The sequence below is a fragment of the Lachnotalea glycerini genome (assembly GCF_003201285.1).
In the GTDB taxonomy this organism is placed as follows: Bacteria; Bacillota; Clostridia; order Lachnospirales; family Lachnospiraceae; genus Lachnotalea; species Lachnotalea glycerini.
On sequence record NZ_QICS01000002.1, the window covers coordinates 461,374 to 677,315 of the forward strand.

At 36.3% G+C, this 215,942-nt stretch carries 199 protein-coding genes, 2 pseudogenes and 1 other annotated feature (1 of these 202 running past the window's edge); of the genes and pseudogenes, 180 read left to right on the plus strand and 21 right to left on the minus strand.

Annotated elements, in window-relative coordinates:
* Positions 1-394, minus strand: partial view of an aspartate carbamoyltransferase gene (gene pyrB / locus C8E03_RS06525; RefSeq protein WP_094379432.1) — the 5' portion only. 521 nt of this gene lie to the left of the window's left edge; 394 of the gene's 915 nt are visible here — the first part of the coding sequence; it begins with the start codon at positions 392-394; its stop codon lies off the left edge, out of view.
* 441 nt (positions 395-835) lie between these two features.
* Between pyrB and arcD the strand changes: the two genes are divergently transcribed.
* The 11 genes from arcD (at position 836) to C8E03_RS06580 (ending at position 14,087) form a co-directional block, all read left to right on the plus strand.
* Positions 836-2,257: an arginine-ornithine antiporter gene (gene arcD / locus C8E03_RS06530; protein ID WP_110290576.1), complete on the plus strand. Its 1,422-nt coding sequence runs from the start codon at positions 836-838 to the stop codon at positions 2,255-2,257.
* 88 nt (positions 2,258-2,345) lie between these two features.
* Positions 2,346-2,574: a binding site (T-box leader), on the plus strand.
* Positions 2,575-2,775: 201 nt separating this feature from the next.
* On the plus strand, positions 2,776-3,819 hold the full coding sequence (locus C8E03_RS06535) for an ABC transporter substrate-binding protein (RefSeq protein ID WP_094379428.1): 1,044 nt from the start codon (positions 2,776-2,778) through the stop codon (positions 3,817-3,819).
* A gap of 28 nt (positions 3,820-3,847) precedes the next feature.
* Complete coding sequence (locus C8E03_RS06540) at positions 3,848-4,726, plus strand: ABC transporter permease (RefSeq protein WP_094379426.1); 879 nt, start codon at positions 3,848-3,850, stop codon at positions 4,724-4,726.
* Positions 4,719-5,492 (plus strand): ABC transporter ATP-binding protein, encoded by a 774-nt coding sequence (locus C8E03_RS06545; RefSeq protein ID WP_110290577.1) that lies wholly within the window; start codon positions 4,719-4,721, stop codon positions 5,490-5,492. Before C8E03_RS06540 ends, C8E03_RS06545 begins: the two co-directional genes overlap by 8 nt.
* Before the next feature lie 580 nt (positions 5,493-6,072).
* Entirely contained in the window at positions 6,073-7,482 is a 1,410-nt protein-coding gene (trpE, locus tag C8E03_RS06550) for an anthranilate synthase component I (protein WP_110290578.1), read from the plus strand.
* On the plus strand, positions 7,479-8,048 hold the full coding sequence (locus C8E03_RS06555) for an anthranilate synthase component II (protein WP_110290579.1): 570 nt from the start codon (positions 7,479-7,481) through the stop codon (positions 8,046-8,048). The genes trpE and C8E03_RS06555 overlap by 4 nt, the downstream gene beginning before the upstream one ends.
* A gap of 10 nt (positions 8,049-8,058) precedes the next feature.
* Positions 8,059-8,838 (plus strand): indole-3-glycerol phosphate synthase TrpC, encoded by a 780-nt coding sequence (gene trpC / locus C8E03_RS06560; protein WP_110290580.1) that lies wholly within the window; start codon positions 8,059-8,061, stop codon positions 8,836-8,838.
* Positions 8,839-8,849: 11 nt separating this feature from the next.
* Positions 8,850-10,664, plus strand: coding sequence for a tryptophan synthase subunit beta (gene trpB, locus C8E03_RS06565; protein ID WP_110290581.1), 1,815 nt, complete (start codon positions 8,850-8,852; stop codon positions 10,662-10,664).
* A gap of 12 nt (positions 10,665-10,676) precedes the next feature.
* A complete protein-coding gene (trpA, locus tag C8E03_RS06570; protein WP_094379413.1) occupies positions 10,677-11,462 on the plus strand; it encodes a tryptophan synthase subunit alpha in 786 nt (261 codons plus the stop codon).
* Positions 11,463-11,684: 222 nt separating this feature from the next.
* Positions 11,685-13,310 (plus strand): amidohydrolase, encoded by a 1,626-nt coding sequence (locus tag C8E03_RS06575; protein WP_110290582.1) that lies wholly within the window; start codon positions 11,685-11,687, stop codon positions 13,308-13,310.
* A gap of 138 nt (positions 13,311-13,448) precedes the next feature.
* On the plus strand, positions 13,449-14,087 hold the full coding sequence (locus C8E03_RS06580; RefSeq protein ID WP_110290583.1) for an RpiB/LacA/LacB family sugar-phosphate isomerase: 639 nt from the start codon (positions 13,449-13,451) through the stop codon (positions 14,085-14,087).
* Between the two features lie 113 nt (positions 14,088-14,200).
* Here the strand turns inward: C8E03_RS06580 and C8E03_RS06585 are convergent, their stop codons facing one another.
* Complete coding sequence (locus C8E03_RS06585; protein ID WP_146212302.1) at positions 14,201-15,355, minus strand: glycosyltransferase family 4 protein; 1,155 nt, start codon at positions 15,353-15,355, stop codon at positions 14,201-14,203.
* 39 nt (positions 15,356-15,394) lie between these two features.
* Entirely contained in the window at positions 15,395-15,979 is a 585-nt protein-coding gene (locus tag C8E03_RS06590; RefSeq protein ID WP_110290584.1) for a hypothetical protein, read from the minus strand.
* Positions 15,980-16,397: 418 nt separating this feature from the next.
* On the opposite strand from C8E03_RS06590, the gene C8E03_RS06595 reads away from it, so the two are divergent.
* The 14 genes from C8E03_RS06595 to C8E03_RS06660 all read left to right on the plus strand — a co-directional run bounded on the left by C8E03_RS06595 (position 16,398) and on the right by C8E03_RS06660 (position 27,849).
* Positions 16,398-17,201, plus strand: coding sequence for a class II aldolase/adducin family protein (locus C8E03_RS06595; RefSeq protein WP_094379403.1), 804 nt, complete (start codon positions 16,398-16,400; stop codon positions 17,199-17,201).
* A 58-nt stretch (positions 17,202-17,259) separates the two neighbouring features.
* A complete protein-coding gene (locus C8E03_RS06600; RefSeq protein WP_110290585.1) occupies positions 17,260-18,684 on the plus strand; it encodes an aldehyde dehydrogenase family protein in 1,425 nt (474 codons plus the stop codon).
* Between the two features lie 20 nt (positions 18,685-18,704).
* Positions 18,705-19,892, plus strand: a complete 1,188-nt coding sequence (locus C8E03_RS06605; RefSeq protein ID WP_330410729.1) for a zinc-dependent alcohol dehydrogenase — start codon at positions 18,705-18,707, stop codon at positions 19,890-19,892.
* Between the two features lie 11 nt (positions 19,893-19,903).
* Positions 19,904-20,209 (plus strand): BMC domain-containing protein, encoded by a 306-nt coding sequence (locus C8E03_RS06610; protein ID WP_110290586.1) that lies wholly within the window; start codon positions 19,904-19,906, stop codon positions 20,207-20,209.
* A 74-nt stretch (positions 20,210-20,283) separates the two neighbouring features.
* Complete coding sequence (locus C8E03_RS06615; protein ID WP_094379394.1) at positions 20,284-20,562, plus strand: BMC domain-containing protein; 279 nt, start codon at positions 20,284-20,286, stop codon at positions 20,560-20,562.
* 9 nt (positions 20,563-20,571) lie between these two features.
* Positions 20,572-20,865, plus strand: a complete 294-nt coding sequence (locus C8E03_RS06620; protein WP_094379392.1) for a BMC domain-containing protein — start codon at positions 20,572-20,574, stop codon at positions 20,863-20,865.
* Positions 20,866-21,039: 174 nt separating this feature from the next.
* Entirely contained in the window at positions 21,040-21,318 is a 279-nt protein-coding gene (locus C8E03_RS06625; RefSeq protein ID WP_110290680.1) for a BMC domain-containing protein, read from the plus strand.
* Between the two features lie 105 nt (positions 21,319-21,423).
* Positions 21,424-22,065, plus strand: a complete 642-nt coding sequence (locus C8E03_RS06630) for a phosphate propanoyltransferase (RefSeq protein WP_094379388.1) — start codon at positions 21,424-21,426, stop codon at positions 22,063-22,065.
* Between the two features lie 14 nt (positions 22,066-22,079).
* Positions 22,080-22,355 carry a EutN/CcmL family microcompartment protein gene (locus C8E03_RS06635; protein ID WP_110290587.1) on the plus strand — a complete coding sequence of 92 codons (276 nt, stop codon included), beginning with the start codon at positions 22,080-22,082 and terminating at the stop codon, positions 22,353-22,355.
* Between the two features lie 58 nt (positions 22,356-22,413).
* Entirely contained in the window at positions 22,414-23,742 is a 1,329-nt protein-coding gene (locus C8E03_RS06640) for an SLBB domain-containing protein (RefSeq protein WP_094379384.1), read from the plus strand.
* A gap of 64 nt (positions 23,743-23,806) precedes the next feature.
* Positions 23,807-24,355, plus strand: coding sequence for a BMC domain-containing protein (locus C8E03_RS06645; protein WP_094379382.1), 549 nt, complete (start codon positions 23,807-23,809; stop codon positions 24,353-24,355).
* A gap of 126 nt (positions 24,356-24,481) precedes the next feature.
* On the plus strand, positions 24,482-25,384 hold the full coding sequence (locus C8E03_RS06650; protein WP_094379380.1) for an alpha/beta hydrolase: 903 nt from the start codon (positions 24,482-24,484) through the stop codon (positions 25,382-25,384).
* 260 nt (positions 25,385-25,644) lie between these two features.
* On the plus strand, positions 25,645-26,406 hold the full coding sequence (locus C8E03_RS06655) for a DeoR/GlpR family DNA-binding transcription regulator (RefSeq protein ID WP_094379378.1): 762 nt from the start codon (positions 25,645-25,647) through the stop codon (positions 26,404-26,406).
* A gap of 18 nt (positions 26,407-26,424) precedes the next feature.
* The gene (locus C8E03_RS06660; RefSeq protein ID WP_094379376.1) at positions 26,425-27,849 is read left to right on the plus strand and encodes a rhamnulokinase; all 1,425 of its coding nucleotides are present in this window, start codon (positions 26,425-26,427) and stop codon (positions 27,847-27,849) included.
* Positions 27,850-27,997: 148 nt separating this feature from the next.
* Here C8E03_RS06660 and C8E03_RS06665 read toward each other — a convergent pair whose 3' ends face one another.
* Entirely contained in the window at positions 27,998-28,612 is a 615-nt protein-coding gene (locus C8E03_RS06665) for a TetR/AcrR family transcriptional regulator (RefSeq protein WP_094379374.1), read from the minus strand.
* Positions 28,613-29,058: 446 nt separating this feature from the next.
* Between C8E03_RS06665 and C8E03_RS06670 the strand changes: the two genes are divergently transcribed.
* From C8E03_RS06670 to C8E03_RS06755, 18 genes are all read left to right on the plus strand, one after another.
* A complete protein-coding gene (locus C8E03_RS06670) occupies positions 29,059-31,158 on the plus strand; it encodes an efflux RND transporter permease subunit (protein WP_094379372.1) in 2,100 nt (699 codons plus the stop codon).
* 14 nt (positions 31,159-31,172) lie between these two features.
* Complete coding sequence (locus tag C8E03_RS06675) at positions 31,173-33,371, plus strand: methyl-accepting chemotaxis protein (protein ID WP_110290588.1); 2,199 nt, start codon at positions 31,173-31,175, stop codon at positions 33,369-33,371.
* A gap of 507 nt (positions 33,372-33,878) precedes the next feature.
* Positions 33,879-35,924 (plus strand): glycosyl hydrolase, encoded by a 2,046-nt coding sequence (locus C8E03_RS06680; protein WP_110290589.1) that lies wholly within the window; start codon positions 33,879-33,881, stop codon positions 35,922-35,924.
* 54 nt (positions 35,925-35,978) lie between these two features.
* Positions 35,979-38,900 carry a glycoside hydrolase family 9 protein gene (locus C8E03_RS06685; RefSeq protein ID WP_110290590.1) on the plus strand — a complete coding sequence of 974 codons (2,922 nt, stop codon included), beginning with the start codon at positions 35,979-35,981 and terminating at the stop codon, positions 38,898-38,900.
* 224 nt (positions 38,901-39,124) lie between these two features.
* Complete coding sequence (locus tag C8E03_RS06690; RefSeq protein ID WP_110290591.1) at positions 39,125-41,365, plus strand: peptidase domain-containing ABC transporter; 2,241 nt, start codon at positions 39,125-39,127, stop codon at positions 41,363-41,365.
* 87 nt (positions 41,366-41,452) lie between these two features.
* A complete protein-coding gene (locus tag C8E03_RS06695) occupies positions 41,453-41,866 on the plus strand; it encodes a hypothetical protein (protein ID WP_110290592.1) in 414 nt (137 codons plus the stop codon).
* 44 nt (positions 41,867-41,910) lie between these two features.
* Complete coding sequence (locus C8E03_RS06700) at positions 41,911-42,480, plus strand: hypothetical protein (protein ID WP_094379360.1); 570 nt, start codon at positions 41,911-41,913, stop codon at positions 42,478-42,480.
* A 625-nt stretch (positions 42,481-43,105) separates the two neighbouring features.
* Positions 43,106-43,489 carry a hypothetical protein gene (locus C8E03_RS06710; protein WP_094379356.1) on the plus strand — a complete coding sequence of 128 codons (384 nt, stop codon included), beginning with the start codon at positions 43,106-43,108 and terminating at the stop codon, positions 43,487-43,489.
* Positions 43,490-43,560: 71 nt separating this feature from the next.
* Entirely contained in the window at positions 43,561-43,857 is a 297-nt protein-coding gene (locus C8E03_RS06715) for a hypothetical protein (protein WP_094379354.1), read from the plus strand.
* Positions 43,858-43,890: 33 nt separating this feature from the next.
* Entirely contained in the window at positions 43,891-44,373 is a 483-nt protein-coding gene (locus C8E03_RS06720; protein WP_094379352.1) for a hypothetical protein, read from the plus strand.
* Positions 44,357-45,490 carry an HlyD family secretion protein gene (locus C8E03_RS06725; RefSeq protein WP_094379350.1) on the plus strand — a complete coding sequence of 378 codons (1,134 nt, stop codon included), beginning with the start codon at positions 44,357-44,359 and terminating at the stop codon, positions 45,488-45,490. Before C8E03_RS06720 ends, C8E03_RS06725 begins: the two co-directional genes overlap by 17 nt.
* A 64-nt stretch (positions 45,491-45,554) precedes the next feature.
* Positions 45,555-47,690, plus strand: a complete 2,136-nt coding sequence (locus C8E03_RS06730) for an Ig-like domain-containing protein (protein ID WP_094379348.1) — start codon at positions 45,555-45,557, stop codon at positions 47,688-47,690.
* 71 nt (positions 47,691-47,761) lie between these two features.
* Entirely contained in the window at positions 47,762-47,923 is a 162-nt protein-coding gene (locus C8E03_RS21900) for a hypothetical protein (RefSeq protein ID WP_170122918.1), read from the plus strand.
* Positions 47,924-48,626: 703 nt separating this feature from the next.
* Positions 48,627-48,755, plus strand: a complete 129-nt coding sequence (locus tag C8E03_RS22585; protein ID WP_278321170.1) for a hypothetical protein — start codon at positions 48,627-48,629, stop codon at positions 48,753-48,755.
* A gap of 199 nt (positions 48,756-48,954) precedes the next feature.
* Positions 48,955-49,686 (plus strand): glycerophosphodiester phosphodiesterase, encoded by a 732-nt coding sequence (locus tag C8E03_RS06740; RefSeq protein ID WP_094379344.1) that lies wholly within the window; start codon positions 48,955-48,957, stop codon positions 49,684-49,686.
* 67 nt (positions 49,687-49,753) lie between these two features.
* The gene (locus C8E03_RS06745; protein WP_094379342.1) at positions 49,754-50,749 is read left to right on the plus strand and encodes an SPL family radical SAM protein; all 996 of its coding nucleotides are present in this window, start codon (positions 49,754-49,756) and stop codon (positions 50,747-50,749) included.
* Between the two features lie 294 nt (positions 50,750-51,043).
* Positions 51,044-51,880: a BglG family transcription antiterminator LicT gene (licT, locus tag C8E03_RS06750; protein ID WP_094379340.1), complete on the plus strand. Its 837-nt coding sequence runs from the start codon at positions 51,044-51,046 to the stop codon at positions 51,878-51,880.
* Positions 51,881-52,052: 172 nt separating this feature from the next.
* Positions 52,053-54,155: a PTS transporter subunit IIABC gene (locus C8E03_RS06755; protein ID WP_094379338.1), complete on the plus strand. Its 2,103-nt coding sequence runs from the start codon at positions 52,053-52,055 to the stop codon at positions 54,153-54,155.
* Positions 54,156-54,517: 362 nt separating this feature from the next.
* On the opposite strand, the gene C8E03_RS06760 is transcribed toward C8E03_RS06755, so the two are convergent.
* The 3 genes from C8E03_RS06760 to C8E03_RS22400 all read right to left on the minus strand — a co-directional run bounded on the left by C8E03_RS06760 (position 54,518) and on the right by C8E03_RS22400 (position 56,480).
* On the minus strand, positions 54,518-54,871 hold the full coding sequence (locus tag C8E03_RS06760) for an EcsC family protein (RefSeq protein WP_146212303.1): 354 nt from the start codon (positions 54,869-54,871) through the stop codon (positions 54,518-54,520).
* Between the two features lie 329 nt (positions 54,872-55,200).
* Positions 55,201-55,974 carry a transposase gene (locus C8E03_RS22395; protein ID WP_242993421.1) on the minus strand — a complete coding sequence of 258 codons (774 nt, stop codon included), beginning with the start codon at positions 55,972-55,974 and terminating at the stop codon, positions 55,201-55,203.
* The gene (locus tag C8E03_RS22400) at positions 55,968-56,480 is read right to left on the minus strand and encodes an IS110 family transposase (RefSeq protein WP_242993423.1); all 513 of its coding nucleotides are present in this window, start codon (positions 56,478-56,480) and stop codon (positions 55,968-55,970) included. The genes C8E03_RS22395 and C8E03_RS22400 overlap by 7 nt, the downstream gene beginning before the upstream one ends.
* A 736-nt stretch (positions 56,481-57,216) precedes the next feature.
* Here C8E03_RS22400 and C8E03_RS06770 point away from each other — a divergent pair.
* From C8E03_RS06770 to C8E03_RS06835, 15 genes are all read left to right on the plus strand, one after another.
* Complete coding sequence (locus C8E03_RS06770; protein ID WP_094379335.1) at positions 57,217-58,878, plus strand: ABC transporter ATP-binding protein; 1,662 nt, start codon at positions 57,217-57,219, stop codon at positions 58,876-58,878.
* A gap of 129 nt (positions 58,879-59,007) precedes the next feature.
* Positions 59,008-59,427 (plus strand): hypothetical protein, encoded by a 420-nt coding sequence (locus C8E03_RS06775; RefSeq protein ID WP_094379333.1) that lies wholly within the window; start codon positions 59,008-59,010, stop codon positions 59,425-59,427.
* Positions 59,428-59,551: 124 nt separating this feature from the next.
* Complete coding sequence (locus C8E03_RS06780; RefSeq protein WP_094379331.1) at positions 59,552-59,767, plus strand: hypothetical protein; 216 nt, start codon at positions 59,552-59,554, stop codon at positions 59,765-59,767.
* A gap of 51 nt (positions 59,768-59,818) precedes the next feature.
* On the plus strand, positions 59,819-59,959 hold the full coding sequence (locus C8E03_RS21905; RefSeq protein ID WP_170122919.1) for a hypothetical protein: 141 nt from the start codon (positions 59,819-59,821) through the stop codon (positions 59,957-59,959).
* A 49-nt stretch (positions 59,960-60,008) separates the two neighbouring features.
* On the plus strand, positions 60,009-60,224 hold the full coding sequence (locus tag C8E03_RS06785) for a hypothetical protein (protein ID WP_094379329.1): 216 nt from the start codon (positions 60,009-60,011) through the stop codon (positions 60,222-60,224).
* A gap of 71 nt (positions 60,225-60,295) precedes the next feature.
* On the plus strand, positions 60,296-61,147 hold the full coding sequence (locus C8E03_RS06790; RefSeq protein WP_094379328.1) for a CPBP family intramembrane glutamic endopeptidase: 852 nt from the start codon (positions 60,296-60,298) through the stop codon (positions 61,145-61,147).
* Positions 61,148-61,235: 88 nt separating this feature from the next.
* Positions 61,236-61,541 carry a PqqD family protein gene (locus tag C8E03_RS06795; protein WP_094379326.1) on the plus strand — a complete coding sequence of 102 codons (306 nt, stop codon included), beginning with the start codon at positions 61,236-61,238 and terminating at the stop codon, positions 61,539-61,541.
* Positions 61,534-62,871 carry a B12-binding domain-containing radical SAM protein gene (locus tag C8E03_RS06800; protein WP_170122920.1) on the plus strand — a complete coding sequence of 446 codons (1,338 nt, stop codon included), beginning with the start codon at positions 61,534-61,536 and terminating at the stop codon, positions 62,869-62,871. Before C8E03_RS06795 ends, C8E03_RS06800 begins: the two co-directional genes overlap by 8 nt.
* Before the next feature lie 13 nt (positions 62,872-62,884).
* Complete coding sequence (locus C8E03_RS06805) at positions 62,885-63,091, plus strand: hypothetical protein (RefSeq protein WP_094379322.1); 207 nt, start codon at positions 62,885-62,887, stop codon at positions 63,089-63,091.
* Positions 63,084-64,490: a radical SAM/SPASM domain-containing protein gene (locus C8E03_RS06810; protein WP_094379320.1), complete on the plus strand. Its 1,407-nt coding sequence runs from the start codon at positions 63,084-63,086 to the stop codon at positions 64,488-64,490. The genes C8E03_RS06805 and C8E03_RS06810 overlap by 8 nt, the downstream gene beginning before the upstream one ends.
* Positions 64,491-64,504: 14 nt before the next feature.
* Positions 64,505-65,833, plus strand: coding sequence for an aminotransferase family protein (locus C8E03_RS06815; RefSeq protein WP_094379319.1), 1,329 nt, complete (start codon positions 64,505-64,507; stop codon positions 65,831-65,833).
* A gap of 23 nt (positions 65,834-65,856) precedes the next feature.
* Positions 65,857-68,004: a B12-binding domain-containing radical SAM protein gene (locus tag C8E03_RS06820; protein ID WP_094379317.1), complete on the plus strand. Its 2,148-nt coding sequence runs from the start codon at positions 65,857-65,859 to the stop codon at positions 68,002-68,004.
* 18 nt (positions 68,005-68,022) lie between these two features.
* A complete protein-coding gene (locus tag C8E03_RS06825) occupies positions 68,023-68,820 on the plus strand; it encodes a class I SAM-dependent DNA methyltransferase (RefSeq protein ID WP_094379315.1) in 798 nt (265 codons plus the stop codon).
* A gap of 14 nt (positions 68,821-68,834) precedes the next feature.
* Positions 68,835-69,485, plus strand: a complete 651-nt coding sequence (locus tag C8E03_RS06830; protein ID WP_094379313.1) for an ATP-binding cassette domain-containing protein — start codon at positions 68,835-68,837, stop codon at positions 69,483-69,485.
* A 53-nt stretch (positions 69,486-69,538) separates the two neighbouring features.
* Complete coding sequence (locus C8E03_RS06835; protein ID WP_094379311.1) at positions 69,539-70,696, plus strand: FtsX-like permease family protein; 1,158 nt, start codon at positions 69,539-69,541, stop codon at positions 70,694-70,696.
* Positions 70,697-70,882: 186 nt separating this feature from the next.
* On the opposite strand, the pseudogene C8E03_RS22405 reads toward C8E03_RS06835, so the two are convergent.
* Positions 70,883-71,104, minus strand: a pseudogene (locus tag C8E03_RS22405) (ISNCY family transposase); the annotation flags it as partial.
* 174 nt (positions 71,105-71,278) lie between these two features.
* Here C8E03_RS22405 and C8E03_RS06845 point away from each other — a divergent pair.
* The 42 genes from C8E03_RS06845 (at position 71,279) to C8E03_RS23015 (ending at position 118,153) form a co-directional block, all read left to right on the plus strand.
* Positions 71,279-71,464, plus strand: a complete 186-nt coding sequence (locus tag C8E03_RS06845) for a DUF4177 domain-containing protein (protein ID WP_094379309.1) — start codon at positions 71,279-71,281, stop codon at positions 71,462-71,464.
* Positions 71,465-72,682: 1,218 nt separating this feature from the next.
* On the plus strand, positions 72,683-73,666 hold the full coding sequence (locus C8E03_RS06850; RefSeq protein ID WP_110290593.1) for a substrate-binding domain-containing protein: 984 nt from the start codon (positions 72,683-72,685) through the stop codon (positions 73,664-73,666).
* A gap of 69 nt (positions 73,667-73,735) precedes the next feature.
* The gene (pstC, locus tag C8E03_RS06855; protein WP_094379303.1) at positions 73,736-74,581 is read left to right on the plus strand and encodes a phosphate ABC transporter permease subunit PstC; all 846 of its coding nucleotides are present in this window, start codon (positions 73,736-73,738) and stop codon (positions 74,579-74,581) included.
* A gap of 1 nt (position 74,582) precedes the next feature.
* Positions 74,583-75,449: a phosphate ABC transporter permease PstA gene (gene pstA, locus C8E03_RS06860; RefSeq protein ID WP_094379301.1), complete on the plus strand. Its 867-nt coding sequence runs from the start codon at positions 74,583-74,585 to the stop codon at positions 75,447-75,449.
* 4 nt (positions 75,450-75,453) lie between these two features.
* Entirely contained in the window at positions 75,454-76,203 is a 750-nt protein-coding gene (gene pstB / locus C8E03_RS06865) for a phosphate ABC transporter ATP-binding protein PstB (protein WP_110290594.1), read from the plus strand.
* Positions 76,203-76,844, plus strand: coding sequence for a phosphate signaling complex protein PhoU (gene phoU, locus C8E03_RS06870; RefSeq protein ID WP_094379297.1), 642 nt, complete (start codon positions 76,203-76,205; stop codon positions 76,842-76,844). The genes pstB and phoU overlap by 1 nt, the downstream gene beginning before the upstream one ends.
* 4 nt (positions 76,845-76,848) lie before the next feature.
* Positions 76,849-77,517, plus strand: a complete 669-nt coding sequence (locus C8E03_RS06875; protein ID WP_094379295.1) for a winged helix-turn-helix domain-containing protein — start codon at positions 76,849-76,851, stop codon at positions 77,515-77,517.
* 11 nt (positions 77,518-77,528) lie between these two features.
* Positions 77,529-79,196, plus strand: a complete 1,668-nt coding sequence (locus C8E03_RS06880; RefSeq protein WP_170122921.1) for a sensor histidine kinase — start codon at positions 77,529-77,531, stop codon at positions 79,194-79,196.
* Between the two features lie 66 nt (positions 79,197-79,262).
* The gene (locus C8E03_RS06885) at positions 79,263-79,637 is read left to right on the plus strand and encodes a TIGR04086 family membrane protein (protein ID WP_242993425.1); all 375 of its coding nucleotides are present in this window, start codon (positions 79,263-79,265) and stop codon (positions 79,635-79,637) included.
* 184 nt (positions 79,638-79,821) lie between these two features.
* Positions 79,822-80,700 carry an HAD family hydrolase gene (locus C8E03_RS06890; RefSeq protein WP_170122922.1) on the plus strand — a complete coding sequence of 293 codons (879 nt, stop codon included), beginning with the start codon at positions 79,822-79,824 and terminating at the stop codon, positions 80,698-80,700.
* A 109-nt stretch (positions 80,701-80,809) separates the two neighbouring features.
* The gene (locus C8E03_RS06895) at positions 80,810-83,734 is read left to right on the plus strand and encodes an insulinase family protein (RefSeq protein ID WP_094379289.1); all 2,925 of its coding nucleotides are present in this window, start codon (positions 80,810-80,812) and stop codon (positions 83,732-83,734) included.
* A gap of 16 nt (positions 83,735-83,750) precedes the next feature.
* Complete coding sequence (era, locus tag C8E03_RS06900; RefSeq protein ID WP_094379287.1) at positions 83,751-84,656, plus strand: GTPase Era; 906 nt, start codon at positions 83,751-83,753, stop codon at positions 84,654-84,656.
* Between the two features lie 200 nt (positions 84,657-84,856).
* Positions 84,857-85,036, plus strand: a complete 180-nt coding sequence (locus C8E03_RS21780; protein WP_146212304.1) for a hypothetical protein — start codon at positions 84,857-84,859, stop codon at positions 85,034-85,036.
* On the plus strand, positions 84,981-85,730 hold the full coding sequence (gene recO / locus C8E03_RS06905) for a DNA repair protein RecO (RefSeq protein ID WP_094379286.1): 750 nt from the start codon (positions 84,981-84,983) through the stop codon (positions 85,728-85,730). The genes C8E03_RS21780 and recO overlap by 56 nt, the downstream gene beginning before the upstream one ends.
* A 235-nt stretch (positions 85,731-85,965) precedes the next feature.
* Complete coding sequence (locus C8E03_RS06910) at positions 85,966-86,550, plus strand: hypothetical protein (protein ID WP_110290597.1); 585 nt, start codon at positions 85,966-85,968, stop codon at positions 86,548-86,550.
* Between the two features lie 81 nt (positions 86,551-86,631).
* Positions 86,632-88,020, plus strand: a complete 1,389-nt coding sequence (locus C8E03_RS06915; RefSeq protein WP_094379282.1) for a glycine--tRNA ligase — start codon at positions 86,632-86,634, stop codon at positions 88,018-88,020.
* A gap of 489 nt (positions 88,021-88,509) precedes the next feature.
* The gene (gene ppdK, locus C8E03_RS06920; protein WP_110290598.1) at positions 88,510-91,131 is read left to right on the plus strand and encodes a pyruvate, phosphate dikinase; all 2,622 of its coding nucleotides are present in this window, start codon (positions 88,510-88,512) and stop codon (positions 91,129-91,131) included.
* Between the two features lie 369 nt (positions 91,132-91,500).
* A complete protein-coding gene (locus tag C8E03_RS06925) occupies positions 91,501-91,767 on the plus strand; it encodes a helix-turn-helix transcriptional regulator (protein ID WP_170122923.1) in 267 nt (88 codons plus the stop codon).
* A gap of 46 nt (positions 91,768-91,813) precedes the next feature.
* Positions 91,814-93,994 carry a hypothetical protein gene (locus tag C8E03_RS06930; protein ID WP_110290600.1) on the plus strand — a complete coding sequence of 727 codons (2,181 nt, stop codon included), beginning with the start codon at positions 91,814-91,816 and terminating at the stop codon, positions 93,992-93,994.
* Positions 93,995-93,996: 2 nt separating this feature from the next.
* Positions 93,997-96,393: a phosphoadenosine phosphosulfate reductase domain-containing protein gene (locus C8E03_RS06935; RefSeq protein WP_110290601.1), complete on the plus strand. Its 2,397-nt coding sequence runs from the start codon at positions 93,997-93,999 to the stop codon at positions 96,391-96,393.
* The gene (locus tag C8E03_RS06940) at positions 96,386-100,567 is read left to right on the plus strand and encodes a hypothetical protein (protein WP_110290602.1); all 4,182 of its coding nucleotides are present in this window, start codon (positions 96,386-96,388) and stop codon (positions 100,565-100,567) included. The genes C8E03_RS06935 and C8E03_RS06940 overlap by 8 nt, the downstream gene beginning before the upstream one ends.
* 1 nt (position 100,568) lies before the next feature.
* Complete coding sequence (gene pglZ / locus C8E03_RS06945; RefSeq protein WP_170122924.1) at positions 100,569-102,821, plus strand: BREX-4 system phosphatase PglZ; 2,253 nt, start codon at positions 100,569-100,571, stop codon at positions 102,819-102,821.
* Positions 102,822-102,834: 13 nt separating this feature from the next.
* Positions 102,835-104,325, plus strand: coding sequence for a BREX system Lon protease-like protein BrxL (gene brxL, locus C8E03_RS06950; RefSeq protein WP_110290604.1), 1,491 nt, complete (start codon positions 102,835-102,837; stop codon positions 104,323-104,325).
* Between the two features lie 4 nt (positions 104,326-104,329).
* A complete protein-coding gene (locus C8E03_RS06955; protein ID WP_110290605.1) occupies positions 104,330-104,527 on the plus strand; it encodes a hypothetical protein in 198 nt (65 codons plus the stop codon).
* A 12-nt stretch (positions 104,528-104,539) separates the two neighbouring features.
* Complete coding sequence (locus C8E03_RS06960) at positions 104,540-105,679, plus strand: cysteine desulfurase family protein (RefSeq protein ID WP_207657789.1); 1,140 nt, start codon at positions 104,540-104,542, stop codon at positions 105,677-105,679.
* A gap of 213 nt (positions 105,680-105,892) precedes the next feature.
* Positions 105,893-106,282 (plus strand): helix-turn-helix domain-containing protein, encoded by a 390-nt coding sequence (locus C8E03_RS06965; protein ID WP_110290607.1) that lies wholly within the window; start codon positions 105,893-105,895, stop codon positions 106,280-106,282.
* Between the two features lie 7 nt (positions 106,283-106,289).
* Positions 106,290-107,081, plus strand: a complete 792-nt coding sequence (locus tag C8E03_RS06970) for an ImmA/IrrE family metallo-endopeptidase (RefSeq protein WP_110290608.1) — start codon at positions 106,290-106,292, stop codon at positions 107,079-107,081.
* A 191-nt stretch (positions 107,082-107,272) separates the two neighbouring features.
* The gene (locus C8E03_RS21910; protein ID WP_170122925.1) at positions 107,273-107,425 is read left to right on the plus strand and encodes a hypothetical protein; all 153 of its coding nucleotides are present in this window, start codon (positions 107,273-107,275) and stop codon (positions 107,423-107,425) included.
* Positions 107,426-107,525: 100 nt separating this feature from the next.
* Positions 107,526-107,936 (plus strand): sigma-70 family RNA polymerase sigma factor, encoded by a 411-nt coding sequence (locus C8E03_RS06975; protein ID WP_110290609.1) that lies wholly within the window; start codon positions 107,526-107,528, stop codon positions 107,934-107,936.
* Between the two features lie 74 nt (positions 107,937-108,010).
* Positions 108,011-108,157, plus strand: coding sequence for a hypothetical protein (locus tag C8E03_RS21915; protein ID WP_170122926.1), 147 nt, complete (start codon positions 108,011-108,013; stop codon positions 108,155-108,157).
* Positions 108,154-108,513 (plus strand): DUF7768 domain-containing protein, encoded by a 360-nt coding sequence (locus tag C8E03_RS06980; protein WP_110290610.1) that lies wholly within the window; start codon positions 108,154-108,156, stop codon positions 108,511-108,513. The genes C8E03_RS21915 and C8E03_RS06980 overlap by 4 nt, the downstream gene beginning before the upstream one ends.
* Positions 108,473-108,856, plus strand: a complete 384-nt coding sequence (locus C8E03_RS06985) for a DUF7768 domain-containing protein (protein ID WP_110290611.1) — start codon at positions 108,473-108,475, stop codon at positions 108,854-108,856. The genes C8E03_RS06980 and C8E03_RS06985 overlap by 41 nt, the downstream gene beginning before the upstream one ends.
* Complete coding sequence (locus C8E03_RS06990; protein ID WP_110290612.1) at positions 108,857-109,183, plus strand: hypothetical protein; 327 nt, start codon at positions 108,857-108,859, stop codon at positions 109,181-109,183.
* Positions 109,183-110,313: a DUF2800 domain-containing protein gene (locus C8E03_RS06995; RefSeq protein WP_110290613.1), complete on the plus strand. Its 1,131-nt coding sequence runs from the start codon at positions 109,183-109,185 to the stop codon at positions 110,311-110,313. Before C8E03_RS06990 ends, C8E03_RS06995 begins: the two co-directional genes overlap by 1 nt.
* 5 nt (positions 110,314-110,318) lie before the next feature.
* A complete protein-coding gene (locus C8E03_RS07000) occupies positions 110,319-110,870 on the plus strand; it encodes a DUF2815 family protein (protein ID WP_207657790.1) in 552 nt (183 codons plus the stop codon).
* 66 nt (positions 110,871-110,936) lie between these two features.
* Entirely contained in the window at positions 110,937-112,877 is a 1,941-nt protein-coding gene (locus tag C8E03_RS07005; RefSeq protein WP_110290682.1) for a DNA polymerase, read from the plus strand.
* A gap of 13 nt (positions 112,878-112,890) precedes the next feature.
* Positions 112,891-115,272 carry a virulence-associated E family protein gene (locus C8E03_RS07010; RefSeq protein WP_110290683.1) on the plus strand — a complete coding sequence of 794 codons (2,382 nt, stop codon included), beginning with the start codon at positions 112,891-112,893 and terminating at the stop codon, positions 115,270-115,272.
* A gap of 186 nt (positions 115,273-115,458) precedes the next feature.
* Positions 115,459-115,590, plus strand: a complete 132-nt coding sequence (locus C8E03_RS22590; RefSeq protein WP_278321171.1) for a hypothetical protein — start codon at positions 115,459-115,461, stop codon at positions 115,588-115,590.
* A complete protein-coding gene (locus C8E03_RS22805) occupies positions 115,587-115,805 on the plus strand; it encodes a VRR-NUC domain-containing protein (protein ID WP_456298596.1) in 219 nt (72 codons plus the stop codon). The genes C8E03_RS22590 and C8E03_RS22805 overlap by 4 nt, the downstream gene beginning before the upstream one ends.
* On the plus strand, positions 115,786-117,153 hold the full coding sequence (locus C8E03_RS07020) for a DEAD/DEAH box helicase (protein ID WP_110290614.1): 1,368 nt from the start codon (positions 115,786-115,788) through the stop codon (positions 117,151-117,153). The genes C8E03_RS22805 and C8E03_RS07020 overlap by 20 nt, the downstream gene beginning before the upstream one ends.
* Entirely contained in the window at positions 117,131-117,616 is a 486-nt protein-coding gene (locus C8E03_RS07025; protein ID WP_110290615.1) for a hypothetical protein, read from the plus strand. The genes C8E03_RS07020 and C8E03_RS07025 overlap by 23 nt, the downstream gene beginning before the upstream one ends.
* Before the next feature lie 357 nt (positions 117,617-117,973).
* Positions 117,974-118,153: an HNH endonuclease signature motif containing protein gene (locus tag C8E03_RS23015; protein ID WP_330410731.1), complete on the plus strand. Its 180-nt coding sequence runs from the start codon at positions 117,974-117,976 to the stop codon at positions 118,151-118,153.
* Between the two features lie 130 nt (positions 118,154-118,283).
* On the opposite strand, the gene C8E03_RS07035 is transcribed toward C8E03_RS23015, so the two are convergent.
* The 3 genes from C8E03_RS07035 to C8E03_RS07045 form a co-directional block, all read right to left on the minus strand.
* Positions 118,284-118,520, minus strand: a complete 237-nt coding sequence (locus C8E03_RS07035) for a SymE family type I addiction module toxin (protein ID WP_110290617.1) — start codon at positions 118,518-118,520, stop codon at positions 118,284-118,286.
* A gap of 158 nt (positions 118,521-118,678) precedes the next feature.
* The gene (locus C8E03_RS07040; protein ID WP_330410721.1) at positions 118,679-118,966 is read right to left on the minus strand and encodes a type II toxin-antitoxin system RelE family toxin; all 288 of its coding nucleotides are present in this window, start codon (positions 118,964-118,966) and stop codon (positions 118,679-118,681) included.
* A 38-nt stretch (positions 118,967-119,004) separates the two neighbouring features.
* Entirely contained in the window at positions 119,005-119,328 is a 324-nt protein-coding gene (locus C8E03_RS07045) for a type II toxin-antitoxin system Phd/YefM family antitoxin (RefSeq protein ID WP_110290619.1), read from the minus strand.
* Positions 119,329-119,697: 369 nt separating this feature from the next.
* Here C8E03_RS07045 and C8E03_RS07050 point away from each other — a divergent pair, with 369 nt between their 5' ends.
* The 30 genes from C8E03_RS07050 (at position 119,698) to C8E03_RS07190 (ending at position 149,363) form a co-directional block, all read left to right on the plus strand.
* Positions 119,698-120,147 carry an RNA polymerase subunit sigma-70 gene (locus C8E03_RS07050; RefSeq protein WP_110290620.1) on the plus strand — a complete coding sequence of 150 codons (450 nt, stop codon included), beginning with the start codon at positions 119,698-119,700 and terminating at the stop codon, positions 120,145-120,147.
* On the plus strand, positions 120,128-121,384 hold the full coding sequence (locus C8E03_RS07055) for a site-specific DNA-methyltransferase (protein WP_110290621.1): 1,257 nt from the start codon (positions 120,128-120,130) through the stop codon (positions 121,382-121,384). The genes C8E03_RS07050 and C8E03_RS07055 overlap by 20 nt, the downstream gene beginning before the upstream one ends.
* Positions 121,362-122,678, plus strand: a complete 1,317-nt coding sequence (locus C8E03_RS07060; RefSeq protein ID WP_110290622.1) for a DNA cytosine methyltransferase — start codon at positions 121,362-121,364, stop codon at positions 122,676-122,678. The genes C8E03_RS07055 and C8E03_RS07060 overlap by 23 nt, the downstream gene beginning before the upstream one ends.
* Before the next feature lie 82 nt (positions 122,679-122,760).
* Entirely contained in the window at positions 122,761-123,666 is a 906-nt protein-coding gene (locus C8E03_RS07065; RefSeq protein ID WP_110290623.1) for a hypothetical protein, read from the plus strand.
* Positions 123,667-123,864: 198 nt separating this feature from the next.
* Positions 123,865-124,344, plus strand: coding sequence for a phage terminase small subunit P27 family (locus C8E03_RS07070; RefSeq protein WP_110290624.1), 480 nt, complete (start codon positions 123,865-123,867; stop codon positions 124,342-124,344).
* Positions 124,344-125,894, plus strand: a complete 1,551-nt coding sequence (locus tag C8E03_RS07075) for a terminase large subunit (protein WP_110290625.1) — start codon at positions 124,344-124,346, stop codon at positions 125,892-125,894. Before C8E03_RS07070 ends, C8E03_RS07075 begins: the two co-directional genes overlap by 1 nt.
* A 63-nt stretch (positions 125,895-125,957) precedes the next feature.
* Positions 125,958-126,872, plus strand: coding sequence for a hypothetical protein (locus C8E03_RS07080; protein WP_110290626.1), 915 nt, complete (start codon positions 125,958-125,960; stop codon positions 126,870-126,872).
* Positions 126,873-126,962: 90 nt separating this feature from the next.
* Complete coding sequence (locus tag C8E03_RS07085) at positions 126,963-128,228, plus strand: phage portal protein (RefSeq protein ID WP_110290627.1); 1,266 nt, start codon at positions 126,963-126,965, stop codon at positions 128,226-128,228.
* 57 nt (positions 128,229-128,285) lie between these two features.
* Positions 128,286-128,996 carry a head maturation protease, ClpP-related gene (locus C8E03_RS07090; protein WP_110290628.1) on the plus strand — a complete coding sequence of 237 codons (711 nt, stop codon included), beginning with the start codon at positions 128,286-128,288 and terminating at the stop codon, positions 128,994-128,996.
* A gap of 16 nt (positions 128,997-129,012) precedes the next feature.
* On the plus strand, positions 129,013-130,221 hold the full coding sequence (locus C8E03_RS07095; RefSeq protein WP_110290629.1) for a phage major capsid protein: 1,209 nt from the start codon (positions 129,013-129,015) through the stop codon (positions 130,219-130,221).
* Positions 130,222-130,281: 60 nt separating this feature from the next.
* Positions 130,282-130,557, plus strand: a complete 276-nt coding sequence (locus C8E03_RS07100) for a head-tail connector protein (protein ID WP_110290630.1) — start codon at positions 130,282-130,284, stop codon at positions 130,555-130,557.
* Positions 130,557-130,889: a phage head closure protein gene (locus tag C8E03_RS07105; protein WP_110290631.1), complete on the plus strand. Its 333-nt coding sequence runs from the start codon at positions 130,557-130,559 to the stop codon at positions 130,887-130,889. Before C8E03_RS07100 ends, C8E03_RS07105 begins: the two co-directional genes overlap by 1 nt.
* A gap of 3 nt (positions 130,890-130,892) precedes the next feature.
* Positions 130,893-131,276, plus strand: a complete 384-nt coding sequence (locus C8E03_RS07110; RefSeq protein ID WP_110290632.1) for an HK97 gp10 family phage protein — start codon at positions 130,893-130,895, stop codon at positions 131,274-131,276.
* Positions 131,273-131,590: a hypothetical protein gene (locus C8E03_RS07115; protein ID WP_110290633.1), complete on the plus strand. Its 318-nt coding sequence runs from the start codon at positions 131,273-131,275 to the stop codon at positions 131,588-131,590. Before C8E03_RS07110 ends, C8E03_RS07115 begins: the two co-directional genes overlap by 4 nt.
* Positions 131,591-131,593: 3 nt before the next feature.
* On the plus strand, positions 131,594-132,253 hold the full coding sequence (locus C8E03_RS07120; protein WP_110290634.1) for a major tail protein: 660 nt from the start codon (positions 131,594-131,596) through the stop codon (positions 132,251-132,253).
* 15 nt (positions 132,254-132,268) lie between these two features.
* The gene (locus tag C8E03_RS07125; protein ID WP_110290635.1) at positions 132,269-132,646 is read left to right on the plus strand and encodes a hypothetical protein; all 378 of its coding nucleotides are present in this window, start codon (positions 132,269-132,271) and stop codon (positions 132,644-132,646) included.
* Positions 132,647-132,932: 286 nt separating this feature from the next.
* Entirely contained in the window at positions 132,933-133,955 is a 1,023-nt protein-coding gene (locus tag C8E03_RS07130) for an AbiH family protein (RefSeq protein ID WP_110290636.1), read from the plus strand.
* Positions 133,956-134,001: 46 nt separating this feature from the next.
* Positions 134,002-134,859, plus strand: coding sequence for a hypothetical protein (locus C8E03_RS07135; RefSeq protein ID WP_110290637.1), 858 nt, complete (start codon positions 134,002-134,004; stop codon positions 134,857-134,859).
* A gap of 62 nt (positions 134,860-134,921) precedes the next feature.
* The gene (locus C8E03_RS07140) at positions 134,922-135,344 is read left to right on the plus strand and encodes a DUF3788 domain-containing protein (protein ID WP_110290638.1); all 423 of its coding nucleotides are present in this window, start codon (positions 134,922-134,924) and stop codon (positions 135,342-135,344) included.
* A gap of 26 nt (positions 135,345-135,370) precedes the next feature.
* Positions 135,371-135,706 carry an MmcQ/YjbR family DNA-binding protein gene (locus C8E03_RS07145; RefSeq protein ID WP_110290639.1) on the plus strand — a complete coding sequence of 112 codons (336 nt, stop codon included), beginning with the start codon at positions 135,371-135,373 and terminating at the stop codon, positions 135,704-135,706.
* 124 nt (positions 135,707-135,830) lie between these two features.
* On the plus strand, positions 135,831-138,674 hold the full coding sequence (locus C8E03_RS07150) for a phage tail tape measure protein (protein WP_110290640.1): 2,844 nt from the start codon (positions 135,831-135,833) through the stop codon (positions 138,672-138,674).
* Between the two features lie 2 nt (positions 138,675-138,676).
* Positions 138,677-139,039: a hypothetical protein gene (locus C8E03_RS07155; protein ID WP_110290641.1), complete on the plus strand. Its 363-nt coding sequence runs from the start codon at positions 138,677-138,679 to the stop codon at positions 139,037-139,039.
* 16 nt (positions 139,040-139,055) lie between these two features.
* A complete protein-coding gene (locus tag C8E03_RS07160) occupies positions 139,056-140,873 on the plus strand; it encodes a hypothetical protein (protein ID WP_110290642.1) in 1,818 nt (605 codons plus the stop codon).
* Between the two features lie 10 nt (positions 140,874-140,883).
* Positions 140,884-142,275: a hypothetical protein gene (locus C8E03_RS07165; RefSeq protein ID WP_110290643.1), complete on the plus strand. Its 1,392-nt coding sequence runs from the start codon at positions 140,884-140,886 to the stop codon at positions 142,273-142,275.
* Positions 142,276-142,352: 77 nt separating this feature from the next.
* Positions 142,353-142,766, plus strand: coding sequence for a phage holin family protein (locus tag C8E03_RS07170; RefSeq protein ID WP_110290644.1), 414 nt, complete (start codon positions 142,353-142,355; stop codon positions 142,764-142,766).
* Complete coding sequence (locus tag C8E03_RS07175) at positions 142,753-144,246, plus strand: N-acetylmuramoyl-L-alanine amidase (RefSeq protein WP_110290645.1); 1,494 nt, start codon at positions 142,753-142,755, stop codon at positions 144,244-144,246. The genes C8E03_RS07170 and C8E03_RS07175 overlap by 14 nt, the downstream gene beginning before the upstream one ends.
* 197 nt (positions 144,247-144,443) lie before the next feature.
* A complete protein-coding gene (locus C8E03_RS07180; RefSeq protein ID WP_110290646.1) occupies positions 144,444-146,156 on the plus strand; it encodes a recombinase family protein in 1,713 nt (570 codons plus the stop codon).
* A gap of 814 nt (positions 146,157-146,970) precedes the next feature.
* A complete protein-coding gene (locus C8E03_RS21920) occupies positions 146,971-147,129 on the plus strand; it encodes a hypothetical protein (protein WP_170122927.1) in 159 nt (52 codons plus the stop codon).
* Positions 147,110-148,552, plus strand: coding sequence for a hypothetical protein (locus tag C8E03_RS07185; RefSeq protein WP_110290647.1), 1,443 nt, complete (start codon positions 147,110-147,112; stop codon positions 148,550-148,552). Before C8E03_RS21920 ends, C8E03_RS07185 begins: the two co-directional genes overlap by 20 nt.
* A gap of 37 nt (positions 148,553-148,589) precedes the next feature.
* Positions 148,590-149,363: a hypothetical protein gene (locus C8E03_RS07190; protein WP_110290648.1), complete on the plus strand. Its 774-nt coding sequence runs from the start codon at positions 148,590-148,592 to the stop codon at positions 149,361-149,363.
* A gap of 486 nt (positions 149,364-149,849) precedes the next feature.
* On the opposite strand, the gene C8E03_RS07195 is transcribed toward C8E03_RS07190, so the two are convergent.
* The 4 genes and pseudogenes from C8E03_RS07195 to C8E03_RS07210 all read right to left on the minus strand — a co-directional run.
* On the minus strand, positions 149,850-150,077 hold the full coding sequence (locus C8E03_RS07195) for a transposase domain-containing protein (protein ID WP_242993429.1): 228 nt from the start codon (positions 150,075-150,077) through the stop codon (positions 149,850-149,852).
* A gap of 173 nt (positions 150,078-150,250) precedes the next feature.
* Positions 150,251-150,703: a peptide deformylase gene (def, locus tag C8E03_RS07200; protein ID WP_094379274.1), complete on the minus strand. Its 453-nt coding sequence runs from the start codon at positions 150,701-150,703 to the stop codon at positions 150,251-150,253.
* A complete protein-coding gene (locus C8E03_RS07205; protein WP_094379272.1) occupies positions 150,690-150,938 on the minus strand; it encodes a helix-turn-helix transcriptional regulator in 249 nt (82 codons plus the stop codon). Before C8E03_RS07205 ends, def begins: the two co-directional genes overlap by 14 nt.
* A gap of 118 nt (positions 150,939-151,056) precedes the next feature.
* Positions 151,057-151,145 (minus strand): annotated as a pseudogene (locus C8E03_RS07210) (DUF3852 family protein); the annotation flags it as partial.
* A 303-nt stretch (positions 151,146-151,448) separates the two neighbouring features.
* Between C8E03_RS07210 and C8E03_RS07215 the strand changes: the two are divergent.
* The 12 genes from C8E03_RS07215 to C8E03_RS07270 all read left to right on the plus strand — a co-directional run bounded on the left by C8E03_RS07215 (position 151,449) and on the right by C8E03_RS07270 (position 165,257).
* Positions 151,449-153,236: a sensor histidine kinase gene (locus C8E03_RS07215; protein ID WP_242993437.1), complete on the plus strand. Its 1,788-nt coding sequence runs from the start codon at positions 151,449-151,451 to the stop codon at positions 153,234-153,236.
* Positions 153,224-154,849 carry a response regulator transcription factor gene (locus tag C8E03_RS07220; protein ID WP_110290649.1) on the plus strand — a complete coding sequence of 542 codons (1,626 nt, stop codon included), beginning with the start codon at positions 153,224-153,226 and terminating at the stop codon, positions 154,847-154,849. The genes C8E03_RS07215 and C8E03_RS07220 overlap by 13 nt, the downstream gene beginning before the upstream one ends.
* 2 nt (positions 154,850-154,851) lie before the next feature.
* Complete coding sequence (locus C8E03_RS07225) at positions 154,852-156,138, plus strand: ABC transporter substrate-binding protein (protein WP_110290650.1); 1,287 nt, start codon at positions 154,852-154,854, stop codon at positions 156,136-156,138.
* 159 nt (positions 156,139-156,297) lie between these two features.
* Positions 156,298-157,626 carry an ABC transporter substrate-binding protein gene (locus C8E03_RS07230; protein WP_094379263.1) on the plus strand — a complete coding sequence of 443 codons (1,329 nt, stop codon included), beginning with the start codon at positions 156,298-156,300 and terminating at the stop codon, positions 157,624-157,626.
* 106 nt (positions 157,627-157,732) lie between these two features.
* Positions 157,733-158,623, plus strand: a complete 891-nt coding sequence (locus tag C8E03_RS07235; protein ID WP_110290651.1) for a carbohydrate ABC transporter permease — start codon at positions 157,733-157,735, stop codon at positions 158,621-158,623.
* Positions 158,623-159,492 carry a carbohydrate ABC transporter permease gene (locus C8E03_RS07240; RefSeq protein WP_094379259.1) on the plus strand — a complete coding sequence of 290 codons (870 nt, stop codon included), beginning with the start codon at positions 158,623-158,625 and terminating at the stop codon, positions 159,490-159,492. The genes C8E03_RS07235 and C8E03_RS07240 overlap by 1 nt, the downstream gene beginning before the upstream one ends.
* 70 nt (positions 159,493-159,562) lie before the next feature.
* Positions 159,563-161,683 carry a glycoside hydrolase family 36 protein gene (locus tag C8E03_RS07245; RefSeq protein ID WP_110290652.1) on the plus strand — a complete coding sequence of 707 codons (2,121 nt, stop codon included), beginning with the start codon at positions 159,563-159,565 and terminating at the stop codon, positions 161,681-161,683.
* Positions 161,684-161,830: 147 nt separating this feature from the next.
* Positions 161,831-162,556, plus strand: coding sequence for a LytR/AlgR family response regulator transcription factor (locus tag C8E03_RS07250; RefSeq protein WP_094379255.1), 726 nt, complete (start codon positions 161,831-161,833; stop codon positions 162,554-162,556).
* Positions 162,557-163,867, plus strand: a complete 1,311-nt coding sequence (locus tag C8E03_RS07255) for a sensor histidine kinase (RefSeq protein WP_094379254.1) — start codon at positions 162,557-162,559, stop codon at positions 163,865-163,867.
* Between the two features lie 184 nt (positions 163,868-164,051).
* Positions 164,052-164,630 (plus strand): accessory gene regulator B family protein, encoded by a 579-nt coding sequence (locus tag C8E03_RS07260; RefSeq protein WP_170122928.1) that lies wholly within the window; start codon positions 164,052-164,054, stop codon positions 164,628-164,630.
* A 2-nt stretch (positions 164,631-164,632) separates the two neighbouring features.
* Positions 164,633-164,770 (plus strand): AgrD family cyclic lactone autoinducer peptide, encoded by a 138-nt coding sequence (locus C8E03_RS07265; RefSeq protein ID WP_242993431.1) that lies wholly within the window; start codon positions 164,633-164,635, stop codon positions 164,768-164,770.
* A complete protein-coding gene (locus C8E03_RS07270) occupies positions 164,730-165,257 on the plus strand; it encodes a hypothetical protein (RefSeq protein ID WP_110290654.1) in 528 nt (175 codons plus the stop codon). The genes C8E03_RS07265 and C8E03_RS07270 overlap by 41 nt, the downstream gene beginning before the upstream one ends.
* 63 nt (positions 165,258-165,320) lie before the next feature.
* Here the strand turns inward: C8E03_RS07270 and C8E03_RS07275 are convergent, their stop codons facing one another.
* On the minus strand, positions 165,321-166,175 hold the full coding sequence (locus C8E03_RS07275; RefSeq protein WP_110290655.1) for a DUF2877 domain-containing protein: 855 nt from the start codon (positions 166,173-166,175) through the stop codon (positions 165,321-165,323).
* A 535-nt stretch (positions 166,176-166,710) separates the two neighbouring features.
* Between C8E03_RS07275 and C8E03_RS07280 the strand changes: the two genes are divergently transcribed.
* From C8E03_RS07280 to C8E03_RS07290, 3 genes are all read left to right on the plus strand, one after another.
* Entirely contained in the window at positions 166,711-167,943 is a 1,233-nt protein-coding gene (locus C8E03_RS07280) for a pyridoxal-phosphate-dependent aminotransferase family protein (protein ID WP_110290656.1), read from the plus strand.
* Positions 167,944-168,658: 715 nt separating this feature from the next.
* The gene (locus C8E03_RS07285) at positions 168,659-169,912 is read left to right on the plus strand and encodes a dicarboxylate/amino acid:cation symporter (protein WP_110290657.1); all 1,254 of its coding nucleotides are present in this window, start codon (positions 168,659-168,661) and stop codon (positions 169,910-169,912) included.
* On the plus strand, positions 169,909-171,144 hold the full coding sequence (locus C8E03_RS07290; protein ID WP_242993433.1) for a Zn-dependent hydrolase: 1,236 nt from the start codon (positions 169,909-169,911) through the stop codon (positions 171,142-171,144). Before C8E03_RS07285 ends, C8E03_RS07290 begins: the two co-directional genes overlap by 4 nt.
* A gap of 183 nt (positions 171,145-171,327) precedes the next feature.
* On the opposite strand, the gene C8E03_RS07295 is transcribed toward C8E03_RS07290, so the two are convergent.
* On the minus strand, positions 171,328-172,176 hold the full coding sequence (locus C8E03_RS07295; RefSeq protein ID WP_110290658.1) for an alpha/beta hydrolase: 849 nt from the start codon (positions 172,174-172,176) through the stop codon (positions 171,328-171,330).
* Positions 172,177-172,527: 351 nt separating this feature from the next.
* On the opposite strand from C8E03_RS07295, the gene allE reads away from it, so the two are divergent.
* The 16 genes from allE (at position 172,528) to C8E03_RS07375 (ending at position 189,566) form a co-directional block, all read left to right on the plus strand.
* Positions 172,528-173,319 carry a (S)-ureidoglycine aminohydrolase gene (gene allE, locus C8E03_RS07300; protein WP_094379240.1) on the plus strand — a complete coding sequence of 264 codons (792 nt, stop codon included), beginning with the start codon at positions 172,528-172,530 and terminating at the stop codon, positions 173,317-173,319.
* A 27-nt stretch (positions 173,320-173,346) separates the two neighbouring features.
* Positions 173,347-174,399 carry an ureidoglycolate dehydrogenase gene (gene allD, locus C8E03_RS07305; RefSeq protein WP_094379861.1) on the plus strand — a complete coding sequence of 351 codons (1,053 nt, stop codon included), beginning with the start codon at positions 173,347-173,349 and terminating at the stop codon, positions 174,397-174,399.
* Positions 174,400-174,414: 15 nt separating this feature from the next.
* Complete coding sequence (gene fdrA, locus C8E03_RS07310) at positions 174,415-177,423, plus strand: bifunctional FdrA/YlbE family protein (RefSeq protein WP_094379238.1); 3,009 nt, start codon at positions 174,415-174,417, stop codon at positions 177,421-177,423.
* An 18-nt stretch (positions 177,424-177,441) separates the two neighbouring features.
* A complete protein-coding gene (arcC, locus tag C8E03_RS07315; protein WP_094379859.1) occupies positions 177,442-178,377 on the plus strand; it encodes a carbamate kinase in 936 nt (311 codons plus the stop codon).
* Positions 178,378-178,389: 12 nt separating this feature from the next.
* Entirely contained in the window at positions 178,390-180,003 is a 1,614-nt protein-coding gene (locus C8E03_RS07320) for an L-lactate permease (RefSeq protein WP_110290659.1), read from the plus strand.
* 13 nt (positions 180,004-180,016) lie between these two features.
* Positions 180,017-180,214 carry a hypothetical protein gene (locus C8E03_RS07325; protein ID WP_110290660.1) on the plus strand — a complete coding sequence of 66 codons (198 nt, stop codon included), beginning with the start codon at positions 180,017-180,019 and terminating at the stop codon, positions 180,212-180,214.
* Between the two features lie 83 nt (positions 180,215-180,297).
* Positions 180,298-181,302 (plus strand): FadR/GntR family transcriptional regulator, encoded by a 1,005-nt coding sequence (locus C8E03_RS07330; protein ID WP_094379232.1) that lies wholly within the window; start codon positions 180,298-180,300, stop codon positions 181,300-181,302.
* 421 nt (positions 181,303-181,723) lie between these two features.
* Positions 181,724-182,362 carry a redox-sensing transcriptional repressor Rex gene (locus C8E03_RS07335; protein ID WP_094379230.1) on the plus strand — a complete coding sequence of 213 codons (639 nt, stop codon included), beginning with the start codon at positions 181,724-181,726 and terminating at the stop codon, positions 182,360-182,362.
* Between the two features lie 45 nt (positions 182,363-182,407).
* Positions 182,408-182,653 carry a (2Fe-2S) ferredoxin domain-containing protein gene (locus C8E03_RS07340; RefSeq protein ID WP_094379228.1) on the plus strand — a complete coding sequence of 82 codons (246 nt, stop codon included), beginning with the start codon at positions 182,408-182,410 and terminating at the stop codon, positions 182,651-182,653.
* Between the two features lie 48 nt (positions 182,654-182,701).
* A complete protein-coding gene (locus C8E03_RS07345) occupies positions 182,702-184,378 on the plus strand; it encodes a [Fe-Fe] hydrogenase large subunit C-terminal domain-containing protein (protein ID WP_094379227.1) in 1,677 nt (558 codons plus the stop codon).
* Entirely contained in the window at positions 184,371-185,546 is a 1,176-nt protein-coding gene (locus tag C8E03_RS07350; RefSeq protein WP_094379225.1) for a SpoIIE family protein phosphatase, read from the plus strand. Before C8E03_RS07345 ends, C8E03_RS07350 begins: the two co-directional genes overlap by 8 nt.
* Positions 185,547-185,749: 203 nt before the next feature.
* Positions 185,750-185,968: a DUF362 domain-containing protein gene (locus C8E03_RS07355; RefSeq protein ID WP_094379223.1), complete on the plus strand. Its 219-nt coding sequence runs from the start codon at positions 185,750-185,752 to the stop codon at positions 185,966-185,968.
* On the plus strand, positions 185,969-186,544 hold the full coding sequence (locus C8E03_RS07360) for a 4Fe-4S binding protein (RefSeq protein WP_094379221.1): 576 nt from the start codon (positions 185,969-185,971) through the stop codon (positions 186,542-186,544).
* A 14-nt stretch (positions 186,545-186,558) separates the two neighbouring features.
* Entirely contained in the window at positions 186,559-188,028 is a 1,470-nt protein-coding gene (locus tag C8E03_RS07365; RefSeq protein ID WP_094379219.1) for a methyl-accepting chemotaxis protein, read from the plus strand.
* 189 nt (positions 188,029-188,217) lie between these two features.
* Positions 188,218-188,970 (plus strand): class I SAM-dependent methyltransferase, encoded by a 753-nt coding sequence (locus C8E03_RS07370; RefSeq protein ID WP_110290661.1) that lies wholly within the window; start codon positions 188,218-188,220, stop codon positions 188,968-188,970.
* Between the two features lie 23 nt (positions 188,971-188,993).
* Positions 188,994-189,566, plus strand: a complete 573-nt coding sequence (locus C8E03_RS07375) for a class I SAM-dependent methyltransferase (RefSeq protein ID WP_094379215.1) — start codon at positions 188,994-188,996, stop codon at positions 189,564-189,566.
* Between the two features lie 115 nt (positions 189,567-189,681).
* On the opposite strand, the gene C8E03_RS07380 is transcribed toward C8E03_RS07375, so the two are convergent.
* Both C8E03_RS07380 and C8E03_RS07385 read right to left on the minus strand, forming a co-directional pair.
* The gene (locus C8E03_RS07380; protein ID WP_110290662.1) at positions 189,682-191,040 is read right to left on the minus strand and encodes an APC family permease; all 1,359 of its coding nucleotides are present in this window, start codon (positions 191,038-191,040) and stop codon (positions 189,682-189,684) included.
* 111 nt (positions 191,041-191,151) lie between these two features.
* Positions 191,152-192,588: an amino acid permease gene (locus C8E03_RS07385; protein WP_110290685.1), complete on the minus strand. Its 1,437-nt coding sequence runs from the start codon at positions 192,586-192,588 to the stop codon at positions 191,152-191,154.
* Positions 192,589-192,761: 173 nt separating this feature from the next.
* On the opposite strand from C8E03_RS07385, the gene nagA reads away from it, so the two are divergent.
* Positions 192,762-193,892 carry an N-acetylglucosamine-6-phosphate deacetylase gene (nagA, locus tag C8E03_RS07390; protein ID WP_110290663.1) on the plus strand — a complete coding sequence of 377 codons (1,131 nt, stop codon included), beginning with the start codon at positions 192,762-192,764 and terminating at the stop codon, positions 193,890-193,892.
* A 3-nt stretch (positions 193,893-193,895) separates the two neighbouring features.
* Here nagA and C8E03_RS07395 read toward each other — a convergent pair whose 3' ends face one another.
* Positions 193,896-194,792: an AraC family transcriptional regulator gene (locus C8E03_RS07395; protein WP_094379209.1), complete on the minus strand. Its 897-nt coding sequence runs from the start codon at positions 194,790-194,792 to the stop codon at positions 193,896-193,898.
* A 272-nt stretch (positions 194,793-195,064) separates the two neighbouring features.
* On the opposite strand from C8E03_RS07395, the gene nagB reads away from it, so the two are divergent.
* From nagB to C8E03_RS07410, 3 genes are read left to right on the plus strand one after another with little or no spacing between them, the layout of a single operon-like run.
* On the plus strand, positions 195,065-195,811 hold the full coding sequence (nagB, locus tag C8E03_RS07400) for a glucosamine-6-phosphate deaminase (protein WP_110290664.1): 747 nt from the start codon (positions 195,065-195,067) through the stop codon (positions 195,809-195,811).
* A 56-nt stretch (positions 195,812-195,867) separates the two neighbouring features.
* Positions 195,868-196,845, plus strand: coding sequence for an ROK family protein (locus C8E03_RS07405; protein ID WP_170122929.1), 978 nt, complete (start codon positions 195,868-195,870; stop codon positions 196,843-196,845).
* Positions 196,846-196,896: 51 nt separating this feature from the next.
* Positions 196,897-198,528, plus strand: coding sequence for a prenyltransferase/squalene oxidase repeat-containing protein (locus tag C8E03_RS07410; protein ID WP_094379203.1), 1,632 nt, complete (start codon positions 196,897-196,899; stop codon positions 198,526-198,528).
* Between the two features lie 74 nt (positions 198,529-198,602).
* Here the strand turns inward: C8E03_RS07410 and C8E03_RS07415 are convergent, their stop codons facing one another.
* Complete coding sequence (locus tag C8E03_RS07415; RefSeq protein WP_094379201.1) at positions 198,603-199,307, minus strand: FadR/GntR family transcriptional regulator; 705 nt, start codon at positions 199,305-199,307, stop codon at positions 198,603-198,605.
* Positions 199,308-199,523: 216 nt separating this feature from the next.
* Between C8E03_RS07415 and C8E03_RS07420 the strand changes: the two genes are divergently transcribed.
* The 15 genes from C8E03_RS07420 to pepT all read left to right on the plus strand — a co-directional run bounded on the left by C8E03_RS07420 (position 199,524) and on the right by pepT (position 215,517).
* Positions 199,524-200,504, plus strand: a complete 981-nt coding sequence (locus C8E03_RS07420; protein WP_094379199.1) for a DUF5692 family protein — start codon at positions 199,524-199,526, stop codon at positions 200,502-200,504.
* An 88-nt stretch (positions 200,505-200,592) separates the two neighbouring features.
* Positions 200,593-201,264 (plus strand): hydrogenase nickel incorporation protein HypB, encoded by a 672-nt coding sequence (gene hypB, locus C8E03_RS07425; protein WP_094379197.1) that lies wholly within the window; start codon positions 200,593-200,595, stop codon positions 201,262-201,264.
* Between the two features lie 117 nt (positions 201,265-201,381).
* Positions 201,382-204,051 carry an FAD-dependent oxidoreductase gene (locus C8E03_RS07430; protein ID WP_110290665.1) on the plus strand — a complete coding sequence of 890 codons (2,670 nt, stop codon included), beginning with the start codon at positions 201,382-201,384 and terminating at the stop codon, positions 204,049-204,051.
* A gap of 47 nt (positions 204,052-204,098) precedes the next feature.
* Complete coding sequence (locus C8E03_RS07435) at positions 204,099-204,440, plus strand: hydrogenase maturation nickel metallochaperone HypA/HybF (RefSeq protein ID WP_094379194.1); 342 nt, start codon at positions 204,099-204,101, stop codon at positions 204,438-204,440.
* A 421-nt stretch (positions 204,441-204,861) separates the two neighbouring features.
* Entirely contained in the window at positions 204,862-205,296 is a 435-nt protein-coding gene (locus C8E03_RS07440) for a hypothetical protein (protein WP_094379192.1), read from the plus strand.
* Between the two features lie 78 nt (positions 205,297-205,374).
* On the plus strand, positions 205,375-207,108 hold the full coding sequence (locus C8E03_RS07445) for an ABC transporter ATP-binding protein (RefSeq protein WP_094379191.1): 1,734 nt from the start codon (positions 205,375-205,377) through the stop codon (positions 207,106-207,108).
* Positions 207,109-207,444: a signal peptidase I gene (locus C8E03_RS07450; RefSeq protein ID WP_110290666.1), complete on the plus strand. Its 336-nt coding sequence runs from the start codon at positions 207,109-207,111 to the stop codon at positions 207,442-207,444. It abuts the gene before it with no gap.
* 22 nt (positions 207,445-207,466) lie between these two features.
* Positions 207,467-207,742, plus strand: coding sequence for a PqqD family protein (locus C8E03_RS07455; protein ID WP_094379187.1), 276 nt, complete (start codon positions 207,467-207,469; stop codon positions 207,740-207,742).
* A gap of 10 nt (positions 207,743-207,752) precedes the next feature.
* Positions 207,753-209,201, plus strand: a complete 1,449-nt coding sequence (locus tag C8E03_RS07460; RefSeq protein WP_094379185.1) for a radical SAM/SPASM domain-containing protein — start codon at positions 207,753-207,755, stop codon at positions 209,199-209,201.
* 269 nt (positions 209,202-209,470) lie between these two features.
* Positions 209,471-210,421, plus strand: a complete 951-nt coding sequence (locus C8E03_RS07465) for a radical SAM protein (RefSeq protein WP_170122930.1) — start codon at positions 209,471-209,473, stop codon at positions 210,419-210,421.
* Positions 210,422-210,479: 58 nt separating this feature from the next.
* Positions 210,480-211,007: a GNAT family N-acetyltransferase gene (locus C8E03_RS07470; RefSeq protein WP_094379181.1), complete on the plus strand. Its 528-nt coding sequence runs from the start codon at positions 210,480-210,482 to the stop codon at positions 211,005-211,007.
* A complete protein-coding gene (locus tag C8E03_RS07475; RefSeq protein ID WP_094379179.1) occupies positions 211,004-211,546 on the plus strand; it encodes a GNAT family N-acetyltransferase in 543 nt (180 codons plus the stop codon). Before C8E03_RS07470 ends, C8E03_RS07475 begins: the two co-directional genes overlap by 4 nt.
* Before the next feature lie 327 nt (positions 211,547-211,873).
* The gene (locus C8E03_RS07480; RefSeq protein WP_094379178.1) at positions 211,874-213,022 is read left to right on the plus strand and encodes an FprA family A-type flavoprotein; all 1,149 of its coding nucleotides are present in this window, start codon (positions 211,874-211,876) and stop codon (positions 213,020-213,022) included.
* 292 nt (positions 213,023-213,314) lie between these two features.
* Positions 213,315-214,031, plus strand: coding sequence for a M48 family metallopeptidase (locus C8E03_RS07485; protein WP_094379176.1), 717 nt, complete (start codon positions 213,315-213,317; stop codon positions 214,029-214,031).
* A 265-nt stretch (positions 214,032-214,296) separates the two neighbouring features.
* Positions 214,297-215,517: a peptidase T gene (gene pepT, locus C8E03_RS07490; RefSeq protein ID WP_094379174.1), complete on the plus strand. Its 1,221-nt coding sequence runs from the start codon at positions 214,297-214,299 to the stop codon at positions 215,515-215,517.
* Positions 215,518-215,942: the final 425 nt, after the last annotated feature.

Here is a 215,942-nt window from a genome sequence, read left to right on the forward strand (position 1 = left end):
GTGTTGGATGATTATGTCCGCCATCGCCTGCGTTGATAACTGGAATATTTACATGTAAAGAAGCTACTTTAGATGAACCTTCCTTGGGATGTCTCATTGCTATAATGTCTGCATATTTTTCAATCGTTCTTGCGGTGTCTGCAACACTCTCTCCTTTCGCGGCGGAACTTGAATCAGCGGAAGAAAAACCAATAACACTGCCTCCAAGCTCTAGCATAGCGGCTTCAAAACTTAAACGAGTTCTGGTGCTTGGTTCAAAAAACAAGGTGGCAAGCTTTTTACCTCTACAGATAGAAGAATAAGTCTCACGATTCGCAATAATATCTTCGGATAATTTTAAGATATCATCAATCTCTTTTACACTTAAGTCCATTGGGTCAATTAGATGCTTCATAGGGCAAACAATCCTTTCTTGTATGAAATATAAGTCTTATTTAAATAAGACTGGACAAATTTTTTCTATTATAACTAGAAAAATGTATAATGTCAACAAAAAAATAAAATAAAATTGTTAGATATATATAATAACAAATATTAAAAGGGAAAAAAATTGGCGTATGTATTGTAAAAAATGAATAAATAAATTAAAAAACATAACATATTTTATACATCTTATAAATGAATAAAATTAATTTAATTATCTTTGTGATGAAAGATATAAGCATAAATATTCAATGTCGTGTATAGAGAAAAATATTAATATTCGACAAAACGCGGCTTATATATACAAAAAAATTTCTTTTTTCCGTCAGTCAAAAAAAAATGATTTTTATTATGATTAATAGTGATAAAAGGTTCTAAAAAAAAAGAATATATTGTAGGAGGAGAAAAGAATATGCCAGAAGAAACTAAAAAATTAGGGGTTGGTGCGCTGGTTGCCTTGGTTGTCAGTTCTTCAATCGGTAGTGGTATTTTTGGAATACCTACAGATATGGCGGGAACTTCCAGTCCGGGAGCAGCAATTATAGCATGGATTGTTGTTGGAATCGGTGCGCTTCTATTATGTCTGTGTTTTACAAATTTAATTGCGAAAAGACCTGATTTGAGTGGTGTATTTAGTTATGCAGAGGCAGGGTTTGGACCATTTGGTGGATTTATCAGTGGCTGGGGATATTGGCTTTCTGCATGGTTAGGAAACGTTGCGTTTGCTACGATGATGATGAGTGCTGTTGCGTATTTTATTCCAGCTTTTGGAACAGGACAGAATATATTGTCAATCATAGTTGCCAGCATCGTGCTTTGGTTCATGTGCTTCATTGTCAATAAAGGAGTCGAAAGTGCGGCAATATTAAATGTAATTGTTACGGTTTGTAAATTAGTACCGCTGTTTTTATTTAATGTGATTGCTATTATAGCTTTCAAAGCAGAAATTTTTACTGCAGATTTTTGGGGAACTGTATCAGGTAATTTTGAACTGACAGATGTATTTGGCCAGATTCAAAACAGTATGATGGTACTTATGTGGGTGTTTGTTGGTATAGAAGGTGCTGCAATGCTGGCGGATCGTGCTAAAACAAAAGCTGTTGCTGCAAAGTCTACTGTAATCGGATTAGTTTTATTGCTGGTAGTATATACTTTAACATCTCTGCTACCTTATGGCTTAATGACTAGAGATGAAATCGTGAAATTAGGACAACCTTCTTTGGGCTATATATTAGCAGATGTTGTTGGACCATGGGGGGCAGCATTGATTAATTTAGGATTAATTATATCAATATTTGGCTGTTGGTTATCGTGGACTATGCTTCCTGCAGAAACTACATTATTAATGGCAAAAAGAAATCTTCTTCCAAAGAAATTTGGAGAAGTAAATGAGGCTAATTCACCAACGTATTCATTAGTCTTTATGACTATATTAACGCAGATATTTATTTTTACACTACTATTTACTGAAAAAGCATATAACTTTGCATATTCATTATGTACTGCAGCCATATTTGTATCTTGGATTATGGTAGCTATGTATCAAGTGAAATATTCTTATCAGCATCGGAAAGAAAAAGGAGAATCATTACAATTAGTAATTGGGCTTATCACATGTATTTTCTACGGTTGGGCAATTTATGCCAGTGGTTTTGAATACTTTTTGCTTTGTTTTACAGCTTACATATTAGGTATCTTCTTCTACTATCAGGCCAGAAAAGAAATTAATGAAGAAAAGGTATTTAATTTTAAGGAATTATTTACAGCAGGTGTTATCAATTTTGGAGCATGTATAGCTATTTATCTTTTAGTAACTGGTAAGATTGTTGTTTAAAAAAGGAATTAAGTATAGAGATTTTTAGGTATTTAAAAATAAGGATTGACAAAGTAAAATTTAATATGATATAACATAACTATCATATTAAAAACCGTTGAGAAAGAATAGTAGATTTTAAATGACATTACAGAGAGTCGCAGGTGGTGGAATGCGATATGAAATTTTCAATTGAATGGGCTTTCGAGGGCAACCTGAAATAATAGTAGGCGTTGACGGGAGGATGCACCTGTTACAAAGGCATAGCATATGTTAGTATGTTAGTAAAGAGGACATTAGTCAATTTGAGTGGTACCGCGGATATATCCGTCTCAAGCAATAGCTTGAGGCGGTTTTTTTAATATCATGGGAAATGACTTCGAATTTCCTATGATATAATAGGCACTCCGTGAAGAATGCGCACGAATGTAAGCGGAAGATGTCACTATGTGTCTAAAATGCGTACTTTGTGGATTAGATATGGTTTTAAATCACTTTGGTGTGCGAGTGTAATAGAAAAGAGGAAAAAGGAGAATATTATGAAAAAGTTAAACAAAGCAGCTGCCTTGCTTTTAACAGCAGTCTTGTCATTTACAATGGTAACTGGATGTAGCAGTAATAAGGAAACAAAGAATTCAGAGACTTCAGTTGAAAATACTGATAATACCTCTTACACAATTGGAATTGGACAATTTGCGCAGCATGCATCGTTAGATAATTGTCGTGAGGGATTTATTGAAGGGCTCAAAGAAGCCGGAATTGAAGAAGGTAAGAATCTTACCATTCTTTCTGATAATGCAAACGCAGATACAGGGACGGCAGCACAGATTGCAGATAATTATGTGTCAAATAAGGTTGATTTGATCTGTGCAATTGCAACGCCTATGGCACAAAGTGCATATGGGGCAGCTAAGGATACCGATATCCCGGTAGTTTATACAGCCATTACAGATCCGGTTGCAGCAGAGCTTGCAAATGCAGATAAAACATCAACAGGTAATATTACAGGAACTAGCGATAAATTACCAATTAAACAACAGTTGGATATGATAAGAAAAATGCTTCCACAAGCAAAAACAATTGGAATTATGTACACAACAAGTGAAATCAATTCAGTGGCAGCGGTTGAGGAATACAAAAAATTAGCTGGTGAATACGGTTTTGAAATTGTAGAAAGTGCAATCGCAACCGGAGCAGATATTCCGTTAGCAGCACAAGATTTGGCAGGTAAAGTGGATTGTATTAATAATTTAACAGATAATACAGTAGTAAGTGCTTTACCAGTTATTTTAGCAGAAGCAAACAGCAATAATGTTCCCGTTTTCGGAAGTGAAATTGAACAGGTTAAAATAGGATGTCTGGCTACGGTAGGACTGGACTATTTTACACTTGGGAAGCAAACAGGGGCTATGGCGGCTAAAATTTTAAAGGGAGAAGCAAAGGCTTCGGAGATGCCGTTTGAAGTAATTGAGGAAGGAAGCTTTTATGCAAATACTGCAGTTGCAGAAGCACTGAAAATTGAAATACCAAAAGAATTATCAGATAAAGCGGTTGAGACATTTACAACTATAGAAGAAAACTAAGCGATGGAGCTTTAAAGGAGCGTGTAGAATGCTAAATAGTATTTTGATACAGGGATTCATATTTGCCATTATGTCATTGGGAGTTTACATCACTTATAAAATTCTGGATTTTCCTGATTTATCGGTTGATGGAACCTTTCCACTGGGAGCGGCAATTACGGCAATTCTGATAGTAAAGGGTGTGAATCCATATATTACTTTACTTGTGTCTTTCTTAGGCGGAACCATTGCAGGCATGATTACAGGCATCATACATGTAAAATTAAAGGTAAGAGATTTGTTGGCAGGAATCATTATGATGACTGCATTATACTCTATTAATTTGAGAATAGCTGGAAAAGCAAATGTAGCCTTTACAACTAAGGACACTATTTTTACAAAATCAATATTCAGAGAACTTTTACGAGGAGTGAGTGGAAAAACAATTACTCTAATTGTTCTGGTCATGATTGTTCTGCTTCTAAAAATCGTAATAGACTTTTATTTAAAAACACGGGCAGGATATTTATTAAGAGCAGTGGGAGATAATAAAACCCTAGTAACCACATTGGGTAAGGACATCGGACTTGTGAAAATTATTGGTTTAAGCCTTGCAAACGGTCTTGCTGCTTTGGCAGGTTGCATTTATGCACAGGAAGAAAGATATTTTGATATCAGTATGGGAACCGGAATGGTAGTAATTGGCTTGGCAAGTGTAATTATTGGTATCAATGTGTTTGAGCGCTTTGACAAAATAAAGCCGACTACCGCAGTGATTGCTGGTACGATTCTATATAAGGCATGTTGGGCATTGGCAATCAAAAAGGGACTCAGTGCGAACGATTTAAAGCTTGTAACTGCTGTATTGTTCCTGATTATTTTGGTATTGACACAGGAGAAGAAAAGGAAGGTGAATAAAAATGCTTGAATTGAAAAGCATAAGTAAATATTATAATCCCGGAACGGTGAACGAAACCTGCCTTTTTGATCAGTTTAGTATGAAAATTGGGGATGAGGAGTTTGTATCTGTAGTAGGAAGTAATGGATCAGGAAAGACCTCTATGCTGAATATTATTTGCGGCAGCATACCGATTGAACAAGGACAGATTATTCTGGATGATAAAGATATTTCTAATTTAAAGGAATATAAAAGACAGCAGATTATAGGAAGAGTATATCAAAATCCAGCAATGGGTACCTGCCCTAATATGACCATACTTGAGAATATGTCACTGGCAGATAATAAGGGGAAACCCTTTAATCTGAAGCTTGGAACGAATAAAAAGCGTATTGATTTTTATAGAGAAAGTTTAAGAGAATTAAATTTAGGCTTAGAGGATAAGCTGGAGGTTAAGGTAGGGTCTTTGTCCGGAGGGCAGCGTCAGGCAATGGCACTTTTAATGTCTACACTTACTTCGATTCGGTTTTTAATTCTGGATGAACATACTGCGGCACTAGACCCAAAAACTGCTGAAATTATTATGGAGCTTACAGATAAAATAGTTAAAGAAAAAAGACTCACAACAATTATGGTAACGCATAATTTAAGATATGCAGCAGAGTACGGAAACCGTTTAATCATGATGCACCAGGGTGAAGCGATTGTTGATAAGGCAGGGAAAGATAAGACAGAGATTAAGATGGAAAGCATCTTAGAAAAATTCAACCAGATTAGTATTGAATGTGGGAATTAAATAGGAAATTAGTACGTTCATATGCTTTCAAAAAAACGCGTAACAAGTTAATAAAAATTATATAAATAAATTAAAAAATCATTTGTATCTTGACACAACTAAATTGCTGTGCTAGGATGTGAATAAATATAAAAAATCGATGATCAAAGAGAGTACTTATGGAAGGTACATTACAGAGAACTGGGATTGGTGAGAACCAGAATGGAGAACCATAAGGAATGGGTTTGCTAGATGCAAGGTGAAAGAAATTCAAGTAGCTGCAGCCGTGACCTCACGTTATAGAGGAATAATATCGAAGCGAAGCTTCCGTATTGTAAATGAGTCAGGTATGAATTGGTGGCAGATATATTATCCGATTGGAGAATATGTCTTTTTTTTATAGAAAAGACTCCTTTATTAACATATTAAAGTAGGGTAATTCTATAGAAAAACTATGTTTTTAAAACAGCCAATTTTAAACTTGAGAAAATGGGTGGTACCACGTAAACACGTCCCTGTTACTAGATAATAGTAGCAGGGATTTTTTTATTCATGACAAGTGAAACGATTTATCGTTTCAACTGGGTTAGGAGGAGACAAAATGAAACGAATCTTTAGAGCATATAAGAAAACAGTGAGCATTGTTAATGAAACGGCGGTTGGCATATTTGAGGGACTGGCCGAAAGGAACATAGGGTTTTTATTAGAGAGCTATGATAAAAATAATGGTAGGTACACCTTTTTTGGAGTAGAACCAGAAGAGCTTATTACCTCACGAGGAAATAATTTAGTAATTAAAAGCAAGGACGGCAGTGAGAGGATATTAAAAGGAAATCCAGTTGAGCAGCTTAAGAGATACTACTCCGAATTTGAAATAAGAACAGAAGGATGTGAATTAGCTTTTACAGGTGGTTTGGTAGGAAGTTTGGGTTATGACTTTATAAGATATACAGAGGAATTACCAGATGAGAATGAAGATGAAATAGGAATTGAAACAATACAGTTTATGCTGGCTACAACATTTATTGTCATAGACCATGTTGCAGAAACTCTCACGGCTGTGGTATTGGAAAAAGATAGTGAAGAAGGAAAGCGAAAGGGGAAAAAAAAGGCCGAGAATTTGATTCAGACAGCCGTTTCTAATATGGTAATCAAAGAAAACAATTTTGTTCATGATGGAATTATTATTCATAAATCCGATTCCTTAAAGCAGTACAGCAATAAAGTAGAAAAAATTAAGCATTATATTAGAGAAGGACATATTTTTCAAACGGTGCTTTCACAGAGATGGACGATAGAGACAAGACAAACAGGTTTTGAACTATATAAGGAATTGAGATTATTGAATCCATCGCCATATTTATATTATTTTAAGTTTGAGGATTTTGAAATGATTGGAAGTTCACCAGAGATGCTGGTTAAGCAGGTAGATAATAAGGTTTATACCTGTCCGATAGCAGGAAGCAGAAGAAGGGGGAAGGATGAAAAGGAAGATGAGCAATTAAAACAAGAGCTTTTAAAGGATGAGAAGGAAAGAGCCGAGCACGTTATGCTGGTAGACCTTGCAAGAAACGATATGGGCAGAATCGCAGAATTTGGAAGTGTCAAGGTTACACAGTTTATGGAAGTTCAAAATTATTCTCATGTTATGCACATTGTATCACTTGTGGAGGGAAGAAAGAAGGGAGAGTATCATCCAGTTGATTTAATATCTTCTTTTTTACCGGCAGGAACCTTAAGTGGTGCACCAAAAATAAGAGCGATGGAAATTATTGATGAATTAGAAGAAGTAAAAAGAGGCTTATATGGTGGAGCAACGGGCTATTTTGATTTTAACGGCAATATGGATTTTTGCATTACCATTCGAACCATGATTAAAAAGAATAACAAAGTATATTTGCAGGCGGGAGCAGGAATTGTTGCTGATTCTGTTCCAGAGAGTGAATATGAGGAATGCTGCAATAAAGTAATGGCACTTGCTAAAACGTTGGTTGAGGAGGAGAAGCTATGATACTTTTAATTGATAACTATGATTCATTTACTTTCAACTTGTATCAATATTTAGGAATTTTTGCAGAGGACATCAGGGTGGTAAGAAATGATAAAATAACCATTGAGGAAATAAAAGCTTTAAATCCTGATAAAATATTAATTTCTCCCGGTCCAAAGAGTCCGAAAGAGGCGGGGATTTGTTTGGAAGTAATTCGATACTTTTATGATAAAAAGCCAATTCTTGGAATATGCCTTGGACATCAATGCATTGGAGAAGCACTAGGAGGAACGGTAGGTTATGCAAAGGAGCTATTTCATGGAAAACAATCAGTGATTGAGCATGATAAAACAAGCATATTTACTGGAATCGATACACCGATTCAGGTTGCGAGATACCATTCTCTTGCAGTACAATCAGAGGATTTGCCGGACTGTTTAAAAGTATTGGCAACAACTAAGGATGGAGAAATTATGGCAATGAAGCATAGAAAATTTCCTGTAATAGGACTTCAGTTTCATCCGGAATCCATCTATACCGAACATGGGAAGCGGTTAATTGAGAATTTTGTAAACGGCATTATATAAGGAGGTAATTATGATTTTAGATGATATTGTTGCATATAAAAAAAAGCGTCTAGCAAAGAGCAAACGAAAAATCAGTGAGGATGAAATGCGTTTACTTGCGGCATCTAGTGATAGAAACTCAATTAGCTTTTACGATGCATTGGCAAAACCCGGACTTTCTATCATAGGAGAATTTAAAAAAGCGTCGCCGAGTATGGGAATTATTAACAGTAAAATAGAGCTTATAGACAGAATTGATCAATACAATGAGGCGGTAGATGCCATTTCCTGCTTAACAGAGGAGGATCATTTTAATGGAAATATCGAATATTTAAAAAAAATCCGTGGAATGTCATATTTACCAATTCTGCGAAAGGACTTTATTATTGATGAATATCAAATATATGAAGCCAAAATAATCGGTGCCGATGCGATTCTTTTAATTGCGGCAATTCTGAATGATGAAACAATGAAGCAATTCTATGATTTAGCCTATCGGTTAGGTATGGATGTGTTAGTTGAGGTGCACGATGAGGAAGAAATGAAACGTGCTCTTAATTTAAACTCCAGAATAATTGGAGTGAATAATAGAAATTTAAAGGATTTTACAATTAGCCTAGAGACGACAAAACGTTTATCTGAAATGCTTCATTCCGAAATTGTTTTTGTGTCGGAAAGTGGTGTGACGACAGAAGAGGACATTGAGTTTTTAAAAAGCTGTAAGGTAAATGCCCTGTTAATCGGTAGAGCCTTTATGGAATCTGAAAATCCAAAGGAGTTGGCGAATAAGTGGAAAGATCTATTTCATTAAGAGGAGGTTATATGGGTACAAAGATAAAGATTTGCGGAATAACAAGACCAAAGGAAGTTACTATGTTGATAGAAAATCAGGTGGATTTCGCAGGAATGGTCATGTTTTATCCTAAAAGCAAAAGAAATAATTCTATTGAAAATGCAAAGATTTTATTAAAAAAGCTATCGATATCTTCGATACAAACGGTTGCTGTCACAGTCAGTCCGACAATAGAACAGGTGATGGAAATACAGGCTTTGGGTTTTGATTATATTCAGATACACAATATACTTTCAAAGGAAGTCCTAAAAGAAATAAGACTTCCAATATTAAAAGCGTTTCATATAAGCGATTTAGGAGATTATGAAAATTATCAAAGCTGTTCTAAGGTATTTGGCTATGTATTTGACAGTGCGATTCCGGGTAGCGGCGAAACCTTTGATTGGTCAATACTTGATCATATACCAAGAGACAGAAAGCTTTTTATCCTTGCAGGAGGTCTGAATAAAGACAACGTAGAAAAGGCAGTCAGGCAATTAAGACCGGATATCATAGATGTCTGTACCGGAGTGGAAGGAGAGAATGGAAAGGATGCCTTAAAGATAAAAGAACTTGTAAATAAAGTAAATCAATGGAATGAGAAGGAGAGGAAGACAGAGATGGAGAAATATTATTATGGCAGTTTTGGTGGAAGATATGTACCAGAATCATTAATCAATACGTTGGATGAACTGGAGGCTGCCTTTGAGGAGGCAATGAACGATACTAAATTTAAGGAAGAGCTTGATTACTATTTGAAAGAATATGTGGGCAGAGAGACACCTCTATATTTGGCAGAAAGAATTTCAGCAAAATATGGAACAAAAATTTATTTAAAAAGAGAGGATTTAAATCATACAGGTGCACATAAAATCAATAATGTTATTGGCCAAATCTTGTTGGCAAAACGTATGGGAAAGAAAAAAGTGATTGCTGAAACAGGTGCTGGACAGCATGGTGTTGCAACGGCAACAGGAGCTGCATTATTTAATATGGAATGTACGGTTTATATGGGAGAAGAGGATATTAAGCGTCAGGCACTGAATGTATTTCGTATGGAAATGCTTGGGGCAAAGGTGGTTAGTGTAACATCAGGAAGCAATACGCTAAAGGATGCGACCAATGAAGCGATACGCACATGGGCTAAAACAGCAGAAGACACTTTTTATGTCATAGGCTCGGCAGTAGGACCGTATCCATATCCAAAGATAGTGAAAGAATTCCAAAGCATTATAAGTAAAGAAGCAAAGGCGCAGTTTTTACAAAAGGAGGGCAGATTGCCTGATACGGTCATTGCCTGTGTAGGAGGGGGTTCTAACTCGATTGGAATGTTTGCCAATTTTATTGAGGATAAAGAAGTAGAGTTAATTGGAGTAGAGGCAGCCGGACTGGGAGTTGAAACCGGAAAGCATGCCAGTGCAATGGCACTTGGAAAGCCAGGAACCTTGCATGGAATGCGTTCCTATTTATTACAGGATGAGAATGGAAACGTAGAGCTTGCACATTCCATATCAGCAGGACTTGATTATCCGGGAGTAGGACCAGAGCATGCGTATTTGCGAGATACCAAAAGAGTGGAATATGTATCTATAAAGGATAATGAGGCGATGGATGCACTAAAGGAGCTATGTGAACTAGAGGGTATTATACCGGCAATAGAGAGTGCACACGCTCTTGCCTATGCCTTTAAAAAAGCATCCGTTATGAATAAAGAACAGGCAATGATTGTATGTTTATCAGGACGTGGAGATAAGGATGTAAATACTGTTTCAGATTATTTCAGTGGCAAAGGCTACTTAAATTAGGAGGGGATAAAAATGAATCGAATTGAAAAAAGATTACAAGAGTTGAAAATAGAAAATAAAAAGGCGCTGATTACTTATATGACAGCAGGACTTCCGTCTTTACAAGGAACAAAAGACATCATTTTGGCACAGGATGAGGCCGGATGTGACGTGATTGAGCTCGGGGTACCGTTTTCCGATCCGGTTGCCGACGGACCGGTGATTCAGGACGCTTCTTTTAAGGCAATTCAATTAGGTGTCAATTTAAAAAAAGTTTTTACAATTGTAGAAAATGTTAGAAAAGAATCTCAGATACCGATTGTTTTAATGCTTTATTACAATACTATTTTGTATTATGGAGTAAAAGCCTTTGTAGAACGGTGTATCGGGGTTGGAGTGGACGGTTTGATTATACCTGATTTGCCTTTTGAAGAGCAGGGAGAAATCAATGAATTTTTAGGCAAAGAGGAGGCTCCGATTCTGATTCAATTGGTGTCACCTGTTTCAAAAAACCGAATACCTAAAATTTTAGAGCATGCACGAGGATTTGTTTACTGTGTTTCCTCTATGGGAGTAACCGGTCAGGATGCTTCTTTTCATAAGAATATTATAGATTATTTAAAGCAGGTAAAAAATGAATCTAGAATCCCTGTCATGATGGGATTTGGAATTCGTACTGCCAAAGATGTAGAACCAATGAAGCACATAATAGACGGAGTCATTGTAGGATCATATTTTATTCAATTAATGGAAGAAAATGATTATCAAATTGATAAAATCAAAGAGTATTGCAAGAGCTTTAAAAAGCAGTTGAATTAGAGAAAAAAGTCCGGACAAAAAAATGATAATTTTGTCTGGATTTTTAAGTTTGTTTTCTAAAAAAATATTTAAAAATATTGGAAAGAGAAATAAAGTATAAGTTTTATTTATCTACAAATACTTCATAAGAGTGTCTTTATCAGTAATACGTTTTGAATAAAATCGGTTCCATGAATCGTAATCATAATTTAAACAATAGATACAAAATAGGAGAGATACAAATTGAAAAGGATCATTTATTATAATGCCCAAATTATAACAATGGAAGAGAGTCAACCAAATGCAGAGGCAGTTTTAATTGAAGAGGGAAGAATCAAAGCGGTTGGATCAAATCAAGATATTCTTTCATTCAAAGAAGAGGATACATTCATAATAGATTTAGAGCAAAAAACAATATTGCCCGGATTTATTGATTCTCATTCCCATATTAGTTCTATTGCGTTTCATATGTTAATGGTAAATGTAGGGCCAAGTCAATGCAAATCAGTTGAAGACATTGTTGAGGTTTTAAAGCAGGCATATCAGGAAGAAAAACCTAAAAAGGCAGAGTGGCTGATTGGTAGAGACTATGACAATACGTTATTAGAAGGAAGCAGACATCCAACCAAATATGATTTAAATAAAATAAGTACATCAGTGCCTATTATCATATTCCATGCATCTGGACATTGTGCGGTATTAAACTCACCTGCTTTGAAAGAGTTTGGTTATGCAGGAAAAGAATTTAAAGTACCAAGTGGTGGGATGGTAGAACTCAGAAACGGCGATACGACAGGATTAATTAAAGAGAATGCGCTGTTTGAAAAAGATAGAATACCATATCCATCTCTCGAAAAAATAATACATTCATTAAAGAAAGCAGTAAATGAATACGTTTCTTATGGAATTACAACAGCACAGGATGCCAAAACAGGAAAATTAGAGTATATTTTGTTGAAAAATCTGTCAGAAATGCAACTTTTAGATATTGATATTATATCTTATGTGACAAAGGAAGCCGCATCTAAATATTGGTCAAGCCTATCCAATCCATTAACGAATTATAAGAGCCATTATCGGATTGGAGGATATAAAATATTAATAGATGGGGCACCACATCTAAAAACGGCGTGGTTAAGTGAACCTTATTATATCGTTCCAACGGGGAAAGTGAAAAACTACAGAGGGTTTCCAAATTCTACCGATGAAGAAGTATTTAGAGAATGCAAAAGTTGTATAAACAATAATTGGCAAATAAATGCACATTGTAATGGAGACGCTGCATGCGATCAGTTTATTAATGCCTATAAAAGGGCTTTAAAGGAAACTCAAAGTCAAGCCAAGCTTCGACCTGTTATTGTTCATGCACAGATTATAAGAGATGATCAGCTAGACGAAATGAAAAAAATTGGTATGATACCAACCTTTTTTCTGGATCATATTTATTATGGAGGGGATTACCATTATGAATCTGTACTTGGTGCAAAGCGAGCGATGAGAATGAGTCCACTGAAATCTGCGATGGAGAGAAAAATGGTATTTACGATGCATCAGGATGCCCCTGTTATTCCGCCAAATGTTTTATTCTCAGTGCATAATGCAGTCAATCGTATCACTCAAAATGGAAGAATTTTGGGAGAGGAGCAAAGAATTTCAGTAGAAGAAGCATTAAAAGCAGTTACTACTTATGCTGCTTATCAGATATTTGAGGAGGAATCAAAAGGCAGCATCAAGCCGGGAAAGCTTGCTGACTTAGTAATATTGAATGAAAATCCAACGAAAATTGAAAAAGATAAAATTAAAGACATACAGATCATAGAAACAATAAAGGAAGGGGTTACGGTTTATAAGAAAGATTGCAAAGATTAAATTCTGCCAAACGGCTTTGTTCAATAAATGCTAGTTTTTATCCACTAAAACACAAGAAAGAGAAAATTAGCAATGCTATAATTGACTGGTAAATTAATATTCAAATTTAAGAAATATAGCAAGAAAAAGGAGAACAAAATGAAAATAGCTCTAATTAATGAAAACAGTCAAGCGGCTAAGAATGAAATGATTTTCTCTACGTTAAAGAAAGTTACTGAGCCAATGGGACATAAAACATTTAATTATGGAATGTATAGTGCAGAGGATAAAAATCAGTTAACCTACGTCCAAAACGGTATTTTGGCAGCCATTCTTTTAAATTCAGGTGCAGCCGATTACGTTATAACAGGATGCGGCACGGGTGAAGGAGCAATGCTAGCTTGCAATTCATTCCCAGGAGTCATTTGCGGTCATGTGGTTGATCCGTCAGATGCATATATGTTTGCACAAATCAATGATGGGAATGCCATTGCGATTCCTTTTGCTAAGGGATTTGGATGGGGAGCAGAATTAAATCTTCAATATATCTTCGAAAAGTTATTTGAAGGAGAAAGCGGACAAGGTTATCCAAAGGAAAGAGTCGTACCGGAGCAAAGAAACAAGAAAATTCTTGATGAAGTTAGAAAGGTATCTTTAAAGGATTTAATCACAACCTTAAAGAGCATTGATCAGGATTTGGTTAAAGGTGCAGTTGCAGGAGATAAATTTAAGGAGCTTTTCTTTGCAAATTGTAAGAATGCAGAATTTGCAGCTTTTGTAAAAGAGCTTTTATCATAATAACATATGAATAGGCGCAGCATTATCCGGTAAAATCAAGAATATGAATGTTACATTTTACTGGCTTATGCTGTGCCATTTTGATTTGTGGTAGTTTTATAAAATTCAGTTTTTTACTTCACTATAAACTGTTCAAACAAATTAATCCAGCGTTCACATATCCTATCCCAAGACAATTCAACCTCTTGAGCTAAGTGCAAGGATTTATCAGATAGTGTTTTAAGGTACTCCCTGTCATTATATACATTGGATAATAGTTTTGCCAGATGCTTTGTATCTATAATGTTTTCTGTACTGCTCCTATCCAGATCGATTAATAAGCCGGATTGATACCATATCTCTTTGCAAGCTGTATGATTGGGTACGATTTGTGCAGCTCCTGTGGCTGCATGTTCTAACGAAACAAGTCCCCATCCTTCTCCGCTTGAAGTATTAATTCCTATATCACAAGCATTGTAAATAATGTTTAACTGCTCATCATTTATCTCATCGTTATGTGTTTCAAATTTGCTCAATATAATTCTATCTTCTATACCAAGTTTCTTAATATAACTTATCAGATCTACCCCACAATCATTATCATCAATTTGTAAATACAGATAAATATGTTTAGGCTTATTTCTAACAAAAAGTGAAAAACTCATTAATGTAAGATCAAGTCGTTTTCTAGGGGTATTTCTGTTACCATTTAATATAATAAAAGAATCATACATATCCTTTTTATCTGGAAATAATATCTGTCTTGCTCTTTTCTTTCCGCCTACTATAGGATAAAATTTAGTTGAATCTACTCCATGTGGAATAATTTCAATCTGCGGCATTACAACATTCTTATGATTGTAACCTGCCAAATTCCATTCCTGAAGAAATAGTTGCATTCCATAATGTGTATAGAAGATTATATGTGATAAATTTTTTAGTTTATAAGCTCGATCTACATAAGGTGAATTTTCATCTACCGGACAATAAAGGACCACCTTATTTGCATAGCCAAGTCTTTTAAAGTTATTATAATGCACATCATATAACCAATAATCATGACACATGAAGATAACGTTCGGTTTGTACTTTTCAATTAATACAGGAACCTGCTTTGCACCAAATATATCACCTAGCTCTTTATTTGTTTCAATAACATAAAGTTCTGACTTAACTTGTGTATATAAGTTATATGCAAAATAAACAATCTTAAATTTTCGAGATAAATAGACTGCTATAGTTTTTAACACTCTGGCAAACCCTGTTTTTCCTCCTTGTCCTATTATCAAAATATCACAATCCATAAGTAGATACTTTCGGGATTTATCTTATATTGTAGTTTGATAGGTTGATTGTATTGGCATATTCCAAGCACTAGATTTTTGAAACTCTTCAAAGCCTTGTTTCGCTCCATAGCCAAAACGTCCAATTAACATGTAGTTTACCGGAGAAACCATCCAGTACTTATCATTGCTCATTTGGCTGCCTGGATCACAATGCGTTTCCCAATACTCTAGTCCATCAGAGGCTCCAACTGTAGTTAAAAATTTATACATAGAAGGGGTTGGCGGTATATTATTGCCTGCTCCAAACGAGCATAGAATTAAAAGATATCCTAAAACAGCATAATGACTGCTTATAATTTCCTGAAACATAATATCGTACATATTGATATAGTTTTTATACCAGCTAATTGAATTTGTACTTAGATTAAAATAATTATTATAAAGGATATTGGGATAAATGTTTAATTTTGGGTCTTCCATAATAACCGCCTGATATCCAACCGGAGACGATGGAGGTGCTATAGGTGATTCTATCATACTCCCATTGATAGAAATTGAAGGTGGAATCGGTACAGCTTTAATAGGATAGTCTGTTACTTGAGATTGCGTTTTTATAGTGATAATCAAAATTTTCCTCCTGATAAAAAATTTTTATACATATATGTTATACAACTCAAGGTTAAAAGGTTCTAGGTTATTCAAAATTCGCAAACTGCTTCTTGTAATACATATTCTTACATCAAGCAGAAATACTCTTTTAATATTTTACGTATCTTTTATATGTTCTAAAACAAGATTTTAATTATATTTGTTTTATGTTGTTTTGCTTTGAAAGATTAAATGCTTTTTATTCTGCCAGATATCATCTAATATGAAAGTCTTATCTGATCAAGACAAATCTATTGAATTTTCAAGTCCTATAAACAATATAAAAGAAAGAAAAAAACTTGTAAAACATGTTGCTTTTTAATTAAATTAGTGATAAAATTAAATAAAGTCAAAATAAAACAACACAAACACACATGTTTAAGGAGGATTTTTAAAAATGGCTAATGAATATGAAATCAAAAAACAAATTTGTGATATTGGTAAAAGAATATATGATAGAAATATGGTGGCGGCAAATGACGGTAACATTTCTGTAAAATTAAATGATCATGAATTTCTTTGCACACCAACCGGTGTATCAAAAGGATTTATGACTCCGGAATATATCTGCAAAGTAGATGAAAATGGAAATTGTCTTCAGGCTAATGGAAATTTCAGACCATCATCAGAAATTAAAATGCATATGAGAGTTTACAAATGCAGACCAGATGTAGGAGCAGTAGTACATGCTCATCCAACCTTTGCAACATCATTTGCAATTGCAGGAATTCCATTAACTCAGCCAATTATGCCTGAGGCAGTTATCGCACTAGGATGTGTTCCAATTGCTGAGTACGGTACACCATCTACGATGGAGATTCCGGATAATGTAGAAAAATACTTACCTTATTACGATGCAGTATTATTAGAAAGCCACGGAGCATTAACTTGGAGTGTTGACCTTTTAGCTGCTTATCATAAAATGGAATCTGTTGAATTTTATGCTGAATTATTATACAAATCAAGACAGCTTGGCGGACCAAAGGAATTTGACAAAGAGCAAATTCAAAAATTATATGAAATCAGAAGACAAATGGGCTTACCAGGAAAGCATCCGGCAGATATGTGTGCAGAATTAGGTGGACAATGCGGTGGTGGCTGTCATTCATGTACAAGCACAAAAACATCAGAAGTATCCTCAACAGATATTGAGAAAATTGTTGCAGAAGTAACAAAGAAGATTTTAACTCAAATGAAATAATAGAATCTGGGCTTTAACTGTAGTTTTAGTACAGTCAAAGCTGTAGGAGGTGCATAAAGTGTCAATCAGCGAACAAGAAATACAAGATATGGTTCAAAATGTTTTGCAAAATATGAGTAAAGGTGAGAACCCTTCTATTCATAAGACCGAAACAAAGCCAAAGAAATTAATGGGAATTTTTGAAAACATAGAAGATGCAATTGCTGCTGCAAAAGCAGCGCAAAAAGAAATACAGCCAATGCCGCTGGAATTCAGAGAAAAAATTATTGCCAATATACGTAAGAAAACACTTGAAAATGCAAAGTTATTTGCAGAACTTGGAGTAAAAGAAACCGGTATGGGCAATATCGGACATAAGATACTAAAGCATCAATTAGTTGCAGAAAAAACACCTGGAACTGAAGATCTTACCACAATAGCATGGTCTGGAGACAGAGGCTTAACACTCATTGAGCAGGGACCATATGGTGTTATTGGAGCGGTGTGCCCATCTACCAATCCGACCGAGACGATAATTTGTAATTCAATCGGAATGTTGGCGGCAGGAAACTCCGTTGTATTCGCTCCACATCCATCAGCCAAGAATGTTTCCAATCTTGCAATTGATATGGTAAACAGGGCAAGCACTGAAGTGGGAGGACCACAAAATCTGGTGGTCGCAGTAGAAGAGCCTGCCATGGAAGTCAGTAAAATTATTTTTGGACATAAGGACATCTCACTATTGGTAGCAACAGGAGGTCCAGGTGTGGTTACATCTGTTCTTTCCTCGGGAAAAAGAGCAATGGGAGCAGGAGCAGGAAATCCACCGGTACTTGTGGATGAAACGGCAAATATACCAAAAGCAGCCGAGGACATTGTAAACGGAGCAACCTTTGACAATAATTTACCATGTATCGCAGAAAAAGAAGTAGTAGCAGTAAAATCAATAGCAGATGAATTAATGTATTACATGGAACAAGCAGGCTGCTATCATGCAAATGAAGAAGAAGTTGCTAATTTAATTTCAGCGATATTCATTGAGAAAAATGGCAAAAAGATGTTAAACAGACAGTGCGTGGGACGTAGCGCAAAGATGCTTTTAAATAAAATAGGAGTAACAGTTGGTGATGAAATTCGCTGTATCATTTTTAAGGGTGAAAAAACACATCCATTGATTGCAGAAGAGCTTATGATGCCAATACTTGGAATTGTAGAAGTAAGGGATATAGACGAAGGAATTGAGGTTAGTGTGGAACTAGAACAGGGAAACAGACACTCTGCCCATATGCACTCAACAAATGTAAATAATCTGACCAAATTTGGTAAAGCTATCGATACGGCAATCTTTGTTAAAAACGGACCTTCTTATGCTGCACTTGGATTTGGTGGAGAAGGTTATGCAACCTTTACAATAGCAAGCCGAACCGGAGAAGGTTTGACATCGGCTAAAAATTTTACGAAAAGCAGAAGATGTGTAATGTGTGATGCATTAAGTATTCGATAAGGAGAGTGATATAAGTGGAAATGAATATAGAAGAAATCGTAAAACAAGTACTTGAAGAAATGCAAGGTACTGGCATCGCAGCAGAACCAAAGGCAGCCGGTAGTATTCCAAAGACTTCAAAAGCAGCGATGCTTACTGCATTAGAGCATTATGAGATAAAAGAATTTCCAATTCCAGAGCTTGGAGATGACGATATTTTAGTAAAAGTGGAAGGCTGTGGTGTTTGCGGTACAGATGCACATGAATTTAAAAGAGATCCATTTGGTTTGATTCCTTTGGTATTAGGACATGAAGGAACTGGAGAAATTGTGAAAATGGGTAAAAACGTGAAAAAGGACAGTGCCGGAAAATCATTGGCAATTGGGGACAAGGTTGTTACTTGTATGATTTTTAAGGATAACCCAGACATTACAATGTTTGATTTAAACAAACAAAATGTAGGCGGAGCCGATGTATATGGTCTACTGCCAGATGATGATATTCACTTGAACGGATGGTTTGCAGATTACTTGGTGGTAAGAGGAGGCTCTACCATTTTCAATGTAAGTGATTTGGATTTGGATTCCAGAATCTTAATTGAGCCATGTGCCGTTTTAATTCATGCAGTGGAAAGAGCAAAAACAACAGGAATCTTAAGATTTAACAGCAGGGTAGTTGTTCAGGGCTGCGGTCCGATTGGTCTTATTTGTATTGCAATCTTAAAGACTATGGGTGTACACAATATCGTAGCAGTTGACGGAGAACAAAAGAGACTGGATTTTGCAAAGGAACTTGGTGCATCTGCAACGGTTAATTTCAAAGACTATAAAGGAATTGAAGCATTAACTGATGGAGTTGAGAATGCATTCGGTGGATATCTGGCAGATTTTGCTTTCCAATGTACAGGATCACCAGTGGCGCATTCCAATATATATAAATTTATCAGAAATGGTGGCGGTCTTTGTGAATTAGGTTTCTTTATCAATGGTGGAGATGCGACCATTAATCCTCACTTTGACATCTGCTCAAAGGAAATAACAACAGTAGGTTCTTGGGTTTATACCTTAAGAGATTATGCTACAACCTTTGACTTCCTAAAAAGCGCAAAATCGATAGGACTTCCAATTGGAAAACTGATTACCCATAAGTTTCCTTTAAATCAGATTAATGAAGCACATATTACCAACTTAAAAATGGAAGGCTTGAAAATTGCTATCGTAAATGAATAGGAGAAAAGGCTATGAATGAAGCAGTTGGTTTAATAGAGGTATTTGGTTGTGTTGCCGCCTTTGTGGCGGTAGATGCGGCTTGTAAGGCAGGCAATGTGCGGATAGAGGCGTTGGATAAAAATAAGCCGGCGAATGCAGATTCATTACCAGTACCACTGGTAATGTGTGTTAAGATGAGAGGAAGCGTTTCGGATGTAAGGGCGGCAATGGATGCGGCCGAAGAAGCGGCAAACAGTGTAACTGGTGTAGTATCAAAGCATATGATAGCGGCACCTGACCAGAATACGGAAAAAATGCTAAATATTAGTGCATTATAAAACAAGTGCGTTTTGATTAAAAATATGTTAGAATAAAAATAGTTAGTAGGTACAACCTTAAGGAGGATTAAGTTATGACACAGGAAGCATTAGGTATGATAGAAACCAGAGGATTAGTAGCAGCAATTGAAGCATCTGATGCAATGGTAAAAGCAGCAGATGTTCAGTTAATCGGTACAGAAAAAATTGGTTCAGGACTTGTCAGCGTAATGGTACGTGGTGACGTAGGTGCAGTGAAAGCAGCTACAGAGGTTGGAGCACAAGCGGCTGCAAGACTTGGAGAATTAGTGGCAGTTCATGTAATCCCAAGACCACATGTTGACGTAGAAAAAATATTACCTGTAATTAAATAGGGTTCGTTTATGAAATCGTTAGGGTTAATTGAATTACCTAATTTCACAGATGCAATTCAGGCATTGGATGTAATGCTTAAGACAGCAGATGTCAAATTTCTTACTTGGGAAAAGAAATTAGGAGGCAGACTGGTAACTGTTATTGTTCAAGGCGATGTATCTGCGGTAACTGAGGCAGTGGAAAGCGCAAAAAAAAGTGCAGTAGGAAATATTGTTGCGTCAGCAATCATTGCAAATCCGCATGATGAAACGAAGAAGCTTGTGGATGCAAGTGCCAAAAAGTATAAGAATGCCCTTGAATAACAAATACAGGTAATTCAGAATGAGGTATTAGATATGACCGAAGAATTAAAGAACAAAACAAATTATATAGCAATGCAAAAAGAAATAGATAAAAATAAAAAAAAGGTATCAAGTAAAAGTGTTTCCAAAACACAGCCAGTAAAGGAACAAGTAATCATTAAGGAGGAAAAAAGGATGGAACTTCAAGCATTAGGAATGATAGAAACAAGAGGTTTGGTTGCTTCAATTGAGGCAGCAGATGCTATGTTAAAAGCAGCAAATGTAGTTTTAGTGGGAACAGAGAAGATAGGCTCAGGACTTGTAAGTGTAATGGTACGAGGCGATGTTGGAGCAGTAAAAGCAGCAGTAGAAGCCGGTTCAGCAACAGCAGCAAAATTAGGCGAGGTAATTGCAGTTCATGTTATTCCAAGACCACATAGTGACGTAGAAAAAATTCTTCCACAGGTAAAATAAGAATAATGTAAAATTCTGACGTGCCTGATTTATATATGTTGGGCACAGTCAGAAGCTTTATGACTACCATTATGTGCGTACAGACCCGCACCGTTGGAGGTACACATGCAGGAACAATTAGTTCAAGAAATAACCAGGCTGGTTATTGCACAGCTTGACAATACAAAGGTTATAGAATCAGAATATATGGTTCCTATTGGTATATCAGCACGTCACGTGCATTTGACCAGGGAACATATTGATATTTTATTTGGTAAAGATTATCAGTTAAATAAAAAAAAGGTATTAATGGGAGGCCAATATGCGGCACAGGAATGTGTCACCTTGGTCGGAACAAAGCTTAGAGCAATAGAGAATGTTAGAATATTAGGACCCGAAAGAAAAGTTTCACAGGTTGAAGTGTCCCAAACAGATGCCATTCGTTTGGGAATCAAAGCACCAATCAGGGAATCGGGCAATATAAAAGGCTCAGCACCAATCGCAATGGTTGGTCCGTTGGGGGCTGTTTATTTGGATGAAGGATGTATTGTTGCAAAACGTCACATTCATATGTCACCAGAAGATGCGAAACAGTTTGGTGTGGTTGACAATCAGATTGTTAATGTTAAAGTTGGCAATGGCAGAGGGGGCATTTTTGAAGGTGTTCAAATTAGAGTAGATCAATCATTTACATTGGAGATGCATATTGACACAGATGAAGCAAATGGTTTAGGTGTAGGTAAAGAGGGGAGAATCCTGATTAAGTAATTTAGGAGGTATTTATGATTATAGGGAAGGTAGTTGGTACAGTAATTTGTACCAGAAAAAATAGTAATCTGGTAGGAAGTAAATTCTTAATAGTTGATCCAATGGAGAAAATGAACGCAAATAGCAGAATCGTAGCAGTGGATAATGTAGGAGCCGGTATACATGATATTGTGTTGGTTGCTATGGGAAGTTCTGCTAGAATAGGTTGTGAGGATTTAAATGCACCTGTTGATGCGTGTGTAGTCGGCATCGTGGATGATCCGCAAAAAATTGTAATAGTAGAAGAATAAGTAACGAATTGGTCAGCCGACCATAAAGCTACGAAAGGATAAGGTTTAGGTGAGCTGAATGGATATGTTAGAAATGAAGAAGGCTTTATTCGAGGGTGGCATTGTAGGAGCTGGTGGAGCAGGATTTCCTACTTATGCAAAGCTTTCGGATCAGGCAGAGACGATTATATTAAACTGTGCTGAATGCGAACCTTTAATTAAGGTTGACAGACAGTTGATGATTGACTACGTCGATGAAGTACTTTTTGGCATGCAGATGCTGGTAGATACATTAGGAGCCAAAGAAGGAATTATTGCCATTAAGAAGTCGTATGTCACTTCCATACAGGCAGTTAATAGCCGTATTGCTAATTATAAAAGTTTAAAGCTTCATATTCTGCCTGATATTTACCCGGCAGGTGATGAAGTTATTTTGATATATGAGACAACGAAAAAGGTAGTGCCGCAAGGTAAGATTCCTATTTTAGTTGGCTGTGTGGTAGTGAACGTTGAAACAGTCCTTAATATCTATAGAAAAATTACAAAGGATGAAAATGTTACAACAAAATTTATTACGGTTGCAGGATTGGTTAAAAATCCAATTACGGTAGAAGTACCAGTTGGTATTATGGTGAAGGATTTAATTGACCTGGCAGGTGGTTTTACAACAGAAGATTATGTTATGATTATGGGCGGACCAATGACGGGTAAAATATGTTCTGCACCTGACATAGTGACTAAAACGACAAAGGCTATTTTAGTATTACCACCTACATGTCCACCAATCACAATGAGAAAGAGTACTACCAGAAACAACTTACGAGCTGCAATGTCAGCCTGTTCACAGTGTTCCATGTGTACAAGCCTATGTCCAAGAAATTTACTCGGTTCAGCAATTAAACCACATGAATTTATGCGGGCAATCGCTAATGGAATTACATATAATGTAGAACCTTTTATTAATTCTTTCTTTTGCGTATCCTGTGGACTTTGTGAAATGTATTCTTGTCATCAAGGGTTATCGCCTCGAAGACTACTGGATGAATATAAGAACGGACTCAGGGCAAAGGGAGTAAAGCCACCGGATAAACCCAATAAACCAACTAATGAACTAAGAGAGGAACGTAAGGTTCCTGAACATAGACTCATAAATCGCTTGGGATTAGCAAAATTTGATCTTGCAGCACCTATGGCTAAGTGTGAAATGAATATCAAGGAAGTAAAATTATTACTTCGTCAGTGTATAGGAGCACCATGCAGTGCGAGTGTTAAAGTAGGAGATAAAGTGTCTCAGGGTCAGGTGGTAGGAAAACCGCCCGAAGGAGCTTTGGGTGTTATATTACACGCAAGCTTGACTGGTACTGTAACAGCAGTGAATGACAGTTTTATCACTATAAGTAAACAATAGTAAACTGAGGTAACATTCAGTACCCACTGATAAAATATTTCAGTCATAATGGAGATGAGTAAAGATGAATAAGGCAATTGGAATGGTAGAATATAAAACGGTTTCCACAGGTATTAAGGCAGCTGACCGGATTGTGAAAACAGCAGAGGTTGAGTTAATTCAGGCTCAGACAGTATGTCCGGGTAAATTTATAATATTATTCAGCGGTGATTTAAGTGCAGTTCGAGTGGCAGTCGATGCGGTACAAAAAGAGTATCCGGAGAGTTTAATCGACAGCTTTGTGCTTGGTAATCCTCATGAGTCTATTTTCAAGGCACTTACCTGTACCTCGGAGATAGAAGAGGTATCTGCACTTGGAGTGATTGAAACCTTTACAGGTGCATCGGCTATAGTCGCTGCGGATCATGCAGCTAAGACAGCACAGGTTGATATATTTGAGATTCGTGTATGCAGAGGTATGTGTGGAAAATCTTATGTACTTCTGACAGGGAGCGTTGCATCGGTAACAGAAGCAGTAGAGTCTTCTGTTGCTTTAATCAGAGAAGAAGGAATGATTCTTGATTTTGCAATTATTCCAAGTCCATCAAAAGATTTTGTAAAAACTTTAATATAGAAAAAATTATCAAAATATGGTATAATATAGTTTGCGAATAAAAAGCGATAAGAATCAACATTCTTTATCGCCTTTTTGTTATAATTGAAAATGATGTATTTTGTTAACTGAAAGGGAGTGTAAAATTTGATTATTAAGAAACGTTATGTGGAGGAAAATGAATCGGGGGCATATTTTACTGCTTATTTATTAGAGGATTCTAAGGAACTACTTCCGGGTAAGAAACGCCCGGTGGTTGTAATTGCTCCGGGAGGGGGATATTTATTTACATCGGATCGAGAGGCAGAGCCAATTGCTATGAAATTTTTATCACTTGGTTATCATGCAGTTATTCTTCGATATACAACGGGTAATATTGAGGAAGGGAGAATAGGAGTGGGCAAGCAGGCATTGAAGGAGCTTGCACAAACCATATACTATTTAAGACAGAAATCTGATTTATGGTATCTGGATAAGGACAAAATTGCAGTTTGTGGATTTTCAGCAGGAGCTCACTTGGCAGCCAATTTAGGGGTGCATTGGAACAATAAAGAATTAATAGATTCTTTAAAAACAAAAGAGAAAAGAGCAGAAGATATTAAACCGAATGCGTTGATTTTAGGCTATCCTCTTTTAGATTATGAAGTAATGTTACATAAAGCAAAGCTGGAAGCAGAAAATGAAGAACTAAAGGGTAACTTTGAATTTATAAAAATTGCCAATAAGGCTTTGACAGGAACAGTTGATCTAACAGAGGATATTATTAAGGAATATAGTCCCAAATTTTGGGTGTCCAAGCATACACCACCAACTTTTTTGTGGCATACAGCTACGGACAACCTCGTTTTTGCAGAGAATTCTTTAAACTTTGCATTGGAATTGGCCAAACACAAGGTACCATATGAGCTTCATGTATTTCAGAATGGAGGGCACGGCTTAGCACTTGCAAATGAAATAACGGCTAATTCGAAAGAACAAATAAATGAGGATTGTGAAGTTTGGTTTGATTTAGCTGCTAATTGGCTAAAGAAACACATTCCGTTGTCATAATAGAAAATATTGCAGTATGATAAAACACTTAAAGTATCAATTTATCATGCTGCTTTTATTTAGCTTATCAATTATTATAATTAGTATGTAGTTTTAATTTTATATATTGTTGTTTTGTATTGTTTTTGATAAAAAATATACAAAAATACTACAACAAACAAACATATTGTGGTATAATACTAAAAAGTAATGTAATGATCGTATTAGTAAGTAGCAAATCGGACTGTGAATATCCGTTTTGCTGAATTGGAGGTGAATGAATGTTAGCAATAGAAAGAAAGAATGAAATTCTTGCTATTTTGCAGAAAGAACAAAGGGTGTTAGTAGCAGAGTTAAGTCAAAAATACAATGTAACAGAAGAAACGATTCGTCGTGATTTAGAAAAGCTAGAGAAAGAGGGTTTTGTTAAAAAGACCTATGGAGGAGCAGTTTTAAACAGTAATACAAATCTGGATCTTCCTTTAAGAATAAGAGAGAAAACGAATAAAAAGGAAAAGCAGATAATTGCTAAAATAGTTGCTGAGCTAATAGAAGAAGGGGAAACAATTATGCTTGATTCTTCTTCAACCTCATTAATGGTTGCGAAAAATTTGAAACAAATAAGGAAACTAACTGTAATTACAAATTCTGTAGAAGTACTGATTGAATTTGCAGGAAACAAAGGAATTAATGTAATTTCAACAGGAGGTATGCTTCGTGAGTCTTCTCTATCGTTAGTAGGAAAAACAGCAGAACGGACTTTGATGAATTTTAATGTGGATAAGGCTGTTATTTCTTGTAAAGGTATTGATTTGGACAAAGGTATTACAGAGTCAAACGAGAGTGAGGCAGAAATAAAAAGTATTATGAGAAAATGCGCCAAAACTACTATTTTGGCAATTGATAATAGTAAATTTGATAATATATCATTTATTAAGGTGGGTGATTTAAATAAAAATGATATTGTAATCACAGATAAGATGTTGCAAGACAAATGGAATCAATATTTTGAAGAGAGAGAAATTAAAGTAATTGCAGAATAATTTAAAAGGAGAAGATGTATGAGTTCACCAATATATAATCTGGCTTTTGATTTTGGAGCATCAAGCGGAAGGCTTATTTTAAGTAAATTTGACGGGAGAAAAATTGAATTAGAGGAGATACATAGGTTCACAAATAATCCTGTTCGAGTAGGAAAAAATATTTATTGGGATACCTTTCGGTTATATCATGAGCTAAAAGTTGGATTAAAAAAGGCAGCAGCCAAGAAACTAAATATTACGAGCTTAGCAATTGACACATGGGGAGTTGACTATGGATTTATAGACAAAGAGGGTAATTTAATTGGCAATCCTGTGAATTATCGCGATGATAGAACCATTGGTGTGATAGATGAAATTGATAAAATTGTACCGCTTAAGGAAGTTTATGCATCTACCGGTATTCAGTTTATGAATTTTAATACACTTTTTCAGTTCTATGCTGATAAAAAAATGCGTCCTTCTGTTTATGAAAATGCGTATAAATTTTTAGCAATGCCAGATTTGTTTAATTATTTTTTGACAGGTAAAATGTTTAATGAATATACCATTGCAAGTACAGGACAGTTGTTGGATGCAAAAAAGAGATTTTGGGATATTGATTTACTTAAAAGACTGGGACTGAAAACTGATTTGTTTTGTGAGTTGATTAAGCCGGGTACTATTGTTGGTGATTTAATTGATGAGGTGGCAAAAGAAACAGGTATTGAGAGTGTTAAAGTTATTGCAGTAGGAAGCCATGATACGGCTTCTGCTGTAGCGGGAACCCCTTTTGAGGAAGAAAATGCGGCATTTTTAAGCTGTGGAACCTGGTCACTACTTGGAATGGAGATTGACGAACCAGTTCTTAACGAGGAATCCTATCAGTATAATTATACCAATGAAGGTGGTGTAGAGGGCAAAATAAGACTGCTTAAGAATATAAATGGTCTATGGATTATGCAAAACCTGCGTAAAGATTGGTGTGAATTTGAAGGAGAAGTTTCATTTCCTGATATTATTAAGGCTTCGCGTGAAGCAAAGAGAAAGGACTTTATCATTGATCCAAATGACCAGAGATTTTCAGCTCCGTACAGTATGATGAAAGAAGTAATTTCTTATTGCGAAGAGCATTCACAGGGAACACCTCAAGGCCTTGGAGAAATTGCTATGGCAATTTACAATGGTTTAACACATGAATATAAGAATGCCGTAGCAAAGCTTGAAGTAATAACTGGTAAAACAATACCTTGTATTAATATGGTTGGTGGTGGAATTCAAGATCAACTTTTATGTGAATTAACTGCGAATGCAACTGGGAAAAAAGTAATAGCAGGGCCAATTGAGGGATCTGTTCTTGGGAATATAGTAATGCAACTTAAGGCCATAGGAGTAATTGAATCTTTAGACGAAGGACGTAAAATAATCAAAGATTCTTTTGAACAAAAGGTTCATCTTCCAATGTAAGAAAATATGAAAATTTGTCAAGTAAAAAATATAATTAAGTTAAAAATAAGTATATAAAACATATAAAAGGTCATGCCACAATATATATAATGTAGCATGACCTTTTTTGTGTTGATAAAATCTTAAAAGCAATTTGTATTGATTATAATTATGATTCATCTTCAGGCTTTTGGTGAGATTTTATGATATTGCGTATGGTATCATACAAATGTGGTTTCAATACGGAAATTTCAACAGGTTCATTATATAGAATTGAACTATAGCAGGTAGAACCCACTAATTCTAGAATGAGAAAGAGCATTATTTCAGGCTCAATGAATACACATTTGGAGTTTTCAATCATATTTAAGTATATTTCGTAAAAATTAACATCTGAGTCAAGAGCTGGATTAATAAGTGCCTTTTTAAATACACCCCAGCTCAAATTCTTTGATAAAAAAGTCAGTAAAGATTTATTCTTATTCAGTTCATCAATCACATAATCTACAATGAAAATGATACTATCATCAAATTTTTCTATTTTATTTGCAAGAACAGCATTATGTGCTTTGGAAAAAAGCTGACTGGATTTATGAGATATAAGCTTATTTCTAATATCATATTTATCTTTGAAATAAAGATAAAAGGTTCCTTTGGCAACTCCGGCGTTTTTCACTATGTCTGAAATAGTAGTTTTATTGATTCCTTGTGTAATAAATAAGTCAAAGGCTGTGTTTAGGAGGGAATCTTTTTTTTGTTTTTTGTTTAGATCTAATTTTCCCATGGATAAATCCTTTCAAATACTGTTTTTCGTTATGAATGAAATTTCCTCATTAACTTATCGGTAAAAACAAATACTCGCGTTGCTCGTGCTTGTTTTTCTTCCGATAAGTGAAAACTATCAGGGAAAAAACTTCTGATAGATTCGGAAATGAAATTTCCTCATTAACTTATCGGTAAAAACAAATACTCGCGTTGTTCGTGCTTGTTTTTCTTCCGATAAGTTATATTATAGGTAGAAAAATGACCAAAAGTCAATAGATAATTTTTAAAAATATATCTTATATGTAAAAAAGTGATGATTCAGTGAAATATTAAAAAAAATTATATTGACTATTGGTCATTATGGTAGTATAAATGTAATAAAGAAATAAATGACCGATAGTCATTTAAACAATAGAAAAGTTCGTTTATCGTTCTTTCTACATAAAAAAGAGGAGTGAGAGTTATATGATTAGATTTGGTAAAAAAGTTGTAAAGTTTAGAATTCCAATTTTCGTAATAAGTCTTTTATTGTTGATACCTTCTGCAATTGGTTACATCAATACAGGAATAAATTATGATTTGCTTTCATACTTGCCAAAGGATATTGAAACAATGAAAGGGCAGGATATCTTAGTGGATGAATTTGGAACCGGTGCCTTTTCCTTTTTGATAGTTGAAGACAAGGATATGAAAGAAGTCTCAGCAATTAAGGCGCAGGTAGAACAGGTAGAGCACGTAGAAAAAGTTCTATGGTATGACTCTTTATCTGACATTTCAGTTCCAATCAATATTTTGCCATCTAAGGTAAAGGATGCATTTAATTCAGAAAATACAACTTTGATGGCGATTATATTCGATGGTACAACTTCAGCAGAGGGAACAATGGCAGCAATTGAGAATATTAGATCTATTTTGGATGATCAGAGCTACTTAAGTGGAATGTCACCAGTTGTAACAGATACGAAATTCTTATCGGAAACGGAAACGCCAATTTATGTTTTAATAGCAGCCGTGCTTTCCAGTATTGTTCTTTCATTAACAATGGATTCCTTTTTGGTTCCAGTACTGTTCATGCTAAGTATCGGAATGTCAATTGTTTACAATTTAGGTAGTAATGTGATTTTTGGAGAAATATCATATATTACGCAAGCGTTGGTTGCAGTATTGCAGTTGGGAGTAACAATGGACTATGCAATATTTTTGTGGCACAGCTATGAGGAGCAGCAGGAGCGATTTGACGGTGATAAAAATAGGGCTATGGCACATGCAATATCAAGTACAATCTCTTCAGTAGTTGGCAGCTCTGTAACCACAATAGCAGGTTTCCTGGCATTGTGTTTCATGAGCTTTACCTTAGGCTTAGACCTTGGTCTTGTTATGGCAAAGGGAGTCGTTTTTGGAGTTATTGCCTGTGTTACGCTTTTACCCTCACTAATACTTATTTTTGACAAGGCAATTGAAAAAACAAGACATAAAGCGTTAATTCCAGAATTTAACGGACTTTCTGAATTTGTTATAAAGCACTACAAATTATTTGCACTAATTTTTGTGGTTGTTATGATACCCGCAGCATACGGAAACAGTAGAACTCCGGTTTATTACAACATTTCAGATACGCTTCCAGACACACTGGATAGTGTAAAAGCTAATAAAAAGCTGGAAGAAAATTATAGTATGAATTCTACACATATGGTTCTTATCAGCAGCTCAGTAGATTCCAAGCAGATACGTGCGATGGTCAAAGAAATGGAAGCGGTAGACGGAGTAGAATGGGTACTCAGTACAGAATCCTTGTTTGGTCCTGCAATACCGGAAAGCATGATACCAGATGATTTAAAGGATGAACTTAAAAATGAGAATTATCAAGTTATGCTTGTAAGTTCACAATATAAGGTGGCTTCAGATGAAGTGAATAATCAATGTACCGAGCTAAATACCATTATTAAAAATTATGATTCAGGTGGAATGCTAGTTGGTGAGGCACCATGTACCAAGGATTTGATTACTATTACAGATAAAGATTTCAAGACAGTTAGTGTTGTATCAATCGGAGCTATTTTTCTTATTATAGCAATTGTATTCAAGTCAGCATCATTGCCTTTTATATTAGTAGCAGTAATTGAATTTGCAATATTTATTAATATGGGTATACCATATTATACCAATACAACACTACCATTTATCGCATCCGTTGTAATTGGAACAATTCAGCTGGGAGCAACCGTCGATTATGCCATATTAATGACGACGAGATATCAAAAAGAAAGAGCAAGCGGAAAGTCAAAAAAAGAGGCGGTAACAATTGCTCATAGTACATCGGTTAAATCAGTTATTGGCAGTGCATTAAGCTTTTTTGCAGCAACCTTTGGGGTAGGATTATATTCTACAATAGACATGATTAGTTCACTTTGTTCATTAATGTCTCGAGGAGCAATTATAAGTATGTTTGTGGTTATCTTTATTCTGCCAACAATGTATATGATATTTGATAAAGTAATCTGTGCAACAAGCATTGGATTTAAAAGAAAAGACAACGGCACAAGTGATATAGCAGTGAATCAATAAGGGAGGAAAACAACATGAATATGAATAAAAAAGTAGTTAAATTAACAGTAGCAGCAACGGCAATAACAGTTACAGCAGCAAGCTGTCTAATCAGTGTAAATGCTTCAAAAGCAAAATCAAATGAAGAAAAAGAAAAAAATGATGCAGTAGAAGCAAATGCAAAAACAAGTGAAAGCGCGGCCGACAAAGCAGATAATACAGTAGTAAATACTGTGGAAAAGGTTGCAGGAACCACACAGGCAGATGCAGATAAAAGCGAAACAGTATATATAACTTCCGATGCAAATGGAAATACCAAAAGTGTAATTGTAAGTGACTGGCTAAAAAATACAAATAAAGAGGGTGCAATTGCAGATGTAACAAACCTTACGAATATCGAAAATGTGAAAGGCTATGAAACCTATACAACAAACAGTGATGGGACTATTACATGGGCTAGCACAGGAGACGATATTTATTATCAAGGTGAAACTACAAAGGAATTACCTGTTACAATGAAAGCAACCTATTATTTGGATGGTCAGGAAATATCACCGGCTGATTTGACAGGAAAGAGTGGTAAAGTAAAAATTCGCTTTGATTATACAAACAATTCAGTTAATAAAGTTTTGATTGGTGACGAAGAGGCAAATATTTACACACCATTTACTATGATAACAGGTATGATTTTACCGTCAGAGAATTTCTCTAATGTAGAGGTATCAAGCGGTAAAATAATTTCGGATGGAAAAAATGAAATCGTAGTTGGCTATGCAATGCCTGGACTTGAGGAAAGCTTAGATTTGGCGGACAAAGATATTGATTTTAGTATGCCTGATTATTTTGAGGTTAGTGCTGATGTCACTGATTTTTCACTTGCTATGACAGCAACTGTGGCAACAGCAGATGTTCTTTCGGATTTTGACATTAACGGAGTAGAAGATTTTGATGAGCTAGAGGATTCGATGAAAGATTTAACGGATGCATCAAAGAAATTGGTAGATGGAACTTCTGATTTAGCCGATGGAGTTACAACCTTAAAGGACGGTACAACTACATTACGAGATGGAGTTGAAACCTTAGATGGAAAATCAGGAGAATTGGTTGACGGTATGAGTACTTTAGCAAATGGTGCAAGTGAATTAAATGAAGGTACCGACAAGCTTGCCCAGGGAAGTGATAATCTAGAGGCAGGAGCAAAGAAGCTTGATGAAAGTACGCAGACCTTAGTTGATGGTTTAAATCAAACAAAGGAAGGAGCTGATACTTTAGTATCTAGCTACTCAGCGGCAGTTGATGGTTCAAGTCAGCTTGCGGCAGGACTTGAATCATTAAATAACGGGGCAAGTCAGCTACAAAGTGGTGTAAGTAGTATGGGGGACAGTCTTTCTGCTTCCATAGCAGAATATTCTGCAAAGATTCAAGAAGCAGAAGCAGGAATCAGTGGAGCAGAAGCAGCAAAAAGTGATTTACAGACACAGGAGGCACAGCTCATTGATGGAATTAAAGCAACAGCAGCAGCCAGTGGAGACACTTCAGCGTTAGAGGAAAATCTGGCACAGGTACAGGCAGGTATAGCACAGTATGATGCAGGAATTACGAATGCTTATAATTTGAAGGGGCAGGCAGAAGGTGCAGTGGCGGCATTGTCACAGATACAAAGTCAGATGGCAAGCTCTGGTTTATCCGACGGAGTGGCAGCATTAGCAAGTGGTTCAGGAGATTTATTAACAGGAGCCAATAGTTTGTCCACAGGAATCGATCAATTATATGCCGGAACACAATCATTACAGACAGCACTTGATAGTCTTTCAGAGGGTGGAGCAAAATTAAAGAGCGGAACCAGCTCACTATATGGTGGTGCATCCGAATTAAATTCAGGAGTAAGTAAGATTGATGCGGCAACCGGTAAATTAGCTTCCGGAACAGCAACCTTATATGATGGTGGCATAGCATATACAGATGGTGTATCTAAGTTAAAGGATGGAGGAGTGGAATTAGATAATGGAGTTACGAAATTAAAAGACGGCGTTACAGACTTAAAGGATGGTATGACCAAATTTGATGATGAAGGAATCAATAAATTGTCAGATGCATTTGATGGAGATATCAAGCCATTAAAAGATAGGATTAATGCTGTAAAAGACGCAGGAGACAACTATAAAATTTTCTCTGATGTAAAAGAGAATACATCAAGCAGTGTTAAATTTATATTTACTACAGACGGAATATAAGAAAAGATATCGTTTAGTATTTGTGAAAGTATTGAAAAAGGAGCTTTTGCTCCATAGCAAAGTGTGCTATGGAGCAAAAGCTTTTTGCATTTCATAAGAAAGACCTTGTTGGTAACGTTAAAAAGCTTTGATTCTTATGAAATAAAAACACAATGCGCACGAATGCAAGAGGAAATGTCACTGCGTGACAGCATTCGGCGCGGCAAAGCGGTCAAGTCCCTCATGAGTAGGGAATAGGGAGCTGATGCGGACTTGTCCGTTATTTTGCTTTATAGCAAAGACCTTGATATTGACTAGAGTACTTTCCTGTTATACATATAACAGAATATATATGCAATATTTAAATAAATATATATAATTAATAAAATATTATTAAAAGACAGATAAAATAAAAATAATACCTATATTTATTGACAATTAAAGAAAATTATATTATTATTAATTTTACACAAGAGGCAATGCCTTTTGCTATTGCATTGTACAATTAAGAATGGGGGAAAGTAAATAATGAGAAAATATTTACAAAATGCAGTTGTTTTTGCATTAACTGCTTCTATGGCAGGAATGCCAATTAGTGTTAATGCCGAAGCAGAAACGCCAGGGGAGATTCAAAATAATGCGGTTCAATCAACCACAAAACAAGCAGATGAAAATTCTCTATATCACATTGAAGCAGAAGATGCCAATATGTCAGGTGATGTGACGACGGCTACTCAAAGAGCTGGCTACAGCGGAACGGGTTATGCTACTGGTTTTACACAAAATGACGGAAATTCATGGTCTTATGAGCTTGATATTCCTAAATCAGGGCATTATACATTCGTTGTAAGGGCAGCTTCTGACAGTTATAAAGAGAATTACCTACTGATTGATGGAAAACAGATTGGTACAATTTATAGCGATAGCGATGGTGCTTGGCATGATACAACAATGGAAAGCATTTGGCTTGATGAGGGAACCGCGACTATTTCGATAGGGGAGTCATGGGGCTGGTTTGATCTAGACTATATTATAGTAGAAGAAGGCTCAGGTACAGATGATTCTGTATATTCCTCTGCTACATCTACTTTAGTGAATGAAAATTCGAACAAAAGAACCGTAGAGATTATGGAGTATTTAAAAAGTATATATGGCAAAAAAACCTTGTCAGGACAATCTTGTACACTTAATAAAAGTACTGAGATTGAAGCAATTCATCAATTAACAGGGAAATATCCTGCAATACGTATGCTGGATTTTATCTTCTGTGATCCTGCCAGTGAATATCAGTCTTCTGAGGAAGTGAATCTGGCACTGGAATGGGACAAAATGGGAGGAATTACTACGTTTCAATGGCATTGGCATGCACCAAAAGGAGGTGCTGCATTCTATACCAAAGAAACTACATTCGATTTATCAAAGGCTGTAACGGATCTTGATATTAGTCAGATGTCCTTAGAAGAAATTAAGTCCTTATATCAGGAAGGAACGATTTCAGAGGAGTGCTATTTACTAGTTCGAGATATTGATGTCATTTCAGGTTATTTGGACAAGTTACAACAAGCAGATGTGACCGTACTATGGCGACCTCTTCATGAAGCAAGTGGCGGATGGTTTTGGTGGGGTGCCCAGGGTCCAGATTCTTACAAGTGGCTATACAAATTAATGTTTGAACGTCAGACGAACTATCATAAATTAAACAATTTAATTTGGATATGGAACGGACAAGATCAAGATTGGTATCCGGGAGATGAATATTGTGACATTGTAGGAACAGATATCTATGCAGAAAAACAATCCTATAGCGTCTTACCTGACCAATTCATGAAAACAGTCAATTACTCTGATGGGACTAAGATGGCTGCACTTAGCGAAAATGGCGTAATGATGGATCCAGATATGATGGTAAGGGATAATACTTATTGGTTGTATTTTGCAGTATGGTATGGTGATTTTCTTTTGAACTCCACTGGGCAGGTAGGAGATACCTATACAGAAAGTACTATGGTCAACAAAGTTTATAATAGCGACGCAGTAATTACGTTAGATGAACTTCCAGATTTTGAAAAAAGTGAACAGGAATCACACGAAGATCCAACACCAGAAGAGCCAACTGACGTAACACTTACAATCAAAAATACTGGTAATTTAGAAAACTCTACCAATACAATTACAAATTCATTTCAAATCAATCACGTCGGTGGAGAAGACCTTGATTTATCAAAGTTAATGTTACGTTATTATTATACAAAAGAGGGAATATCCCCTGAGACATTTTATTGCGATAGTGCAGCACTAATTGCAAACAAAGATCCATGGTATGTTTCTTATACTGGAAAAGTGACAGGAGAGTATGTATCGATCGATAAAGAAGATAGCGGTGCCAATAACTATTTAGAAATTAAATTTAATTCCACAGATAAATTAATGGAGGGCGCAACGTTATCCATTGGAACGAGAACATACAAAAACGACTGGAGCTTATATGACCAATTAAATGATTATTCTTATCAAAAGGATGAACATATTACGATCTATTACGATGGACAATTGATACTTGGTACTGAACCGTAAAATTAAGATATTATTCTAAAAGCTTTAGTTACAAAAGAGGGAAAAGGGGATTCTATGAAATATAAGAAATTAAAAAAAAGTATAATTTGTGCACTTGCTTTATCACTGACGTTTAATATGGGTTTTACTACACAGCTACAAGCAGCTACGGAAGCAACAGATGATGTATCAGATGAAGAAACTTTTAATTACGCAAAAGCCTTTCAATTATCGATGTATTTCTATGATGCAAATAAGTGTGGCCCTGGAGTAAACGATGGTGCACTTTCATGGCGTGGGGATTGTCATTTGGAAGATCAATCCATTCCATTAACACCTGTTGAAAAAGATGGAAAGGGCACAAATTTATCAGAAAATTTTATTGAAGAAAATATAGAAGCATTAGATCCAGATGGAGATGGATGCGTTAATTTAAGTGGTGGATTTCACGATGCGGGAGATCATGTAAAATTTGGATTGCCCCAAAGTTATTCTGGTTCTACGTTAGGCTGGGGGTTTTATGAATTTCGAGATGCCTATGTCAAAGTAGGCGAGCAAGAGCACATTGAGGAGATTTTAAGATGGTTTAATGATTATTTTATCCGATGCACCTTTCGGGATGCAGAGGGGAAAGTAGTTGCATTTGCTTATCAGGTAGGTGATGGAACAACGGATCATACTTATTGGGGATCACCGGAACTGCAAACAACAAGCAGACCAGCGTGGTTTGCTAGTTCGGAAACACCGGCAAGTGATCAGTGTGCTGGAGCTGCCGCCTCTCTGGCAATTAATTATTTGAATTTTAAAGAAACCGATCCAGCCTATGCAGATACTTGTTTAGATACGGCTAAAGCGCTATATGACTTTGCTAAAGAAAATAGAGGTACTGGTTTCTCAGGCGGTTTTTATAATTCAAGTTATGATGAGGATGAAATGTCTTGGGCTGGTGTATGGTTAAAGATAGCAACCGGAGAGGACTCTTATATTGATGATATTATTTCGGTTGATTCTAACGGAAAATATACAGGCTATATGCAAAAAATAATTAGTACAACAGACAGTACATGGCAAAATATATGGGTACATTCTTGGGATACTGTATGGGGTGGAGTATTTGCTAAGCTTGCTCCAATCACAAACAATCCGGAACATTGGTACTTCTTTAGATGGAATCTGGAGTATTGGTCAGGAACAGCTCATGAAGAAACCAATGATACAAATTTCTTAGCGGCAAATCCAAGCGGATATCGCGTACTAAATACATGGGGATCTGCACGCTATAATACGGCAGCTCAGCTATGTGCACTGGTTTACAATCAATACAAACCGAATCAGGATTTTGTAGAGTGGTGTAAAGGGCAAATGGATTATCTGCTTGGTGATAACCCGATGAATCGTTGCTATGAAGTTGGATATGCCGATAATTCAGCAAAAAATCCGCATCACAGAGCTGCGCATGGTTCTCTAACAAATAGTATGCTTGAACCTGAAACAGAAAAACATGTTCTTTGGGGAGCTTTAGTTGGTGGTCCAGACAAAGAGGATTATCATGCAGATGAAGTGACCGATTATGTTTATAATGAGGTAGCAATTGATTACAATGCTGGATTTGTGGGAGCTTTGGCAGCACTTTATTCAATCTATGGAGAGGGTCAGGAACCAGATGCAACACTTCCTTTGTATCAAGAAGATGAAACACCTTATTTTGTTGAAGCAAAAATTGAACAAGAAAACACAGAACGAACCCAATTAACGATAAAAGTTACGAATGATACGAGTTGTCCTCCTAAAAGAGTAGATACGTTAAAAGCAAGATATTTCTTTGATATTTCAGAGATGCTTAAAAAAGGACAAACCATACAAGATTTAACCATTCCAGTATTTTATGATCAAGCATTAACACAAGATGGAATCGGTGTGAATATAGAAGGACCGTATGCTTGGAATGAAGAAGATGGAATTTATTATGTAGATTTGGATTGGTCCGGTATTTCGTTTCATGGAAGTAGAGAAATTCAAATCGGACTTGTGCCAGTACAAGATGCATCCTATCAAGTAAATTGGGATCCTACGAACGATTGGAGCAGACAAACATTAACCAAAGAGTCAGAAATGACAGATTATATACCGCTTTATTTGGATGATCAACTTGTTTACGGACAAGAACCAGAGGCAGGTGAAGACATAGAAGATGCTATCATAGCCATTACAACACCACTTGAGGGAACATTAGTTGATATGACAAATGAAGATGCTTTCTTAGAGGTTACCGCTGAAAGTACCGGAATCAGCAAAGACATTACTAAAATTGAACTATTTGCAAATGGCGATAAGATAGGAGAAGCTGATGCAGATGTCTGCAATGCCGTGTATACATTGCCAACTGATATTTCTGATATCCAAGATAGTGTGATGGATGTAACATTAACTGCTCAGGCAACTTTAGCAAATGGGGAAATCAAGCAAGGGAAACCGGTTAAAATTAAACTTAAACTTTCTTCCACGGTGAGTGATGAGATCAATTTATCTCTTGTAATGGATAAATCTGAAAATCAAAGTAGTAATACAATTACAAAGAAATTTAGCCTTAATAATACAGGAGAACAAAGCGTTGATTTAAGTACAGTAAAAATTCGCTATTACTATACCAAAGAGGCAAATGTAAAACAAGTATTTTATTGTGATGATGCTGGAATTTCCTATCCTGCGTTACCTTGGTATGAAACGGTTACAGAGTATCTTTCAGGAAAATTTGTAAATCTTGATCCAGCAAAGGAAAATGCAGATACTTATTTGGAACTTTCCTTTGACCAACTAAAGAAATCTTTGGAACCAGGAAAGTCACTTGTATGCAAGTTTAGAATCGCAAATTCAGATTGGTCAGAATATAATCAAGAGAATGATTATTCCAATATAGAAGAAGATGGGATTGTAATACTTTCAAATGATACGGTTATAAGCGGGACATTACCATTGACTAAGGATTTAGAACAGTGAAGAGACTAGGTTACAATAAATAACGAACTGAATCAGGAGCTTTTGCTCCATAGCAAAGCGAGCTATGGAGCAAGAGTTCTTTTTTGTTTCATAGGAAAGACCTTGTTGTGGTAACGTATAAAATTATACGCTGTATTGTTGACAAGTTTGTGATTTTTACTTAAACTATAAGGATAAACGTTTAAACAATTAGACAATATACATGGATAAACTAAGGAGTTAACATGAGATATACTTATGTAAAACAGCAAGATACCACCGATTGTGCAGCCGCATGTCTTGCAATGATATGTCTGAATTATCGAAAAGAAACAACGATTACAAGACTCAGAGACATGATGGGAACGGATTTAAAGGGAACAAATTTGATTGGGCTTAGCAAATGTGCCGATGAATTAGGATTTACTTCACAGGCAGTTCGAGTGGATAGAGAGGGTTTCTTAAGTAAGTATACACTTCCGGCCATTGCAAATATCGTTACAAAGGAAGGTTTAAGCCACTTTGTAGTAATCTTTAAGATAACAGATAAGCATGTGGTTCTTGGTGATCCAGCAAAGGATTTAATACGAATAGAAATTGATGAGTTCTATAAAAATTTCACAGGTGCTATGCTGATATTAAAGCCGAATCAGCAGTTTGTTGCAGGGAAAGAAAAGAATGAGAAACTGTTGAATCGATATGTTAAATTATTGTTGCCGCAAAAGAAGTTGTTTATTTATTCTATTTTGGCTTCTGTTTTACTAACTGGATTGGGAATTGTATCCTCTCTGTTTAATAAAATATTAATGGATGAGATTCTACCCTATAAGCTAAAAAATACACTAGTTATGGTGCTGATTGTATTTGCACTGCTAGCGGTTACACAGGTAGTGATAGGGTTTGTTAGACAGTGGATGATGATTTATTTATCACAAAAAATTGATATCCCATTAATGTTAGGATATTTTGAGCATATTTATAAATTGCCAATGAAGTTTTTTGCTACAAGAAAAACAGGCGATATTATCACCAGATTTTCAGACGCGTTTACGATTAAAGATATTTTTACGAATATTGCACTTACATTAATTATGGATATTGCAATGGCGTTAGTGACTGGAGTAATCTTATTTCGGATGAATACCCAATTGTTTGTTATTATCGTATTTATGACAATCATTAGTATATTATTAGTATTTATTTTTAAACAACCTTATAAAAAAATCAATGAAGAACAGATGCAACAGGCATCTATACTGAATTCGCAGATAATTGAAGGACTTCGTGCCGTGGAAACGGTAAAAGGAAATGCAAATGAGGAAACAGAACTTGAGGGAATTGAGAGGGAGTATATCAAATCATTAAGAATTGCATTAAATGAGGGGATGCTTTCTAATATTCAAAGTTCTATTTCAGGACTGATCTCACAAGTAGGAAATTTAATACTGATGTATTTTGGTATTATGCAGGTCATTAACAATCATACCACATTGGGTGCAATGATGGCATTTATGACTTTGTCAGGCTATTTCATGGATCCAGTATCAAGGCTGGTTGGACTTCAATTACAGATTCAAGAAGCGAATATTTCCATGAGACGAATGACGGAAATCTTAGATTATGAAGAAGAACAGGAAACGGAAAATCGAAACACTTATCAAGATATTGAAAAAGTAGATGGAGATATTGAAGTGAAAAATGTAACCTTTCGGTATGGGAATCGAAAGCCTGTGCTAAAGGATATTAGCTTTACAATATCAAAAGGAAAGAAGGTGGCATTAGTTGGCGCAAGTGGAAGTGGTAAGTCTACCATAGCAAAATTGCTATTAAAATACTATGAGCCAGAAAATGGAGAAATCTTAATCGATGGTGTAGATATTAATGAATATAGCAATACCTCACTGAGAAAAGCCATTTCTTACGTACCTCAATCAATTGAATTATTTTCAAAAAGCATCTATGACAATATCAGAGTCAGTAAGATAAATTCTACACTGGATGAAGTCAAAGAAGCAGCCAAGGCGGCAGATGCCCATGATTTTATTAAAAAGCTTCCCATGCAGTATTATACTTATCTGGAAGAAGCAGGAAATGGTCTCAGTGGTGGAGAAAAGCAAAGAATTGCATTGGCTAGAGCTTTCTTAAAAAAGAACGAATTCTACATATTGGATGAAAGTACTAGTAATCTGGACTTTGCTACAGAAAATATTATCTTTGATATGATTTACAATAAATTCAGAAATAAATCGATGTTAATTATCGCACATCGATTAGCAACGGTAAAAAACTGTGATGAAATCCTTGTAATTGATAAGGGAGAGGTAGTGGAGCAGGGAACACATGAGGAATTACTGGAGAGACAAGGACAGTACTATAGGCTTTGGGATATGCAACAAGGGAATTTTGTGATAAGAGAGAAAGAAGAAACAGAAATTATCAAAGAACCTGAACCGAACTATGATGAAAATGAGCTAAGCTACACCTAATATTTATTAAGCATTAATGTTTAAATAAATGAAAATTAATTGCAAACAGTTACAAAGAAAAAAGGAAATAATAAGGAGGAAATGAGAATGAAAATGACTTACGATGGAGCATTGGTAATGCCAATGGGTTGTGCAATAATGGATCAGGAAGAGATGACTTATGTAGATGGGGGAAAATCTAGATCTACAAACTGGATCTCAATACCAGTAGATGTAGCTGCTTCGGTTGCTGGTATAAATGCATCGGCAATTGTTGGTTTGGCTGGTGCATCGGTAATGAAAAAAATAGCACTTACACTTGCAAATAAAGAATTAGAACAGGCCTTAAAAAATGTATTTTCATCTGCTGTTGTATCATTTATTCTAGGACTAGGAGTTACGGCAGTAAATAATACAGTTTTATCTTTGATTTGTCAATGTACTAGTTTTGGTGGAATAATTGGGTTACTTGCGGATTGTAACGATGGAAAAATTGATGGGAAATTTAACTGTCCATTTTAGTTTTGAAAAAACCTATTTAGTATTTAGGTGATTTGGAGTGAAATATGAGTAAATATATTAAAATTTTGATAGTACAAATTAGCATTATATTGATTTTATCTTTTTTTTTAAGAAATATCATAAAAATAGAAGAATGGGTTAGTTATGTTGTATCAGCAGGAATTTTTATGTTATTTTGGATGTCCATACAAATAAAAACAGGTATAAGAAATATGTCTGAATGTGTAGATATTAATGGTACATTATCTTCGAGATTTTTAAGCATATTTGTGGATGCGATTTTTTTGACATTTATGATTGGAGTATATAATATACTTATTATTGACATTATTTTTATTGCTTGTTCCATAGCGGTTTTATCATATAATAAAATGCATATATTAGAATTTTTTACCGAAAATACATGGAAAGTGGAGTATATGTATATTTTCATTGGAACGTTGTTTTTGGGCATTGGATTATTATCAATACTATTTAAATGTAATGACTTTGGGATTCTGGGTTTAAAAGGAAAGATATTTTGTGGAATTGTGGTTATTTTATTTACTCATATTTCATTACCACCTAATAGTCCTTTAGCAAAATTTGCTACAAGTAATTACAAAAATAAGTAGATCGGGAAGCATGCTAAACAACATTATTTAAAAACGATATTAGAATGAGGTGTCTTTTGTTATTCTTTTTGATGCTTCCTATATGTAATATGTTTTCAAAGTTTGAATTAGATGTATTAAAACAAACCATTAACATTCTGTGAAACGGCAGCTTCGGTTGTTCCAACTATTAACTTTGCTATTAATTATACAGAGATTCTATTGATGCAAAAATTTGTTATATTTCTCTTTTTATTTTTGAAGAATTATATATCGGATATTTTATTGAAATTACCAAGTAGTAATCTCACAAAAAAAATTTCAGTGTCATTTGGAATAACTATTGGAGTGGGAAAGTTTCATAGTAGTAATAAGCTTTGTAAGGCTCTGGTAACGGACGAGGCTTTTACGATGAGCACAGTAGTTAGTATTTTACTATATTTATTTTTAAACAGCCATATAAAAATATTAATGAAAAACAGATACAACAAGGGGATTTTGTAATTTGAGAATAAGAGATTTTCAGATGAATATGAGACAAGTATTATCTAATAGAAGTGTTTTAAGCATTAATGTTTAAATAAATTGTAATTGGTTGCAAACAATTACTAAAAAAAATAATGAAGAAAAATAGGAGGAAATGAGAATGAAAATGACTTACGATGGAGCATTGGTAATGCCAATGGGTTGTGCAATGATGGATGATGAGGAGATGACTTATGTAGATGGGGGAATGAAAGGAAAAACAAAAACTGCAGAAGATAGAATTAGTATTGCATCTTTTGTAGCAGCAGCAGCTGTTGGATTAGGAAAATTAACAGTAACTTCATTTGAGGCATTGGCAGCAACAGCGTGTACAGGAGTATTGGCGTTTTTTAATTGCTTAGGTTCAGCTGGCTTGTTGGCAGCTACTGAAATGGAAGGTGTTTTAGCAGGTATAGCGGCAGGTTATGCAGCAGCAGGAAAAAATTATAGTTATACATGTTATGGATTTGGTAGTTTTTCAATTTATACATCTATAAGTGCTTAAAAAAATTATAGTTACCATGTAAAATATTAACGTGGTAACTATAAATCTACTAGAATGAAGGAGATAAGTATATGAGAATTAAAGTAGTAAAAAAAGTTAGTGACGTAATAGCATTATTAGCACCTCTATGGGTCTATTTACTTTATAAATTGTATAAAATGTTGAATTTTAATCTTACAGTATATGTTTTACTTTGCGTTAGTCTTTTGGTTTTATGTGTGGGTGCGTTGATAGTATCGATTTTTATAGATAAAAAAAATATAAATGAGAAATCTATTTCAACAAGAAATAAAATCTATGTGTATAGTTCCATAGTGTTAGGTACAGTGATTTTTGCAATAATATGTATAAATATTTTCTTAAAGTAAAAAGATTTGTACTTAATTTTAGAGAGGGAAAATATGAAGAGAAAATTACAAGTTAATCATAGCAAAACATTAAAATTGATAAATGTATTAGAAAAAGAACTAGAGAAATGTGATATAGAAAATTATGAAAATGAAGTTATAAAAATGGAAAACTATATTCGAACAAAAGGATCTGTATCAATAGGACCATTAATTCAATATGTTAACGGCTCTGTAAATGAAAAAGGCAAGATTGAAGCAAAAATTAGTATATTACGACAGTCCAAAAATTTTATAAATACAGTAGAACCTCCATATAAATTGAAATCTGTTCTACGTGTCGTAAATTGTCTATATGTAAGATTTATAGGAGAAGAGAGTAAAATAAAATTTGCCTACGACAAAATTAACTTGACTGCCTTTGAAGAAGATATTCCACTAAAAGGGAATAGCTATACTATATTTGTTGACCAACAAGATGATCAAATAATAGCAGATATATTCATGGAGAGAGCCGATAATGACGAAACAAATTAAAACCATGGAGCAGTTAAAGGACAGCCGATTGCTCTATGATAAAACAATACCGCCCTTTGGTTACATGATAATCCTAACCATAACCATATTATTAGTGGCAGTAACCATATGGAGCGTCAAGACTCCAAAGATATATATCATTAAATCGAGCGGAGTCGTGCAAAGTACGAATAAAAATTACGCTATGGCACCCTATACAGGTGAAATTGTTAGTATTAATATCAGCGAAGGTATGAATGTTGAAGAAGGCGATATTTTATTTGAAATTAAGAGCGGGGACTTGGATTTGCAAGGCGAACAGCTAGAGGGACAAAAGGCAATCTATGAAACTCAGGTTGCACAATATCAAAAGTTAGTAAAAGCCATTAAAGATGACACTAATTATTTTGATCAATCTAATATAGAAGACAGTCTGTATTACAGCCAGTATGAGACTTATAAAAGTCAGGTAAAGCAAAACGAAGTGGATGCAGCTACCTACAAAAATTATGGGTATTCGGACGAACAAATCGAAGCAGAGCTTGTGAAAAATCAAAATAAAATCACAGAAATATATTATTCAGCTATTAAATCGGCTGAAGATTCCATTCTACAGAGTCAGGCACAATTAGATTCCATTATAGCGCAATTAGATGCCATTTTAACAGGTCAGGAGCAATACAGCATCAAAGCCAATACAACAGGCACTATACATATGCTAAGTGATTATAAAGAAGGCATGGTGGTACAGGCGACCCAAGCATTAGCCAGTATTTCATCCGAAAATGACGAATATATCATACAAGCGAACGTATCTGCAGATGATGCCGCAAGACTCAAGGTAGGAGATACGACAGACCTTGCAGTATCAGGGTTGACTCAGAGTGTTTATGGAACAATTTCAGGTAAGGTAACACAGATAGACAGTGATTTGTCAACGACTGAGAGTAGTAGTTCGGATGGTAGTTCAAGTACTTATTTTAAAATTAAAATAGAACCAGATTATACTTATCTAATAAGTAAATCAGGTGATAAGGTGAATCTGGGCAATGGTATGGTTGTTGAAGCGAGAATCCAATATGATAAGATCACCTATTTTAATTATGTTTTAGAGGGACTTGGAGTATTAACAAGATAAATTTGAAAGAGCATTACAAGTAAGTATAAATGATAAAAATTACGATTAGTGATGGGTTAAGGGAATGAAAAAGTTAAATATAATTGTATTAATTATTTTATTAGTTTTTAGTTGTAAAAGTACTGGTTACGCTTCGAAAATAGGTTTAGAAAGAAATATTAATTACAGTAAGAGTTCGACTAAAACAGTTACAATAAAAAAGGTAGCGTCTGACACATTAGTAAAAACAAAAAATAATCTTCTAAATAATGTAACAACATCTCAATTAGAAAATAACCAAAAAACAATTGAAATTGATAGCAACCAAACCACAATCAGTGCAACTGAAATTGATATGGGAGATTATCAAGAGGAAATGATAGTAGGAGAAAAGCAACTTCTGACCATTACCGTTTTACCAACTGATACGACCGATCAAACAATCACCTATCAATCCAGTAACGAAAGTGTTGCAACCATTAATGGATTGGGGCGAATCACTGCAATTTCAGAAGGAACAACTCAAATATCTGGGTCGTGTGGTTCTGTTCAAAATAGCTTTCAATTGACCGTTAAGCAGTCGAATGATGTAGAAGTAACCGATATTGAAGTTGGTAATTATGAAACAGGAATGAAAGTAGGAGAGACACAGACAATTTCTACCAACGTATTACCTTCTGATGCAACTGACACGACTGTAACGTATCAGTCAAGCAATTCCAATATCGCTTCGATACGTTCAACTGGTGAAATTACGGCGATTGCCAAAGGGACGGTTACTATTACAGTGAGTGCAGGAACAATTTCAAAAGAGATACAAATTACTGTGAATGAAGAGGAAACGATTACAGCTACCGAAATTGATTTAGGAGATTATCAGGAAAGTATGGCAGTAGGAGAAAAACAATTGCTTTCTGGCACCGTATTACCTACTGATACTACAGACCAAACACTTACTTATCAAACCAGTAACGAAAAAGTAGCAACGATCAATGAAATGGGAAGAATTACAGCCATTTCGGTAGGAACAGCAAAAATAACAGTGATGTGTGGTGAAACGAAAAACAGTTTTCAATTAACGGTAAAAAAAACAAATGATACCGCAGTAACTGACATAGAGATTGGTAATTATGAAACTGAAATGTATGTGGACAAGACACAGACACTTTCAGCTACAGTAAAACCATCCGATGCAACCGATTCTACCTTAACGTATTCCTCTAGTAACACAGAGGTAGCGACTGTATTATCATCTGGTGAAGTAAAGGGAGTAGGAAAAGGAACGGTTACTATAACAGTTCAAGCAGGTGATATTTCAAAAGATGTTAATATTATCGTTAAAGTACAAACTACTAAAATAGATGTTAATAAAAATTATGTAATACTAAAACCGAAAGATGAATTTAAGTTAACATCAAGTGCATTACCTAGTGATGCAGATCAAGCAATGACTTATGAGTCAACCGATAAAGAAATCGCGACCGTAACAGCAAATGGAACGATAAATGCAAAAAGTATAGGAACTACCTCAATACTTGTATCAAACGGAGATTTAAGTGCCGCTGTGACAGTCATTGTAAACGAAAGCGGAGAAGCCGATCAAGACACAATAGACAAGGCGATTGCAGAAGTATCGAGTACAAAGGTTGTAAATTTAAGTGAAAATGAATCCGTTATTATAGATCAATTAAGAGATGAAAACAATTCTGATGAAATAGTAATAGATGTAAAAGATTATAAAATAATTAGCAAAAATATTATAAAAGCATTATATGAAACAGAAAAAACAATACATATTTTAGGTGAAGGTTATACTTTAACCATAAAAGGAACAGACATTGTCAATTACGAAAATGAATTAAATACAGAAATCAATTTTGAAAAAGAGAATGGTAAGCTTGCATTTTTAATAAATGATGGAAATAACCTACCTGGGTTAATTACTTTAGAATTAGATGATGGGGGTTATCATTACTTATATATATATAACGAAACTAAAAATAAATATCAGAAGTTAAAAGCAGATGATTTATCTAATATCAGTTTGGATACCGCAGGTAAATATATGTTAACGAAAGATAAGCTAAGTAATATTTCCATTAGTGTAGTGGTAATCATACTGGTTGTCGTAATTTTACTTGGTTTAGTGATTGCATATATTGCAATTAAAAAGCAGTATTGGTTTTGGCAATGCGATTTAGGTATTATATTAGTAGTTTAGAAGAAACAGTACTATATTTTTGTATAGTAAAATATGCTTTATAAATAAAAATAGAGAGGTTGTAGATAAGTATGAAAAGACAAAAGAGATTATGGTTTTTAGCGAGCATTGTTGTTATGTACTTTGCATTATGGATTGTAATGAAATTAGATTATAAATGGTATGGAATTATAATAGCAATTATTATTAATTCTATATTTTGGGTTATTTATGAATCTAAAAAAGAAAAATAATATATTAAACAAAAACTGTGTACAACTTTACTTGGATTATAAATTTATACAAGATCGAGGACGTAAAATTATGTAATAACGTGAGGGCATAAGGGCATGGAGTGGAAAAATATATTTTTTTAAGGCAAAGTTGAATTTAACCTTAAAAGAAAGGATAGAATAGAATTATTTGTATATACTCATTAAAATTGAACTGAAAGTAAAAAATAAATAAAAATACTTTATTTTATTTAATAGTTATATATAATAAAATTTATGAGAATAGACAATAAATATGTTTTTAATATGAAAAATAATTTATGCAAATTAATATATCATTTATTATTGTATGAATATTATTATGAAAGTAAAAACATGTTGCGTATATATAATTGGTTGAATGACTTAATAATCAATAACTTTAATAAAAATAGTATAATTTATAGTTATGTTAAAAAATATCAGGATAATATATTAGAATTAATAAAACCACAAAGCGAATTAGAACGTAAAGAATGGAAATACTATGGGACTATTAGTTTGTTTAAGTATATTAATTGTAATTACTTGGATATGATCGAATTAATTGAAACTAATATTATGAATAAGTATAAAGAGACATAATTAATCAATGTGTTTATAAAATCAAAATGGAGGAAGTATGGGAAAACTAAAATTAAAAAGAGTAAAATATTAAATTTTCAAATGTAATAAGTATGTTATAATGAATAAACAAATCAAAGCAATGGAGCAGTTAAAGGACAGCCGTCTGCTCTATGATAAGAAAATACCGCCCTTTGGTTACATGATTATCATTACAATCACGAAATTACTCATAGTAGTAACCATATGAAGTATTAAAACTCCAAAGATATATATTATAAAATCGAACGGAGTGGTGAAAATACGAATAAAAATTACGCTATGGCACCCTATACAGGTGAAATTGTAATATATATGGATGATAAAAAAGGGTATATAGCATAAGTATAATAAATGGCACTTATTTTTTTGTTAATGACTAATTTATGAATAAAGAAAGAGGCGATGATATGACAACAAAGGTATGGGCACACAGAGGAGCAAGCGGCTATGCTCCTGAAAATACATTAAGGGCATTTGAGGTAGCAATAGAGCAAAAGGCTGATGGTGTGGAACTCGACATACAATTAACAAAAGACGGCAAAGTCATAGTAATTCATGATGAAAAGCTAAATCGTGTGACAAATGGAAAAGGTTTTGTAAAGAACTACACGTTGCAAGAATTAAAAAAACTTCATTGTAAGAATGTGTTTACAGAGGAGCAAAATATAACACTTCCGACGCTTGATGAAGTATTTGAATTAATAGAACCAACTGACTTAACGATTAATATAGAACTGAAGACGGGAGTTTTTCAATACCCTGGTATTGAGGAGAAAGCATTTCAAACTGTCAAGAAGTGGAACATGCAAGACAGAGTGATTTACTCCTCTTTTTATCATCCAAGCATTTTAATAATAAAGGAGATGGATAGTCAGGCTAGAGTAGGGCTATTATATTCAGATGGCTTTCTGGATGTAGCGGAATATGCGAACCGACTCGGTATCAAAGCCTTACATCCCCCAATATGGAGAGCAATTGATAAAAATTTCGTAAAGCAATGTAAGGACTATGGTATTGCTTTGCATGTATGGTATGCAGATGAAGAAGAGCACATGAAATATTTAGTAGATAATAAAATAGAAGCAATCATTACAAACTATCCGGATAGAGCAAGAAACATAATAGCTTCAGGCTGTTAAGATAAGGTATAAACTTTTCCATTTTGCAGAAACTATAATTAATAGAAAAGTAAAGGAAAAGTGACTTATGCAGCCAGCAAGAATTTATTATGAAACAGATGTATTAAATTATGAATTAGGGAAAGAGCTTTATCAAAAATATCAGTCAATAGAGTGGATTGAAATTGATAGTCATAACAATATAGAAGAGCTTCGTGCAAAAGAAAATAAAGAATTTGTCAGCATGAAAAAGTTATTTATTCTGGGTGTTCGGAAAACACACAAATACACAGAAAATCATAAGGTATCGGATTATCTTGTGCCTTATACAAGCTCTGGGTGCAGTGCAATGTGTTTATATTGCTATCTAGTTTGCAATTACAATAAATGTTCCTATCTTCGATTGTTTGTGAATAGGGAACAAATGCTTGACAGACTGGTTCGTTTTTCAAATAAAAGTGAAAGAGCACTGACCTTTGAAATCGGCAGTAACAGCGATTTGATATTGGAAAATACATTGACCGGTAATTTGGTGTGGACCATTGAGAATTTTATTAGAGATGGGAAAGGAAATCTGACTTTTCCAACCAAATTTAGTATGGTTGATCCATTGCTTTCCTTAGATCATAAGAAAAGAGTAGTTTTTCGTATGTCACTTAATCCAACTTATATGATTCAAAATATCGAGCTTGGGACAGCTTCTCTTTGGAGTCGAATAGAAGCAGTAAATAAAATGGTTGATGCACAGTACAAGGTAGGAATTTTATTAGCACCAATTATTTTGGTGGATAATTGGAAAGTGCTGTATTCTCAATTATTAGATATACTCAATGACTTATTGTCAAAGAAAATGAAAGATCAAATGTTTTTTGAGATTATTTTTATGACTTATAGCTTTGTTCACAGAAAAATTAATAACGATGCTTTCCCAGAAGCAATTGAACTTTACAATAAGGAGTATATGACTGGAAGAGGTATGGGTAAATATTGCTATAAATCGGAATTAAGAAGAGAAGGAGAAGCATTTTTACAGGAAGAAATAGAAAAAAGATTTGGAAAAAATAAAATTTTATATTTTAGTTAATGACCAGTCGAATATAAAAAGGTAGCATACATTTTAATAGAAGAGATAACATCGATAATTTAAATACAAAACAGATAGTATTTATTGACACAAGGACAAAATAGTGTTAGAATAATTGTGGTTAAATAGGATTGTGACTGGTTATGCAGGCAAGACCAACTTGTGGATAGGAGTTTATCCGGAAGCTGGTTTTTTTTGATTATAGGAAAATTATGAAATTATTAAAATTTCTGCACATCAAATGCCTGATTGTTTCCATGTCCTATACTTTAGATGTGAGAGGAAAAAGGGGAAATGTATCTAATTACGAAAGTAATTAATAATAATATAGTTTGTTCTCAGGATATGGATGGAAAAGAAATTATAGTAAGAGGTTTGGGAATCGGGTTTGGAACAAAGGTAAATGAAGAAATACAGGAAGCTAAAATAGAAAAAATTTACAAAATTGAGAATTCTAAGACTTCTAATAAACTGCTGAGCCTATTACAGGATATTCCAATTGAACACATACAGACTTCAACGGATATTATTGATTATGCAAAGCAAAGCTTGAATAAAAAATTAAATGATAATATTTATCTTACTTTAACGGATCATATTAGCTTTGCGATTGAAAGAAAACGAAAGAATCTGGAATATCATAATGCATTGCTATGGGAAATTAAAAAGTTCTATCCCGTGGAATACAGTGTTGGGCTGAAAGCATTGGATATTATTAGTGATAAGCTAGGTATTCGTTTATCTGATGATGAAGCAGGCTTCATTACCTTGCACATTGTAAATGCAGAACTGGATACGAATATGAGTAGTATGTTTCAAATTACAGAATTAATCAAACAAATTATTCAGATAGTAAAGAATTATTATAAGTTGGAATTGGATGATTCATCTTTGTACTATGAAAGATTTATTACTCACTTAAAATTTTTTGGACAAAGACTTTTCTCTGATAAGGTACCACAGGGTGATGATACTACCTTTCAGAATATAGTCAAAAGCCGTTATCCAAAAGATTATCAATGTGCAATCTTAATTGGTCAGTATGTGTTAGAAAACTATAAGAAAAAAGTTACGGAAGAAGAATTAATATTTTTGACTATTCATCTACGAAGAATCAGTATGGTGGATTGAAAATGTTCTGAAAAATTAAAGATTGCTATTCGGGATTGTGACTGATTATGCAGGCAAGACCTGAAGAAAATTAAAATGTATGGAAAAGCTTTAGTGAGAGATTCCGTCATATTATATTTTCTTTGGGTCTTTTTATATATATAAATAATTTTATAAGGAGATTAGTAAGAAAATGAAAGATAAGTTATTTGGAATTTTACAGCGTGTAGGAAGATCTTTTATGCTTCCAATCGCTATCCTTCCGGTAGCAGGATTGTTACTGGGAATCGGAAGTTCATTTACAAATGAAACTACGTTAGCTGCCTATCATTTAGAAGATATAATGGGAAATGGGACAGCTATCAATGCGATTCTTAAAGTGATGTCAAGTGCAGGTACCGCAGTATTTAATAATCTGGCTTTGATATTTGCAATGGGTGTCGCTATCGGTATGTCGAAAAAGGAAAAAGAAGTTGCAGCTTTATCGGGGGCGATTGCTTTTATAATTATGCATACTGCAATTGGAACCTTAATAGAAATTCATGGTGGAGCAGATGCCATGCTTGCTAATTCTACAACGAGTGTTTTGGGTATTACATCCTTACAAATGGGTGTTTTTGGAGGTATTATTGTAGGACTTGGTGTAGCAATACTACATAATAAATATTACAAGATTGAGTTGCCACAGGTACTTTCTTTCTTTGGGGGAACAAGATTTGTGCCAATTATTTCATCGTTGGTGTATTTAATCGTAGGAATTATTATGTTCTTTGTCTGGCCAGTTATACAGTCAGGTATTTATTCAGTTGGCAAATTAGTCATGGAATCTGGTTACGCAGGAACGTTTTTATATGGATTTATGGAAAGATTATTGATTCCTTTTGGCTTGCATCATGTATTTTATTTACCGTTCTGGCAGACAGCGGTTGGTGGCACGCAGGTAATTGACGGCAGTTTGGTGGAGGGTGCTCAAAATATATTCTTTGCTGAACTTGCTTCCCCAAACATAACTAAATTCAGCGTTTCAGCGACTCGATTTATGTCAGGAAAATTTCCGCTAATGATATTTGGACTCCCAGGAGCTGCGCTTGCAATGTACAAAAGTGCATTACCTGCCAAGAAAAAAGCGGCCGGAGGCTTGCTCTTATCTGCGGCACTTACTTCCATGCTGACTGGTATTACAGAACCACTTGAATTTACATTTTTATTTGTTGCACCTGCATTATATGGAATTCATTGCGTGTTAGCGGGTTGTGCTTATATGTTGATGCATATCTTTGAAGTTGGAGTCGGTATGACATTTTCAGGTGGATTAATTGACATGTTTTTATTTGGTGTACTTCAGGGAAATGCTAAAACGAACTGGATTTGGATTGTTATTGTAGGAATTGTTTATTTCATTGTATATTATTTATTTTTTGGTTTTTTAATTCAGAGATTTAATTTAAAAACACCGGGACGAGAAGACAATGAGGATGAGGTGAAACTATACAGACGAGCTGATGTGAATGCAGCAAAATCAAAAAAAGGAGAAAGTATTGCCGAAAGCTATGATGAAGTATCAGCATTGATTACGAAAGGTTTAGGTGGAAAAGACAATATTAGTGATATTGACTGTTGTGCGACAAGATTACGAACTACAGTTTACGACGCTAATAAAGTACAAGAGGATTTACTGAAGGCTTCTGGAGCAGCAGGGGTCATTCGTAAAGGAAACGGAGTTCAAATCATTTATGGGCCTAAGGTAACTGTAATTAAGTCAAAGCTTGAGGATTATTTATTAGAGAATCATAATTCAGTGGCGAATGATACCAATGAGGCTCGAACAGTTAAAGAGAGTAAAGAATGTGTGGTTAAATGCCCAATTAATGGAAAATCTGTTACTTTATCAGAGGTAAAGGATGGCGTTTTCTCAGAAGAAATGTTAGGCAAGGGTGCAGCGATTGAACCGATGGATGGAAAGGTATTTGCTCCATTTAATGGGAAGATAGACATGGTATTTGATACAAAGCATGCAATTGGTCTATCCTCAGACGATGGGGTGGAATTACTGATTCATATCGGAATTGATACGGTAAGGCTAAATGGAAAATATTATACGCTTCATGTTAAAAATGGTGATAAAATTAAAGTAGGTGATTTACTGGCGGAGTTTGATATTAGCAAAATCAAAGAAGAAGGATATCAAGTTATAACACCTGTAATAGTAACCAATTCAGATCAATTTAAAGAAATTGTGTTACAAACAAATGGTGATATAAAGGCTCAGAGCGATTTTATTAAGGTCATCAGATAAATTGATATAGAAATAGAAAAGGGGCTGTCGCACTAGCGGTTAATAAACTGCCAGTGCACAGCTCATTTTTTGCAAGATCTGTGTATGGTGGGATAGTTTTTTTACATTTAAATGTAGCATCGGTATTTGTTTTTGAATAACTGTTACTTTCACCACAAATGTATATTTTTCTAGTGTATTCTTTTAGTCTGTTAAGGTATTCTTTCCGCGTTTCTATCAATCTTTTATTTAAGATATTTTGTAATCGCATTCTAATATTTTATATAAATCCCTTACTTTTCGAAGTCTGGGATTTGTTTTTTTACACTAAAAAGGATATTTACACTAATTTTTAGTGGACAGCCCCTAATACTATTATTCTTCTATTTTCTTAAGAAGATATCTTTTCTTATATTTAAGATTAGCATATTTACCCAGCTTACTAATAATAGAAGGATTGATAACTTCCCCAAGCACACAATGGGAAGCCCCTTTATGTTCTCTTTATTATAAGTTCTTTCAATGTAAGCATTACCTTTTTTAAACACAAATTGAAATCCCTTGTAGAATGCCATATCTAATGTCGTTTTAACTTTCTCAGGTATTTTGTCTTGAAATTTATCCATAACAGGTTTGAAATTATTTTTAATATAAATATTTTCTTTTTGACTTAGGAATTTTCTTTCTTGTTTATCAACATTGCTTAATTGTTTTAATAATATTTGCTTTTTTTCCATTTTATCAACTTCTGCTTGTTGCCAAGGGAGCACTATAAAAAGTACACACAATGATAATCTTCTTAAAGATATTAATTTGTATATATTGAATAACTTTTACATGAAGCCATATGATATAAATATTGATTTTATATACAATTTCAAGAACGATTAAATGAAGCTAAGGCTTTTGCCAGCAATGATTAATGAAATTCTATTTTAGGCTATACATAGATAGCAATTTGGTAAATAGTCAAGAAGTATTTTGATTTGTTTTTCGTACAGAATGGTAACTTTAATATACCTACGGCTTTCCTAACAAAAAACGTAGATTTGGAATGAGATATGAATTACCTACTCTTTTCCGGAGAGTAGAGTTGGCTCTTGTCCAGCAGACCATAGAGCAGACGTATAAATTTACGGGAAGTCAACGCGAGTGCACGTTTGTGCTGATGGTTTCTTGTTTCAGCATATTTCTTATGATAGAAGCGTTCATATTCAGGACAGTGTCTTATAACACTTCCGGTTGCTTCAATGATGTAATACCGAAGGTAACGGTTGCCAGCCTTACTCATATGTTTGTCTTCTGATTCAAAATCGCCTGAATCATTATCATTCCAAACGATACCACAGTATTTTGCGAGTGAGTCAGCACTTTGAAAAACTTTAACAGAACCTATTTCAGCAAGAATTCCGGCAGAGTAAACCTTGCCAATTCCAGGGATGGAATTAAGCACTGTGTATTCCACGGGATTTAACCCTTGCACAGTTTGAAAGATTGCTTTATCAATTGCTTTTAATTCCTTCTCAAAAGAGCTGATGCAGTTAAATGAGGAGGCAATTGATATCGTAAGTGGTTCATATAGGCATTGATCAAGCCTGTATGAATTACGAGCTGCCGCCTGTATTATCTTGGCTGTTTCTTCTGGGTCAGCAATTCGCCCTTTACTTTTAGAGCTAATGAATACAACAAGGTCTTCAATAGAGGTGTTTACTATGTCCTCATTTGTTGTGAACTCTGTAAGAATAGCCTCGGCTGTAGCACCATATTTATTTGAAAAAGGATGTTCTCCATTGCGTAATAAGGTATACTCACTGAACTTCAGAAAGATGTTATTTAGCATGTATGTTTTCTCTCTGGCAATACATTCAGTGATGTGCTACGATGTCTAGTCAGGCGTTGTAAGGCAAGGTATTGGAAACCACGCCAAGGCTTGGTGCTGATACGACCTACGCGGGCAAAATCAGCGATAACAAAGGAATCAATACCATTATTCTTTCCGATATCATTGAAGAATTTCTTGTAATTTTTCACTTCCTTTGGATTGAGACAATAAACACGGACAGAAAAAGGGGCTAATAGCTCACTGGCTGAAAGGTAATTGGCCAGATGAACTCCATAAAATCCTGTTGATTCCATGCCGATTACAACGAATTTAAACTGATGATTTGCATTAAGGACATCAACAATCAGACGTTCAAGAAGAGTAGCACCTTCCTGAGCATTTTCAATAGATTTCATTTTTATGAAGAAGTCCTGATTAAAATCAAGTGCAGAAATAACATGAATACGGGATGCAATATCAATCCCAACAAAAAGCGTTGAGAGGTAATCGATTTTTTCTTTCACGGATAATCACCACCTTTCATAGCAGAATAAAAGAATGCAATCATGGCTTGTCCCAGATCACTACGCCTGCCTAACCCTCGCGTTATTAGCATCCTCCGGTAAGAAATACCCTGGTGGTGGCTAGATACCGGGATGCAGCATTTGTGTAATAAGTCTTAGCGTAGCATTAGGGCTGCAAGCTTCCTTGGCAATAACAAAATGTTTTGCTGGAGAATTAAAGCAGTGACCACAGCTACAGTTCTTGTGAACTTAATTGTAACATCTGGGACCATGACTATAAAGTAACTTATTAACTATGTAGGTATGACAAGATGACCAACAATTCATCTAAAACCTATATCATAAAAAATAAGTATATAGCCTCTATGATTGAGGTCTATAAACTTATAATACGAGGAGAATAATAGCTGATTTCTGTATTGTGCAGGAATTGGCTTTTTAAATCCCCAGTGATTTTTATAAATATCCTTAGGAATATAATTGAGGGTATTGAGGAAAAGCAATAAATAGATATATTGGATTTATATTTTCTATGATGTTTACTATAATAGCTCAGCCTAAAATAGTTAATTTTAAAATGAAATGAAGCTAGAAAGTTATTAAACTATTACTAAAAAGCTTGCTTCAAATAAAACTATACAAGTAGTCATTGACAAATATAGGCGAGTATATTAAAGTTATATCTAAAGGAAGAAATTAGTAGCAATTAATAAAAAAACTAAAGAGGAGAACATTTATGGAATTAATTCAAAATTACTTTAAATATGTAAAAACTAATAAAAAGTATTATGTGATAATTTTATATTTAATAGCCATAAGTTCTATTGTAGGACTTATTTATACATTAATGCTAAAGGTGATTATTGATGATGTTCTGGTTAATAGTAAATTTTATATACTTCCTATAATTATAACAATTATGGTTCTTTCTTTTATTATTAATACAATGATTAATTATTGTAATGGCGTCTTTATTTTAAATATAATGCAGAATATCTCCATCCAATTGAAACAAAAAATTGTTAATCATATTCAAAAAATTAGTATGATTAAAATTACAGATTATGAGAGTGGTGATTTAATTAATAGAACTAATGATATTGATACAATTGCCCAGTTTTTATCAACCGCTATTTTAACCTTAATAACTAATTTAAGTAATGTATTGTTATATTCTATTATTATGTTTTATATAAGTAAAAGACTTGCAATATTTGCAATGTTGTTCGGTGGTATACAATTATTTATTTCTCATAAATTTTCTAATAATGTTAAGAAAATAAGTCGTAAACAAAAAGAAAAAGAATCACAAAATCTTGATTTTCTTGCACACTTATACAAAAATATTAAATTTTACAAGGCATTTAATAAATTAAATTATAATAATAATAAATTCTTAAATATTATTAATAACTTAAGAGATTTAGCATTTAATAATTTTAAAATTAAATATTTTTTTACTTCGAGTATTTCATTTATATCTTATTTTGCTTCTATTATTATTATTGGAATTGGTATTTATGAGATAAGCAAAGGTAGGATGACAATTGGTGTATTATTTGTTTTTGATAGTATCAATGAGAAATTCTATCAGTATTCCTATTCAATTATGAATTTTAATATAGAATTTCAAAATGCATATGTTTCAATGGAGCGTGTAAATGAAATATTGAGCTTAGAAACAGAAAATTATGTTTCTTTCCAACAAGAGAAAGAAGTCATTCACTCTAAAATTGAAACGATAAGCATTAGAGAGGCTAGCTTTAAGTATACAGATAAAGATGTGATTCATAATGTGAATTTTGAATTTAAAAAGAACCAAGCATATATGATTATGGGGCCAAGTGGCCAAGGGAAAACAACGTTGGCAAATTTGCTTTTGAAATTATATGAATTACAAGGTGGTTATATTGATATTGAGGGGTTGAATATAAAAGATATCAGTGTGAATGAGATTCGAAAAAAAATTACATATGTCATGCAGGAAAATATAATACTAAATGATTCAATAAGAGAAAATCTATTAATAGGTGATAACAATATAGCAGAAGAAATTTTAAAAAAAGTTTGTAAGATATGTCATATTGAAGATTTTGTTCAATACCTTGAAAAAGGGTATGAGACAATGATTGGAGAAAAGGGCATTCAATTATCAGAAGGTCAAAAGCAAAGAATATCGATGGCAAGAGGTTTGCTCAGAGAGTCCGATATTTATATATTTGATGAAATAACGAGTCATTTAGATAATGAATTGGGGATTGATATAGTAAAGAATATTCAGGAATATAGGAGAGATAAAATAAAAATCTATATTACACACGATCCATCAATTAAGGAATATATGGATGAAATTATTATTATAAATGATGCTACGATACAAAAATGCGGAAGCTTTTAACCGAAAGTTTACTGTAAGTTGTTATACATTATATTTTGTTTTCAATTCTTTAAATCAAAAATCAGACCATAAGTGAAATAATATGGTGATTAATAACAAAAATTGATTATACGACATATCGGAGGAAAAATGGCTAAGTACAAACGGATGGTATATTATGCATGGTTAGGAAGTGCTTTGGCTAGCATAATTTTTGTGATTTTTTTATATTCTATATGTCAGTTAAATACGAATCAGACAATTGAAGTTAGCAGTGTATTTATGCTTGAAAATAATGAGACAATAATAAAATTGGATAATTTTAATAAGGATAAAATTGAGCTAAAAGTAAAGGATCAGGTTCAAATATATGATATAAAAAGTCAAAAAAGTTATCTTGCAGTTGTTTCAAAGGTAATAATATCTGAATTTGAAAATTCACAAGATAAATCAAATCAATATTGGCTAAAAATGAAAAGAGATAATATAAATGAAGAGGATTTGGGTAACAGAGTAATAAAAATAAGCAAATATCATAAGAACATTCTGGAAATGCTATTTGGCAGTTAATGATAGATGAGATAAGTAAAAGAAATTAGATTCAAATTTATGAACTTGGGTTATTCTCATGAAATTCATTGGTTTGGAATTCTGGGGTTAACATAGCTATTATTATAGCGGGGAGGTGATATTTATGTTGAAAAAACCAGGAATTCTAGAAATGCCAGATGCAGCTACTACTTTACATGGAGGTGAGCTTGCGTGTAGTGGTAATACTTGTTCATCAGGCTACAGCTGCTCATCGGTAGATAGTTCTGGAGGTGGCGATGGTTGTCAAGTTGGTTTTGCAGCCGGAGGTATTGTAGTAGGAGTTGCTGCAGGTGCTGCAGTTGGCGTGGCAATAACCTAGGATTCGGTATATTGAATAGCAAGTTAAGACAAGGAAAAAGGAGGTGTAATTATGCTTAAAAAGCCAAGTGTTTTAGTAATGCCATGTGCTTCAACTTTACTAGATAAAGGAGATTCTCAAATTGCTTCATTAGTTCCTGCTGTTATAGCAGGAATCGCTGCAGGAGTAGGAATTGGCATAGCAATAACCTAAATTGTATATTAATACATTTATAAAATATAATAGAAAGGGGGGGAGTAGAATGTTAAAAAGACCAGCAATTTTAGACGTACCAGATGTATCAACTTCTTTGCATGGAGGAGAGCTTGCATGCAGTGGAAATACTTGTGCTTCGGGTTTCTCATGTAACTCTGTTGATAGCTCTGGAGGTGGCGATGGATGTAGCTATACATTAGGAGTAGGTGCAGTTGCAGCAGGTGTCGGCGTGGGAGTTACGGTAGGAATAGCTGTTACATAATACTTAATAAGGGAAACTTTTATAATATATATATAAGTTTCCCTTATTTAGAATTTAAAAAGGAGTATATTTTGGAAAACTCAAATAGTAGTAATCATTTAAGTAAAAAAATCGATATTCTATTTGGAATTATAATTACTATTTTACCGGTTATATATTCAGATGTATTTGGCTTATTACCAATTATATCAGTATTAAGCATTGTGTATTTGGTGAGTGGCTACAAAGAACAAGAAAGTAATAGTTATAATTTGCATGTGAAGTATATACTAATGCTAATGATATCTATCATAGCAGTCTACTTTCTCTATTATATGATTACAACTGGAAAGTGGAGTCTAGGAATTATTATATTGCATCAAATAATTGTATTACCTACATATGCAATGCTACCAGTTTATCTTATTCCCTTTGTGTGGATGTATTTTCAGGGTGGTGATTGCTTAAAAAACTCCTTTCTCTTAAATAAGGAAACAAGTAAGATTACATTCTTAATTTTAATTGTATTTTTCTATATAAATTTGGCAAGAATTCCAATTTATTTACATGAACGTGGTACGGTTTCAGATACACTGGCAATTCATATGGTTGTACAAGCCTTTTTTGTGGCAGCAGTGGCAGAAGAATTATTTTTTAGGGGTTATATATATGGAATAGTAAAAAAAATGTTTAGTACTAAAAGTGCACAGCATATTTCAGCATTAATTTTTATATTTTCACACATTAATTTGTTAATAAAATCAATGCATTATGGGTTTTCCTTTCAAATTCTGTGTAATTATATTTCTATCTATGTGTTAGGTTTTGCTTGTGCGTTTATCTATGAGCAAACCAAAAGCTTAGTTCCTTGTATTATTTTACATACTTGTATTGACGGTGCAATCAAATATATTTTTATTTTAGTAATCAATCAAATAATTTGATTTCCAGAATAAATATTGAACATGAAAGGTACCATTCAATTTGATAGTAGATTCTTATAAATTACAAAGAAAAGAGGAGATTGTTGAAATGGATATGAGTAAAATACCTATTTTAAAAACAATTGCTTGGAAAGTTAGTGACGGATATGTAGTTATTGACAGCTACAAAGGCCAATTAATGTTGAACGAAACATCTAGTTTAATTTGGAAAGAAATTGATGGTAATAAAACGATAGCGAAAATTATTGAAGAATTATATGAAAAATATAAAGACAATAACAATAAAGATTATATTGAGGAGATTGTTTATGATGCGATAAATGAATTTGAGGGATATGATTTAGTTATGTTAAACTTGGAAGATGATATGGATGGGTGGCTTCAATATGAGTAAAGTTATGTTATTACACTTGCCCATTTTAAATTATATTCAAAAAGATTTCGTTGATGAGGAAAGCGGATATAATCCGTCACTAGGAATTATGGCATTAGGTACATATCTTGAATTAAATGGTTATAAGCCTATTGTTATTGATATGTGCTATGACAGAATGAAGGTTTCTGAATTAATAGATCGCATTAAATTGGAAAAACCTATTTTGATAGGCTTGTCTGTATACACAGAAAATTTTTATCAAGCACTAAAATTAAGCAGAATTATTAAAAAAGAGGTACCAGATATTAAGATAGTATTTGGAGGACCGCATCCTACATTGCAACCAAATGAATGCATAGAAAATGAAGAAGTTGATTTTGTTATTATGAAAGAGGGAGAATCAACTATTCTTGAGTTAATGGAGGCACTCGGTTCAGGGGAAAAGACAATTCGATATGAACAAATTCCGGGATTGTTATTTAAAAGAGAGAATGTGGTGGTAAAAAATGTATTACGCAAGCATATTCTTGATTTAAATTTACTGCCTATAATAAAAAGAGAATTGGCAGATATTCATAGATATGGTGGATTTGTCAATATTTCTACTAGCCGAGGCTGCCCGGGTAGATGCATTTATTGTTCGGCCACTTCTTTATCTGGTGCAACTTATCGAACAAGAAATGAATATTCTATATTTATGGAAATGTTATTGCTAAAGATTATGTTTGGGAATAAAATTTTAAAAATTTATATTGTTGATGATACTTTTACAGCTATACCTAATCGAATTACAAAATTTTTAGATTTGATTTTTTATTATGATTTAGAAGTCCATTGGCAATGTGAATCCAGAATCGATGTTATGGATGAAGAATTATTATATAGAATGCATAAAGCTGGTTGCATAGCTATTCAGTATGGGATTGAAAGTGGAAGCCAGGAAGTACTTAATAAACTAAAAAAAGGGATTGATTTGGAGCAGGCTAAAAAAATCATTGAGATTACGCATAAAAACAGAATTGTTACTTGTTTGTCCTTTATGTTAGGCCATTATTGTGATACGAAAGAAACAATGTGGCAAACAGCATATTTTATTCAAGAATTGTTTCATAAGTATAGAGCAGAGTTAGCTGTTTCCTTTAATACACCTTTTCCGGGAACGTGGCAATTTATTCACAGAGATAAGCTTGGTATGAGATTAGTTACGAATTCTTATAATCGATATTCGCTCTTAGAACCTATCGTTGAAACGGACAATTTTACTATTGAAGATCAAAGAGAAGTGTTTTTTTTCTGTAAAAAATTTATAGGTTATCATGAGAGTTTATCAAAGCTTGGAGAGGAATAGGGGGAATCCATTAATGAACGAAAGAATACTGATACGAACGATCAGTAATTTGAGCTACATTGGCGAAAGGGTAGATATAAAGGTGGATGAATTAAAAAAAGGAATACTATTGAAGCCTAGTCCGGATTCAAATATTAAGATTTGGTTTCCAGAAGAAGAAATTGATTGCATTATTCATCCAAATGGTGAAGTACAAAAGGGGGAGAAAATAGATGGTTGATTATAATGTAAAATATAAGTTTGATACTGAATTTGAAATATTAGAAAAAAATAATTTGTACTTATTTGTTGATTTTAATCATGTTAATTGGTTTAGAACAAATAAATCAGGATATGAAATCATAAAAAAAGTTTCAGAGGGAAATAGTATTGCGGAAGCTTTAGCCATGTTAAGCGAGGAAAAAGGTTTTAAAGTTGATTTTATAGAGAAACAGTTTGAACCATTTATCGAAGAAGCAATTAAAAATAAAGTATTTGTTAAAGTGGATAAAGAAAAAACAGAGGATGCAAGTCAGTCGTTTACCTATCCAAATGCTATTTGGGTTCATGCAACAAACATTTGTAATTTGAATTGCCAGTTCTGTTATTCGGATGCAAATGCAAAAGGAATAAAAAATATTGATTACCATGAAGTTCTGGAATTTTTAAAAGAATTACCGAAAGAACATAGGAAAAAAGTTATCATTAGTGGAGGAGAACCATTTTTGTATCCGAATCTGTTACCACTTGTAAGTGGTTTAAAGGAACTTGAATTCACGGTTAATATAATAACAAATGGAACAGTAGGAAGAGAAATATATCCAGACATTATTCCAAGAATTGATCTTTTACAGGTATCGGTAGATGGTACAAAAGAAGAAATCAATCAGAAAACCAGAGGAAATCATTCCTTAGAAAAAACGTTGGAAAGTATTAAATATGCAAAAGAACTTGGGGTAAAAGAGATATATATATCATTCACTGCAACAAAGTACAATGTTTGTGATTTACCAAGTTTTCCAGAATTCCTTTACGATAATAGGATTAGTCACATGCATGTTACGAAATTACTGCCTGTTGGAAGAGGTGAAATAAACAAAGAGGATTTATCACCAAATATTTATAAATATGCAGAGTATTTGGAGCAATTCAAACAGAATTTAAAAATTGTAAATCAAAAAATACATTACAAAAGAGAATGTGAAGAAATTTTTTTAGAGGATAAAGAGAAAACAAAATATCTAACGGTTTCCTTTGCTTCTGATCGTTTAAATAACGTAATGTATAGCTATAAAGTTACCGGATGCGGATCTGGTGATGCAACAGTAAGTATTAATTTTGATGGTAAAATATATCCTTGCACTTCGTTAAATGGAGAAGAAGACTGTATTGGAGATATCAAAACCGATTCTATTGAGGGTATCATTGGGAAAGGGCAGGAACTGGCCAGAATGCTGTGTGTGGACCAGATTCCTCTTTGTAAATCATGCAAATTCCGCTATTTTTGTGGAGGAGGATGTAGGGCTTGTGCGAAAAACAATGACGGAATTATGGGAAAAGATCCAGATTGCGATAAATATAAGGAAGAAATATTGGAATATATGTGGACATTAAATCTTGTGCAAAAAACAGCAGATTAAGAGGAAAATATAGAATGAATACAATAAATTTAAGGACCATGATGGAGCAAAATGAGGAGATAAATTATCCCATCTGGCATCCGTTTTCCACTGTAGCAAAAAATTATTTTAATCAGTTAATGATAGAGCGTGGAAATGGGATTTATGTCTATGATAATAACAATAAGAGATACATAGATGCATGCAGTGGCTTGTGGAATGTATCTTTGGGATATGGAAACAGTAAAATTAAAGATTACATTAATAAACAGCTAGATAAAATATCTTATTGTTCTTTGTTTGAGCATACAAACAGTACCGCGATTTTAGCTGCAAATAAGATTTTGGATTTATTACCAGATAGTATGAACAAAATACAGTTTACCTGTTCTGGATCAGAGAGTGTTGATTTGGCTATAAAAACAATGAGGGAATATTGGAAAATTAGAGGGAAAGAGACAAAAGACAAGATAATATGCATCAAAAAATCTTATCACGGTACTTATTATGGAAGCATGAGTGTAAGTGGTATTACACAAGAAGAAACAAGAAGATATGGTCCATTATTGCCAAATATAGTAGATCTTGACATACCAAATGCTAAAATGGTTGAACAAGAATTTACGGAATGTGCAGAGCAGTTAGAGCACTACATTCGAGAAAATCATGAAAGCATAGCAGGCATTATAATAGAGCCTGTATTGGTTTCTGCTGGCTTTGAAATTATACCTATTAATTATATGAACCGCTTATATAAGATTTGTGAAGACAATCAGGTTCTATTTACAATGGATGAAGTAGCTTTGGGATTTTATAGAACTGGAAAAGCATTCTATTTTAATTACACTGATTTTGTGCCAGATATTCTTTGCATGGCAAAAGGAATTAATTCAGGATACCTACCCCTGGGAGCGGTTACTATACATGATAAGATTGTTCAGGTATATAAAAAAAGTGGTGCATGTCTGGCACACGGATCCACGCAGGCTGGAAATGTATTGGCTTGCGCAGCAGCTGTTGCTGCATTAGAGGAATATAAAGAGCTTAATATTGAAAACAATGTTTTACAAGAGGGGATCTATTTTAAATCAGAATTAGCATCAAAACTAAATAGATGCAATAATGTAAAAGAGATACGTGGAATCGGGCTATTATTATCAATTGATTTAGTTCATGAAAATAAAATAGATTGTCTAGATGAAAAAAAGATTTGTTATATTCAATCCATGCTTTCAAAAGAGGGGCTGCTTGTATATCGTTCTATGGCAGGTTTAATCTTATTACCTATGTTAAATATAAAGAGAGAAGAATCAAACAATATAATTACTATTTTGAAAAGTTTTTTTAGTAATTATTTGTTTTAAGTTGCGGGAAGGAAAATGCATATATGTATGATATCGTATTAACCTATATGAATTATGTTAATGGATATATAAGTGGAGCAGAATATCAATTGGCTTGCGGGTATATCGGTAGTTATCTTATGAAACATGATATAAAGGTTCACCAATATATTAATAAGGCTCCTGCTAATATCAATAAAATAATATTCGATCTAAATCAAATGTTATGTGAAAATTATTTCTTTTATATTAATGAATATAATTATTTTGTTACAAAGACGATTATTAATGAAATAAAAAAAAGAAAAGCATCTGCCAAAATATTTATTGGAGGTTCTTCTGCTGAATATATAGGAAAGCATTACATGAACGAAATCGATGCAGACATTTGTCTTACTTATGCAGCACCATTTTCCTTATTAAGATTAATAAACAAAGATAATAGCAGTAATATAAACAATATTATTTATAGAGAAGAAGATACGGTCATTACAACAGAGAGTAAATGCTTTGAGTATTCCTTGGATGATTTGGGTCTACCTTATAGTTCCAATTTCATTCCTCCTATAGAAATACAAAATGTCGGTATGATTACTTCAATGGGATGTTATGGAGATTGTTCTTTTTGTTCTTATAAAAAAGAAAGTAAAAGTTTTAAATTACATTCGATTGATAGCGTTTTGTATGAATTAGAATATATCAGTAGATATATTCACGGTAAAAATGTATACTTAAACTTTTTAGATGATTGCTTTTCTATGAGTAAACATAGAACGGAGAAGTTATGCAGTGAATTATTGAAACAAACTTATAAATACCGATATTGGTGTTGTACAAGAGCAGATTTACTCACGGAGAATGTTGTCGATTTAATGGTAGAATGCAATTTCAAGGAAATCGTTATTGGATTGGAAACCGCATCCGTAGAAGTAATGAAACATCTTGGCAAGGTAATAAAGAATAACTCGGAATCAGAATATATCAATCAAGTAACAAAAGGGTATGAATTATGCAAAAAGAAAGATATGAATCCATTTCTTAGTGTTAATTTTGGACTTCCTTATGAATCGTATGAAACTGCAACGTCAACTATAAATTATATAAATCAAAATAATATGCAGAAAAATGTTAGCATTTGTTTTACTACATCATTTCCCGGAAGTAAAATTTTTGAAAATAGAGCACAGTATAATATTATTAAAGAGGAATCACCCAACAAGCTGCCTTTTCGTACTTTTTATCCAGATTATGTAAGAAAGCTTTATCCATTCTTAAAAGAGCTTAATAATGGAGAAGAATACATAAAAAATATAGCTATTAAAATGATTGATATTTTTACCAATATAAGTGAATATGTTAATTATAGTAATAAAGTTACTTGTATTTTTGTGAGGCAGCTAGACAAAAACGACTTGTTATTTATTGGAAAAAATATTGACATCAATGGTACTGTTTTCATTGAATCAAAGGGTATAAAGATAAAAAAACAGTTATATTGTGATAATAGAAAAATATTAAAAATTAAAAATAATCAATATGATGAAAACTTGAAAAATGCATATAGCCAAAATTGTTATTTGCCCAATCAGATTTTCTATCAATTAATAAAAGAATATATATACGTACAAAATAATGATGACTATATACCCCAGGCAGTAAAGGTAAAAATAAGAAATTTAAAAATGGTGCAAGATTATGAGCTATTGGCAGAAGAGGCAAAATTATTTTATGAGACTAATATAATATATATTAAGAATATGTTAAAAGGGATTGTGATAAATTCTTGCCGTTTTATGAAAGAATGCAATAAATTTAATATAGATAGAGTTACCATTGTTGGAGATGATGTTTTATCTTGTTTTTGTGAAACAAAAGATGAAGCGAAACGTGGTATAGGAAATTTAAATTCTGGTTACTCAGATTTGGTAAATTCATTAGGGAAATATAGTCGATTCATAGAAACGAAATGTAGTTTATGCGATGCAAATAGTGAGTGTCCGCGTTGTATCAATATACCTTCTTGTTTTAATAAAGAAGATTATTGCAAATATATATCTGCAAATATTAAATATTTAAGCAAATATGTAAAATTTATTACTTATTTTTATAAAAAATATGAACTAAGTAGTTATGACTATAATGCCAGACTTCATGTCGGTGAAAATCAAACATTTATTATTTTTAATAATTAAAAAAAGAGGATAAAATAGATGAAATTATTTGGATTTTGTAAGGGTATACAAAAGTTAAATTTAGATGATGTTACGTATTCTGATATGTATCAAGGATATTTTGCAAAATTTTATGACAATTTAGTGGCAAATGATGATTTTGATTTAGATATATATGAAGGTCTGTTTCAGAAAGAAAATAATAAGATTCTGGAATTGGCATGTGGTTCGGGTAGAATATTGATTCCATTATTGGACAAGGGCTATGATATCACCGGTGTAGATTTATCAGAAGATATGCTTGACATTCTTGAAAAAAAATGTCATATGAAAAATTTAAACCCAATTTTATTCAAAGATGATATGTGTAACTTTAATAATGGTATTAAATATGATACGATTATCTTGTCTCATATCTCGATTAGTTTGTTAAACTCAAAATTGCAAGAGGAATTGTTCTACAATATTAGCAATCATTTACTGAAAGAGGGGGGGATATTTATTTTTAATTTTACCGATTTTTCAAGAAAATTAATGAAATCTGGAGAATTAAAGCCACATTACTATTTTAACAATCGAAATCAATCGTTTGCAATTTTGTTTGAACAAGTGAATTTAGAATTAAAAAAGGTTCTTGTTAATTTGTATAGTGAGAAAACGGAAACTGGAAATGTAAAAAGATATATAGGAACTTCTTGCAAGAATATTATTGATAAAAATGAGATTAACTGCTTTATTAAAGCTTTATCATTAAATTTAATAAATGAAAAGTGTGTTGAAACGACAGAAGGATTTATTCGATTTTACGTTTTGCAAAAAATGTCATCAGAAAAATAAGAAAGGAAAGTAAAATGATAGTTAAAGCAGAAAATATATTTAAATCTTATAAAAAGAATAAAATAACATTACCAGTTATTAAGGATTTTAATTATGAATTTAAAGATAATCATATCTACCTGATTAAAGGTTTTTCTGGAAAAGGGAAAACGACTATTTTATCTATTTTAGCGTTATTAGACAAAGAGGATTCAGGTAAAATATATTATAATGATAAGTTGGTTAGTGATATGGATTCAGAGGAAAAATGTAGAGTCAGGCGAGAAGAAATTGGAATTGTATTTCAAAAGTATAACTTACTGCAAGGCCTTACGGTATTGGAAAACATAATACTGGTAGATGTAAGTACACAAAATTTAAAAAAGGAAGAAGCAACATTAAAGGCAATCGAAATATTAAGGATGTTACAGGTGGAAGAAAAGAAAGACTGTTATCCCCATGAGCTATCAGGTGGAGAGCAACAAAGGGTGGGAATTGCCCGTGCAATTCTAAAAAATCCAAGGATATGCATATTTGATGAACCAGTTTCTAATTTAGATGATAAAAATATTGATATTATTGTAAAATTTATTAATAATTATTGTCATCAAAAAGATAGAATGGCAATTATTTCATCTCATTCGGAGCATTTTGATGAGATAGCGGATAATATAATTAATTTATAATAGATCTCAGCTTTGCAGATTGCGATTTAATAATATAGTGGAGGAGGAGAAACTTGAAATTTAAAATTTTTACTAAAATATTATTTGAAAAGAAGAGAATTTTAATTTTATATATTTTAATTATTGTTTTTGCCTTGACGTTTTTAAATATGAGATTGATAAGCATGGACAATGATTTAAAACAAAGTAATGTTCCAGATATTGTAGTAAAGGGTAAGATGGATGAGGATGGAGTCTTAAAGTATAAATATTACAATGACATTCCAGAACTTGCTTCCCAATTAAGTGAAAGATTAGGTTCACAGGCAAAAGTATATGGTATTGTTACAAGGAGTATGATGACAGACAAAGATCCATTAACTAACAATTATATTGAATATACGATATATGGAGTACCAAATGATTTTTTGGAAACTGAGTTAAATGGCGAAATAGCTGAGGGAAACTTACCGAAAGAAGACAAAAATCAAGCTATTATGGGCAATTATGCAAAAAACTATTATAATGTAAATGCTGAAGATAAAATTGAGATACCTATCACATTAAAAAATGATTGGCAAGAAAGTGACATAGGACTCTATACATTAAGTGGAGTATTGAGTAATAACCTTGAATATTTTAAGGGTGCCATAATCTTATCAAAAGATACTTTTAAAAATAAATATCAGAATATAGATGACAATATTGTATACGTATATGTTGATAATAAAGAAGCTTATGAGCGAGCCTTGGCGGCAGTCCAAGAGATTAAAATGAATGATTCGACAATTGGAACGATTACAATGAATTTTTATGCGAAGCAATATACGATTCGAAATGCTTTCATAGGATGTATTTCCATAGCTTTGATTTCCGTTGTTTTTATTCTATTGCTCATTGCATATTTGATGAAAGGAACGACTGTAAAGATTGGTATTTTAAAAGCTTTGGGCCTGCCGAATCGAACAATTATTTTGACTTTCAATGGTGGTTTATTCATTACTTTGTTACTTAGCTCTTTTTTATCATTAATTACTACATATATCACTACAATTTTATTTAATCAATCCTTAAGCAATTTCTTGGGGTATAAAGTAATGGAGTATAATGTAAACAGTTATTGTGTATTTGCAGATGTAGTGTTTGTATTTTTGTGCTTCCTTATATCTTATATGCACATATATCGAATCAATAACAGAACGCTGCCAAAAGAAGCAATGGCTAAAAATTAATTTTATTCATAAAGAAGAGGTAGGTATGTCCACATCAGTTAAAAAATTATTATTAGCATCTATTTTAGTGATTCTGTTTTCCGTGATTTATAAATTATTATAAATAATTGGGTAATTGCGAAACAAGTTCGCAATACTGATTTCAAAAACAGAAAGAATTACTGTATTCTAAATTTGTTGGAATAGAAAAATGCGTTGGATATTCAAAGCCAAAAGTATAGAGTTTAAAGAGTATTTACGGGTTCTACCCGTTGATGTATAGAAATGGTTTATGAAAGAAACCGGAACAGTTTCATCAAGGTTAATGTGGGATTCGAGTAATGACAGAAATGCAGGTTTGTCTTCATAAAATTTATTTTGACAATCTGCAAAAATATCTTCCAATGAAAGCTGTTTGTATGATATCATAAATGTGCAATACCTTTCGAGGTTAAGTATGAATTGTTTCTAGACAATTCAATTTTACGATAAATTGGTGAGGAGTAGTTTGTGTTTAGCAAATAAACAAGCTTTAAATTACAAAGCTTGTTGCGTTTCGCAAATGCCTAATTATAATAATAAAAGTTGAGGAGGAGGTAACGAATGCTTGAGTATAAATTTATTCGAATTGATATTTCAAAATGGAACAATGAGCCTAAAGAGGATTATCATAATATTATAAAGGAAGAAGCAAAGGGGGGATGGGAACTGGTGCAGATTTTTGCACCTTCTCTTGCAACAGCTGGATTTAGTAAATACATTGAAATTATTATGAAGAAAGAAGTTTAATACGTATTATGTAAGAGATAGATGCAGGAGCCTATTTATAAATATTACTATTTAGCTATACAAGCATCCCCTTGATAAAGATGCTGAAAATAGATGATTCTAATGAAAGAGCAAGATGCTTAAATAAAGCAGATGTTGTATTTTTATACTTGCCAAATGATGCAGTGAGAAAAGCAGTTGGAATAGTTAAGAATCAAAATACTATGCAAATACTGCGCATAGAGCAGATTCTACTTGGTATTTGTATTTGGAAATGATGCAAAAGGTACTGTATTAGTTATGACTAGACTAGATAACCTTGGAAAGAGTGTTTCTGGTGCAGCTATTTAAAATATGAATATTATGCTTGGCATTAATGAATACTTACATCTATAGCAGTAAAACAATTGGATAAGAGGACAACGGTGAGAAAAAACATAATAGTAATACGCTACAAGCCATGAATGAAAGCATGTAGCGTATTTTTGCTTTTTGAAGTTGTATTTAGTGTAAGTGCTCTAAAGGTTCTTTCCAAGGTTAGTTGATAATGATACAATACCCATATAGGATGGTGGTATATATGGAACAGGAACTTATTAAAGCATTAGATGCAAATTTAGAATGTTCAGATTGTAGAATAAAAAGTGATACCATGATTATGGAGGAACAGTGAATTGCCCATACTGCGGAGATTCGTCATTCAAAGTCCATTCTACCTATCAGTGAAAAATTCAGGATATTTCCTTACAGGATAAAAAAAAATTCTGCTCCTTAGTGTAAGAAAAATGTTTTGTGATAATCCACAATGCAGTCATAAAACTTTTAAATATAAAAAAACTACTCCACCATGAAAAGCCTAACTTCTAGTGGTTTATTAAAGTACGCCAGTTTCAAGTTGTCAAGTTGATTGATACACGGATATCATAAGAAATATCAAAAAGTAGTGTAAAAAAGGGGCTGTCGCACTAGAGGATTGTAAAGTAATAAACTTCCATACCGCAAAGTGCGCATCCCGCGGAGCATTTTATATATAATAGGACGCAATTTTCTTTACATGACAAACAGGCTATATAGGTTGATAAGTTACCTATATAGCCTGTTCCTTTCTATGCGAGGTATATTTTACATAATTTTAACATAAATTTACTTTTTGATTTTACATTCGTCTTATATGATGTATTTGTAAATGAAACATTGTAAATAATAAAGTTGAAGTAAAACTAAAGGAGAATAGTTATTATGAAAAAATCAGTAAGAAAGTTATTATGCATTGCGGTGACGGCAGCATTTTCTATGTCATTATTGGTAGGATGTGGTTCAAGTGCATCAGATAATACATCAGATACAAATACTGATACTGAATCAACAACGCAATCAACTCAGACAGTAGAAAAATCAGATGCTCAATCGACTGAGAAAACAGTAAGCGATTTTGACACATCTAATGAGATTACAGTGGTATCAAGAGAAGATGGTTCAGGTACAAGAGGAGCTTTTATCGAATTATTTGGCGTTGAACAAAAGGATGAGAGTGGAGAAAAGGTAGATTATACAACAGAGGAAGCAGCAATTTCAAATAGTACCTCCGTAGTAATGACAACGGTAGCAGGCGATGATTATGCAATTGGCTACATATCGCTTGGCTCACTTAATGATACTGTGAAAGCTTTAAAGATTGATGGAGCTGAGGCAACAGTTGACAACATTAAAAGTGGTTCTTACAATATTGCAAGACCTTTTAATATCGCGACTAAGGGTGAAATAAGCGCAGTTGCTTCTGACTTTATTGATTTCATCATGAGTTTTGACGGTCAGGCAGTAATTCAGGAGAACGGATATATTACGGTATCTGAAAATAGTGCTTATGCAGGAAGTAAACCGGAAGGAACCGTAGTAGTAGCAGGCTCTTCCTCTGTATCACCGGTAATGGAAAAGCTAAAAGAAGCATATGAAAAAGTAAATCCTAATGCTTCCATTGAAATTCAGCAAAGTGATTCTACTACAGGTATGACATCAGCGATTGATGGTATCTGCGATATCGGAATGGCATCAAGGGAGTTAAAGGACAGTGAAATAGAAAGTGGATTAACTAGCACAGTGATTGCTATGGATGGAATTGCTGTAATCGTAAATAATAACAATACAACAGAGGAATTAACAAGTGAACAGGTGAAATCAATCTACACAGGTGAAACATTAACTTGGGATGAAGTAACAAAATAATAAGAGATAGAAATCAATTCCGGTAAAGTATACTTTACTGGAATTGGTGTTTGTCTTATGGAGGAAGCTATGACGAAATGGAAAGAAAAATTTATGGAATTCATATTTTTGATTGCAGCATGTACATCAGTGATGGCAGTAGTGCTTATCTGTATTTTTTTGTTTGCAAATGGAATTCCGGCTATGAAAGAAATAGGCTTTTTAAATTTTCTTTTAGGAGAAAAGTGGAAGCCGAGTAATAATATATTTGGAATACTACCAATGATTCTTGGAAGCATCTATGTTACAGCAGGTGCAATTGTGATAGGAGTTCCAATTGGAGTTTTGACATCAATTTTCATGGCTAAATTTTGCCCAAAAAAAATATACACATTTTTAAAATCATCAATTGAGCTAATGGCAGGTATTCCATCTGTTGTATATGGATTTTTTGGACTGGTAATTCTGGTTCCCTTTGTAAGAGAAACATTTGGAGGACATGGAAGCAGTATACTTACTGCATCTTTGTTACTGGGAATGATGATCTTACCTACCATTGTAGGAGTGTCTGAGGCGGCACTAAGAGCGGTTCCCGATCAATACTATGAGGGTGCATTAGCCTTAGGCTCAACACATGAAAGAAGTATTTTCTTTGTTGTACTTCCAGCCGCGAAATCTGGTATTGTAGCTGCTATCGTATTAGGAATCGGAAGAGCTATTGGAGAGACAATGGCAGTTATTATGGTAGCAGGTAATCAAGCCAGAATGCCGGCAGGTATTTTAAAAGGAGTAAGAACTCTGACAGCGAATATTGTAATTGAAATGGGGTATGCAGCTGATTTACATAGAGAAGCTTTGATTGCCACCGCAGTTGTATTGTTTGTATTTATTCTTATTATTAATTTATCAGTATCTGTATTAAACAGGAGGTCATAAAATGGAGATTATTAACAAACATACATTAAAAGGTAGTTTAAAATCATACCGAAACAATCCGTTTTCTGCATTTTTGTTTCTTCTTGTAATGCTGGCAACTGTGCTAAGCTTTTTAACTTTGCTTTTTTTGGTTGGGTACATTTTGATCAATGGTATTCCTAATATTAGCCTTGATTTATTTGACTTTACTTATACCACAGAAAATGCTTCGGTTATGCCTGCACTGATTAATACCTTAATTATGACAGCTCTTGCATTACTGGTTTCAGGTCCAATTGGAATCTTTTCTGCAATTTATTTGGTTGAGTATGCCAAGAGAGATAACAGGCTGGTTAACGTCATTCGGATTACGGCAGAAACATTAGCTGGGATTCCATCTATTGTATATGGTTTATTTGGTTTACTATTTTTTGTTACAGCATTAGGCTGGAGTTATTCTATATTAGCAGGAGCGTTTACATTAGCAATTATGATACTGCCTCTCATTATGAGAACCACCGAAGAGGCACTCAAGTCTGTACCAGATGTATATAGAGAAGGTAGCTATGGACTTGGGGCAGGGAAACTTCGAACAGTTTTTAAAATTGTATTGCCCGCAGCAGTTCCCGGGATATTAGCCGGCATTATATTAGCGACAGGAAGAATTGTGGGAGAAACCGCAGCACTGATTTATACAGCAGGTACAGTTGCCCAAATACCAAAGAACTTAATGTCATCAGGAAGAACTCTATCCGTGCATATGTATAATTTGGCAAGTGAAGGCTTATATATGAATCAGGCCTATGCCACCGCTGTTGTTTTGCTTATTATCGTTGTCATAATTAATACTATTTCTGGTGTAGTAGCAAAGAAAATAACTAAGGAGTAAACGTATGGATAAATTAGTTGTAGAAAAATTAGATTTATATTATAAGGATTTTAAGGCTTTAAAGAATATAAATATCAATATTATGGAAAAGGAAATTGTAGCATTTATTGGACCAAGCGGCTGCGGTAAATCAACGCTACTTAAAACTTTAAATCGAATGAATGATTTAGTGGAAGGCTGTAGGATTACAGGCCATGTTACTTTGGACGGCAAAGATATTTATAAGGATATGGAAATAAACATGTTAAGAAAGCGGGTGGGCATGGTATTCCAAAAGCCAAATCCCTTTCCAATGAGTATTTATGATAATATTGCCTATGGACCAAGAACACATGGAGTGAGAGGGAAAGCAAAGCTTGATGATATAATTGAAAAGTCACTTCGGGATGCGGCAATATGGGATGAGGTAAAGGATCGGTTAAAAAAGAGTGCACTTGGTTTATCGGGTGGACAGCAGCAAAGATTATGCATTGCCAGAGCTTTGGCGGTACAACCGGAGGTTCTTTTAATGGATGAGCCTACCTCTGCACTTGATCCGATATCCACATCTAAAATAGAAGACCTTGTGGTGGAATTAAAAAAAGATTATACTATTATTATTGTTACACATAATATGCAACAGGCAGCAAGAATATCTGATAAAACAGCTTTTTTCCTATTAGGCGAAGTAGTTGAATATAATGACACGGAAAAGCTATTCTCCATGCCAATGGATAAAAGAACTGAAGACTATATTACAGGGAGGTTTGGTTGATGAGAAACAAATTCGACGAGCAGCTTGATTTACTGAATATTGAATTAATTGAAATGGGTTCCATGTGTGAACAGACTATAGCTGATGCAATTAAGGCATTGACAACACATAATGTGGAGGCAGCTAGATTAGTAATGGAGACGGACAATGAAATTGATGATAAAGAAAGGCAAATAGAAAGTCTTTGTCTTAAGATGCTTTTACAGCAACAGCCGGTGGCTAAGGATTTAAGACAAATATCCTCTGCACTTAAAATGATTACAGATATGGAAAGAATTGGGGATCAAGCGGCTGATATTGCAGAAATAGTTACAGTTGCGAATATATCAGTCGAAAACCTTTCGGATATTGTCGAAATGGCAGAAGCTACAATGAAAATGGTAACAGAAAGTATAGATGCCTATGTAAGAAGAGATTTAGAGCTAGCGAAAAAAGTAATTGTGGATGATGATATTGTAGATGATTATTTTAATAAAATAAAAAGCGAATTAATTGAGTTAATTAGTAAAAATAGGGATGATGGTGAAGCTGCCATTGACATATTAATGATAGCTAAGTATTTTGAAAGAATAGGAGACCATGCTACAAATATTGCAGAGTGGGTTGAATTTTCAATTACTGGAGAGCATAAGGGGAGTTGATAAAATGATATATTGTGTCGAGGATGAACGTAATATAAGAGAACTAATAGTATATACACTGGAATCAACAGGCTTTCAGGCAAAGGGATTAGAAGATGGAGCAGCTTTGTTTCGTGAACTAGATAAAGAAAAACCTTCTTTGATTTTGTTAGATGTAATGCTTCCGGAAGAAGATGGAATTCAGTTATTAAAGAAACTTAAAATGTCATCAAGTACGAATACTATTCCTGTTATTATGGTCACTGCTAAAGGAGCTGAATACGATAAGGTAATTGGACTTGATGCAGGTGCAGACGATTATATCACAAAGCCATTTGGAATGATGGAATTTGTATCAAGAGTGAAAGCGGTGCTAAGACGCTTCCCTGGGGAAGAAGTGAAGAAAGAGTTAAGTATTAAAGATATACGAGTCAATGTAGAGCAGCATAATGTTTTTGTAAAAGATGTAAATGTTATGCTGACCTTAAAAGAGTATGAGTTATTAAAATTTTTAATGGAAAATATTGGAATAGTACTTACCAGAGACAGGTTATTAGAGCATATCTGGGGATATGATTTTGACGGTGAGACGAGAACTGTTGATGTTCATATAAGAACATTAAGGCAAAAGCTTGGGGATGCTGGAAACATAATAGAAACAGTAAGAGGAGTAGGTTATCGAATTCAAGGATAATGGAGGAATCAATGAGACAAAAAATATTTAAAAGTATGGGAGTTTTAATTGCAGCTTCACTTATACTTTCTTATGTTTTAATGATTGGAGTTATGTATCAGCAGCTTTTGACCAATATGGAAAAAGAGGTACAAAGAGAAGTGACATATTTAAGGTCAGCACTTGATATTGCTGGTGTTACTTATCTTGAAAACGAGATAGTAAAAGATGCAAGCAATCGAATTACTCTAGTCGATCAAGACGGAACCGTTTTATTTGATTCTATGGAGGATATAAAAACACTTGAAAATCACAAAGACAGGCCGGAAATTATGGATGCTTTTAATAAGGGAGAAGGCACATCTGTGCGCTTTTCAACTACTTTAGGACAACAGACCTTTTATTATGCTATGAAGCTTAATAATGGTATGATTATCCGTGTTGCAAATACAACAGATAGTGTATTTTCTATGATCACAGACAGTATACCAATGTTTATTATACTAGGGATTATTGTTTTAGGCATAGCAATGGGAATTGCCAGATTTCAGACAAAGCGTATTATTATACCAATTAACAATCTGAATTTGGAAACTCCCCTGGAAAATGATGTATACGAGGAATTAACTCCACTCTTACACAGAATAGAAAATCAAAACAGGCTGATAGAGAAGCAGTTGTCTAAGCTTAATAAAAGAAAAGAAGAATTTAACGCAATTACAGAGAATATGCGTGAAGCTTTAATTATAATAAATAAAAGAAGTATTGTTTTGTCTATGAACAAGGCTGCCACCGAAATACTGGATGTATCAAGAGAGGAAGGCTTAGAAAGGCATTTTATCACGATTAGCCGTGATAATGAATTCCAAACGACTGTGGAAGCAGCTATGAGTGGTGTATCAAGTGATGCGATTATTATGTTGAATAATAAGTATTATAAAATTATGGCAAATCCCGTTTGTGTTGAAGATACCTTAAATGGCTGTGTCATACTCATGTTGGATGTTACGGAGAAGCAAAGAGCAGAGCAAATGAGAAAGGAATTTTCAGCAAATGTATCTCATGAACTAAAGACACCGTTGATGTCAATATCAGGTTATGCGGAAATAATGAATAACGGACTTGTAAAAAGCGAAGATGTGGCAGAATTTTCTGGAAGAATCTATAGTGAAGCCACAAGATTAACTAATCTTGTGGAGGATATTATTAAACTTTCAAGGCTCGATGAAGATAATAAAGTATTTGAACAAGAGGAAGTTAATTTACTGGTGCTCGCAGAGGATATTAAGGAAAGATTGCTTCCACAGGCAACAAAAAAGAACGTAGAGCTGCGAGTTCTTGGCGAAAATGTGAAAGTTAAGGGAATTCGTCAGATTCTGGATGAAATGCTATTTAATTTGCTTGATAACGCCATTAAATATAATGAGGATGGTGGTAAAGCAGGAGTGAGTGTCGTAAAAGAAAATGATAAGGTTATACTATCAGTATGGGATACTGGAATTGGGATACCAAAAGAGCATCAGGATCGCATTTTTGAACGCTTTTATCGTGTAGATAAAAGTCACTCAAGGGAAACAGGAGGAACGGGACTGGGTCTTTCTATTGTCAAGCATGGTGCCATCTATCATAAGGCGGATATTAAAATTGACAGTGAAGTTTCAAGAGGAACGAAAATTATTATTACATTTAAGACAATTTAATTTAACGCACATATTATGACAGGTAGTATAATATACTGTTTATATAATCAATAAAGAGGTAAAGCAGTGGAAAAAACAGTACTAAAACCTAATAGTGTGATTATGATTCTAAAATGTCTTTTGTGCTCCTATATAATAACTGGTTTAGCTTTATTATTATTGGCATTATTAGTATACAAAACAGATCTGGATGATGGTAAAGTAAAAGTTGGTATAACCGTTATTTACATAGTAGCAAGTTTCATTGGCGGATTTATTTTGGGAAAACTAAAGAAGGAAAATAAATTTATTTGGGGAGCGATATGCGGAGGAGCATATTTTATTATTCTTGCATTGGTTTCTTTGGCTGTCAATCATACAATCGGTAATGATGGAGTGAGTTTTTTTACCGTACTGGTTATGTGTGTTTCAGGAGGAACCTTTGGCGGAATGGTAAGCTAAAAACAGAATAAAGAATCATTAAACAGGATAAACAGCATGCTTGTGCGTGTCGTTTATCCTGTTGCTTCTTCTATAGAAAGTTTAGCTTTTTTTGAATTATTTATGATATACTATATAATTATGATAAATTAGGAAGAATAAGCTTAAGTATCGTATGTATGTGAAGCATACGAAGGAGGAAGATATGATTAAATTAGTTGCAGTGGATTTAGACGGAACCTTTTTAAACAACAGACGGGAAGTATCCAAGAAAAATATAGAAATGATTAAGAAAATTCAAGCAATGGGAATTAAATTTGTCGCTAACACAGGAAGAACCTATGAAGGTGTTCAATATGTATTAGATCCCACGCAAATTCAATGTGACTGCATTTGCATGAATGGAGGAGCTGTCTATGATACAGAGGGAAAATTAATGAAAGCCAGTTACATGGATCCCGCACAGGTAAAAGATATTCTTAATTGCATCAATCAAAAGGAATATTTTATTGAATTTAATACACAAGCAAGAACCTGTGTTACCATATCAAAGGAAAATGCCGAGCAATTTATAAGAGGCTGGATGGCATTATATAACAATGGAGACACCTCTTCCATTGATGAAGCTAAAATTGTAAGTGATATAAAACGGCTTAAGAACAGTTTTCTTTACGTAAAAGACATTGATGAAATTTATCAAAAAGGGCACAAGATTATTAAAATTACGATAAGCCACAAGGATAGAGATAAAATACAAAAATTAAGAGAGAAATTCAGTCAGAATCCTAAGATTTCTGTAGCAGCATCCTTTCATACAAACATAGAAATTACTGACGTTAACGCAGATAAAGGATCGGCACTCGAGACATTTGCAGCAAAGAGGAATATCAAAATGGAGGAGGTTATGGCATTTGGGGACAGTCTCAATGACTATTCTATGCTAAAACGTGAGTTTGGCTATACCGTTGCGATGGGGAATGCAATCGATAAGATAAAAAACACAGCTAAATACCAAACAAAAACAAATGAAGAGGATGGAGTTGCCTATTTTATTAATAAAATTGTATTGAATAACGAGAGTTAAAGGATTGATAAGGCTGGGAAACTGGTCTTTTGCATAAATATGGTGAATGTGGTAGAATATATTGGATAAAATAAGAAATAGTAAAATTGAAATAGATGGAGGTACTTTGATGCAAGTTTTTGATATGAAAGAATATCAAGTGATAGAAAAGAGAGAGATAGTAGATTTAAATTCAGAAGGTTATATATTAAAGCATAAGAAAAGTGGAGCAAATATAGCAATTTTGAGCAATGACGACGAAAATAAGGTGTTTTATATCGGCTTTCGTACCCCGCCTAAGGACGACACAGGCCTTGCCCATATACTAGAGCATTCCGTTTTATGCGGTTCTGATCAATTTCCGGCTAAGGATCCTTTCGTGGAGCTTGTAAAGGGATCATTAAATACATTTTTAAATGCAATGACCTACCCAGATAAGACTATATATCCGATAGCAAGCTGCAATGATAAGGATTTTCAAAATCTTATGCATGTTTATGTAGATGCAGTTTTTCATCCTAATATTTATAAGCATGAAGAGATATTTAAGCAGGAAGGATGGCATTATGATTTAGAGTCAGAAGACGCTAAATTAAAATATAATGGTGTCGTATATAACGAAATGAAGGGAGCTTTCTCTTCTCCAGAAGGAGTGTTAGACAGGCTGGTATTAAAATCACTGTTCCCGGATACTTCCTATGCAAAGGAATCGGGTGGTGATCCTGTTCACATTCCAGAATTAACCTATGATGAATTTTTAGATTTTCATAAAACCTATTATCATCCTTCTAACTGTTATATTTATTTATATGGCAATGCAGATATGGCTGAAAAGTTAAAATGGCTAGATCAAGAGTATTTAAGTAAATATGATAAAATCTCCATAGATTCAGAAATTAAATTTCAAAAGCCATTTGAGGAAATTGCGCAGATAAGCGAAAAATATTCAATTACAGATGGCGAACCGCTAGAGGATAATACGTATTTATCTTATAATATAGTGGTAGGAACCAGTCTTGATATTGAATTGTATCTTGCTTTCCAGATATTAGAATATGCACTTTTAACAGCACCTGGGGCACCGCTTAAAAAGGCTTTACTTGATGCTAAAATAGGAAAAGACATTATGGGCTCTTATGATAATGGAACCTTTCAGCCGATTTTTAATATTGTTGCAAAAAATTCAAATGCGTCAAGTAAAGATCAATTTGTTAAAATCATAATGGATACCTTGTCAGATATTGTAGAAAAAGGGTTCGATGAAAAAGCATTATTGGCAGGAATTAACTATAATGAATTTCGATATAGAGAGGCTGATTTTGGTAATTTTCCCAAAGGTCTTATGTATGGGCTTCAAATGCTGGATAGTTGGCTATATGATGATGAAAAGCCATTTATTCATATTCAGGCATTAAAAACGTTTGAAATATTAAAGCGTCAGATTGGAACGGGTTATTATGAAAATTTAATAAAAGACTATCTGATTTATAATAAACATGCGTCAATCGTTATTGTAGAGCCAGAACGAGGCCTCACTGCGAAAAATGACAGGATACTTGAGGAGAAGCTGCAAAAATATAAGAATAGCTTTACGAAGAAAGAAATACAAAAGCTGGTCGAAGACACAAAGGCATTGGAAAAGTATCAAGAGGAACCTTCTACAAAGGAAGAACTTGAAGCAATACCGATGCTAAAACGTGAGGATATGAAAAAGGAAGCTGCTTTACTTTATAATGATGTCAAAAGAATTAACGATATTGAAGTTGTACATCATAACCTCTTTACGAATGGAATCGGATATTTGGATTTATTATTTGATGCAGGCAAGGTTTCCAATGAATTAGTTCCATATATGGGAATATTAAAATCTGTTTTAGGATTTATTGATACCAAAAACTACAGTTATGGTGATTTATATAATGAAATCAATATCAAAACCGGTGGGATATCAAATTTAATTAATATCTATCCGAATCTAAATGAATTAGGTGAATTTAGCGTAAAATTTCAAATAAAGGCGAAGGCTTTATTTGAAAATATGGATTATTGCTTTCAAATGATAAAAGAAATTCTGTTACATTCAAAGCTTGATGATGAAAAGAGATTATATGAAATTATTGCTCAAATTAAATCAAGAATGCAGATGACAATGAATTCCTCTGGCCATTCGGTTGCAGTAATGAGAGGCTGCTCCTATTTCTCACCTGTGTCTTATTATAGTGATTTAATGTCAGGGATTGAATATTACAGAGTCATAGAGAGAATGGAGGGTGATTTTGATAATCAGAAAGCAGATTTAATCAGCAAACTTAATGAGTTGATGCATATTTTGTTTAGACCGGAAAATTTAATGATATCTTACACTTCAAATGATACAGGTTATGAATATCTGGTTAAGGAAGTAAAGGACTTTAAGAATTGTTTGTATACAGACGCTTATCAGGCAGGGAATTTTGTGCCTATTCTTAAGATTAAAAACGAGGGTTTTAAGACCTCATCAAAGGTTTCCTATGTTGCGAGAACCGGTAATTTTGCAACAAAAGGTCTGGAGTATACCGGAGCACTTAGAATGCTTAAGGTAATTCTAAGTTATGACTATTTATGGACGAATATAAGAGTTAAGGGTGGAGCCTATGGCTGTATGAGCAATTTTGCTATTACTGGTGACAGTTATTTGGTATCTTATCGTGATCCAAACCTTAAAAAGACGAATGACATATACAATGGTACAACAGACTATTTAAAGAACTTTCAGGCAGATGAAAGAGATATGACTAAATTCATTATAGGAACAATCAGTGATTTAGATACTCCACTTAATCCAATGGCAAAGGGGTCCCGTTCTTTAACAGCCTATTTAAGCAAACTTACGTTTGATAAAATTCAAAAAGATCGTAACCAGATTCTAAATGCAACGGTAGAAGACATTCGAGAATTAAGTAAAATAGTAGAAGCCGTATTGACAGAGGATGCGATTTGCGTAATTGGAAATGAAGAAAAATTAGAGGAAGACAGAGAATTATTTAAGAAATTAGAAAATCTCTATAGTAATTAAAACAAAGGAGAAATAAATGAACGCAAACAACAAGTCAGGCTTCGTTACAATAATAGGAAGACCAAATGTAGGAAAATCAACCTTAATGAACCGTTTAATCGGACAAAAGATTGCAATAACCTCCAATAAACCACAGACAACAAGAAACCGTATTCAGACCGTTTACACGGATGAGCAGGGACAGATTGTTTTTTTAGATACGCCCGGTATTCATAAAGCAAAGAATAAGCTTGGAGAGTATATGGTAAACGTGGCGCAAAATACGCTCGATGAGGTAGATGCTATATTATGGCTGGTAGAACCATCAACTTTCATCGGAGCAGGTGAGCGTCATATAGCGGAGCAATTGCAGAAAGTAAAAACACCGGTTATTCTTATCATAAATAAGATAGATACTGTGAAAAAAGAAGAAATCCTTATATTTATTGATACGTATCGAAAAATATATGATTTTGCAGAAATCGTACCCGTATCAGCATTAAAGGGAGACAATGCCCAAACAGTTATTGAGGTTATATTTAAATATCTGCCATATGGTCCTAACTTTTATGATGAGGATACAGTCACAGATCAGCCTGAGAGACAAATTGTTGCTGAGCTGATTCGAGAAAAGGCACTTCGGATATTAGATGAAGAAATACCGCATGGTATTGCTGTGTCGATTGATAGTATGAAGAACCGGACAAAGGGTAATATTGTGGATATCGAAGCAACTATAGTATGTGAACGCGATTCCCATAAGGGAATTATAATCGGAAAAAGTGGCGCAATGTTAAAAAAAATCGGTACAGCCGCCAGAAAAGATATAGAAGATATGCTGGAGCAAAAAGTAAATTTACAATTGTGGGTAAAGGTGAAAAAAGACTGGCGTGACAGCGATTTTCTTCTAAAAAATTATGGATACAATAAAAAGGAAATATAATACAATAATTAAAGAATTTGAGTTGTCAAGGCTAGAGAGCAAAAATTAATTGGTATTTATTTTTTAGTATAGTTACTTTCATATTACACATCCTAAATATGTAGTTAATCTTAGAATATTTTAATATAATTAATAAAGAACATCTAAAAATTAACTAAGTTATTTTCATGACTAAATTAAACATATGTGGAGGAGATAATATGTACGAAGAAGAATACTGGAACTTATTTACTGATTCAGGAAATGTATTTGATTATTTGGCCTACAAAATAGAAGACAAACATAATAATAAACTGGATAATGTTCAAGTAGGAGTAAACGTAAATGGGGCAGTCAACTGTTGTGACAGGAATAATTTTATATGTGGCACCTATAGGTGAATATGACAAAAGAGTAGTTATTTTAACAAAGGAACGCGGTAAAATAACCGCTTTTGCAAAAGGTGCCAGACGCCAAAACAGCATATTAATTGCTGCAACAAATCCATTTGCGTTTGGAGAATTTGAGTTATTTGAAGGACGAAGTTCCTATACAATAGTAATGGCTTCCATCCAAAACTATTTTCTAGAATTAGTAAATAGTTTTGAGGGAGCCTATTATGGTTTCTATTTTATGGAGTTTGCGGATTATTATACAAGAGAAAACAATGATGAACTAATGATGTTAAAGCTTTTGTATCAATCACTTCGGGCATTGACAAAGGAAAATATCCCAAATGAATTAATCAGGTGCATATTTGAATTGAAAGCTATGACTGTCAATGGTGAATATCCACAGGTATTTCAGTGTCAAAATTGTGGTAAAGAAGAAAATCTTAAGTTTTTTTCACCAACATTAAGCGGTGTAGTTTGCAAGGATTGTGTAAAGCAAGAATATTTAACAATTAAAATTAGTGATTCTACCCTTTATACAATGCAATTTATTATTACATCCCCAATCGAAAAACTATATACATTTAATGTTTCAGAACAAGTTCTGAAAGAATTAAAGCTTATAATGAAAAAGTATATGAAAATGTACATAGACAAAGAGTTCAAATCACTTCCAATTTTAGAAAGCATTATAACATCTTAAAAATAGTTTAAGCAGATATTCTCAATCCGCCACACTGCCTGTCTCTATCCATTTTACCACTTCACGGTATTTTTGTAAGAATTCGTACTCCTACAAAAACAAGCGAGTCCCTATCCCTGTTTTAAAAGCGAGGGATTTCCTTGATGAATTTAAATTGAATACAATGTTAATTTTGTGTTGAAAAAGACCAAAAAAATGCTATAATGGATAAGACTAATGTTAGGAGGAAGTAATTATGAAAAGAATAAAAGCATATTCAGTAGTTTTGATCATGCTTATGCTTATTACAGGATGCTCATTAAAGTCTTTTGATGCTGATACCAATACGGTATACGTTAAAAAGGATGGTACAGTCATGCAGGCTTTGATAGAGGATTTTGGTGAAAGCTACTATGATTCAAAGGAGCTTGAAGAATTAATTAATGAGAATGTAAGTGCATATAATGGTGACACCGATAAAGTCAAGGTGGAAAAGTATAATGTAAATGATAACGTAGCAAAGCTAATTACTAGTTTTAGCTCAGCTAGCGATTATGCTAAATTTAATAATGTCGAATTCTTTGCGGGGACAATCAGTGATGCAAAGAGTGAGGAATACGATTTTAATCAGGAATTTACAGCAATAGAGGACAAAAATACAGTTGGAGCAGAGACGATTAAAAGTTTAACTCAATATAAGGTTGTTATATTTGAAGAAAATGTGCAGATTAAAACAGATAGCAAAATATTATATTTGAGTGACAATGCAACGCTGGTTGGTGAAAAAACTGCAAAACTAACAGATGATGCTGAAGGGCTGGGTTATATTGTATATGAATAAAAATTAGCAGATAGTTTGTATCGCTTTATAATATGGCAAATGATTGTACTTTCGTTTAAAACAATACTTGGAGGTAACGCAATGGAAAAGACAATGGAAAAAATAGTAGCCTTAGCAAAGGCAAGAGGATTTGTATATCCAGGTTCTGATATTTATGGTGGACTTGCTAACACTTGGGATTATGGTAATCTTGGTGTAGAGCTAAAAAATAATGTAAAAAAAGCATGGTGGCAGAAATTTATACAGGAGAACCCATATAATGTCGGAGTGGATTGTGCCATTCTTATGAATCCTCAGACATGGATTGCTTCAGGACATTTAGGTGGATTTTCGGATCCATTAATGGACTGTAAGGAGTGTCATGAAAGATTTCGTGCTGACAAGTTGATTGAAGATTATAATGAGGCAAACAAAATTATAATCGAAGGATCTGTTGATGCATGGTCACAGGAAGAAATGAAGCAATATGTAGATGAGCACAATATTGTTTGTCCCTCTTGTGGAAAACATAATTTTACTGAGATAAGACAATTCAATCTTATGTTTAAGACTTTTCAAGGGGTTACCGAGGATGCTAAAAATACAGTATATTTAAGACCCGAAACGGCACAGGGAATTTTTGTTAATTTTAAGAACGTGCAAAGAACCTCTAGAAAGAAAATACCTTTTGGTATTGGTCAAATCGGAAAATCTTTTAGAAATGAAATTACACCGGGTAACTTTACTTTCAGAACAAGAGAATTTGAGCAAATGGAGCTTGAATTTTTCTGTGAACCGGGAACAGATATGGAATGGTTCCAGTATTGGAGACAATTTTGTATTGATTGGCTTAAAACGCTTGGTATTAAGGACGATGAAATGCGTGCCAGAGATCATTCACCAGAAGAACTTTGTTTCTATAGCAAAGGGACTACAGATATTGAATTTTTATTTCCATTTGGCTGGGGCGAGCTATGGGGCATTGCAGATAGAACAGATTATGATTTGACACAACACCAGAATGTTTCTAAGCAGGATATGTCCTATTTTGATGATGAAAAGAAAGAAAAATACGTTCCTTATGTAATAGAACCATCACTTGGAGCAGACCGCGTTGTATTAGCCTTTCTATGTGCGGCATATGATGAAGAAGAATTAGAAGGCGGTGATATGCGTACCGTTCTACATTTTCATCCAACCTTGGCTCCGGTTAAAATTGGTATATTACCATTGTCTAAGAAATTAAATGAAGGAGCAGAGCAGATTTATGCGAAGCTTTCGAAACAATATAACTGTGAATTTGATGACAGAGGAAATATAGGAAAGCGTTATAGAAGACAGGATGAAATCGGAACACCATTTTGTGTTACTTATGATTTTGAATCTGAAACTGACGGAGCAGTAACGGTTCGTGACAGGGATTCGATGGAGCAGGAAAGAGTTAAAATAGAAGATTTAGAAGCGTATTTTGCTCAAAAATTAGAATATTAAAAAGACAAGTATGTAGGTGATACAAGGCAAATCGTTGCTTTGTATCATTTTTACGTTCATAGGAAATACCTTGTTGTTATCGTACAAAAGTATTGATTCTATGAAATAAAAACACAATATATTTTGTTTCAACTCATGCGGAAAGTAAGATATCATTGTCTATTAGAGCTTACAGAGTCTCCTTATGGCAATGATGCTGATATATCATTGAGAAAAATGACGAATTATAGCAGATTTTACAATATGCGAAAGAAGGACATGTTACTGACACAAAATTTCAACCTAAAAATTTATATTGCTTTGTTTGGAATTATAAATATTCCCTTGACTATCAGCCTTAGTGTGGTACAATATTGAGTGTGAAACATAAATTCTAAGAAATGGTTATTATTATAAGATTTAACAGAAAGTTTTGGTGGCAAACAAAGCTTGTTTTGTCTTATATTAAATATACAAAAGTACAATTATCATTTAGGAGGAATTATAAAAATGGCAAAATGGGTTTACTTATTTAAAGAAGGAAAAGCAGAAATGAAAAACCTTCTTGGTGGAAAAGGTGCTAACTTAGCAGAGATGACTAATTTAGGTTTACCTATTCCTCAAGGTTTTACTGTAACAACTGAGGCTTGTACAGATTATTATAGTAGTGGCAAGAAAATTACAGATGAGATTCAGACACAGATTTTTAATGCATTGGCAGAATTAGAGAAAATTCAAGGAAAGAAATTTGGAGATACAGAAGATCCATTATTAGTATCAGTTCGTTCGGGAGCAAGAGCTTCCATGCCTGGTATGATGGATACAATACTTAACCTAGGGTTAAATGATGTTGCAGTGGAAGGCTTTGCTAAAAAGACTGGAAATCCAAGATTTGCATATGATTCATATAGAAGATTTATTCAAATGTTTTCCGACGTTGTTATGGAGATGAGCAAAACTTTCTTCGAAAACATTTTGGGTGAAATAAAAGAAGCAAAGGGCGCTAAATATGATACTGATTTAACGGCGGACGATTTGAAAGAAGTAATTGCTAAATACAAGGCAATTTATAAAGAGAAAATGGGAGATGACTTCCCACAGGAACCAAAGATTCAATTAATGGAAGCAGTAAAAGCAGTATTTCGTTCATGGGACAACCCTCGTGCCATAGTTTACAGAAGAATGAATGACATTCCAGGAGATTGGGGAACTGCTGTTAACGTACAGGCAATGGTATTTGGTAATATGGGTAATACATCTGGAACAGGTGTTGCATTTACACGTAATCCATCTACAGGTTCAAAAGGAATTTATGGTGAGTACTTAATTAATGCACAAGGTGAGGATGTTGTTGCTGGAATCAGAACACCACAGCCAATTACCAAGTTGGAAGAGGACTTACCGGAGTGTTTTAAAGAATTTATGCAGATTGCCACAAAATTAGAGAATCATTACAGAGACATGCAGGATATGGAATTTACGATTCAGGAAGGCAAGTTATATTTCTTACAGACGCGTAATGGAAAGAGAACAGCGCCAGCTGCTCTTCAAATTGCTTGTGATTTAGTTGATGAAGGAAAGATTACAGCAGAAGAGGCTGTACTTAGAATTGAAGCAAAATCATTAGATCAGTTATTACATCCAACCTTTGATCCGGCAGCATTGAAAGCTGGCGAAGTAATTGGTTCTGCACTTCCAGCATCACCGGGAGCAGCAGCAGGTAAAGTATATTTTACTGCAGAGGATGCAAAGGCAGCAGGAGAACGCGGAGAAAGAGTCATTCTCGTTCGTCTTGAAACTTCACCGGAGGATATCGAAGGTATGCATGCGGCGCAGGGTATTTTAACCGTACGTGGCGGTATGACAAGTCACGCAGCAGTTGTTGCTCGTGGTATGGGTACAGCTTGTGTATCAGGTTGTGGTGATATTAAAATCAATGAAGAAGCAAAGGTTTTCGAACTTGGCGGACATAAGATTGTAGAAGAAGATTATATCTCACTTGATGGTTCAACAGGTAAGATTTATCTTGGTGATATTAAGACAGTTGAAGCTTCAGTAAGTGGAAACTTTGGAAGATTGATGGACTGGGCAGATCAATATAGAACTTTGAAAGTTAGAACAAATGCTGACACTCCACAAGATACTGCAAATGCTGTTAAATTAGGAGCAGAGGGAGTTGGTCTTTGCCGTACGGAGCATATGTTCTTTGATGCAGAGAGAATTCCAAAGATTAGAAAGATGATCCTTTCTGATAATGTAGAAGCAAGAGAAGCAGCTCTTAATGAGTTGATTCCTTTCCAGAAAGCTGACTTTAAGGGAATGTATGAAGTTCTTGAAGGAAAGCCAATGACAGTACGTTATTTAGATCCACCGTTGCATGAATTTGTTCCGACTGATCCAGAAGATATTAAAGCATTAGCATCCGATATGGGATTAACAGTGGAACAAGTAAAATCAAAGTGTGACGAATTACATGAATTTAACCCGATGATGGGACACAGAGGCTGCCGTCTTGCAGTTACTTATCCAGAAATAGCTAAGATGCAGACAAGAGCCGTGATGGAAGCTGCAATTGAAGTGAAAGCTGAAAAAGGTTACGATATCATTCCTGAAATCATGATTCCACTAGTTGGAGAAAAGAAAGAATTAAAGTATGTAAAAGATATCGTGATTGAAACAGCAGAAGCTGTTAAGAAAGAAAAGGGTTCAGACATTGAATACCATATTGGTACTATGATTGAAATTCCTCGTGCAGCATTACTTGCTAATGAAATTGCTGAAGAAGCTGAATTCTTCTCATTTGGTACGAATGACTTAACACAGATGACCTTTGGTTTCTCACGTGATGATGCTGGTAAATTCTTAGATTCTTACTACAAAGCAAAAATCTATGAATCAGATCCATTTGCAAGACTTGATCAAAATGGTGTTGGTCAGCTTGTTAAAATGGCTGCTGAAAAAGGTCGTGCTACAAGACCTAACCTTAAGGTTGGTATCTGTGGAGAACATGGCGGAGATCCATCGTCAGTTGAATTCTGCCATAAGATTGGACTTAACTATGTATCCTGCTCACCTTTTAGAGTGCCAATCGCTAGATTAGCAGCAGCTCAGGCAGCGTTGAATAATAGATAACTTTTGGGATTGATACTATTCGGCGGAAGAATTGAATAAGTGGCTTGAAATCGGAAGATTTTGAGTGTGGAGGGGTTCACCGGGTTGACTGGTGAATCTCTTTTTTTGCATTTTGAGGATACTGCGGATAATAGGGCGATTGGAGATTGAAAAACACTTATTGGCGTAAGGTATAGAGTTTTGCTAAAAGGTTTGTTTTGCGGGAAGGTATGGTGTTTGTATGAAGTATTCCTTGAAATCCTCTTGACGAAGATAAGGATATTTTGTATGATATAAGTACATTTTGTCTATCATCATATATTTTATAACTGTTCAATTTCTATGGGAGGTAATTTATTCGTGCATAGTGATATTAACAAAGATAAACTCATGGCATCTATGACTGATAACCTTGTTGTGCTGAGAAAAAAACTCTGTCTAACACAAGCTAAACTGGCTGACAAGATAGGAATTGGAAGGCAGACCTTAATAGAAATCGAAAAAAAGAAGCGACCTATGACTTGGACTACCTTTGTAGCCTTGTTGTCAGTTTTTCGTGCAAATAGTGGAACAAGTGATTTGCTTGACCACTTTGGCATCTACACCGGCGAACTTAGTAATTATCTTACTTCATCGGATGATGTTAGGAATGATTGAAGTTAATGTGCTTAAAGAATCTGAAATTACGAAAGGAGTCTAAGGAATGACTATATTAAACCGTTTGAATATTGAAAAGAATATTACTGCTCAAGAGGCTTCCTTGGCATCTGTTTCAATGAGAGAATTATTTTCAAATTGGCTTGTTGACGACAATGCAAAGAAATATTCGGTTGAAGTGATTCTTTCTTGCTTAGACAAGATTTCGGATTATTCTATCCAAAAGAAAATTAGTGTTATCGGTATTTGGGAATATATGCAGTTCAATGCTTTTAAGCCAGTATATAACAAGTTATTGGAAGCTAAACTGCTACGAGTTACTGATAGGAGTACATATAAAGTATTTATCGTTGCCGGACAGTTATACCTAAAATTCTTGAAAGAAAAACCGTGGATAAAAAAAGTGTCGCTTACAGGTGAGTTTATAGAGGATGTTACGGTTAAAGAACAGGTTCATGTAGACAATCAGTCAGGTAAAGTTATCGACCCCGAAGATGTGATTGCGTGGTTGATAACTCAACCAAATGCTAACGGGACGTTATACTTAAAACAAGTAGTACGGCAATATATGCGCAGTTTGCGTTCTGCTCCGATGAAGCTATCTGCTCTTCCCATAGGAAGTAGGGATGTGTTTGTTTGTTGCACGGTTTCTGAGTTGGATAAATTATGGAGCATCTTCAAAACTGCACCAAATTATAAAAAAGTGAATAGTGACATGAGTGGTATGTTTTCTGCTGGGTTAGGGGTTTACAGACGATATTTAGAAAGCATTGCAGGTAATGATAATCAGAACGTTGCTGCACAGTTGGTAAAAGCTCCGAAACAAGAGTCAACCCCTTCTTGTAGTGATATACTGCTGAAAACTTTGGAAGGGCATTTCCAAAACGGTTTTAGAAGCAATTCGCCAATTGAGTTGCGGCGTTTCCGCAGATTTGTAATGGAAGATTATGACGAAGAGATAACGCTGTCTGATGAAGAGCTTAACAAGTTGATTTTATCTTTTGGCACATTGTTTGAAGGAAAAGTGTATATTATCCAAACAGATGCTATAGAAAGAATTAAAAGTACAATTGATTCGGCAATCAATGAAGGCGCTGAAATTGTCTTCTATAGTACTTTTTATGAACAAAATGAGGATTGGTTATTTTCGGCGAGCATTATCTCTGAGGAAATGTTAAAGAACACTCTTATGAGCCTGTATCCTCAATGTATACACAAAAAGAATTACCTTGCCCTTGAGGTGCAAAGCGGAAGTGAACTTGCAAAAATTAGATGTGAGGTACTTCGTGTATGGGGCAACAATGTTCTATTAAGCTGCGAACAGCTTTCAGAACGACTTCCATATATCCCTATTGACAAGATAAAGTATATTTTGTCACAAAACGGAGATTTCATATGGAATTCGGAAGGTGTTTACGCATATATCGGTAAAGTAGATATTGCTGATGAAGAACACATTGCCATTGCTGATTTTGTAGCGGCAGCCTACCTTAAAGACGGTTACTCCTCGTTAAGTGATATTCCACTCAGTGAAATCGCAGAGCGCAATTATGAACTATCACTTACGGCAGTCCAAAATGCGGCATTTGCTATTGTTCTTGCCGAAAAGTATGATAAGAGAGGTAAAATCATAATACGAAAGGGCGATATACTTAATGCACTATCTATTATGAAAGAGCATTGTCGCTCTTTGGAAAAATGCTCGTTGCGTGACCTGCTTGATTTCGAACGAGAGCTGACGGGAGAAATACACCGTTGGATTCCTATGGAAGCAGGATATGCGATTATGATTCGTGTGGATGAGGACACCTTTCTTGCTGAGAAATATGTCCGATTTAATGTGTCTGAAATAGATAATGTTATTGACCAGTTTGTGGAGGATAATTATTTGCCGCTTAGGAGCATTACTACTTTTTCGGTATTTCCTGATTGTGGACAGGCATGGAATTTGTTTTTGTTAGAAAGCTACTGTCGCAGATTTAGTGAACGGTTTCGTTTTGAGGTGCTGGCGGTAAATTCAAAAAATGCAGGGGTAATTGTTCGTAAAAATTACATAGTATCTTACATTGAAATAATGGCTGATGCTGTTGCTGTTTCAAACATAGAACTTGAGAAAATAGCGATTGAAGACTTTCTGTGCTGCAACGGCTACATTGGCAGGAGGTCGTATGCAAAGGTCGATGAATTAATTGAAATGGTGAAAGCCATACGAGAAAGGAGGGATTAGCCGTGTACTCGTATACTTACGACCGAAAATCAGGTGGGATATTGCTCAATTTCTCACCTACGGTTTTTTCAAAAGAGCCCCGTCCTGTTTATGCTGCTGAGCTTGATTTACTTGGCTTTCATGAATATTGGAAATATGATAAACAGAATGATGTCCCCTATATGTGGGCTGAAGCCAATAACTACTGGTATCGAGGTGTACTTGTAGCAAAATTAGAAGGCGGTAATCTCTATACTGCCCCTAAAATACAATTTGCTTACTTGTGCAGTGAATATAGGGAAACCCCTAACGGTAAAACGAGTGAGAAGGTACTATTCGATTTGCCTGACAAGCAACCAACTATTACTGATAATAAAGGAAATGTATTCAATATTGTCAAACCGGAGCCGAATGATAACTTCCTTCGCCCCGTTGATATTGCGGCGATGGTTGAAGCAAACCGTGAGATGCTTGAAATTATAGAGCAGACAACCGTTAAGAAGATATTAGCAATCTACACCAAGTACAAAAACAAGCTCGATTGCTTCCATGTGGCATTTAGTGGGGGTAAAGACAGCCAAGTACTTCTGGATCTTGTTAAAAAGGCATTACCGAAAGGCAGCTTTGTTGTGGTATTTGGTGATACAGGCATGGAGTTCCCTGACACCTATGATGTTATAAAGAAGACGCATCTACAGTGTATTGAGGAAGAGATACCGTTTTATATCGCAGAATCGCATCTCAAGCCAAAGCAATCATGGGAGTTATTTGGTCCCCCATCTCGGACTTTGCGTTGGTGCTGCTCTGTGCATAAAAGTACACCGCAGACATTAAAGCTAAGAGAGATTACAGGAAAAGATGATTATACAGGATTGGCATTTGTGGGTGTTCGCGCACAAGAAAGTGCCACCCGTGCAGAGTACGACTACTTTAATGACGGTAAAAAGATAAAGGGTCAATACAGCCATAATTCCATTCTTGAATGGACTTCAGCAGAGGTATGGCTTTATATATATGGGAATGATGTGTTAATTAACGAGGCTTATAAAAAAGGGAGTGCAAGAGTTGGCTGTATATGCTGTCCTATGGGTGGTGGCAAGGCTGGATATGTTGAATTTAAAAACTATACTACCGAAGTAAGTAGCTACTTTGACTTCATAAAGCAATCAAATGGAAGAAGCAACGTAAATGTTGATGAGTATGTTAAAAGTGGTGGATGGAGTGCAAGAAAGAACGGTAGGGATTTAGCCGGTAATCCAAACCGTTACTCTGAACGCATAGAAGATGGATTTTTAATTATTGAAATCGAAAACCCGGCTTCCGATTGGAAAGAATGGATTAAAACCATTGATATAGACAAAGATGATTTTTCAATTCAGGAAACAAAAACAGGGTATACTGCTCGATTAAAAGAAGAAGTTATAAAGAAAAATCCACTGTTAGGCAGACTATTCCGCCAAGTGTTCCACAAAGCTGCTTGTTGTAATGGTTGCCGAGTATGTGAAGCTAACTGCCCAATTGGAGCAATTCAATTTGCTGGCAACCGAATAAGTATAAATGGCTGTGTTCAATGTCATAAGTGCCATGAAATAGATAGCGGATGTTTACGATACCACTCATTACGTCATCCGCAAGGAGGAGGAAAACCTATGAGGAGTTTAAACACAATGTCTAACCATGCGCCTAAAACTGAATGGTTAGCAGCTTTCTTTGAGAAGAAGAATGATTTCTTCTCAGAACATAATTTAGGACCAGAGCAAATATCATTTTTTAAGCGTCTTTTAAAAGATGCAAAATTAGCTGAAAAGAATAAAGTCAGCGAATTTACTGAGTTGGTTTCTGCAATCGGTTGGGACACGGATGTAGCACAAGGATTAATCCTACTTAATCTTGTATTTGAAAACCCACAGATTGAATGGTATGTGAGAAATTTTGATATTGGAAAGACTTACATACGCAAAGAAGCTGAAGATATGCTGGTGGCTTATGATGTTAAACCGCCCGTAGCCAAGTCTATTTGTGGTGCTTTCAAACGTCTAACTGAAACCCCATTTGGAACAACTCTACGCTTCGGCTATGTTACCGAAGAAGGCGACCTTGTGCGGACAAAATGCTCTGTTACTGACCCCCGAGTGGTTTTGTACGGTTTGTTTAAGTTTGCGGAGAAATGTAATGACTACAAAGAGTTTACCCTTGCGACTCTTCTCAATGATAGTATTGAACGTGATGGGATAAGCCCGACTCGTATTTTCGGACTTGACCGTGAGGATATGACACCCATACTGTTAGGGCTTTCAGCGAGGTATCCGGAGTTCATTATGGCATCCTTTACGAATGACCTTGAAAAAATAACTCTTGCAGAAGATAAAACATCAGTGGATGTACTTGATTTGTTTAAGGAGGACATAGCAAATGGCTAACAACAAGTATCGTGAGTATTTTGATATTGATGAAGCGTATTTTCCTTGCATTGATGACTCTGCAATCAATGCGGGCGCTCCTTGGGATAATACATATCCACACGAAACATTTATCAGTCTTTTGAAAAAGACCGAGTATATGCTTGGTGGTAGCACAAAGCGTTCTCTTTGGATTCAGGGTGCATACGGCACAGGCAAGAGCCAGTGTGCGTTGGCACTCAGAAAAATCCTTGAAGCTCCGGAAGATGAGCTACAAGACTATTGGAATAAGTATGAGCCACTGCAAAATCAAAGCGATTTGCTTCAAAAACTGCTCGGTCATAAGTCACGCGGTATTGTGACAGCACATCGCTATGCTTCCGGCGGTATCAGCACTCCTCGCGAATTCTTCTTTGCTATACAAGAGAGTATAAAAGCTGCTCTTATCTCTGCCAATAAGAAGCGTTCAAGTGATAACATTCTTAAATTAGGCGAAAACACTTTAAAGGAGAATGCAATCGCTTGGATTAAAGAAAATAAGTTTATCATTGAAGAACTGCTGAAAAAGCCAAAATGGTCAGCGGTCTTCTCGCAATCCACAGCAGATGAAGTGCTGTCTGCATTGCAAAGAAGTGGTGATGTAAGAAATCTAATGAACAACCTTTTCCGCCTTGCTGAAGATGGTATCACAGCATTCTCGTTAGATGCTGAGAGCCTTAAGGCTTGGATTCGTGATGTTATAAAGCAAAATGATATAAAGATTGTATTTGTTTGGGATGAGTTCAGTGGTTATTTTAAAAATAACAACTCATTGGACGAATTTCAGAATATCGTATCCTTATGTCAAGAAATACCGTTTTATCTTATTGTCGTTACACACCAAACTGGTCATATTATGTCTAACGAAGACCCGTCGTGGAAAGTAGTTAAGCAACGTTTTGACTTTACGGAGATAACTCTTCCTGACAACATTGCATTTGAACTTATTGGTCATGCCTTTAATGTGAAGCAGTCAGCAAAAGATAGTTGGAACGTGTTAGTAGATGGCGATTTGAATGAGCAACTTGCCGCTTCAAGAACAGCGGTAATGAAAGCGGCGAAGATTGAAGACCCACAAGTTATGAAAAACATTGTACCGATTCACCCTGTAGCGGCATTGATACTAAAAAACATTGCTTCTGCATTCCAGTCAAATCAACGTAGTATGTTTGATTTCATCAAGTCATCAAACATGGATGATGTAAAAGCATTTCAATGGTTTATTGAAACCACAGGTCCCGAAGATGACCATCCACTGCTCACTGTAGATATGCTGTGGAATTTTTTCTATGAAAATGGTAAAGATTATCTTGCTTCTGATATACGACTTATTTTAGACACCTTCCCTCAGCAACAAAATTTGAGAGATGATGAGCAAGCTGTATTAAAAGCAGTACTTATCATGCAGGCGATTGACCAACGATTGAGTGGAGCTATTGAACTATTTAAGGCTACAGAGCAGAATCTGAGCTATGTGTTTGAGGGTATCTCTTCTGGGTTGGATGTGTCCTGTAAAAATATAGCGAAGGGACTCAAGGAAAAGGGTATATTGATTACCCAACCAATAAGCGGAGGGCGTAATGTTTATGCTGCTGCGGTACTTGCTGGTGATCAAGCGAAGATTGACATTCACAAGAAAAATGTGCGTGAAAGTAATACAACGTCAAAACTTGTAACAGAAGGCGGACTTTCTACTGTGCTGTCGCTTTCTCCCGCTCTTCGTTTGCGTTTTGAATCTGAGCCGAACACAGGGAAAATCACGCCTGTAACAGTTACTGACTTCACACGAACAATCAATATCTTGCGTGATAAATCTACAGGCTGGAATTTCCATGCCGTTATTGCCTTCGCAAAAGACGAAACAGAGGCTGCCGGATTCCGCAAGACAATTAAAGAGGCTGTTGCAGATAAGCAATATGAAAAAATTGTGTTTATAGATGCACTCTCAACTCCGCTTGGAATGGAAGCTTTTGAGCAGTATGTGGAATTTTCCGCAATGGCAATGTACTATAATGGGAACAGCAATAAGACTTCAGGGGAGAACGCAGAAAAAGCTCGCCATGTATTAGACCAAGACTGGAGAAATCGTATTTATAATGGGCAGTTTGTTGTATATACATATGAGAATCAGGAAGGCGAAAAGCTGGGGAACGGGCAAGGGGTAGCGAGTGTACTTCAGACAATTGTGATGTCACGTTTTCAATATACATTTGATTTTACCAAAGGTTTGAATGAAAACCACTTAAAGCTTACTCAAAGCAGGAACAGTGCAACTTATGGTATTACTGGGGTAACAAAGAGCTCTCCTGTAAATGGAATTGAAAAATTGGTACTTCCAACACTTTCGCCGGCACCATGGAAGGCAGAAGAATACTGGGAAAATTCCGTTATATCCGCTTTGCCTATCTCAAAAATCAAAGTTGAGATAGACAAACTTGTTGCGGATGCCTTTAACCGTGATGGGCAGATTTCAATTGACGAAATCTATAACTTTCTCGAGGTTAAGTATGGTTTTGCACCATGTAATCTGTCTGCGTTTATTACAGGATTCTTGTTGAAAGAATACGGTGGCGAGCCGTATCGTTATAGTGATTCATCCAATGGGCATGAGCCTATGACACCAGACAAACTTGCAGAAATGATAGGTAACTATATAGGAAAGACACCGAAGCCAACTTACATTGTAAAGATGACTACTGATGAAAAGGCATTTTATGAGCTTACGGAAAAAGCATGGAACATTACTCCAAATTCATGTTCATCCGCCGGACAAGCGGCTTCTGCGGTTGCAGTAAAAATGCGTGGTTTCGGTTTGCCTGTGTGGGGGCTTGAGGAGATTGATGAGTTAGGCGTTTTTGATGTTGTTCAAAAGTACATCGAGCTTGTTCAAAAAGAAGGCAAAGAGGCACATACAGAGGCTGTTGGGATTGGGAAAATTGCATCTGCAAAACCTACTCTTGCCGACAATTTGTTAGTATTGCTGACAAGCGATAACTGTCGCAAAGGAATGGAAGAATATTTGCGTTCGTTTGAAGGCGGTAAGATTATGGAGCTTGCAAAGGAAATCGGTGCAGAAAACAATGTAATTGCTGACATTCGCAAATTGTTTGGAGTTAAACATTCGTGCTTATGGGATAAACAGACCGGAGAAGATGAAATCCGTAAACTACTGACGGAATATGGCATAGTAAAGAAAAGCAATACAATCTTAGACACCTCAGCACATTCGCTGTCAGAAGCTTTTAAGGAATGGCGTGAGCGTTTAAAGTTCCTCGGCATCTCCTGTGAGGCACTACGCATAAAGTACCCTTGTCTTTCAAAGGTATTTGATACGCTTTTGAAAATATATCAACAATCAGATGTGCTACCTGACCAACTGAAAGTTTTTTTATTGGGGTTGACAGAACATAGTGCAGAAATAAAGGACTTGTTGAACAATGACAAAAGAATTTTTGCTGAAGTGTATGCACCTTACCTTGATAATTTGAGTGACAATGACATCAGCGATGTAAAGGGAAGTCCGTCAGTAGTAGGTTTGTATGAATTGACAAAAACAGACTGCAATTCAAAGGTTAAAGAAGCTGCAGAGGAATATCGTAAAAGTCAATTAAAAACTCAGCTTTTTAAGCTCTGGCGGGATAAAACAGGAACAAAAAATCCACATGACTGGTCAGTTCATCATAGAACACCTATATTATGCTGTGTTTCAGAAGCTGAATTTGGTATTGCGAAAAAGTCATTTGAAACCCTAAACAGGAGTTGGGGGACTGATGCTGAAATCAAAGCGGCGCTTGCATTCTTAGAAACTACGAAACTCTTTGATGTCTTATCTGATAAAGATAAGTGTAATGCTGCTTTTGTGCGTGGCATTATTGGCGAGTACCACACAATGCTACCAGAGCTGGGAAAAGTGAGAGATACACTTGAACGCCTGTCGATTGAAGGAGATACCTATGGATGGTACGGGAATCCAACAGTTAAGAATAAAGTAAAGCAACTGGCTGAAGCCGAATATAATTCTGGCGGCAGTGATAAAGCTCTCCATAAAATTGATGAAATAGATGATTTACAACAATTAAAGCAGTATCTTAAACGACTTGTTAAGGGAAGTATGGCAGTAGGAATTGAAATTTTAACAGATGGAGGTGGAAAATAAGATGCAACTGGAAGCGGTAAACAAATACTTAACTTCATCTGTCAAGACACCGTATTTTTTGTTTGTAAGCGATGGACAGCTTACTTCTGTCGTTGAGGAATTGTCTATTCTCGGATTTGCTTCTGTCAAAGTAAGTACCTTTTGCAAATATGACAAGTTTCCGGATACTGACGAGTTATTTGAGCATATCAAAACTGCCGATGTCAATGTAAAGGACAAAAAGCTGCTCATATTAGGGCTTGGTGAGTATTTGGCTTTTAAAGGAAACATCGAAGCAGCAAGTGTTTTAACGTATCTAAAAGAGATGAATGTCGGCGCAGCAAAGGTTGTATTTGTGTTGCGTGGGCTTGTTACGCAGATTGCAGATTTACAGGCAGACCCTCGCTTTGACAGCCGCCGCTTTAGCGTTGTAGACAATGCGGTTTGTGATTTGTCATTTACCCTTGCTTCCCCTTCTGTTGGACTGTCAGCAGAACAAGGATTTCAAGCTATGCTCTCAAAGCTTGAAGATGGAGTGTGTGGAAATGTCGTTGTCAACACAGCCGTTCAACTTGATAATGCCCTGTTTACAATACACAGAATTAACAATGCCTATGAAGGTATAAAGTTCACTATTCCCAGTTTTAGACTGCCTCGTTCATGTGGCAGCGACACGCAGTGGTCTGAGCTGCTTTCGGAACTTAATCAGGAGGATAGCTCTCTTGATAAAATTTTCGATAAATATGATTATAGCGGAAACCTTGAAACGAATTTTTATGCTCGTATCTCTGGCAGTGATTTTAGAAACTGGTTGTACTTCATAGCAATAAAGCAAAGGGCAACCACATTTGAAAATACCTACCTTCGATTTGTAGCAGAAAAAACAAGTCGCTTTGAGGATTTTAAAGCAAATGTATTGAATGAAATAATTGATATTCCTCATACAGATAAGCATTTTTCAGAATTCTATGCAGAAAGGAAAATCCTTGTAGAAAAGTTTCCTGAGCCGGATATTGCGGATTTTGTACTCAATAATCGAAAAGACCCTTCCGAAAGCATCTATAAGCTCACGGATAGTACGAAAACAGAGCGAGAAGAAATAATTTCATGGGGTGCAAAGAATGGCTTTGTTCCACGAATTTCTGATCAGTATCCTGCGTTAGAAGCGTACCAAAAGCAGTATATATTCAATTGTGGCGAATTATCTACTTTATTGACCGACTATTTCGATGCTTATAAACGCCAAAAGGTTTCCAATGCCCTTGAAGAAAATTTTTTAACTAAGGTAGATGAACTTGCCATACTTCGTAAATATAATCTGCTTCCCCAAAGGAGCGAGATTATCAATACTTTTGACAAGAATGAAACCTTCCTATTTTGGATTGATGCTCTCGGAGTTGAATATCTGGCATATATTTCAGAATTAGCACGCAATCGGGGACTTTCAATTTCCATAAACATTGCTCGTGCTGATTTGCCAACTATAACTTCGATAAATCGAAACTTCTTCGATGACTGGACAGGAAAAAAGGAAAAATTGGATACACTTGATGAAATAAAACATAAGAAGGCGGGGGGGTATGACTTTACAGACAAACAAATGCCTATCCATCTTGTTAAGGAATTAGACGTAATTGCTGAGGTTATTGACAGAGCAGCCACAGAACTTGCATTACGTCGTTGTAAGCGTTTCTTGATAGCAAGTGACCATGGAGCTTCCCGGCTTGCCGTTCTTCGCCGTAAAGAAGAAAAATACGATACGGATACCAAGGGCGAGCATTCAGGACGTTGCTGTAAGTTATTTCAACCATATGATTTACCTTTTGCCACAGAAGAAAGCGGATATATTGTTCTTGCTGATTATGGAAGATTCAAAGGAGGCCGTGACGCAAATGTTGAGGTTCACGGAGGTGCTTCTCTTGAGGAAGTAGTAGTTCCGATTATTGAGCTTACATTGAAAAAAGCCAATGTAACAGTGAAACTTGTGGAGGATGGCGATGGCGTAACAGTAGACTTCCGTACTGGAACGGCTATAACATTGTTTATCAATACTCCACTGAGTGATGTGTCGCTTGTATTGAATGGCAAGCGTTATATCGCCTTGCCTACAGATGAGAATCATTATGAGGTCGCTCTGCCTGATACAAAACGTGCTGGTGACTATCCCGCAGATATTTATTCAGGAGATGATTTAATCGGACAAGTTTTGATTAAGGCACAAGGCAAGAGCGGAAAATCTAATGACGATTTTGATAATTTGTTTGACGTATTTTAGGAGGTGAATTTTGATGATAGAGAAACTCAGAAATTGTTTTGATGAAATGGTCGTCTATAAAGACCTCAAGAAAAGTAACTTCTTTTCTGCACTGAGTCTGCCCTCTTTTATGCGTGACTGGCTCTTAAAGAAATTTGAGGACGAGAACGGTCATTTCGATTCTGATGAAGTAGCACATTTTGTGCGTACTTACTTGCCACGCAAGGATGACTGGACCTCCATTAAAAACCGAGTGATAATTGAACATGAGCGTGTTAGATTCTTGGCTAAGATTTCTATAGATATTGATATCAAAACAGGAGAAGTGTCTTTTGCTTTGCCAGACTTCGGACTGTCGAGCAAAGATACAATCATTGAGGATGTAGTTTGGCAAACTTGTAAGGATGATTTGGTGCGCGGTCGTGAAACGTGGGGAATGGTTGAAATAGGCTATCGTCCTCCGGACGACTATGATTTAGAGTTTCAAAAAAATAGAGCCAAAGGAGCAAACAGAGGTAAAATCAAGCTAACGGCTTTTAAAACCTTCTGTCCATATACAATTGATATAGACTACTACAAAGATGCCCGTAGGGAGTTCAGCACATCCCAGTGGATTGATGTCCTGTTAGGAGCGGTAGACTACAACGCAAGTGGATACCTTGGTGATGAGGAAAAGAAGCTGACAATGCTAACTCGTTTGCTTCCTTTTGTGGAGAAACGTTTAAACCTCATAGAACTTGCTCCGAAGGGGACTGGTAAGTCGTATCTTTTTGGTCGTGTTAGCCGTTATGGATGGCTTTCAAGCGGTGGTATTATGAGTCGTGCGAAAATGTTCTACGACCAAAATAAACGTACAGTTGGTCTGGTGTCAGGGAATGATTTCATAACCCTTGACGAAGTGCAGACCATATCATTTACTGATGTAGATGAAATGAGAGCAGCATTAAAAGGCTATCTTGAGTCGGGTATTTTTACAGTTGGCAACTATGAAGGAACTGCTGATGCGGGTGTTATCCTTTGTGGAAACATTAGGAAAGAAACAATGGATGCTGACGGCTATAGTAATATGTTTGAAGAGTTGCCATCTGTGTTCCATGAATCGGCATTAATAGAACGATTCCACGGATTTATCAAAGGTTGGAACATACCACGAATGAATGATGACCTAAAGATTTCGGGCTGGGCATTAAATTCGGAGTATTTTTGTTCAATACTTCACGAACTGCGTGAAGACATGAGCTACCGTGCTATTGTAGATGAGCTTATTGAAGTTCCAGAAGCAGCAGATACACGTGATACAGAAGCTGTTAAGCGTATTGCGACGGCTTATCTTAAGTTGCTGTTTCCGAATGTGCGTGAACCCGGCGATATTACTGCTCGTGAATTCAAGAGGTATTGCCTTGATAGAGCGCGTAAGATGCGCGATACCATAAAATATCAACTTGGTGTTCTTGATGAAGAGTATAGGGGTAAGGATATTCCGGTATTCAGTGTTCGACCCGACCAAGAAGAACAAGAGGTGTAATATTATGGATAAGAAAAACTGTTATGTTTGCGGAAAAAAAAATTTAAATAAAAATGAAATCGGACTGACCAAGAAGCTGCTTGATAAAAACTCCAAGTATTTCTATTGTCTTGATTGCCTTGCAGAATATTTGGAAGTGGATACGGAATTTCTGTTAGCAAAGATTGAAGAGTTCAAAGAGCAAGGCTGTATTCTGTTTTAGGGAGGTAAAATTGTGATTTATGCTGATAATGCTGCTACAACAAAAATATCCGATGTGGCTTTTGAAAATATGCTTCCATTTTTGAGAGAGGAGTATGGAAACGCTTCAAGCCAATATTCGCTTGGAACAAAAGCAAGGCGAGCTATTGTACGGTCCAGACAGCAAGTTGCTGTGGCTATTGGTGCTGATCCATCTGAAATCACATTTACCTCCGGTGGGTCGGAGGCGAATAGCTGGGTCTTACGAAGTATTGCGGAAGCTTATTGCAGTGAGGCAGTTCACATTATTACATCATCTATTGAACATCATTCCGTGCTGAATGCTTGCCATGTACTTGAGCAAAACGGTGTAGAGGTAACATATTTGCCAGTAGACAGCAATGGGTGTGTTTCGGTAAATGATGTGAAATTGGCAATAAAGCCGACTACAAAACTTGTATCTATTATGTTTGCCAATAACGAAATTGGAACAATTCAGCCAATAGAGGAAATTGGAAAACTTCTAAATGAGAAGGGAATTTTATTTCATACTGATGCAGTTCAAACGGTAGGCCATATTCCTATAGATGTGCATGGCCTGCAAATTGATTTTTTGACTGCATCTGCCCATAAGTTTAATGGAGCGAAAGGCACTGGGATATTGTATAAGCGGTCGGGTCTGAAATTGCCACCATTAGTATTTGGGGGTGAACAAGAACAAGGACTTCGAGCCGGAACTGAAAATGTGGCAGGAATAGTTGCATTAGGCTGTGCGCTTGAGGAAAGTGTAGCTAATATTACTGAGATGAGTGAAATGCTATCCGATTTAGTTCAGATTACCATCAAAAGACTGAAAGAAGCAATTCCTGAAATTTGCATAAATGGCGAAGACACAAAGCGGTTGCCGGGTATTTTGAGTGTAACATTTCCTTATGCTTCTGGTGAAGCTATTATGCACTTGCTGGACATGAAGGGAATATGCGTTTCCACGAGTTCTGCTTGTAATTCTGGCAAAGACACACCATCGCACGTCTTGCTTGCATTGGGATTGACTGAACAACAAGCGAAATCAACAATTCGCATCTCATACGGAAGGTATAATACAATAGATGAAGCCGAGAAAATTATTGAAGCGATTTCCAGTGTATACTCGAAAATAGTTGCGAACATCTAATGACATACATATTCTGTCCTCGTTTTAATGTCAACAATTCTAATATAAATCATAAACCACAACTGTCAGCGTGAGATTTCAGCAAACAGTTGTGGTTTTTTATATAAATTTTCCCCAATATCAAAAAAATGATGTCAATTAACAAGTTGACGAATAGATGTTTGTTTTCATGGCAATGCTTACCATATAAAATTCTTTATAGGGAGAACAACTATGAACACAGACCATAGATTAAGATTCGGAAAATACGTGGAGACACTTAGAAAAAGTAAAGGAAAATCTCTGCGGGAAACGGCGAAGGCCATAAAAGTATCGCCACAGTTCTATAGTGAGGTGGAGAAAGGGAGAAGCAGCACCTTTACCTCAGAAAGGCTGAAATCACTGGCTTATTATTTAATGCTGGACGATGAGGAAACCCATACACTTTATGATATGGCGGCAGAATCGCGGTCATCTAATGATATTACAACACCCCAGGACTGTGCAGATTATATGCTCTGCAATTCTTATGTGATAGAAGCATTGCGGTTGTCGATGGAAACTGGTGCAGGGGAAAAAGAGTGGCAGGTCCTGCTGAATGAATTAAAGGCAAGGAAAGGGTGAACCGATTATGTACCAGCCAAAGTTAAGGAAAAAAAGAAATGGTGTTCCTATCATGTGCAATGGTGAGATTGATGCTCATGCAGAAGAATTTTTAAAAGACTATAATCCTTCCGTATTAAAGATCCCACAGCCAGTAAACATGGAGGAATTTGCAGAATTCTATCTGGATTTGACCTTGGATTATACATACCTTTCCCATTGCGGACTGATTTTAGGCAGGATGGTATTCCAGGATACAGAAAGGGTTCCAATTTATCTTCCAGAAGAAAAGTGTGCGGATTATCTGTATGCCAAGAGAGGTACCATGCTTATCGACAATACAGTGCTGGAAGACTGGAAGGAGCACCGGCTGCGCTCCACGATTGGACATGAATGCGGCCACTGGGTATTTCATTCGGACTTTTATGCATATGCCAAAAGCAGAAATAACCAGAAAAAAATAGTAGCATCAGGAATCGTAGGATGTAAAAAGTCAGATATTGAGGGTGGATTGGAGATAATCGGGAAGAAACGGCTGGTTACTGATATAGACTGGCTGGAACATCATGCGAAATATTTCAGTGCCGCTATATTGATGCCGAAAACACCGTTTATCAATGCAGTATCAGACTTGACTGCCACCCCTTATTTTAATGAATCAGATTTAGCAGAGAAACTTTCAGGGATATTTCAGGTATCACCTGTTTCTGCCAGTATCCGGTTATCACAGTTGGGATTCACCCAATATGCAGGCAAGAACGCAAATACTCATGATGAAAGACAGCTTAACATATTCCGGCAGATGCCAGGCACTCTGTAAATGACAGAGTGCTAATCTTAAAGTGATTGTGTCAGGTACATAGTTGACATTTTAAATGGCTTATTTTTTTGTACCATATGTCAACTAACTCATTGACAGGAAAGGAGCTATACCAAGATGAAGGAGAAAATGAACTGCCCTATATGCCGGAAGCGGGCATTTGATATATGCTCATCTGTAAACGGGGATATATGGGTAGAACTGAAATGTCCCCATTGCAGGAATATCATACAGGTCCGTTACAGGATTTGCAGCATTCAGGAAGAAAAAATGAAAGAAGAATTAGTAACATATTAAAAGAAATCTACCGAGCAAAGGGTCCGCATAAGCGCGACACCAAATAGCCGGAGTAAAGCGGAATACCAGCTTACTCCGGCTATTTTTTTTGCCTGTTTTTCCATTTCTGCTGCTGCCGCTTTACTCACGGGTAAAGAAAGGAGCAGCATGAGAATCAATTATGAGTTTTTAACCGGAGAGAGGTTGGAAATAGAAGTGGATGACGATATTGGTGAAGTTATCATCGAAATGGAGAAGATGCAGTCCAGGAGAAACCGTGCCGAAATGAGACGGCATAATTCTCTGGAATTCATGCAGGAGATCCGTGATGGGTATAGCCCAATGCAGTTTGCTGACAATAGGGCGGATGTAGAACAAATCATTATTCATTCAGATGAGAAAGAAAGGCTGCACCGGGCCATTCAGAAACTGGATCGTAAGGATTCCATAATTGTTAAGAAATATTATTTTGAGGATAAGACCATGGCGGAAGTCGGAAAAGAATTAGGCATTACAGCAATGGCCGTATCCAAGAGACTGAAAAAAATCCCGGATAAGATAAAAAAACTATTGGATTAGTTTAAAAGATCACTTTCCCGTGGCTATAAGATAGAGGCTTTGAAAATGTCTCAAAAGGAAAGGAGATTTTTACTATGAGGACAGTACGGATTATTGTAAGTGGAGAGGATTGTTCAAAGATTATGGTAACGAATGAGAGAACCAAAAAAGGATTCCTATCGTTCCTTTCAGAAAAAAAGAAGTCATTAGCCATGTGCGGAAAGGATAGTAGGAAAAGATGAAAAAGATTTTTATATGTAGCCCTTTTCGTGGAGCTGTAAAAGGGAACAGCGAAAAAGCTGCAAGATTTTGCAGAAAGGCATATGAGGAAGGCTGTCTCCCAATTGCTCCGCATCTTATGTTCCCTCAATTTCTGAATGAGGATAGTCTCAAAGAGCGTACAGATGGGATTTCCATGGGACTGGAACTGATGCAGGAGTGTGATGAAGTCTGGGTATATGGAAAGACAACGGATGGCATGGCGCAGGAAGTGAAGTTTGCCATAGAGCATGGAATTCCGGTCTGGTTCAAAGAGATACAGGAAGGAGGAATGCCGGATGAAGCTGGTAATGATTGTAACAAAGATAACGGGAAATGAGGAAAATGACCGGGCCAGGGCTTTGGAATATTGCCGTTTTGCTGCCCATAAGGGAGCCCTGCCAATCAGTTCTTATTTGAATTTCCATAATATTTTCATGGATGAAATTGGAACCGCGGTGGAACATTTGCTGACTTTGAGGCTGGCAAAACAAGTGGACGAAATATGGGTATTTGGAAATGAAAAAGATGAGGAAAAACGCGGTCTGATAGAGAAAGCCTGCCTGGAATATGGCGACCGGGCAAAATACTTTGATGCAAGAGAAATCGGAGAGGAATTATTGCTGTGTACCATGTTCTCTGAGGAATTAATGGAACGATTGGAAGAGATGGAGGAATGTTAGATGGGCAGTGAATTATTGAAGATGGCGGAAGGATTCTCCATGGTAGCGGAGAGCCTACGGAGCCTTGCCGGGCAGACAGAGATGGTAAATCCATGTACAGATAGAGCAGAGGATACAATGCAGAAGAAGCAGGCAGATACTGCAAAAGCAGATACTCAGGAAAAGAAAGTGACCGTAGAGCAGATTCGGGCAGTATTGGCGGAGAAATCCCAGGACGGAAAGACGGTACAGATTAAAGAACTTCTGAAAAAATATGGTGCTGTGAAGCTGTCTGCCGTGGAAGAGAAAAACTATTCGGCACTGTTTGCTGATGCGGAGAAATTGTGATGGGAAGGCATGCTCTGCTATCCGCATCTTCTTCCAGGCGATGGCTGAACTGTACTCCGTCTGCACGGCTGGAGCAGCAGTTCCCAGCGGACGAGGGAAGTATTTATGCGGAAGAAGGAACCGCCGCCCATGCCCTGGCAGAACATAAGCTGAAACGTCTGCTTAAGAAGCGTTCCAGGCGTCCGGTATCCGATTATGACTGTGATGAGATGGAAGATTGTACAGCTGAATACGTTTCCTTTGCCATAGAACAGATTGAAAAGGCGAAACAGTCCTGCAAGGATCCGGTCATTCTCATTGAACAGCATCTGGATTTCTCCCGGTATGTACCAGAAGGGTTTGGTACCGGGGATTTAGTGATTGTAGCGGACGGAACTTTGTTCATCGTTGATTTGAAATATGGAAAAGGCATTGCCGTGGAAGCGGAGGAAAATCCGCAGATGATGCTGTATGCGTTGGGAGCATTGGAGCTTTTCGATGCCATTTATGATATTGAAGGAGTCAGCCTTACCATTCATCAGCCTCGTTTGGAATCTGTCAGTACCTGGGAGATTACGGTGGCTGATTTGAGAAAATGGGCAGAAGAATACCTGATTCCAAGAGCAGCATTGGCAGATAAAGGACAGGGTGAATTTGCCTCCGGTTCCTGGTGCAGGTTTTGCAAAGCCAGGAATCAGTGCAGGGCCAGGGCGGAGAGCTTCCTGGAACTGGCGAAAATGGAATTTCACCTGCCAGCCCTGCTATCCGATGAAGAAATTGCAGAGGTATTGAAAAAAGCGGATGAGCTTGCCAAATGGGCGGCAGATATCTATGCCTATGCCCAGGATGAGGCAATCACCCATGGCAAACATTGGAATGGGTTCAAGCTGGTGGAGGGCAGGAGCAACCGGAAGTACAGCAGTGAAGAGGAAGCAGCGGAGGCTGCAAAGGCAGCCGGGTATACAGATATTTATAAACAGGTACTCATTGGTATTACGGAGATGGAAAAGCTGATGGGGAAAAAGAAGTTTGCCCAGATACTTGGAAAATTTGTGTATAAGCCACAGGGTAAGATTACACTGGCACCGGAGTCGGACAAAAGACAGCCGGTGGAAACAGCAGCCGCAGAAGCGGATTTTAAGGAGGAGTAAACCATATGAACATTGAAAATAAAAATGCACCGATCACAAAAGTAATCGTACCTTGCAGATTTTCTTATCTGCATTGCTGGGAGGCGAATGCAGTAGATGGCGGGGAACCGAAATATTCCGTATCAGCCATTATTCCGAAATCGGATATGGAAACCATTGAGAAGATCAAGGCAGCCATTGAACAGGCGAAGAAGGATTCCCTTTCCAAGTGGGGAGGGAAGATTCCTGCCAATTTGAAACTGCCTTTACGTGACGGTGACATTGACCGTCCGGAGGATGAAGCTTATGCGGACAGCTATTTCTTCAATGCCAATTCCAGACAGGCTCCCCAGGTGGTCGATAAGAACGTGCAGCCAATCCTGGACCAGTCCGAGGTGTACTCCGGCTGTTACGGCAGGATTTCCGTCAACTTCTATGGATTCAACAATAACGGAAACCGCGGCATTGCCGCAGGGCTTGGGAATATCCAGAAGTTAAAGGACGGAGAGCCTCTTGGCGGCAGAACGAATGCGGAAGATGACTTTGAAGCTATGGAAGAGGAAGATTTTCTTGGATAAATGGTACTGGGTGGATGGAGTATCCGCCCGGTTACATAGGGAGAAGCAGGAAAGGGCGTGATGCAGATGAAACGGATACTGACTATTGATATAGAGACTTATTCCGATGTGGACTTGATAAAATGCGGAGCTTATGCGTATGCGGACAGCCCTGCTTTTGAAGTTCTTTTGTTTGCTTATAAATTTGATGACGAAGACACCAGGGTTGTAGATTTGGCTCAGGGGGAGGAGCTGACGGATAAAGTAAAGGAAGCGGTGTTTGATGCTGCTGTGGTAAAAACTGCATTCAATGCCAATTTTGAGCGGACTTGTCTGAGTAAATATTTTGGCGTCCGTCTGCCGCCGGATTCCTGGCACTGCAGTGCGGTTCAGGCGGCACTGCTTGCCCTTCCCCGGTCGTTAGAGGACGTTGGGGCGCTGCTGGGGCTGGAAAGGCAGAAGCTAAAAGAGGGCAGGGATTTAATCCGCTATTTCTGCGTTCCCTGCAAGCCAACGAAAAGCAATGAGGACAGAACCAGAAATCTTCCTATCCATGCACCGGAGAAGTGGGAATTATTCAAAACCTACTGCATCCGGGACGTGGATGTGGAATATGCAATCCGGAAGAAGCTGAAAAACTTCTCCATTCCTGAACGTGAAATGGAACTTTACCGCCTGGACCAGAAAATCAATGACCGGGGCGTTCTGGTGGACAGGGAACTGGTACGGCAAGCGGTATCCGGGGATTTGCTCCATAAGGAGTTGGTGACGAGTCGGGCATATGAGTTGACCGGAATGGAAAATCCCAATTCCGTTGCACAGATGAAGGAATGGCTGAATGAGCAGGGAGTGGAGGTGGAAAGCCTGGCGAAAAAGGCGGTCAGGGAACTGATCCAGGAATCCGAAGGGGAAGTGCAGGAATTGCTGAAACTACGGCTTCTGATGGCAAAGACCTCCGTGAAAAAGTATGAAGCCATCGAGCGCAGCGTATGTTCAGACGGAAGGGTACATGGGTTATTGCAGTTTTACGGTGCAAACCGTACCGGCCGCTGGGCAGGGCGGCTAGTACAGGTACAGAATCTCCCTCAGAACCATCTCCCAGATTTGGAGCTTGCAAGGAAGCTGGTGAAGAATGGGCGGTTTGAGGAAGTGGAGCTCTTATATGAGTCTATACCAAATGTGCTATCAGAACTTATCCGCACTGCTTTTATTCCAAAGGAGGGCTGTCGGTATCTGGTAGCGGACTTTTCTGCCATTGAAGCCAGGGTGCTGGCATGGTTGTCCGGGGAGCAGTGGAGACTGGAGGTGTTTGCCACGCATGGCAAGATTTACGAGGCATCCGCTTCCGCAATGTTTCATATGCCGATGGAGGAGGTTAAGAAAGGCTCCCGATTGCGTCAGAAAGGGAAAATCTCAGAGCTGGCACTAGGCTACGGAGGAGCCGCAGGCGCGCTAATTTCTATGGGAGCGATGGATATGGGAATTAAGGAAGAAGAACTTTCTTCTCTGGTTTCAACCTGGAGAAAAGCCAATCCGCATATCACGCAATTCTGGTGGGATGTGGATAAGGCTGCGATCCAGGCAGTCACCGAGAAAAAGAGGACACAGGCAGGAAGGATTATGTTTGAATACCACAGCGGTATTCTTTTGATTATTCTTCCTTCGGGCAGGAAGCTGTCCTATGTGAAACCAAGAATGGAGATGAACCAGTTTGACCGGAGAGGACTGACCTATGAGGGAATCGGCGGGAACAAGAAATGGTGCCGGATAGAAACCTATGGACCGAAGCTGGTTGAGAACATCGTACAGGGGACAGCCAGAGATTTATTGGCGGAAGCCATGCTGAGGGTAGACAAAGCAGGATATGCAATTGTCATGCACTGTCATGATGAGATTATAGCAGAAGTGCCAGAAGGAGAAGGTTCTGTGGAGGAACTGTGCAGGCTTATGGCAGTGCCGCCTGTATGGGCAGATGGTCTACCACTCCGGGCGGACGGTTATGAGTGCAGTTTTTATAAAAAAGATTGAGGAGGCTGGGAAAATGAAGTTGTATGTCTCAGTGGGGAATTCCAGGAAAGACAAAAAGTGGAATGGCATGGAGATGGAACTGGAGGAATTCAGGAAACGGATTGCCGCAACTATCCGAACCTCGGAAACAGTAGAGCAGTATAGGAAACTGTCCAAGGCAAGGCAGGACGATATCAAAGATGTGGGCGGTTTTGTGCTTGGGAAGCTGAAAGGCGGCCGGAGGAAGAAGGATTGTGTGGTGTTACGTTCCGGGCTGACTTTAGATATGGATTATGCTACAGAAGATATTGCAGACCAGCTTGAACTGTTCCATGATTTTCACTGTTACTTATATTCCACACATAAACATGCCCAGGAGAAACCAAGGCTCCGGCTGGTGATTCCGCTGTCCAGGAATGTCACGCCGGATGAGTATCAGGCAGTCGCAAGAAAAGTGGCTGAAGAAATTGGTATGGAGTTATTTGATGATACCACCTATGAACCTTCCCGGCTGATGTACTGGCCAAGCACTTCCTCAGATGGAGAATTCATATTCCGGGAGATTGAAGGTGAGATTCTGAATCCGGATACTGTCCTGCAGAAATATGAGAACTGGCATGATTCTTCCCAGTGGCCGGTGAGCAGCCGACAGCAGATTATTGTACAGCGGGATATGAAGAAGCAGGCGGACCCTCTTACTAAGGAGGGAACCATCGGGGCATTCTGCCGGGCGTATTCCATTGAAGATGCCATCGAAGCCTTTCTTTCCGACACCTACACCGCAAGCCAGATACCGGGAAGGTATGACTACATTCCGGCAGATTCCCAGGCGGGGGTTGTAATCTATGATGGAAAGTTCGCCTATTCCCATCATGCTACGGACTCGGCCTGCGGTCAGCTTATGAATGCCTTTGACATGGTCCGTATCCATAAATTCGGGGAACTGGATAAAAAGGCAGATGAAGATACGGAGAGCAGTAAGCTGCCGTCCTTCAAGGCTATGAGCGAGTTCACCGTATCAGATGACAAGGTAAAACTGGAACTACTGGAAGAAAAAGAACAGGCAGTAAAAAGAGAGTTTGCTGCGGAAAAAGATTGGAGGCTGGGACTGGAATACAACCGCCAGGGAGTGCTTGTCAACAACCTGAAAAATCTCCTGCTGATTTTGAACCATGATGAAAATCTGAAATCCATCGTGTTTAACCAGTTTAGTGACGGGATGGAGATTAAAGGGGAGGTGCCTTGGGAGCATCCGGGGAAGTTCTGGAGGGATGCGGATGATTCCCAGCTTATTTCCTATGTAGATTTAAACTATGGGAATTTCTCTGCCAGAAACTATGACATTGCTGTGACGAAGGTAGTAGATGACCGTTCCTATCATCCGGTCAGGGAATTCTTAAACTCTTTGCCGGAATGGGATAAAATACCCAGGTCAGATACCCTCTTAGTGGATTACCTGGGTGCGGTGGATAATGCCTATGTACGTGCGGTGACCAGAAAGACATTATGCGGTGCGATAGCCAGAGTGATGAGTCCAGGATATAAATTTGACACCATGCTGGTACTGAACGGTCCGCAGGGGAAAGGAAAGTCCACGCTGATTGCGAAACTGAGCGGGGAGTGGTTCAATGACTCTTTGCTATTAAATGACACCAGAGATAAGACCGCTGCGGAAAAACTGCAGGGCTATTGGATTCTGGAAATCGGGGAGCTGGCTGGTCTGAAAAAAACGGAGATTGAAACACTTCGTGGGTTCCTTTCCAGGCAGATTGACATTTACCGTGCCTCCTTTGGACGCAGGGCAACGCCGCATCCAAGGCAGTGTATCTTTATCGGAACTACGAATGCGGAGAACGGGTATCTTCGGGATACCGCAGGTAACCGGAGGTTCTGGCCGGTGAAAACACCCGGTGATGCAGCGAAGTCATCCTGGGAACTGACCGAGGAGGACGTCCACCAGATTTGGGCTGAGGCATTGTCATATTACAAAGCAGGGGAATCATTGTGCCTAGATAAGGTGGTGGAACAGATGGCAATCCGGGAGCAGCAGATTGCCATGGAGGTTGACGAGCGGGAAGGCATTGTGAAGGAATACCTGGAAAAGCTGCTGCCGGAGAACTGGGAGAGCATGGAACTTTATGACCGCCGGAATTATGTGAATGGTTCTGAGTTCGGAGAACAGCGGGAAAGAGGTGTGAAAAAGCGGGAGCGTGTTTGCAATATGGAAATATGGTGCGAGTGCTTTGGTAAAGAACGCTCGAACCTTAAACGGCAGGATGCTAATGAGATTACGGCGATTATGGCAAATATAGATGGATGGAGAAAATCGGACGCAAAAATCCGGTTTCCGATTTATGGAGTAGTCAGAGGGTATTGCCGGGAGGAAAATGTTACGGCAGCAAAAGGCAACAATTAGCCGGGTGGGCAACAAAGAAAACAGTTGCTGTTGCCAGGAATGTTGCCATAAATGAATCAAATGGGCAACAGGTGTAAAGTAAGTAATGATAAGCGTTAGCGGATTTATGTTGCTGTTGTTGCTGATACCACCTTATATTTATGAAATAATAAAAGGATAAGGGAAAACGTGTGCAAATGCGTGTTTATGTTATATACGTGCATGAACAGCAAATCGGCAGCAGAACATTTGGAAGGGAGGCTTAAAAGTATGGCAGAAGAAAGACAGATAGAGATGATGTTGCAACGGCAGGTAAAAAGCGTGGCGGCAGGGCTGTGAAATTCACCTCCCCGGGTTTGGATGGGGTGCCGGACCGTATGGTGCTGATGCCGGGAGGGAGATGTGCTTTTGTAGAGCTGAAGGCTCCCGGAAAAAAGCTGCGTCCTCTGCAGGAGAAAAGGAGAACACAACTGGAAGCCCTGGGTTTTCTGGTTTACTGCATAGATAGAGCTGAGATGATTGGAGGTGTACTGGATGAAATACAATCCACATGAATATCAGGATTATGCAAAGGAATTCATCATCGGGCATCCGGTGAGCCTGCTTCTTTTAGACATGGGGTTAGGGAAAACTGTGGTCACACTGACCGCCCTTTGGGAGCTGCTGTTGGATTACTTTGAAGTCAGGCGGGTTCTCGTGATCGCACCTTTACGTGTGGCACGGGATACCTGGCCGGGGGAGTATGAGAAGTGGGATCACTTGAATGAATTGATGCTTTCTCCCATTCTAGGTTCGGAGAAAGAGAGGAAAGCGGCATTAAACCGGAAGGCGAATGTGTATGTGATCAACCGGGAGAACGTTGAGTGGCTGGTAGGGCAGGGCAACTGGGATTTTGACATGATTATCATTGATGAACTGTCCTCTTTCAAATCCCACAAGGCAAAGCGGTTTAAGGCTCTTAGGAAAGTAAGGGCGAAGGCACACCGGATTGTGGGCCTGACCGGAACTCCTGCACCAAACGGTCTGATTGACCTTTGGGCGGAAATCGGAATTCTTGACTTGGGGCAGAGACTTGGACGGTTTATCGGGGCGTACCGGGAGCGGTTCTTCCAGCCGGATAAGCGGAGCCGGGATATGGTGTATTCCTATAAGCCAAAAGATGGAGCAGAGGAACAAATCTATGGGTTGATTTCCGACATCACAATCAGCATGAAGGCGGTGGACTATCTGGAAATGCCGGAATGTATTTATAACCGGGTGGAGGTGAGCCTGAGTGAGAAAGAGTATGACCTGTACCGGAAACTGGAAAAGGAGATGCTTCTTCCTTTTGAAGGCGGGGATGTGGATGCGGTCAATGCGGCGGGGCTTTCTAACAAATTGTTACAGATGGCAAACGGAGCAGTCTATGATGAGAACGGGGACGTGCGACATATCCATGACCGAAAGCTGGACGTTCTGGAAGATTTACTGGAAGCGGCAAATGGAAAGCCGGTGCTGGCAGCTTACTGGTATAAACATGATAGGCAGCGGATACAGGAGCGGTTCCAGGCGGTGGAACTGGATACTTCGGAGGATTTTAAAAAGTGGAACAAGGGTGAGATACCACTTGCCATGATCCATCCGGCATCTGCCGGGCATGGGCTGAACCTGCAGGCAGGAGGTTCTACGCTGATCTGGTTCGGACTGACCTGGTCGTTGGAACTGTATCAGCAGATGAATGCCAGACTTTGGAGACAGGGACAAAAAGAAACGGTGGTGATTCATCATCTGATAGCGAAAGGTACCATGGATGAGCAGGTGTTTGCTTCTTTAGAGCGAAAGAATACTGGGCAGTCCGCACTGGTGGATGCGGTAAAGGTAAGGATTGGAGGTATCCGGGATGGATGTGGAAAGAATCTTTAAAGAATACCGGGAATGGAAACATAGCCTGGCCTTGTTAGAATTTGAGCTGGGCAGATTCCAGGGAATTCCATATGAGGACGTTATCGAGAGCCTGTGTTTTTCAAAACTACAGGGAGAGCGTGTACAGACCAGCGGTACTTCTGATAAAACAGGAATGACCGCCATGGTTTACAGGCAGGTAAAGGAAAGGCTGGATGATGAGTGGTTCGATTTTTTGCTGAGACGCTATAAACAGATAAAGGAAGAAATGGATTTCCTGGAATATGCTATTCGCCAACTGAGCGGGCGTCTGCCTGAGATTATATGGGATATGATTATAGAACAGGCAAGCTGGCAGGAGCTAATGATAAAATACAATGTCAGCCATGCCATGGTTGGAAAGTACAGGAAGAAAGCCGTGGAGGAACTGAAACGGATTTATGAACTGCGGGGGCGGCAGACAGATTCCTATTTGTTAAGCTGAATGGGTAGACTAAGTGTAGACAATGAGTTGATTGAAAGTTTACCGGATCCTGTGCTATGATTAAGCTGCGAAGAAATGTAAAGAGTCTTGTGGATTTAATTCCATGAGGCTTTTTTCATGCCTTTGCACTGGCAGGGACTTATCCTTTCACCCTGCCGCTACATACGGAAGGAGTGAATTCAGATGCCGAGAAAGCCAAAGAAGCCCTGCCGATATCCGGGATGCCCGAATCTAACAGAGTCAGCCTATTGTGAAGAACACAGCTATCTGTATCAGACAGAGCGTGCCGGAGCATCAGAGAGAGGTTATAACGGACGATGGCGGAAAGCCAGGCGCAGGTATCTGAAAGAACACCCGCTGTGTGTCCGGTGCCGGGAACGTGGGAAGCTGGTGAAAGCCACCGTAGTGGACCATATTATTCCGCACCGTGGAAATGAAGAATTGTTCTGGGCTGAGTCCAACTGGCAGGCACTATGTAAGAATTGCCATGACAGAAAGACGATGACGGAAGACCGTTATCAGGAATACAAATACTGACAGAGAGAAGCCTTGGAAATTTCCAGGGCTTTTCCCTGTTCTGGTAAATGTTCTCTGATAAGTATAAGACTTTTGGATATTGCTGCAATACCCAATGCAGTGATTTCAATTTCATTGGAGTCATCCATTTTTAATTTTTGTTCTCGTAAGAAAGGGATGGCTCGCAAACCATTGCTGGGGTGATGCGGATGCAATTCTCCTCGTAAGAGACTTCGATCGTGTCCCCGATGTGGAAACCAAGAGCTTCCAGCCATTTCCCTTCCATAGAGATTTTGGGTGTCTCGATATAGGAGCCGGTTCTACCCCAGACGTTACTGCTTTGCCTGGTGCGGAAAGAACAAAGGATTTTCAGTTTTTTTGTTTTCATAAGCGTCTACCTCCTTTTATTTGGTAGTGCCATATTAAATCTGATTGCTGATATTATCCAGTAAATTCTAAGGCATAAGATCCACAAAAAGTATTGTGGAAATTGTGAGTTTTGTGACAGTAAAACATGAAAAAGCACCCTGACTGGCAGGATGCTTACTATAGATCGTGTTTTGTTCTGCGATGAGAAGCTTCTTGATATACCTGATTATCGGCTCTAACGGACACAACGATAATTGTCATCACACTATTTCGCTCTTCTATAGAGTAAACAACACGGATTCCGATTCCACGGAATTTAATTTTAAAAAGTCCAGCCAGATTTGAGCCATCTTTGTTGCCAAGAGGCTTTCCGTATCCTCCCTGATAAATAGAAACTGGGTTCTGGCTGACCTTTTGGATTCCCTTGGCAACTTGGGGACGGACAGAATTATCCAATTTTTTCATATCATTCAGTGCTTCGGGAAGGAAGTTAATTTCATAGTTCATTCGATTTCTACATCCTCCGCTTCGTTAAGTTCGGTCTCGGAAATTCCAAGGTCAACCATTGCATCGTTAAAAGTTACTGTGCGTTCCATGTCGCCATTAGCAATACGCTGCTGTGCAAGAAGCAGAAGCTGATAGTCTTCTTCAATCTCAGCCAGGCGTTCATATTCCTCTGGTGAAAGAATCACGGCAGAAGGAGCATTGTTTTTTAGTACAACAAGCTGGCGTTCCGTGCGCAGTCTGTCAAAGATTTTGGAAGCCTGCCCTTTGTTAAATTGAGTGATAGAAATGAGACTGTTTAATACATCGGTAGTGATAGCCATTTACCATTCCTCCTTTCTCTATGCTTACTATTAGTATATGCGGAAAAACAATTATTATCAACAAAATATTAGAAAATTTATAGATAAATTATAATTACTTTTGATTGTAATAATTTTTAAGGGAAAGGGGAGCCCGAATCTCCAGAACCCCGTCCCCTGGAAACCGCCGCCCCCTAAGGCGTGAATTTTCGCAGAAACCGTCAGGGGGGATAGGATAATAGGTGCCTTATTGTACATAAACATATGATTTCCGCTGAATTGCTTGGAGGGGATTTTGCCAAAAAGTACCGGAAATCCATGTTTTGAAGCCGAGAAAAGTAGAAATCACTATGCATTTCCCGGTTTTTCTGTAAGGAGGTGCGAAAGGAAATGACAGAGGTGCAGGAAACCAGAATCCGGGAACTGAGACTGAAAGGTTTAGGCTACCGGAGGATTGCCACGGAGGCAGGGTTGTCCCGTGACATTGTCCGAAATTACTGCAGGAGCAAAGGAATGGCTGGATACGCCACAGCTTTGGAAAAGAATGTATCGGAACAGATTTCCAAGGGCAAAGCCTGTTTGTACTGTGGAAAGGAAATAAAACAGCCGGCTACCGGGCGTCCTAAGAAGTTCTGTTCGGAAACCTGCAGGAGAATATGGTGGAGGATCCACCCGGAGGTTTCCGAGCAGAAGGATACCGCATTATACACGATGACCTGTGCGCACTGTGGTAAGGTATTTGTTTCCTATGGGAACCAAAAACGGAAATACTGCGGTCACAACTGCTACATCAAAGACAGGTTCTGGAGGGGAGAAGAGAATGGAGTTTCGGAGAATTAAAATCAAAGAACTGGTAGCTGCTTCCTACAATCCGAGGAAGAAGCTGAAGCCGGGGGATATGGAATATGAGAAAATCAAACGCTCCATTCAGGAGTTTGGGTATGTCGAGCCGGTCATTGTCAATTCTGACCTGACCATCATTGGCGGTCATCAACGGGTTACAGTTTTATCCGATTTGGGGTATGAGGAAATTGACTGTATCGTGGTGGAGATTGACAAGACCAAGGAGAAAGCACTTAATATTGCCTTGAATAAAATTACGGGTGAATGGAATAAGGAACTGCTGGCTGAGTTGATCAGGGATTTGCAGGAATCCGATTTCGATGTGGCGTTCACCGGATTTGAGCCGCCGGAGATTGAACAGCTTTTTAATACGGTCCATGACAAAAATATAACCGAAGATGACTTTGATGTGGATGCGGAGCTGCAGAAACCGGCAGTGGCAAAGCAGGGAGATGTGTGGCTGCTTGGCAGGCACCGGCTGGTATGCGGTGATTCCACTCTGCCGGAAACCTATGATTTGCTAATGACGGGGAAGAAGGCAAACCTGGTAGTGACCGATCCTCCATACAATGTAAATTATGAGGGAACCGCAGGCAGCATTCAAAATGACCACATGGAGGATGAAAAGTTTTACCAGTTCCTCTTTGCTGCTTTTGTAAATATGGAAGCGAGTATGGAGCAGGACGCATCTATCTATGTATTTCATGCCGACACGGAAGGATTAAATTTCCGCAGCGCATTCAAGGCAACAGGATTTTACCTGTCAGGTACCTGCATCTGGAAAAAGCAGAGCTTGGTCCTTGGAAGGAGCCCTTACCAGTGGCAGCACGAGCCGGTTCTGTTTGGATGGAAAAAGGGCGGGAAACATAACTGGTATTCCGACCGGAAGCAGACCACTATATGGGAGTTTGACCGGCCGAAGCAGTCCAAGGATCACCCGACCATGAAACCGGTGGGACTTATGGCATATCCAATCCAGAATTCCTGCATGAGCAACTGTATCGTTCTGGATCCCTTTGGAGGTTCCGGTTCTACGCTTATTGCCTGTGAACAGACCAACCGCATCTGCTATATGGCAGAACTGGATGAGAAGTTCGTGGACGTAATTGTCAACCGATATGTGGAGCAGGCCGATTCCGCGGAGAAGGTCTTTGTCATCCGCAGCGGACAGAAAATAAAATATGAGGAATTAAAAAGGGAAGGTGGAGCTGATGAAGCAGTTGACCTTCCTTGATTTATGCTCCGGCATTGGCGGATTCCGGCTTGGGCTGGAAAATGCAGGACATAAATGTATCGGTTACTGTGAGTATGACAAATATGCCAGGGCTTCCTATGAAGCCATGTACGACACAAAGGGAGAGTGGTTTGCAGATGATATCACAAAGCTTAAACCGGAGAATGTGCCTTACGCAGATATCTGGTGCTTCGGATTCCCATGCCAGGACATCTCCGTTGCCGGGAAACAGCGGGGACTGCGTGGAAAGAGAAGTGGAATCTATTACAACATCATTGACCTTGTCAAAGGCAAAGAAGAAAGTGGTAAACCCACATACTTACTTGTTGAGAACGTTAAGAACCTGCTCTCAGTTAATGGAGGATTCGATTTTGCCGCCGTTTTGTCTGAAATGGATGAAGCAGGGTATGACACGAAATGGCAGGTGCTTAACTCCAAGGATTTCGGAGTCCCGCAGAACCGGGAGCGGGTGTTCCTTATCGCAAATCTTAGAAGCAGAGGCAGACGGGAAATATTATCTGTCACTGGAGAAGACGGCAGAACTCTTGAACAGATTATAGGCGGTATGCAGGGATACCGGGTTTATGATCCGGCTGGGGTGTCGGTTACCCTTGGAGCTAATGGCGGAGGAATGGGAGCAAAGACGGGGCTGTATTTCATTGATCAGTGCAGCAGCCCCAAGGTTACAGAAGTGGCAAGATGTATCCAGGCCAGATATAACGCAGGTATTATCAACTATCCTGCCAGTAATTCCGGTGTGATGGAAGTCCATGCGGTTCTGACACCGGAAAGGATAGAGAAGCGGCAGAATGGCAGGCGGATGAAAGAGGACGGTGAGCCGATGTTTACGCTGACAGGCCAAGACCGGCACGGTGTCTACCTATGTAAAAAATCAATGCAGGAGGATAAAGTAGAAATTCCTATCCGGAATGGAACAAAGCAGGGATATGACATTGCCCATCCTGGTGATGGAATCTGTCTGGCATATCCAAAAAGTGCAACCCGGAGAGGGCGTGTGGGTAAAGGGTGTTCCCAGACATTGGACACGGGCTGCCAGATGGGAGCCGTCTTAAAATGCGGACGTATCCGCAGACTGACTCCACGTGAGTGTTTCCGGCTGCAGGGATTTCCGGATACATTGTATGAGAGGGCGGCAGCAGTCAATTCCGAATCTCAGCTTTACAAGCAGGCAGGGAATGCGGTGACCGCCACGGTGGCTTATGCGGTGGCCATGGCACTGCCGGAATCCCGTGAAGTGGTTGATAACTGTGGTTTCAGGGAGGTTGAAAAATAATCTGGAAAGATGGAGAATTGCATTGACTTTACACCCGTTTAGAGTGATTTATGTAGTACCAAAAAAACGGAGGTAAAGGCTTATGAAGAAAATTATAACAACTACGGAAAACAGGAAAGACATTGTCAAGGCAATATGCGAAATCACAGGGGAGAGTTCCCAGTACCTGGGTGTCCCAAGCTGCGGATACGAGATTGGCAAATGCATTGTGAACCGGACTGGCGAGGTGGAACTCCCGGACGGGGATGAGAAACTGGAGGAAATGATTCTTGCTGGTCTGATGGAAAGAGGACTGGTGGAAAGGGAAGAGGAGATGGAGGGTTTGGAGATTAAGATTCCTATGGGAGAGCATACGGGACTGAGTTTGAAGAACCTGGTCTTCATGATCCACAGCAAACAGTACCTTTTGAACAAAGCCGTTGGGAGAAAAGCTTTCCAGGTAAATGATGAGTTCCTTGTAAAACTGCAGGGGACAGAGCCGGAGGGCAGAGGAGAATTCCTGGAACTACTCCATTCCTGTAAAGGGAATGAGCGGAACAAAGGCTTTTATTTTACAGAGGACGAGATTGTGTTTGAGGCATTTCCATTTTCTGAAAATGGGGAGGACACGGGAGCTTATGCAAAACTGGCATCGAGTATGTGTGCGGCCGCTTTAGACAGCAAGCGGGTGAATCCGGCAGAAACCATTGCAGAGAACGAGAAGTATTATATGCGCATCTGGCTTTTACGACTGAACCTTGGCGGGGCAGAGGGGAAAAAGATACGCCAGGTGATGCTTGCCAATTTAAAAGGGCATTCTGCTTTCCGCACTCCGGAGGAAATTGAAAGGGCAAAGGTACGAAGCCGCCAGAGGGCTGAAGCCCGGAAACAGACGGAGCAGGAGGTTTTAGGGCAGGCAGAAGCTGAGAGAGATGCCCTGATGAATGATTCGGTAAACCAACTGTTTTCAGAAGAAAACGGAATTACAGAGGAGAAGGAAGAACCTTAGGAAGTGGCTAAAATACATGGTTTCCCGCCTTATTACTGGATTCTGGCGAGGGCTTATATAAAATATGGATTTGATGACTTTATATTAAAACAAGCTTTGGAGAAAAGCTGTCCATAAAAATAAACTGATGAGTCAAGGAATTAGAGCTTCTTCTGAGGCTCTTTTCTTTTGCCGGAAAACAGAGGGGAGGTGGAGCAGATGGCACAGAGCGGCAGAAAACCAAAGCCTACGGCGGTAAAAGTCCTGGAAGGGAATCCGGGAAAGCGGAGTTTAAACACGCAGGAGCCAAAACCGGAGAAGAAGGCTCCACGCTGTCCGGTCTGGCTGGAGGAGGAAGCGAAAAAGGAATGGAAGCGTATGGCAAAGCAGATGGAGCAGCTTGGCATCCTCACTGAGATTGATATGGCGGCTTTTGCCGGGTACTGTCAGGCATATGCCCGGTGGAAAGAGGCAGAGGAATTTATTACGCAGCATGGAACCATCGTAAAGACACCTTCCGGTTATTGGCAGCAGGTGCCCCAGGTTTCCATTGCCCAGACCTATCTAAAAATCATGAACCGTTTCTGTGAGCAGTTTGGACTTACCCCCTCCTCCAGAAGCCGCATTGTGGCTGAGAATGGGGAGGATAAGGAAAGCGATGCCATGGAACTGCTCCTGTATAAAGGCGGTGGCCGGTAATGTTTGATGAGGCAAAAGCGGAACATGCGGTCAACTTTATCAACTGTCTGAAGCATACCAAAGGCCGGTGGAGGGGAGTTCCCTTTGAACTACTGCCTTGGCAGGATACCATTATCCGGGAGGTGTTCGGTACAATTAAGGATAATGGCTACCGTCAATACAACACCGCTTATGTGGAGATTCCGAAGAAGAACGGAAAGTCGGAACTGGCGGCTGCTGTTGCTCTTTATATGACCTGCGGGGACGGGGAATGGGGTGCGGAGGTTTATGGCTGTGCCTCTGACCGGCAGCAGGCGTCCATTGTGTTTGATGTAGCGGTGGATATGGTGGATCAGTGTCCGGCATTAAAAAAACGTATTAAGCCGGTCATGTCGGTAAAGCGGCTGGTATATAAGCCGACCAACAGTTTTTACCAGGTGCTTTCCGCAGAAGCCTATACGAAACACGGTCTGAATGTCCATGCGGTTATTTTTGATGAATTACATGCGCAGCCGAACCGGGAACTGTTTGATGTCATGACGAAGGGATCCGGTGATGCCAGAACACAGCCGTTGTTTTTTCTGATTACAACGGCAGGAAATGACCGGAACTCGGTGTGTTTTGAACAGCACCAGAAGGCAGAGGACATTATACTTGGGAGAAAGATAGACCCTGCGTTTTATCCTGTGATTTACGGGGCGAAGGATAACGCGGATTGGTCATCGGAGAAAGTCTGGTACCAGTCGAACCCATCCCTGGGATACACCATTGATATAGAAAAAGTCAGAAACGCTTATCTGAGCGCTAAAGATAATCCGGCGGAGGAGAACATTTTCCGGCAGCTCCGTCTGAATCAGTGGGTGAAACAGTCTACCCGGTGGATGCAGATGGAGAAGTGGGATGCCTGTGATTTTGCAGTTGATGAAGTCGAATTGATTGGCAGGGAATGTTACGGCGGATTGGATTTATCCAGCTCCACTGACATTACAGCATTTGTCCTGATATTTCCTCCGAGGACAGAAGAAGAAAAATACATTATTCTGCCGTATTTCTGGATACCGGAGGAGAACATGCGGCTGCGTGTTCGCCGGGACCATGTGCCTTATGATGTGTGGGAGCAGCAGGGATTCTTGAAAACCACGGAGGGGAATGTGATTCATTATGGATTTATTGAAAGATTCATAGATGACTTGGGTAAGAAGTTTCATATTAAAGAGATCGCCTTTGACCGCTGGGGAGCGGTACAGATGGTACAGAATCTGGAAGGGCTGGGATTCACAGTGATTCCATTCGGGCAGGGTTTCAAGGATATGTCACCGCCCAGCAAGGAACTGATGAAGCTGACACTGGAGAAGAAACTGGCTCATGGCGGACATCCGGTTTTGCGTTGGATGATGGATAACATCTTTATCCGTCAGGACCCGGCAGGGAATATTAAGCCGGATAAGGAGAAGTCCACGGAAAAGATTGACGGTGCGGTGGCGGCGATTATGGCTTTGGACCGTTCTATAAGGAATGGTGGAAATAGTAGCGGTAGTGTTTATGATGATAGGGGGATTTTAGTCTTTTGAAATCATTGTTTAGCGAGGAAAGATATGCTAGAATTATTTTATCTATCTTTGAGGAGGCAAGTCATGGAAGAGAAGGAAATAATTTTAGCAAAAATATGTGCAATATTAGATAAACCATATTTTATAATAAAAGAGAATGGTGAGTTTAAGAAATATTTAAAGTGTTGTGGCTTAGGAAAATTATATGATGACAATGCAGATTATTTAGAGCCATATTGGTATAATGGAACTTGGCAAAATCCAAGAGAAGAATATAATATTTTCATCGGCTTGGACAATATTTTTACTGAACTTTTAAAAAGTAATGAGACGAAGAAATTATCATTACTTATTGTGGAATTAGGAAATAATATTAATCCATATATCACGTCCAGATATTATGAAGACGATAGATGTAAGAAGTATGTGGATAAATTAATTAATCTTTATCAGTTACTGGGATTCGAATTAGTAAAAGAAACAGATTATTTTGATGTAATACCGTGGAGTGGAAATACAGAAAAGATAGCCGATGTTTATGGATTAGAGCAGTGGCTACTTAATAATTATCCGGAAATTTACGATTCATATGAAGGATCGATTGATGCTTTTGTAAGTGGGAATTTTGGAACTTGCATAGAGGCTTGCCGAACTACATTAACAGGTCTATTCTCAAAATATAAAGGTCCAGACTCCTTTGCCAAATGGTTTAGAGGAACAGCAGATATAGCTGGGGAATATGATGGTTCAAATATGCAAGATATAAAAAATCATCTTGATGCATTAGGTAAAAGAGAATTGTCTGAATTTTTTGAAGAAAATATATCTGGTAGTTACAAGAAAACACGAGCAATCTATAGTATCTATTCAATGCTATCAGATTATGGAACTCATAGGCAAGAAGGAACAGAGGAAACACCATCTAAGGAAGATGCACTTATGATGTTAAGAATGACAGAGGATATTATGATTTGGATTTTTCAAAAAAGAGATAGTTGAAATGCAGGACAATAAGTAAAGCAAAAAAATATATCATTAGGCGCTTCTTCGGAGGTGCTTTTTTCATGCCTATTTTTAGGAGGAAAGCAGATGGGAATCAGAAGTTTATTGGGAATGCGGGGATCAAGGGATAAGCCAAGGAACTCTTATGCAGGTTCTGCCTTATCCTTTTTATTTGGAAGAAGTACCAGCGGCAAGCCAGTAAATGAGCGGACAGCAATGCAGACAACAGCAGTGTATTCCTGTGTAAGGATTCTGGCAGAGGCGGTGGCTTCACTTCCGCTACACATCTATCAATATACGGACAAGGGGAAGGAGCGGGTGGCTGACCATCCGCTTTATCCTATTCTGCATGATGAGACGAATGAGGAAATGACTTCATTTGTGTTCCGTGAAACACTGATGAGCCATCTGTTGATTTGGGGAAATGCTTATGCACAGATTATCCGGGATGGCGCAGGACGGGTGCTTGGATTATATCCGCTCCTGCCTAACAAGATGCAGGTAGACAGGGCAGATAATGGGGAGATTATTTATATTTATTCCAGAGATTCGGAAGAAAATCCGAACTTTAGCACTTACGGACAGATTTATCTTCGGCGGCAGGATGTTCTGCATATCCCGGGGCTTGGTTTTGATGGCCTTGTGGGGTATTCGCCCATTGCCATGGCGAAGAATGCTGTGGGCATGACACAGGCCTGTGAAGAGTACGGAGCAAGTTTCTTTGCCAACGGAGCAAATCCCGGCGGCGTATTGGAGCATCCCGGAGTGTTAAAAGACCCCGGAAAGGTGCGGGAAAGCTGGAATGCGGTCTACCGTGGCACCAATAATGCCCATAAGATTGCGGTGCTGGAGGAAGGGATGAAATACCAGCAGATTGGTATCCCACCGGAGGAAGCACAGTTTCTGGAAACCAGGAAGTTTCAGATTAACGAGATTGCCCGGCTATACCGGATTCCGCCCCACATGGTAGGGGATTTGGAAAAGTCAAGCTTTTCCAACATAGAGCAGCAGTCTTTGGAATTCGTAAAGTATACCCTGAACCCATGGGTAATCCGCTGGGAACAGTCCTTGCAGAAGGCATTATTACTTCCGGAGGAGAAGAAGGAATACTTCATTAAATTAAATGTGGACGGATTGCTCCGTGGGGATTATCAAAGCCGGATGACCGGTTATGCCACAGCAAGGCAGAACGGCTGGATGTCCGCCAACGATATCCGGGAACTGGAGGATTTAAACCCGATACCGGAGGAAGAAGGGGGAAACCTCTATCTCATAAATGGGAATATGACAAAGTTAAAGGATGCCGGGCTGTTTGCCGGAAACGGCACAGAAAAAGAAGAGGAACCAACTTAGCGGTATGAGGCTGCTGGGGCAGGTTCCTTTTTGTGTGTAAGAAAGTGAGGAATACAGGTGAAACGGAAGTTTTGGAACTGGGTGAAGAATGAGGACGAAGGAGGAAGGACGCTGTACCTGGACGGGGAAATTTCAGACGAAACCTGGTATGGCGATGAAGTGACACCGGAACTGTTCCGCAGAGAACTGGAATCCGGTAACGGTGATATTACGGTTTGGATTAATTCTCCGGGTGGAGATGTGTTTGCAGCAGCACAGATTTACAACATGCTGATGGACTACAAGGGAAATGTGACCGTGAAGGTGGATGCCCTGGCGGCATCGGCAGCCTCTGTCATTGCGATGGCAGGAACTACGGTACAGATGTCCCCGGTTGCCATGATGATGATCCACAACCCCATGACGGTTGCCATCGGGGATTCGGAGGAGATGAAGAAAGCCGGAGCCATGCTGGACGAGGTAAAGGAAAGTATTATGAACGCCTATGAAATCAAGACAGGGCTGAACCGGGCAAAGATTTCCCATCTGATGGATGCAGAGAGCTGGTTCAATGCCAGGAAGGCGGTGGAACTTGGATTTGCGGATGAGATTATAGAGGACAAAAGCGGAAACAGGGAGAAAGAAAATGGGCTGGAACTGGAAGGAATGATGTTTTCCAGGGCGGCGGTTGCCAATTCCCTTTTAGATAAGTTAATCCCGAAGAAGCCGGAAAAGAAGGGAATTCCGGCGGAGCAGTTACAAAAGCGTTTGAATCTATTAAGCCATTGAGCAGGAGGAAGAATCCATGAAACAGATTTTAGAATTAAGGGAAAAAAGAGCAAAGGCATGGGAAGCGGCGAAGAAACTTCTGGATGAAAAGCGTGGGGAAGACGGCTGCCTTAGTACGGAGGATACTGCCACGTATGAAAAAATGGAGGCAGATGTGGTGAACCTGGGCAAAGAGATTGAGCGTCTGGAACGCCAGGCTGCCATTGATCTTGAACTGTCAAAGCCAACCAGTACACCGATTACCAACAAACCAAACGGGAATCCATCCGGTGAAGAAAAGACGGGTAGAGCAGGCATGGAATACCGCAGGGAGTTCTGGAACGCCATGCGAAAGAAGAACTACTACGATGTGAATAATGCACTGCAGATTGGTACGGACTCCGAGGGCGGATATTTAGTGCCGGATGAGTTTGAGCAGACGCTGGTGCAGGGACTGGAGGAAGAAAACGTGTTTCGTACTCTGGCAACCATAATCCAGACTTCCAGCGGTGACCGGAAAATTCCGGTGGTGGCTACCAAGGGAGAGGCTTCATGGGTAGATGAGGAAGGACAGATTCCGGAATCTGATGATTCTTTTGGACAGGTATCCATTGCGGCTTATAAGGTGGCAACCATGATTAAAGTCTCTGACGAGCTGTTGGGAGACAGTGTGTTTAATATGGAAGCTTATATCTCCAATGAGTTTTCAAGAAGAATCGGTGCGAAAGAGGAAGAAGCATTCCTTGTGGGTGATGGTAAGGGGAAACCTACTGGAATTTTCAATTCCAACGGCGGAGCTTCTGAGGGTGTGACCACAGCCACGGCAAACATTACTTTTGATGATGTGATGGATCTGTTCTATTCTGTGAAAAGCCCGTACCGTAAGAAATCGACTTTTGTGATGAACGATTCCACGGTAAAGGCACTCCGTAAGCTGAAGGACAATAACGGCACCTATATCTGGCAGCCTTCCGTGCAGGCAGGACAGCCGGATACAGTTTTAAACCGTCCCGTAGTGACATCTGCTTACGCACCGGCCATTGCGGCAGGGGGAAAAGTCATTGCTTTTGGTGATTTCAAGTATTACTGGATTGCCGACAGACAGGGGCGTTCCTTTAAACGTCTGAATGAGTTATTCGCAGCCAACGGCCAGGTTGGCTTCCTTGGAAGCCAGAGAGTGGACGGTAAGCTGATTCTGCCGGAAGCGGTGAAAGTGCTAGCCATGAAGGCAGCAAGCGGTGCCTGAATCAATTTTTAGGATTTGCTTTAGCGGGCAGGTCTTTTTTTATGTGGAAAGGAGGCATCTATGGTAGTTACATTGGAAGAAATCAAGGAATATGTGCGGATTGACAGCATCGGTGAGGACGATTTTCTGCTGGGCTTGTGTGCCACATCAGAAAGTCTGTGCAGTGACATTTTACACCGGACGTTTGATAAGATGGAGGAAGTGCCGGATACGGTGAAGACAGCAGTGCTGTATGGCATTTCCTACTTGTACGAGAACCGGGAGCAGGCGGATTTCAAAGATTTGACATTGATGCTGAAGTGCCTGCTGTTCGGGCAGAGGGATGAGGTGTTCTGATGAAGATCGGACAGTGGCGGGAGCGTATCCTTATCCAGAAAAATAATATCACGAAGGATAAGACCGGAAACCAGAAGAACGTATGGGTAGATTTCTATTCCTGCCACGCTTATGTGAATAACCTGTCTGGCCGGGAATACTGGGAGGCGGCACAGGTAAACCAGGAGGCTTCCCTTTATTTTATTGTTCGGTACTGCAGGGAACTGGAATCCATGGACAGCACCTTATACCGGATTGTGTTCAAGGGGGAAGTCTACAATATCACCTTCGTGGATTTCATGCAGTACCAGAAGAAAACCATCAAGCTGCGGGCAGAGAAAGTGAAGAGGTAGGGTATGGCAGAACGAAGGGTGAGCGTGGATCAGATGGCAGATGCCATCGCTCAGTCCATGGCGGAGTTTGCGGATTTATCTAATGAAGTAATGAAGGAGTGTGTCACAGAAACCAGTAAGTCTGTGAAGAAAGAAATACAGGAAAATGCCCCGGTGCGTACCGGAAAGTACAAGAAAAGCTGGGCGGCGAAGAAGGTGAAGGAGAATGCTAATTCCCTCACCATGGTGGTACACAGCCGTGACCGGTATCAGATATCACATCTTCTGGAACATGGACATGCGAAACGGGGAGGCGGACGGGTGGCTGCCATTCCACATATTGCTCAGGCGGAACAGAGAGGAGCAGAAGAACTGGTTTCCAGAATCGAAAGGGGGCTTTCGGGATGAACCATGAACAGGTAGTGGCAATGGCAGAGGAAACAGGACTGCCCTTTGCCTATGACCATTTTGTAGAAGGACAGTCCCCGGAGCCGCCCTTTTTAGTCTTTCTTTATCCGAGTGCCAATAATTTTGCGGCGGACGGGATCGCTTATTTCAAAGTGAACCGACTGCATTTGGAACTGTATACCGATGAGAAATCCATAGAACTGGAAGAAAAGGTAGAGGCTGTGCTTACCAGGCATGGCATTTTTTATGGTAAAAGCGAAGTATGGATTGATTCAGAAAATCTGTACGAGGTATTATATGAAATGGAGGTTTAGTAAGTGGGAAATAAAGTGAAGTTCAATCTGTGCAATGCCCATTATGCACCGATTAAGTCAGGAGAAAATGGGGAGAGTACCTTTGGGACTCCGGCGGCACTTCCGGGAGCGGTGTCCATCAGCCTGGATCCCAATGGAGAGCCGGAATCCTTTTATGCGGATGGCATTGAGTATTACATTATCAATAACAACATGGGTTATGACGGGGATTTAGAGCTTGCTATGATTCCGGAGTCCTTCCGCACGGACATTTTGAAGGAAGAAACAGATGCTAACAAGGTGCTGGTAGAAAACTGCAATTCGGAGACAGGCAGCTTTTCCCTGCTCTTTGAGTTTGATGGGGACGTGAAGAAAATCCGCCATGTGCTATATAATTGTTCTGCATCCAGACCGAAAATTGAGTCTAAGACAAATGAGGAATCCAAGGAAGTGCAGACAGAAACGCTGACCATTAAAGCAAGACCATTGGCAAGCGGTTATGTGAAGGCAAAGACTGGAGATTCCACTACTCAGGCTGTATACGATAAGTGGTATGAGGCGGTGTATATGCCCGCCAGTTCTCCAGCAGTTGAAGCGGCGCAGGCATCTGCTCTTTCAGCGCAGACTATAAGTAGGACAGCGGCCGCAACAGCAGAGAAAGAATCAGATACGAAAAAATCATAGGAGGCAGAAAAGGACATGAGCATTATCAGGACGATTGAGATTGACGGAAAGGATGTTTTATTTAAGGCGTCAGCGGCAATTCCACGGATTTACCGTTTGAAGTTCCAGAGGGATATTTATAAGGATTTACGGGCGTTGGAACAGAGCGTGAATGGCTCGGAAGAAGGGGAGTCAGGGCTTGACCTGTTTTCCTTGGAGATGTTTGAAAATATTGCGTTTGTGATGGCGAAACATGCAGAGGATTCCATTCCTGACACGCCGGAGGAATGGCTGGATGGATTTAATACATTTTCCATTTACCAGGTGCTTCCGAAGCTCATTGAGTTGTGGGGATTGAATGTGCAGACAGATGTGGAGGCTAAAAAAAACTTCGCCCAACAGAGCGTGAAATGACAACGCCGCTGTTCCTCCTGCGGTGTGTGCAGCTGGGGCTTTCTATGCAGGATTTGGAACTGCTTTCCATTGGACTGATTAATGACATGTATGCGGAGAGCAGGAATGATGAATGCAAGTATGCCCAGCTGGCAACTCAGGAGGATATGAATAAGTTCTGATTATCGTTGATAGGGTGGTCGATTCCTGCTATACTGGTAGCAGGAATCGGCTGATAGATTCAATGAAAAACAGGAACATATTGGTGGGTTTACTAATCGGAACTTAATTATTTGGGAGCCATAGAATGAAAATATTAACAATAATAGGAAATGGTTTTGATTTGGGACACGATCTTCCTACCCAATTTGATAATTTCATAAAATCAAATTATAACATTTTTAGTCAAAAATACGGTGCTTTTCGTAATGAAAATAATAATTGGAAAGATGTCGAAAGTCAATATAAACAACTGCTATGTAAAATTATGCGAGATAGAAAAGGGATTGATATTACTGAAGAAATAGATAATATCATTCAAGGTTATGGATTTAACGAATACGGGGAAGTAGATTATTATAATTACACTTCAGAAGCATTTATGGAAGAATATGAAAAAATAATTTCTTTTATCAATTTATTAAATCAGTTTGAACAGGATTTTTTAGAATATTTGAAAGCTAATTGTTGTGATGAGCAGCTGAAAGCCAAAGTTATTTATAACAAAATTGAAGAAATATTATCCGCTTCAACCAAAATAATAAATTTCAATTATACAAATGCGGTTGAGGTTATTTATGGCATCAAAGATATAGTGCATATTCACGGAAATATTGATAATTCAATAGCGATAGGGTGTGGAACTTTAGATGAGGTGAAAGAATCTATGGTTGATGATAAGTATCCAACAATCGAAAACTTTGGGATGAATAAGCATGGATTTGCTGAAATGATGGCTTATTATGAAGAGGATATGGAAGGCAATCTAGTTGAAAGTCATTTTATAAAAAGATTTTTTGATGAAGTATCTTCGGTAATAGAAGAAAATGAGGTACGTATTTTTACGCTTTTAGATGAAAAAAGCAAAGATTCTTTAGCATTGCGTAAACAAATAATTAAAGATTTGCCAAAAGAACACTATGACAAAGTTTATATTATAGGTCATTCGCTGGGCGAGGCAGATCATGCTGTGTTAGAGGTAATTAATAAAGATGCAATAGTTAATTGCTTTTATCATACGGATAAAGATTATGAACACATGAAAAATACGTTAGGAACAATGAACTTTAATTTTGAATTGTTATCAGATATAGATTTGTATAAAAAATAATAAAAATATAATGTAACAATGAATTTGTACTTTGTGAGGTGAGAAAATGCCAGTATCCTCGTCACTTAAAATTATGGAATGGAATTTACATTTTCAGTCTAAAAAAGCGGAAATTGCTGATTTCGTTAAGGATAGAGTAAAAAGCCAAGATGTGGCAATATTTACGGAGATTGTTAAGTCCGCTTCTGTATTGGCGTTAATGAATGAACTAAATGAATTTAACTTTTATGAATCATGTAATACAGAGGGAAATCAAATTATTATTGCCGTCAGAAGAAATATTAAGGTTTCGCGCGTAATAAGCAAAATTCCAAATGTTGCAATATATAATGCACCGAATTTATTACACGTGGAAATAATGATTGACGGAATAAAATATCAGATTATAGGAGTCCGTATCCGTATAGATGACGGTTCAGAGGATGACTATAGAGATAGAAATAAGCAATTTGAATATTTGGTAAATTATCTCAGCGATCTGGAAAATATAATAGTTTCAGGCGATTTCAATAATTCATATATTAGAGGAGATTTGAGCGAAAACTATAGCAATGTCAAAAAGCTGTATGAGAAAAATTATAAAGGAGAACTACTTTGTACAAGGTTTTTCAATTATCATATGATGAAAGAAATGTTAGGAGAAAATGTAAACGTATTTACGCCAGAGGATAAGTATTCGTGGGGATTAAAATATAAGGATGGTGAATTTGATTACGGATATATACGAAATGACCATTTGATTGCTTCAAAGACTATCATCGTGGAAAAGTATGATTATGACTGGAATTTTGTATGTGAAAACGAAGACACTTACAAAGTTATGAAATTACGGAAAGACGGTATTATGGAAGTTGCAGCGGGATATCCAGACCATGCGGTTTTATATGTGGAAATAAGAATATAACTTCAAGTAAGTCAGTTAGGCAAGCTGGCACTAACTTGTTATTCGTTCAGGAGGCAGCAGGAATGATTGATATAAGGGATATGAATTACGAATCCAATATGGAAGAAATGAGCACCTTCATAAACAATCCGTTGTTCGCCGAGTTATGCCAGCATTTGGAGAACGAGTACAAGGTGCTTTGCAAGATAGAATATAGCAAAGATGTCTGGCTGCGCGGATGGAACATAAAGTTCAAAAAAGCAGGAAAATCATTATGCACGGTCTACCCGAAGGAAAATTATTTTACTGTGCTGGTGGTGGTTGGCAATAAAGAAAAGGAGTCGGTGGAAAATCTGCTGCCGCAAATGTCCGGGGAGATTCGAGAAATATATGCTAAAACAAAAGAAGGGAATGGACAGAGATGGCTGATGATAGATTTGGAGACATCCGGGGCAGTATACAACGATGTGTTAAAGCTCATCAGTATCCGCAGACAAAGTAAGTAAATTCCGCTTTCCAGGAGGTGGCGTCTATGACTGAGCGAAAGGAAGTTTTAGATTACGGCATGACTTTGCCGGCTGTATACACGGATGCACCGTTCCATGATGATAACTGGGTGCTTCTCCGTTTTAGGAAGAACAAAAAGGCATTTGCATGGACTTATGAGAAAGATGGTACAATGAGGGTAAATGTGAAAGTAGATCCGCAGTGGCGGGATTTCTGGAGGAATGCTTACCCGTCTGTTTTGCCGGGGTATCATCAAAATAAAGACCATTGGAACACTGTCATTCTGGACGGGACGATTCCGGATCAAGAGATAAAGCGGATGATTGCGGAAAGTTATGACCTTATCGCAAAGCAAAAATAGTATATCTAATCATAGTTGAAGAAGGATTACATAGATACCTGTCGCAATGATGGGTGTCTTTTTCAATACATTTGTTGAGCCTAAGAGGCTCTTTTTTTCTGCTCTAAAATAGAGGAGGTATCGCATGGCCAACCGCATACAGGGTATCACGGTGGAAATCGGTGGCGATACCACCAAGCTAACCACCGCATTAAAAGGTGTGAATTCGGAAATCCGAAACACCCAATCCCAGTTAAAGGATGTGGAGAAGCTCTTGAAGCTGGATCCGCATAATTCAGAGCTTCTGGCGCAGAAGCAGCGGCTTCTGACAGATGCCATCGGGGAGACAAAAGACAAGCTGGAAGCGTTGAAGTCTGCCCAGCAGCAGGTACAGCAGCAGTTTGAGCGAGGCGAGATTACCAAAGACCAGTACGATACCCTGCAGCGGGAAATCATCGAAACCGAACAGAATTTAAAAGACCTGGAAAAGCAGGCAAAGGAAACGAATACCTCCCTGTCAGGATTTACACAGGCAGCAGAGAAAATTGGGAAGTTCGGTGATGTGGCTACTTCCGCCGGAAAGAAGATGCTCCCAGTTACCGCAGCCATTACTGCGGCCGGCGGGGCATCTGCCAAGATGGGGATGGATTTTGAGGATGCCATGGCGAAAGTGAATACCATTGCGGATACCACAGAGGTGCCCTTATCGGAACTGGAAAAGGCGATTCTTGACCTGTCCAATCAGACAGGAATTAGTTCCACGGAGATTGCCGGTAATGTCTATGATGCTATTTCTGCGGGACAGAAGACCGGAGATGCGGTCAACTTCGTTTCCAATTCGACTAAACTGGCAAGGGCTGGTTTTGCGGATGCGGGAAGTGCCCTGGATGTCCTGACTACCATCATGAATGCCTATGGTTTGGAGGCATCTGAAGTGAACCATGTATCCGATGTGCTGATTCAGACACAGAACCTTGGTAAGACCACAGTTGGGGAGTTGTCCTCTTCCATGGGAAAAATTATTCCTACTGCGAAAGCTAATGGTGTGGCATTGGAACAGGTGGCGGCAGGGTATGCGATTATGACATCCAATGGTGTGGCAACCGCAGAATCCACTACCTACATGAACTCCATGCTGAACGAGCTTGGAAAATCCGGCACGAAGGTGTCGGACACCTTAAAAGAGAAAACAGGAAAGTCCTTTTTGGAACTGATGCAGGAAGGAGCCAGCCTTTCCGATGTACTGCAGATTATTTCTGACAGTGCAAAGGAGCAGGGACTGGCTTTTGGTGATTTATGGGGCAGTGCAGAAGCAGGAAAAGCCGGATTGATTCTGCTTGGGGACAGTGCGGCAGCCTTTAATGGAACCTTGGAACAGATGCAGAATTCTACCGGGGCAACGGAGACAGCTTTCGGGAAACTGAACACCAACTCCTATACTATCCAGAAGGCATTAAACCAGTTAAAGAACACATCCATTGAACTGGGTTCTGCCATTATGAGTGTACTGTCTCCGATCATTATGGCACTGGCGGAGAAAATTCAGGCATTTACTACATGGTTTTCCGGGCTGTCAGATGGTACCAAAAAGATGATTGTAATCATTGCAGGTATTGTGGCGGCTGTCGGTCCGGTACTGATTATCATAGGTAAGATTGCCACTGGAATCAGTGCGGTGATGAGTCTGGCTGGCATGATAGCACCTGCCATTTCTGCTTTGATTCCGGTCATTGCCAGTGTGGGTGTACCAATCCTGGCTATTATTGCTGTGATAGTGGCAGTAATTGCCATTGGCAAGTTATTGATTGCTCACTGGGATGAAATCAAGGCTGCGTGCATCAGTATCTGGAATGCAATAAAGGAGTTCTTTACTGGGCTGTGGGAGAATATTCAGCAGACAGCCAGTGCAGCCTGGACAGCGATTTCCCAGTTCTTCTCCACCATCTGGACGGGAATCACCACAGTGGCACAGACCATCTGGAATGGGATTGCCACATTTTTCTCCGCTTTGTGGGAAGGTATCAAGAACCTGTTCCAGACCGTGTTGACGGTAATTTCAACCATTGTCACTACCTACTTTAACATTTATAAGACTATCATCACCACAGTGCTGACAGCAATCCAGACCATTTTCACTACAGTTTGGAATGCCATCAAGGCAGTGGTCACAACAGTGGTTACGGCGGTGCAGACATTCCTTATTACGACATGGACTACGATTCAGACAGTTATTACCACCGTTCTGAATGCGATTCAGAACATCGTTTCTTCGGCATGGATTGGTATTAAAAATGTAATAACCACGGTCATGAGTACGGTACAGAATGTGGTAAGCACAGCCTGGAATGCTGTGAAGAATACGGTATCTACGGTGCTGAATGCCATCAAAACCGCTGTTACAAATATTTTCAATAACATCGTAAACGGCATCAGCAGTTCCATGAGCAATGTATACAATGCCGTAAAAAATGGGTTTGAGAAAGCGGCCGGGTATATCAAGGGACTTGCTTCCAGTGCCTGGAACTGGGGCGTGGATATTGTCAATGGAATCGCAGACGGTATCCGTAATGCCGTTGGAAATGTGGTGGATGCGGTCAAGAGCATAGCGGACAAGATTGCGGCATTCCTCCATTTTTCCGTACCGGACGAAGGACCGCTTACGGAATATGAATCCTGGATGCCGGACTTCATGGCGGGGTTAGCAAAGGGCATTGAAAAGAGCCGGGGGTTAGTGGAAAACGCCGTGAAAGGCGTGGCTTCCGATATGGTGGTCAGCCCACAGGTACGTACTGCAGATATGATGGCACAGCAGGCGGCATCTACTAATTCTATCAGTCACTTGCTTTCCGGCATTAAGGATTCGGTAAGCGGAATCACTATGGGCGGTGCGGGAACCATCTGTATCCCGGTGTACATTGGCGGTACTTTGCTGGATGAAGTGGTGGTCAATGCACAGAACAGGCAGAATCTCAGATCAGGAGGGCGGTAAATATGGCATTCGTTCAATATCTGACCTTTGACAGTGTGCCGCTTCCCATGCCGGATTCCTATGAAGTGGAACTGTCCGATGTGGAGGCGGATACCGGAGGGGAAACAGAAGCCGGAACTACGCAGAGAGATGTGGTGAGGAGCGGGGTGGTGACCATTCCGGTTTCCTTTTCCTTAAGTCCCAAGTGGGTAAAGGTCACAGCGGAGTTTCGCAGGAAGACTAAGATAACCGTGGAGTATTTTGACACAGAAACACTGGATATCCGTAAGACAGAGATGTATATAGAGGGTTATAAAGCAAGCCTGGTGAAAGACACCTCCTACAAAGGCTTATGGACGGTATCTTTTACATTGCGGGAATTCTAAGGAAGGTGGTGTTTTCATGTATCCGGCAAGCAAAGCCTTTTTACAAACGGTGCAGGAGAACACCCGGAAGTTCTGCTGGACTGGGAAAATTACCACAAAAGCAGGCATGGAATATACCTTTATCAATGAGGACATTGTCAAAGGTTCCGGTTATATTACCAGCCAATGCTGCGGAAGTACGGAGATAGAAATTGGAACGGTGTATGCAGCGGAACTGGGAATCACGCTGCTTTCCGGGATTGACCGCTATATTTTGGAGGGTGCCGAAATCAGAATGAGTTTTCACCTGGAAGTGTCCGATGGTGTGTACGAGGAAATCCCTATGGGAATCTTTGAAATCAGTGAAGCAAACCGCACCATACGCTGTCTGGAAATCAAGGCATATGATTATATGCTTCGGTTTGAAAAAAGCTTCAATGGGTTTGAAACGGCAGGAAATGCCTATGCGTTCCTGGCTTTGTGCTGTAAAGCATGTAACGTGGAACTAGCGCACACCCAGGCAGAGATAGAAGCCATGCCCAATGGCTCAGAGCTGCTGTCAGTTTATACGGATAATGACATTGAAACATACCGGGATGTGCTGTTCTATGTGGGACAGGTGCTTGGCGGGTTTTTCTGCATCAACCGGGAAGGAAAGCTGGAGCTTCGCAAATATGGGAATCAGCCTGTGATGACAGTATCTGACAGGCAACGGTTTTCCAGCAGCTTCTCTGATTTTATTACTCGGTATACCGCAATTAGTTCCACGAATATCAAGACACAGATTTCCGAGTATTACGCATTAAAGGCGGACGATGGTTTAACTATGAACCTTGGCGTGAATCCCCTTTTGCAGTTTGGATTGGAAGAAACAAGAAAAACATTGCTGGAAAATATACTTACAGATTTGTCTATTATCCGTTATGTTCCTTTTGATTCGAATACCATCGGCAATCCGGCATTGGATTTGGGAGATGTTCTGGTGTTCTCCGGCGGTCATGCAGATGAAAATCAGTTAGCCTGCGTCACCGGATATCAGGTAAAAATCAACGGAAAACACTCCCTGAAATGCGTAGGGAAGAACCCAAGACTGGCGCAGGCAAAGTCTAAGAATGACAAGAACATTTCCGGACTGCTGAACCAGATTGTGGCAGGGAAGATAGGAATCCATACCTTTACCAATGCTTCGAAATATGTGGTGAATGATACAGATGTGAAGATTATCAGCATTGAGTTTGCGGCGGCAGAGGAAACCCATGTGCAGTTCTTTGCCATTGTACTGGTGGAAGTAACAGCGGATATGAAGGAGCAGACGGGAACGGCAGCAGGAACCATAGTGGTTCCTATTTCATCGCAGGACGAAGATGGAAAGGAAATCACACAAGATATTTCTGTAAATGTAGAACTGCCGGTCACGTTTTCAGCAGACGGGAAGGCAGCAGTATTTGTGAAGTACGAATTCAACGATGAGGAAATTCTGACTCATTATCCGGTAGAGAACTGGGGCAGCGGTAAGCATGTACTGCCGTTGTACTACCCAATCGAAAATCTGATTCCGAACTTCACAAATACGTTCAATGTGTATCTGAGAATGGAAGGCGGAAGCGGAACCATAGAAACGGGAGGCTGCATCGCTTCCATCAGCGGACAGGGCATGGCGGCGGCTCTGGCCTGGGACGGAAAGATTACGATAGAGGAAACCATTTCTGCATTCCAACTTGGAGCAGGGTTTTTGGTCAAAGATTTTACAGAGTCCATCGGCATAGAGACTATGGTATTGGTGCAGAGGCAGATGGCTGACAGTATGGGCAGGATTTCCATTGGCGCATTTGGCTTACCAGTGGATACCAGTTAAGGAGGTTGTAATGAAGTTAAAAGGGACGATGTCATTGGAACTTACGGATGTAAATACCGGGGAAGTGAAAACAGTGAAAGAGGAAAACATGATTACCAATGCCGTGAATCACATCTTTGGTTTGAATCCGCTGGGGGTTTTTTATGAGGCAGCAGTCAGCATTGACGGGATTGAATGGAATAAAGGGTTACTTCCCATCTGTCCGAACATGATTGGAGGGATCCTGCTATTCTCCAAAGCACTGGACGAGAATGCAGATAATATCTATTCCTCTTCGAATAACCTGCCAGTTGCCTATGCTTCCAACAATGTGAATTCTACGGCAAATGTGGCAAGGGGAAGTTTGAATCTGACGGAGAGTAAGACACTGGAGAATGGCTACAAGTTCGTATGGGAATTCACACCAAGCCAAGGGAATGGTACGATTGCAGCGGCAGCATTGACCAGTGCACAGGGCGGGACAAATGCCTATGGGAACCTGGTAGATGACAGCAACACCTTTTTGCAGTTAAAGAGTGTGGATATCGGCAGTCTGTCCAATGAAAAGCAGTTGGTGCTATTTGAAACTGTGGAAGTGGATTTTGAGAATGATCTGCTTTACTCGATTACTTATCAGGATTCTGCTGTGCGGATACGTAAAGTCCTTGTTCCCATTTTCAGCATCGGACTGAATGAGAAACTGGATGATACAACTTTTACGGTATTGGAGGATCAAGTAATCCAGACCACTACCTTTCGCTTATTAGGAAAGTATACACTCTATGGAGAATTTTTAGATGGTGCTGATGGTTACTGGTACGGATTTTCCAATGAGGGAAATTCCTCCGGCAATGCTGCCATGGTGTGGGTAAAAATCTCAAAGACTGATTATTCCATAACGGAGGGTGAATGGGTACTTTCCAATGCATTGCTTATAGATGTGGGAAACCGGGATGAGAGCGGTTCTTACCCGGAGCGGGTTTTGAAATGCTGTATGCGGAAGGGATATCTGTATGTTATGGCAAATAATAAAGAAGGTGTATATAAGATCAATACGGCGAATTCTTCTGATGTAACATTGATTAATTTAGGGTTCACTTCAAAATGGAAACCGCTTTGTGGCACAGGAACCTGCGAGGTTTATATGATCCTGATTGGTGATTTGATTATCGGAGGGGATTTCCAGATTACGATTGATGACAAGGTTATCCAAACTCAGGGGAGCGCAAGGCTCAATGATGCGGCAACGCCGCTATTCCAGTACAAAAACTTCCTGCTGGGCTGGGGTGGAAGCTACGGTTCCGAATACCGGACCATGTACCTGCTGACACCTTATCTGGCATCTATTAATAATCTGTCTTCGGCAGTGGTGAAGACAGTAGATAAAACCATGAAGATAACATACACACTGACACAGGAATGAGGATATTCCAAATCACAGTAGCTGGGCAGCTTTCGGGCTGTCTTTTTTGTGCAGAAAAATAAAAGGAGGGCAGCACGATGAAGGATGTTGCAAACACGATGCAGTATGTTTTTGCCGCCATGGGCGGTTCACTTGGAGCAGTACTGGGCGGTTTTGACGGGTTTTTGTATGCACTGATTGTTTTTGTTGTAGTGGATTATATGACCGGAGTGATGGTTGGGATTTTAAATAAGGAACTTTCCAGTCAGATTGGTTTCCGTGGGATTTTCAAGAAGGTGGTGATTTTTTCACTGGTGGCGGTAGCACATATCATTGACACTTATGTGATTCAGAACGGAAGCGTCCTGCGGACAACCATGATTTTCTTCTATCTGTCTAATGAGGGGATTTCTATTCTGGAAAATGCCGCTTTGATTGGGCTTCCCATTCCAAAGAAGATAAGGGATGTCCTGGAGCAGTTAAAGGAGAATGAAAATCATGAAGATAAATAGGAGTTATGTGTCATCTAATAACACTTACAACGTAAATAATCCGCAGTATATCGTAATCCACAATACTGACAACTTCCGTGCCGGAGCGGATGCCTTAGCTCATGCCAAAGCACAGTTTAATAGGAACTTAAGCACCTCTGTCCATTATTATACGGATGATAACGACACGGTATACCAGACAACTGCTCATGACCATGGATGCTGGCATGTAGGGGTAAATTATGGCGGGCGGCTGTTTGGACCCGTGAACAACAAGAATAGTATCGGTGTGGAAATGTGTGTGCAGGCAGGGTATGACTTCAATAAGGCGTTTGCAAATACTGTGGCATTTGTTTGTCAGTTGATGGAAGAAACCGGGATTCCAGATGAACGGGTATTACAGCACTATGATGTGTGTGCCAAGAACTGCCCGTCACAAATCCGGGGAAAGGGTATGTGGGAGGAGTTCAAGCGGCAGATTCAAAGCGGTGGTTCTGGTGATAATGAGGCTAAATCTTCCTATTCAAATATCATGGGAAACACTATTGCAGCCGCAGAGCAGATGCAGGAGTATATTAAACAGAAAAATCTGCAGGCGACACGGTCCGTTCTGGAGATGATTCCGCTGTATTTGTCAGAAGGAGCAGAGGAAGGTGTCCGGGGAGACATTGCCTTTGCACAATCATGCCTAGAGACAGGTGATTTTGGTTTTACGCAGTCAGCGGTGACTTTGGAGCAGAACAACTTCGCTGGAATGGGTGTGGTGCAGAATGGAATGAAAGGGCTGTCCTTTGACACACCACAACTTGGTATCCGTTGCCAGATTCAGCATTTGAAAGCTTATGCGTGTACAGACGCTTTGGTAAACAAAAATATCGATCCACGGTTTCAATATGTGACAAGAGGCTCTGCACCTTATGTGGAATGGCTGGGTATCCAGGAGAATCCACAGGGCAAGGGATGGGCGGCAGGAGCCGGATATGGCAGTAAGATTCTTTCTATTTTGAAGAACATTATCGAGGAAAGCGGCAGTGCAGTACCGGCAAGCGGTGCAGACCAGCGCATCAACCCGTTATCCGGTTATGTGAACGTGTTTTATAAAGGAAAAGACGGACTGAATATGCGAACTGCTCCCTGTATGGGGAACAACGTGAGCCAGGTCGTATATGATGGTATTTATACCGTTGTGGGTATCAGTGCAGATGGAAAGTGGTATAAGCTGAAATCGGGTCATTTTATCACGACAGGGAAAGATTATGTGCAGTTTATGGAAAGTTTACCTGCAATGTCTTCTTATATGATAAAGGTCACTATTCCGGATTTGAATATCCGAAAAGGCCCTGGAACCAATTATGCTAAAACGGGTAGATTCACGGGGACTGGTGTGTTTACTATCGTGGAAGAGTCAGGCGGGCAGGGAGCAACGAAGTGGGGACTTCTAAAGCCCTACCAGAAGAACCGGGATGGGTGGATTTCTCTGGACTATGTTACACGGATTTAGGTACCAGCAGATCTGCGGTGAGATTGGAATAAATGAGATGGAAACTGGAGATTTGCTTGACTTTATGAGCGTTCAGAGGGATTAATAGACTATCAAAACTAAAGGAGTTCTTATGATTATGGTGGTTGCTAAAAAACAGACTTTAATTGAGCATGTTTCAAATAGAAAGACTATCAAGATGAGAAGGAGGGGAACGCATGAGAATCAGAAAAGTTGCAATTTATGCAAGGGTATCAACAGAACATGAAGCACAATTGTCAGCACTGGAAAATCAGGTACAGTATTATGATAATCTGCTTAACACGCATCCTGACTGGATACTTTATAAATATTATATTGACGAAGGGATAACTGGAACCTCTATCAAGAAAAGAAAGCACTTTTTAGAAATGATGGAGGATGCTAAAAAGGGAAGGTTTGATTTAATCGTAACAAGAGAAGTTTCCAGATTTGCCCGTAACACCGTAGATACACTTCAGCAGACCAGACTATTAAAGAGGATGGGAGTTGAAGTGTATTTTACTGAGGACGGAATTTGGACACTCAATGATGAGGATGGAGAATTGCGGCTTACAATTATGGCGACTCTTGCACAGAATGAGTCAAAGAAAACCTCTACCCGTGTAAAGGCTGGACAAATGGTATCCTTTCAGAATGGTGTCATTTACGGTAATGGAAATGTGATGGGTTATGACAAGATTGGGAAGGAGTATGTTATCGATGAAGTCCAAGCTAAAGTAGTCCGAAAAATTTATAATATGTACCTTGCAGGAGAGGGATATCAGAAAATCAAAAAGCAGTTGGAATATGACCATGATTTGACAGCAATGGGAAAGAGTATTTGGAGCTTTTCAGCAATTAGCAGCATTCTGAAAAATAGGCTCTACTGTGGGCAATTGGAGTATCGCAAGGAATATGTACCGGATTATTTGGAACAGAAAAGAGCACCAAATAATGGAGAAGTTGAAAAGGTTATTGTGGAGGGAAGGCATCAGCCGATTATTTCAAAAGAAGAATTTGAACGGGTACAGAAAATTATGGAGCAGAAAAGTCCCATGATTAAGCGATATCATAAGAATAAAGGGGTATATTCCAATGACCTATGGAGAAGAAAGCTTCGATGTAAATGCGGTCATTCTTTTTTAAAAACCAAGTGGCACGTAAAAAAAGAGATTACTACTTATGCCTATAAATGTTATTCACAAAATGCCACCGGAACCGTATCAGCAAGGAAAAAGAGGGGATTAAGCATTGAAGGAATCTGCCCGATACCGATGGTACAGGATTGGAAGCTCTTTACGATGGCACAATCGGTTTTTCACGCAGTCTTTGATTGCAAGGAGGATACAATCCAGACAGCAGAAGAAAAATTGGGAAATGGTATTGTGGATACGGAAAAAGTAGATATACTTAAGGACAAAGTAGATACGGAAGAAAGGCTGAAAAGGGAACGGGATCGCTACAATGTGCTTTTGGAAATGCGGATGAATAACGAAATTCCCAAGGAAGTCTTTTATGCAAAGCGTGAGGAAGTAGAAAGCAAGATAGCCGAATTGGAACGATTGCTTATCCAGTATGGGGATATCAAAGAGGCTACAGCAGAGGATGTGGCGGATAAGCTGAAAAACTTAACCCAGGTGCTGGAACAGGGATTAGAGCTTGAAAATGGTGAATTTCCTGAAAATGCTATTAACAAATATGTCTATGGGGTAAAGGTTTATGAAGAGCACTTTGAATGGATTCTTAATTTACAGGTCGGAGCGGAAGAGGAGGCTGATCATGTCGATACACCGGTTTATTTCAAGACTATCACGGTGACCCCGGATGACCAGAGGCGGTGGTTTAAAGCGCATCCGGCATGGTCTAAATCTAACAAGTACGAGGATTTGAAAGTAAAGATTTATATTTAAGAGAAATGCAGAGTTGGGGATTGTCAGAAATGGCAGTTCCTTTATTTTATTATGCATTTTTAAAAATTGGAGTTCTTGGCAGATAAATTTCACCCATTTGCCCAAATAGGTGGGGTAAAATTCCATTACCCCGGGGTAATTAGTCCACTCCCAAACACCACCGCACAGGCGGCATTGAATAATAAATAAGAGGGGACATTTGCCAAGAGATTGGCGTAGGTTTCTCTAAAATAAATAAGGAAACCCTTATATTAGCTGGAAAGTTGATATGAGGGTTTCGCTATTTTTGTCCTTTTAGTTAGTTCTTGTGGTCGCATTTCTAATTCTCCGTATAATACAATTACATTCAATGTTTTCTACTTTTATCTCACTTCGCCTCATTCCAGAACAGCGTGATATACCTTGTAATATTGTCCTAAGTCCTGTGTACCTGTGTCCTCAATTGCAAAACAAAATGTCCGATTGGTCGGGAAAGTGGTGGAAAAAGTTAAAAATAAATATAGAGATTCTTGGTGTACAAAAGAATCAAAATTCGGCTTTCAAATTCATTTAACGACTTTCAAATTCAGCTTAAAAATACATTTAAGGGAAATTTCAAGATCACTTACAAAATGTGAAATTCGTTTACAAAACGGGAAGGTCGGATTACATTTCAACCTCCAATTAAAAAAACTGTCCATTCACGCTTTCAAATAGTCTATTCACGTTTTTTTCTGTAAATTAATGGTATATAATGATATATTTTAGCTATAAGCTATTCATGTTGTAGCTTTGAAAATAACTGTAAATATTTTATTAAGAAGGGTGGAGTTAAATGAGAAAGAGTAAATTTGTAACAAAGATTTTAACATTAGCACTTTTGATAACTTTATCAAGTAGTATGCTAGTTAACGCGGCATCAGCTTCTAGTTCTGAAGAGGAAAGTACAGCGGTAACTAATAACGAAATACTAAATGAAAAACAGCCATTCTGAAGAATTAGAACCAGAAGATATTTCATCTTTAGAAGCAAATGTGATGGACCGTGAATACACTGGTGGTGAATTTTCGGTTTCAGACGCGACTATAGCAGCTTTATCTGGTGAAGAAGCTAATGTTGATGTATTATATAGCACTGAAGCTAATGTTGATGTACTATATAGTACTGAAGCAAATGAAGCGGACGTATCTAGTGATGAACTAGAAACATCATCTAATACGGAGCCTAATAAAGCTTATATTGTAACGAATGATACTATCGTCAATGAGACAATTGGGGTTGCGGGAGAAATGAGATGGTACGCGTTCGTACTCAATGAAAAGAGTAAGGTAACAATTAATCTTCAAATGGTTGAAGCATTAGATGCTGATTTGTATCTATATTCGCTTAATAAAGAAACATATCAATTAGAATTAATAGACGGTAGTGCTACAGAAGGAGTGGGTGTTACTGAATACTATAATAATACCTTAGAAACAGGTACCTATTTTTTTGCAGTAGGTGGGTATGAAGGTACTGGAAATTTTGCTTTTGCTTACTACCAGAGTACTGCAGATGTAGCCAATGAGCCAAATGATACCATAGCTACGGCAACAAACGTTTCATTTGATACAAATGTTTCGGGTGTTATTGATAATCCAAGCGATGCAGATTTTTATACATTTACAGTAACAAATCCTATAGTTTTGAGTTATTCAATTTCTACATCAGATAATTATAAATTGGTATATGCAACACCATCTGGAACGAGTGCTGTAGCTTATCCTATAGATGGTTTGCTACACCTTATGCCTGGTACATACTATTTTGGCGTATATAGTCCAAATGGAAACTATTCAGCAACAAGCACTTATACAGTGAATTTTAAAAAGGTAACCGAACTGGCTAATGATAGTTCTGCAAATTTTTTAGGTGTAAGTGCAAAAGCAGGAATCGTGTTCCAATCCAATTCAACAGGCTCTAAATGTTATGTAAATGGAAATCCGATTGATATAAATTACTCTTATATTAATAAACTTTCTAATTCAGCTGGATCACAGTCATATGATATATCATTGGAAGATAGAGATGATGTTGTGGTTTATTTGAAGGATGTATATTATGAAAAGCCTTCAGCTGTATACTATTTAAAGTCTACAAGACCAAATATAAAGATTGAAAGTAAACCAGTTTTAAAGTTAACCTTTTATTCTTCATCAGATTTTTATAAAATACACTGTGTATGCTCAGGGGATTATAAAGAAAATACTTTATGGAAGGATATGAAGTATGTAACAGTGTTAATTGATCCGGATACAGGAAAATTAGTGGATATTAGTGATTTTAATTATTTTTATGACTTTGCACCAGTAGGTTCAAATTCCATAACGACTACGAACTCATATACAATGAAATTCAATTATGAAATGACAGAATAATAGTTTTAGCAATATAATAAAGTTAAGGAGGATATTTATGAAAGTTCAAGCAAATGGTGCAACATCTACTTTAATTTGGAACCAATTTTCGCAAAATGTCGAAAATAACAAGCAGGAAGTTTGGAAACAAGAGGACTTGGATGGAAATCCAGTACAGGTTACTATTACTAAAGAAGGATTAGATAGTTTAAGAAATAGTGTTGACGAGATTGAAGGCGAGCAAACTTATGAAGATTTTGACAAAATGAAAGATATTTGGTCTAAATTGGAAATAAACTTATATGCAAAATATAATAACGAGATGATATCCTCACATAGTAAATCAAAGAGTCAATCTGATGATGGCAGCATAAAAAGTAATATCTATAACTCTGTTTATAATAGCTTAGACTACTATGGAAACAAGTATGATGAAATTGTAAAAGGGTATGAAAATGGTACCAGAGAAATCTGGGTTACTGATCAAAATAGTGAATTAGGCTATCGTAAACTAACAAAAGAAGAAGATTTGGATGCTCTAGATAAAGTGTATGAAAGAAATGCAGAATTTCAAGCAACAAGTGCCCTATTAGAGCCAATAGCAAAAAAAGCCAAAATTTATACTATGCAACAATTAGCAGATGTTCGTGGATATAAAATGAGTAAGGCAGATACTGTTGAAGAGGAACCGATTGAAAATCTTTATGAACGAATGATGGAAAGCAGAAATGCTTTTAAAATTGGGTACTCCGCGTTTTCTACACAAGATAAAGTACAACAAAATATCTCTGCACTCGTTAATCAAATATTCAGCAGTCATTTTACTAATTAATGTAATTATTGAAAAATATTAGATATTACAAAGATTTTATTTAGGATATAGTCTATATAATGATATAGTATTAATGAAACATATAAATTAAATTTTAAATTCATTGCTCACCACTGAACCACAGCAGCTCAGGCGGCACTTAACAATAAATAAGATGAAACATTCGTTGAGTATTCGACGTAGTTTTCATTAAGAATAATTAGGAACCCCTTATATTGACTAGAAAGTTGATATATGGGGTTTTTCAGTTGAGATAATAGTCAAGTAGAGGAAGAAGAGTTTCAATTGCTTTATGAAATAGGCAACAAGAAAGACGATAAACAACGTTTTTGTTTTGGAAATGATGATGATATAAAAAGGGTTACCTATAGAATTTATTATGAATGGGCGGAATAATGCACAAAAGTATTAATGGAACTAATTGTAGTTCATACACTTATTTGGCAAACGTCAATCCATCCGCTTGACGATAAATTTAACGCCGCATTATGAGCGGCGTGGTTTCCTGCATTCCTTTGGAATACTATTTGACCATGGCATCAAGTAATCCAGTTTAGCGGGATCAATATTTCCTTTTTGATTACAGTGTTTTGGCAACTCTGTGAGTATGTATTTGAAGTAGTTGTATGGATGAAGATTATTCAGCTTGGCAGTTTCAATAATGCTGTATACTAATGTACTGCCATTGGCTCCTTTTGCGGTGTTATGAAACATCCAGTTTTTCTTGCCTAGACAAAATGTTCGAATAGAATGCTATGAAGCTGAATTATCGATAGGGACATCCACATCTGTCAGAAAAACTCTTAAATACGATTCGTAAGTCTTGCAACAGGTATTCATTCACAATAAACAACCTTATATAATCTTAAATTTTAATACAAATAAATTTACTCTAAAAACTCAATTACCTTATCTAGAAAAACCTCGCCATCCAAATGCTCGATTTCATGGCAAAAACATTTTGCCATTTCTCTTTCACCAGTTAAAATGATTTCCTCTCCATTTTCATCAAGTGCTTGAACCGTGACCGACTGTGGGCGAATCGTTTTTCCAAAGCGCCCCGGATAACTCAGACACCCTTCGATACATTCCTGGACACCGCTACTCCCAATAATTTTAGGGTTCACTAGTTTTAAATGCTTATCATCAAAGTCGATTACTACAAGCCGACGCAAGACCCCCACTTGATTAGCCGCTAATGCTGCACCATTAGGAGTTATGTGAAGTGTATCCATCATATCTTCCAAAAGACTACGGATATGATCATCCACGACAGTAACCTCCTTGCATCTTTTTGTTAGTATTTCATCACCATCAAAACGAATCTCACGAATTGCCATTATGATCCCTCCTGCTTCTTTCGGAACGTGATTTTTTAGTGCTTTCTTCAAATAAAAAAACTTCTTCAATTGCACATCCAAACGCCTGAGCAATGTCATATGCAATCCAGATAGATGGCTCAAACTTCTCTGTCTCAATGGCATTGACAGCCTGTCTAGATGTGCCTATTAGCTCACCCAATTGCTCCTGTGTCAGCCCTTTTTGCTCTCGCAGTTCCTTAATACGATTTTTCATAAGTCCATTTTTCTCCTTGTGCTACGCATAAAGTAATGTTAACCTTACTTTTATTTTATCAGCAGTCGCTGCAAGTGTCAAGTTAACATTACATTTTGTTAATGGCTAGTAAAGGTTTCTACATTCCTAGCACTTGCCAAATATACAAAGGCGCAGTCAAGGTAAACACAAGACATTCGAATAAATTGCCGGAGCCAGCCATTCAAATGTTGTTATCGGTATGGTTGATACAGGGGGAGATATTACACATCCTGATAGGGTCAGTAATTTTTTTGGTTAAAAAAACTTAGTACTCCAAAAAAATTGCAAAAAGCACTAAAGTGGAATATATGTATATATTTGCGAAATATCAGTAACTATGCCTATTATAAACTAGTAGAATGCACTAAAATATGATATGATAGGATTAATAATGAAGATTGTAATATAATAAAATTTTAACTATATATGAATGATATAAGAATTGCATATTTAAAGGCGAGATAGATTTGGAGGTATATTTTTTTGAAGATGCGAACTAAGATACTATTATTTTGCTTGGGAAGTACGTTGTGTGCGTTAATTATACAAACAATCCTTTTTAAAGATGCCTCCTCTAAGTTGATTTACAACCAAGCAAAAGAGGAAAGCAATCATTCTTTACAATATATGCAAAATGAAATTTATACTTTTATAAAATCAATGGAAAGCCGTTTAATCAATATATATAGCGAAGAAGAATTTGAACAGAGTCTGAAAAGTAAAATGTCAATTAATGACCTTAGGCAAGATAATCATCGTTTAGCCTATGATTTTGTGACGAAGAACTTTGAGACTTCTAAGGGCGTTGTAGCGCTCTATATTTATAATATTAATAATGAGATAATTAGTACCTATCGGCGAGCGGTTACACCGAAACATAATTATCCCACGGACATTTATGAGGATATAGAGCAATATAATTCGCAGAAAGTTTTGGATTATATTTCTTCAGATGATACCACTATGTTGATATCCAGTTATTATAATCGATATCGTGAAACAGATATGATACGTTTTGTGTTAAAAATATATGATAATACCAATTTAAATAGTAAAATAGGTTATATCGTATGTGATGTTGACAGTAAGGTATTAAAGAATATTATGGTGAAATACTGTGATCAGAAAGAAATGTTTATGTGGCTGCAACCAATGGGAGACAGACAAATTCTTTCGGTTGGTACACTAGAAGATTTTGATCAAAATTATTACGAAAGCAATATCGAGCAGATTCAAGCAGGTGAGATGAAAGATAAAACAGATCTTGTAGAAGGACAGCATGTTCTTTTTTTAGTAGAGCAGGATAAATATAATCTGAGTGCTTATTCTATGATGCCTCAAGATCTGCTAAAACAGAATCAAAAAGTTTTAACACAGAACTTAATCGTAATTGGATTTACAATGAGCATTTTAATTACATTGTCCTCAATTTTGTTTTCTGGGGGATTAACAAAACGATTAGAGTTATTAACACAGACAATTGCAAAAATTAAATTAGGCAATACACATCAAAGAGTAGAAGACAGTAAGAATGATGAAATTGGGAAACTTGGACATGACTTCAATGAGATGTTAGACAAGATAGAATACTTTATTGGTCATGAATATGAAACTAAGCTGTTACTCAATAAGGCAGAGTATAAAACGCTACAGTCACAGATTAATCCTCATTTTTTGTATAACACATTGGATACGATGAGTAGCATTGCCAGTATACAAAATTGCGCTGTTGTAAGTAATTTGTGTCAATCTCTTTCTAATATTTTTAGGTATAGTTTGGATATGAAGCATTCGTACTCCACTGTGGCAAAGGAATTTATACATTTGAAAAATTACATTTATGTTATGAATGTAAGAATGGTGGATGAAGTGGAATATCGATTTGACATTAGCGATGAAGTTCTACAGGATTCCATACCTCGTATTTCAATACAGCCGTTAGTAGAAAATGCTTTGAATCATGGTTTGAGGAATAAACGCGGTATTAAGAAAATCGAAGTAAATGCACTTGAACTAGACGGAAAGCTTCAAATAACTGTGAAGGACAATGGAGTAGGAATGGATGCAGAGGAAATGAATGCAAAACTGGCTAAAAATAGTAAAGATGCGGTGGAAAGCGGAAGTTCAATTGGTTTATATAACATAAATGCAAGAATGAAAATGCTTTATGGAGAAGAATATGGACTGCATATTGAAAGTGACATACATCATGGAACTAGTGTTTATTTGACCATCCCTAGAGTAAAAGTTGAAGAGGTGGAAACATGGCAAAAATAATATATAAAGTATTGATTGCAGATGATGAATATTGGACTAGAGAAAAATTGAGAACCATGATTGATTGGAAACAATACAATATTGAATTTTTAGAGCCTGCAGTAGATGGAGAGGATGTTTTAAGGAAAGTAAAAGAAAATACACCAGATATTTTAATTACAGACATTAATATGCCTTTTATGAATGGTGTAGATTTGATTAAAATTTTAAAGGAAGAGTATACAGATATTATAATTTTTGTAATTAGTGGTTATGATAATTTTGATTATGTAAAATCAACTTTGCTAGCTGGAGCAATAAATTATTTATTAAAACCAGTTACAAAAATAGACTTAGTAAATTCACTTTCTAAGGCATTAGAAATAATAAGTAATAAAAGGCAGAAAGAGAAAAAGCAGGAAGAACAAAAAAATGAAATATTAAAAGCATCTTCCTTTATTCAAGACCGTGAATTAAGTCTGCTTGTAGAAAAAGAAGAGACAGCGTATTCGCCAACAATTATGATGAATAGTAAAATAGATTTTGCTGGTTGTAGTTTAATATTAATTAAAATTCATAATCTTAAGGAATTGATGATGCAGTATCATTATGACATGAATCAGCTATCTTATTCCATAAAAAAGAAAATAAAGGATGTAACTAGATATGAGAATTTACTTATTTTCAATCATATCTTTCGTTCCAATGAATTTATAATTATCACGGAGCTTGAAGAGTCAAAATTGAGGATCATGGCGAACCAAATACTAAATTATTTTAAGGTATACCAAGAGACATTAATCAGTATTGTAATTAGTGAACATTCGTATTCAATTGAGAGTATTCATACTGCTTATATAGAGACTATAACGATGCTGATGACACGTAAGTATATGAAAAATAGTGTCATGATTTTATGTGAGAAAGATAATTCTTCTATAAAAAGCGATGTAAACAACCAAATGTCAGAAGAACTAGAAAACAAATTAAAGAATTTGTTAAGGACTAGAAATCAATCAGCAGTAAAGAAACTCATATTTGAAACAGTTGGGTTAAGATATTGTGATATCAACGGATGGAGTTTTTTGGAAGTAAAGCAGACGGTCAAACGTGTATGCAATGTATTTGTTGATTACATTTCCGAAGAAAAGTCCCCCAGAAAGATAATCGATATGGAAAATATGATTGACTTAGCAATTAAAACGGTAGAAAATTTGGTGGTAGAAAATTTATGTGAAGTACTAGAAGAGATGATTGATACGATAACAGATTTGAAGGTAGAAGCGGAAATCGGTTCTATTCGAAGCGTAGTTAAATTGTGCGTAAAGTATATCGACAATAACTTTTTTGAAGAATTGACACTAACCTCATTAGCAAATAAATTTAATGTTGAAAGTTCATATTTTTCAAAAATATTCAGGCAGGAAATTGGTAGTAATTTAATGTTATATATTGCTCAAAAGCGTATTGATAAAGCAAAAGAATATATGATTGATTCTAAAATTAATTTAACAGAAATTGCATTTATAGTAGGATATGATGATTATACTTATTTTAACCGTGTATTTCGCAAAATGACAGGAGTAAGCCCTAGAGAATATAGGAATAAACTCAAGAAGTGTCAGGAGGATTAATATTGAAAAAATTAGCAAACTGGATTGTTGCTATATTATTCATTATATGTATGTTCTGTATTATGCGTTATTTACAAAATCAAAATCTAACAAGTGTGGAAAGCGAGACAAATGAAGATGTTATTACGATAACAGTCCTAGCTGGTCAATCAAGTTCAGATGCAGGAATCGAAGATATGATTGATGAGGCTTTGGCTGAAAAATTTCCCAATGTACAATTGGAATGGGAATGTGTGGATTGGGGAGAAAAATTTGATACTCAAATGCAAGTACGAATTGCGGCTGGTGATATACCTGATATAATGGTTGGAAAAGCTCAGGATATAGAAACTTATGCAGCAGAAGGCAATCTGGCACCAATTTCTACAAATTGTACAAAAAGAATAAAGGAGGAAGCATTACAGTCAGTAAAAAAAGATGGAGTAGTATACGGTCTTCCGTACAATGTACTCTATCAGGGAGTAATCTATAATAAAAATATTTTTGAGCATTATGGCTTAAAACCTCCAACGACCAGAAAAGAGCTTGAAGATATTGAATTAATATTAGAGAAAAATCAAACAACGCCTTTTGCAGCCCATTTTTGGGAAAGCTGGATGGTTGGTAATATGACAATGCAATTTTTTATGAACGATATTTTTAGAGATAGACCAAACTGGGGAGATCTATTTCGAACAGGAGAAGAATCGTTTTTTAATAACAATCAAATGAAAGATTGCCTATTGCAAAATCAAAACATTTTAGCTCATTCATGGGACGATGCTATGATGATTGATCAATATGAATGTGATCAGCGTTTTTTTGAAGGAGAGGCAGCAATGTACTTGACTGGATCATGGTCATTGCAATTGATTAATCAATATAATGAGAATCTAAATCAGGAGTATGGAATATTTCCCTACCCTAATCAAAAAGGTAATTCAAATTTACTACGAGAGACAAATATGACTTTTATGAAAAGTAGTACTACACAATACGATGATTTAATTGACCAGATATTGGAAGAATTAGTTACAAATGAAGAGCTGATTCAAGATATACTGGATTTTACGCAAGCATTTTCAACGATTAAGGGTATTGAATCAAAATATCAAAGATGCATTGAAGAGGATGTTAATTGGTATGAACAAAATAATCAAGTGATGGATGTGTCGACAGGTAACAAAGAGTTGATATGGTCATTTCAAAACGATTTGGCAGTGAAACAGCAGGAGTGGCTGCAGGGCAAGATAGCATTAGAGGATGTGCTTCATTATGCAGATGATCAACGAATGGAAAGTAGTCAATAGAAAGGCTAAAAAATAGGTAAGACCTCTTATATTCAAAGCAGTTGTACTATCTCTAAATAGTACAACTGCTTTTTTCTAAATAATCCTATTTACAAATCCAATTGAGAGATAAAATTAGAGTATCTATAAAACATTTATGAAAAAGAGAGGGTAAAATCTATGAAAAAGAAAAAAATTTTCAGCTTGCTATTAGTAGCAACAATGACTTCATCGATGTTGTCAGCATGTTCTTCCAATTCCCCAAATACCACCGATGATTCAACTGTAGAAACGACAGAAACATCAGAATCAACAGAAGTTACAACAAAATCTCCGGATGAATTAGTTACGCTTACTGTATTAGCAGGACAATCTTCAACGGATGCTGGTATTGAGGACATGATTGATGTGGCATTAGCAGAAAAATATCCTAATATTAAGTTGAATTGGGAATGTGTTGACTGGGGAAATGATTTCCAACCAAAGATGCAGCAATATATGCAATCAGGATTACCAGATATTATGATTGGTAAAGCACAGGATATAAGAACATATGCCCCCCAAGGTATTCTCGGAGAAATTGATAGCACCTATACTAGCAGAGTATTAGATGCGGCAAATCAAAGTGCTGCATATAATGATAATGTGTATGGTGTTGTATTTAATGCGTTGTACCAAGGCGTTTATTATAACAAGGATATGTTTAAGGAAAATAATTGGACGATTCCTAAAACATTGGATGAATTGCAAGTGATTATAGATGATTGTAATGCAAAAGGAATTGTACCATTTGCCAGCCACATGGTTGATACTTGGTCAATTGGTAATGTAACCATGCAGTTTGCAATGAATGATGTATTTAACAAGGAACCTACATGGGGTGATAAATTCAGAGCAAATGAAGTATCATTTTCCACTAGCAAAGAATATCAACAGGCATACCAATATAATAAGTTAATATTTGATAATACGTTTCCTGATACCTTTTCAACAGAGCAGACAGATTGTGACGCTAAGATGGTATTAGGTGAGGCGGCGATGAAGGTATCTGGCTCATGGTCAATACAAAACTTTTTAGATATTAATGAGGATTTTGATTTCGGAATTTTTCCTTTCCCGAATCAAACGGGAGATTCAAAGCTAATCTTTGAACCAAACCTTACAATCATGACAAGTGCGGCAAGTAAGAACCAAGATGCTATTAATTGTGTTTTAGACTTATTAACAGGTGATAAAGATTTGGCAACAGAGATTTATGACTATACAAGGACAGCATCAATGTTAAAGGATGTAACACCTACTTTTATCAATCCAAGTCAAGAAGATATTGATAAATATGCATCAGATGGAATGATTGTAGATGTAACAATAGGTAATAATCAGCTTACTTGGGGTGGATTCCAGGAAGAAAATGCAAAAGATATTGCAGCATGGTTACAAGGTGATATAACATTTGAGGAAGCATTGAAGTGTTCGGACGACAGAGTAGCAGCAAGTATTGTTAATTAAGAATCGTTTTTATTTTAATGGGGTTGCAAGACAATTTGGCAGCCTCATTATATAAACTGAAAATAAGAATAAAAGGTTCAAGCCTTTCATATGAGGAGACGATAAAATGAGCAAACAAAACAAGACAAATTATAATAAAAATATGTTTAGGCAGTACCTTTTATTAGTATTACCTGGATTCATTATATTTACAATAGGACTAATTATTCCTATGTTTATGGCTATAAGATATTCATTTACAAGCTGGAATGGTATGACACAGGATAAGCCATTTGTAGGCTTACAAAATTACATCAGCCTAATGAGAGATTCTGAATTTATAGATGCTTGGTGGTTTACTCTGCGGTTTACTTTTTTTAATACTATCATTCAAAATGTATTAGCATTATTATTTGCAGTTGCACTTGATCGGGGGATTAAAGCACAAAAACTGTATCGAACAGCTTTTTTTATTCCATGTTTAATTAGTTCCGTAATTGTAGGATTTGTTTGGCTTCGTATGTTTTCTAATGTTCTTCCGGCGATCAATGATTTGTTTGGAACCCATATTAACTTTTTATTATTTGGAGATGGAAGTACCGTGCTGTCAGGACTTTTAATTGCAAATAACTGGCAGTGGATGGGATACTGGATGTTGATTTATCTTGCTGGGCTGCAATCAATTCCAGCAGAACTATATGAAGCAGCAAAAGTTGATGGAGCAGGTGCAATTCGTTGTTTTTCTAATATTACTTTGCCTATGCTGGCACCAGCAATTACGATATGCGTGGTAGGCATTACAACAGGATCGTTAAAAGTATACGATTTATTGGTATCTTCTACAAAGGGAGGACCAGGAAGAGCTTCCACTTCAATTATATTCAAAACCTATTCAACAGCGATTAGTGGACGTAAATATGGCTATGGTTCAGCAATGTCAGTGACATTAGTTTTGGTTCTTTTAATAGTTGCGCTCGTACAAGTAAAGGGATTGAAAAATAAGGAGGTGCAAGCATAGTGGCATTCAATAATAAGAAAGATAAAGATCAAATATCAAAGCAGCCATATACGATGGCGACATTGCTTGTTCAGTTAGTTATGACAATTATGGCAATACTGTTTATAATACCAATAGTTATTGTTATCAATTATTCTTTTAAAACTAAAAAGGAATTATATTTAAGTAATCCACTGTCATTACCACAAAGTTTTAATTTAGAAAATTATAAAAAAGCATTTGATAAATTAAATATGGTAACTACTTTTACCAATACATTTTTATATACTTTACTTAGTGTTGTAATATTAGCTGTTTTGTGTGGAACAACGGCTTGGGCAATTGCTAGATGTAAACATAAAATTTTCAAATTTTTTTATGTCTATTTTATTATAGGTATTTTAATTCCTTATCAAGCATTATTTTTACCAATTTACATTATAGGATTCAAACTTCATTTGACAAATACAAGATTTGGAATTATCTTTATGTATATTGCTACTGCAATTTCTTTTGGCGTATTTTTGATGACAAGTTTTATGTCAACAGTACCAATTAATCTTGAGGAAGCAGCTAGAATTGATGGGTGTTCGATCATTCGAACCTATTTTTCAATCGTACTTCCAATGTTGAAACCGGCGATGGCAACATTAATTATTATGCAAGCATTTCAAATCTGGAACGATTATCTGCTAGCAAGTTTATTTGTAAGTAAAAAACAATTAAAAACGCTTACTGTGGCAATTCAATCTTTGTTTTCAGCACAATCAAGTGATTATTCAACTGCGATGGCTGCTATTATTATATCGGTACTTCCGATCGCTCTATTATTTATAAGTTTACAGAAGTATTTTATAAAAGGAATGACGGTAGGTGCGGTGAAAGGTTGATGAATGGAGAAAAACATAACAAAATGATTTTTAGGTAGTTATAATACCGTGCGGTATATTGGAGGTAAAAATGAAAGTTATATTATTGAACGAATACCTTTTTGGAGATATGAAGGTTATGTATTTTATTGACAATGAAACAAAAAATGTTGAGTTGATGCTCGTCCCGATTGACACACAGATTGTTAATTGGGATGAGAAGAAGCAAAGTGTGGATTCCCTAGTACAGTTAAAAATTGTTGGTGACACTTATCTTGGCGGTTATGCCGGTGGTGTAACGATGCGGCAAGGTGAGTCTACTACACTGTTAAAATATAAAGAGCAAAAATTTAATTCAATGGAAGAGAAAGATCAAATTATTACTACCTTAAAAGATGATAGAGGCTATGAAGTAAAACATTATCTTACCTGGTATAAAAATAGTAAAAGTTTGAATACCTTTACTAAATTTTATAATAAAAGTAGTGATATTGTGACATTGGAAATGATTTCAAGTTTTTCAATTGGAGGTATTACTCCGTTTACGACAGGAGATGCTTATCATACATTAAAAGCATATAGATTGCGTAGTGTATGGAGTATGGAAGGACGGTTGGAAACAAACACGATTGAAGACTTTCAATTAGAACCTTCTTGGGGAGGACATGCGGTTCGTTCGGAGCGATTTGGCCAGGTCGGTTCTATGGCAGTGAATCATTATTTTCCATATCTTGCAATTGAAGATACCCAAAACGATATATTTTGGGGAGTTCAGTTAGCGCACAATGCTTCCTGGCAAATGGAACTATATAGAAAGGATGATGGATTATCCATTTCTGGAGGTTTGGCAGATAGGGAATTTGGTCATTGGATCAAGCAAATAGCTGTGGGAGAGCAATTCATAACACCTAATGCCATTCTTTCCGTGTGTAAAGGTGGTGGTATTGATAAAATATCGCAAAGACTAACATCAGAAGGAAATCGATTATTCGATAACGAAGTAGATCGTGAGAGTAGTTTACCGATTATTTTTAATGAATATTGTACAACATGGGGTTGCCCTTCTCATGATAATATAATGGGGATTTTAAATGCAATTAAAGGCAAAGGATTTGAATATTTTGTAATTGATTGTGGATGGTATAAAGAAGCAGGAGTACCGTGGGATATTTCTATGGGTGATTATGTGGTATCTAAGGATTTATTCCCTCATGGAATGGATAAAACAGTAGAAGCAATTAGAAATGCTGGCATGTTGCCTGGCATTTGGTTTGAAATTGAAACGGTGGGTTCTGCCTCGAAAGCGTACCAAAATGATGAACATTTATTAAAAAGAGATAATAAGACCTTGACCACAACTATGAGGCGATTTTGGGATATGAGAGATCCTTGGGTAGAAAAGTATTTAACGGAAAAAGTGATTAAAATGTTGCAAAAATATAATTTTTCCTATTTAAAAATCGATTATAATGATACGATTGGTCTGGGATGTGATGGCGCAGAGTCAATGGGAGAAGGATTGCGTCAGAATATGATGGCTTCTTACGAATTTATTAATAAAGTAAAGAAAGAAATTCCTGGTATTCTATTAGAAAACTGTGCTTCAGGCGGACACCGCTTGGATCCTTTGATGATGAGCATTTGTAGTATGGCATCTTTTTCGGATGCTCATGAATGTGAAGAAATACCTATCATAGCTGCAAACTTACATCGTGCTATTTTACCAAGGCAAAGCCAAATATGGGCAGTAATTCGAAAGGATGATTCCTTAAAACGTATTGCATATTCGATTGCGAACACTTTTTTGGGAAGAATGTGCTTATCTGGTGACATAATGGAATTAGAAGAAGAACAGTGGAATGTCATTGATCGTGGTATTGCATTTTATAAAAAAATAGCACCCATTATTCGAGATGGATATACGTATCGATTTGGACCTGAGATTTTAAGCTATCGACATCCGATAGGTTGGCAGGGAATTCTAAGAAGTGGAGAATATGGTGATGCATTTGCATTATTCCACGTTTTTGATGGTGACTTGGAGAATAAGTATACGATTAATATTCCTACAGAGTTTGAATATGAAGTGGAAGAGGTATATTCGGATGGTGCAGTTGAAATTGAATTGCAGGCAAATAAATTATCTTATAAACCAACAGAAAATAGGAAAGCAGTGGCGGTTTATTTAAAGAGAAATGATTGTTTTGTATGAGAGGATAAATGAAATCAATCATAAGTGGATAGGAAAGTTGAATAAGTGAGTGAATGCAGATAAAGGTTTGTGAAAAAATTGCCGATAAATATCTATATATATCGGCAATTTTTTAATGTAAGAAATTTTTTTGGGGGTATGAGGCATATGTTTAGAATAGCCATTTGTGATGATGAGAAATATTTTTGTGAAAGTATAAGAGATTATATTTTTCATTATTTGAAAAGAGCAGCAATATTATGTGAGGTTGATACATTTTGCTCAGGCAAAGAGTTTATTGAGCTTGGAATAGAGATGGTAAGATATAATGTTGTCTTTTTAGATATTAATATGAAAGAAATGGATGGTATTCTTACAGCTAAGAAAATACGTGATATCAGTAAAGAAATGTTTATTGTCTTTGTAACTGCGTATGTAAATTATACTTTAGAGGGCTATAAAGTGGATGCAATACGTTATTTGTTAAAGGATAATGCTAATTTTGAGAACACTCTTAGTGAATGTATGGAAGCAATCATAGACAAGATGAATTATCGTGTTGTGAAGAAGAATTTTGATTTTATGGAAGGAACCAGAGAATTATTTTTGGAAAGAATATTGTATATTGAAAGTCGATTACATAAATTAGAATTTCATGTTATGGAACATGAGATGAAAGTTTATACAATGTATAATCGATTGAATGAACTAGAAAAAAGTTTAGCTAAATACGGATTTATCAGAATTCACCAAAGTTATCTTGTTAACATCAAATATATTAAAGGTATTGCAGGCTATAAAGCTATCTTAAACAATGGAGTAGAATTAATTGTACCAAAGGCCAGATATAAAAGTGTAAGAGACATGTTTATATCATATAGAGGAGAAATATAAATGTATTTATATTTGCAAAGTTTTTTAATTGTAGTGCTAGAGACTTTTTGCTGTAAAATATTTTTTGAAGCCTTTGGAGATAAACGTTCCAAGCATAACGTATGGAAATATTATGGTCAATTGACGTTAATGATTTTTATAATTTATTTAAGTGCTGTATATCTTGCAGATTTTTTCATAATAAAACAGGTATTGGTCATTAGTTTTATTGCGCTTGTTTTCTATAATTACATAAATGTAAGAATTAAAACGGCGGTGGTTTTGTCTGTGCTGTTCCAAAGTTTACTATTGGTAGGAGATTATTTATCCTACTCCATTATTAAAGTTCTCTCTTTGAATAACTGCATTTTAGAAAGACATTATTTGACTAGTAGTAATCTGGTTATCGTAGTTTGTAAAATATCTCTATTTTTATTAGTTATCGCAATTAAAAAAAATATTAGTAATGTATCAACTGAAATATTAGGAGATTGGGAGTGGCTTCGATTTTTATTTTTTCCAATATTTACAATTGGCACGATTACAGCTATGATTTCGAGTTTTGGGACAATTGAAAACCAAAAACAGGCTAATGTACTAATTATTATAGCTCTTGGATTAATTGGTATGAATATAACAGTCTTTTATCTGGTGGCTGATATAATAGAAAGAGAATTAAAGATTCATCAGAATAACATATTTGAAATGCAAGTGAAAAATCAGACTTCTATGTATCAGTCTATATCAGAAAATTTTGATAAGCAGAAAAGAAAAACACATGAATACAAAAACCAGATTATCTGCATAGAGTCTTTGATCAGAAATAAAAAATATAGTGAACTGGAATGCTATGTTAAGGAAATCGGAGGTAATTTGAGCCGGGAATTGGACGCAATTGATACAAACAATGTAATTGTTAATGCGATATTGAATACAAAATATCAAGAAGCGATTGAAAAAAATATTGTTTTTGTATTTAAAATTAATGATCTTTCCAAAATACAAATCAGTGATGAGGATTTGGTTATTATTCTATCAAATCTGTTGAATAACGCCCTTGAAGCATGTGAAAGGTGTATTGACAAAAGAATCTTAAAGCTTAAGCTGATTATGGAAGAAGACAACATTATTATTTCAGTAAAAAATACTTATCAAGATCCCATTGATATTGACAACGGAGAAATAAAAACCACAAAGTGGGAACATAAGGAGGAGCATGGAAACGGAATAAAAAACATTATTATTACAATAGAAAAATACAATGGTTCCTATATTATTAATAATAATCAAAATGAGTTTTATTTTTCAATTATTATACCATCCAATTGTTAGAAAAGGCTTCTGCATATATAAGATGTAGTAGCCTTTTAGGTGTATATTTTCTGATGAAAATAGTCATTTTCTGCAAGGCTAATTGATTATTTTTTGTATTTTTATATACTTAAGTCAGGAGGTGTAATAAAACTTTCACATCTTTCGTACGTTAAGTGGGGGCTTCGTACAAATGGAGGAAAAAATGATTGAAAAGATAGCAAAAGTTTTGGTAAGTCAAATGGTAGAGGAAAAACTGATAGTCAGGAATAGAATGGATCATTATATATATGCTTTCATTATAATATCGGAAAGGTTTATAACCGTTACCACAATACTTATAATAAGTGCAATATTGCAATTATTTATACCGACTTTATTCTTTTTAATCTTTTTCCTATCCTTAAGGCAAAGAACTGGAGGATACCATGCAGATACATTTGGACAATGCTATTTGTTTACAATTTTGACCTATATTGCATTAGCAAAGGGATATATTTTTTTTCAAAATCATTTTGTATTATGGACTGTAATGGTTATAATATCAGATTTAATTGTTATGACAATTGGGACTTTAAATCATCCTAATATGCAATTGAATTTACGTGAATTGAAAGAATCCAAAAAATTAGCAAGGTTGGTTATATTATTGGAAAACAGCGTGATAGTTATATTATTAATTGTGCAAATTAATCCAGTATGTGTATACTTTATGTCAAGTGCAATGATATTGTGCGCCATGTTACTATGTTTAGCAAAAATACTAAAACAGGAGGTAGAATAACGATGATGAACAAAAAGATGAACAAAGGACTTTTAAAGGTAGTAGAGCGTATTACAAGAATAGAGTTAGATAAAAATTCATCAAAACGGCCACCATTTTGTGCCGGAATATATCATCAGCCCAAAAGACCTAAGAATTAGGCAGATTATTCATAGCAAGGAAGCCCAAAATGATTTTACTATACCAGTTATAAAATGCACCATAGATACTGATATTGATGAAATTAAGTTATTAACTGAATTAAGAGAAGCTTTTCATGAGGATAGTTATAACATCTATACTGTAAGTTTTTTAACGGAAAGTGTTTTGTATAATTTGGAATATATACCGAAAGAACTGTCAAAAAAAAGGTATATTGAAAAGATTTTGGATTTTGTCTACTGGCAGACTTATGACAAACAAAGTGATGGTATTTTGATAGCCGTTCCACCTGAACTTTCAGAAGATATGCTTATCGATGCAGATATTGAGATCCTATTTGAAAGTGAAAAAGAAAATAAAAAAGTCTGTTTTAATTGTGAAAATAATCAGTATATTCAGATTTACAAAGCTTTAACAAAGGATTCTGTTATGGAAATTTACATGTATTTAAAGGATAGACTGGCACAGGATGAATGTGAGTATTAAAAAGCAGTGAAAAGGCTAGTAAGCTTAATTAGTAATTTTAAGAAAACAGTTATGCTATATTTCCTACTTTACAAAACTGTCCAATACAAACTGTATGCCGCAAAGCGTGTCAATTCCAGAGCTATGACCGATGGAACAAAATGCTTGATAGATATCCTGATATGAAACGTTTGTTGTCAACATCTTGACTGCGTAACTATAATTATTATTTAGTGTAGCTTCTAAAAAAGCAGCACTGATATCGTTGGTTTTCTTTAGGCTTTGATAGACTTTTTTTTGAACTGCTGCTTCAAATGCAATAGAAGCAGCAGTTCTTTTCAGCAGATGCATACCTGCTAATAAACCACAAAGAAAGTCATCTCCGCTTGGAGTTAAGCCAATACCAAGTCCAATTAATTTAACAATTTCTTTAGCTGCATCGTCGTAACACTGCTTGTTTAATAAATTAAGGCAAGCATTCATGTGAGATTTGGCAACTTTTAGAATAGGTGTTACTTCTACTAGTGGAGAATTGTTTGAAATGGCCTCAAAACCACCAAGATTTTCAGAGGCAGATATCATAGTTGTAATTTGTTTTTTTAAATTATTAAGTTCTAAAGTTGTTAGTACAGTTTTTAATTCTAAATCATGAATCTGTGCCTTTTTAAATACAAAAAAATGAGAGTTAATTTTAAGCCCATCAGAAAGAATGTTAACTTGATCACTATGATCAATATGCATAGAGAAAAGTTCGTTTTCCGTGATATTTGTGATAAGGCTGATTGGTGATAATGGAGATCGACTGACCTGTATAGCAAGAAGTTTCTTACCGAATATAAGATTTATCGTTTTATTGTATACAGAATGAATACTTGCATCATAATTACCTCTTAAAATGGCATTTGCGTAATTTGATAAATCAGTTATATTACATTTCATATTAAAATCCCCCAATTAAAATTTATGTTTGAGCAAATCAAAAATGATATCTTATAGTAACAGAATACTATGTATCATTCAATATCGCAAGGATTAAAAAAAGGTTTGTATAATTTTAAAAACAATAAATAATTGTTACAAGATAAAAATAAAAAATAGATAAAAATGGGAATTAAATCCAAAAATGTTTTAAAAAAAGTTGTGTATTGTGCACTAGTAACGAAGAATAAAAAATAAAATTAGCACATATTGATATTGTATTTTTCAAAATTATATTTTAATATAAAATCATATATTAAAATATGGTTGACCATTGTTTTGGAAAATAAATTACTAATAGTGTTTATTCATTTAATTCTTTTTAAACTATAGCGAAATAAGAGATTCAGCATGGATGGGAAGCTTTACAAGAATAGAAACGAAATGAAAAAATGTTTAAAGTAGATTTAGGTTGGCTCATACATAAATGTAAATTAAATATAAAATAGTGTAGTGTAGATGTGCTAAGTTACAAATTAAGAAAGAGGATAAAATTATGAATTTTAGAGAAATTAATCCATCTCCCAGAATGTTGATGTGTCCAGGGCCAGTAGAAGCCGATCCCAGAGTTTTACGTGCAATGTCCGCACATATATTAGGACAGTTTGATCCCGAGTTTACGAGTCTAATGGAAGAAACTCAAGAGATGCTTCGTTTGGTATTTCAGACAAAAAATACACAAACTTTTGTCGTAGATTCAACTTCAAGAGGGGGCTTAGAGACTGTTCTGACTGGAGCAATTTGTCCAGGAGATAAAGTTCTAATTCCTGCTTTTGGACGTTTTGGTTACCTGCTTGCGGAAATTCTGGAACGATGCAATGCAGATGTTACGTTGATTGAAACTGAATGGGGAACAGTATTTGCTCCAGAACAGATTGAAGAGGAATTGAAAAAGAAAAGCTATAAGGCAGTTGCGTGTATTCATGGAGAAACATCAACATCTATGATGCAACCATTAGATGAAGTGGGAAAGATATGTAAGAGACATGGTGCATTATTGATTGTTGACACGGTAGCAACACTAGGAGGAGCAGAAGTAAAAGTAGATGAATGGAATATTGATGCTTGTATAGCAGGTACACAAAAATGTATATCAGCACCGTCAGGTTCTGCCCTGATTAGTTATAATAGAGCAATTGAAGAAATCATTCTGTCTAGAAAAAAGGTAGAAAAGGGTATTCGCACAGTAGAGGATATAGATGGAAAGCTTCCTCAAATTCCAAGCAATTATCTGGATCTTGCACAATTGCAAGATTACTGGAGTCCACGCCATTTGAATCATCATACAGAAGCCACTAGTATGCAGTATGCAATACATGAAGCGTTAAGGTGTGTGCTAATGGAAAGCTTGGAAGAGCGTTTCTTGCGTCATAAATTAAATGATAAAGCACTATGTGCTGGATTAAAAGCTATGGGAATCTCAATCTTTGGCGATTTAGAAAATAAAATGCCAGTTGTGACAGCAATAGAAATTCCAGAAGGAATTGATGGAAAAGTCTTAAGATATGAAATGCTAAATGATTTTGGAATTGAAGTGGCTACATCTTTTGGACCGTTAGATGGAAAAGTAATACGTATAGGTAATATGGGCTACTCAAGTCAAAAAAGGAATATTCTTTTTACGCTGGGAGCATTAGAAGCAATACTTTTGAAAAATAATGTTAAAATTTCAGCCGGTGATGGTGTTGCAGCAGCATTGCAAGTATATTGTTGTGCAAATGGGAATTAAAGTATGCCCATATATTTTGTGCTGCTATAATAATCAAGTAGCAATTTTTAATTAAAAGTTGATGCGGATTCTAAGTTTATTTACAATATAAAAAGAAAAAAGAAGCTAGAAATGGGTATTGTTTGTTCTGTTTTCAAAAGGACTTTTCCATTCGGCTTCTTTTTTGTGGATATAATGTGATTTTCGTCTATTATGTATCTTTTTATCTCCCTTAATCTGAATTTTTTCTCACGTTAATGATTTCGTCACCCTATCTTGGTTGACGGATTGTCTTTTGCGAAAAGGCTATCCTTTAAATATCAAATAACTTTTTTAAAATTGGATTTGACGGTATAAAAATAGGGCAGAATGGTAACATAGGTACTACATATTGTTTAATTATATAGTTGCTAAAAACTGGTAAACCTATTGTAAAAAAAAGAATATTTTCAAAAAGCCAAATAAATAAAAACGTAAATTAGCTTAATAAAATCATAGAATAATCAAAATATTTGTGCAATATCAATAAATTATTAATGGTATTTTTATCATATATTCATATTGTGCTTTTTTATTGTATAGTTTAAGATACAATCATAGATTAAAAAAAGGTCGACCGGAAACATATTTTTTAAATTATTTTTATTTTACAAAACGAATAATATAGACAAGGAGGCAAGTTAAAACTCATATTTAGAAGCGTTGAAATAATTAAAAACAAAGGAGAGGTAAAAGGATGGAACAAACAACAAAGAAAAGAAGTTTATCCATATCTTTAACTACACAAATTTTAATTGCTACTGTTGGTGGTATTGTATTTGGTTCTTTAATTGGAGAGTGGGCGGCAAATTTAAAATTTATTGGAGACATTTTTATTCGTTTAATTCAAATGTCGGTTGTACTTTTGGTTATGACTTCTGTGTCTGCAGCGGTTGGGAGCGGAGATGGACAAGGTGTTGGAAAGATGGGGTTCCACACATTTAAATGGATTATTGGATTCACATTAGTATCAGCTGCGATTGGGCTAATGCTTGCACAGGTTATTCAACCAGGAGTAGGTATTACTATTACAGATGCCAGCGCAACATATGAGGCGGTAGAGACAACTTCTATGCAGGAGACACTATTAGGTTTTGTATCTACTAATGTTGTTAGTTCTATGGCATCGGGCGCTATGATTCCTTGTATTGTGTTTGCATTATTTTTTGGCGTTGCAATGGGAGCTTATACACGTCAAAGTGGCAACAAAAACATGATCGAATTTATTACCGGATTTAATCAGATTGTAATGAATATTATTAAAATAGTTATGAAGATTGCTCCGGTTGGTATCTTTTGTTTGTTGGCAAATGTTGCAGGTGCAACGGGATTCAAAGTAGTTATCCCAATGGGCAAATTTTTAGGTGCGCTATTGATAGGCGATATCATTCAATTTGTACTTTATGTTCCGTTTACAGCAATGCTATGCAAAGTAAACCTGTTTAAGATGCCAAAGAAATATAGCAAAATGTCAATGATGGCATTAACAACAACTTCTTCTGCAATCTGTCTTCCGACAAAAATTGAAGATGCTGTGACAAAATTTGGGGTAAGTCGTAAAGTAGCTGATTTTACAGGTCCAATTACGATGTCAATGAACAGTTGCGGTGCAGTACAGTGTTATGTACTTGCTATCTTTTTCATGAGCCAGGCAACAGGCGTTGTTCTTACTCCTTCACAAATGGGTATGGCTATCCTCTTATCGTGCTTAATGTGTATGGGAACCATTGTTGTTCCTGGTGGCATGGTAATTACTTACACTTTTCTTGCAACATCACTTGGCTTACCGCTTGAGAGTATTGCAATATTGATTGGTATTGACTGGTTCGCAGGTATGTTTAGAACAATTATGAATGTAGACGTAGATGTTTTGATTGGTATGCTGGTATCTAGTAAACTTGGTGAACTGGACAGAGACGTATACAATGAGACAAAGGTGGTAGAATATTGAAAGTAAATCAAAATAGAATTTTTAATCGATTAATGGAACTTGGACAAATTGGAAATACAGAAGATGGTGTTTATTGTTTAGCACTTTCGCCAGAGGAAAATGAAGCTCATGCTCTCGTTCAAAAGTACATGGAAGAAGCTGGAATGAGCGTACATATGGATAAAGCAGGAAATTTAGTTGGACGTAAAGAAGGTACAGATCCTAATGCATCAGTCGTTATGATAGGTTCCCATCTTGATACCGTATATGGCGGTGGAATGTTTGATGGTAGGCTTGGTGTTATTGGTGGAATTGAAGCTGTTCAGGTTATGACAGAACAAGGAATTGAGGCTAAACATCCAATCGAAGTACTGGCTTATCGTGATGAAGAGGCGACACGTTTCGTAGGCAGCTATTCAGGGGCTGGACATTTAACAGGTGGTTATGACAAAGGAATTATGACACATGCTGATAAAGATGGGAAAACAGTGATTGAATGTTTAAAAGAATGTGGTATTGACCCTGAACATGTAGATGAAGCAGGACTGCCAAAGGGGTATGCAAAAGCTCATTTAGAATTACATATTGAACAGGGTGCCGTATTAGAGAGCAAGAACTTGGCGGTTGGTGTAGTTACGGGTATTTGTTGTCAAATTCGTGGAGAAGTTACAATTAACGGAGTAGCTTCCCATGCAGGAACTACCCCTATGAATTTACGAAAAGATCCATTGGCTGCAGCTTCAGAGGTGATGCTTGCAATAGAGTCGGAAGCCAAAAACTATCAAGGAGCTGTTGCAACGGTCGGAAAAATTGAAGCATTACCAGGCGGCGTAAATGTTGTTCCGGGATGTGTTAAATTTAGCATTGATATGAGAAATCAAAAAGCAGCGCTTAGAGATGAAATGTACGAAAAAATTAAAGAGCAAGCGGAAACAATTTGCAAAAAACGTAACGTAACAATTGATTTTAATGTATTAATGAAAGATGCAGAAGGAAAGCCTTGTGCAGAACATATTCAGGATAAAATAGCAAAAGCGTGCATAGATTCTGGTTTACCGGAATTTAGAATGCCAAGTGGAGCAGGACATGATTCTTCTACGTTTGCAGATTTTTGTCCAATGGGCATGATATTTATTCGTTCTAAAGATGGTATCAGCCATAACAAAGTAGAATATAGTACGGCAGAAGACTGTGCGGCAGGTACAGAAGTTTTATACCGCACAATGATTGAATTGGCTTCCGAGGAAGAATAAAAAGCTAGTAACAAAGGAATATAATACCATATAAGGAAAGTTTACTTATCTGCTAATGTGTTGGGGGGAGGTGCAATATGCATCTCACCCCATTCCTTTCTATACTAGGAATTTTAACCCGGTTTATTGTTATAAAAGATCCCTGTGCAGGAGGATAAGCTCAAGCTTATATATTGGTCATAGTTATAAAAGTTTATCGAGAAATTGAATTGTAGAATTTAAAAGTCTTAATGTCGAAGCAGCTGTTTCATCTCTGTCGAAATCATGAATCTTTCCAGAAGTAATATATTTTTCAGCAGAGTACAGTTGACTAAGCTCAGTAAATTCAGTAAAAGGAACATCGGTATCATTGGTACTATGTGCGCAGAACAAGGGGCAAGGCAGGGAAGTACAAGAGCGTAATGTATAGTTGAGATAAAAGTATTTTTCACGATCATCAAAGAATAATTTTAGCCAATTCCCAGTTTGTCTAGCATAAACATACGTACTATAATGAGTATCCAAATTTCCTTGAGAATGTATTTTTGATGAGATTTTTGAAAGGCAAGCTTCTGAAACACGAGGTAATTGACAATAATAATTGCTAGGATGATTAAACCAGTTGTCGCATAAAAAACCATATCCATAATAAGAAATAATTCCACGAGGGGCTGAGATAAGTTTACCACAAGATGCAGCCAAAAGACACAGATAAGAGCCTGCAGAGCGTCCCCACAAGAAGTATGGAAGTGTACTGCCAATCAAAAACTTACTATGTTTATAATAATAATTAATAGAACAACAAATATCATCTAAAATTACGTCTATCTTAGCGGCAGGAGCAAGCGGATAATCAAAAGAAATAATAATATATGCCGAATTTACAAGAGTATTCAGATGAAACTCTGGAAGATCGTTTCTGTTTCCATACAAAAGTCCACCGCCGTGGAAATACAGTATGACAGCTTTATGGATTATATTAGGATCAAAATAGATGGTGGCATACTTTGCGTATAAAGTATTGCCTAATGCTATGTCTTTCGTTTGTAGCATGATCGAATCCTCCTTTTATAACAGTGAAAATAAAATTAAAATGTGGTTGATTAGACAACGGAATTTAATTTAATATTCTTGGATAAATAGTAAAAAATAATTAAAATAATTAGAAAAAACTTATAACTAATCATAGTATATCACATTGAAAAAAAGATGAAAACAGCAATATTTAATGAAAATAAGTATATTTGTAACAAAAATAAGCGAACCATTTTAGCAAAAATGCCAATTGAAAAGCAGGCTGATTGTTGTCATAATGAAAATATAAAAACTGGTTGACCAAGAAAGCTTAAAACGAAATTATATTTAAGCTTATAAATCTAAAATAAGAAAAGAGGTATCGTTGTTATGGGTTACATGAATAATCAAATTGGTTACAGAGAAGGTTTGTTGGAAACACGTTCTATTGTTAAAAAAGGAAATTATGTATTACTTGAACCAGACGGATTGGTTAAAAATAGTATTCCTGGATATGAGAACTGTATTATTACAATCATGTCGTCTCCAGCAATGGGAGCATCTTTTGTGGATTATCTGATTACTGTAGATAAAGACGGTAAGAACTTAAAAGGCATTGGAGGAAAGGAACTAGAAGTGTTTTTGTATGTATTAGAAGGTGAAATATCTGTCTGGAATACAGATGAGAATGCAGTACTTACAAAAGAGGGCTATATATTTTCACCAGCAGGAAAAGAATTATGTTTTGAAAATAAAAGTAGTGCACCAGCTAAAATTTATCTATATAAACGTAAATATGAAAAGATTGAAGGTTATAGTGCCAATGCAGTAATAGGTAATGCAAAAGATCTTCCTTGGATTCCGTATGAAGGAATGGAGAATTGTTATGTTAAAGACTTTCTTCCGGCAGCTAATAATTTTGGATTTGATATGAATATGCATATATTAAAATTTCACTTAGGTGCATCTCATGGATATATTGAAACACATGTTCAAGAACATGGAATGTATTTCTTGTCGGGAAAAGGTATGTATTATGTGGATGGTGACTGGATTCCAACCCAAAAAGGAGATTATATGTTTTTGGATGCATATTGTCCACAGGCATGCTATGCAGTAGGAAAAGATGAAGACTTTACCTATATTTACTCAAAAGATTGTAACAGAGATGTACAGTTATAAAACAAAACTAGAAGGGAAATGGAAACTATGAAACTTTCACGAGATGAATTAAAAGGTTTAATGAAAAATAAATTAATGAAAGCTGGATTAACAGAAAAACACGCAGATATGACAGCAGAAGTATTGACTTGGTCGGACGAAAGGGGGTATCACTCTCATGGCTCAGTTCGTGTTGAATACTATAGTGAAAGAATTGCAAAAGGAGGAATAACGATTCATCCTAATTTCGAATTTAAAAAGACAGGACCTTGTTCAGCTATTTTTGAGGGAGATAACGGATGCGGATATGTTGCGGCAACATTGGCAATGGAACATGCGATAGAAATGGCGAAAGAGAGTGGAATTGCAGTTGTTGGAATTAGAAATATTTCACATAGCGGTGCTATTGGATATTATACAGAGATGGCGGCAGAGAATGGATTGGTAGCAATTTCATTTTGCCAGTCAGATCCTATGGCAATTCCGTATGGCGGAACGGAACCTTACTATGGAACCAATCCTATTTCGTTTGCAGCGCCAACGGCTGATGACAGAAAAGTGGTGTTTGACATGGCAACTACCGTACAAGCGTGGGGAAAAATTCTGGACAAACGTTCCAGACATGAAGCAATTCCATCAACATGGGCGGTAGATGAAAAAGGGCTGCCAACAACAGATCCGAATCTTGTTAATGCGCTGGTACCCATTTCAGGAGCAAAGGGTTATGGACTGATGATGATGGTGGATGTTTTCTCAGGAGTACTGCTTGGAGTACCATTTGGAAAGCATGTAAGTTCTATGTATCACGATTTGTCAGAAGGAAGAAATCTAGGACACATGCATATTGTAATGGATCCATCAAGATTTACGGATATTAATGAATTCAAGAAAAATATGTCAACGGTATTAGATGAACTGAATGGAATGCAACCAGCACCAGGAAATGAAAAGGTATATTATCCAGGGGAAAGAGCCGCGATGCGTAGGGATCAATATTATGCAACAGGTGGAATTAATATTGTAGATGAAATTTATGATTACTTGAAGAGTGAAGAGATACACTATGATCGTTACGACAATAAAAACAGATTTGCAGATTAAAGAAAGGAAATTATCATGTTAAAAACAATTGTTAAACAGGGAAGTTATCATGATTCTGTCGTTTTGATGTTACTTACAAATCAAATTTCTGCAATTAAAGGTGTCAAAAAGGTTTCTATTATGATGGCGACACCTGCCAATAAGGACATATATAAACAAAGTGGACTTGATACAGAAAAATTACAAAGTGCTACAGCTAATGATATGGTTGTTGTAGCTGACATAGAGGATGAAACTTTGTCAGATACCATAATGACAGAAGTAGAAGAATTTTTTAAAAAACAGTCTACAAGAAATAGTAAGGAAGAGGGGGCTGTGAGTGTTAAATCTTGGGAAAGGGCATTAGAGACACTTCCACAGGCAAACTTAGCTGTTATTTCTATTCCAGGAGCATATGCGGCTCTTGAGGCAGAACGGGCGTTAGATGAAGGATTAAATGTGTTCATGTTCAGTGATAACGTTACCGTAGATGATGAGATAAAAATTAAGCAAAAAGCACATAGCAAAGGGCTTTCGGTTATGGGGCCAGATTGCGGAACCGGAATTATCCAAGGTGTACCAATTGCATTTACAAATCATGTTGCACCTGGTCCAATCGGAATAATAGGAGCGTCGGGAACCGGAATTCAGGAATTGACAACAATCATTGATAGACTTGGTGCAGGTGTTACAAATGCAATAGGAACAGGTGGTCGTGATTTGTCAACATACGTTGGCGGTATCACGATGTTAGATATGATTGAGGCGATGGAAAGCGATGTAAGTGTGAAAGTATTAATTATCATTTCTAAACCGCCAGCAAAAGCAGTACGCGATAAGATTTATAACAGATTAAGCAATTTTACAAAACCAGTTATTACGTTGTTTTTGGGAGAGAAGCCAGAATACCACGAAGAGAATTTCTATCATACATATACATTAGATGAAGCAGCTCGTCTTGCAGTAAGCCTTGTAAGAGGTGAAGAAATTAAAACACCTGAAGTGATAATTGACAGGAGCAAGTGCTTCAAAGCAGAAGAGAAAAAGACAATTAAGGCATATTATTCTGGAGGAACTTTAGCAGGAGAAGCAGCCATGCTGATGAAAGACGCTCTGAATATTCAGGTGCCACCAGAAAAAGTGGATGGTTTCATGCTTACCACGGCGGGACATGTTGTAGTTGATCTTGGCGATGATGTTTACACACAGGGTAAGCCTCATCCAATGATTGACCCGGCAAAACGAATTGAGTGCATGAAAGAAGCAATTGATGATGAATCTACCGGAGTGATTTTATTAGATATTATGCTTGGCTATGGTTCTCATGAGGATATGGCAGGAGCTTTACTTCCCTCCATAATTGAATTGCGTGACAAGGCAAAAGCAGAGAATAGAAAATTATTCTTTGTTGCAACCGTATGTGGGACAAGAAGTGACTTTCAAGGCTATGATAAAGCAGTTAACAAATTAAAAAACGCTGGAGTTATAGTATGTGAAACGAACAAACTTGCTGTTCACACTGCCATTTTGGCAATTGGACTGGACTTTCAAGAACCAGAGAAAAAGATTTTACCTAAGACAGTTTCTGAAATTGAGAAAGTGGAAACATCAAAAAAATTAATCCAAATGCTTTCAGAAAAACCAAAGGTAATTAACATTGGACTCAAGAGTTTTTCAGATGTCATAGAACAATTTGGATGCGAAGTGGTTCAATATGACTGGATGCCACCAGCAGGTGGAGATGTCAAACTTATTAAAACATTAAATTTTCTCAGAAACTATGAGTCAATCGATATTGATGATGCGAACCGAAAAGTGATTGAAAAAATAGTGGCAACACAACCGGTAATTATGGATGTGGTTCCAGCAAAAAGCGTAATCAAGGAGCTAAATGAGGGAAAAGTAATCTTACATGCAGGTCCTCCGATTGATTACAAAAGCATGCCAAATCCGATGCAGGGTTCTTGTATTGGCGCAAGTTTATTTGAGGGATGGGCAGAAAATGAAACGGACGCTAGAAATTTATTAGAAGCTGGAGAAGTAAAATTCATCCCTTGCCACCATGTGAACGCGGTAGGGCCGATGGGAGGAATTACTTCGGCGAATATGCCCGTATTCGTAGTTAAGAATATGACAGATGGTAACGAAGCGTATTGTACGTTGAATGAAGGGATTGGTAAAGTTTTGCGTTTTGGGGCATATTCACACGAAGTTGTTGACAGACTTACGTGGATGAAAAATGTACTTGGACCAACCTTAAGTAAAGCGATTAAAACCATGGATAATGGACTAAGTGTAAATCCAATGATAGCAAAAGCGATTGCAATGGGAGATGAATTCCACCAGAGAAATATAGCCGCATCACTAGCTTTCTTAAAAGAAATGAGTCCAATTATTACAAAACTAAATATGGATGACAAAGATCGCTATGATGTAATGAAATTTCTTGCAGATACAGACCAGTTCTTCTTAAATATTATGATGGCTACTGGTAAAGCTGTGATGGATGCAGCACGTATGATAAAAGATGGAACCGTGGTAACTGCTATGTGTAGAAATGGTGTAGAATTTGGTATTCGAATCAGTGGTATGGGCGATCAGTGGTTTACAGGACAAGTTAACACACCTCAGGGGCTTTATTTTACAGGTTACGATGGAGAAGATGCCTGCCCAGATATGGGAGACAGTGCCATTACAGAAACGTTTGGTGTGGGTGCTATGGCTATGATTGCGGCACCAGCCGTAACAAGATTTGTTGGAGCTGGTGGATATGAAGATGCACTACGTACAAGTACAGATATGACAGAAATCACCATTGACAGAAATCCAAACTTTATTATTCCAAACTGGAATTTTCAAGGAATATGCTTAGGAATTGATGCAAGACTTGTGGTAGAAAAGGGTATTACACCAGTTATTAATACAGGTATTGCACATAAAATTGCAGGATATGGACAAATTGGTGCTGGAACAGTACACCCTCCAATTGAATGTTTCCAAAAAGCAATTGAAGCATATGCTGAAAAGTTAGGATTTTCTATATAGATGAGAAGAGAGGATTCTATGAAAAAGAAAAGAGTTGTTATTGCTCTTGGTGGAAATGCACTTGGTAAGGACTATGAAGAGCAAAAAGAGGCGGTTGCAAAAACAGCAAAAGTAATTGTTGATCTTGTTGAACAGGATATGGAGATTATAATTACGCATGGTAATGGACCCCAAGTTGGCATGATCCAGACGGCTATGAATAATTTGATTACAGTTCATGAGAATTATAAAGAAACACCACTACCAACATGTGTTGCTATGAGTCAGGGATTTATTGGAATTGATTTGCAGAATGCAATTAAATATGAGCTTTATTGTCGAAACATAACCAAAAAAGTTTCAACCATTTTGTCCCAGGTAGAAGTGGATTCAAAAGATGAAGCGTTTAAGAATCCAACGAAACCTATTGGTAACTTTTTAACAAAAGAAGAAGCACAATTAAACGAACAAAAGGGAGTTCAATGTATTGAGGATGCAGGTCGAGGCTACAGAATCGTAGTAGCCTCTCCCATGCCAAAACGCATAATAGAACTGGGAACAATAAAGACTTTATTAAATGCCGGACATATAGTAATTACATGCGGTGGAGGTGGAATTCCCGTTATAGATAGAGAGGGTAAATTAGTTGGTGTCAATGCGGTTATTGATAAAGATAATGTCAGCAGCTTATTGGCATCGCAGTTAGACTCAGATTATCTGATTATATTGACAGCAGTGGAAAAGGTTGCGATTAATTTTGGCAAGGAAAATCAGGAATGGTTATCAGATATAACTGTCTTGGAAGCAAAGGAATATATAAAACAAGAACAATTTGCAAAAGGTTCTATGTTACCAAAGATTGAAGCTGCGATTAAATTTGCGGAATCAGGTGAAGAAAGACATACCCTGATTACGTTACTGGATAAAGCAGCATTAGGAATAGCTGGAAAAACAGGAACTGTGATACATAACTAAAGGAGATATCATATGAATGTACCAATAAATCTGTTTATGTGGAGTATGGCATGTTTGCCGATTGTTGTTCTACTAGTATTGATGATTAAATTTCAATGGGGAGCAACGGAAGCAGCACCAATAGGGTTGCTTATAACAGTGTTTACAGGACTTGCGTTTTATAAGGCCGATATTAAACTTCTGGCCTCGGAAAGTGCCAAAGGAATTTGGAGTGCATTAGTTGTACTTATTATAGTATGGACCGCTATTTTATTATATGAAGTTGCGAACGAAGCGAAAGCATTTCTTGTAATACGAAACGGTATGCAAAAATTATTACCCAACGAATTATTGCTTGTAATAGCAATGGGATGGGTGTTTGAAAGTTTTTTGCAAGGAATTACAGGATTTGGTGTTGCAGTTGCAGTTGGTGCGCCATTGTTAGTAGGAATTGGAGTGCTTCCACTTTGGGCTGTTATTATTCCATTAATAGGACATGCTTGGGGAAATACGTTTGGAACGCTTGCAGTTGCATGGGATGCGCTTACCATGTCCGCCGGATTGGAACCAGGTACTGAATTATATTTACAGACAGCACTTTGGGCAGCTATATTTATTTGGGTTTGGAATGTGATTACCGGGCTTGCTATCTGCTGGTTCTATGGAAAAGGAAAAGCGTTAAAAAAGGGGCTTCCAGCAGTACTGATTATATCATTGATTCAGGGTGGTGGACAATTAATTCTCACGCAGATCAATACCACAATAGCTTGTTTTATTCCTGCGTGTATTTCATTAGTTGTTTTATTTGTACTTGGAAGAACAAAAATATACAAGGATAAGTGGAGTGTAGAAGATAGTCGTATTATGAACCGTGAATTTACAGAAGACAATTCTGATAAATCAACTCAAAATATGTCACTTGTGCAAGCGTTTTTTCCATATGCGATCTTAACTGTTATTACTCTTGTGGTTCTTTTGATTGCACCAATTAAAGCATTTTTGGGACAGTTCTCATTTGGACTAGCATTTCCGGAGACTTCTACGGCATATGGATTTGTGAATGAAGCATCGGCAAGCTTTTCACCATTATCACCATTTACACATGCAAGTATGTTTCTTCTGATTGCATCACTTGTAGGACTTTTGTATTTTAGAAAACATGGATGGATTAAGGCGGGTGGCTGTAGAGCTGTTTTTGTACAATCTATACAGAAAACCGTGCCTTCTGGTATTGCTGTGATTGGTTTCATCATTATGTCCAAAATAATGGGTGGAACAGGTCAGACAATGGTTCTGGCTAATGGTATTGCAAATGTCTTAGGAACCGGTTATGCAGTTCTTGCACCTGTAGTAGGTATGCTTGGTGCCTTTATGACAAGTAGCAATATGGCGTCAAATATCTTGTTTGGTGAGTTCCAAATTACTACAGCAAACTTGTTAGGGCTGAAAACAGCTGCGATTCTTGGAGCCCAAACTGCCGGAGGTGCAATAGGAAATACAATTTGTCCAGGTAATATTATCCTTGGTACAACCACCGCAAAAATCCTAGGTAAAGAAGGTTTGGTTCTTAAAAAAATCATGCCAATTACATTATCGGCGGCAATACTTGTAGGAATCATATTATTTTTTACAATCATATTTGCATAAGGAGGAATTACAAGTGGAAAAAAAAACATTTTTTAAAACATTAGAAGGTGAATTGACAATTGCATTTTTTATTATTATAATTGCATTTGTATTGATATTATTTGGTTTAAACAAAACAAATGAGGAATTATGCTTGAGCGGATTCATTCTAATTGTAGCAGCTATGCTATTCTCCCCTTTTAAAGTGTTTATATTACAACGAAATAAATAATATCAAAGAAAAGAAAATTAATCTTTAAAAATAGAATATGCTGACTAATATTGGGAGTAATCAGTGGAGAAATGGAGAGTTATATGAACAATGAACTATTAAATCCTTCCTATAAAAAGGAAAATATACAAATTCTGAGAAGGTATTTAAGATTAACACAGAAAGAGTTTATCAATCAATTTTTGACAGATGAAAATGGAAAGACAACAATGAGTATTTCGACATTATCAAATCTTGAAGCAAAGGGTGGCAGCAGAATTAGTGAAGTTATCTATGTTGTTTCAAAAAAGTTATCTGTTGATCCGTTGATTTTCTCCATGGTTCCAGAGGAATTTTCAGAGAATGTGAGGATTCTTCTTCCAAGCACCATTGATACGGAAAGCATTCGGAATATGAATGCTAAAAAAGGCAATATTGGTCAGTTAATTTATCAACTCACGAGCTATTTTGCGGAACAGATATTTGATGAAAAATTAAAAAAAGGAGATCAAATAGAGTCGGATCGCGTCTTAGCCAACAAATTAAATGTTGGGAGATCCGTAATTAGGGAAGCATTAAAAGTACTTGATGTTCTGGGTTTAATTGATATTCGCCCAGGACAAGGCTCTTTTATTAGCAGTGATGAGTCAGATTTTTTTATTATTCCATTGTCCTGGTCTTTGTTTTTGAATGGGAATCAAGTTGATAATATCGTGACAGTACGAAATCTATTAGAAGTCAAGACGGCAGAACTGGCAGCAGAATGCGATGATAGCGCAAGTTTGAATAAACTTTTTGAAGTGACACATAAAATGCATAATGCTTATTTACAACAAAATTTTAAGGAGTTTCTAGATGATGATTTAGAGTTTCATATTTGTATTGCTGAATGTTCACAGAATAAAGTGATTTATAGCTTAATTCAAACAATTAGTAATTTAATGCGCCATGTGAGTGGAACTGGTATGGTAAATGCTGAGCAATTGAAAGAAATATATGAGGAACATCATAAAATATACGGATTTATACTGGCTCATGATAAGGAATCGGCAGCTAAGGCGATGAAAGAGCATTTAGATAAATCGGGTGACAGATATAATTATAGATAGATGTGCATAGTATTGGATTTCGAACAATAAATAAACTTTATTTAAAAGCTTTTGGAATAATCATGTTGATAAAAAACCTTATGTTAACGAAAACCTGTTGATATAAGGTTTTTTTTTGTAGTGTTTTATGATATCATGAGAAATATGCTTCATATAATTTATTTTTAAAACCATTGACAATATTTAATATCGATAATATAATATCGATATAGGTTTATCTAATGCATAACAAAGCAAAGTTTTGAAATGTATTGTAATAAATCATTTACTCATCGCAAAACTTCTTAATTGTTTACCTCTAATTAGATGTATTTGCCAAAAGGGCTACGGCATTGCTATTGCAGCCGTATTCCTGCGATGAGCACAGATAAAGCGTGATATTGCCAATTGATAAATATATTCAAAAAAGGAGTATTATTTTATGGAGAACAAGAAACCGATTTCTCTGCAAACATTAAAGCGTTTGCCAATTTATTTGCAATATTTAAAGGCTTTGCAAAGAGATAGTGTGAAACACATATCATCAACTTCCATTGCGTTGGCTCTTGGTCAAAATGACGTTCAGGTGAGGAAAGATTTGGCATCTGTCAGTGATAGAGGTAAGCCTAAGATAGGATATGTATTAATTGAGTTAATTTCGGATATAGAGAGCTATCTTGGATATGACAATGTCCAAAATGCTGTAATTGTAGGCGCAGGTAATTTAGGACGTGCGCTTTTGTGTTATCATGGTTTTTCTAATTACAATTTGGATATTGTAGCAGCGTTTGATAATAACGATGATATTATAGGTAAAATGATAAAAAATAAGCAGATTTTTTCAATAAACAAGCTTAAAAATTTATGTGAACGAATGAAAATAAAAATTGGTATTATTACAGTACCAGATTACGAAGCACAAAAGGTATGCGATCTAATGGTTGAGAGTGGTATATTAGCAATTTGGAATTTTGCACCAATCAATTTAAATGTTCCAAAAGAGGTAATCGTTCAGAATGAAAATATAGGAAGCTCGCTTGCTATCTTATCAAAGCATCTGAAAGAAAAATTATACAAATAGTTTTACATTGATGTGAATCGTTCAAGATAAGACGGAGGATAATTTATGAAAATTACAGTTTGTATAGGAAGCTCCTGCCATTTAAAAGGATCTAGATTGATTGTAGAAGAATTTCAACGTTTAATAGAAAAATATAATTTAGGCGATACCGTTGAGCTTTGTGGCGCTTTTTGCATGGGGAATTGCATGGAAGGGGTTTGTGTCAAAATAGATGAACGTATGTTTTCGTTAAGAGCAGATAATACGAAAGCATTTTTTGAAAATGAAGTTTTAAATAGATTAAATACATAAAAACGAGTTCTCGCATAAGTGTGTTTGTGAAAATGGAGGAAGAAGCAATTGAACGATTATTTAAAATTCAAAAAATCAAATTGCAAAAATTGTTATAGATGCATACGGCACTGTCCAGTTAAATCAATTCGCTTTTCTGATAATCAAGCAAATATTATTAGCCAAGACTGTATATTGTGTGGACATTGTTTTTTGAATTGTCCGCAAAATGCAAAAGAAATCAGAAATGATATTGAAAAGGCAAAAGCGATTATAAAAAGTAATGTCCCTGTTTACGCTAGCATTGCGCCTTCCTTTGTTGCTAACTATGATAATGCAACCATCTTTTCGATGGAAAAGGCATTAAAGCAGCTTGGTTTTTTAGGAGTGGAGGAAACTTCAATTGGAGCTACTATTGTAAAGAAACAGTATGAGGACTTAATTAGTGAAGAAAAGCAGGAAGTTATTATTTCCTCCTGCTGTCATACAGTTAATTTGTTGATACAAAAATATTATCCGGAGGCTTTGCCTTATCTGGCTAAGGTTGTTTCGCCAATGCAGGCGCATAATAATGATATCAAACGAAGATTCAAAGGAGCCAAGACAATTTTTATCGGACCTTGTCTTTCCAAAAAGGCTGAGGCAGAGAGCTATAAAGATGGTGTAGATTGCGTATTAACCTTTGAAGAGCTTTCAGCGTGGTTAGAAGAAGAAAATATTCAATTAGAATATATTCAAGATACCCATGAAAAAGGACTTGCAAGACTGTTCCCAACTACTGGTGGTATCTTGAAAACATTAACTGTAAAAAAGCCAGAATATTCCTATATTGCTATCGATGGAATTGAAAATTGTATGAATGCTTTGAAGGATGTTATTAATGGAAAACTTGGTAAATGCTTTATTGAAATGTCTTCCTGTATAGGCAGCTGCATTGGTGGTCCTGCTATGGATAAAAGTCATCGTTCTCCAATTAAAGATTTTCTGCGTGTTCATGATTATGCAAAGGAAGAGGATTTTGATATCTTCGATTATACAGAAAATGAGCTGAATGTTAATTTTAGTTCACTTGCAGGAAGTAGTTTGGTCTTTGATGATGCTGCAATTGAAGAGGTTTTAAAACAAATGGGGAAAACAAAGCCGGAGCATGAACTAAATTGCGGAAGCTGTGGGTATAATTCATGCCGTGATAAAGCTAAAGCAGTATTGGAGGGTAAGGCAAACATTGGTATGTGTCTGCCCTATCTGAAAGAAAAAGCAGAATCCTTTTCAGATAATATTATTTCAAATACTCCAAATGCAATTCTTGTGTTAAATGAAGAATTAAAGGTTCAGCAAATCAACCATGCAGCATGTGATTTACTTAATATTGCAACAGCGACGGATATTTTGGGAGATCATGTAGTTCGTATTCTAGATCCCTTTCCATTTTTTGAGGCATATGAAAATGGGAAAAATACTTATGATAAGAGAGAATATTTTGCGGAATATAGAAAATATGTGGAGCAGACTGTTATCTATGATAGGAGTTATCATATTCTGATTTGCATTATGAGAGATATTACAGAAGAATCAAGGCAGCGTCAGCAAAAGGAAATTACAAGGCAAAAAACAATAGAAATAACAAATAATGTTATAGAAAAGCAAATGCGCGCCGTTCAGGAAATTGCATCTTTACTGGGGGAAACAACAGCGGAAACGAAAGTAGCACTTACTAAGTTAAAGGAGTCTTTGTACGATGAATAGTTTGTGTACTGACATAGGGTATTTAAGCTTGAATAAATATGGAGAGCAGCTTTGTGGTGATCATGTAGAGGTTGTACTAGAGGAGGATAATTCAACCGTAGTTGTATTAGCTGATGGATTAGGCAGTGGTGTAAAGGCAAATATATTGTCTACCCTGACTTCAAAAATAATATCAACTATGATGGCTAATTCACTAAGTGTTAGTGAATGTGTTTCTACAATGGTTGCGACACTTCCAATTTGCAAGGTTCGCCAAATAGCATATTCTACGTTTACGATGATACGTATTTTTAATAATTTGGAGGCAGAAATCATTCAGTATGATAATCCACATGTGATTTTACTTCGAAATGGTAAGAATTATGATTATCCAAAAACCTCTGAGATGATTGATAATAAAACAATATACAAATCGAAAATTAATCTTTTGGAAGAGGATACCTTTATATTAATGAGCGATGGCGCCATTCATGCGGGCGTTGGACTTACACTAAACTTAGGGTGGCAGAGAGATGATATTATTCGGTTTATGGAAATGATATACAACGAGGATTTTACAGCCAAAACTTTAAGTACTATGTTGATTGATCAATGTAATTCCTTATATGCAGGAAAGCCGGGAGATGATACAACAGTTTGTACTGTAAAGTTAAGAAAAAGAAAAGCAATGAATCTTCTGATTGGTCCGGCATCCGATCCGAATGATGACCAAAAGATGATGGCATTGTTTTTTGCAAAGGAAGGTAAGCACATTGTTTGCGGTGGGACTACTTCGACACTTGCGGCAAGCTATTTACATAAAACGCTAGAGATAGGCATTCCACAGTATATCTCTCCTGATATTCCGCCAATTGCCAAAATAGAAGGAGTGGATTTGGTCACAGAAGGAGTAATTACCATTAATAAAGTATTAGAATATGCGAAAGATTATCTAAAGGACAATAGACAATATACTTACTGGAGTTACAAGATGGATGGAGCTTCTATGATTGCCAGACTGCTGTTTGAAGAAGCAACAGATATTAATTTTTTTGTGGGTAAAGCAGTGAATCCTGCGCATCAAAATCCTAATTTACCGATTGGATTTAATATAAAAATGAGTTTGGTTGAAGAGCTTGCAGCATATTTAAAGGCAATGAACAAAAAAATAAAAGTAAGCTATTTTTAGCAAATTTAAGATTAATGCAGTTCATATAAGATGTATCACATTTTGTATGGACTGTTATTGTTATATAGGAAATACTGGTTATGTTAAAAGATAAATAATTCATGATTAACATTATAATCCATGATGGACTTGTGTTATGTGATATGGTCACAGATTAAATGCTGCATAATGGATATGATAGGTAAAAACATTATGGAGGAACTATGACAGGTAGAAGAATAAAAAAATACGCAGTAGTGACAAAAAGATATTGTGTGGGATGTGGAAGCTGCATCAAGGAGTGTCCTAAGGAAGCAATCAGCGTCCCAAATGGGGTATTTGCCATTGTCGATTTAGAAAAATGTGTGGGATGTGGTTTATGTGTTAAAATATGTCCTGCATCTGTGATTCATATAAAAACAGATAGTAAGGAGGCGTTGTAAATGAAGACAAAGAAAAAGAACTGGTATGACTATCTATGGGTATTGTCAACGCTTTATATGGTGATAGGATTTTTTAATATTCTATTTGCGTGGCTTGGCATGATTTGTTTTTTGGTGCCTCTTGCAATTTCAATCATAAATGGAAATAAAATATATTGTAATAAATATTGCGGAAGAGGGCAATTATTTGATTTGCTGGGAAAACAATTAAAACTCTCAAGGAAAAAAGACATACCACATTTTATAAGAAGTAATTGGTTTCGATATGGCTTTTTGATTTTCTTTTTAATGATGTTTGCAAATATGCTCTTTTCTACTTATTTGGTTTTTATCGGCAGCAGTGGATTAAAGCAGATTGTAAGCTTATTATGGAGCTTTAAGCTACCTTGGCATTTTGCTTACCGTGGCAGTAGTTTATCACCGTGGGTTGTGCAATATGCATTTGGCTTTTACAGCGTGATGCTTACGTCCACTGTTTTAGGTTTGATAACAATGCTTTTATATAAGCCTCGTTCGTGGTGCGTTTATTGTCCAATGGGCACTATGACACAAGGAATATGCAAGATAAAGAATTGAAAGGAGACAAAATCATGTGGGGAAAAAACAAAAAGACATGTTCAGAAATGGAATGTATCATGGAGTACGTTGAAAGCTCACTAAAGGGAGAAAAAATCGAGTGCCCTCAAAGTATGCATCCTTTGCACAGTAAGGTAATAGAACAGTTTCGAAAATTATTAAGCAATGAAAAGAGAATGTCTGCTGCTGCCAAAGAAGTATTAGATGTAGCTAGTTCAATTAGCTCTTATGACGTTGAGATGACACATATATCAAAAGGACTGACAAATTTTGCAGGTGAAATGGCAGGTTTAAGTGAATCTAATTTGGCAATCGTGGAAGAGACAAATGCAACTATGAATCAGGTAACTGACAGCATTGAAGCTACCTCTGTCACCTTGGAAAGACTGGCAAAGGAATCAGAAGTATTTGCAGAAAAAAATAATAATAGCGTAGTCTTACTTCAAGAGGTGAATGATTTAAAGGGAAATTTAATTGATGATACCAATACAATGAATGTAAAAATTGAACAATTAGTAGAATTGACAACAGAAGTAGGGAAAATAGTTGCAAGTGTACAAGAAATAGCAAATCAGACAAATCTTTTGGCATTAAATGCAGCCATAGAAGCGGCAAGAGCAGGTGAGCATGGAAAAGGTTTTTCAGTTGTAGCAAGTGAAGTTAGAAATCTGGCAGATGATACAAAAAGAAATTTGGATGGAATGCGAAAGTTTGTGGATAAAATATATTCTGCGGCAAATGACGGTAAAGCAAGTATGACAAGAGCAATTGAATCAACGAACTTAATGAGTCATAAAATAGACAGGGTATCGAATACGGTAGAGGACAATGTTAATATGCTGCATACCCTTGTTTCTAGTGTTGAATCAATCAATGATTCAATGCGTGAAGTGAAAACAGCGGCCGAGGAGATTAACAAGGCAATGGAAGCCTCAAGTATCGATGCTCAGCATTTAAGCGAAATGACACAAAATATTCATCATGATGCAATTCTTAGCGTAGATTATGCAAAAAACATATCGAAAATTGATGATCGATTGTCAGTCGTGGTTAATAATCTATATGAGGGACTTAAGGATGGTAAGCATGCACTTACAAATGAGCAATTATCGGAGGTCATAAAAAAAGCAGAACAGTCCCATAAAGATTGGATGAAAAAAATAAATACCATTGTTGAAAATATGGAACTGTTACCCTTGCAGACAAATTCGCATAAATGTGCTTTTGGTCATTTTTACCATGCAATTGACATAACACATCCAAGATTAATTAAGGAGTGGAAAGAAATAGATGTATTACATGATTCCTTTCATAGAAAAGGAGATGACATTATTAAGTATGTGAAAGAAAATAATCGAATTAAGGCAAAGGAACTTTATTTGCAGACTGAAAAAATATCAGAGGAAATGATTATTAAATTAGAAGAGGTTTTGAGTATTATTACTTCTATGAGTGAACAGGGAGTAAAAATATTTGAATCATAATGAAATGTGTTATCTCAGTTTAAAGAAGAGGTGCCTCTAAGCCAAAAGATACGACCACAATGGGACAAAAAGATCTTGGAAGAACTTTAATTGAGATCGATTTATCAATAGGAGAATGAGTATGGTCAAGCATAGAAAAGACAAATTATTTTGCAACTCCAATGTTTATGATAACGGCGGTGATATAAAATGACCAAAATAAGAAACAAAGCTAATATACAGGAGGAAACAGTAGCAAAGGAATTTATCAAAGAGTATTGGGAAGAACGAAGTAGCGGTTTTACCATTTTAAGAAAGGCAGAACTCAACAGCAATAAATATATACGATGGAAAGAAGAAATAAAGAAAAAACTACCAATTGCCGGATTAAATATTCTAGACGTAGGCTGCGGTTGTGGATTCTTTTCTATTTTGCTGGCTGAATTAGGACATCAGGTGACTGGTATTGATATTACGCAATCTATGATAGAACAGGGAAAGCTAATGCTTCATGGAGCATCTGAAAAGATAAATCTATTAACTATGGACGCAGAAAAGCTGACTTTTGACAAGGAGAGTTTTGATGTGGTAATTGCCAGAAATGTGACATGGAATCTGACAAATCCCAAGGAAGCATATAAGCAATGGTTAAGTGTGTTGAAGTCAGGAGGAATTTTACTAAACTACGATGCAGAGTATGCGAAGGATCATCACAAACAACAAATTAATTGTGCCAAACATGCTCATAATCAGCTTTCCAAGGAGGAACTGGATAAATGTCATCATATCTATCATATGCTTCCAATCAGTGCTCAAATCAGACCTGAGTGGGATATTCAAATATTAGAAGAACTTGGTTACAAAAGCATTGAAATTGATAAAGGCGTAGGAGAACGAATATATTTGGAACAGGATGAATTTTACATACCAACACCAATGTTTGGAATTAAGGCAGTTAAATAAAATGATAGTAGAAAGGAGTTAAGATGACTCATAAGTTTGATGTAAATAATAAGAATAAATTAGATAATCCGAAAAGAAGAGAAATGCTTCCAATTGAAAAAATATTTAAAATCATCGGTTTAAGGCAAGGAGAGCATATAGCGGATGTAGGCTGTGGCATTGGATTTTTTTCAATTCCTGCAGGCAAAGCAATAGGAGAAAATGGAGTCGTTTACGCATTGGATGTGGAACCTTCTATGATTGAAGAAACAGAACATAGAATCAAGGAAAGTGGTTTGAACAATGTTAAAACTGCTGTTACACAAGAATATGATTTAAAGATTAAGGAGGATACAGTATCACTTGCTCTTATTTGTACCGTGCTGCATGAAGTAGAGGATAAGATTAGATTTATAACGGAAACAGACCGAATATTAAAAGATAATGGCAGGATTGCAATTATTGAATGGATTAAAAGAGAGACGGATTGGGGTCCTCCTGTTAATCACAGAGTAGGCAGCGATGAATTGCAGAAATTGCTTGAAGAATGCAAATTCAAAGATATAACGGTGAAAGAATTAAATGAATATTTTTATGTCATAATGGCAGAGAAATAAAAGAATAGGGAATAAGAATAGAAATAGAATTTTACAGGGTGCTTACTTTTTCAGCACCCTGTAAAATTCTATTTCATCACCATTTTTATCTACTGCGAAATGCACTAAAAATGCCTTAGAGCTGACAGTTTTTTTGATTCGTAAATTTAGAGTAGGAATATCCGAGGCTACAAATTAAGGAGCAAAGGATGATAAAGCAAATTACATAAAAAGGATTGGATATAATGCCACCGCATAAAATAATAGAAGAGCCTGCTAATGCTAAAATGGGACATATAATTCCCTTAAAGAAGCTGTCAATTATTTTTTGCTTTTTCATGCGAATCACCTTGATATATAAAATAGTATAACAACAATAACTAAATACAATTGCGATTTCACTGACATCTCCACCGTGTAAGATTCCAGTTTTTTGAGTAATATAGTGAATCAACATCCAAATAAGAGTAACTACATAGGAAATCCATACAGAAGGAATTGAAACCTCATATTTTGGATGAAGTTTTGATATTTTATCTGAATGCGGAATCATATTTTTACTCGCCAAGGTTTGTGGAAGTCGAATATTACCAAGGGATACACCGTTAATTACTCCAACAATTGCAATGATAATAAATATCATAAGAATACTGGAGCCATTTTTACCAAAAAGAAGTGTTCCTACCATGTTAATGCCTGCATTACCGGTTGACATAATAAATTCAGCACCAAGCATTTGGTTTAATCCTAAAAAATACAATAAATAAACAGACAGAACAACAATAGGTCCGATGATAAGTGCTAAGGACATATTTCGTTTGGGGTTCTTTACTTCATTTGTTATGCTGGTAGCAATAATCCAACCATCAAAAGAGTAGGCGATTGGTGCCAGCGCGGTGAGCCATTTAAAGCCTACTGTGGTTTTGGTTATTACAGTAACGTCAGAAGGAATAATCGGTATACTGCCTTTCCAAAAAAATCCTACTGACGCAATCAGCAACAAAGGAATTAATTTAATAATGGTTGACATATTCTGAATGTGTCCTCCCATTTTATAAGAAAAGGTATTAATTGCATAAATAAATGTAAATATTATAAAACCAATTATTATTTGAGCCTCTAAAGTTTCGTCTACGTGAAATAATGATAAAAGATAAATTGCGGCCACCCACGATATAACGGCATTAATTGTTGGATAATATACAAGTGTTTGAAACCAACCAAAAGCATTAGCTGCCTCGGTTGAGATGAATTCCTCATAATATCCGATCACACCTCCGTCTTTTTTGGAGCGGATTGACAATTCTGTAATGGTTAAGCTTCCGAATATAATACTAAGTGCACCAATGCAAAACACCAGAACACCCAATAATACATTACCACCTGTATAAAGCAGTACATCATCGCTTTTAAAAAAAATACCTGAACCAATTACAATTCCAATAATCATTGTAGTGGCGGTAAATAGTCCATAATGCTCTTTTGTGTTTTCCAAGTTATTAAATTCCTCCTAATAGTATACAATATAGTTTCATTCATAAAGATATATTATAGTAAGAAATTGTCTATTTGTAAAGCTTTTGATTAAAAAATATCAATAATAAAATCAATTTTTATCTGAATTTTTATGTTTTGATTTATGAAATTCGTCAGAAAATTCAGTGATAAAAGAACCATTGCTAGGTAGTTTTGATGTCTTAACAAGAAGCTTATGAAGCTTTCGCGCATTAAAAAATTTAATAATGAAATAGCTTGCACTGTAAAATAAAACGAGTAAAAGACCGGCAAAAAATCCAGCAGTTTGGCCTTCTGCAAATGGCATACTAAACATTGCAACCAACAGACCAATTAGTGTAAAGAAAGAGCTGTAAGGGAATCCACACATATGACAATTTCCTTTTGGCTTACCATTCTTTCTACGATAACGAATGTGCGTAAACATTAGTACGATGTAAGTAAATAGAAGTGCAAAACCGCCGGAGCTAATAAGAAACAAATAGACACGCGGAAAAAGAAGACCTACAAACAAGGAGCACAACATACTAAAACCAGAAAATAAAATACCACGATAGGGAACGTCAGTTTTATCTTTTAAAAATTTAGGACCAAGTCCATCTTCGACCAAAGATCGAAGCATTCTTCCAAGGCCAAACATGGCGGCCAGCATGGTTGATAAAATCGCACTAATCAATATGATATTCATAGCAGTACCAGCCCAATTAAGGTTATAGCGGTTCAAAGCACTGACAAGAGGACTTACATTGTCATTTAAGGTAACGGTTGGAACAAGAAAGAGCAAAACAGTGATACACAAAATATAGAGCGTAATCAAAGAAAATACAGTAGCATGAATCGCTTTTGGTATCGTTTTTTGTTTGTCCTTAGCTTCCGTGGCAGCCAATCCGATAATTTCAAAGCCGGCATAAGTAAATAGTACAATTAACATGCTGCCTGCTAAATTTTTAATACCACCCTTTAAAAAAGGCTCAGAACGAAATAAGCTGCTTTTAACTGCTGGGATACCAGGAATGAATCCGACAATAAGAAGTAAACCCAATATAATAAATGCAGCAATTGCAAAAATCTTAATAGCAGCAAGCATTCCCTCAAGACGGCTTAATTGTCTGGCTCCCAAGAGATTTAACAGGGTTACTACAACAATAATAAAAGCTCCTAAAAGTGATAATGAAACTGTAGGGTACCATTCTCTTACCAGCAAGGAAACCGCAGTTGCTTCGCTTGACATGGCAATCACCATTCCGGTCCAATAAACCCAGCCTACAACATAGCCAGTTCCCTCGCTGATGTATTGTGAAGCAAAGGTGCGAAAAGAACCGGCAGCCTGTGTAGAGACTGTCATCTCAGAGAGAGCAAATAAAATAAAGTAAACTAATATACCACATACAATATAAGACAGAATAATACTGGGACCAGTAGATTGTATTGCAACGGATGAGCCCAAGAAGAAAGAGCCTCCAATTACAGTTCCAAGAGCCATCATAGTTAAATGGCCGGCTGTCAGTCCTTTTTTTTCATCTTCCATTAAATCAAACCCCTTTGAATTTTTATTAGTAGTATTATTAAAAAAGCAAACAATATACATAATATGATATTTTCCATACAAAGTAATCGGATTTTCCATTTTTAAACGAGTGCTTGTGTTACAATATATAAAACAATAAAATAGGTAAAAGGTGTAAGAGGAAGGAAACGCATATGCTTCTAAAAAATGGATATGTATTTATTAATGGAGAATTTACAAAAACCGATGTATTATGTACCAATGGACTAATAGCAAAGCTTGGGACTAATCTAAAAGGAGATAAAGCAATTGATTGTGCTGGCTGCTATGTGATTCCCGGTCTGGTTGAAATTCATAGTCACGGCTGTGTTGGAGAAGATTTTTCCACCTCAGATGTTAATGGAATTAGTAAAATGTGTCACTATTATGCGCAAAATGGAATTACAAGTGTACTTGCCACAACTATGACGCAGAGTAAAGAGCTTAGCAGGCAGGCAGCTAAAAACATCAGACAATGCTGCGGACTAGATAATCATAGAGCTAAAATACTCGGAATTCATATGGAAGGTCCCTTTCTTGGAAAAGACAAAAAGGGTGCACATGATGAGAAATATTTGATGAAAATTGATCAAGAATTTTTTGACGAGTTAGATGAATTAAGTGGAAATAACATAAAGCTTGTCAGTATAGATCCTTGCCTTGAGGGAGCGATTGACTTTGTGAAAGAATACAAAAGCGATAAAATAATATCCATAGCCCATACCAATGCAACATATGATATCGCAACTGAAGCAATGCAGGCCGGAGCCAGACACATCACACACCTTTTTAATGCGATGAATCCACTGCATCACAGAGAACCGGGAGTGATAGGAGCTGCACTAGAGCAGCCCTGTTTTACAGAGATAATCTGTGACGGAATTCACTTGCATCCTGCTATTATTCGATTTCTGTTTCAAAGTATTCCACAAAAGGTAGTATTGATCTCGGATTCAATGATGGCTGCAGGTCTTAATGACGGTATTTACCAACTGGGAGGACTTTTGGTTACGGTGCAACATAAAAAGGCTGCATTATCAGATGGAACGATTGCAGGTTCAGCAATTAATTTGTATCAAACCATGATATTAGCCATTCAATTTGGAGTAAAGCCGGAAGCTGCCATATTAAGTGCAACGTATTTACCGGCCAAATCCATTCGTAAAGAAAAGCAGATCGGATGCATAGAGGTCGGACGAAAAGCAGATATTTTAGTGCTAAATAAAGACTACAGTATCAAAACTGTCCTGATTGGTGGTGACCAAGAGGAGAAAAATAAGCTTTAATTATTAATAACCATTTTTCCGGTAATCTCTTGGCGACATATGATTGATCTTTTTGAACACACGATTAAATTGTGAAAAGCTGGTAAATCCACAGGAAACTGCAATATCTGTAATCTTGTGGTTCGTTGTGATTAACAAATGCTGGGCATGTTTAATTCGAGTCATTTGAATGTAATTAGAAACCGTAAAATTTGTAATTTTTTTGAATTGATGTGATAAATAGTAAGGACTTAGGTAAAATCGAGCAGCCAGAAAGTCTAAGCTGAGAGCTTCATCAAAATGACTGTGAATATAAGAACTTACTTCATACATTTTCAGCGCAGTCGGTGTTTGATTCTCGTCTGTATTACTATAAATACTTTGATCTTTAAATCTCAAAATTGTATTTAAAAAATCAACGAATTTTGTATGAATAATTAGTTCATTGAGCTCAGATTGTTTATAATCATCTTGCTTTGAATATAGAAATATTTCATTGAGTTTTTTGTAGAGAAGCTCTTTTTGCTCTTGTGAAAAGCGATAGATTGGAACCTCATCAAAAAATGGTTTCAATAAGCTGGAATACCCATTTGGCAAACCAAACAAATCAGCGGGTAACATAAAATTGATAACAAGTCTTTTACTGGACTGACCTTCATTATAAATAGATTTATGAAGGCAATACGGAGGAAGTAACACCATATCGCCCATTTTCAAATGAAAAGAATTACCTTCAATTAAATGATTTGCCTCTGGAGCAAGAAGAATTAATATTTCATAAAATTGATGAAAATGTTGAAATTCCATATTAATAGCGGCATTTCTTTCATCATAATCAAAATAATAAAACAGGTTGTTGTTGAGATCATTAATGATAATACTATGTTTGGGTTCGTATAAAAGAGAGTCATTAATTAGCATAAAAAGAAATCCTTTCGATGAAATGTTGCGTATGTTGTTGATTTTATAATACATTGTAATACTTGTTAGCAATATATGCAACAATATTGCAACAAAATAACAAAAATTATGTAGTTTATGATAAATCTTTTTTGTATAATAAATTAAATACTTATAAAGATAAGGATTGTAATAAGGTTATAGATATCAATTAGACTTCACAAGAAAAGTTATAGTCTATTTAACCTTTATTTTCTTAAACAAAGGATTAAATGTGTTAGGAGAGCATAACAATGAGAATAATAAAAGCAAAAGACTATTTAGATATGAGCAGGAAAGCAGCAAATATTATTTCAGCTCAAATTATTATGAAACCGGATTGCGTGCTGGGACTTGCAACCGGCTCCTCTGTGATCGGAATCTATGAAAAGTTATCAAAATGGTATGTGAAGGGGGATTTGGATTTTTCAAAAATAACCTCGGTGAATCTGGATGAATATAAAGGGATTTCAAAAGAAAATAAACAAAGCTATTACTATTTTATGAATGAGAAGTTGTTTTCTAAGGTGAATATGAATCCGAATCAGACCTTTTTACCGGATGGTATGGAATCCGACAGCGATAAGGTCTGCAAGGCTTATGATAAAATAATAGAAAAATGTCAGGGAATAGATTTACAGCTACTTGGTTTAGGACACAATGGTCATATTGGTTTTAACGAACCCAATGAAGTGTTTGAAGCGATTACACATTGCGTTGATTTGACAGATTCTACAATCAATGCAAACAAGCGTTTTTTTAACAATATTGATGAGGTACCAAAGCAAGCGTATACAATGGGAATTAAAACTATAATGCAGGCAAATGAAATTGTTGTGGTAGTGAGTGGAGCAGACAAGGCAGTCATCTTACAACAGGCTTTTTTTGGACCAATTACACCTAAGGTTCAGGCTTCAATTTTGCAGCTTCATAAAAATGTCATAGTGGTTGCAGATGAGGCAGCTTTATCTTTGATAGAAAGTCATTCGAATAAGATGTGAGATCAGGTCTTTTACGGCCGCAGACAATTGAGATAGTGGCACGAATGGAGGATACTATGAAAAAATATGCAATAGGAGTAGATATAGGTGGAACTAACATTGCAATTGGGTTGATTGATGACAACGATCACTTAATTAGCATGGATTCCGTGGAAACACCCCAAGAAGGCACAGCCAGTGAGATAATTTACTGTGTAGTTTCGATGATTAATAAAATGTTATATGAAATGGAAGTTACAGAAGAAAGTATTGAATGCATAGGAGTTGGTGTGCCAGGAACGGTAAACAAAGAAAGTGGAAAAATTGAATTTGCAAACAACCTTGCTTTTCATGATGAGGATTTAGTGGGAATGCTTAAAGAGCGCTATAACAAAATACCTATTGCCATGAATAATGATGCAAATGCTGCTGCATATGGTGAGTTTATTGCGGGTGCGGGAAAAGATGTAAATTCCTTAATTATGGTAACATTGGGGACTGGTATCGGCGGAGGTATTATTATTGACAGAAAACTTTATGAGGGAATGAATTATGCCGCAGGTGAGCTTGGGCATATTGTAATTAATTGCGAAGGCATTGCATGTAACTGCGGCAGGAGAGGCTGCTTTGAAGCCTATGCTTCTGCAACTGCGTTAATTGAACAGACAAAGGCTGCGATGAAAAAGGATAAAGAGTCAATTCTGTGGGAGCTTTGTGATTATAATCTCGAAAAGGTAGAGGGAAAGACCTTATTTGATTCTGTTCGATTATTAGATAAGACGGCAGAAAAGGTTATGAACCAATACATTTACTATTTATCTGTCGGTATTATTAACATTATTAATATCTTTCAACCCGATATGGTTTGTATCGGAGGAGGAATCAGTAAGGCCGGAGATTTAATTATTAGCAGATTGTTAAAAAGAGTTCAGGAAGAGGAATATGCGAGAGCCTCGAATAAACATTCACGGATTGTGATGGCACAGCTTGAAAATGATGCAGGAATTTTGGGGGCAGGTTTGCTTGTAAGACATGCTAATATGAAGTGTGAATAAAAGCATTAGTATGAATCGATCAATTCATACGTTTGAAAGGACGGGATTGTAATGAAAAGATATATGCAACATATTATTCGCTCTGCTGAGATTCGGGTAGAACATTTTATTAAGATACAGGTTAAGGATAAAACCCGATTAGACTTTGGAGCAATGAGGGGGGAGATATATGAGGCAAAACCAACCGTTTATGCAATGTCTGAGGCAGTGGCTGTCTATTGTAATGTAAAAAGCAGATATTATCATGATCGTATATTAAAAGATGCTATGAATGCGGCACTTGATTTTGTAGCAAGAACACAAAGAGACGACGGTAGTTTTGATTATCCTTGCTGTAATTTTCATTCAACTCCTGATACCTCATTTTGTTTTAAGCGACTGATTGCAGGATACCGAGTCTTAATAAAGTATGAACCAAGAGAAGAAGAACTGATTGGTAAATATAAAGCTATTTTACTTCGTTCCTTAAAGTCCATTCTTTTAGGAGGATTTCACACTCCAAATCATAGATGGGCGATAGCGGCAGCATTGATGCAAGGAGTAAATTTGGTGGAGGACAACTCGTTAAAGGAACAATTAAACAAGAGAGCATTTCAATATTTGGCTGAGGGAATTGACGGAGATGAGGAAGGCGAATATGCGGAGCGCTCTACCGGTAATTACAATGCAGTAGTAAATAACGCTATGATGGCAATGTATGAAGAGAGTAAAGATGAATATTATCTTGGTTTTGTAGAAAGAAATCTTAAAATGATGATGTATTATTTTGATCCAGATGATACAATTTTTACGCAGAATTCAACAAGGCAGGATCAGGGAAAGGCAGCGTATCCGAATCAGTATTTTTATCAGTACTTGTATCTGGCCACAAAAAATGAAGATCCAGTTTTTGGAAATGCAGCACATAAAATAATAAGAGATAATATGGAACGTGGAGATTTGGCACCGCAATGCCTTTACACCATTATGCTTCATCGAGAAATGGAAGAATACGAATTTACAGGTTATGGTTTTTTAAATACTTACCGTAAATACTTTAAAAAAGCTGGAGTCATGCGAGTTAGGAATGATAAGTTTGGCTATAGTATTTTAAAAGGAAAAAGTGCATTTACCTATATAAAATTCAAAGATACTTTAATTTATCTTAAAATTGGTGAAAGCTATTGTGATATAAGAAACTTTATACCTCAAAATATGGAGGTGAAAGATAAAGAGTATGTCTTAAGTTCCGTTGCAAAGGGATGGTATTATCTTCCTTTTAAAGAAAAACAAGCTACCTCAGATTGGTGGAAAATGAATCACTCAAAAAGAGAGCTTCAAATCAGCAGTGAATTAAAGGTTGAAGTCATTATGATAGAGCTTGAAAATGGAATGGAATTTCATGTAAAATCCGTTGGGCTTGACAAATTGCCGCTACGCGTTGAAATTTGCATTCCAACCGGAGCCGTTCTTGAACATGAAGCGTTCTACATGTCTGCTGAACAAGGTAGAGGTATGGTATTGAAGAAGGGGTATCTTACACTGCACCATGGAGAACAAAAAATCAAAATAGGCCCAGGCTATGGCACACATGAATTTGGCGGACACTATTCGGGAGAAGAATTTAATGAAAATGGCTTTACCATTTATCTAAATGATTACACTCCCTACGAAAGAACATTTACAATTACCTGTGAAGAATAAGCAATTAAAAATATCTACCTGCAAAAAAGCGGGTAGATATTTTCATATGGTAAGCTTGATACAATGTTAAAACACTAATAATAGATCTGTCTGTCACCTTGTACTGTATCAAGAATAGAAGTCAGAAGCCATTCCTTGGCCTTTACTAAATTTCTATCTTCAATATACTGATATAAAACGCTGGTATTATTGTGTAAAGATTCAATACCATATAATCTGCAAAAGCGTTTCCATAATGACATGACAGGAATTTTAAAGGAGGAAACGATTAAAGGTAATAGTGTATTTCCTGAAAGACAAGCTAATTCATGCTGAAACAAAAAGGCAAGCTCACTTGCGAAATCAATGGATTCAGTCGTTTTCATCTGTGTTACATATTCTTTTAGTTTACCAATTTCCTCATTTGTTATTTTTGGAACGCACAATTCAATTGCAAGCGTTTCAAAAGCGATACGAAGTTCTAAAATAGAACGTATTTCTGCATCTCTTAATATTCCTCCATTGTAATTCATAATCGAAATTAATGTTTCTAAAGTTCCGTTTCTTCGATAATCTGCAACGAAAGTACCTACTCTGGGTTTTATTATTAGAAAGCCTTTTCTGGCCAGTTCGCTAATACCAGCATTCACAACCGCTCTGCTTACCTGCATCGACTCAGAAAGCTCTCGCTCAGAAGGCAGCTTTTCTCCGATTGGAAGTTTACCTGATAAAATCATAGTTTCCAGTTGATTAATGAATAATTCTTTTAATGATGGTGCACTGATCTTACTAAATTCCATGGCTTGTCACTCCTTATACTGTTTGTGGTATGTCCACATACCAATAAATATTATATAGTAAAAATAACTAAAAATCAACAAAAATATGCAAAAAAAATATAAAAATATAACTTATAAACGGCATATTTACTTGACATTTTATAATATATTATGTTAATATATTGTCAAAGTTAAACGTGTCATACTGGTATGACCACAAAAAAAGGGGGAAAATTTATGTTTCAATTCAACTATGAAAATGGTGCTAGCACAATTTCTGTCTGTCTTGTTTGGGTTATCGTATTTTGCCTTTTATTTCTACTAAATGAAATAACAAGAAGAAATTCAATTGCGGGATTTATCTGCTTTGTTGTTATGCCCATTGTCTTATCGGTACTTTGGTTTACAGTATTAAGTGATACTACATATACCGATTGGTTTCATTTGGCAAAGGTTTACTCATCTACAGCAGGATGCATTGGTTTTTGGTGTATTCGCCATTTACATGGCATTAACAAGAAAACTGGAAAAGAATGGAGTCTTTCAACAAATAAGATAGCGTTATGCTTTCCACCTCTGATTTTAGCCATCAATATATGTGAAGCAGTAGTAAGAGATATTGAAGTAGGGCTCAATTATGTGCAGGGTGGAACCTTATCTGATGAATCGATGTATGTGATCGGAGGTTCATGGAATTATATGAATGCGATAGCAGGTATTTTGAATATCATTACAATAACCGGCTGGTTTGGCATTTGTATCCGCAAGGTCACAAAAAAGGACTCGAGCAGGGATATGCTTTGGCCTGACATGATGTGGTTTTGGATCGTAGCCTATGATGTTTGGAATTTTGCTTATACCTATAACTGCCTGCCCGGGCATGCGTGGTACTGTGGATTTGCATTATTATTGGCGCCTACTGCATGTGCTTTTACAATTGGGAAAGGTGCATGGTTACAACATAGAGCTCAAACACTTGCATTGTGGTGTATGTTTGCGCAGACCATACCCGCCTTTATTGACGAAGGAAAATTTGCAGTAGCTTCTACCTATAATACATCATGGCTTTTTTTCTGGAGTTTGGCAGCAGTGTCAGTTAACATAGCAGTGTTTGTGTTTATGATTTATAAGGTAGCAGTGAATAAGAGAAATCCATATCTTGGAGAACTATATGTAGATATGAAAAAATATAAGGAAGTAAAGAGTCTTTCAGAATAAAATTATACTGCATGCAAAGGTATATAGCTTATATCCTTCTAGTTTAAAGGATATAAGCTTAAAAAATAGAAAATTACGGAGGTTTAGGATGAATACATTTAAAGTGATGGAAATTAAACGGAGTGTATTTGAGGATAATGATAAACAGGCAGAACTGCTTCGAAAGGATTTAAAAAAGAATAAGACCTTTTTATTAAATTTAATGTCATCACCAGGTTCAGGAAAAACGACAACAGTATTAAGAACCATAGAAGCACTAAAGGATGAAATGAGTATTGGTGTTATGGAAGCTGATATTGACTCAGATGTAGATGCTGATGCTGTTTCAAAAACTGGAGTTAAGGTGATTCAGTTACATACAGGAGGTATGTGTCATCTAGATGCTGATATGACAAAACAAGGACTGGAAGGGCTTGGATGTGAAGAAATTGACTTTGCAATACTAGAGAATGTGGGAAATTTAGTCTGTCCGGCAGAATTTGATACAGGAGCCTCTAAAAATGCAATGATTCTTAGCGTACCAGAAGGAGATGATAAGCCACTTAAATATCCATTAATGTTTTCTATTGTTGATGTTTTGCTTGTAAATAAAATTGATACGATGGGATTTTTTGAGTTTGATCTTGAAGCCGTAACGGAGCGAGTAAAAAAATTGAATCCTAATATTAAAGTAATTCCAATCTCAGCAAAGAATGCACAAGGAATGCAGGAGTGGTTTGACTGGATTAGAACGCAGGTCACAGAATGGAATGATAAATAAAAGAGTACGGTTTATCATTTAATTATTTACTTTCAAAGAACGATAAAAATAGGAAAAGAAAATCAAACTACAGAAATTTTAAAAAGGTTAGTACCTGGTTTGGAGAAAGAGGTAAATATGGTTAAGAAAAAAGTATTGGAATTGGCTAACAAAATAAATGCCGGACTTACAGGAGGTATCGTTAAAGTAAAGCCAACCGATCCGGAATATCGTGTTCTAGAACCGGTAACAACAGATGAAATGGCAGAAATTGCACTTCATTTAGAGATTCGAAAGCCAAAGAGTATCAATGCGATCGCTACTGAATGTAAAAGACCAGTGGAGGAAATAGAAAAGCTTTTGTCCAAAATGGCAATCGATGGCTCTATCAAGGTAGAAACAATAAATGGAATAGATCACTATTTTCTTGAACTTTTTGTACCCGGTGTAATGGAATACATGGTAGCAAATAAAGAAAATGTAACGAAATATCCAGTAATTGCCGAATGCTTTGAGGAATACACAAGAAAATTAGGACCGACTTTGGCCGGTAACCTTCCAATCGGTATGGGAGTTATGCGAGTAATACCAATTGATAGTGCAATTGAAGGAGACACCAGAAAAGCTTCCTACGAAGAAATTACTGAGCTTATTAATAAACATGAACAATTCTCAGTTGCAGATTGTGCCTGTCGTACATCCATGAGAACGATTGGTGAGGGTTGCGGACATACAGTAGAAGATATGTGTATTCAACTTGGACCAGCGGCAGAATACTACATACGTACAGGAAGGGGAAGACGCGTTACAAAAGAAGAAGCAATTGAAATTTGCAGACAAGCAGAGAAAGAAGGCTTAGTGCACTCCATACCTAACTTATCGGGTCCGGGAAATGCGCTTGCTATCTGCAACTGTTGCGGCTGCTCTTGTTTTGGTCTTAGAAATGCGACCTTTTATAAGAATCCTGACTTCTCAAGATCAAATTATATCGCAAAGGTGAATAAGGATAAGTGTGTAGCATGTGGTGAATGTGTAGAAAATTGTCAGGTGAATGCGTTAAGATTGGGACAGAACCTGTGCACAAAAGAACCACTCCCAACTCCCAAGGAAAAGGATACACCTTTTGATACAAAATGGGGAAAAGATAGATGGGATCCGGATTATCGAAATCGTAAGGTCGTTATGGAGAGTGGAACAAGTCCGTGTAAATCAGAATGCCCCGCACATATTGCTGTTCAAGGTTATATCAAGATGGCTTCACAAGGAAGATATAAGGAAGCATTGGAACTAATTAAGAAAGAAAATCCATTTCCAGCGGTCTGTGGACGTATTTGCCCTAGAAAGTGTGAATCTGCATGTACAAGAGCAGGAATTGATGAACCACTTGCAGTAGATGAAGTTAAGAAGTTTCTTGCGGATCAAGATTTAAAAGCAGAACATCGCTTTGTGCCAGAGAAGAAAAAAGGAAGACCGGATAAAATTGCTGTGATTGGAGCTGGACCGGCAGGACTTTCCTGTGCATATTTTCTTGCAGTTGAGGGTTATCAAGTGACAGTGTTCGAAAAACAAAATAAGCTTGGAGGTATGTTAACTCTTGGTATTCCATCTTTCCGACTTGGAAAAGAAGTAGTAAATGCTGAAATTAATATATTGAAAGAATTAGGAGTAGAATTCAAAACCGGTACGGAAATAGGAAAAGATGTTTCTCTGTCTGCATTAAGAAAGCTTGGATATAAAGCATTCTATCTTGCAATCGGTGCACAGGCGGGAAGAAGCTTAGGATTGGATGGGGAAGACAGTAACGGCGTTATTACCGGCGTAGAATTTTTACGTAAAGTGAATCTTGGGGAAGATATGAAAATGAACGGTCAGGTAATTGTAATTGGCGGTGGTAATGTAGCAATTGACGTGGCTAGAACTGCTGAAAGAATCGGAGCTTCCCAAATTGATATGTATTGTTTGGAAAGTCGTAATGAAATGCCTGCCCTTGATGAGGAAATCGAGGAAGCTTTAGCAGAAGGGATCAGCATTAACAATTCATGGGGACCGAAACGTATTCTTCACGAAAATGGTCGTGTTGTTGGTGTAGAATTTAAAAAGTGTGTTTCCGTGTTTGATGGAAATGGAAAATTCAATCCTACCTATGACGAAAATGATACCAAGGTTTTAAATGCAGACTATGTATTGATTTCAGTAGGTCAGGCTATGGATTGGGGAGAAATTATAGTTGATTCTAAGCTACAGCTTAATCCGAACAAAACGATCAAAGTGAATCCTTTAAGCTACCAAACAGGAGAACAAGATGTGTTTGCAGGTGGAGATGTGGTAACAGGGCCTAAATTTGCTATAGATGCAATTGCTTTAGGCAAGCAAGGTGCAATTTCCATTCATAGATATGTACATGAAGATAATTTAATAATAGCAAGAGAAAGAGAATACCATGCTCTTGATAAGTCTAATTTGAATTTGGAGGGTTATGATAACATTCCAAGACAAAAAACACAGCATATTGAAGGAAGTAAATCCAAAGAAACCTTTACTGATCTTCGCCAAACCTTTACAGAGGAGCAAATCAAAAAGGAAACAGAGCGTTGTTTAGGTTGTGGAGCAGTTGCTGTAGACGAATATCAATGTGTTGGCTGCGGTGTCTGTACAACAAAATGTAAATTTGATGCAATTTCATTGACTAGAAAATATGACAGTGCAGGTGTAGATTTCACGGAAATGAAGCCTATTGTTATCAAACATGCGATCAAGCGTCAGGGAAGAATTGCAGTGAAGAGTGCGAAGAACTTATTTACAAAGTAAAATAAGAGACTATCTCTTGAATTTGTCTGAATAGGAGGTGCATTGAATTGCATGAAATCGGAGTTATGATGGAGGTTGTGAAAACTGTTGAAAATTTTGCAAAACAAAATGGAGTAACTCAAATTCAGACATTAGTGCTTCAAATTGGTGAATTATCATCAGTAATTCCCAGATATATTGAAGCGTGTTTTCCAGCAGCGGCAGATGGTACGATATTGCAGGATACAAAATTGGAGATTGAGATATTGCCTGGTAATGCGCTTTGCTGTGAATGCAGTAAAGTATTTAATATCATGGAAAACAAAAGCAAGTGCCCCTATTGCGATTGCAGAGATTGGGAAATGCTAAGTGGTAAAGAATTTAATATCAAAGAAATAGTTGCATGTTAATTCTTTTTGAACATTTTGCGCTAGGTAAATATTTGCTATGTAATCCATAAGTTTATACGAGAAAAGCTTTTGAAATTATAAGTAAAAGAAATTAGATTGTAAAGTTATTACTACAATATTATTAAACAGGCATGTTTATAAAATTCTTAAAGGTAGGAATTTATAAATATGCTTGTTTTTTATTTCATAGAAAAGACCTTGTTATTAGTGTATAAAAGTTTTGATTCTTATGAAATTTTAATATAAGTTGCATGATTTATCAGAATACAAATTAAATTGTTGAATAGTATGTATATATTTAAATAAAAATATTATATATAATAAAAATAAAAACAATTTATTAATTTAACAGAAAAATATTGTAAATTATATTGAAATTGTATATAATAATATGTAAAAAAAGAGAAAGGAGAAAGTGCATATGATAGCAAAAATTCTTTTTGTAATGTTTGGTTTTGTAGTATTAAGCTTTTTGAGCTTATCTGGGTGTGTTTCAAATATTTCTGAAAGTAAAATTGAAGTTGGCTTTTCAGAGTTTACTGGTGAAAAAGTGCAAGATATCCAATTAAATGATGGAATAACTCATATGAAGTTAAGTGGAACAATTAGTTTGACATCAGGAAGTGTAGAAATTTACATTAAAGTCAAAGATACTGATGAAAAATTATATTCTGAAACTTTTTTTGAAGAAAATTCTGGAACAATTAATATTGAAATAAAGGATTTAAAAGGAAATTCAAATTTTGTATTGGGTATTGATTCGAATAGTGCAAAAGATTTCAAATTAAGCCTTACTTCTGACCAAAAACTAATTAAGGATAAAGAAAAGCCAGCAGTACCAGCAGTACCAAAATAAATCATAGTATTAATTATTAACTTCTTTCAAGTATTATAGTTGTTGATAATAATACTTGGAAGAATAAAAGGTAAATATATGACAAAAAAAAATAGTTTTGAAAGATACTATAAATATATTAAACCATTTAAGACAAATTATATAATATTATTATCAATTTCGTTAATTTTATCAATAAGTACATTACCGGTACCATTACTTATTAGTGAAATAATAGATAATGCGATGAATGAGCAGAAAGTAAGAAGTATTGCGAATATAGGCATTATAATTTTAGCTATCTATATTGTAAAATCAATTTTGCAATATTATGTTAATAAAAAGCTAGCCAAAATTGGAAATGAAGTAAGTTTATCAATGCGTAGTAGTATTATCAAATATATAAATGAATTACCAATAAATTATATTGAAAGAACTGGTATTGGAAATTTAATATCATTAATCATGAATGATGTTTCTGTTGTAAGTAATTTACTCACGACAACGATGATAAGTGATTTAATTAATAATACTTTTGTAATGATTTTTATTATTATAGTACTTTTTTTAATTAATTGGAAGTTAACATTAAGTGTGCTGATTATAGGACCGTTTTATTACTTTATTTCTAAAATTTTTAATAATAAAATTCGTAATATAAGTAAAAAAGTTCAGTCACAATCGGCAAATGTAATAATAGTGCTAACGGATATTTTATCAAATCAAAAAATAATTCGAGCTTATAATAGTCAACATAAATTTGAGAAAAAATTTACCGACACATTAAGGAAACTAACTAATTTACACAATGAAGCAAACGCTTTAAGCTTTATTGTTCAACAGCTTACATTTTTTTTTGTTAATGTAAGTCCATTAATCGTTTTTTGGTATGGAATATATTTAGTAACAAACGGAGAAATAAGTATTGGAATATTAGTTGCATTTTACCAATATGTTATCCAAGCGTATTCGCCTTTTAGAATATTTATGAATTTTAATATACAATTTCAATCTGCATATGGTGCATTAAGTAGAATAGATGAATTATTTAATTTGCCACTTGAATTTAATTTTGAAGAACCAGAAATAAGGAATCAAATACAGGGAGATGTTAAATTTAAAGATATAAATTTTTCATATGAAGAGAAGTATACATTGAAAAATATAAATTTTTCAATTCGTAAAGGTGAATTTGTGGCAATTGTAGGACCTAGTGGTTCAGGAAAAACAACTATTACAAATTTAATAATGAGATTCTATGAACCAAATGAAGGAAATATTTATTTTAACAATGTAAATAGTAGAAATATACATAAAAAATATTTGAGAAATCAAATAGGAATTGTTACACAAGAACCATATCTTTTTAATGCTACTATAGAAGAGAATATTTTATTATCTAAGCCAGACGCTACTAAGGAAGAAATTATTGGGGCTGCTAAGATGGCAAAAATTCATGACTATATAGAAAATCTTAAACAAGGATACGACACGATTGTAAATGAAAGAGGAACAAATTTATCAGGTGGGCAAAAGCAAAGGATAGCTCTTGCAAGAGTTTTTCTACAAAAACCTAAGATTGTTATATTTGATGAAGCAACCTCCTCACTAGATTCTAATTTAGAAAAAATAATTCATGAAACTCTGTTTAAACTTTCTGGAAATTCAACTTGTATAGTAGTTTCCCATAGAATTGCTTCTGTATCGGCTGCTGACCAGATTCTAGTAATTGATAAGGGACAGGTTGTAGAGAGTGGAAAGCATATTGAACTTATGAACAATCAAGGTCTTTATTATGAATTATATAATAAACAAATAAAAGGGGATAGGTAAATGCAAGATGGAAGATTTGACCTAGATAGTTCTTCAGCTAAAGATTTTATGTCTTTTCTATTTGAAAAAAAGAAGATAAATAAAATTAAAATTATTGGTAAAAGTATGGAACCAACAATTATGAAGGGTGAGGTTGTCCGTTTTGAAAATGATATAAGTAATTTGAAAGTAGGGGATATTGTTTTATTTTTTAATAAAGATCATTTAACTACTCATCGTATCTGTGAAATTATTCTTAATCATAATACTAAATATTACATAACTAGAGGTGATTCAGAGAACTCTGGAGTAGAAAAAATAAAGGAAGAGATTATTTTGGGAAAGGTACTTTTGTAAGTTATTGTTGGAGGAAGAGAGAATGGAAGTAAACAAGCAATATAAAGTTAAATCATGTGTTCAATTAAGAAAGACGAATTTAGAGGGATTAGTTTTTGATAGCGAAAAAAATAAAATGCATATATTGAATTTAACTGCTTTTGATGTTCTTGAATTATTAAATGAAGATAAAAGTATCAATGACATTGCTATATTAATGCAGGAAAAGTATGAGGTAGACTTTATTAGAATTAAAAATGATATCTATAATATAGTAGAAGAATTTGAGAAGTTAGGCTTAATACTAAGCATGTCTTAGGGAGGAATATATGGAGACGCATTATAATTCATCTACAAAATATACAGAGTATACTAGCAATAGTAATGATTTGGATATTGTAAGGACTGAAAAATATAATATAATTATTAATTCAGTTACTGGAGGATGGGCAGAAGTTAAAGATAGTGAACTAGCATTATTGATGTTTGGGGAATCCTTTTACGATATGAATTTCGGAGAAAAAGCGTATCAAGCAGGGTTGATAAAAAAGAATGGTTCTTATATTTTTGATTTAAACGAAGTTAATCATTCTATTAATAAGCTTTATATGTTTGAGTTTAGAGTGACAGATATGTGTAATTTAAATTGCATATATTGTAGTAGCGAAGCTTGCAATAGTAATAGTGAAAGACCAAATCTTAAAATAGCTTACCAATGGGTAGACAGAGTCTATGAATATATTAAAGAAAAAAAAGTAAGGTCGGTTTCAATAGAATTTACAGGTGGTGAACCATTACTATTTACAGAGTATCTTGAGGAATTAATAAATTATGCCAGTACAAAATTTCAACAAATCACTGGATTGAATGTTAATTATGTTATATGTACTAATGGAACTTTATTGGAAGATAAGCATATTAATTTACTAAAAAAAATAAAAAATCGTGCAATACAAGTCAGTTTAGATGGCAGTAGTGAAATTAATGACAAACAAAGGCCATATCATTCAGGAAAAGGAAGCTATGATATTGTAACCAAAAATATTGATATATTAAGACAAAATAATATTAAAGTTAATACGGTTGCGTCAGTCATTACAAAAGATTCGCAAGATAACATTCCAGAAATAGCTAAATTGATTTTAGATATAGGGTGTGAAAAAATGACACTACAGCCAATGTGTCAGGTGGGAAGAGCTTCTAGGGAAAAGAGACTTGTTTTAGATGGGAAGATCTATGTGGATAAAATATTTGAGGCTATTGATCAAGTGATTTTACCATATTGGAAAACTCATAAGCGAAGAATATTTATTAGAAATTTATCTATTACGTACGCATATCTGCTTAAACCTTGGAGAAAATACATGTGTCAAAGATGCCCATGTGGATCTGGTATTAATATCATTTCAACGGATTATAAAGGTAATGTATATGGGTGCAATACGGGACCTTTTGACGATTGCACTATTTTTGGTAATATTACAGATAGCAGTTTTACAGAATGTTTAAATTCAAAAAACGCAAAAAAGTTTAGAAATCGAAATTTAAATAATATTGAAGAATGTAATCGATGTGAAGTTAAGGCTTTTTGTCAGGGTGGCTGCCCTAAAAGTGCATTGTCAATTTATCATGATATAAATAAGCCAGGAGATATTTGTGAAATAAACAAGTATTTAATTATAAAGGCAATGGAGAGTCTGATTGAAGAAAGGTATCCAAAAGATATGATCCTTGGAATGGCGAAATCATTTCTATTTGAGGATGTTGAAACAATCTAAATTAATAATCTATAGATTGAAAAAAATACTAGGAGGTGAAGGATATGTACGTTACACCAGAAGTCAAGAAAACTGTTGAGGTTAAAGATTTTATTGAAGAAGTTACAGTTGTGAGTGATGCTTGGTCTCATTCAAGTCATTGGAACCATTCATCTAAGTAATAACTAGCAGAACTATATGCCATAGATTTGAATATTAATTCGTCTATGGCATATAAAATATAAACTAAAATATTAAAAGCAGTAGTAGATAGAAAAGGGGATGAGAGTTTGAAGACATTAACCATTAATGTACATTATCAATGTAATGCTAAATGCATTTTTTGTGTAGTGGGTATACCCGATAAAGTGAAAGAAGAAAAGTGTCTGTCGCTAGATGCGATTTATCAAGAATTGCAAAAAGGAATAGAAAAGGGTTGCGATTCTTTGTGTCTCTCAGGTGGGGAACCGACTATTTATGATGGAATTATTAATGTTGTCAGCAAGGCTAAGCAATTAGGGTATAAAAGAATTGAGATAAAAACAAACGGAATTAAATTGTCAGATAAAGAGTTGGTTAAAGACTTTTCAGAAGCTGGAGTTGATATATTTTGTATATCAGTACAAGGACATAATACAAAAATACATGATAATGTTGTTGGCGTGCCAGGTGCATTTTCTCATTTATTGAAAGCAGTAGAGCATGTCAAGAATGAAAATAAAATCTTGTATACTCCAACATGTATACAAATAGCTAATTATAAATATCTCCCAGATATAGCCGAATTTTATAAAACTATAAATTCAGATATTATTTGTCCCACTTTTATAGAACCAAGTGGAAGTGCTAATATAAATTTTGCTGATGTTGTACCCATGTACAGTCAAGTCATTCCATATTTATATAAGGCAATAGAAATTATAAACGAGACTAATATAAAGTGGAATCTACATGGCTTTCCACTTTGTATGATAAAAGATTATGAATCTAAATCGCTTGATGTGGTTGATAAAACAGATGTTTTGGCTGGTACAGATATTGATAATTATTCAGATTATGAGAAAGTTACCTATCGTAAAAAGGAACTAAAATGTAATAAATGTAGCTTAAACATAATTTGTAACGGACCTTGGAAGTCGTATGTAGATAAATATGGATTTAATGAATTCCAAATAAATGTGAATTCATTAACTGAGATTTTTCCACCTCAAATCTTAATTAGAAAATTTTTTGTACATTAGACATTTAGTAATTTGTTAAAAGTAATTAGAAGAATTTGGGATAAAGAGGTGGAATAAGATGGATGATACAAGAATAAGCTTGAGAGCAGTTAAAAATGAAGATATATCAGATATTTACGAATTATATCGAAATAAAAAAATAGTATATAATAATGGCATTGCATTTGGATTGTATAGCGAAAATTTTTTAAAACTTGCATTGATTGATAAAAATTTGCTATCTAAAAATGTAACATTGATTGCTGAAGATGACGGTACAATGATTGGTATTATTTATTATGAATGCAGCAAGCCAATGATGACTGGAGTGGCTATATCGATTATTATTAATACAATTAACAATTATGAGAAGTATTATATTCAAGTTTTATTATCTTTTATGAATTATGTATTTAAACAACAAAATTATTATAGAATTACTATATATATATCAGAATTAGTAATAATTAGGAATAAAGAATTGATTACTAAAATGGAAGAAAATGGATTTTTAAAAGAGGGAATTTTAAAAGAAGAAAGATATATTAATGGTAAATTTTACGATACCTATATTATGGGTGTAACTAGAGAGGATAAGGTAAGATGATTAGACAAGGGAGAGTATATTTGCGAGCGTTTGAAGAAAAAGATATGAAAAAAATATGGGAATGGAAAAACAATGAAAACTTAGCAAGATATGAATCCTCTAATCCTTTTATAACAATGTCTGAAAAGGAGATCGAAAAAGCTTATATCAATAGTTCAGGAAAGAATTGTTATGCCATTTGCTTAAAATCAAATGATGAATTGATTGGTGAAGTATCATTTTGGTATCCAAATATTCTAAATCAAAGTACTGTAGAACTAGGGGTATCAATCGAAGAGGAAAAATGTAAATATGGTTATGGAATAGAGGCAACCGTTGCGCTTTTTAAAATTATTTTTAATAATATTTTAATTAATCGAATTAGCTTTTGTATAGGTAGTCATAATTTTTATAGTAAAGGACCATTAGAAAAGCTATTCAATTGTGATGGAATCATTAAGAATGATAGGCTTATTGATGGAAAATATTATGATACTTACATATATGGTTTTTTAAGAAAGGATTATGATAGAATTATTCATGATATTTTAAAACTATAAATATGGAAAGAAATAAAAAATATTTGAAAAATTCAAATATATCAGCCTGAGTCGAAATATGTTGTTACATTTTTACAAATTTATTAAAGAAAGTCAAGTTTCACGTTTTATAATTTGAATAATTGTGGTAGAATGAAATAGTTCTTAAATTAGCAAATAGTATAAAATGTTGTAAAAAATACATAGTATAAATATTTTATAAATTGTATTTTTAAAAATTATAAGTAGAAAAACTACCATACAAATAGAAGTTAGTATAATTCTAAAACTTGGTTTTATACTTATAGGGACTAAAGTGTGAAGAAGTATGTATAGGAGAAGAGGAAAGTGAATAAAATTACTGAGTCAATATTATATGTAGGTTGTAACGATAAGGATTTAGATTTATTTGAAGGACAATATAGTGTTCCGAATGGCATATCTTATAATTCATATGTTATTTTAGATGAAAAGGTTGCTGTAATGGATACAGCGGATAAAAGAGTAACAGATGAATGGATGAGACAGCTTGAGGAGGCACTAAATGGCAGAGTGGTAGATTTTCTGATTGTATCACATATGGAACCTGATCATGCGGCTAATATAAAAACCATAGTAGAAAGATATCCGAATCTTAAAATAGTAGGAAATGCTAAAACTTTTAATTTGATATCACAATTTTTTGATATAGATATTTCGAAACGTAAAATAGAAGTGAAAGAAAGTGATACGCTAAATCTAGGAAATCATACCTTACAATTTTTTATGGCACCAATGGTGCATTGGCCGGAAGTAATGGTTACCTATGAACAAAGTGAAAAGATATTATTTTCAGCAGATGCATTTGGAAAATTTGGTGTACTAAATATAGAAGATAATTGGATAGAAGAGGCAAGACGCTATTATTTTAATATAGTAGGAAAATATGGTGCCCCAGTTCAAACTTTGCTAAAGAAAGCAGCTAATTTGGAAATCGCAATGATTTGCCCATTACACGGACCTGTTTTAAAAGAGGGTTTAGAATATTACCTTGATAAATATAATACATGGAGTAAGTATGAAGCCGAAGAGGAAGGTATACTTGTAGCCTATGCATCTATTTATGGCAATACTGCAAATGCGGCTATAAAAATTGCTGAATTATTAAATTCTAAAGGGAAAAAAGCTGTTTTAATTGATTTAGCAAGAACAGATAAATCAAGAGCATTGGAATATGCATTTATGTATAGTAAGATGGTGGTAGCAGCATCCTCCTATGATGCAAGCGTATTTCCATGTATGCATGAATTTTTATTGCGTTTACAGCATAAGAATTATCAAAATAGATCCGTAGCTATTATAGAAAATGGTTCATGGGCGCCATCAGCAGGCAGAGTGATGAAAGAATTAATCAGTACCATGAAAAATGTAGAGATTTATGATACACTGATTTCAATCAAGTCAACCATGAATGAAGAAAATATAAAACAGATAGAAGAATTAGCAGAGCGATTCTAGATTAAGTAAAGTCCATACTAGCATTTTAGTGCTAATATGGATTTCTTTATTTCATAGGGAAGACCTTGTTGTGGTAACGTATAAAATCTTTGATTCCTATGAAATAAAACACAATGCGCACGAATGCAAGAGGAAAATGTCACTGTGTGACTGCATTCGGCGCTGGAAAGCGGTCAAGTCCCTCATGAGTGAGGGATTAAGGAGCAGATGCGGACTTGTCTGCTTTCTTGCTTTAATAGGAAACGCTTGTTATTGTAATATAGTAAAGTTATAAGGAGTTAGCTGGTGAGAAATGTTTTTAAATTATAATTCAACAACAATAGAATATGATATCATAAGAAGTAATCGAAAGACCATATCCATATCAATTTTGCCTGCAAAAAAGGTAATAGTCAGGGCACCAAGCGGCTTGTCTGATAATATTATTGGGTATATGGTAGAAAAAAAAGCTGATTGGATTTATAAAAAAATAGCGTATATGCCAGATTACAAAACAGATAAATCTCAAAAAAACTGTGAAAATGGGGATAAGCTTTTTTACAGAGGAATTGAATATCAACTTCATATTGTTAAAGATAACAGGATAAAAGATTATAAAATTGAATTGGACAATAATAAACTAACTATATTTATTAATTCAAACATACAAAAGAGTATTCCACAAATATTAGTAAGCTGGTATAAGCAGAAGGCAAAAGAATTAGTGAATGAAAGGATTACATATTATAAACACTTTTTTAATAAGAAGATTAACAAAATCACAATAAAAAATCAAAAAAGACGTTGGGGAAGTTGCAGTAGTTTGGGTAATTTGAATTTTAACTTTAGAATTGCTATGCTTCCTGATACAATGCTTGATTATATTATTGTACATGAAATGTGCCATTTAATATATTTGAATCATTCTAAGGATTTTTGGAGAAGTGTAGAAGCCATTCTGCCAGACTATAAAGCAAGAGAGCAATGGATTAAACTCAATACAGCGATGTACGATTTTGGAAATTTATAATATGATATGATGTTGGGGTTAAAAGGTATTTCCCCCCCTGATACCTATGGAGTGTTACGCACTTTGTGGAATCATTATATTAACCTGAGCTTGTATATCATAGAACGTTAAGTGCAATCTAATGATTAGTGGATTTAAAATCAATTCAATGACAGATAATATTTATAAAATAGATTAATTTTGGAAAGTATATATAGAAATCTATATTTGCAAGTTATTAATGGAAAGAAAAATAGAAAGAATGCAATGCAAGGAGATTAAGTTTATGAAGGTAGAAGAGCGCTTTTTAGAATATATTAAAATAAATACTGTTTCAGATGAAACGAGCAGCACACACCCAAGTACAAGCCGACAGCTTATTCTGGCTAAGAAATTAGTAGAAGAGTTAAAGGTATTGGGTATTTTGAATGCTCATATTGATGAAAATGGCAATGTAATGGCAAGCATTGAGGCAAGTAAGGATTGCAAAAATGCAAAAGTATTAGGATTTATTGCGCATATGGACACGGTGGGGCAAGAAGATGATAGTGTCAATCCACAGATCATACGTAATTATGATGGCAATGATGTCACTTTAGGCACCAGCGGGAAAGTATTATCAGTTTCTATGTATCCGGAATTGAAAGAATATACAGGAAGAAATTTGATTACAACAGATGGAACTACTATATTAGGGGCTGATGATAAAGCAGGTGTTGCAGAAATAATGACATTGTGTGAGCTATTAAAAAATTCTGATGAGCCACATGGGAAAATTTGTATTGGTTTTACTCCCGACGAAGAAATAGGTCAAGGCGGTAAATGGTTTGATGTAGAAGCTTTTGGTGCAGATTATGCATATACTCTTGACGGTGATTTGGAAGGTGGACTAGAGTATGAAAACTTCAATGCAGCATCTGCAGTTTTTGAAATAAATGGTGTAGAGGTACATCCGGGTGCAGCGAAAGGAGTCATGATAAATGCAGCCTCTATTGCCTGTAAGATACAGTCAATGCTTCCAAATGCTGAAGTTCCGGAGCTAACAGAAGAGTATGAGGGCTTCTATCATTTGACTGAGCTACAAGGCAATACACAAAAGGCTAAAATGACTTATATTGTCAGACATCATGATGCAGCATGTTTTAAAGCACAAAAAATGACATTGGAGCATATCGAGAAAGTATTAAATGAAGAATACGGTAAAAATACAGTTACATTAGTATATAAAGAAAGTTATAAGAACATGGCCGAAATAATTAATCAAAATTATCATCTTATTGAAAATGCGAAAAAGGCAATGCAAGAAGCCAAAGTCATACCAATTATAAAACCAATCAGAGGCGGGACAGATGGTGCAACCTTAAGCTATAGAGGTTTACCTTGCCCAAATCTGGGAACCGGCGGAAATGCATTTCACGGAGTCTATGAGCATATCACAGTAGAAGGGATGGAAGCAGTGATAGAAATTATGTTTAATTTAGTAAAAATATACTCTAAAGTTTACTAACAATAAACCAGGGTATTTTTCGGTTATAAGTAAAATCAAAAAATACCCATTGCGTTTATTGGTTCTAGAATATTTCTTATTTAGAATTAACACACAATTAAACAAAAAATTACATAATAACTTTCTTTTCTAAATAGGTTGACATATCGATTGGATTTTGTTAAGATACCTTTTGTCGGCAAAAGCCAAATTGTTAATAAATAAATTGAATTTTTAAAAAAGAATAAGAAATTTAAATAATTTAAAAAAAAGCAAAAAAAGTTGTTGACAAAAGAAAACATAAATGGTAAGATAATCAAGTCGCTTGAGAGAGCGGTAAGATAAAAGAAAAAGAACCTTGATAATTAAACAGTAATTACAACCTTGAAAATTCAACGGTTTTCGAAGAAAACCAAAAGAGATTTCAGAACAAAAAGTATCAGAAA

What these genes read in the sequence shown, in the direction of transcription:
- C8E03_RS07075 (WP_110290625.1), top strand. Translation starts at nt 124,344, where the DNA reads ATGTTTGATGAGGCAAAAGCGGAACATGCGGTCAACTTTATCAACTGT.
- C8E03_RS06690 (WP_110290591.1), top strand. Translation starts at nt 39,125, where the DNA reads ATGAGATATACTTATGTAAAACAGCAAGATACCACCGATTGTGCAGCC.
- C8E03_RS07080 (WP_110290626.1), top strand. Translation starts at nt 125,958, where the DNA reads ATGGAAGAGAAGGAAATAATTTTAGCAAAAATATGTGCAATATTAGAT.
- allE (WP_094379240.1), top strand. Translation starts at nt 172,528, where the DNA reads ATGGGTTACATGAATAATCAAATTGGTTACAGAGAAGGTTTGTTGGAA.
- C8E03_RS07335 (WP_094379230.1), top strand. Translation starts at nt 181,724, where the DNA reads ATGGAGAACAAGAAACCGATTTCTCTGCAAACATTAAAGCGTTTGCCA.
- C8E03_RS06665 (WP_094379374.1), bottom strand. Translation starts at nt 28,612, where the DNA reads ATGGGAAAATTAGATCTAAACAAAAAACAAAAAAAAGATTCCCTCCTA.
- C8E03_RS07040 (WP_330410721.1), bottom strand. Translation starts at nt 118,966, where the DNA reads ATGAAAAAATTGGATAATTCTGTCCGTCCCCAAGTTGCCAAGGGAATC.
- C8E03_RS07295 (WP_110290658.1), bottom strand. Translation starts at nt 172,176, where the DNA reads ATGCTACAAACGAAAGACATAGCATTAGGCAATACTTTATACGCAAAG.
- C8E03_RS06540 (WP_094379426.1), top strand. Translation starts at nt 3,848, where the DNA reads ATGCTAAATAGTATTTTGATACAGGGATTCATATTTGCCATTATGTCA.
- C8E03_RS21915 (WP_170122926.1), top strand. Translation starts at nt 108,011, where the DNA reads ATGAGGACAGTACGGATTATTGTAAGTGGAGAGGATTGTTCAAAGATT.
- C8E03_RS07180 (WP_110290646.1), top strand. Translation starts at nt 144,444, where the DNA reads ATGAGAATCAGAAAAGTTGCAATTTATGCAAGGGTATCAACAGAACAT.
- C8E03_RS22585 (WP_278321170.1), top strand. Translation starts at nt 48,627, where the DNA reads ATGAATAAACAAATCAAAGCAATGGAGCAGTTAAAGGACAGCCGTCTG.
- C8E03_RS06775 (WP_094379333.1), top strand. Translation starts at nt 59,008, where the DNA reads ATGGCTAAGTACAAACGGATGGTATATTATGCATGGTTAGGAAGTGCT.
- C8E03_RS06845 (WP_094379309.1), top strand. Translation starts at nt 71,279, where the DNA reads ATGCTTGAGTATAAATTTATTCGAATTGATATTTCAAAATGGAACAAT.
- C8E03_RS07355 (WP_094379223.1), top strand. Translation starts at nt 185,750, where the DNA reads ATGACAGGTAGAAGAATAAAAAAATACGCAGTAGTGACAAAAAGATAT.
- C8E03_RS06940 (WP_110290602.1), top strand. Translation starts at nt 96,386, where the DNA reads ATGGCTAACAACAAGTATCGTGAGTATTTTGATATTGATGAAGCGTAT.
- C8E03_RS07420 (WP_094379199.1), top strand. Translation starts at nt 199,524, where the DNA reads ATGTTTCAATTCAACTATGAAAATGGTGCTAGCACAATTTCTGTCTGT.
- C8E03_RS07135 (WP_110290637.1), top strand. Translation starts at nt 134,002, where the DNA reads ATGCCAGTATCCTCGTCACTTAAAATTATGGAATGGAATTTACATTTT.
- C8E03_RS06625 (WP_110290680.1), top strand. Translation starts at nt 21,040, where the DNA reads ATGGAACTTCAAGCATTAGGAATGATAGAAACAAGAGGTTTGGTTGCT.
- C8E03_RS07475 (WP_094379179.1), top strand. Translation starts at nt 211,004, where the DNA reads ATGATTAGACAAGGGAGAGTATATTTGCGAGCGTTTGAAGAAAAAGAT.
- C8E03_RS07430 (WP_110290665.1), top strand. Translation starts at nt 201,382, where the DNA reads ATGGTTAAGAAAAAAGTATTGGAATTGGCTAACAAAATAAATGCCGGA.
- C8E03_RS06740 (WP_094379344.1), top strand. Translation starts at nt 48,955, where the DNA reads ATGACAACAAAGGTATGGGCACACAGAGGAGCAAGCGGCTATGCTCCT.
- C8E03_RS07370 (WP_110290661.1), top strand. Translation starts at nt 188,218, where the DNA reads ATGACCAAAATAAGAAACAAAGCTAATATACAGGAGGAAACAGTAGCA.
- C8E03_RS07060 (WP_110290622.1), top strand. Translation starts at nt 121,362, where the DNA reads ATGAAGCAGTTGACCTTCCTTGATTTATGCTCCGGCATTGGCGGATTC.
- C8E03_RS06720 (WP_094379352.1), top strand. Translation starts at nt 43,891, where the DNA reads ATGAAGAGAAAATTACAAGTTAATCATAGCAAAACATTAAAATTGATA.
- C8E03_RS07245 (WP_110290652.1), top strand. Translation starts at nt 159,563, where the DNA reads ATGAAAGTTATATTATTGAACGAATACCTTTTTGGAGATATGAAGGTT.
- C8E03_RS07320 (WP_110290659.1), top strand. Translation starts at nt 178,390, where the DNA reads ATGAATGTACCAATAAATCTGTTTATGTGGAGTATGGCATGTTTGCCG.
- C8E03_RS06850 (WP_110290593.1), top strand. Translation starts at nt 72,683, where the DNA reads ATGAAAAAATCAGTAAGAAAGTTATTATGCATTGCGGTGACGGCAGCA.
- arcC (WP_094379859.1), top strand. Translation starts at nt 177,442, where the DNA reads ATGAAAAAGAAAAGAGTTGTTATTGCTCTTGGTGGAAATGCACTTGGT.
- C8E03_RS07140 (WP_110290638.1), top strand. Translation starts at nt 134,922, where the DNA reads ATGATTGATATAAGGGATATGAATTACGAATCCAATATGGAAGAAATG.
- recO (WP_094379286.1), top strand. Translation starts at nt 84,981, where the DNA reads ATGGGGCAGTCAACTGTTGTGACAGGAATAATTTTATATGTGGCACCT.
- C8E03_RS06700 (WP_094379360.1), top strand. Translation starts at nt 41,911, where the DNA reads ATGAGTAAATATATTAAAATTTTGATAGTACAAATTAGCATTATATTG.
- C8E03_RS07415 (WP_094379201.1), bottom strand. Translation starts at nt 199,307, where the DNA reads ATGGAATTTAGTAAGATCAGTGCACCATCATTAAAAGAATTATTCATT.
- C8E03_RS06730 (WP_094379348.1), top strand. Translation starts at nt 45,555, where the DNA reads ATGAAAAAGTTAAATATAATTGTATTAATTATTTTATTAGTTTTTAGT.
- brxL (WP_110290604.1), top strand. Translation starts at nt 102,835, where the DNA reads ATGATAGAGAAACTCAGAAATTGTTTTGATGAAATGGTCGTCTATAAA.
- C8E03_RS06745 (WP_094379342.1), top strand. Translation starts at nt 49,754, where the DNA reads ATGCAGCCAGCAAGAATTTATTATGAAACAGATGTATTAAATTATGAA.
- C8E03_RS07115 (WP_110290633.1), top strand. Translation starts at nt 131,273, where the DNA reads ATGAACCATGAACAGGTAGTGGCAATGGCAGAGGAAACAGGACTGCCC.
- licT (WP_094379340.1), top strand. Translation starts at nt 51,044, where the DNA reads ATGTATCTAATTACGAAAGTAATTAATAATAATATAGTTTGTTCTCAG.
- C8E03_RS06685 (WP_110290590.1), top strand. Translation starts at nt 35,979, where the DNA reads ATGAAATATAAGAAATTAAAAAAAAGTATAATTTGTGCACTTGCTTTA.
- C8E03_RS07440 (WP_094379192.1), top strand. Translation starts at nt 204,862, where the DNA reads ATGATAGCAAAAATTCTTTTTGTAATGTTTGGTTTTGTAGTATTAAGC.
- C8E03_RS06680 (WP_110290589.1), top strand. Translation starts at nt 33,879, where the DNA reads ATGAGAAAATATTTACAAAATGCAGTTGTTTTTGCATTAACTGCTTCT.
- C8E03_RS07405 (WP_170122929.1), top strand. Translation starts at nt 195,868, where the DNA reads ATGAAAAAATATGCAATAGGAGTAGATATAGGTGGAACTAACATTGCA.
- C8E03_RS07410 (WP_094379203.1), top strand. Translation starts at nt 196,897, where the DNA reads ATGAAAAGATATATGCAACATATTATTCGCTCTGCTGAGATTCGGGTA.
- C8E03_RS07085 (WP_110290627.1), top strand. Translation starts at nt 126,963, where the DNA reads ATGGGAATCAGAAGTTTATTGGGAATGCGGGGATCAAGGGATAAGCCA.
- C8E03_RS07185 (WP_110290647.1), top strand. Translation starts at nt 147,110, where the DNA reads ATGAAAAACAGCCATTCTGAAGAATTAGAACCAGAAGATATTTCATCT.
- trpC (WP_110290580.1), top strand. Translation starts at nt 8,059, where the DNA reads ATGATTTTAGATGATATTGTTGCATATAAAAAAAAGCGTCTAGCAAAG.
- pepT (WP_094379174.1), top strand. Translation starts at nt 214,297, where the DNA reads ATGAAGGTAGAAGAGCGCTTTTTAGAATATATTAAAATAAATACTGTT.
- C8E03_RS06630 (WP_094379388.1), top strand. Translation starts at nt 21,424, where the DNA reads ATGCAGGAACAATTAGTTCAAGAAATAACCAGGCTGGTTATTGCACAG.
- C8E03_RS06955 (WP_110290605.1), top strand. Translation starts at nt 104,330, where the DNA reads ATGGATAAGAAAAACTGTTATGTTTGCGGAAAAAAAAATTTAAATAAA.
- C8E03_RS06580 (WP_110290583.1), top strand. Translation starts at nt 13,449, where the DNA reads ATGAAAATAGCTCTAATTAATGAAAACAGTCAAGCGGCTAAGAATGAA.
- C8E03_RS06795 (WP_094379326.1), top strand. Translation starts at nt 61,236, where the DNA reads ATGGATATGAGTAAAATACCTATTTTAAAAACAATTGCTTGGAAAGTT.
- C8E03_RS07455 (WP_094379187.1), top strand. Translation starts at nt 207,467, where the DNA reads ATGGAAGTAAACAAGCAATATAAAGTTAAATCATGTGTTCAATTAAGA.
- C8E03_RS07205 (WP_094379272.1), bottom strand. Translation starts at nt 150,938, where the DNA reads ATGAAAAATCGTATTAAGGAACTGCGAGAGCAAAAAGGGCTGACACAG.
- C8E03_RS06815 (WP_094379319.1), top strand. Translation starts at nt 64,505, where the DNA reads ATGAATACAATAAATTTAAGGACCATGATGGAGCAAAATGAGGAGATA.
- C8E03_RS06535 (WP_094379428.1), top strand. Translation starts at nt 2,776, where the DNA reads ATGAAAAAGTTAAACAAAGCAGCTGCCTTGCTTTTAACAGCAGTCTTG.
- C8E03_RS06715 (WP_094379354.1), top strand. Translation starts at nt 43,561, where the DNA reads ATGAGAATTAAAGTAGTAAAAAAAGTTAGTGACGTAATAGCATTATTA.
- C8E03_RS06675 (WP_110290588.1), top strand. Translation starts at nt 31,173, where the DNA reads ATGAATATGAATAAAAAAGTAGTTAAATTAACAGTAGCAGCAACGGCA.
- C8E03_RS06760 (WP_146212303.1), bottom strand. Translation starts at nt 54,871, where the DNA reads ATGGAAAAAAAGCAAATATTATTAAAACAATTAAGCAATGTTGATAAA.
- C8E03_RS06605 (WP_330410729.1), top strand. Translation starts at nt 18,705, where the DNA reads ATGAATATAGAAGAAATCGTAAAACAAGTACTTGAAGAAATGCAAGGT.
- allD (WP_094379861.1), top strand. Translation starts at nt 173,347, where the DNA reads ATGAAACTTTCACGAGATGAATTAAAAGGTTTAATGAAAAATAAATTA.
- C8E03_RS07285 (WP_110290657.1), top strand. Translation starts at nt 168,659, where the DNA reads ATGGAACAAACAACAAAGAAAAGAAGTTTATCCATATCTTTAACTACA.
- C8E03_RS07130 (WP_110290636.1), top strand. Translation starts at nt 132,933, where the DNA reads ATGAAAATATTAACAATAATAGGAAATGGTTTTGATTTGGGACACGAT.
- C8E03_RS06780 (WP_094379331.1), top strand. Translation starts at nt 59,552, where the DNA reads ATGTTGAAAAAACCAGGAATTCTAGAAATGCCAGATGCAGCTACTACT.
- C8E03_RS07160 (WP_110290642.1), top strand. Translation starts at nt 139,056, where the DNA reads ATGTATCCGGCAAGCAAAGCCTTTTTACAAACGGTGCAGGAGAACACC.
- C8E03_RS06610 (WP_110290586.1), top strand. Translation starts at nt 19,904, where the DNA reads ATGAATGAAGCAGTTGGTTTAATAGAGGTATTTGGTTGTGTTGCCGCC.
- C8E03_RS06970 (WP_110290608.1), top strand. Translation starts at nt 106,290, where the DNA reads ATGTACCAGCCAAAGTTAAGGAAAAAAAGAAATGGTGTTCCTATCATG.
- C8E03_RS06930 (WP_110290600.1), top strand. Translation starts at nt 91,814, where the DNA reads ATGACTATATTAAACCGTTTGAATATTGAAAAGAATATTACTGCTCAA.
- C8E03_RS07280 (WP_110290656.1), top strand. Translation starts at nt 166,711, where the DNA reads ATGAATTTTAGAGAAATTAATCCATCTCCCAGAATGTTGATGTGTCCA.
- C8E03_RS06640 (WP_094379384.1), top strand. Translation starts at nt 22,414, where the DNA reads ATGGATATGTTAGAAATGAAGAAGGCTTTATTCGAGGGTGGCATTGTA.
- C8E03_RS07095 (WP_110290629.1), top strand. Translation starts at nt 129,013, where the DNA reads ATGAAACAGATTTTAGAATTAAGGGAAAAAAGAGCAAAGGCATGGGAA.
- arcD (WP_110290576.1), top strand. Translation starts at nt 836, where the DNA reads ATGCCAGAAGAAACTAAAAAATTAGGGGTTGGTGCGCTGGTTGCCTTG.
- C8E03_RS07065 (WP_110290623.1), top strand. Translation starts at nt 122,761, where the DNA reads ATGAAGAAAATTATAACAACTACGGAAAACAGGAAAGACATTGTCAAG.
- C8E03_RS07470 (WP_094379181.1), top strand. Translation starts at nt 210,480, where the DNA reads ATGGATGATACAAGAATAAGCTTGAGAGCAGTTAAAAATGAAGATATA.
- C8E03_RS07375 (WP_094379215.1), top strand. Translation starts at nt 188,994, where the DNA reads ATGACTCATAAGTTTGATGTAAATAATAAGAATAAATTAGATAATCCG.
- C8E03_RS07105 (WP_110290631.1), top strand. Translation starts at nt 130,557, where the DNA reads ATGAAGATCGGACAGTGGCGGGAGCGTATCCTTATCCAGAAAAATAAT.
- C8E03_RS06805 (WP_094379322.1), top strand. Translation starts at nt 62,885, where the DNA reads ATGAACGAAAGAATACTGATACGAACGATCAGTAATTTGAGCTACATT.
- C8E03_RS07215 (WP_242993437.1), top strand. Translation starts at nt 151,449, where the DNA reads ATGCGAACTAAGATACTATTATTTTGCTTGGGAAGTACGTTGTGTGCG.
- C8E03_RS06830 (WP_094379313.1), top strand. Translation starts at nt 68,835, where the DNA reads ATGATAGTTAAAGCAGAAAATATATTTAAATCTTATAAAAAGAATAAA.
- C8E03_RS07360 (WP_094379221.1), top strand. Translation starts at nt 185,969, where the DNA reads ATGAAGACAAAGAAAAAGAACTGGTATGACTATCTATGGGTATTGTCA.
- hypB (WP_094379197.1), top strand. Translation starts at nt 200,593, where the DNA reads ATGAATACATTTAAAGTGATGGAAATTAAACGGAGTGTATTTGAGGAT.
- C8E03_RS06655 (WP_094379378.1), top strand. Translation starts at nt 25,645, where the DNA reads ATGTTAGCAATAGAAAGAAAGAATGAAATTCTTGCTATTTTGCAGAAA.
- C8E03_RS06695 (WP_110290592.1), top strand. Translation starts at nt 41,453, where the DNA reads ATGAAAATGACTTACGATGGAGCATTGGTAATGCCAATGGGTTGTGCA.
- C8E03_RS06770 (WP_094379335.1), top strand. Translation starts at nt 57,217, where the DNA reads ATGGAATTAATTCAAAATTACTTTAAATATGTAAAAACTAATAAAAAG.
- trpA (WP_094379413.1), top strand. Translation starts at nt 10,677, where the DNA reads ATGAATCGAATTGAAAAAAGATTACAAGAGTTGAAAATAGAAAATAAA.
- pstA (WP_094379301.1), top strand. Translation starts at nt 74,583, where the DNA reads ATGGAGATTATTAACAAACATACATTAAAAGGTAGTTTAAAATCATAC.
- C8E03_RS06645 (WP_094379382.1), top strand. Translation starts at nt 23,807, where the DNA reads ATGAATAAGGCAATTGGAATGGTAGAATATAAAACGGTTTCCACAGGT.
- C8E03_RS06800 (WP_170122920.1), top strand. Translation starts at nt 61,534, where the DNA reads ATGAGTAAAGTTATGTTATTACACTTGCCCATTTTAAATTATATTCAA.
- C8E03_RS07055 (WP_110290621.1), top strand. Translation starts at nt 120,128, where the DNA reads ATGGAGTTTCGGAGAATTAAAATCAAAGAACTGGTAGCTGCTTCCTAC.
- C8E03_RS21910 (WP_170122925.1), top strand. Translation starts at nt 107,273, where the DNA reads ATGGGTAGAACTGAAATGTCCCCATTGCAGGAATATCATACAGGTCCG.
- C8E03_RS07155 (WP_110290641.1), top strand. Translation starts at nt 138,677, where the DNA reads ATGGCATTCGTTCAATATCTGACCTTTGACAGTGTGCCGCTTCCCATG.
- C8E03_RS06980 (WP_110290610.1), top strand. Translation starts at nt 108,154, where the DNA reads ATGAAAAAGATTTTTATATGTAGCCCTTTTCGTGGAGCTGTAAAAGGG.
- C8E03_RS07100 (WP_110290630.1), top strand. Translation starts at nt 130,282, where the DNA reads ATGGTAGTTACATTGGAAGAAATCAAGGAATATGTGCGGATTGACAGC.
- def (WP_094379274.1), bottom strand. Translation starts at nt 150,703, where the DNA reads ATGGCAATTCGTGAGATTCGTTTTGATGGTGATGAAATACTAACAAAA.
- pglZ (WP_170122924.1), top strand. Translation starts at nt 100,569, where the DNA reads ATGCAACTGGAAGCGGTAAACAAATACTTAACTTCATCTGTCAAGACA.
- C8E03_RS07045 (WP_110290619.1), bottom strand. Translation starts at nt 119,328, where the DNA reads ATGGCTATCACTACCGATGTATTAAACAGTCTCATTTCTATCACTCAA.
- C8E03_RS07175 (WP_110290645.1), top strand. Translation starts at nt 142,753, where the DNA reads ATGAAGATAAATAGGAGTTATGTGTCATCTAATAACACTTACAACGTA.
- C8E03_RS21920 (WP_170122927.1), top strand. Translation starts at nt 146,971, where the DNA reads ATGAGAAAGAGTAAATTTGTAACAAAGATTTTAACATTAGCACTTTTG.
- C8E03_RS07365 (WP_094379219.1), top strand. Translation starts at nt 186,559, where the DNA reads ATGTGGGGAAAAAACAAAAAGACATGTTCAGAAATGGAATGTATCATG.
- C8E03_RS07110 (WP_110290632.1), top strand. Translation starts at nt 130,893, where the DNA reads ATGGCAGAACGAAGGGTGAGCGTGGATCAGATGGCAGATGCCATCGCT.
- C8E03_RS06555 (WP_110290579.1), top strand. Translation starts at nt 7,479, where the DNA reads ATGATACTTTTAATTGATAACTATGATTCATTTACTTTCAACTTGTAT.
- C8E03_RS07340 (WP_094379228.1), top strand. Translation starts at nt 182,408, where the DNA reads ATGAAAATTACAGTTTGTATAGGAAGCTCCTGCCATTTAAAAGGATCT.
- C8E03_RS07190 (WP_110290648.1), top strand. Translation starts at nt 148,590, where the DNA reads ATGAAAGTTCAAGCAAATGGTGCAACATCTACTTTAATTTGGAACCAA.
- C8E03_RS21900 (WP_170122918.1), top strand. Translation starts at nt 47,762, where the DNA reads ATGAAAAGACAAAAGAGATTATGGTTTTTAGCGAGCATTGTTGTTATG.
- C8E03_RS07255 (WP_094379254.1), top strand. Translation starts at nt 162,557, where the DNA reads ATGTATTTATATTTGCAAAGTTTTTTAATTGTAGTGCTAGAGACTTTT.
- nagA (WP_110290663.1), top strand. Translation starts at nt 192,762, where the DNA reads ATGCTTCTAAAAAATGGATATGTATTTATTAATGGAGAATTTACAAAA.
- C8E03_RS07050 (WP_110290620.1), top strand. Translation starts at nt 119,698, where the DNA reads ATGACAGAGGTGCAGGAAACCAGAATCCGGGAACTGAGACTGAAAGGT.
- ppdK (WP_110290598.1), top strand. Translation starts at nt 88,510, where the DNA reads ATGGCAAAATGGGTTTACTTATTTAAAGAAGGAAAAGCAGAAATGAAA.
- C8E03_RS07230 (WP_094379263.1), top strand. Translation starts at nt 156,298, where the DNA reads ATGAAAAAGAAAAAAATTTTCAGCTTGCTATTAGTAGCAACAATGACT.
- C8E03_RS06990 (WP_110290612.1), top strand. Translation starts at nt 108,857, where the DNA reads ATGGGCAGTGAATTATTGAAGATGGCGGAAGGATTCTCCATGGTAGCG.
- C8E03_RS07145 (WP_110290639.1), top strand. Translation starts at nt 135,371, where the DNA reads ATGACTGAGCGAAAGGAAGTTTTAGATTACGGCATGACTTTGCCGGCT.
- era (WP_094379287.1), top strand. Translation starts at nt 83,751, where the DNA reads ATGAACGCAAACAACAAGTCAGGCTTCGTTACAATAATAGGAAGACCA.
- C8E03_RS07350 (WP_094379225.1), top strand. Translation starts at nt 184,371, where the DNA reads ATGAATAGTTTGTGTACTGACATAGGGTATTTAAGCTTGAATAAATAT.
- C8E03_RS06725 (WP_094379350.1), top strand. Translation starts at nt 44,357, where the DNA reads ATGACGAAACAAATTAAAACCATGGAGCAGTTAAAGGACAGCCGATTG.
- C8E03_RS06635 (WP_110290587.1), top strand. Translation starts at nt 22,080, where the DNA reads ATGATTATAGGGAAGGTAGTTGGTACAGTAATTTGTACCAGAAAAAAT.
- pstC (WP_094379303.1), top strand. Translation starts at nt 73,736, where the DNA reads ATGACGAAATGGAAAGAAAAATTTATGGAATTCATATTTTTGATTGCA.
- C8E03_RS06915 (WP_094379282.1), top strand. Translation starts at nt 86,632, where the DNA reads ATGGAAAAGACAATGGAAAAAATAGTAGCCTTAGCAAAGGCAAGAGGA.
- C8E03_RS07165 (WP_110290643.1), top strand. Translation starts at nt 140,884, where the DNA reads ATGAAGTTAAAAGGGACGATGTCATTGGAACTTACGGATGTAAATACC.
- trpB (WP_110290581.1), top strand. Translation starts at nt 8,850, where the DNA reads ATGGGTACAAAGATAAAGATTTGCGGAATAACAAGACCAAAGGAAGTT.
- C8E03_RS06785 (WP_094379329.1), top strand. Translation starts at nt 60,009, where the DNA reads ATGTTAAAAAGACCAGCAATTTTAGACGTACCAGATGTATCAACTTCT.
- C8E03_RS06810 (WP_094379320.1), top strand. Translation starts at nt 63,084, where the DNA reads ATGGTTGATTATAATGTAAAATATAAGTTTGATACTGAATTTGAAATA.
- C8E03_RS06890 (WP_170122922.1), top strand. Translation starts at nt 79,822, where the DNA reads ATGATTAAATTAGTTGCAGTGGATTTAGACGGAACCTTTTTAAACAAC.
- C8E03_RS07445 (WP_094379191.1), top strand. Translation starts at nt 205,375, where the DNA reads ATGACAAAAAAAAATAGTTTTGAAAGATACTATAAATATATTAAACCA.
- C8E03_RS06670 (WP_094379372.1), top strand. Translation starts at nt 29,059, where the DNA reads ATGATTAGATTTGGTAAAAAAGTTGTAAAGTTTAGAATTCCAATTTTC.
- C8E03_RS07035 (WP_110290617.1), bottom strand. Translation starts at nt 118,520, where the DNA reads ATGAAAACAAAAAAACTGAAAATCCTTTGTTCTTTCCGCACCAGGCAA.
- C8E03_RS07460 (WP_094379185.1), top strand. Translation starts at nt 207,753, where the DNA reads ATGGAGACGCATTATAATTCATCTACAAAATATACAGAGTATACTAGC.
- C8E03_RS06660 (WP_094379376.1), top strand. Translation starts at nt 26,425, where the DNA reads ATGAGTTCACCAATATATAATCTGGCTTTTGATTTTGGAGCATCAAGC.
- C8E03_RS07125 (WP_110290635.1), top strand. Translation starts at nt 132,269, where the DNA reads ATGAGCATTATCAGGACGATTGAGATTGACGGAAAGGATGTTTTATTT.
- C8E03_RS07450 (WP_110290666.1), top strand. Translation starts at nt 207,109, where the DNA reads ATGCAAGATGGAAGATTTGACCTAGATAGTTCTTCAGCTAAAGATTTT.
- C8E03_RS07260 (WP_170122928.1), top strand. Translation starts at nt 164,052, where the DNA reads ATGATTGAAAAGATAGCAAAAGTTTTGGTAAGTCAAATGGTAGAGGAA.
- C8E03_RS07000 (WP_207657790.1), top strand. Translation starts at nt 110,319, where the DNA reads ATGAACATTGAAAATAAAAATGCACCGATCACAAAAGTAATCGTACCT.
- C8E03_RS07330 (WP_094379232.1), top strand. Translation starts at nt 180,298, where the DNA reads ATGAACAATGAACTATTAAATCCTTCCTATAAAAAGGAAAATATACAA.
- C8E03_RS07220 (WP_110290649.1), top strand. Translation starts at nt 153,224, where the DNA reads ATGGCAAAAATAATATATAAAGTATTGATTGCAGATGATGAATATTGG.
- C8E03_RS06545 (WP_110290577.1), top strand. Translation starts at nt 4,719, where the DNA reads ATGCTTGAATTGAAAAGCATAAGTAAATATTATAATCCCGGAACGGTG.
- C8E03_RS06975 (WP_110290609.1), top strand. Translation starts at nt 107,526, where the DNA reads ATGAGAATCAATTATGAGTTTTTAACCGGAGAGAGGTTGGAAATAGAA.
- C8E03_RS07250 (WP_094379255.1), top strand. Translation starts at nt 161,831, where the DNA reads ATGTTTAGAATAGCCATTTGTGATGATGAGAAATATTTTTGTGAAAGT.
- C8E03_RS06820 (WP_094379317.1), top strand. Translation starts at nt 65,857, where the DNA reads ATGTATGATATCGTATTAACCTATATGAATTATGTTAATGGATATATA.
- nagB (WP_110290664.1), top strand. Translation starts at nt 195,065, where the DNA reads ATGAGAATAATAAAAGCAAAAGACTATTTAGATATGAGCAGGAAAGCA.
- C8E03_RS07170 (WP_110290644.1), top strand. Translation starts at nt 142,353, where the DNA reads ATGAAGGATGTTGCAAACACGATGCAGTATGTTTTTGCCGCCATGGGC.
- C8E03_RS06615 (WP_094379394.1), top strand. Translation starts at nt 20,284, where the DNA reads ATGACACAGGAAGCATTAGGTATGATAGAAACCAGAGGATTAGTAGCA.
- C8E03_RS21905 (WP_170122919.1), top strand. Translation starts at nt 59,819, where the DNA reads ATGCTTAAAAAGCCAAGTGTTTTAGTAATGCCATGTGCTTCAACTTTA.
- C8E03_RS06710 (WP_094379356.1), top strand. Translation starts at nt 43,106, where the DNA reads ATGAAAATGACTTACGATGGAGCATTGGTAATGCCAATGGGTTGTGCA.
- C8E03_RS07265 (WP_242993431.1), top strand. Translation starts at nt 164,633, where the DNA reads ATGATGAACAAAAAGATGAACAAAGGACTTTTAAAGGTAGTAGAGCGT.
- C8E03_RS06595 (WP_094379403.1), top strand. Translation starts at nt 16,398, where the DNA reads ATGGCTAATGAATATGAAATCAAAAAACAAATTTGTGATATTGGTAAA.
- C8E03_RS06925 (WP_170122923.1), top strand. Translation starts at nt 91,501, where the DNA reads ATGGCATCTATGACTGATAACCTTGTTGTGCTGAGAAAAAAACTCTGT.
- C8E03_RS07195 (WP_242993429.1), bottom strand. Translation starts at nt 150,077, where the DNA reads ATGTTTCATAACACCGCAAAAGGAGCCAATGGCAGTACATTAGTATAC.
- C8E03_RS06825 (WP_094379315.1), top strand. Translation starts at nt 68,023, where the DNA reads ATGAAATTATTTGGATTTTGTAAGGGTATACAAAAGTTAAATTTAGAT.
- C8E03_RS06995 (WP_110290613.1), top strand. Translation starts at nt 109,183, where the DNA reads ATGGGAAGGCATGCTCTGCTATCCGCATCTTCTTCCAGGCGATGGCTG.
- C8E03_RS06965 (WP_110290607.1), top strand. Translation starts at nt 105,893, where the DNA reads ATGAACACAGACCATAGATTAAGATTCGGAAAATACGTGGAGACACTT.
- phoU (WP_094379297.1), top strand. Translation starts at nt 76,203, where the DNA reads ATGAGAAACAAATTCGACGAGCAGCTTGATTTACTGAATATTGAATTA.
- C8E03_RS07235 (WP_110290651.1), top strand. Translation starts at nt 157,733, where the DNA reads ATGAGCAAACAAAACAAGACAAATTATAATAAAAATATGTTTAGGCAG.
- C8E03_RS06895 (WP_094379289.1), top strand. Translation starts at nt 80,810, where the DNA reads ATGCAAGTTTTTGATATGAAAGAATATCAAGTGATAGAAAAGAGAGAG.
- C8E03_RS07005 (WP_110290682.1), top strand. Translation starts at nt 110,937, where the DNA reads ATGAAACGGATACTGACTATTGATATAGAGACTTATTCCGATGTGGAC.
- C8E03_RS07010 (WP_110290683.1), top strand. Translation starts at nt 112,891, where the DNA reads ATGAAGTTGTATGTCTCAGTGGGGAATTCCAGGAAAGACAAAAAGTGG.
- C8E03_RS06755 (WP_094379338.1), top strand. Translation starts at nt 52,053, where the DNA reads ATGAAAGATAAGTTATTTGGAATTTTACAGCGTGTAGGAAGATCTTTT.
- trpE (WP_110290578.1), top strand. Translation starts at nt 6,073, where the DNA reads ATGAAACGAATCTTTAGAGCATATAAGAAAACAGTGAGCATTGTTAAT.
- C8E03_RS22395 (WP_242993421.1), bottom strand. Translation starts at nt 55,974, where the DNA reads ATGCTAAATAACATCTTTCTGAAGTTCAGTGAGTATACCTTATTACGC.
- C8E03_RS07395 (WP_094379209.1), bottom strand. Translation starts at nt 194,792, where the DNA reads ATGCTAATTAATGACTCTCTTTTATACGAACCCAAACATAGTATTATC.
- C8E03_RS22590 (WP_278321171.1), top strand. Translation starts at nt 115,459, where the DNA reads ATGTTATATACGTGCATGAACAGCAAATCGGCAGCAGAACATTTGGAA.
- C8E03_RS06620 (WP_094379392.1), top strand. Translation starts at nt 20,572, where the DNA reads ATGAAATCGTTAGGGTTAATTGAATTACCTAATTTCACAGATGCAATT.
- pstB (WP_110290594.1), top strand. Translation starts at nt 75,454, where the DNA reads ATGGATAAATTAGTTGTAGAAAAATTAGATTTATATTATAAGGATTTT.
- C8E03_RS07150 (WP_110290640.1), top strand. Translation starts at nt 135,831, where the DNA reads ATGGCCAACCGCATACAGGGTATCACGGTGGAAATCGGTGGCGATACC.
- C8E03_RS07070 (WP_110290624.1), top strand. Translation starts at nt 123,865, where the DNA reads ATGGCACAGAGCGGCAGAAAACCAAAGCCTACGGCGGTAAAAGTCCTG.
- C8E03_RS06875 (WP_094379295.1), top strand. Translation starts at nt 76,849, where the DNA reads ATGATATATTGTGTCGAGGATGAACGTAATATAAGAGAACTAATAGTA.
- C8E03_RS07275 (WP_110290655.1), bottom strand. Translation starts at nt 166,175, where the DNA reads ATGAAATGTAATATAACTGATTTATCAAATTACGCAAATGCCATTTTA.
- C8E03_RS07485 (WP_094379176.1), top strand. Translation starts at nt 213,315, where the DNA reads ATGTTTTTAAATTATAATTCAACAACAATAGAATATGATATCATAAGA.
- C8E03_RS07025 (WP_110290615.1), top strand. Translation starts at nt 117,131, where the DNA reads ATGGATGTGGAAAGAATCTTTAAAGAATACCGGGAATGGAAACATAGC.
- C8E03_RS07020 (WP_110290614.1), top strand. Translation starts at nt 115,786, where the DNA reads ATGAAATACAATCCACATGAATATCAGGATTATGCAAAGGAATTCATC.
- C8E03_RS06985 (WP_110290611.1), top strand. Translation starts at nt 108,473, where the DNA reads ATGAAGCTGGTAATGATTGTAACAAAGATAACGGGAAATGAGGAAAAT.
- C8E03_RS07385 (WP_110290685.1), bottom strand. Translation starts at nt 192,588, where the DNA reads ATGGAAGATGAAAAAAAAGGACTGACAGCCGGCCATTTAACTATGATG.
- C8E03_RS06910 (WP_110290597.1), top strand. Translation starts at nt 85,966, where the DNA reads ATGAAAAGAATAAAAGCATATTCAGTAGTTTTGATCATGCTTATGCTT.
- fdrA (WP_094379238.1), top strand. Translation starts at nt 174,415, where the DNA reads ATGTTAAAAACAATTGTTAAACAGGGAAGTTATCATGATTCTGTCGTT.
- C8E03_RS06880 (WP_170122921.1), top strand. Translation starts at nt 77,529, where the DNA reads ATGAGACAAAAAATATTTAAAAGTATGGGAGTTTTAATTGCAGCTTCA.
- C8E03_RS21780 (WP_146212304.1), top strand. Translation starts at nt 84,857, where the DNA reads ATGTACGAAGAAGAATACTGGAACTTATTTACTGATTCAGGAAATGTA.